Below are 225,448 nucleotides of genomic sequence, written 5' to 3'. Positions count from 1 at the left end.
CGTGTCATATGGAGACACGCAAGGTCCAGGTGACCGGTGGATCGACGTATACGGTGTCGCTTCCGAAAGGATGGGCGACCACCAACGGCATCAGTAGCGGCTCGACCGTCGAGATCTACTCCGAAGACGATATGCTACTCGTCACACCGAAGCGTGAAACCGACCATCAGGAGGGAACGCTCGACGTTTCCTCGCTCGAGGACGAACAGCTCGTCCGTGCCGTCCTGACGATGTACGTCAGCGGCTTCGACATCATCAAACTCGAGGCGGGCCGCATTACGACGGCCCAGCGGCGGGCGATCCGCAGCGCGATTCAGGGGCTCATCGGCGTCGAAGTCGTCGAGGAGCAGACGGACTGCGTCGTCGTCCAGGACCTCCTGGACTCCTCTGAGCTGTCGATCGTCAACGCCGTCACTCGGATGCGGTTGATCGCCACCTCGATGCTCGAGGACGCGCTCACCGCGCTCGTCGAGAACGACGACGACATCGCCGCCGACGTGATCGAACGCGACGACGACGTCGACCGGCTCTGGCTCGTCGTCTCGCGCATCTTCCGGGCGACGCTCCGATCACCGCGGGCCGCCGAAGCGCTCGGCGTCTCCCGCGAGGACTGTTTCGACTACCACTCGAGCGCCCGGCAACTCGAGCGCGTCGCCGACCACGCCGTCAAGATCGGCCAGCTCGCCCGCAAACTCGGAGATATTCCGGACGACGTCGCTGGCGCGCTCCTCGAACTCCACGCCGACGCCTCGGCGATCCTCGAGAAGTCGATGGACGCGCTGTTCGCCGAGGACAGCGGCGAGGCGACCGAACTGAGCCACGACGCCCTCGAGTCCGTCCTCGAGATCGACGAACACACCCGGTCGATCGACGACATGCTCCGCGACCTCGATCCCGTGCAGGCACAGTCGCTCGGACTGATTCTCGACTCCCTCTCCCGAAGCGCCGACTACGGCGGGAACATCGCAGAAACGGCGCTCCAGAAGGCCGCACCGCGGCCCTGACAGCGTCCCGCTTCGCCTCAACCTCATCCGTTCGTGCTCCGACGATCGCATATTTATTAGAGAATTTACAAAAACGCCGTTGAGGGAACGATTTTGTCGACCGCCCGCGTCCGTACCCTCATGAGCCAATCAGACGTCTCGAGCGACCGCGAGCGAGTCCTCGAGTGTACCGACTGTCTCGACCCGGCGGACGCCTTCGCGTTGATCGGGAACGAGACGCGACTGTCGATCCTCGAGGCGCTGTGGGCGGCCGAGGACCGTCCGGTCGCGTTTTCGGAGCTGCGACGCGAGATCGGGATGCGCGACTCGGCGCAGTTCAACTACCACCTCCAGAAGCTCGCCGGCCAGTTCGTCGTCCAGACCGACGCGGGCTACGACTTCAAACACGCCGGCGAGAAGGTCGTCCGCTCGGTGATCGCCGGCTCGTTCAACGAGCACCCGACGATCGATCCGTTCCCGGTCGCGGGCTCGTGCGTCGCCTGCGACGGCCCGCTCGAGGCGCGGTATCGGGACGAGCAACTCGCGATCGCGTGTCCCGACTGCGGGCACGGCCACGGCGAGTACGGGTTCCCGCCGGGCGGGCTGAACGACCGGACGCGCGAGGAGGTCGCCGACGCCTTCGACCAACGGGTCCGTCACCTCCACTGCCTCGCGGCCGACGGCGTCTGTCCGGAGTGTAGCGGTCGCGTCGAGTCGCACATCGCGGAGGACGGCGCGTGCTGTCTCGGCGCGACGGTTCGCGTCGACCACGAGTGCGTCCAGTGCGGCTACACCCTCTGTTCGGCACCCGGACTCCGCTTGCTCGACCACTCCCGTGTCGTCAGCTTCCACCGCGAGCGCGGCGTCTCCCTCGACGAACGACCCTACTGGACGCTGCCGTGGTGCGTCTCCGACGAGTACACGGCCGTCGTCGAGCACGACCCGATCCGCCTTCGCGTCCGCCTCCCGCTTGCGGGGGACGAACTTCGCGCCACGTTGAACGAGGACCTCGCGGTGCTCGAGACGACGATCGAATCGCTCGAGTGAGCCGCTTTTCGTTCCGTTCGTCGGAGTCTCTCCGCATCGTCAGCCCGCCATCGAACGGGAGTCGCGTCTCGGTGAACCCGTCGTATCGGCTCGCACCGCCACAAATTGTTGTTCGGACTGAACTGGATTTCAGTACGGTGGCGTACAAAAATATCGTTCAGATTACAACTATTCCGTTGGGGCTCCTCCGTTCGAACGAAGACCGATATGATCCACCCCACCGAACCGCGGTACGTTCCCGATCGAACCCTCGCGAGTACGGCGTTCCTCGTTGCGCTCACGACGCTCGGACTGCTCGCCGGAAGCGTCGCCAGCTTTGCCGTCTGGCCCGTCTTCGCGGCCGTACCGGTTCTCGGACCCGCATCGGCCGTCGGTACCGGTCTCGCGGTTGCCATCGTCGTTCCGGCCGCGATCGGCCGCCTCGCGAGTGTCGTCGCGACGCGACTCGATCGAGCACCCGACGGCGGCGACTCGAACGAACTCGCGCCGACGGATCCCGACGATCGGTTGCCGACCGCCGACGATCAACGTTCGGCCCGGGCGACCGTTCCGGAGGAGTAACGCCGATATTCGCGCGCTTTTTCACGCTGGCTCCCCTCGAGACACCCGTGAGCGAGTTCGCCTTCGAACTCGAGTTGTGCGCCCACCTCGAGAGCCGTTGCGAGGGAATCCTCGCCCGTCAACTCGGCGCGAGCGTCGCCGATCCCGGCGGCCGGATCCTCGACGTGATCCGCGTCGAGCCCGGTCCCGCGTTCGACGACCGTCTCGCCCTCACGAGCGAGTCCATTCCCGATGCGGCGATCGACGCCGACGTCGGAACCGGGCAGGCGCGCTACTGGAAGGACGCCTTCGACTGCCACCCCGACCGCGCTCGGCGGGCCACGGAGCGAGCCTGCGAGATCGGCTTTTTCGAACGCGAACGCCGAAAGGGCCGCGAGTACGTCCGCCAGGTCGCTCGCTACCCCGACTGGTACGACCGCATCGTCGGCATCGAGAACAAACCCGACCTCGGTCGACCGGGCGATCTCGAGGCGCAGTTGCGGACGGACGTCAGCCTCGCGCTGGTCGACGAGGTCGTCCTCGCGACCGAGAGCTACGTGACCGGAGCGCACCTGAATCGCATCCCCGACGAGGTCGGCGTCTGGCGGGTCCACCGCGACGGCGATCCGACGGCGGCCGGGTCCGCCTTCGAGATCGAGGTCGTTCGCGATCCGTCGCCCCTCGCCGTCGACGAGCCGGGAATCGAACCGCTCGAGACCCGCCCCGGCCGAACCGAGATCGCCGTCGTCGAACCCGACGCGAAAGCCGACGCGCGTCGACGTATCGCCGAACGCGCCTACGGCAAGGGGTGGCGGACCTACGCGTTCCCCGACTGCGGGGCCTGTCGCACCGACGACTCGAGCGCGGCGACGCTCCCCCACTGTTCGTGGAAGGGGCGGGTCGTCGACGCCGGGTCGGAGTGCGGCCCCTCGTGTGCCGGCTACGAGCCCGCGTCGGATTCGCGTCCGGCGATCGATCTCGAGGCCGAACGCGACCGTCGGACCCCCTGGATCGCCGATCCGGAGGGAAAACGTCGCCGGCAGTCGGGGCTGGATCAGTTCGACTGAGCGGACGATCGGCGTCTCGATACCTCCGGTACGTCGGGCGCGTTCCCCGCTCTACATTCCCATTCCGCTCCCGTTTTCGTCCTCGTCTTGCTCCCCGTCCTCGGAGTCGCGAACGCGAAACGCGCCGATGAACTCTTCACCGTCCTCGTCGCGGCTGGCGTAGAGATACGACCCGGGCGCCCAGAAGATTCGGTCGTACTCGTCGCCGGCTTCCCACTCGTCGTCTTCGTTGTCTTCCTCACCCCAGAAACAGTCCTCGGGAATGTCGATCGGATAGAGTCCCGTGCTCGAGCCCTCCCAGTGCCACCAGAGCAAGGTGTCCGTATCGATCTCGAACGCCGCGGGCTCGAAGCCAGCGCCGTCGGGATCGATCGCGATTTCGACGGTCTCTTTGCCGGTGTGGTCCTCGATATCGGCGTCCTCGAGCACCGTCTCGGCGTCGCGGCTGTCGTCGCCGTTGGTGTCTCCGCTCGTCTCCTCGTCACCGTTGCCGTCTCCGCTCGGCTCCTCGTCGCCGTCCGTATCGCCTCCGTCCTCGCCGAGACAGCCCGCGAGGACGGCGGCCGCTGCGGTTACGCCGACCACGCGCCGCCTGGTCCAGTTCATGAGTGAACTACAGTGTTCGACGGCCTTGAGTGTACACGTCTCGGCCGGTCGCGTCGCCGCCCCGCAGTTCCGTCAGAGGACGTACGTCTCGCCGTCGATCGCGAGCGGCTCCTCGAACGCCTCCGTAGCCGGATAGTAGTGGGCGAGGTGGACCAGTCGCGTTCGGTCGGCGTTCAGGTCGTCGGCCAGTTCGAGCGCCCCCTCTCGAGTCATGTGTTTCGTTCCGAACGTCCGCGGAACGCCGTCCTCGTTCTCGTGGCGGCCGCCGATGGGGTGGTACTCACAGAGATGGGCGGGAACGATTCCGTCCGCGAGCAACAGGTCCGGGTCGGCGAGGACCTCTCGAGAGGCCGCCGGGACGTTGTAGCTCGTATCACCGGAAAGCGACAGCTTCGCGCCCGTTTCGGGATCCTCGATTGCGAGGCCGTAACAGACCAGCGGCGGGTGTTCGACCGGGACGAGCGTGACGTCGAAGCCACAGATCCGGATCGATTCGTGCGGCGTCGTCGGGCGAACGTCGATCTGATCGAGGTAGTGGTAGTCGTCACTGACCGTCTCGGCGACGCTTTTGCCGGTCTTCGGATCGGTCTCGTTCGCCGCGTAGATATCGAGCGAGTCGAAAACGCGAAAGACGTTCCCGAGCCCGTCGAGGTGGTCGAAGTGAATGTGCGTGATGATGGCGGCGTCGGGCAGCGAGACGCCGTCGCGCAGGAACTGATAGCGAAAGTCCGGGCTGAAATCGATCAACAGCGATTCGTCGGTGCGTTCGTTCTCGACGTGGACCGAAAACCGAGTGCGCTCGACGTCGCGTTCGCGGGCGGTCTCGCAGGTGTCACAGTCGCAGCCGACGGTCGGCGTCCCGGTCGTGTCGCCGGTCCCGAGCAGCGTTACGCGCACGGTTCGTCGGCACCTCCGTCCACGCGGCACGGACTGACCTGCTCGACGACGCTCGCTGTGGTGACGTGATGGATCGACTCATCGGCGCGCGCATCGGCCTCCACGTATCGCGATCCACCGCTCATTGTGGTTCGGTTCGCAGTCCGGCCATAAGGATGTTCCCCGCGAAGCGGGTCGCGGTTACTCGGACGCCCCGCCGCGTTCGGTTCGATCGTACTCGTGTTCCCGCAGCAGGTCCGGGTCGACGTCTCGCAGGACCGCCTCGTGGGTCGCCTCGAGCACGACCGGCGGGGCGCGGTCGGCCTCCTCGGCTTCGAGCCACCGCGCGAGGCAAAGGCACCACCGATCGCCAGGATCGAGGCCGGGAAACTCGAACTCGGGTTTCGGTGTGACGAGGTCGTTTCCCCGCGCCTCGCTGAATCGGAGGAACTCCTCGGTCATCACGGCACAGATCTCGTGGCGGCCTCGGTCCGATTCGACGCGACGACAGCAGCCGTCGCGCAGAAAACCCGTCGTCGGATCGGTACTACAGGGCTCGAGTTTCGTTCCGTAGACGTTCCGGTCGGTAGTCATAAACTTGCCGTCGGCAGCCGCGGGCAAAAGCGTAGTGTAACCCGACAGCCCATCCGCGAGTCGACTCTCGAAAACCGCCGGTCAGTCGAGTCCCGGCGGCGCAACCGGCTCGAGGTCGCGGCTCACGAGATACTCCTCGAGAAACGCGGCTCGGTCGCCGATCTCGGACGGTCGGTGGGAATCGGAGCCGACGGTGACGGCGACGTCGTACTCGCGCAAGATCTCGAGAAACGTCTCGGCGGGGTGGACGATCGCCGCGTCCGCGATCGCTCGCCCGGCGTTGATCTCGGGGACCGTTCGCGAATCGGCGAGCGCCCGGGCGACGCGCTCGTAGTGGTCCACCGTCGCCCGACCCCGCAGCGGCGGGGTTCGTTCGACCAGGTCGAGGTGGGCCGCGACGTCGAACAGTTCCGAGTCGATCAGCGAGACGAGGTTCTCGAAGTAGTCGTCGACGATCGCGTCGCGTTCCGCCTCGCTCGTGTTTGCAAAGTTGCTCGGCACCTGCACGTTCAGATCGTCGACCACGTGCACGCTCCCGATGGTGTAGTCGAACGCCGTCTCCTCGAGAAAGTCCCGGATCGCGCGTTCGTCGCGCAGATCGTAGTCCATTTCGACGCCGTCGTAGATCTCGAGGGAGATGTCCGCCCGGTTACGGAGTTCCTCGATCGCCCGACGTCGACGCTCGTAGGTCCGGTCCAGATTGAAACCGTAGACGCTACGGGTGGTCTTCGGGGGCTCGCGGGAGGACACCATGCAGTGGTCCGTGAGCCCGATTCCCTCGAGACCGGCCGCGTCGGCGGCTTGAACCATCCCCTCGAGAAACCCGCCGTCGGAGTAGTTCGTGTGCGAGTGGTAATCGTTCATATGCCGACGACACCGGGCGGCCAGTTGGTAGTTTCGCTCGTCAGAACAGTGGTCTCGCGTGTCCGGTTCGTAGCGACCCGCCTGCCGACGGTCGGATTCAGTGGCTGTGGTCGTGATCGCCGTCGTCGTGGGCGTGGTCGTGGCCCTCCTCCGACCCGCTCGGTTCACCGCCATCACTGGCCTTTCCGAGATCCCCGCCGGCGACGAGCGCGTCGTGGTCGCCGCCCATCATGTCCATGTTCTTCAGGGTGTCACGCTCCTCGAACTCCTCGACGGCGTCGAGGAGGTCCGCCTGATCCAGCGTCGTTCGGTCTTCGGTCAGGGCCTCGAGGACGGCCTCTCGGAGGACCATCCGGAGGTCGCTGCCGGTCAGCCCCTGAGTGACCTCGGCGATGAGCTGCGGGTCGAACTCCTCGATGTCCATCGTTCGGGTGATGAGGGTGAGGATGTCCGCGCGCATGCCGTAGTCGGGCTTGGGGAAGTTGATGATCTCGTCGAAGCGCCGCCAGGCGGCGTCGTCGAGCTGGTCGGGGTGGTTGGTCGCGCCGATCAGCAACACGTCGTCGTCAATGAGCGAGATGTTGTCGATGCTCTTGAGCAGCGTGTTGACGGCGCGTTTGAGAGCGGCGTGTTCGTCGCTCCGGCGGGTCTTGGCGACGAAGTCGAACTCGTCGATAAAGAGGATACACGGCGAGAGCCGCTTTGCGACCTCGAAGGTCTTGTCGACGTTTTTCGCCGTCTCGCCGAGATACTGGCTCGTGATCATCGAGAGTTTGACCTCGACGAACGGCAGGTCCATATCCTGGGCCAGCGCCTGCGCCGTCGACGTTTTTCCGGTCCCCGGCGGGCCGACGAACAGCAGTTTTCCGATCTCGCGAAGGCCGATGTTCGCGAGGTAGTCGCGGTGTTCGATCGCCTTCGAGATCTTGTTGAGTTCGTTCTCCTGGTCCTCGGTGAGCACGAGGTCGTCGAGGGACATGTCGACCTCCTCGGGCGCGCGGATCTCGACGAGATCGAGCATCTCCTCGTCGTCCTCCTCGTCGAAGTACTCCTCGAGGAGCCCGTCGATCCAGACGCGGTCGGCCTGAATCGGCCGGTTCTGATCGCGGGCTTGCTCGTGGCTGGCGTCGAACTCGTCGCCGAACTCCTTGTGGGTCGTGAGGTGTTTCGTCAGCGTCGGGTTCTCGAGGAGTCGCTCCTCGTCGACGCGCTCGGCGTACCACTGCTCGGCCATCTCCTCCTGAGCGAGGGTGATGGTTCCCGAGAACTCGTCGCGCTCGGTGAACATCAGATCCGAGACGGCCTCCCACGGCTGGTCGACGCCCGTCGCCTGCCGAGCAGTACTGTTCGTGGCTGAGAGCGGCCGGCTGATTCCGGCGTGTCTCCGACCCTCGTCGCCGTCGTCATCGACGCCGCCGGTCCAGAATACCCGGCGGAACGACGGCGGGAGATCGTTCTCATCCAACGTTCTATCGTCCGAATACACGCTCGTCGTGAGCAGGAACTCCACGACATCGAGCGCCGCATCACTCATTCGGTCAACGTATTCACCACACGCTCTTAACGTCGTCGTCATGCGCAACGTATGTGTCAGCGGGGCACTCTCGACTCACTCGGAGTCGAGTACCTGCTCTCGCCCCCGCGATCGGTGACCAGTCCGGCCCCGATCAATCCCTGAGACTGACGCTGGGCACAACGGTTTTCGTTCATCGGTACACACGCATGTATATGAACGTCCTAGTGGGAATCGTCGGGAGCGACGAATCGATCAAGACGCTCCGACAGGCGATCGACCGAACGAGCGAGGTCGGCGACGATCTCACCGTCGCCGTCGTCGACAAACCCGAGGCGAAACGATCACAGGAGGAGATGGCCCAGCAGGCGCGGGAACAGCTCTCGGAGGCGAACGTCGACGCCGAGGTCGTCACCCTCGAGGGAGACCCGGGCAGTTCGCTGGTCGACTACGCCGAGCAGGGGGAGTTCGACCAGCTGGTGATCGGCGGCGGGACGCTGAGCCCGATGGGGAAGATTCAACTCGGGCCGATCACCGAATTCGTCCTGTTGAACGCTCCGACGACCGTCAAACTGGTGCGATAACGATGGCTGACACGCGACCGTATCCAGACGAGCCGGCCGGACCGTTCCCCTCGCCGCCGACGACCGTCGAGGACCGAGAGGGCCGATCGATCGAGATCACGGCGTCCGACGATTTCGCGGACACGTTCGAGGACGTCGTCGACATGTACGTCCAGTTCGATCCCACCGACCGGGCACAGGGGATTCCGCCGACCGGGGAGGAACGCATTCGCAACTGGCTCGAGACGATCGCCGACGAGAGCGTCAACGTCGTTACCCGCCACGGCCAGGACGTGATCGGTCACGCGGTGCTCGTTCCCGACACCGATGACCCGTCCGCTCTCGAGGACAACAGCGAGGTCGAGTGGGAGCTCGCGATCTTCGTCCTGCAGGACTACCAGCGGGCCGGGATCGGGACGAAACTGCTCGAGCATCTGCTGGGACACGCGAGCGACATCGGGATCGAACGCGTCTGGTTGACCGTCGAGCGCTGGAACAACCCGGCGATCGCCCTCTACGAGCGAGTCGGGTTCGCGTCGACCGGAACCGAGAGCTTCGAACAGGAGATGGCGATTCGGCTCGGGTGAGCGGGCGAGAACACGATTTCCGGCGACTGACAGGGCGGGCTACACTGACAGAACGGGCTGGCTCGCGTAGGCCAGAACGTACTCGGCGACTTTCTCGAGGACTTCCGCCGAGGCCGCATCGGTGACGGGCTCTCTCGGGAGGACGATGAAGTCGGCGTCGATCTCGTCGGCGGTATCGAGAACGACGTTACCGGGGTGGCGCGTTTTTCGCGTCTGGGAGAACCCGTCGTCGACGGCTGTTACGAACGGAACGTTCGCGTCGTCCGCAACGTGGCTGAGGTCGTCGAAGAACCCCTGCGTATCCGCTGCGATGGTGTCTTCGTCGACGGCACCGGCGTTCATTCCCTGCACTACGCCGCGACCGAGTACGAACAGCGCGTGGACCGACGCGTCGTAGCGGTCGGCAACGGCAACGGCGCACTCGAGGGCGGTGGCGGACTCGTCGCTTCCGTCGACCGGTGCGAGAACGGTGTCGACGGTAAACGGCTCGCTATCGTCCATACCGGGTGGTGTGTCCCCCGACGCAAAAAAGCCACCCCCCAGTTCCCGGCCGCGTGATGTGTTACCGGGGCCAGTCGCGATCGCGATGGCGAACCCGTCACCGACCGTGATAGCGCGCCGACGCGGCCCACCGTTCGCCGAGCGTCGTTCGCCAGTCTTTCGGTCCCATCCGGCGGGACGTGCCGCCGGTATTTATGCCGCCTCGGCCGTAACCACCGCGTATGTTCGATACGGTCGTGGTTGCCACCGACGGCTCCGAGAGCGTCAAACGAGCCGTCGATATCGCACTCGATCTCGCCGATCGCTTCGATGCCGACGTCCACGCCCTCTCGGTCGTCGACGCCAGCGAGGTCGACGCCTCACCCCAGCAGCTTCGGGACGAACTGCGAACCGCCCTCGAGACGACCTCCGACGCCGCACTGGCGACCGTCGAGCAGCGGGCTGGTCGTGAGGTGACGACCGCCGTTCGCGAGGGCCGACCCGCCGCTGAAATCTGTGGCTACGCCAGGGAGGTCGACGCCGATCTGGTCGCGACCGGTACCCGCGGTCGCCACGGCGAGAACCGGTTGTTGCTCGGCAGCGTCGCGGAACGCGTCGTCCGCACCTCGCCGGTCCCCGTCCTCTCCGTTCGACAGCTCGAGCCGGCGGCCGAGGCGGCGGAGGACGGGTCGGCGGCCGACGTCTGAGTACGGTCACACCGACCGTGTCGGTGGCCTGAAAGCGAAGACCGGCGATTACTTCCCCGTTCGGCGTTCAGGATGTGCCATGTACAACGAACTGATCGACAGCGGCGATCTGTCGATCTCTCGCAAGTCGATTCTCCCGGGAACCGGCTTCTTCCTGCCTGACGACCTCGAAGACGATCTCGAAGACGAACAGACCGCGGCGGCGCTCGAGGGGGCCGAGGTGGCCGTCATCGCCGACCCCGACGCCGACGGCCTGGCCTGCGTGGCGCTGATTCGGGAGGCCTACGACGACGTCCAGAACGTGCCGGAGCCGGACGCTGCTGACGAGCAAACTGACGCATCGGACGCGGCCGACGCTGTCGACGACGCTGACGAGGAATCCACCGTTCTCGCCGGCGACGTCGACAGCCCGCTCGAGGAACCCGAGCCGACGCCGCACAACGTCGCACTGATCCCCGCCAGCCCGCACGACGTCGAGGACGCCCTGGCTCGCGTCGCCGAGTACGGCGATGCTGGAATCGACATCTTCGTCTGCGACCTCGCGCCGGACCGGTTCGAGTACGTCGAGGACGAACTCGAGGCGGCGCTCGAGACCGCGGCGAGCGTCTCGTGGTACGACCACCACCAGTGGGGCGACGAGGTCGCCACGGGCGTCCGCGACGCCGGCGCCGAACTGGTCGTCGGCGACTCCGATGAGGAGTGTAGCGCTGACGTCGTCTACCGCTCGCTCGAGTACGAGTTCGGGCCGATGTACGAGGAACTGGCGACGGTCACGCGCGATCACGATCTCTGGCTGCGCGAGGATCCCCGAAGCGACGACTTGGCCGACTACGCCTACTGGACCGACCCGGCGGAGTACGTCGAGGTCGTTCGCGAGTACGGCGTCGATCTTCCGGAGTGGGTCCAGGAGTACATCGCCGAGCGCCGGAAGGAGAAGAACGCGCTCATCGACCGAGCGGTCGGCCGGTCGGAGCTTCGCGAGATCGGCGGCTACACGGTCGGGATCACGTACGGCCGCTGCTCGCAAAACGAGGTCGCCGAAGCGATGCGCGAACAGGGTGCCGACGCCTCAGTAATCGTCAAACCCGCCGGCTCCGCCTCGATCCGCGGCACCGACGAGTTCCAGCTGTGTCACGAGGTCGCCGGAAAGGTAAACGGCGGCGGTCACCCCAAGGCCGCGGGCTGCAAACCCGACATCTACGACGATATGCTCGACTACGCGACCCACTGGACCTCCCGCGGCGCGGTGACGAAACAGGTGATCCTCGGCGCGTTTCAGGAGGTTCTCGAGGAAGCCGACGCCGAAGACGCCGACGCGGCGGCCGACGACGACTGATCGACTCGAGTACTGCGTCGGTCCCGTCGGTACTACACCGACTCGAGGACGAATTCGGCTTCGAAGGAGAGCTCCGCCCCTGGTGCTCCTTCGCCCTCGCTGTAGGTGAGGATGTCCGCGATCCGATAGGTTCCCGGTCCCGGAGGCACCGTTTGATCGGGATAGTGGGCCGTCGAACCCTGAAGAACTTCGTACTGCCGGGAGAGCGTTTCGTCCGGTTGGATCGGCGTAATTGCGCCGATATCACACCTGGTCCAGCCGGAGCCGTCGAATCCGTAACAGCCTTCCTCCTCGTACTCCCGCCAGAGCAGAAACTCGTCATCTTCGTCGACCGACGCCGCGCGTACCATTCCGAACGGCGGCACCGTCCCCGAAAACACCTCCTGAACCGTCGAACTGACGTTCGTCAACTCGAGATCGATCGCGCCGGGACCGTCTTCCGAAACGGCTGCGTCCGTGATCGTCGCACCGAACTCGATCGCGGGCGAGCGGTCCGGATCGACGTAGTGTAACGTGAGCCCGACGTGCGTGGCCGTTCCCGTCGTAACGCCGGTGACGAAGTCGACCGTCTCAACGGTTTCCTCGAGTCCATCGGGAAGCGTCTCCGACCGCCACTCGCCGGTCTCGATGGTGACCTCGAGCGCCTCGCGAACCTCGTCGTCGTCGACCTTGGAGATATCGACGACGACGCGCTCCTCGCCCGTTCGCTCCTCCTCCCGCGTGACCGCGTCCGCCGAGTACGACGCCGACCGCTCGAGAGCGTAACCGCCCGACGGCCGATCGACGCTCGTCGACGCCGTCAGATCGGTCAGTTCGAACTCGCCGCTCGCCCCGGACGGCGAGGACCGAATCGACGCCGACTCGAGGCAGCCGCCGAGAGCCCCCGAGAGCCCGATTCCAGCGCCGGCGAGGTACGCTCTCCTGTTCATAGAGGCTCGTCGACAGGGGCCGTATAAGATCTGTTGGAAGGTCAAATTCCGCTTTGAGCGTGGAACGGTGCGAAAACGGCCGCTCGGACGCGCTCGGTCACCCTCGAGAGAGTACGTACCGCATCACGAGTTGCAGGACGTGGACGAACACGCCGGCGACGGCGACGTAGACGCCGATCGTCTGCAGCCCGATCGAGGCGTCGCGGTTGTCGCGCACCTGCCAGATCTCGTAGCCAAGTCGGAGGATAAAGCCCAGGAAGATGAGGACGAATCCGACCAGCAACAGGGTCTGCAGGACGAACGTCCCGACGAGGATCACGCCGATGCCGCCGAGGAAGGCGTAGTTCGCAAACCGTCCCCAGTGTTCGAACGTCGTCGAGCGGGCGTAGACGTAGCCCGACACCAGCGCCGTCATCAGCGCGGTGACGATCGCCGTAATTCCCAGCACCGTAAGCTGGGTCTCCTGCGGGACGATCGAGAGGATTCCGGCCCCGAAGGTCCCGAAGGCCAGTTGGAGGACGACCATCCCGACGAAGGCGATCCACATATCACCGCCCTTGATCCCGCGTTCGGCGAGTATCTCTCCGCCCGTGATCGCCGCCCCGTAGACGAGCACGCCGACGATCGGGAACGAGAACAGGTAGTCGTTGACGACCGCGAGCGGCGTCGCCGCGAAGACGTACATCAGCGCGACGGTGATCGCCATCAATCCGGTCGCGCCGCTGATCACCTGCACCTCGCGACTCGAGAGGCCGAATCCGCGCTCGGAGTTCTGGGGCGTTTCGAAGGAACTCATCGCCGAACGTAGTCGGTCCGGTCGCAAAAGGGTGGTCCTTACAGAGAACAGCAATCGGACCGCGACTCGATCGCATTCGTTCCGGGTATTCGAATCCCCTCCGAGTTTGTAGCACTCTCCGCGCTCGTGACCGTCCGCGCGTTTACGGTCGCCTACGCGTTCGTGGCGTTCCACCGATCCGAGTACGCCGTGCCACACGTACACTGCGCGTAGGCGTGAACGACGTCTCCCTCGGCGTAGATCCCGCCGACGTCCTCGTTTTGCTCTTCGGCGAAAGCGAAGACGAACTGGACCGCGTGCTCCTCGCCCTCGGTCGCGTCCGGGCACGTCCCGTCGGCGAGGTCGTCGTCGATCGCCCCCTCGAGATCCATCGCCGACTTGGCGAACTGCATGGCCTCCATGTCGGTCGCCGCCTGGAACGCGTTCCGGCCGCTCTCGCCGTCGACGACGATCACGATTCCGTCCTCGACGCGCTCGCCGAAGCGCTCGAGTCGGTCGTCGGAAACGTAGGAGTCAGCCAGGAACAGCGCCACGTCGTCCGGTCGCTCGCCGGCGAGGAACTCCTCGCGTGGGTCGGTCATGGACTACCATCGTCGCTCGAGGTGGAAAAAGGGCGCGTCATCGGGCAGCGGGGTTCGGTTCGCTCGAGCGATCGCCGGTGCAAGCGATCACCGCACTTCGCGTTCTCCGTCTCCGGCGCTTTCACGCGAGGCCGTCGACGGTGCGTACTCAAACCTCGAGATCGGACGCGGCCAGCATAACCCCCAGCGCTTCTTCGGGCGACATGTCGTCGTCGAGTTGGCCCGCATACCACGTCAGGAGGTCCACGAACACCTCGCGAACGTCGTGTGACGTCGCGTAGTGGTGGGCGATCTCCCCGTCGGTTTTCAGCGCAATGTCGATCCCGTGAGGTTCGGCCGCGTCGGCGAGAGCCCCGCGTGTACGGGCGGACGATCCGGACTCGATCCCGACGGTGTCCGCGGTTCGGTCCTCGAGATCCGTGCCGGTTCTACGGGCGTGACCGGTCAGGGCGGCGTTCGTCGCAGCGGCGTCGTCCGACTCGTCCGTGCGAACGAGATACCGGTTGTCACCCAATTCGGCGACGCCGTCCTCGAGCGAAAGTTCGTCGGGGGTGAGAACGCCGTCGTCCGGTGTCGGGTCGGAGGTCATCTGTCGATGCTACGTGCGTGCGTGAGGGTTGTAAGTCTACGGCTCCCGAACGGGTTCTCAGTCGTCGCTTTCGTTATCGACCGTCTCGTCGGCGTTCGAGTCGTCGCTAGTTTGGTTGCCGTCGTCGGGGGCGCTATCGTCGTCCTCGAGGTCTTCCGCGTAGACTTTCGAGTTCATGATGTTGTTCCAGAGGGTGATCTGGTTCATATCGAGCCCGTCTTCGGTGGTCTCGTTTCCAGCGGTCCCGTTGCCGGCAGTCTCGTTCCTGTCTGGGGTGGTCGATCCGTCGATATCCGACTCGTTTTCGTCGCGTGCGGTTTCGTCGCTGTCGAACTGGTGGACCCACTCGGAGTTGATTCCCCAGCCCAGCGCCTGACCATCGAAGGGGTTCGCGATCTCGGTGTAGAGAAACTCGATCTCCGAGCCGCGGCGAATCAGCGCCCGTTTGTAGACCTCGTAGATCAGCCAGATCTCCTCGTCGGACTCCTCGACGGCTTCGGCCTCGGAGCGATAGGTGAGGTACAGTTCGTCGTCCTCTCGAGCGAGTTCGTCGACTTCGATGCCGTTCTCCTCGAGGAAGTAGTAGAACTCGCCGGGCGACCCCTCCCGAGGATCAGAGGGGGGTTCGGGTTCGATCTGAGTGCTCGACGTGGTGTCGACCAGCGAGCCGAGACAGCCGGCCGTGACGGCCGTCGTGGCCGTCCCGGCGGCCGCGCCGAGAAAATGCCGTCGAGAGGGGGTCCGAACGGAATCGTCCGTCATGTACTGCTCTCCGCACGGATCTCGCAAAAAGACCCGGACGATATCGAACGCTGAGTCGGAACGGAACTCGAGCCGTGAGTCGCCTCGGACGGGAGTGACCACTACCGAGATTCGCCATCGGTTTCGGGTGGAAATGATACCGTATCGGCTTCGGGATCGAGAATGTGACACGCGATCCGGGACCATCTCGTCCGTCGGATCGTGTGAAGTGTCTAGACGTTGACGACCGTCTGGTTGCCGCTGACCGTCTGTGGCATCGTCACGCCGTAGGTAAACGTCGCACCGGACTGATCGACGATCGCAACTGTCGCACTGTCGCCGGGCGAGAGCGGATCAGTTCCGGTCGTCGCATCCAGATCGATCGAGAGCTCGAGCCGGTCTTCCGTACTCGTCAGCGAGCTCTGAACGGTCCCATCGGTCGCATTAACCGTGCTGAATTCCTCTCCAGCCACCGAATCGGGATTGGTTTCGTGAGCGAGGGTTACCGAATCGACCTCACTCGTGTACTGGATTGTTGCGGACTCCATGTCGATCACGTCGGAGCCGGCCGATTTCTTGATGACCAGATTCAGATCCTGGTACGGGTCGCCAGGGGTACCGGTCTCCGCGTAGGCGTGTACGACTTCGATCTGGTTCGCCACCGCCTGTTGGGTTTCCGAACCGGTATCGGAGGCCTGGCTCTGGAGCGAACCGGCCGTATTGATCAACACGCCTGCCGCGATCGCCGCGACCAGCACCATCGCGATGAACACGATGAGCGTCCCGATCCCGACCTGTCCGCGTTCGTCTTCGGCTGTGATTCGTTCGAACATTATTATACTTCCACGACATTCGCGTCGTCGCTAAACGTCTGCGGGACGGTCACGCCGTAGGTGAACGTCGCACCGGACTGGTCGACGATTTCGACCGTCGCGCTATCGCCAGTTCCCATCGAGGAACCCCCGTCAACCGCCGTGAGATCGATCTGCAGTTCGATTCGATCGTCGGTGTTTACGAGCGCCGTATCGGAGTCCGTTCCAGCAAGCCCACTACTGGTGAGTGCACCGTCTCCCAGCTCGAGCGTCTCTGACGTGGTTTCACTCGTGAACTGCACCGTCATCGAATCGAGGTCGATCACGTCGGAGCCGGCCGATTTCTTGACGACCAGATTAACGTCGCTGATACTACTATTCCCATCAACGTCTCCGTATGCGTGAATAACCTCGATCTGGTTCGCCACCGCCTGTTGGGTTTCTGAACCGGTATCGGAGGCCTGACTCTGGAGCGAGCCGGCCGTATTGATCAGTACACCTGCCGCAATCGCTGCAACCAGCACCATCGCGATGAATACGATGAGGGTACCGATACCCACCTGGCCACGTTCGTCGTCGTCTGTTATTGTTTCGAACATTATGCGTACACCCTGCGTGCCCTCCTCGCCGACAGCGCGTCACACCGCGTGTAACGCACTCGAGAATCCGCGTGGACGCTCCCTTCCGGCCTGACGGGGCGAGCCCGTCGCTCCCTCCGCGGGCGTGGCGACGGAATGTCGATTGGGTCCCGTCGAAGGCCGGAGCGTGGCGAGATGGTTGGCATCACAGTATCTGGGGATGCACCCCGGCGGAGACAATGGCTAGGGATACTATCAAGCTCTGTACGGTTTCAGCGGGCGTATCGAGACTCGACTCACGTCTCGAAACGGCGGGCGAACTCGAGCGTACACCTTTAGGAACTTGCCCATTACTGAGGAGTAGTATGACCGTTCGATCCGCGACTGGAGACACGCCGTCGGCGGGTATCGCCGATCTCGAGACGGCCGTAGCGCCCGCGCGAATCGAACCGACGAGTCACGACACGTAGGAGATCATGAATTTCGGACTCGAGCACTTCCGCAACGTTATCGAAGACTTCCTCACCAGCAGTGGGGGTCGCCGCGGTCGCGAGCGCGAGCAACGTCGAGAAGCGGACGACGAGTCGCTCGACGACGCGGACGCCGCTGCTGGGGAGCAGTCTCAGGGGAGCGAAACGGCGTCCGACGAGACGGACGACGAGAGCACCGAGTCCGACTCCGCGAAACGGAGCGACAGCGGCGGCGGCATTTTCAGCCGCGGTTCGGATGGCGACGAGGACATCGACGACCTCTACTACCGAATCGAGGAACTCGAGGCGGAACTCGAGTCCAAAAGCGCTCGACTCGGTTCGGTTCGGGACTCTCAGGAACAGGTCGCGGATCAGGTCGAGGAGGTAAACGAAACGGTTCGCCAGCTTCTGGGCGTCTACGATATGGTCACGGACGACGTCAACCCGTTCACCGGGGCGGGCGAAGAGCGAAACGGCTTCGGCGTCTTCGGCGAGGACGAAGCCGGTGACGAGAGCCGGACGCAGGGCGGATTCGATCTCGATGCGACTGAGCAGCCCTCGAGCGGCGACGAGACGGTCTCGTTCGACGACCTCAAGGGGGTAATCGAGGACGCGGCGGAGGCCCAGTCCGCGGGCGGGCGGACGATCACGTTCGACGAGGACGAGGAACCGGACGATACGCATGTCGAAGTGCGGGCGACCGAGAGCGTCGACCAGCCGGCTGATGAGCCGTCCGACGCAACAGCGAGCAGTGACGCCACCGACGCCGCTGCCGCCGACGAAGATGACGTCACTCTCACGGCGCTCCCGAACACGTACGCGACCGACATTATCGTCTTCGAGTGGCTCACCCAGTTAGTTCGGACGGCCGGTTCGGCGGCGACATTGCGAGCCATCTCCTACTACGCCGAGATCGGCTGGATCGACGAGAGGGTCAAAACGCACCTCGAGGGCGTGCTCAGCGGTCCGGATCTCGATATTCACGTCGATCCGGGGACGGCACCGGAGGAGCTGACCGCCGAGGATCACGCCGACAGCTACACGTACATCATGAAGATACGGGAGATCCACGAGACGAAACGGGAGGTCGAACCGAAGCAGTCGGCGGGATCGGGGCCGGGACCGTGACCCGACTCGAGAGGTGATCACGCGTGGGATTCAGTACCAGCGGGGCGACGGCAATCATCTTCGTCGGCGTGCTCATGGCCGCCGGCATCGCCTATCCGGTCCTCCAGACGGCCCACGACGAACGGCTGACGGCGATCGACGACCGCGACGATCGGACCCTCGAGATTTACAATAGCGACCTCGCGCTCGAGGAGTCGAGGTACAACGAGACGGAGCGTGCACTGACGGTGAACGTGACCAACGCCGGATCGACGACGCTGTCGGTGCCGGCGACAGATCTCTTGGTCGACGGGAAGTACGTGGAACTGGACGACGGCGATACGCTCGTCGACGGAAGCGAGCGCAGGGAGCTCTGGCAGCCAGGCGAAACGCTCTCGATCACCGTCGAGGCCGACCGGCCCGAACGGGTGAAGATCGTGACCGAACACGGACTCGCAAAGACGCTCGAGGTGTGATCGATGGCAGGCGAATCCGTTTCGACGCTGATCCTGTTCATCGCGGCGATGCTCGTCGCGGCCACTGTCGCCGGTACGCTCGTCACGACGGTTACCGATATTAGCGGGTCGATCGACACGCACAGCGGCGACGTCAGCGACCAGATCGATACCGACATCGAGATCATCAGCGACCCCGGCAGCGACGCGGTGTACGACGGCGACACCGTCTCGATCCTCGTCAAAAACACCGGCCAGAAGACGCTCGCCGTCGACGGAAGCGATATCGACGTTCTGGTCAACGGCGAGTACGTCACGAACTCGGTGACGGCTACGGTCTACGGGGATGCGGGCGACTCCAGTTTGCGCAGCGGCGAGGTTGCCCAACTCGACGTAAGCGACCAGACCCTCGAGACGGGCGAGGAGCACCGAGTCGTCGTCATCGCTATCGGCGACCGGGAAACCCTCGAGATCTACGTGCCCTAATCATGACTGACTACTACTCCATCGGACTGACCGACAGTGATCGCGTGAACACGGCTATCGGTGGCGGCATCCCGGAGGGGAGCATCGTGCTCATCGAGGGTGAAGACGGCGCTGGCAAGAGCGCCCTCTCTCAGCGCTTCTCCTACGGGATGGCAACCGAGGACGCGTACGTGACCTACATCTCGACGGAACTCGAGTCCTGGGAGTACGTCCAGCAGATGCACTCGCTGTCGTACGACGTCGTCGACCTGCTGTTAGACGAGCAGCTGCTCTTCCTTCACGCGAACGTCGACACGCACGACGAGGGGAAAAAACGGCAACTGCTCGCCCGACTCGCGAGCGCGGAAACGCTCTGGAAAGCCGACGTCGTCTACATCGACACGCTCTCCGCGCTGTTGCGAAACGATCCCAACTACGAGGCCGTTATCGACGAGGGGAACGAGGATCACGTCATCCAGCGGCTCGTCACGTTCCTTCGGCAGGTGACCATGCGGGACAAGACGATCGTGTTGACGATCGACCCGACGAGCGTCCGGGACGACGCCCTGCGTCCGCTGCGAAACGTGGCCGACGTGTACTTCCAGATCGAGACGAACGCGGTCGGCCAGGAGATCCGCCGGAAGATCCTCGTGCGTCGCTTCCAGAACATGAAAACGCCGGTCGACGATTCGATCGGCTTCAACGTCCAGCAGGGGCGTGGCATCTCGATCGTCAGTCGGACGGTGGCGTAAGATGGCCGACTTCGGCTCCGCGCGACTCGAGAACGAACTCGACGCGCTGGCGGACGAGCACCCGCACCTTCGACAGCACCTCGAGTGGTTCTACGAGGAGTACAACGAGTACCCGAAACTCATCGACGAACCGAGCGGCGAGTGGGAATCCAACCGGCCGAACGTCATCTACGAGGCCGAGGCTCCGATCTTCTGTCACGTCTACGGTGACATGGGGATCTCCACGACGTACTACTGCGTCGAACCGACCCTCGAGGACGAGGATACGGCGCTGTACAACAAGATCCGCCAGCGAATCCTCGATAAGAGCGTCACTCGACCGGCCCCGAGCGACAACGAGGAGTTCGAGGAGCACCTCGACGAACTGCTCGACGCCGTCGTCGAGATCACGTCGGGGATAACCGGGCAATCGATCGGCCGACTCAAATCGTTCGGGTCCAGCAAGATCTCCCTCTCGCGAGACCAGTTCGATCGGCTGCGCTACCAGCTACAGCGGGACATCGTCGGACTCGGCCCGCTGGAACCGGTGATGGCCGACACGGCAAACGAGGACATTCACGTGATCGGCCCGAAGCAGTGTTACCTCGATCACGGCACCTACGGCATGATCTCGGCGACCGTCGACTTCGGCACGCCCGAAGAGTTCGAACAGTGGCTGCGAAACATGGGCGAGCGGATGAACCACCCGATCAGCGACTCGGATCCGGTCATCGACGCGACGCTACCCAACGGGTCGCGTATCAACATCATCTACTCCGACGACGTCTCCGTCCAGGGACCGTCGATGACGATCCGGCAGGGCGAGGAGATCCCGCTGTCGATCTTCCAGATCACGAAGTGGGGAACGCTCAGTCCCGAACTCGCCGCGTACCTCTGGCTCTGCCTCGAGAACGAGCAGACGGTGTTCGTCGTCGGCGAGACGGCTTCGGGAAAGACGACGACGCTGAACGCGATCCTCTCGTTCATCCCGCAGGATTCGAAGATCTACACCGCGGAGGATACGGCGGAAGTGTTGCCGCCCCACGACACCTGGCAGCAACTCCTGACGCGCGAGGGATCGGGTGACGAGTCGGCCGACGTCGACATGTTCGATCTCGTCGCGGCCGCCCTCCGTTCGCGGCCGGACTACATCATCGTCGGCGAGGTCCGCGGAGCGGAAGGGCAGATGGCGTTCCAGGCGGCCCAGACCGGTCATCCCGTCATGTTGACCTTCCACGCGAGCGACATCGTTTCGATGATCCAGCGGTTTACCGGAGCCCCGATCAACGTCCCGGAGACGTTCATGGACAACTGCGACGTCGCCCTCTTCCAGAATCGGGTCAAACAGGGCGACGATGTCCTCCGCCGCGTGACCTCCGTACAGGAGATCGAGGGCTACTCCGACTACGAGGGCGGCGTCGTCACCCGGCAGGCGTTCAAGTGGGACCCTCGAGACGACGACGTCGCCTTCACGGGCCGGAACAACTCCTACGTTCTGGAGGAACAGATCGCGACCCTGTTGGGCTACCAGGACACCCGGAAGATCTACGACGAACTCGATCGGCGTGCGGAGATCATCCGTCAACTCATCGACGCCGACGTGCTCGGCTACCACGAGGTCAACGACGCGATCGCCGACTACCAGCGCGACGGCCTCGAGGGCCTGCCGATCCAGATCCGCGGGCTCAACCAGTTCGCCTGAGCGACGACCGACCCACACCACCGCCAATGTCGACAGATTCCCACTCCGCGCCCGATATGAGCGCCCGTTCGGTACTCGAGTCGCTCAACGTGGCGTATGCGAACATGGAGATGTCCACCCGGCGATATCTCCTGATCGCGCTCGCACCCGCATTCAGCCTGTTCGTCGGGGCGATAGTGGTGGCGATCGTCTTCGGCCTCTCGTTGTTCGTCGCGATTCCCGTCGTGTTGCTCGGCCTGCTGGCGATGGTGGTTGCGATCATCTACCCGAAACTGTCCCAGGATCGCAGGCGAAAGCAGGTTCGCCAGCGCTTTCACCTCTTTTTGACCCACATCACCGTCCTCTCGATGACGAACATCAACCGCGTCGAGATCTTTCGAACGCTCGCGGAGGAGGACGAGTACGACGCGCTGGCCGAGGAGATGGGACACCTCGTCGCGATGGTCGACACGTGGAACCAGAGCCTCGACGACGCCTGTCGGATTCGAGCCAAACAGACCTCGAGCCCCCTGTTGACCGACTTTCTCGAGCGACTCGCGTACACGGTCGGTGGCGGCCAGCAGATCAGCGACTTCCTGATGGAAGAGCAAGATACGATCATCCAGCAGTTCGTCACGCGCTACGAGGCCGACCTGGCGAAGATCGACGTGATGAAGGAACTGTACATGTCGATGATGCTGTCGGTGGCGTTCATCCTCGTCTTTGCGATCGTGTTGCCGATTCTGATCGGTACGAGTCCCACGCTACTCATCGCCGGGACGATAGCCATGTTCGCGATCGTCCAGGTCGCGTTCGTCTACGCGATCCACGTCATTTCGCCGTACGACCCGCTCTGGTACATCGAGGACACCGCCGGATCTACCCCGCTCGATCGAATCCCTCGAGCGCTGTTGATCGGCGGCGGAAGCAGCCTCCTCCTCGCGGTGGTCGCCGTCGGCGTTCTGGTCGGCGCGGTCCCGTCCCCCATCGAGGTCCCGGTCCCGATTCTTCTGGCGACTCCGGTAACCCCGTTGCTCTACCCCGGCTGGCGGATGCGCCAGGAGGAACAAAAGGTCAAAGTCCGCGACGGGGAGTTTCCCAGCTTTATCCGGGCGCTCGGAGCCGTCGAGAGCGTCAAACAGACCTCGACTGGAAGCGTTCTCGAGAGCCTGCGAAAGAAGGATTTCGGCGCGCTAACCGACAACATCGACGCCCTCTACAAGCGACTCAACATGCGAATCGACAACGTTCAATCGTGGCGGCTGTTCGCCGCCGAAACCGGCTCTTACCTCATTCAGAAGTTCGGCGACATGTACGTCGTCGGCCGACAGATGGGCGGCGACCCGAAGGAACTGGGCAAGGTGATCAGCCAGAACCAGAACGAAGTGCTCAAAGTTCGCGAGCAGCGCCAGCAGGCGACGACGACGCTAGTCGGGGTCCTGTACGGTATCACGGCTGCGAGCGTCTTCGCCTTTTTCATCGGTCTCGAGGTCGTCGAGATCATGATCGATATCACGGGCGAGATGAACCTCGATCAGGGAGATGCGAGCAATATCGCCGGTTCGTTTCTCCACACGAGCCAGTACAACCTCGTCGTGATCGAGTACCTCCTGATCGCGACGATCTTCATCAACGCGTTGCTCTCCGCGATCATGATCCGCATGACGGACCGCGGCCACATCATCAGCGGACTGGTCCATTTCGTCTTCATGAGTTGGCTCGGTGCCATCATCGCCGTCGTCACCCAGTACGTGGTCAACTTCGTCATCAGCGTCTAGCGTAACTGCTCGGTAGGTGGTCGGTTCAGCCCCTGCCAAGTGGTGTCGCATCCGTTTTTCGAGCGATACCGGCGTGACACGCGCGCTCACCGGGGCTCTCGTCTCGTCCAGATCGCCCGCTGAGTTGCTAGTTGAAAACGATATGTACACTCTCCGCACACTTTCAGTATGAACCGTCGAGCGGTCCTCGGCTCCGTGGGTACCCTCATCAGTGTGAGCGAACCGGAGTGAGCGATCGGTCGATCCGGCCACCTCCGTCAGTTTCGACGAGAGCCCGCTATGGCCGGTTTCGGCGTAAAACCGTCGCAGAACCCGCCAAGCCGGCGACTCACCGTTCGTAATCGAACGAACCTTCTTGATAGTTCCATCACTGTCATCGGTATAGATCGGCCACGTCGGCCAGCTACCATGTCAGACTCAAATCCCTACCTCGAGACCCTCGAACGATCGGCCGGGCGAACCGACGCGACCATTCAGTGGGCCCGGTTTCTCGGCGAGACGTTCGGGACCACGGGTGCACTGAACTGTCTGCGCTACTACGAGGATATCGGCTGGATCAGCCCGCTCGTCCGCGACCAGATGACGTCGTACCTGCGCGGCCTCTCGCTCGGCGAGATCCACAACAAGCGCTACGACGAACCGACCACCCTCGAGTACCCCCTCGAGTCGCTCAGCGGGACGCTGTTTAGCGCCCACGCCCAGAGCCTCGAGTACGTTGCGAGGATCAGGGGCGACGATCTTGAGGAACACGTCATGATCGCCCGGATGGCCGAACGGCGCGTCGAGCGACAGATCGACGAAGACGAGGAGGCCGACGAGCAAGACGAGATGGTCAGTATCATCCGCGATGGGGGGGCGACTCACTGATCATATATTTGGAAAGTGGCCAATAGATTTATCAGAGGTAACGTGTTATGGGAAGGAATTGCACTTCTAATTATATATCTCTCCCTCACACCACAAATGTTATTTTCCATGACCGTATTCTCCGTATTCCTAACCAACGATGAAATAATTAGTTATTATATTATTCAGATACTATTTAATTATTAAACCTGTGAATGTCTAATACCCTGTCGTTTAATATCTGTCCGTGCCAGGAACTCAATAGTCGTGATTGGTGTCGTATCCACTGCTCCGTCGGTAGTGCGTGGCCGACTGCCGTGTACGCTCCACTCACGAACCCCCCAACTGGTGATCGTTAATGCGTGAGGATACACCCGATACCGAGTCCGTACTCGACCAACTGTCGAGGGCGGCGGCTGCAGACAATCAGTCGGAATCGTACGACATTTCTTTCGGAGCTGCTGAGAAGTCGACCAAAGACGTCGAACACGAACTTGACGAGTTGATGGCACAGGTAAACGGCGCGTTGCCGACGGACGACGTGCAGTTCGACGAGGCGATTATCAAGGAGAACCTCGACGAAATTCTCCTGATGCTCATCGCTCTGCACGAAGAGACTCACGGGAAGGAACTCCTTTCGGATCTGACCCACCTCTTCGGTGCCCAACTCAGTCCGGGTACCGTCTATCCGGGATTGCACAATCTGGAGGAAGCGGACGTGCTCTCGATGCACGCAAAGGTTCGAACGAAAGAGTATTCGATCGCTGACGAGGAGTACGTTCGAACGACCGTCGAGCGAACGATGGTTCAACACCTCGCATTTGGGCTGTTACTCTATGCGTTCTTGCCGCGGCTCTAAGCAACGACGCTGTTTCACAACCCGTCGCGTTCTTCCGAAGACGTCGTTCAGCCACCGCGATCCGAACTCTCGCTCGAGGACGGTGGCTGTACCTACTGGTCTTCTACGTTCTTCGCGATATCACTCAGGCTATCGCTTGGTGGCTCCCTGGCATCGTAGTAGGTCGTCTCGCCGGGGGATCGAAGTCCGTAGAGGAATTCGGGTTCGATAACGTCGACCAGTACCGACCCGCTCATCGACACGTCGTGGTCGTCGACCCACGTCGCAAGCCGGTCCGTCGCTCCGGTCGGATCGCGGGCCTGATCCGGCGTCTCGTAGACGCCCGGAATCGAAAGATCGTCGCCGGTTAACGCCCGTTCGACTCGTGCGAATAGCTCGTCGCCGTCGAGGATGATTCGGACGACCTCGTCGGTCGGGAACGCATCGCGATCGTCGGCCGGTACCTCGAGACGGACGCCGGTCGCCGTCTCGGTACACGTCGACCGAACCGTCCGTACTGACGGGTGGTCGCTCGAGATTCGATCTGCCATTGACGAAGCGAAAATTCGCGAGGGGGTTATTCGTCCTCGGCGTCACCGTCGCCGAGCAGCGAGTCGATGTCGGTGCTCCCGTGGTCGGTGACCGAGGCGTTGATCTGTGCGACGGCGTCCGAAACTTCGCGGCCGCGAACCGTGATTCGACGGCGCTCGCCGTCACGCGACGGTTTGTAGCCCGTCTGGCGCTCCTTCATGAGCACTTCCTTCAGGTTCGCGCCGGCGACCTCCGGGTTGAGCGGTCGCCCGGCGTTGTCGGAGCCGCCAGTGATCTCGAGCGTGTAGCCGTCGAGGCCGACCGCCCCGCCGTCGACTTCCTCGCCGATGGACTTGCCGATGAATCGGTTCGCGTCCTGTTCCTCCGCCTCAAGCTGGTAGGACGACCCGGATTCGGGGTCGCCGACGACGACAGTGAAACTTACCATACCCCACGGAAGACGGTCGTGGCTCAAAAGAACATCGATAGTCCCCGAACTGTCGCGCTGTCGTTCGAGAACGGCTGCTCCCGACCGGCGAACCGCCGTCCCTCTCCGTTCACTCGAACAGTCAAGTGCGTCGGCCACCTACGGTGAGACCGTGTTCATCGATCCCGGACGACTCGAGATCCGCCTGCGCGACGAGTTCGGCGGCACGAAGGGGCAATCCCGCGTGGTCGTCCGTCAGGCCGTCGACCTCGCGGATTCCGGCCAGTACACGGCGGACGTCGGGGCGACGCTGACGAACGACGTGGTCATCGAGGAACTCTCGGATGCGCCCGAGGGCGCGCCGACGGATCGGTGGAACTGGTGGATCGGCTCGCTCGAGATCGCCTACGGTGGCTACGGTCGATTCGGAATTCAGCGGTATCAAAACCGCGAGTGAGAGCGCGTTCGATTCCGGTTTCGAGAACGAACAGGACAGTAGAACCGAACGCCTGCTCTCTCCCTGACTGACCAGTCGACCCGTTCGTGACCGATTCGAGACCTGCGATGCGGTCATTATCGCCACCAACCGAAACACAGACCATCCTGCGAACCGATAGTCACGGCCCGATGACCGCACTCGCGTCCCAGTCGACGGCTGCGGCCACCGATACCGATCCTCGAGCGAACGCCGCTCGCGTCCTCCCGGGCGAGTCCATCTACCACGCGGGGGACGACAACGTCGACCGATGAGTGACCTCTCGCGGCCGATCTGGCCTGCGTATCCGCTGTCGGTGTTCGTCGCCGGCCTCGGTCACTGTTATCTCGGTCAGTGGAAACGCGGGGCGATCTGGTTCGCCTGCTACGGCCTCGCGCTCGCGTTTCTGAGCGCCCGGTCGCTGTCGGGTGCGCTCGGATTCAGCGAGCCGTTTTTCGTGACGGCGCTGCAGTTCGAGTCGGTCGACTACACCGACGTCGCCGTCCCGCTCGCAGTCTTGCTGGTCTGTCTGCTCGACGTCTACCTCGTCGGACTCGCAAAGCGGACTGCCTCGTTCGAGGGAGGACCGAACGGCCCCCGCTCGAACGGTCCGTGAGCAGCCGACGGAATCGGGTCGGACGCTGTAGGTTTTTGTGCGTGTGAGACGAATTACACGTATGTCCCGTCTGGGAACCGCCCTCCTGAAAGGTGCTGGCGTCCTCTTGCTCGCCCTCGTCGTGCTCGGTGTCATCGCGACGATCGTGAGTATCGTGCTGTCGATCGTCGCGGCGGTCGTCACGCTCGCATTCCTCGCCATCTGCGTGCTGGCGGTCGTCGGCCTCACGTCGTTACTTCGCGACGGTACCGACGACGATCCCGCGTCCGTCGGTCCCGACGCGACCGACGACGACCCGGCGGATCGACTCCGTTCCCGGTACGTCGACGGCCGACTTGACGACGATGAGTTCGAACGCGAACTGGATCGTCTGCTCGAGACCGACGATTCCGACCGCACGGACGGTCTCGGCGACGCCCCTTCGCGAACCGCGAGCGATCGCACGCGGCTCTGGGATCGCTAGCCCCGACCGCGAGTCGACCGCAGACGCGAGAGCGAGACGCCGCCCGTCGTCGCTCGAGCGACCGGCGTCGAAGAGAACTCTGTCCTTACTCCCGATCTAGCGATTCGATTCTGCGAACCACTTCGTCGGTCGTCTCGACCGGCGTATCGCCCGAGAGCGCATAGAGCACGAGTCCGAGCGCGCTCCAGCCGATGACAATGAGCCACTCGTAGGGCCAGACCAGCGCGGATTGACCGCCCGGCAGGTAGAGCGTGACGAAGATGCCGGTCAACACGAGCGCGACGACGCCGACGACCGACCCACCCGGCACCTCGTACGGACGGTCCATCTCCGGTTCGCGGTACCGGAGCACCAGAAACGAGACGGCGACGAGGAACCACGCGACGACGATGCCGAGTCCGCCCGCGTTGACGACCCACGTGAGCATCTGCTCACCGAAGAACGGCGCGAGCGCCGACAGACCGCCCACGAGCAAGATTGCGTTGCTGGGCGTGTTGTGTTGCGGGTGGACCGTCGAGAGGGATTCCGGGAGCATTCCCGACTCCGAGAGCGCAAAGAGCGCGCGGCTACCGCCGATGATGAACGCGTTCCAGCTCGTGAGGATCCCCGCGACGCCAGCCAGCGCCATGAGCTGTCCGATCGTCCGGCTATCGTACAGGACGGCCATCGCCTCCGCGGCGGGGAGCGAGCTGTCGACGAGTGCCGACCCCGAGAGGGCGCGACTCGAGCCCCAGATGACGGCGATGTAGAACAGGGCGGCCATCCCGACCGACAGCAGGATGAGGAGGCCGAGCGTTCGCGCCGGGACGTCGGCCTCCTCGGCCGACTGCGGGATGACGTCGAACCCGACGAACATGAACGGCGTCATCAGGATGACGGCGAAGATGCCGGCCGTTCCCGCGCCGAACGACGCGTCGGGCGAGGGTTGTCCGTTCGTGAACGCTCCAGCGATCAGGACGACCCCGGCGAACGCGATCACGACGGTCATGATGATCTGGAACTGCGCGGCGACGCGAATGCCGATGTAGTTCAGGTACGTCACACAGAGCGTGCCCAGCACGCCGACGAGGATCCAGGTCGCGTAGACGGGTTCGCCGGCGACGCTCCAGAGGGGAATCGCGTCGAATCCGGGAACGATAAACGCCATCGCCGACGGCAACGCGACCGCCTCGAAGGCAGCGACGGTGACGTAGCCGAAGATGATCGACCAGGTACAGACGAACGAGCCGATCGGCCCGAGCGCGCGGAGGCTGTAGACGTGTTCGCCACCGACCAGCGGCATCGACGACGCCAGTTCGCTGTAGATGATCGCGACGATGCCGACGACGACGCCGCCGGCGAGGAACGCGGCGATCGCTCCCAGCGGACCGCCCTCCTGGATCCAGTCGCCGGCGAGGACGATCCACCCCCAGCCGATCATCGCACCGAACGCCAGAATAAGCATCTCTTTTCGCCCTAACGACTTCTCGAGCCCGCTTTGTGTGGTATTCGACATAGTCAGTGTGACGTAGGTAACGTCTATCACGTACGCCCGTAATGTATCCTTTGGACGATGTTGCACCGAGTACGGCTATCCCGTTAGATAGTAAACCGTATTCCGCATACTGGGTTTTTATTGGCTGAACGTCGATCCGTGCGGCGAGGCGCGTTCGAATCGGCGCTCGTTCGTCGGCGATCCGCGCGTTCGCACGTGGTCTGCAACGCGTCCGAACGGCGACCGGAATCGATGGAGGAAAACGACTCGAGCACGGATAGACGGTAATGAAGCTTCGATTTCTCGGCGGCGCTCGCGAGGTGGGCCGAAGCGCGCTCCTCGTGAACGACGCCCTGCTTCTCGATTTCGGGATGCTGACGGCCGACCCGCCGCAGTTTCCGGTCGAGACGCCCGATCCCGAGGCGGTCGTCGTCTCCCACGGTCACCTAGACCACGTCGGGACGATTCCGGCCCTCCTCTCGGGGACCGCTCGGCCGTCGATCCACTGGACGCCGCCGACCGCCGAACTGGCCCGGACGCTCGCTCGAGACACGCTCAAACTGCACGGTGGCTCATACAACTGTCCGTTCACCGAACCCGACCTCAAGCGCGTCACGCAGGTCTCGGAGACGCACGGCTATCGGGAGCCCTTCGAGGCTGCCGGCCACGAAATCACGTTCTACAACGCCGGCCACATTCCCGGCAGCGCCCACGTCCTCGTCGACGACGGGGAGACGCGACTGCTCTACACCGGCGACTTCCACCTGGACGAGCAGGGGGACAGCAGTCGGGATGAGAGCGGTACGGATTCGAGACGCGACCGCTCGAGCGACCGCGTCTCGCCCGCAGGCGGACAGCGACTGGTTTCGGGCACGACCGCACGTCCCGACGCTGACGTCGTCGTCTGCGAGAGCACGTACTCCGACGTCGAACACGAGGACCGACGCGTCGTCGAGGAGCGATTCGTGGAGAGCGTCGAGACGACGCTCTGGGACGGCGGTTCGGTCGTCGTCCCCGCGTTCGCGATCGGTCGGACGCAGGAACTGATGCTCGTCTGCGAGGCGTACGACATCCCGTGTTACGTCGACGGAATGGGCAAACGCGTGACCGAGATGCTCCGGCGGTATCCCGAATACGTCCGCGATCCCGACGCGTTCCGGCGAGCGATCTCTCACGCCCGGTTCGTCACCGGCCAGCGCAAGAGCGGAACTCTTGCTGGCCACGTGAGACGGGGGCCGTCTCGCGGACAGCGAAAGCGAATCGTCGATCAGAAGGCGGCGATCATCACCACCAGCGGCATGCTCTCGGGCGGGCCGGCGATGACGTACATCCCCGAGGTCCGGGGGAACCCGGCGAACAAGATCGCGATGACCGGCTACCAGGTCGAGGGGACGCCCGGGCGCGACCTGCTCGAGACCGGCAGCGCCGAGATCGACGGTCGGGTGATGCCCGTCAGCGCCCGGGTCGAGCAGTACGATTTCTCCGCCCACGCGGATCGGGACGGGTTGCTCGAGTACCTCGAGTCGTACCGCGACAGCACGGTGCTGGTCAACCACGGCGACCGCTGCGAGGCGTTCGCGGCGGAGTTGCAGGGCGACGGCTTCGACTCGAGCGCGCCCGAACTCGGCGAGACCGTGACGGTATGATGGGCAGTGGAGTTGGCGGTTCGTCGGAGCTCGAGCGGCCGATCGAACCGGACCCAGGTGCGTTCGAAACTGGCCTGTGGGGTTCGAGCAGTCGCATCGATCCACCGAGACGGCGACCATCTCGAACGGACCCGGTCCTATCGACCGCTACGCCAAACTACTCGGTCGCGTCGCCACTCGTTTCGGCTAGATGAGTCTCGGGACCGGCGAGTTTCGTCGGGAGTACGGCCTCGTCCTCCTCGGGTCGGGAAGCTACACCTGCCTGATGTTCGTCTGGTTCTCGCTGCCGGCGTACCTCCCGGTGATCATCGACGACGTGGGACTCTCGAGCACGCAGGCTGGGATCCTCGCCGGGGCCGTCCCGCTGACGTACATTCCGATCGCCCTCCTCTCGGGGCTCGCGGTGGACCGGATCAGTCCCGGTCGGAGCCTCGCGGCCGGGGTGTTGCTCTACGGCGTCGCTCAGATCCTCAGAAGCGTTGCGCCCGGCTTTCCCTCGTTGTTCGCGACGACGCTGCTACTCGGCGTCGGCGCGACCGCGATCACGTTCGGCCTTCCGAAACTCGTCGGCGTGTTGTTCCCGCCCGAGAAGACCGACCGGCCCTCGTCGATCTACCTCGTCGGCGCTTCCGCGGGCTCGGCGCTCGTCTTCGCCGTCGGCCGACCCGTGCTGGGACCGTGGCTCGGCGGCTGGCGCCCGCTGTTCTTCTGGAGCGGCGTCGTCGCGGTGGCCTACGGGCTCTGTTGGTCGCTCGTCGCCCGCCGAGTGCGGATCGACGAGCGGATGGCCACCGACGATTCGTTCTCCCTCGAGTCGGTCGTCGCCGACCTTCGGCTGGTACTTTCCCACCGCGAACTCCAGTTGGTAGTCGCCATCGGGACGATGTACCTGCTGCTCAACCACGGCCTGCAGGGGTGGCTCCCGACGGTGCTCGAGTCCCGCGGGCTCTCGGCCGGGCCGGCCGGTCAGGCGACGAGCCTCTTGATCGGTGCCTACGTCGTCGGCGTACTCACGGTGCCCGCGGTGTCGCAGCGGTTCGAGTCGCGACGGCTCGCGCTAACGGGCTGCGGGTTCGTCGCGTTCCTCGGCGTCGCGGGGGTGATCGCCGGCGGTACCGGCGCGCTCGTGCTCCTCGGCATCGTCGTCACCGGGCTCGGAATCGGCGGGATTTCGCCGCTCCTCCGGGCGATTCCGCCGGATCTCGAGGGAATCGGTGCCCGGCTGACCGGAACGGCGGTCGGCTTCATCTTCGCCGTCGGCGAGATCGGCGGCTTCGTCGGGCCGCTGCTCATCGGGGTGTTACACGACGCCACGGGCTCGTTCGCGCCCGGACTGGCCGTGCTCGCAGGCGGGGGGCTCGTGGTCGTCCTCGCCGGCGCGGCGCTGTGGTCGCTGGATCGGTAGCCGAGCGGTTCGCCACGGCGCGGGCTACTCGGGGTCCAACGCGAACGTCGCGTCGCACGCAGGACACTCGAAGTCGGCGGCCTCGGCCCTCGAGATTCGCATGTGGTTCGTCTCGCAGTCGGGGCACTCGATGGTCCTGTCGTCGAGGACGGATATTCGAGAGAGATGGACGTCCTCGCTCTCGCGGGGCGCGCCGAGGGCCAGTGCGACGACCGGTTCGTCGCTAGCGTTGCGCCCGGACTGGAACTCGCCGGGGGCGAACCGGATCGCCTCGTTTTCGCTCACCGTGATTTCGGTTCGGTCGTCGCCGCTCGCTCGAGTCTCGAACGTGGCCTCGCCCTCGAGGACGACGAACACCTCCTCCTGGTCGAAGTGGGCGTGTACCGAGCCGCTGAATCGCTCGCCCGGCTCGAGGACGTAGCGGGTGATGTCGATCGCTCGAGCGACCAGTTGGACTGCGTATCGAACACTCGAGCGTGTAGAAGAGACACGAGGAAGCCGAATGGTCTGCAGTCGCTGGCGGCGGTGAATTCCACGTCCTCCCCAGCCGATTGCGGTCCTCGCTCCCGTCGGTCGCTGTGGTCCTCATCCCTCGCACGCATTCGTCGGCTGCCCTCACACTCGTTCGGCCGCCGACAGCGCGCGCCACCGCACGTGGTTCGATCGAATCCTCGACCACCAACCCCACCGCCAAGCGTTATCCCGCTCGCCGGCGTCCGTCCCCTATGGCGACCTCACCGCGAACCAACCTTCTCCGACGCACGCTCGCAGACGACGACGTCGCGCTCGGCGTCCTCGAGAGCACGTACAATCCCTCTCTCGTCGAGTTCTACGGCGAACTCGGGCTGGACTTCGTCTGGATCGATCTGGAACACGCCGGGCCGAGCCCGTGGGACGGCGAGCGACTGGAGGAACTGCTTCGGGCCGCGGACGTGACCGGGACGGAACTGCTCGTTCGGTTGCCGAAACCCGATCCGGGGATGGTGCGGAAAGCGCTGGATGCCGGCGTTCGATCCCTGTTCGTCTCCCGAATCGAGACGGCTGACGACGTCCGCCGGGCGGTTCAGGCGGCGCGATTTCGGTACGACGACGGTCCCGGAAAGCGAGGGTTCGCGGCCCCGCGTGCGAGTCGGTGGGGAACGACCGACGACTACGCCGACACTGAGGACGAGGAAGTCGTCGTCGGCGTGACGATCGAGAACCCGACGGCGGTGGCGAATCTGGACGAGATCCTCGCGGTCCCCGAACTGGGATTCGTCTTCGCCGGGCCGCTCGATCTCGCCGTGTCGACGGGGCATCCCGGAGAGCCGACCCACGAAGACGTCGAGGAACTGGTCGAGGAGATTCGGGAGGCGGCGCTCGAGGGCGACGTCCCCCTCGGCGGCCTCGGGTTCGGAATGGCGGACGTCAACGAGAAGGCGTCGTCGGGATATCAGCTACTGAACCTCGGGAGCACCACCGGCGCGTTGCAGGGCGTGGTGCAGTCGTGGCTCGACGAGTACGAAGAGCGATAAGGCGATACGGGGTGCGATAGGGCGACGGCCTCCCGTAGCTGGCGAGCCATCGCGGTCAGCGAACCCGAGCGGACGACGGAGAACGGGGCAGCAGGGTCAGTGCTCCGGCTCCGTGTCGCCCGTCCCAGGAAGCGCCTCGACGCGAAACAGATAGTCCGCGTAGACGCCCTCGAGGTTCGCGGGACTCTCCTCGGCGGTGTGCTCTCGGCACAGGGTTGCCGTCGCCTCGACGGCACCTTTCCCGGTTTCCTCCTGGTATCGTTCGACGACGACGAACGCCGCCTGCTCGCTGCACCCTCGGCGGTGACACGATTCGTCCGCTTCGTACTGCGCCTCGTCCGCCGCATCCTGTGGCGGTTCGGCTTCGTCGTCGCGGTCGCGCGCCTCCGCGACCTCCCGTTCCCGCTGGCGGTCCTCTACGTTACGGGATTTCTTGTTCCGGCCTTTTTTCGTATCTGCCATACAGTGAGACACGGGCCTGAGCGGGATAATGCTGTGGTGGGGTCGGTCCGTCGTCGGTGTGTCCGGCCCGGTCGGGTCACGACGGGTAACTACCGTTCCGAGTGCAGTCGCTCCGGGTGGCGTGCCTTCACTTTCAGCCCGGGTCTCTAAGCCGATATTTCGCCTCGAGTACGGACGAGGATTGGTACTGTATGTCAGAACTGAGTCCCGGTTTCCACGGGGTGGACGATGGACCGATCGACGAGCGTCACCGCGATCGAACGGCTGGGCGCGACCACTCCCGATGCGCGTCGCTCGATACGATCGTGACCGCTCGCACAACCGCGCGTCGTACCGCCCCAGGACGATAATTCATGTTCAGTTACTCGCTCGATACGGCGGCTGACGAATGGTCGGATCGGACGCGGGACCCGGCGCTCTCGAGGTCGGACTCCGATCTCTCTCGGTGGAAACGGATCGGCGCTGGCGCGGTCGGCGGCGCGCTCGTGGCGTTCGGCCTCGGACGGCGCTCGCTCGGCGGGGCGGCGATCGCGCTCGTCGGCGGCTGGATGGCCTACCGAGCCGTCGGCGCCCGTTCCGAGGGCTCCACCGGCGCGGAGACGGTCGCGGAGTCGATCACGATCGGTAAACCGGCGGACGAACTGTCGGAGTTCGCCCGCGACGCGGCGAACCTGAATCGCCTCGTCGGTCCGTTCGCGGACGTTACCGCGCTCGAGGCGGATCGCCACCGCTGGACCGTCCACGAGTCGCCCGATCAGCGCCTGTCGTGGGAAACCCGCCTCGTGGAGGATCGCCCCGGCGACCGCCTCCGCTGGGAACCGGCGGACGGGACGGCGTTGATCGACGGCTGGTCGATGTCCTTTCGGCCGGCCCCGGGTGACCGGGGGACCGAAGTGACGCTCGAGGTCGGCTTCGCTCCGCCGGGTGGTTCGCTCGGCACCGCGGTGATCGAGAAACTCGACGTCGTTCCCGAGTCGCTCGTCGGCGGCGTACTCGACCGATTCAAGAGCCTCGCCGAGACGGGGGAGATCCCGACGACCGAAGGGAACCCGTCGGCCCGCGGCCGGGGTGATCTGCTGTGAGCGACGAATCGATGCGAGCGCTCACCTGGCACGGCGAGAAGGACGTCCGCGTCGACGAGGTTCCGAAACCCGAGATCGTCAATCCGACCGACGCGATCGTCGAGATCACGGCCACCGCGATCTGTGGCTCCGACCTCCACCTCTATAACGGCAAGATGCCGTCGATGCGGGAGGGCGACGTGCTCGGCCACGAGCCGATGGGCGAGGTCGTCGAGGTCGGCAGCGAGGTCGAGACGCTGGAACGGGGCGATCGCGTCGTCGTGCCCTTTACGATCAGTTGTGGCTCGTGTTGGTTCTGCGAGACCGAGCAGTACTCGCTCTGTGACAACTCGAACCCGAACGCCGAGATGGCTCGCAAGATGATGGGGCACTCGCCGGCCGGCCTATTCGGCTACTCGCACATGCTGGGCGGCTACGCCGGCGGGCAGGCGGAGTACCTCCGGGTCCCCTACGCCGACGTCGGGCCGATCAACGTCGACTCCGGCCTGCCCGACGAGCAGGTGCTCTTCCTCTCCGACGTCTTCCCGACGGGGTACATGGCCGCCGAGAACGCCGATATCGAGGAGGAGGACACCGTCGCGGTCTGGGGCTGCGGCCCGGTCGGACAGTTCGCCATCCAGAGCGCCTGGATGCTCGGGGCCGGCCGCGTAGTCGCCATCGACCGCGTTCAAGAACGACTGGAAATGGCCCGCTCGCACGGCGATTCGGAAACCATCGACTACGAGAACGAGGACGTTTACGATCGGCTAATGGCGATGACCGGCGGTCGCGGGCCCGACCGGTGCATCGACGCGGTCGGAACCGAGGCCCACGGCACGGGTCTCGACGGGATGTCCGATCGGGTGAAAACGGGGCTGAAACTGCAGGACGATCGGCCGTACGTGCTTCGAGAGGCGATCAAGTGCTGCCGGAAGGGCGGCACGCTCTCGGTCCCCGGCGTCTATCTCGGGCGGACGAACATCCCCTTCGGATCGGTGATGAACAAAGCCCTGACGGTGAAGACGGGACAGACGCACATGCAGCGCTACCTCGATCCGCTCTTAGAAACGATCGAGGACGGCGAGATCGACCCGTCGTTCATCCTCACTCATCGGGCCGATCTCGAGGACGGACCGGACCTGTACGAGACGTTCAACGAGAAGGACGACGAGTGCATCAAAGTGATGTTGACGCCCTAGGGCGGTCGTCTCGAGACGTGACCGTCCGCTCGGATCACTGTTCGCCGCTTCGGAACGCATCAGCCCTTTGGCTCTTCGCGGATGAAACACGGGTATGTTCCACGGCGAGGAGTTCTGGCTCGTTCGCTTCCTCTTCCAGCGAGGGCTCGCGCTCTTATTTCTGCTGGCGTTTCTCGTCGCGGCGTTTCAGTTCCGTCCGCTGGCCGGCGAGGACGGCCTGTTGCCCCTCGAGTGGTACGCCGAGGGCGGGTCCGTTCGCGAGCGGCCGAGTCTCTTCTACTTCGTCCCGAGCGACCGGGCGATCGGGATCTGCGCGTGGACGGGAGTCGGACTGTCGACACTCGCGCTGGCGGGCGTTCCGTACTGGCTCCCGGAGCCGTATCCGACGCCGGTCTCGATGGTGCTGTGGGCTGCGATGTGGTTCCTGTACCTCTCCTTCGTCAACGCTGGCCAGACCTTCTACGGCTACGGCTGGGAGTCGATGCTCCTCGAGACCGGCTTCCTCGCGATTTTTCTGGGTGCCGGCGCGGTATCGCCGCCCGCGATCGTCTTCTTGCTCCTGCAGTGGGTGCTATTTCGGAACATGTTCGGTGCGGGCCTGATCAAACTCCGCGGGGATGCGTGCTGGCGCGATCTCTCGTGTATGAACTACCACTACGAGACGCAGCCGATTCCCAACCCCCTGAGCTGGTACGTCCACCACCGATCGGATCGCTTTCACCGCGTCGAGACGTTCGGGAACCACGTCGTCGAACTCGCGGTTTCGTTTCTGTACTTCGCGCCACAACCTGCATCAGCGCTGGCGGGTGCGGCGACGATCGGCTTCATGGGCTGGCTGATGCTCACCGGGAACTTCGCCTGGCTGAACGCGCTGACGATCGTCCTCGCGATCGCGACGTTCAGCGACGGCGTCCTCGAGGCCGTACTTCCCGTCTCCGCGATCGAGGCCGTACTGCCGGTTTCGTCGCCGGACCCGGTAGCCACGCCGCTGTATCTCGAGGGGGCGGCGGTCGTGGTCGCGGTGATCGTGATCGCCATGAGCGTCCGCCCGGTCGCGAACATGCTCTCGGAGAGCCAGACCATGAACACCGCCTTCGATCCGCTACACCTGGTGAACACCTACGGTGCGTTCGGTTCGGTGACGCGGGATCGCTACGAAATCGTGATCGAAGGGACGACGGACGGGCGGATCGACGAGGAGACCGATTGGGAGGCGTATCGGTTCAAAGGGAAGCCGACCGATCCCGGGCGGCGGCCGCCACAGATCGCGCTGTATCACCTGCGCTTGGACTGGCAGCTGTGGTTCGCCGCCATGGCACCGACGCCGCGTCGACACCCCTGGTTTCCGCGATTTCTGGCGACGTTGCTCGAGGGAGACGAGTCGATACGCGGCCTGCTGGCCGAGGACCCGTTCGCCGGGCGGGAGGAGGGGCCAACGCACGTTCGGGCGACTCGGTACCGGTACCGGTACACGACGCCCGAAGAGCGAGCCGAGACCGGGGACTGGTGGCGTCGAGAGCGGGTGAGGACGTACGTCGAGCCGGTGACGCCCGAGGACTTGCGGATTCGCGGTCCGGGGCTGTAACGCTGATGTCGTGGGGACGCCCGGTTGTGGCTCACCGATCCTGATCCGACTGTCGGTCTCGGCGCGCCGGCGGCGTCTTCGACATGATTTGGCCCCACTTGTCGCGGTTGTCAGCGACGCGGCGATACCCCCATTCGCGGACGCGCTCGTAGTCCTCGAAATTCCGGAGGAAGTCGATCCCCTCGCGCACGGGGCCGTCGCGGTCGTAGCGGCGCAGCGCCTCCTCGATCGACGCGCCACAGGAGTAGACGCGGTCGTCGGTTACGAAATGCGAGCACTCCTCGTAGTACTCGGGCAGTCGCTCGCGGAGGTCGGGATGGTCGGGCAGGTCGCTGAAGCCGACGATGCGGACGTTCGTCCGCTCGTCGAAGTAGTCGGCCCACCACGTACAGAAGCCGCAGTCGTCGTCGTAGACGAGCGTTGGCTGGGTCATGGATGGGCGTACGGGCTCGAGACACTAACGCCTGACTCGACATCGTCGGGGTGTCGAAGGGAGCGGGAGGGCGGGATACTTGATCCGGGACGTCGAAGCCGACCCTATGGAGCGGTTCGTCCGGTTGATCGTCGCCGGCGGCGTCGTCCTCGTCGTCGCGCTCTGGCTCGCGGCGCTGTTCGAACGGGGATCGATGCTCTGGATCGTCGGAATCGCACTCGCAGTTCTCGGGACCGGGATGCTGACCGCGGGGATTTTCAGCGAACTCGAGGCGAGCGCGCTGTCGCTGTGAGGGCGCTCTCTCGGCGGACAGCGAACCCACGAAAGTCAGGTCGTTCTTCGGTCCCGCCCGGCGTGGCTCGACGGGCCGACAACCGTGCGGTGAGAAGCGACCCGTCGGACTGCCAGAAGGTTATTGGTGGTCGTGACTAATCGAGAGCCATGAGTAGCGCGGCGCGGCTCTCGGAACCGCAGGTGCTGGCCCACACCAAGCGGCGGCTCTTTCCGAGCGACGAGGACGATGGGCCGTCGTACGTCGTGTCCGACACCCAGTTCTCGAAAGCGGAGTGGCTCCCCGGCCGTCCCGTCGAGCCGGCTGTTCGCGACGTTCTCGCGCCGTTTAACCACGTCCAGATCGGCGGCGGCTATCCGGATCTGGTCGGCGTGCGTGCGCTCGAGTCGGACCTGCTCGCCGTCGAACGGCTGGGCGACGAGCCGCCGCTGATCGCCATCGAGGCGAAAGGGGAGACCAGCGGCGGTGTCGATACCCAACTCGGGATCGTCCAGGCGTACGACCGGCTCCACGAGGCCAACGCGGCGTACTTCGCCGCACCGATAGCTGCGATCACCGAAACCGATCGGACGCTGGCGCGGGAGTTGAACGTCGGCGTCCTCGGCGTGGACGGTGCGGGGGAGGTCGCGGTGCTCGAAGTCCCGCGGGTCGTGGGCAATCGGACCTCGAGCGACGCCACGGCGTTGCGATTTCAGGCCGGGGCGCAGGGGGTCGCGGACGCGTCCTTCAGTCTGAACCATCCGAAGAACTACCTCGGCTACCCGCTGGCTCACACCGCTGCGGGCGATACCGACACGCTGCTGTCCGAGTACGAGGTCGTCAACGCGGTCGCGGAGGCCAGACGGGGCGCTACGTTCCTGGGGCTGATCGAAGACGGTGTCAGCGTCGAGTTGACGTCGCTCGGCCAGGAGGTAGTTCGCTTCGCGAAAGCGCGCTGTGGCTCCGTCGAGGCGGCGCTGTCCGAGTTCGAGGACTGGTACCGATCCTCGAGACGCTTCGTCGAGGTCGCGCCGGCGTGGGGCCAGTTGGCGCGGCGGGTGGTGTTCGAGTATCCGGCGACGGAGTTGCTCGTGACCGAACTCCAGACCATGCACGACGACTGGCTGCCCGAGCCGTCGCTCGTGGACTTGCTCGAGCACCTGCACACGCTGCATCCGACGTTCGCGATCGAGTTGTTCGTCCGCGGCGACGACGACGTTCGGAGCCGGGTGTTGACCGAAGACGGGGCGCTTCGGCGCGAGGCGCTCGAGGACGGACACGTCTACCACTCGCCGACGGTGTTTCAGCTCAAGGCCATGCTGTACCACACCGGGATTCTCACTGAGCGAGGGCGAGAGCCGAATCGGCTCGAGCCGCTCGAGGACGTCTGGGCGCTTCGGGAGCCGGTTTGACCCGGCTCTGCTATCTCCGTCGGTGAGAGCTTCGGTTTCTCGAAGGCGAGTCGAGGGAGTCTACGTATCGTTCCGGTCGATCTTCGGGCGGTGGCGTGCGCTGTCGATCGTGTCCGAGCGATAGCGAGGAACGATCGTACGATACCGCGCGAGAGATGAATGAGCGAGAGCGCGGCGCGTAGCGCCGCGGACGCGAACGGCGTCGCCGTGAGCCCGCGAGCGGACGAATCGGCTGGGGAGGGTGTGGTGATTCATCGCCGCCAGTGTGAGCAGCACGCTCACTCTCGCCAGTACAGTGTTACAACTGCACTTATAGCGCGGGCCGACGGCTCAGAGTGAGTCCTCGAGTCTCTCTGGATTCGGTTGGCCGTCCGTTCTGACACTCGTCTCCAGCCATCTGGTCGGTCTTCGCCACACGCCTCGGTGCGTCAAAATCAGAGTCGGCTGGATGGTCCGAGAGCCGAGCGATCGGTTTTGTTGCTAGCCGTCCGATAACTGCTGCATTCTTCGGTTTCGACGAATACCGCCACGGGCGAAGCCTAATACCACACGCTTAGACTGCTGTGGCTAACTCTCCCACGTTGCAGTCTACTCCTCGTCCTCGAGTTCGGCGACATCGAGTTCGCCCTCGAGATACGACCGACCGCGATCGGAGAGCCGATAGATCCCGCCGCTTTCATCATGGTATTCAACGAGACGACGATCTCGAAGCGTCATCAGATGGTCTCGAACAGTTTGACGGCTCCAATCGGTGTTCTCTGCGATAATCCGGGGCGACAGAACGAGTTCGTGTGGCCCACCCTCGTTAGTGAGCAACTCGAGGATATCCCTATCGACCGGCGTCATCCAGTCTGCCAACCTCGGGCGCATCTGTTCCGAAGATGTTCTCTCCCCGTTTGACTATTTTCATTGGGTGTTATGGAGAAACAATATAGTTTTTTTACAAACAATGCTGTAGCTAGGTTTAAAATGTCTGCAAACAGCTCTGTGTAACACGGGAACGACACGCGGGTCCGTCTACGGACTGACCACGCGGAAAAAGCGGTCCGGTGTAGTGGCACCGAGCCGCAGCAGCTCCCGTAACTCTGGTACGGAAGCCATGTTCACCGACGATTCACGGAATCTTGAAAGCCTCGACCGATCTGGAGCATCGACATCAATCACTCGAGTTCGCACCGACGGCGGAAGACCAACCCGACCCATCCGCGAGCGACTCGAATCGATCGACCATCTCACGCGCACGCTGCTCGTGGACATCCAGCAAGTCACGACCACCGAACTCGCGGATGTCGACGACGAGACCCGGCAGAAAGCCGCGCGACATATCCGCGAGGTCAGAGCGGAGGTAAGCCACGCTGGGCTCGCATTGTTTGGCCCGGCGTCGTCGATCCCTTACCGGCCACCGGAGAATTCCGAACACGGTATTCCCTCCACCGACCGTCAGGGATCGATCGTAACGACGTACTCCGGTCCGGCTCCGGGGGCCTTCGAGCACGAACGGAAACGCCAATGTAAGCGGGACGGTCCGAATACCGACAAACCTGATAGCGAACGAAGTGACGACGAATGCGATTGTAACGAACAGACTGATGACAGTCAAGTGGACAACGACGAACGAGCTGATAATTATCGGAACGACGAACGGAACATCCGAGAACAGGGTGATCACGATGAGTAACGACCACAGCACTGGCCGTTGAGCACTCGGTCCCCTTCGCGACCAGTGTGACGAACTCGCGGGCCGTGTTGTCGACCTCGAGTGCCTCGAGAAGATCACAAGAACCGGTGCAGTACCAGATCAGTACTGATCGCGCTTGTTAAAACGGCGGTTTCGGTTCACCCTACGGAGGTTCCTATTACCCACGCAGGACGGCGATCCTCACACCGATTCGAACCCGTGCATCCCTCGGTGTGCAGCGAGGAACGTCGCGTGCGGCCGCTGCTCGTCGGCGGTAGGCAACGTCAGTTCCTCACCCTCGAGTCGCGAAAACTCCTCGTAGCCCTCGAGGTCGAGGACGCTGTCACTGTAGAGAAGCACGGCTCGTCGACCGAAATTGCAGACGGGTCTTCGGACACGATGGCACACCACTCGGCGGGCGTTCTGCTACTGCGATGATTACGCCGATGGGCCGCTATCGGCGACGCCGTGGGAGCTATCGCCGCCGATCGTCACCGGCTCGAGCGAAATCTCGAGTCCGTCGTCGGATCGTTCGACGGTGACCGTGTGGTCCGCGTATACGAACTCGAGCGTCGAAAAACCGGCGCTGGACGTACAGAGCGTGTCGAGATGTTCGGGATCGACGGCGTGATAGAGCGGCTCGAGGTCGAGCGGATCGATTCCGTCTACCTGAGCGATGAGATCGACGACGGCCATACTTGGTTGCTGGTCGTCGGTCATCGCTACTGTCGTCGAACGGGATGCGTTCATCACTACTGCTGTTGGGACCGGGAGTAAAGAAAATAACCCAATATTTCGACCCGGGTTCACCAGGCAAAATCACAGTTTGATCGCGTGTGATGTTGACGTGAGTAGCGTCTCGTCGGATTCCAGTGGGGTGATTTCGGTAGCGCCCTCCCCCTCGAGAGCCCCGCGTTACTCCCGTCGCGGGACTTCGTGTCGACCGAAGCCGTACCGGAGTCGGTTCGCCAGTCGCCGCGAGAACCGGCCGTCGTCGGCCCGCGAGCCGAAGCGCTCGGAGAGCGCCGTGTAGATCAGCGGGAGCGGGACCTCCTGTTCGAGAGCCTCCTGAACGGTCCAGGTCCCAGTCGAACCGCCTTCGATGCGATCCGCGACGTCGCCGAGGTCCGCCCCTTCCTCGCGGAAGGCTTCCTCGCAGAGCTCGAGCAGCCACGAGCGAATCACCGCCCCGTTGTTCCAGACCGACGCCACGTTCTCCAGGTCGAGGTCGTACCGGCCCTCGTGGAGCAGTTCGAATCCCTCGCCGTAGGTCTGCATCAGCGCGTACTCGACCCCGTTGTGGATCATCTTCACGTAGTGGCCCGAGCCCGCAGGCCCCATTCGCTCGTGGCCGTCAGGGCCGGTTGCGACGGCATCGAAGACGGGTGCGAGCTCGTCGTAGGCCCACTCGGGGCCGCCGACCATGAGCGAAAAGCCGAGTTCCGCGCCCGCGGGGCCGCCCGAGGTCCCGCAGTCGAGATAGGCTGCAGCACAGGTTTCCGCCCGCCGAACGGAGTCCTCGAAGTAGGAGTTCCCGCCGTCGACGACGATATCGTCGTCGGTCAGGTGACCCTCGAGTTCCTCGAGCGTCGCGTCGACGGCTCCGCCCGCGGGCACCATGAGCCAGATGCGTTTTTCCGTCCCGAGTCGGTCCACCAGATCCGCGATCGAATCGGCCGGCTCGGCACCCGCGTCGGCGGCCGTCGCGACGGCTTCCGGCTCGAGGTCGAAGGCGACGACGTCGTGGCCCGCTTCGAGCGCGCGATCGACGACGATCTGTCCCATGCGTCCGAGTCCGATTACGCCCACTTGCATGGGAGTCACTCTGCGGGGGTGTGAGGTAGTGGTTGTGATTTGGAGGCCGCGGTCGCGAGCCGCCGTCGAAACCGACCGGTGGCCGCACTGATAGACCTGAGCGAGGAGCGCGGACGATGCGATCGGTGCGTAACTCGTTTCAGTTGTTACTCGAGTGGATCGGCTCCTCGAGTCGCGCCCAGCCGATCGCATCGAGCACGACGATTCGCCCCCTGTGACGGACGTAGACGCCGTTGTACTCGCGACCCGCCCCGTTGTGGTACGGCAGTGAGCCGCGAACGGCGTCGACGACGGACCAGGCTCCCTCGTGCTCGAGGGTGACGTGTTCCCACTCGTCGCGGGCGTCGTTCTGAACGGCGCGGTCGAGCGCGCGTCGGGCGCTGGGGATCTCGTCCAGTCGTTGCGAACTGCTGTCGACGATGGTTGCCCCTGCTGGGATCCCGTCGTGGCCGACGATTCGGGCACCGAGGTCCGCCTTCGATCGCGACGGGCAGTCGGTCCGTTGGCCCTGTTGAAGCATGTAGCCGGCGACTGCAGCCGTTCCGACGGCGAGCAACGACAGCGCCATCTCTCTACCCCTGATCATCATGGGAGTACGTTACAGTAACTGACTAAGTATCTTTCGCAAGAATGTTTCTTTCTAATACGTTTGTTTCCGAAAAACAATCTCGACGTTCGGCTGAGTTACCTCCTTCTACGTCCCTACACGAGTCGCGTCACGTTCGTCGTGATCATCCCACCGACCACGAGCAAGGCGATGGCGACGACCGATGCCGCCCGATAGAGCGACAGGACATCGCTCGCCGGTTCGCGTAATTTCTTGCCGTTGAGCCCCGCCTCGAGTTGCTTTCCGCCGATCTCGATGAGTCCGGCCAGAACCGCCCAGAGTGCGACCATCCCGAGCACGAGGTGCCCGTTGGTCGTGTTGAAGAGGCTCTCGGAGGTGTATCGCGTTCCGGCGAGATGGCCGCCCGAGGCGAGCAAGACGAGGGCGCTCACGCGGGAAATCGTCGTAAGCTTTCCCGAGATGACCTCGAGGGGTTTCGTCGTGTTGAACGCACCGTCCCTGGCAAGCGGCAAGATGACGAACGTGACGTAGAAGACGCTTCCAGCCCAGATCGCGGCGAATACGAGGTGAATCGTCTGGGCGAGGAACGTATCAACCATACCGAGTTGCTCGGCGAGTGGGTGTATCAGCGTTCCGACTCGCGGCCGTCTCCGCCGCCCCCCGTTCGCGGTTTCCACGTCCGAGCGGGAACGAACTCGAGCACGAACGCTCGCGCTGGGGATAACGGCGTTCCGATACAGCGAGACGACGCCGTACGATCAGTCACTCGAGCCAGTCGGGAACCCACGCCACCAGTCGTCGCCGGAACAGGGCGTAGGCGAGCGACAGGGTGACGCCGCCGAGCACGACGGTGCGAATCCACCCCCCGAAGACGACCAGTGCGGGGACGGCGAGCGCGACGGCGAGGGCGGCATCCTCGGGTGCACCGTCGTACCGGATCCAGCGTCGGGGCCGGATCCACCGTCCGCGGACGTGGTCGTACACCGCCCGCTCGCTCCGGTCGTTCCACGGGTCCATCTCGGGACCGCCGCCGATCGCGTCGCTGGCGGCGTGAAGCCACGCGGCGACGGCGAACGCCGCGAGCGCTGTCGTGACGCTCGAGGGGAATTCGATCGCAATCGCGACGGCCGGAACGGCGACCGCGAGCCCGCCGATCGGGTAGTGGAACGTTCGTCGATGGACGAGCACGAGGTCGAAATCCGGCGCGAACCCGCCGAGGATCGCACCGACCGCGAGCGACAGTGCGAATTCGGGGACCTGATACGCGACGGGAGCGACGACGGCGAGCCCGGCGAAGACGTGCGTGGTCGCCATCATCGGTACGAAACGCTCCACCGGGAGCGGGAAAAGGGTACGCGAACCGGCGGTCCACGGACGGCCTACTCGAGGTTCTCGCCCTGATAGCTGCCCTCGTAGACGTCCTCGTGATCGGCTTCGGCGAAGACCAACTGAGCGATCCGAGCACCGCGTGCGATTTCGATGTCGTGGTGAACCTGCAACAGTCCTTCGCCGCGCCCCTCGTAGCCGGCGTCCCAGACCGCCGTGTTCAACATACACGAGTTGCGCATCAGCGACGAGCGGGGATAGACGAAGCCGATGTGTCCCTCGGGGATCCGAATCTGCTCGCCGTATCTGGCAACGTAAATCCCCTCGGGCAGGTAGTAGGTGTCGGGATCTTTCTTCTCGAGTTCCTCGAGCGGGCGGGCGACGCGGTCGCCGACCTCTTTGCCGTCTCGACCGATGCGACCCGGCTCGAGTTGCTCGAAGACGACGTCGAGGGTGAGATCGACGCCGTTGGGCTGGATCTGCTCGTCGGTCGTCGGCGAGACGTGCTCGGCGACGAACGCACCGGAACGGAACATACGAACAGCAAGAAGGCTTACTGGTGAGTGCGTTTCGATTTCTCCCCGATAGACGAACGTCGACTACAGGGGTGCCGAGCCGTCCCTTCCCTTTGTCTGGCGTAACCTCCGGTGTTCGGCGATTTCGCCGCTCGCCGTCGAGGCACCGGCGTCGAAGACGACTTCCTTGCCGACCGGTTACCTGTGTCGGACCCGACAGCCGGGCTGTCGACCGTGAAGTGTACCGATCAAATCATGAACGTCTTTGAACTTACCAGTTCCTCGGACGTGATCGGGTAAGACGCCAAACGACCGGGTGAGCGTCTCGACGGACGACGGCAACATCACTCAAACCAACATATTTCTTCTCACGTATGCCCAACCACTCGGCAATAATTACGTGAAAAATACCATCCTGGGAAGATTCTACATGGTCGATCCTATGGAAACACGCTGGATTTATCACGCCGGAAAGCCGAGTTCTGTGTGCTATGGGACAAACACTCACCGAGAAGATTCTTGACGATCACCTCGTCGAGGGCGAACTCGAAACCGGCGAGGAGATCGGTATCGAGATCGACCAGGTGCTTACTCAGGACACGACTGGGACCATGGTTTGGCTCCAGTTCGAAGCGATGGGACTGGACGAGGTCCAGACCGAGATCGCAGCCCAGTACTGCGATCACCAGACCTACCAGTTCGACTTTAAGAACACCGACGACCACCGTTTCCTCCGCTCTGCAGCCGGCACATACGGCGCACATTTCTCTCGCCCCGGCAACGGTATCTGTCACAACGTTCACCGCGAAAACTTCGCCGCACCCGGCAAGACCCTGCTGGGTTCGGACAGCCACACGCCGACCCCCGGCGGGATCGGCGAACTCGCCATCGGCTCCGGCGGGATCGACGTCACCGTCGCCATGGGCGGCGCACCCTACTACATCGAGATGCCCGAGATCGTCAGCGTTCGCCTCGAGGGCGAACTCCCCGAGTGGGCCACCGCGAAGGACGTCATCTTGGAGCTGCTCCGTCGCCTCTCCGTCAAAGGCGGCGTCGGCAAGATCCTCGAGTACACGGGTCCGGGTGTCGAGACGCTCACCGCACCCGAGCGCATGACGATCACCAACATGGGCACGGAACTCGGCGCGACCACCTCGATCTTCCCGACCGACCACCAGACCGAGGATTACCTAGAGCGCGTCGGCCGCGGCGACGAGTACGTCGAACTCCAGCCCGACGACGACGCCGACTACGACGACGAAATCGTCGTCGACCTCTCCGACCTCGAGCCGCTGATCGCCCAGCCCTCGATGCCGGACAAGGTCGTTCCCGTCAGCGAAGTCGAAGGCGAGTCCGTCGAGCAGGTCATCGTCGGCTCCTGTACCAACGGCGGCTACGAGGACATCCTCCCCGTCGCCAAGATGCTCGAGGGTCGCGAGACCTCGATGGAGACCGAGACGATCGTCGCCCCCGGCTCCAAACAAGCGAGTGAAATGCTCGCCCGCGAGGGCTGGGTCGCGGAGATGATGGCCGCCGGCGTCAACTTCTCCGAGGCGACCTGCGGTGCGTGTATCGGTATCGGTCACGTCCCGTCCTCCGATTCCGTCTCGCTGCGAACGTTCAACCGCAACTTCGAGGGTCGCTCCGGAATCGAAGACGACAACGTCTATCTCTGTTCGCCGGAGGTCGCCGCCGCCGCGTCGCTCAAGGGCGAAATCATCGACCCACGGAACCTCGCCGACGAACTCGACGATCTCGAGGCCCCCGGCGTCGAACTCCCCGACGAGTACGACGGCTCCAAGACGGACCTCATCGCCCCCGACGAGGCCGTCGACGACGAACTCATCAAGGGGCCGAACATCGGCGACGTCCCGCTGAAAGACCAGCTGGATTCGGACATCTCCGGCGAGGCGCTCCTGAAGATGGAGGACAACATCACGACCGATCACATCATCCCGGCGACCCAGGACATCCTGATGTACCGGTCGAACGTCCCCAAACTCTCCGAGTTCACCCTCTCGCGCGTCGACGACACCTTCGCCCAGCGCGCCCTCGAGGCCGACGGCGGATTCCTCGTCGCGGGCGAGAACTACGGCCAGGGCTCCTCGCGAGAACACGCCGCCCTCTGTCCGATGTATCTGGGCATCGAGGGCGTCCTCGCACAGAGCTTCGCCCGGATCCACCGCGCGAACCTCTTTAACTTCGGGATCGTCCCGCTGACGATCGACGAGGACACCTACGAGAACATCGATCAGGGCGACGAAATCGAGATCGTCGACGACGTCTACGACGCCGTCACGAGCGGACAGGAGGAGTTCACCGTCCGCGTCGGCGACGAGGAGTACACCGCGACGCTGGACGCCTCCGAACGCGAGCGCGCAATCCTCGCTGCCGGCGGCAAGCTCGCGTGGACGAAAGAGCAGGCCGAAGGCGGCAGCGGAGCGACGCCCGCCGACGACTGATCGGCTCGCTCGCCGAACCGAGACGCCAATTCGATTTTTTCGCTCCGACGAACACTCCGTAGCCGATACTATTTATCCACCGGCCGTACAGATCGGCTATGGAATCTCCGTCGCGTGACTTCCTCGTCGAACTGCTCGAGACGCCCTCGCCGTCGGGCTACGAAACGCGTGGTCAGCGCGTCTGGCTCGACTACGTCGAACGGTTCGCGGACGACGTTCGGACGGACGCCTACGGGAACGCCATCGCCGTCCACGAGGGTGATCCCGACGCGCCCGAAGTGGTCCTCACCGGCCACGCCGACGAGATCGGATTCATCGTCAGATCGATCGACGAGAACGGATTCGTCAGACCGGGACGCATCGGCGGCAGCGACCCGTCGGTTTCGCAGGGTCAACACGTCACGATCCACGCCGCGGACGGCCCCGTCGAGGGCGTGATCGGGCAGACCGCGATCCACCTCCGCGAGGACGACGACGGCGATACCGACATCTCTGACCTCTGGATCGACGTCGGGGCCGAAGACGAGGAGGAGGCGAACGAACGCCTCGAGGTCGGCGATCCGATCACGTTCTCGTCGACGGTCTCCTGGCTCTCCGAGACGCGGCTGGCCGCCCGCGGGCTCGACAACCGCGTCGGGACGTGGGCCGCCGCCGAGGGGTTTCGCAACGCGGTCGAGGACGGCACCGAGGCGACCGTCTACGCCGTCTCGACCGTCCAGGAGGAAGTCGGCGTCAAAGGGGCGCAGATGGTCGGATTCGACTTAGAGCCCGACGCCGTGGTCGTCGTCGACGTCGGTCACGCGATCGACTACCCCTCGGCACCGAGCGAGAAGACGAGTCGGATGGAACTCGGCGAAGGGCCGGCCCTGGGACGGGGGAGTACGAACCACCCGACGCTCTTCGAGGCGCTCCGCTCGGTCGCCGATGATGGCGAGATCGACGTACAGGTCGAAGCGCTGGGCCTCGGGACGGGCACGGACGCCGACGGCTTCTTCACCGCGGCCGGCGGGATCCCCTCGCAGGTGGTCAGCGTGCCCAACCGGTACATGCACACCCCCGTCGAGGTGATCGACACCGACGATCTCGAGGCCGTCGCGACGTTGCTCGGCGACTTCGCGAGTCGCGCAGGCGAGTTCGAGCCGTTCGCCGTCGACATCTGACCACTCGTCGATACGGGACGGCGAGCGTCGCGAACGCGAGGTGCAACGCCGGTGCTCCGCTTTCAGAAGCGATCGATCGAGAACTGCTCGATCGGGTGGGTCGTTTCGCCCTCGAGTGCGAGGTCGGCCGCGATCTCGCCGATCACGCTGGCGAACTTGAAGCCGTGACCGGAGAAGCCGGCGGCGACGGTCACCTGCGGGTGGTCGGGCAGCGTGTCGAGGACGAAGTGACCGTCCGGCGTGTTCGTAAAGAGGCAGGTCTGCAGGCCCATCGTCGGACCGGCCCCCTCGGGGAAGTACCCCTCGGCGAACTCGCGGAGCAGTCGCTCGTCCGCCTGCGTCGGTTCGCGCTCGAAAGCGTCGGGATCGACCGTCTCCTCGCGGTGGTGATAGCGACCGAACTTGAACCCCGGAACGTCGTGGACGGGGAAGCCGTAGTATCGGCCCTCGGGGACCTGCAGGTTCCAGACCGGGAATCGGTCGGGCTCGAAGTGTTCGGGCACGCGGGGCTGGAGCCACGCGAGCACCTGTCGTTCGGGAACGGCGATTCCCTCGAGCGCATCGACGAACCGGGCCGCCCAGGCACCCGCCGTGATCACCAGCCTGTCCGCCTCGTACGCGTCGTAGTCCGTCTCGACCCGGACGCCGCCGTCGGCCGTGGGCCGCCAGTCGACGACGCGCTCTCTCGCGCGGATCGTCGCTCCCGCACGGTGGGCGCGGTCGACGTGTGCGACGATACACTGTTCCGGTACGAGGAAGCCGCCGTCGGGCTGGTAGATCGCCTCGTACCCCTCGGGAAGGTCGTACCCGGGATACCGTTCCGAGAGTTCCGCACTCGAGAGCCGTTCGTACTCGAGGTCGTGTTCCGCGCAGGACTCCCTCGAGCGCTCCACGAGGGGGTCGTCGGCGGGGCCGGCGTCGATCGACCCGGTTCTGTACAGCAGTTTCCGGTCGTGGTCGACCTCGAGGTCCCGCCACAGTTCGTCCGCCCGTCGGAGGAGCGGGACGTAGGCGCTCCCCTCGTAGTAAGCCAGTCGGAAGATCCGGGTGCTGCCGTGCGAGGAGCCGTAGCCGTGGGGTACGTCGTAGCGCTCGAGGCCGAGAACGTCCGCGCTTCGATCGGCGAGGTGAGCGACCGCCGCGCTGCCCATTCCGCCGACGCCGACGACGATCGCGTCGTATCGATCGGTCATAGGTGGCGCTGCAACGGGGGTAGCGAAAACAGTTGGCATACTGGCGACCGTCACGTCGTCGGTCGTCCGGCTTCTCGATCGGTTTGTCCGATCGTCTCCCGCGCGATGGGACGGGTTCGACGTCCGCCTTGTCCGACCGACCCGTCCGTATCAGTCGTCGGCGTCGTCGCTGCGTTCGCGGAGCCGTCGCTTCTGTCGACGCTCGGTCACGTGGTCGATGCCGTCGGCCAACTCGTCTCTGACCTCGGTCTCGAAGTCGTCGACCTCCTCGAGGAACTCGGTCGAGAACTCCTCGACGAGTTCGAAGGTCCACTGGTCGCTGACCGCGCCAGCGGGGAGGTGATCGTCGCGGAGGGCGTCGGCCCACTCGTCGTGGTCGGCCTCGCGGAGGGCGTCCTCGGCGTCGCTCATCCGATCCATCGCGTGGCCGAGTTCGTGGTGGAACTCGAGCAGACTGCCGTAGGCGCGGTGGAGGTGCTCGGTGCCGAGTTGCATCTCGTGGAGAGCTTTCGCTTCGGCGTCGGTCAACTCGAGGTCGTCCGGATCACTCGTCATAGCCGTCGAACCACGGACACGCTAAAAGACGTTTCAGGTGTGGCAACCGGTACCGATACTCGACGACGAGACCGAGGGCGAAACGCTATCAATGATGGACTGTCTATACTTCGTGAACGCGATGGCGATACTCGACGATCTCTCGGGCTACGAGTTCGAGGATCTCATGGAGGACGTGTTTCGAAACCTCGGCTACGAGAGCGTCCGCCAATCGAGGCGAACGGCCGACGAAGGGCGGGACATCTTGATGGAAGAGGTCGTCGACGGTCGACGGCGGGCGATCGTCGTCGAGTGCAAGCACACGGAGACCGTGGGCCGACCGGTGATCCAGAAGCTGCACTCGGCGGTCGAGACCTACGACTACGACGGGCCGGTTCGAGGACTGGTGGTAACGTCCGGACGCTTTACCGACCCCGCCCGAGAGTACGCGCGGGGTCTGGGAACCAGACGGGACGGCGGCGTCGAACTCATAGACGGGAAAGACATCAGAGAGATCAGCGGTGAGATCGGCATGGACCTCTACAACGGCCGGATCGAGATCCTCTGTGAAGAGGCGCTTCGACCGACTCACCCGACCGCCGGCCGGGACGCGCCCGTCTTCGAGGCCGCACACGAGATCGAAAATCTCGAGGCCGCGACGATTCCGACGCCCGAGACGACCGTCTCCCTCGAGCCGATGGTGACCGTCCACACGAAGACGAGCGCGACGTTCGAGACGACCGTCGGCGTCGTCCACCAGGTCGACGAGTCGAACGACCTCGTGATCCGCGCCGACGGCGACTCGCCGCGGATCGCGACCGGTGACGTCAGAGACCTCGTCGCGAACCCGTCGGCACCCCGGATCGATCTCGAGGCCGGCGATATCGAGGGCACCTTCGACGACGTCACGCGCGCGCGGTTCGGCCGGACCGAGACGACCTACAAGCAGTGGGCCATCGATCGGCTTCAGCAGGTTCACACGACGACGGTCCAGTACACGGGCGGCAACCACGTCGACTACGAGAAGACGTGCACGCCGAAGCGATCGGACGTCTCGATCTGGTCGATCGATCCCGTCTACGTGCCCCACGTCCGGTCCCGGCTTCCGCTCGGAGAGTACGACTATCAGTACGCGTACTACGCTGCCGGCCCCTCGCGGTCGACCACGACGAACGAACTCCGCCAGTGCGTTCACTGCGATACGAACGGAGCGAGCGCGAACTACACGTACTGCGACAACTGCGGCAGCATCAACTGCGACGATCACATCGAAACGGAGCGCCTCGAGGGCGAACCCGTCTGTACCGACTGTGCGGTGACCGGGCAATTCGCGTTCGATACCAAGTACTTCTACGACGAGGCGAACCTCGAGGCCTTCCGCGAGGAGTACGCCGAGATGCCAATCCACGAGAAGGCGACGGAGAACGTGCCACTGGCCATCGGGACCGCCGTCTGTGTGCTGTTAGTGGCGCTTTCCGTGGCGATTTTCGCCGCGAGTTCGGCCGGACTGGTGTAGGCTGTACCGGGTTCGGACGCTGCTGGCGAGACCGGACCGCGGACCATCGGGTTCGCGGATCGGCTGTACCCATTACGAAGGCAACGTGCGAAATCCCAGATGCGACCGTCTCTACGAACTCTGTCGTCGCCGTCTGTTCCTCACGGAAGCCGACTACGCCTCGAGCAGCGCCCTCGAGGAGTTCCCGACGATCAACACGCCGCTGGCGACCAGCGCGACGGTCGTCACCAGCGGATTCAACAGCCCCGCCAGCGCGGCGGGGATCACGATCGCGTTGTAGACGAGCGCCAGCCCGAGGTTCTGGACGACGCGACCGTGGGCGGCACGCGCCAGCGCGAACGCCCGCTCGACCGCGGCCAGGTCGTCCTCGACGATCGCGAGATCGGCCGCGTCGGCGGCGAGAGCCGTCCCGCTGCCCAGCGAGATGCCCAGGTCCGCCGCGGCGAGGGCGGGGGCGTCGTTCGTCCCGTCGCCGACCATCGCCACGCGGTTCTCGGCGCGGAGCCGTCGGATCGCCGCCGTCTTTCCGGCGGGCGGGACGTCCGCGAAGACGCGTTCGACGCCCGGATGCTGGCGGAACCGAGTCGCCGCCGCGTCGTCGTCTCCGGTGAGTACCACGACGTCGACGCCGCTCTCGTCCAACGCCGTCACGGTCTCCGCCCACTCGTCGCGCGTTTCGTCGCCGACGACGGCGAGTCCCTCCGCGCGCCCGTCCCGACCGACGACGACGGGGAGCAGTCCGGATTCTCGCGCGTCCGCGACCCGCGACTCGAGGTCGTCCTCGAGCGTCCACCCACGTTCCCGAAAGCAGTCGGGATGGCCGACGAGGATCCGCCGTCCGTCGACGAGCCCCTCGACGCCGGTGGCGTGGCGCTCGAACTCCCGCACCGCGCCGGCCCCAGGCTCCTCGTCCGCGTTTTCGTCGGCGACCCCGCCGTCGGTTCGCGCCGACTCGGTTCCGTCGCTTCCGTCGCTATCGTCGGCGAAGGCGTCCGCGATTGCTGCCGCCGCCGGGTGCGACGCGCGCCGCTCTATCGCCCCCGCCGCTCGTAAGAGGTCCGGCGGCGCGTCCGCTTCGAGGACGGTCATCTCGCCGGTCGTCAGCGTCCCGGTCTTGTCGAAGACGACGACGTCGACGGTTCGGAGCCGCTCGAAGACACTCTCGTCGAAAACGACGATCCCGGCATCGAGGGCGTCGCGGATGCTCGAGGCGATCGAACACGGGGTTGCGAGCCCGAACGCCCACGGACTCGCGACGACGAGCGTCAGGAGCGCGGCCATCGCCGCGGCAGTCGCGCTCGCGCCCAGCAGGAGGCTGCCCAGGCCGACGACGGCGACAGCACCGATAACGAAGGGGAGCGCCATCGCAGCGAGCGCGTCGGCCCGGTGCTGGACGCCGTGGGTGGCGCTCTGGAGATTCCAGACGGTGCGCGTGAGCTGATCGATACTGCTCGTCGTCCGATCGCCGACGGCGACGACCGCGGCGTCGTCGGTCACGATCGATCCGCCAATCACCGCGTCTCCCGCGCTTTTCGAGACGGGGAGGGACTCGCCGGTCACGACCGCCTCGTCGACGGTACACTCCCCTTCTGCGAGGTGGCCGTCGACCGGGATTCGCTCGCCAGCGCGAACGAGCAGGCGGTCGTCGGCCGCGACGTCCTCGACCGGACGCTCGCGCGTCGTTCCGTCGGACTCGAGGATGCGGGCCGTCCCGACCTGCGAAACCGTGAGGTCGGTCAGTCGGTTCAACGCCGTGCGCTTGACCGTCGCCTCGTAGAAGACCGCGGCCATCACGGTCGCGGCGACGAGGATCGTCAGGTCGTAGTAGATCTCCGGTCGACCGACGGCGAAGGCGACCGTTCCGTAGCAGTAGGCGGCGACGATCGTGAACGCCGCGAGCAGGTGCGTACTCGGCTGCCGGAGTTTCAGACTCACGTACGCGCCGCGCAGGATCGGCATCCCGGTCAGGTAGAGGACGATCCCGGTCGTCACGAGGAACGCCGGCAGAAACAGGAGGCCGTCGAAACTCGCGAACGCCTCCCCGTAGGTCTCGAACAGCCAGTAGTCGGACACTTCCGAGAGGTAGACCGGGTAAAACACCGTCGCGTACGGAACCAGCAGGAACGAACCGAAGACGACCCCGATGATGTAGCGCAACTCGAGGACGGTCTCCGAGCGGCGCTTTCGCATGCCCCGCATCTCTCGTGACCGGTGAGTGGTACTTGCGTCGGTCGTCGCATCGTTAGTATCCCCCCTCTCCGTGGCCGCCTTCCGTCGATACGCCGTGTAACCGGTCGTGCTCAGGGCGTCCTCGAGGGCCGTCGCCGAGATGCGATCGGGATCGTGATCGACCCGGACCGTCTCCGTGACGTAGCTCGCCGCCGCGGCCGAGACGCCGCGTTGGTTCTCGGCGATCGATTCGAGGTAGGACTCACAGAGCGCCGAGTGCATGCCGTCGATTCGGAAGAACGTGCGCTCGCGATCCTCGCTCGGGCCGTTGCGACCCTCGGGGGCAACGACGGGGTTCGCGTCACCGTTTCCATCACTGTCGTCGCTGCCGCCGCTGCCGTCGCTTTCTCCGCTACCGCTGCCCCTTTCACTTTTGCTGCTGTCGTCGTTTCCGCCGCTACCGCCGCTGTCGGCACGTTCGCTCTCGCGGTCGGGATCGTCGAGCACTCGATCGATCTCGCGACAGCCGGGCGAACAGAACGGCTCCTCGAGCCGTGAACCCGACTTCGCCGTCCCGCCGTACGCCGTCCCGCACAGTTGACAGCGGTTGCGTTTGGTTTCGCGGTCGCTCACCACGCGAGTAGCTCCATCCTCGAGCGCCATAACAGTGACCGACGGTGGGCCGTCCGTTCCGTTACCTTCGTTCGACGATGGCTCCGCGCTCTCCGACCGCGACCGAGCGGTCGGGGCCGGTCGAGACCGCCAGGAGCGCGCCGGATGCGTCGGCGTCGAACTGCTCCCAGTCGGCCGTCGGCGTCGCTCGCTCGCAAACCGTGCCGTCGCCGGTACAGACGACCGTTCGCTCTCCGCGGCGAGCGATCCCGTTCAGCGAGCCGTCGGCGACGCGTTCGGGGGTCCACGTCGCCCCATCGTGGCGGTGGACGACGCCGTCGTCGGCGCTCACCAGGCAGTCTTCGCGCCCCGTCGTCGCGATATCGGTGAGCGTCCCGTCGGCGCTCTCGAGCCCGATCCGCTCGAACGACTCGCCGCCGTCGGTCGTCTCGAAGATGCCGTCGTTGGTGTCACAGCAGTAGCCGACGCCGTCGTCGGCGAGCGCGACGCCGCTCAGACTCGAGCCGCCGCCCGGCTTGTCGGGACCGACCCACTCGAGCGCACCGTCGCGATACCGTCCGCGGAGGATCGCCCCGGAGCCGGTTATCAGGAGGACCGTCTCCGCGTCGCTTCCGCCGCCGACGGCGACGCCGAGCCAGTTGTTGGTGACGTCCTCCGGGGCCGTGTAGTCCGTGTGGCGTCCGGTCTCGACGTCGATGCGGCCCAGCGAGCCGCTGTCGCCCGCGACCCACACCGCGTCGCCGTCGACCGTCGCGTCGGCCCCGCGGAGGTCGTTTCCCCGGGCCGCCGGCCCGTCCTCGAGAACGACCGACCACTCGTCGGCGCCGTCGCCGGCGAGGACGGTACCGCCGTCACCGACCGCGTAGACCCCGCCCGTCGCCGGAACGGTTACGTCGCGTAACGTCGCGTCAGCGGATGCATCGACGGAGTGCCACGATATGCCGGCGTCCGTGGATGCAGTCGCCGTCTCCTCTCGCGGCTCGCCGCGCTCGTCGCCGGCCGCCGATCCGGCGTTCTCGAGCGTCTTCGCGCCGGTTTGGCGCTCGATCGAGCGCTCCGCCGTCGTCTTCTGCGACTCGGAACCGGGCGTCTCCGCCGTCGTCGCGCTTGGGGATGCGGTCGAGGCCGTTGGGCTCTCGGATGCACCCGGCGTCGTGACTGAGTCGGCCTCCGCTTCTGATCCGGCGCGTTCCGCTCCGCTCTTTCGTTCCCGCCCGTCTTCGCTCGAGGGCTCGGACCCGCTGCTCGAGGGCGTCTCGTCGCGCGGTCGTGCCCGCCCGCGTCGAAGATACAACACGACGGGCGGGACGGCGTACGATGCGAGTGCGAGGGCGGCGAACCAGCGGTGGACGATCGTAAGCGTCCCGAACGCCGTCAGCCCGGCCGTCGCGACGGCGTGGATCCACGTCTTCGTGTAGTTGCGAAAGAAGCGAACGAATCCGTTCGTGTCGTCGCGAGCGGTGGTGGTACTCATCGTCGTATCTGTGATTTCTGCGAGCGACCGGTGCGGGCGGCACGATCGCGACTCGAGTACACCGTATCGGATCGGCGGGCAAAAGTTCACTGCAGGCGAACGCACTCCGTCGAGACGACCGATGGAACGGTGGCGAACGGGGCGTTCACCCGTTCGGCTGCGTTCTGCCGAAACGATCGCTACTCGACGAGGCCGCTTCGACGAGGCCGGCGCGCCGTCCCGACGGAAACGGTGAGAATACCGTTGTTGTAGACGGCCTCGCGATCGTCCGTAAAGACGCGGCGAGGGGCCGGTGGTGCGACGGACCGCTCGAGCGTCGTCTCGTCGCGGTCGACCAGCAGTCTAATCTCCCTCGGGCTTACGGTGACCGTGATATCGTCCACGTCGTCGGGAAAGAGATCCGCGGCGACGGTCAGTCGGTCGGCGGCGTGATCGTAGATCGCCCGCGTCGGAAACGCTCGCGTCACGGTGTTCGTGGAGGGGGACACGGTACCGCGTTCCGGAGCCAGTCGGAAATCGCTCCCCGTGTACTGGTGTCCCCTTGATATCCCCACCCGTTTTGCAACCCCTATCGAGCGTTTTCCCTCGCACGCAGAACGGATTCAGAGGTATCCCAGATCCGCCAGTCGCTCTTTCGTTCCCGCGCGCATCGCGACGTCGGTTCTCTCTCTGGTCTCTTCGATCGGTTCGAACCGCTTGTCGAGTCGATCGCGGAGCGCTCGGACCCGCTCGGGCTTCCTGGCCGAGATGTCGGTGCGTTCGTGCGGATCCGTCTTCACGTGGTGGAGTCGCTCGAACCCATCGTCCCCGTGGACGTACTTGTACTCGTCCGTGCGGACGGCCCGGAGTCGACGGTCGAACTCCCGAACTCGGTCGGGAATCTCGCCGAAACGGGCCTCGAGCCGATCGATTGAGGGCTGTGGAGCGACGTACTCGGCGAAGACGGCCGCTCGCGGTTCGGCCTTCGAACTCGGATGCATCGAGCGTCCGGATCCCTGTTTCGTGAGTTCGGGATCGTCGATTTCGAGGGTATCGAGGAACGTCGCTGGCAGGTCGAGCAACTGGACGAGATCAGTCCGACGCCCGCCGCCGGTGAACGGGCCGCCGTGGAGCACGAGCGGCACGTTGATCAGCGTATCGTAGAGGTTGTACTGGTGACCGAAGAAGCCGTGTTCGCCGATGTGCTCGCCGTGGTCGCCACAGACGACGAAGAGGGTGTCCTCCCACTCGCCGGCGTCCTCGAGCGCTGCTCGGAGCCGGCCGAGTTGGTCATCCACGTAGGAGAGTTCGGCTTCGTACAGCCCACTGAGAAGTTCGAGATCCCGTTCGGAGAGAGCGTAGTCCTCGCAGTCGTAAGCGCGGGGGTCCTGTCGAACGTCCGTCGCCTCGTCGTAGCTCGCGTCCTCGGGAAGGAACCGTTCGGCGTACTCTCGAGGCGGATCGTACGTGACGTGGGGTTCGATGAAGTTACAGAACAGGAAGAATGGGCGGTCGTCCTCGCGCGCCTCGAGCCAGTTCGCGATCCACTTCGTTGACCGGTTGGCACCGTCGTCGCCGGCCGGCTGGAACACTTCGCTGTAGAGGATGTTGGCCGCGTTGACGAACGGGTTGCCGTCGAACAGCCGATTTCGGGTGGCCTGCAGTTTCTCGCGAACGTCCTCGCCGCGGACGACGGCACCCATATCCGAGTCGGACTGGATGTACTGCCAGCCCTTCCGGAGGTCGTCGAAGCCGTGGTGGAACCCGAACTCCTCGGTGATCCAGGTGTTGTTCGAGACGCCGATCGTCTCGTACCCCGAGTCGGCGAACGACTCGGGGAGGGACCGCAACCCCTCGTCGAGGTAGGTGTGACCGCCGTGCGTGCCGTGTTCGGAAGGATACGTCCCCGTGAACATCGACGCGTGGGAGGGCAACGTCCACGGGGCGGTCGCGAAAGCGTTGTCGAAGGTCGTTCCCTCCTCGGCAAGTTCGGTCAGCGCCGGGGTCGTCTTCGGACCGCTGCTCTTTGCTCGAGCCGTATCGAGAACGACGAGGACGACGTTCCGCACGGATTGATGTGACTCCGAATCACGCCCGTTAGCCGACGAACTCTCGGTTTCGGTAGATCCCGCCATGGTTATCACAACTCCGCCCTTCGCAGGGAAGGCCACCGCCCCGGAGTATGCAGGTGGTTCACGATATTGGAATGTGCCCGAAACCTCGATATTATCGGCCACGAGATCCTCCACCGGCAGTGTCAGTCCGTCCCGATCGAACAGGACGATCGCGCAGTCGTGGCGACGGCCGCAGGTCGGTGATTCTCCACGTAGCAGCGGGTACACGCGCGGCTGGCGGACGACGCGTGCACTCGAGCCGTCGCGGATCGTTCGACGCTCCTAACTCGCTCGCCCTCTTCGGTCGAACCGATGCCACCGCGCGCGTTCCGGATCGCCTACGACGGCACCGGCTACTACGGCTTCCAGCGCCAGCCCGACGTCGCTACCGTCGAGGATACCGTCTTCGACGCCCTGCGCGCGCTCGAGGTCCTCGACGCCGACAAACCCGTCGGCTACGCCGCGGCCGGTCGAACCGACGCCGGCGTCTCCGCGCTCGCCCAGACCATCGCGTTCGAGAGCCCGGAGTGGCTCTCGCCGCGGGCGTTCAACGCCGAACTCCCCGCCGATATCCGGGCGTGGGCGGCTACGGACGTGCCCGCCGCGTTCCACGCGACCCACGACGCGAGCCGTCGGGAGTATACGTACCACCTGTACGCGCCGACCGACGCCGGCGATTCGATCGAGACCGAGGCCGAACCCGTCGACGACGACCGCTTCCACGCCGCCTGTGCGGCCCTCTCCGGCACCCACGACGTTCACAACCTCACGCCTGACGATCACAACACCGAGCGCTCGCCGACGCTCGAGGCGACCCGCGACGGCGACTACCTGATCGTGACGGTCACCGCCGGCGGCTTCGCCCGCGAACTCGTCCGTCGCCTCGTCTCGCTCGCCCGCGCCGTCGGAGCCGGGATGGATTCGCCCGCGAAGATCGACCGCGCGTTCGACTCCGAACCGCTGCCCGGCCACGAGGGCGTCGCGCCCGCACCCCCGGAGCCGCTCGTGCTGACCGCCGTCGACTACCCCGGCCTCGAGTTCGACACCGACGAGGAGGCGGCTGCGAGCGCGCGAGAACTCTTCGAGGCGCGGCGGATCGAGCGCCGAACGGGCGCGCGAGTGGCGGGGCGGTTGGCCGACGGCGTCCGGTGAGCGCACGAACGCTTTTGATAATCGGGACGAACGGTTTCGAGCATGGAACTGTCGCCGGAAGAGTACGGTGCGTACTGGCGAGCGTCACTTCACGTCGCAGCGGGTGTGATAATCGTCTTTCTGGGTTATCAGGTCGCCTCGCCGCTGTTCGCGTACTCCACCGCCGGTGCGGTCGGCATCGGAATTTTCCTGTTCGTCGCGCTCGTCGTCGCGGGGTCGTTCGTCGCGATGCTCGGCGTCGCTCGCACCGTTCGGACGGCCGTCGACGCCGAAATGCGCGGCTGAGTTCGGTTACCGGTCGCTTGAGGGGCGATTCCTGCGGCGATTCTACTCCCGTCTCAGCGTCCCGCAGTAACACGCGCTACCGCCGGAGCCGAACGCTACGTACGGGTTCGATGAACGGGAGTGCTCGTGTCCGTCGGAACGACACTCTCCACCGTCCGCTGATTCTTTTATCAGCGTTCGAGTCGAGTGCTACGATTTGCGACGCACGCGAGTGCGGGGAGTACATATGTTCACAGATTCCACGCGATCGTCTTGCGAAGACGGCGTTCAGCGGCCGGGAAGGGAGGAACTGAGAGTACGGGACTACGTCCAACCGCTCGCGTTTCCGGCCGGCGCGATCGTCCTCGCAGTCGTCCAGATCACGGTCTGGAACGCGCCCGCCGTCGAGGCGTTTTTGCTCTCGTTTCTGATCGTTACGGTCGGACTCCAGGGCATCTGGGCGTTTCTCGGTCACTACTTCAAAGCCGATATGGTCGCCGCGCTCATCGGCTGGCCGACCGGGAACCCCTTCCAGACGGAGATCGCGTTCGCGAACCTCGCGTTCGGCGTCCTCGGTCTGCTCTGTCTCGTCTTTGACGGCGGATTCTGGATCGCGACCACGATCGGTGTCTCGATCTTCCTGCTCGGTGCCGCCTCCGTACACGTCCGTGATATCCGCACGCGGGGGGATCTCAATCCCGACAACGCGGGGGGAATTCTCGTCACCGACGTGTTGGTCCCGATCGTGTTGCTCGCGCTCGTCGCGCTACTCCACGTGTAGGTTCCGCGGTTCGACCGGTCTTCGAGAGACTACCCGCTGTCTCCCACAGCGCGTGTCAACGCGATCCGTGCTCCGTTCCCGCGTAACCGATTTCGGTTCGTGAACAGAGATATATTCGTCCGGTCCCTTGGCTCTCTCATGAGCGAATCCGCCCCGGAGCAGTCCCCAGAGGACGAGGTTCGAGAAGCGGTCTCCCTGTTTCTCCAGCGGAACTTCCCCCAGATCCAGGCCCACGGCGGCGACTCGTCGATCACCGAGGTCGACTTGGAGGAGGGCCGCGTCTCGATCAACCTCAGCGGCGCGTGTAGCGGCTGCGGCGTCAGTCCGATGACGACGCAGGCGATCCAGCGTCGCCTTCCGAACGAGGTCGAGGCGATCGACACCGTCTCGGTAAGCACCGGGTTCGACGGCCTCTCGGAGGGAACGTCCCGCGATATCTCCGACGACGTCCCGTTCTGAGTGCGTCGGCCACCGTTCGGGTCACTCCCACGCCTCGGGCCAGATCTCCGCGGCCTTCATTCCCGGCTCGTACTCCTGTTCTCGCAGTTGCGCGCGCAGTTCCTCCGCCTCGATCCGCGCCACGTCCGTCCGCGTCAGCTCTCGAACCAGCAGCGCCGTCAGCATGGCGTGCTCCCGCAGATTCCGGGGATCGACCTTGTCCCGCGTATCCGCCGCCGTATGCCCCCAGCCGCGACCGCGTTCGCCGCCCGACGGCGGTTCGCTGTGCAACTGCAGCGCCGGCACGCCCGCCTGCAGGAACGGCCAGTGATCGCTGAACGGGTGCGGATCCGGCTCGTGGACGACCGGTTGCCCCGCCGCGTCCGTTACCTCCTCGGCCACCTCCGCCAGCGCCTCGGAGCCGTGCGAGTACGCCCGCAGGTTCCGGAACCGCCCCGCGCCGTCGACGTTGACCACCGCGCGGATCGACTCGAGGTCGAACGCGTCGGCCATCGCCCCGGCACCCAGCAATCCGATCTCCTCGCAGCCGACGCCGGCGATTCTGACGCGGCACTCGAGGGTATCCTCGATCGCGGACAGAATCGACGTCGCGGCCGCGACCGTCGCGATGCCACAGCCGTTGTCGAGCGCGCCCTCGGCGATGTCGTGGGCGTCGTAGTGGGCCACGACGAGTACCTCGTCGTCCGTCTCCGCATCTCGCGAGTCGTGCTCGCTCGAACGCTCCGAGGCGCGCGGCGTCTCACCGCCGAGCGTTCCGTGAACGTTCTGACTCGAGCCGTCTTCGGTCGCGGCGTCCACCCGAAGTCGAGCGCGGCCCCCGCGGTCGGCGTACTCCGTCAGCCAGTCGTGGGTCTCGGCGCTGACGCCGACGCCGGGAACGGCGGCTTCGCCGTCGAACTTCAGGGCTCCCGTCGGCGGCAGTTGTCCGGGGACGTGGTTGGCGAAGACGAACGCTTCCGCGCCCGCCGCGACCGCGTGGCCGTACTTCTCCATCCGGTGGACGAACCGCTGACCCGACGGCGTCGTGGTGCTCGCGACCGCAACGCCGCCCTGGAGGTCGACGTCCTCGAGTTCCGGCGGCGTGCCGTAGCCGACGTCGACCAGCGGCCCCTCGACATCGCCCGCCGGCGAGTACGGGAGCGCGATCGCCTCGAACGAGCGATCGATGCCTCCGGTGTTCCCGCTCGCCGCGTCGTCATCTTTGCCCTCCAGCACGGCGAACTCGGTGATGGCCCGCTCCCAGTACTGCATCGGGAACGACTGGAACTGCACGTTCTCGAGGCCCGCGCTCGAAAGCGTCTCGCGAACGATCTCGGCCGCTCGTCGTTCGCTCGGCGAGCCTCCCATTCGATGGGGGAGTTCGGTTAACCGCGTCAGCAGGTTCCACGCTCGATCGTCGGTCCACGCGCGACCGAGCGCGCGCTCGAGGCGGTCGTCGATGGGTGCGCTCTCGTCCATACTCGGACTTCCACGTTCGAACGGAATATGCTAGCGGTCGTCGAAATCGGACCGGGTGCGCGACGGCGGCGCGTGGCCACCGTTTCGCTCGACTCGTCCCTCCCTATCACCACCGTTGCGCCCCGCCGTGTGCCGTGTTCGCTGTCCGACACGCTTTACCACCTCCGTTCCGAAGCGCGTGGTATGAGTTCCGTTCCCGAACGCTCCGAGGTCGACGAGGAATATACCTGGGATCTCGAGAGCATCTATGCGACGGACGACGACTGGGAGGACGCCTCCGAGGCCGTCGCCGAGCGCGTCACCGATCTCGCCGCCTACGAGGGACAGGTTACCGACGACGCCAAAACGCTTCTCGAGGTGCTCGAGCTCCGCGACGAGATCATGCGCGAGGTCTCGATGGTCGCAGCCTACGCTCGGATGCGCCGCGACGAGGACACGACGAACCAGCAGTACCAGGCGCTGACCGCCCGCGCGCAGTCGCTCGCAGCCGACGCGCAGTCCGCGGCCTCCTTCATCGACCCCGAGATTCAGGAGCTGACTCGCGAGGAGTTCGAGACGATGGTCGAGACCGAATCCGGTCTCGAGACTTACGACCACTATATCGACGACGTGCTCCGGATGAAACCCCACACGCGCTCGGCGGAGGTCGAGGAACTCCTCGCGGACCTGAGCGAGGTCACGGGCGCGACCGGTGAAGTGTACACCATGCTCTCGAACGCGGATATGGCGTTTCCGACGGTCGAAGACGGCGACGGCGAGCCCGTCGAGATCACCCAGAGCAACTTCGTCAACCTGCTCAAACGCCCCGATCGGGAGTTCCGCCAGCGCGTCTACGAGGGGTACTTCGACGAGTGGGAGTCCGTCCGGAACACGGTCGCGGCCGCCTACAAGAACAGCGTGAAGGCTGACGTCAAGATAGCCCAGGCGCGAAACTACGACACCGCACGCGAGGCCGCCCTCGACGGGCCGAACGTCCCGGTCGACGTCTACGACACGCTCGTCGATACCGTCCACGACAACCTCGACAAGCTTCACCACCACGCCGAACTCAAACGACAGGCCCTCGAGGTCGACGATCTTCAGATGTGGGACGTGTACATGCCCCTGACCGGCGACGAGGGACCCGACGTCGAGTACGATCGGGCGACCGAGTACATCGTCGACGCGCTGGCTCCCCTCGGCGACGAGTACCAGTCCCGCGTCGCGGACGGGCTCGACTCCCAGTGGGTCGACGTCTACGAGAACGAGGGCAAACAGTCCGGCGCATATTCGGGCGGCACCTACGACACCCAGCCGTTCATCCTGATGAACTACCAGGACGACATCTCCTCGATGTACACGCTGGCCCACGAACTCGGCCACTCGATGCACTCCGAGTTGACACAGGACGCCCAGCCGTACGTCTACTCGGGTTACGAGATCTTCGTCGCCGAGGTCGCGAGCACGGTCAACGAGACGCTGTTGACGAACCACCTCCTCGAGACCGTCGACGACCCCGAGTTCCGGAAACACGTCTTGAACGAGTTCTTAGAACGCGTGCGCTCGACCCTCTACCGCCAGACCCTGTTCGCCGAGTTCGAACACGACACGCACGAACTCGAGGAGGGGGGCGAACCGCTCACGGCCGACCGGCTGGACGAAATCTACCGGGGGCTCAAGGAGGACTACTACGAACCCGCAACGATCGACGACCGAATCGCCACCGAATGGATGCGGATTCCCCACTTCTACCGGGCGTTCTACGTCTACCAGTACGCGACCGGCATCTCGGCCGCGTTGGCTATCGTCGACGACATCCTTCCAAACGGACCCGGAAGCGAACCGAACCGCGACGCCGCCGAGGACTACCTCGAGTTCCTCCGCCGCGGTTCCCGGGAATACCCGCTCGACCTGCTCCGGATCGCCGGCGTCGACATGAGCAGTTCGGAGCCGATCGATCGGGCCCTGGGGACGTACGGGCAGCGTCTCGAGGAGATGGACGCGTTGCTCGAGTAACCCGCTGCGTTTTCCCCTGTCGATCGAACCGAAACCACTACTGGTAGTGATATGTAACGTGGCCTAACGAATGGCTGCAATCGAGACGACCGGACTGACGAAGCGGTACGGTGAGACGCTCGCCGTCGACGACTTCGAGTTGTCGATCCCCGAGGGTGTCGTCTACGGCTTCCTCGGTCCGAACGGCGCGGGCAAGACGACGATGCGGTTGCTGACCAGTCTCGTCCGGCCCTCGAGCGGAACCGTCGCCGGCGTCACCGTCGGCGGTGTCGTCGTCGCACGTCTGCTGTACCGGCGTGCCGTCTCTCAGTTCGAACGCTACACGCTTTCCTGACCCGGTCACCTTCGCAGGTTCGCTCTCGCGTCCGACTCGGACTCGAGTCCGGGACCACCGGACAAACCGCCGTCTCGCGTCGAACAGCCGCTAGCGCCGTCATCACCGCTGTACCCCGATCAGAGGCCCGTATCTCGCAGGTATTCCCCCGTCTGTGGTCGGATTCGAAAACCGTCCGGGACCCAAAGGCACATTTATCATCCGGGACTTACCAGCGTACGTCAGGATGTCTCGAAGCCCGTCTATCCCAGACCGACCTCACCGCGATATCGATCCCGACCTTCCCGACGATGAGCGGCTCGAGGCGCTCCGCGGGCATTATACGGATCTCGTGGACGTCAACGAACAACTCTCCGAGCAACTCGAAGACGCCGACCAGCGCCGCCAGCGCCTGCGCGAGCGCGTCGACCGCGTCGAACGAGAAAACGAGACGCTCAAAAGCTCGTCGCTGTACATCGCCACCGTCGAGGACGTCCTCGGCGACGACGAGGTAATCGTCAAGCAACACGGCAACAATCAGGAGGTGCTCACCGACGTCTCGCCGCAGATCGTCGAGCAGGTCGAGCCCGGCGATCGCGTCGCCGTCAACGATTCCTTCGCGATTCAGACCGTGCTCAACGCCGAGACCGACGCGCGCGCGCAGTCGATGGAGATCACGGCGCGTCCCGAGGTCACCTACGCGGATATTGGCGGCATCAATGACCAGGTTCGGGAAGTCCGCGAGGCCGTCGAGCAGCCGCTCGCCGAGCCCGAACTGTTCGACGAAGTCGGGATCGATCCCCCGAGCGGCGTTCTCCTCCACGGTCCGCCGGGAACCGGCAAGACGATGCTCGCCAAAGCCGTCGCCAACGAGACCAACGCCACGTTCATCAAGATGGCCGGCTCGGAACTCGTCCGCAAGTTCATCGGCGAGGGCTCCCGACTCGTCCGCGACCTCTTCGAGATGGCCCGCGAACGCGAACCGGCTATCATCTTCATCGACGAGATCGACGCCATCGCCACCACCCGCTCGGAGTCGAAGACCTCCGGCGACGCCGAGGTCCAGCGAACCATGATGCAACTCCTGAGCGAAATGGACGGCTTCGAGGCCCGCGGCGAGATCCGTATCATCGCCGCGACCAATCGCTTCGACATGCTCGACCGCGCGATCCTCCGCCCCGGCCGATTCGACCGCCTCATCGAAGTGCCCGAACCGGACCGCGACGGCCGCGAGCAGATCCTCGAGATCCACACCCGCGGCATGAACGTCGACGACGCGGTGGACTTTGCGGACCTCGCCGACGACACCGACGGCTACTCCGGTGCCGAAATCGAGAGCCTCGCCACCGAAGCCGGCATGTTCGCCATCCGCGGCGACCGCGACGAAGTCATCCACCAGGACTTCGTCGAGGCCCTGGAGAAGATCGAGAAGGACGACTCGAGCGAGGTCATCTCTTCGGCCGGCTACTTCTACCAGTAACCAACGAAGTTTTACGCTGCGAACTTTTGCGCTGCGGTCTGTTGCGCTGGCGGCTTCGCCGCGCAGCGCAACGTCCCTCGGCAAAATCTCGAGAGAGCAACGCTCTCTCGGACCTCGCGGGATCTTCGATCCCGCTTCGCTTCGATGAAAAGCCCCCTCCTTCCGTTTCGGTCCCTTCGGGACCTCGGCTCACGGCGTCGCCGTTCGCCTATGCGCGGCGCGTGGCGCCGCGCTCTCCACGTCAGTCGTCGGCCCGCTCGCTGCGCTCGCGGCGAATTTCGGTGCACTTGCCTGCCCTCCCCCGGCTCGCCGCCGCCTTCAGTTCTTCAGGCGTCGCTCGCGGCCACTGAACGGATTCTCGAGACGACAGGCTCGGTCGTGGATCGCAAGCCCTTACGCCCTCGGTCCCCGAATCCGACTATGAGCACGATTCGAGTCGTCTGGGGGACCGCGTTCGGACCCACGGCGATGTCCTCCTACGACGCCGCGCTCGCCGACGCCGGCATCGAGAACTACAACCTCGTCTCGGTCTCCTCCGTGATTCCGGCGGACACGATGGTCGAGGCCGTCGGCACCGCCCCCGACCTCGGCCCCGCGGGCGAGCGCCTGACCGTCGTCGAGGCTCGAGCCACCGCCACCGGACCGGGACGCGTCAGCGCTGCCCTCGCGTGGTCCCAGTCGGCGGACGACGGTCCGGGACTGTTCTACGAGACGTCGGGCGAGACGGACCGCGCAGACGTCGAACGACGCGTTCGCGAGGGGCTGCAGGCCGGCCAGGAACTTCGAGACTGGGAGTTCACCGAGCCGCGGATCGCCGTCGAGAGCCAGCGGGCCGAATCGGGGACGCACACGACGGCGCTCGTACTCGCGGTCTACGGCGAGAGCGAGCCGATCTGTTGAGATTGTCCGAAGGCGAATCCTTTTGACCCGTCAGTGCATTGCTACCGGTACACACTTCTCATGAACGGAAATACGCCGTACGCAGGGCTGCCGGGAGAAACGGGTGCTGGTCAGCGCGCCGCGGCGGACGTTCCGGAACTCTCGAGGGCACAGAAGCGATTGCTCCACCGTGACGTCTCGCGGATCGCCGCCCAGACGCGCGAGTTCCTCCCCGACGAGTACATCGTCGACTCCGACATCTCGAGTGGCCTCACCGGCCCGCAGGTCACCGTCGCCGTTCGACCGCCGATCGGTCACGCCGTCAGCGCCGGCTTCACGCCCGACCTGGAGGAGGTCGCGGCCGCCGAGGAAGTTATCACCGCCGACGAACGCGACGAGGTCGCGCGCGGACTGGCCGCGAGCGCCGCGTTGCAGGTGAAACAGGCGGTCAGCGACAACGTAACGCCGACCGGCAAGTAACCGCTACTCGTTCTCCGGCGGCTACTCGCAAACGATACCTCACCAGAACCATTTATGGTCTCCGTCCGACACTATTCACCTATGGCCCTCACCGCCGCTGCAATCGGAACGATATTCCTCGTGATCGGCGTCATTGTGATGGAAATCCTCCACTACTACGGGTGGAGAAACGACGATACCGTGTGACTCCGTACTTCGGAAACTCCGTCGACGAGACACCCGTCTCCGGATCCGTGCGGAGCCCCCCGAGAGTACCCCCGGTTTAGTACAGAAACTGCTCGAGTTGATGTCGTCGTCGTTCGAGATCGATCCGCGGCTCGATCTCGGGATCGTCGAGCAGCCGATCCAGAACCAGTAACGGGTCCGTGCCCGCGCGTTCGACGGCCTCGAGTAGCTCCTCGATCGCCGCCCGGTTCGTCGCGAGCGACGAACACAGACTCAGCGCGAGCGCGAGCGGAATCGCCGCCTCGCCGGTCGGAAACGCGTTACTCACGCGCGTGAAATCGGGCTCCTCGAGCACCTCACCGTCCGCCGGTTCGACGGTGAGACAGCGCGTACAGCACGTCGCCGCCGGTGACTGTTCCGGTGCGTATTCGCGGTACTCCTCGGGAATAGAAAACGCGATCGTCGGTTCGTTACAAACTGAACAGGCCATCTGAGAGAGCGTGAAAAGCGATCAGTCGCCGCCCGGAACGCCGCCCGCAGTCGACTGTTCCATATCCGGTTCGGCCGTACCCGTCTCCTCCTTCGTCGCCTCTTCCGCCGCTTCGGCCTCCCGTTCCGCTTTCTCCTCGGCTTCTTTCTTCTCCTTGATCTTCTTCAGGCGGAAGGTCTCCTCGCGTTCCTGTTCCTCGAGTTTCTGCTCGATGTACTCCTGATTCTCGTAGAGGTCGGGGAGGAGTTTGAACTCGAGGGCGTTGACGCGCCGTTTGGTGGTCTCGATCTCGCGGAGCATCTTCTTCATCGCCGTCTCGACTTCGGCGGCGAGGATGATACTCTCGAGGAGGTCCTCGTAGGCTTCGGCGGCCTCGTCGATGCGCGCGGAGGTTCCCATGATCCCGTAGCCGCGCTGGTCGAGGCGCTTCGAGACGCGCGAGGACTCGATCTGCGGGACGACGACGCCCATGATGTTTTTCGACTCGGTGGTGATCTCGGGGTGTTCCTGCAGTGCGGCGGCGGCCCCGCGAACCGCGACGTCGCCTTCCATGGCTCGAGCCATGTTGATCTTCTTTTGGGCATCCTCGTAGTCCTGGGAGAGTTCGCCGCGAACGTCCTGGGCCTTGTCCAGAATGTCCATGAACTCCATGATCAGCCCGTCCCGTTTCTTCTCGAGCGTCCCGTGCCCCCGCTCGGAGAGTTCGATGCGATCCTCGATCTCCATCAGGTTCTTGCGGGTGGGCTTGACGTCCTTGGCCATCTTGTGGGGGGATTACGCCCCCAGTCGGATAACTGTTTACAGTTTTGGCCGCCGCCGTTGACGGACTCCTCGAGTACGGGTTTACCCGAGGAAGAGGTCGACCATCTCTCCCGACGATTGGCCACGGTAGAGTTCGGAGTAGCCGCAGTTCGTACAACTAATCACCATGAACCTTCGATTCTGGATGTCGAAAAACTTCGAGAGACCGGTTCCGGTCGTCGAAATTTCGTCGATTTCGGTCTCCGTGTGGTCACACTTGGGACAGCCCTGATTTTCGTCCTTCATACGTTCTGATTCCTGTCATTCGATAAATTCTTTGTGTCTGGAACTCGAGCGACAACGTACCCATGTTCGCCATCGCCTTTCTCCTCGTCGTTCTCCTCGCCATCGTGGTTCCGCTCGTGTTGTGGCTCGCGATCGACAACGAGACGTCGAATCCGACGGTCGTCGATCGTTCGGACGCGGAGCAACTCGCCAAAGAACGCGGTGGACGGGGCGAACCGCGGTCGAACTCGAGTGCGGACGCGGCGGGGACCGACCCTGACGACCAGGGAAGGGAATCGGGATGGGGGACGCGTCCGAACGACGCCGACCGCTACGATAAGTAGCGGTACCTACCCTCGGCACCAAGAGCGTCCTGATCGTCGACGGCGCTGCGGGCCGTCCGCTCGAAGCGGGCGACCCGTGCTCCGGTTCACGACTTGACGGCTGTCGTCCCTGGTCGACCGTCCGTCCTTCGCCGTCCCACTCTTCCCGTCGGAGTTCGTACTTCTGGATCTCGTCGGTCGCGGTCGTCGGCGGTTCCTCGAGAATTCGATCCGGCGGACGGCTTTGTAGCCCGCGAGGTTCGCTCGAGTGAACGCAACGAGGCCGTCCGCGGAGATCCCGGCCCACCGTATCCACTCGAGACGGCCGATCGGCTGTTCGGAGTGTGGATCGAGGGAAACGGAACGGCAAAACGAAACCGCGACGATCAGTCGGCCGAAACTTCGGCGGCTTCGGCTTCGTCTTCGCGGTAGTGCTCCTCGATGAGGTCCTCGTCGATCCGGTTGAGCGACTCCTTTGGGAGCTCCGACAGGAGGTCCCAGCCGAGTTCGATCGTGTCGTCGATCGAGCGGTTGGTGTCGTACCCCTGCTGGACGAACTCCGTCTCGAACCGGTCGGCGAAGTCGAGGTACTTGTTGTCGAGTTCGGACAGCGCCTCGCGACCGACGATGTTCACGAGGTCGCGAAGGTCCTCACCCTCCGCGTAGGCGGCGTACATCTGGTCGGAGACGTCGGCGTGGTCGCCGCGGGTCAGCCCCTCGCCGATACCGTCGTCCATCAGTCGGGATAGCGACGGCAGGACGTTGATCGGCGGCTCGATACCCTGGCTGTTTAAGTCCCGATCCATCACGATCTGGCCTTCGGTAATGTAGCCGGTCAGGTCCGGAATCGGGTGGGTGTCGTCGTCGCCGGGCATCGTGAGGATCGGGATCTGCGTGACCGACCCCTCCTTGCCCTCGATTCGACCGGCACGCTCGTAGAGCTGTGCCAGGTCGGTGTACATGTATCCGGGGTAGCCACGCCGGCCCGGAACCTCCTCACGCGCGGCACCGATCTCACGAAGCGCCTCGCAGTAGTTCGTGATGTCGGTGAGGATGACGAGCACGTGGTAGTCCTTCTCGAAGGCGAGGTATTCCGCCGTCGTCAGCGCGAGTCGCGGCGTGACCGTCCGCTCGACTGCGGGGTCGTCCGCGAGGTTCATGAACACGACCGATCGCTCGAGCGCGCCGGTGCGCTCGAAGTCGTCCATGAACTCGTTTGCTTCCTCGGCGGTAATTCCCATCGCACCGAAGATGACCGCGAACTCCGAACCCTCGTCGTCGTCGCCTTCCTCTTCCTCGGGCACCGACGCCTGACGGGCGATCTGGAGCGCGAGGTCGTTGTGAGGCAGTCCGGACCCGGAGAAGATCGGCAGCTTCTGGCCACGAACGAGCGTGTTCATGCCGTCGATGCCGGAGACGCCGGTCTGGATGAACTCCTCGGGATACTCCCGGGAGTAGGGGTTGATCGCCTCGCCGACGATATCCTCGCGCGATTCGGGGACGATCTCGGGACCGCCGTCGATCGGCTGGCCGGAGCCGTCGAGCACCCGTCCGAGGAGGTCCTCGGTGACGGGCATCTTCATGGTCTCGCCCAGGAATCGGACGGAGGCGTTGCGGTCGATACCGCCCGTCCCTTCGAACACCTGGATCGCGACGACCCCTTTGCTCGATTCCAGTACCTGTCCGCGCAGCGTTCGTCCGTCGTCGGTTTCGATCTCGACGATCTCGTCGTAGCCGACGGGTTCGTCGACTTCGGCGAACACCAGCGGACCGCTGATTTCCGTGATTGTTTGGTACTCTTTCATGGTTAGTACAGACTCCGAATCTGTTCTTCGAGGTCGGACTCGAGTTCGTCGATGAACTCGTTCCACTCCTCGGCGGTGGCCATCCGGTTGAGCCGCGGGGTGGCGTCGACATCGTTGATCTCTTCGACCGGGACGCCGGCCTCGAGCGCATCGAAGGCCTCGTCGTTGAACGTCTTGATCGCCAGCAGCATCCGGTAGGTCTTCTTCGGATCGCAGTAGGTGTCGACGTCGTGGAACGCGTTCTGCTGGAGCCAGGCTTCACGCAGGTAGCGTGCGACCTCGAGGGTCAGCTGCTGGTCTTCCGGCAGGGCGTCCTTACCGACGAGCTGGACGATCTCTTGGAGCTCGGCCTCCTCGTCGAGGACGTCGACCGCCCACTGGCGAACCTCCGGCCAGTCCTCCGCGACGTTGTCGCGGAACCAGGGGTCGAGTTGCTGTCGATACAGCGAGTACGACTCGTTCCAGTTGATCGAGGGGAAGTGCCGACGCTCAGCGAGGTCGGCGTCCAGCGCCCAGAACGTCTTGACGATGCGCAGGGTGTTCTGCGTGACGGGTTCCGAGAAGTCGCCGCCGGGCGGCGAAACGGCACCGATCGCCGTCACCGATCCCTCGTCGCCGTTGAGCAACTGGAACTTGCCGGCGCGCTCGTAGAACTCCGAGAGCGACGCGGCCAGGTATGCGGGATACCCCTCCTCGCCGGGCATCTCCTCGAGTCGACTCGAGATCTCGCGCATGGCTTCGGCCCACCGGGAGGTGGAGTCGGCCATCAGCGCGACGTCGTAGCCCATGTCGCGGAAGTACTCCGCGATGGTGATCCCCGTGTAAATGCAGGATTCGCGGGCTGCGACGGGCATGTTGGACGTGTTCGCGATGAGGCAGGTCCGGGACATGAGCGGCTTGCCCGTCTGGGGGTCTTCCAGTTCCGGGAAGTCCTCGATAACCTCGGTCATCTCGTTACCGCGCTCGCCACAGCCGACGTAGACGACGATGTCCGCGTCGGCCCACTTGGCGAGTTGGTGCTGGGTGACCGTCTTCCCGGAGCCGAACGGACCGGGAATCGCGGCCGTCCCGCCTTTCGCGATGGGGAAGAGACCGTCGAGAATGCGCTGTCCCGACACGAGCGGGATCGTCGGCGTTTCCTTCGTTTCCGCGGGACGGGCCTCGCGGACGGGCCACTCCTGGTGCATCGTAACGGTCTCTCCGGAGGAGAGTTCGACGACGGCTTCGTCGACCGTGAACGATCCGCTCTCGGTCGACGTCACCTCGCCACCTTCGTAGTCCGGCGGGACCATCACGCGGTGGGTGATGCTCTCGGTCTCGGGAACTTCACCGACGACGTCGCCGGGTTCAACTGCGTCGCCGACCTCGACGGTCGGGGTGAACTCCCACTCCGTCTCGAAGTCGATTCCGGGGGCGTCGACCCCGCGGTCGAGGAACGCCGTTCCCATCTTCTCCTCGAGAACGTCGAGCGGGCGCTGGACACCGTCGTAGATGGCGTCCAGCACGCCCGGTCCGAGGTCGACGGAAAGTGGCTCGCCCGTGTTCTCGACGGGTTCGCCCGGGCCGACGCCGGAGGTTTCTTCGTAGACCTGAATCGTGGTCAGGTTGCCTTCAATCTCGATGACCTCGCCCATCAGCCCTTCGTCGCCGACGTAGACGACGTCGTTCATCCGGGCGTCGAGGTCCGCGGCGGTCACGACTGGACCGCTCACGCTTTCGATTACACCGTCTTCGTCGACGGTCTGGGTGTCTTCTGCCTGGCTCATAGTTTAGTTTGCTTGTTCGTCCTCGTCCATCAGGTCGATACCGATCGCACGCTTGATCTGATCGCGCAGTCCGCCTCCACCCGTTCCGCTGCCGATGGTGACGACGACCGGTTCGACGCTCGTCTCGACGTTCTGGCGCACCTTCCGCGACAGATACTCGAGGTCGTCGTCGTGCATGACGACGATACCGACGCCCTCGTCGTCGAGCACGTCGGTGACCGCGTTGTCCAGTTGCGCGTCTTTCTCGTCGTCCGGGACGTTCTCGGATCGGCGGACTCCCGCGAGTCGGAAGCCAGTGGTGAACTCCGGACTGCCGATGACTGCGATTTCCTGACTCATAGGATCACCAGCTCCTCTTCGATCTCGCTTTCGGAAAGTCCGACCTCGCGACCGCGCGCGATCGCACGGATGTTCTCGACCTCGCGCTCTTTCGCGAGGATGTACGACAGCACGGCCGAGATGGAGGCCGGGTAGATGCTCGAGAGCGTATCCGCGTACTCGAGCAACGCAGCGTCTAGTGCGTGCTCGAACTGGATAAGGCTGTCAGCATCGCGCAACCGATCCATCGCTCCCGAGAGCCGGTCACCGTAGCGCCTGTTCTCGCCGATGTGGTCGACGAGGGCGTCGTAGTCGCCGACGAGTCGGCTCAGTTCCGACTGGTCGAACAGGACGCCGCCCTCGATGTAGTAGCTGGCGGGATCGAGGTCGGCACCGCTGCGGGCGAGTCGCAACGCGTTCCGGGCGTTCCGGAAGTCGATTTCGGCCTGGAGGAACTCGACGTACTTCGCTTCCGGCCCCTCCTGTGGCTCGTCTCCCGGTCCGCGCGAGATGTCCTCGAGCAGGTGCTCGTAGAACTCCCGATCGAGCGCGTTCTCGAGGGCGACGAGTGCGCCGGTCTCTTCGAACTCCTCGAACGCACTCGTGAGGGGGTCGTAGTAGATCGTCCGGTTCAGCATCTCGACCGCGTCTTCGATCTCGTCGGCCTCGAGCAGTCGGTCGATCGTCGACTCCTCGAGTTCGCCGGCCATGATCAAGTCCGTCCGAATGTCCTCGGCATCGGTGTCGGTGTAGATCCCGCGGATGATGGTTTTGAGGTTCCAGACGTCGAACTTGCGGAGGTAGCGGGAGATGAGGTCGTAGAGTCGCCCCTTCGACCAGTCGAGCAAGTCGTGGAAGTGCTTTGCGAGATTCTGGTTCAGCGCGTACTCGATCAGGTCGACACCCGAAAAACGTGCGCCGAGTGCGTTGATCTCGCGTTCGTACTCCGTCTCCTCCATGAACCGTGCGATCTCGCTCGGCCCCATCCGGATCAGCTTCCGATAGTCTTCGTCCGCGAACAGCGAGGCTCGGCGCGACCGAACGCGAGCGTTCACGTATTCCGGATTCGAGGCACCTACACTCATTGCTCGAAGAGTTGGTTGCTGATCGTTCGGAGGTTGTCTTCCCAGACGTCCTCGAGAACCGAGTCGAACGTGTTGTTGACTCGGACTCGAGACTGTTCGCTCTCGACGACGACGCCGCCGAGACAATCGTACTCGCCGGCGTACTCGTAGCCGTCGTACTCGGTGAGGATCGACGAGATCAGCTCCTCGTCGCCGTCGCGACCGTAGACGCTGACGTCGTCGTCCGCGTCGAACTCGTCGCTTGCCGCGTCGAGTAAGTCTCGCGTGAGCTCCGCTCGGGTGTCTCCCTCGAGTGCGGCGAGTTCGTCCTCGACCTGCTCGCGAACGTCGCCGAGGACGTCTCGGCGAGCCTCCAGACGCTTCTGTTTCGCCTCCAGTTTCGCACTGGAGAGTCGCTGTTCGCGAAGCTGCTCGATCTCGCGCTCGGCCGCCTGCTCCGCGTCGGTAACGATCTCTTCGGCGTCCTCCTCGGCGGCCGATTCGATCTCTTCGGCGCGCGCTTCGCCCTCGGCGCGGATGTCCTCCGCACGCGCGTGGGCCTCTTCTCGAATGTCTTCTACGACTGTGTCCAAACTCATTGGTAAGAGAAGGGGGGCGAAGTTATCCGACGATGAAGACGACGACTAGAGCCAGGATCACGAGCGTCTCAGGAAGGACGGTCATGATCAGGCCACGAACGAACATGTCGTCGTCCTCGGCCATCGCGCCGACAGCGGCTGCGCCGATCCCGCGCTCTGCGTATCCGGATGCGAGGGCCGCGAGACCGACGGCGAGCGCTGCGGCACCCGCGTCGTTGAGCGCCGGGCCTCCTTCTGCCGTTTCTCCTGCTTGCAGTGCAACATCCGCCAGTTCTGGTCCGAGTTCAAATACCATTGTTATCAGTTAGTCTTCACCGTAGGTTCGATCGTGTCCGAACGGTTCGTAGTTCTCCCCACCGCCTTCATAAAACTTGTTAAAGAATTCGACGTACTCGAGACGTACAGCCTGTAAGCCGGCGCTTGTCACGCCAAGCACTAACACGACTATGTGTCCGACGACGAGAATAACAAGTCCACCGAGCAGGCCCGCGGTGCCCGAGTGCATGAGGCCGCCGAAGATGACCTCCGCACCCTCGCCGTAGTGTTCGGCGACGTAGCTCGGATCGTGATTTCGAAGGAAGTGGAACGCGCCGTCTGGGTCCTGGTACCCGCCGAAGAACAGCAGGTTGACCACGAACGCCATGCCGGCCTTCGCGAGCAACACTGCGCCCATCCGGGTGTACGAGAAGACGTTGACGACGACGTCGAGCGATTCGATAAGTTCGATTGGTTCGCTGACCCCGAGCATAACGAGCCCGATCAGGAAGACGAGCAGCGGAGCCGTCAGCAGGAAGTCCCCGAGTAGCGGAAGCGGTATCGTCACGAGCCCCCATTCCGGGAACCCGGTGAATCCGATCGGGAACGGCCCGTCGCTGGCGAACGTCGTGAACAGGAAGTCGGGCTTCGAAGCCTCCGCCTGCAGCGAGAAGATCCAGATCCAGATGCCGTTGAGCATCAGGATCCACGACCCGCTGTGGAAGAGGGCGTCTTTGACGCCGTGGCTCAGGTGTTCGACGAAGTCCAGGATATATCCGATGTTGAGGTGGACGATCCCGGCCAGCACGCTGATCACCATCCAGCCGAGCGCGAAGTCAGCGGCTGCCGGCTCGAGTCCCTTGTTGAACGGGAACAGGTCGACCCCCAGCGTGTCGTGCCAGAGCACCTCTCCGAGCACGTGCAAGCCGAAGATCTCCCCGTAGATGATCCCGAAGACGATCGTGAACGCGCCCGCCCACATGGCGACGCCGCCGAGGCTACTGACTCCCGGACTGTCGAACTGGGAGTACATGTAGTAGCCGATGGCCATGTACATGATCCCGTACCCGACGTCGCCGATCATGAAGCCGAAGAACAGCGGGAACGTCAGGAACAGGAAGACCGTCGGGTCGAGTTCGCTGTACTTGGGCCGGTTGACCGCCTGCACCAGCACTTCGAACGACTTGACTCCCGACGGGTTGTTCTGGACCGTCGGCGGCTGATCGTCCATCGTCACGGTCGAGCCACCGTCGGTGACGGCCTTTTGCTGCTGGCCGTCCTCCGACGCCGCATCGTCTTCGTCGTCTGCCGCAGCCGGTGCGCCCTGCTGGATATCCTCCGTGTGGATCTGGCCGTGGCGGTTGTAGCTCGCGCGCTCGAGTTCTTCGATCTCGACGCTGTCGCCGACGGCATCGTTCAACGCCGCGACGAGTCTCTCGTACTCGTCGCTCGGGATCCAACCCTCCGCGATGAACGCCCGATCCGTGGTCGCGAACTGCAGCGGCGCTTCCGCACGCTGCACTTCGACGGTTAGCTCCTCTTCGACGCGCAGGAGAAAGCCGGCTTCGCGGTGCTTGATCTCCTCGAGTTCCGCGTCGATGTCTTCGATCTCGTACTCGAGTTCGCGCTTGCGCTCCTCGAGTTCCTCGACGTACGCACCCGGCGTCTGCTCGGTTTCCGGCACCGGGTGCCGGGTAAACTCCACACCGACGAGTGCGTCGTCGATCGGGGTCGAGCCGGCGTCTTCGGTGGGCGCGGCCACGATGGCCACGATATCGCCACCGGTGAACAGCTCGAACGCCCGAATCTCTTCGGAGTCGGCGACGGCTGCCTCGAGTTGCTCTCGCGGCCCGTCACCGACGACGACGTCGACCGACTCGTACCCCGACAGGAGGTCGAGGTCGATCCCCAGTTCCGCGAACGGAGCGACGCGGCCGATCTTCTCTTCGACCTGGCGGAGCTCCTCGCGGGCCTCGCTGCGGGTGTCGTCGAGTTCGTTGACTCGATTTCGGATGTCTTCGATTCGTCCCTCCCAGTCGTCCTCGAGGGTCCCCGGCTCGGCCTCGTCGGCCGACAGATCCAGGGTGCTCTCGAGGGCGCGGACCGTCACCAGCTTCTCGGAGGCGTTGTCGGCTCCCTCGATCGGGTTGCCGTTATCGAACCCCTCCCAGCTGCCGTCGTAGTCCGAGAGATGGACCAGATTCAGTCCGTAAATCGCCTCGATGACCGTGGGCATGACGCCCCGAGAACCGGTCACCGACACCTTGCTCATCCGTTCAGGTCTGAGCATGGACGTCCTCCTGGAACAGCTCGACGACGTGAGCGGTCACTTCGTCGACCCGATCCTGGGCGCGCTCGGCGAGCGCCTCGCGCTCCTGTTCGCCTTCCTCGAGGACGCGTTCGCACTCCTCGTCGATCTCCTCGCGCGCCTCCTCGAGACGGCGCTCTTTGAGATCCCGCGCTTCTTGTTCCGCGTCCGTGCGAATCTCCTCGGCACGTTCCCGGGCCTCGGCTATTCGCTCGTCGCGGTCGTTCTGTGCCAATGCGACGATCTCGTCGGCTTCCTCCTCCGCCGACTGTATTCGTTCGAGAACCTCTGGCCTCGGCATACTCTAAGCGGGTAAACGTTTGCAAGAGCGCGTATATGGTAGTTGCGAAAGTCATCCAGCGTTCCGCCGACCGCACGGACCGCTCATTCCGACGACCGAGTTCTCGTAACCGACGGGAACAGCAGACATATGCCGGTCGGTGCGAAACGCATCCCCAATGGGAGTTCTCGAGAACAAGGCCCGTGCTCGACTGTTCTACAAGTACCTCTCGAAGGTGTACGACCAGGTCAATCCCTTCATCTGGAACGAGGAGATGCGAGCCGACGCCCTCCGCTTGCTCGACCTCGAGGCCGACACGGCCGTTCTCGACGTCGGCTGTGGCACCGGCTTTGCGACCGAAGGACTGCTCGAGCACGTCGAGGAGGTGTACGCGCTCGATCAGAGCGAACACCAACTCGAGCAGGCCTACGCGAAGTTCGGGAAGGCGGCACCGCCGGTCCACTTCCACCGCGGCGACGCCGAACGCCTCCCCTTCGCGACGGACACCTTCGATGTCGTCTGGTCGTCGGGTTCGATCGAGTACTGGCCGAACCCGATCCTCGCGCTCCGGGAGTTCCGCCGCGTACTCAAACCCGGCGGGCAGGTACTCGTCGTCGGCCCGAACTATCCCGACAACGTAATCGCCCAGAAACTCGCCGATTCGATCATGCTCTTTTACGACGAGTACGAGGCCGACCGAATGTTCAAACAAGCCGGGTTCGAGGACGTAAAACACGCCTTCATGGGACCGTCGTACGACCCCGAGGTTGCGATTACGACGATCGGTCGCGCGCCCGAATAACCCATACATTCCCCGCCGCACAGATAACCTACTAAGTTCCCTACCGCACCCTGCTGCTGATTCTTCATCTTAGCTTGCCGTCGTCTCGAGGATCGCCACGCGATCACCGTCGACGGTGAGCGTGACTGTAACAGAATCGCCACCCTCAATACCGGGATCGTTCTCCTCGGCGACGGTAACGCTCGCGCGCTCGCCCGCCCGCCACTCCTGATCGGTTGCCGAATTGAACGGTCCGTTCGGCGTACCGACGAACCCGTCTGCTCCGACGAACGGCACGGGCGGCTGGTCCGCCAGTTCCTCGTCGTTCACCGTGATCACCACCGATAGCTGCCCGACGTCGACCGGGTCGCCACTGACATGCTCGACGGCGACCGTCGACTGCTCACCGTCGACCGAGAGGTCGAACGCTGCGGTCGGTCCGCCGGCCTCGAGCGACCACGCCCCGACGCCGACGGCGATCACGGTGGCTAGACAGACGGTGAGTGCAATCAGCACGACGACGCCGACGACCGGGCTGATCCCTCGGGTCGCCCCGTCGCGGACGTTCGATGACGCTCCTCTCACCCCTCCGTTCACGCACCGCTCTGGCCGCTCGTTCCGATATAAACGTTCGCCCGAGTAAATTTGTCGTCGTCTCGCTCACTACTACCCGACTGAACGGATCGAACCGGATCTCTGGCGGGACGGTACGCGCGTTCGGCTACGTGGTTGCCGCGCGGCGTTCATGTCGGCGAGAGCGATTCCGCGTTATCACTCCGGAACCGTTATTTCGACGCTGTTCGAGTCCGACTCTACCACCAGGTCGTACGTTCCAGACGGTGGGGTAAACCAGAGGACACCATCATTGTCGGTTTGATCGACCTCGAATCCATCGACCGTCACCGTCGCCGTCTCGGGCTCGTCGGTTTCCGCGTCAGTCACCGTGATCTCGGCCGGCCCGTTTCTCGGCGTCTCGCTGAGCGACACGTTGAGACCGTTTTCGGACCAGCGCGTTTCGGTCTCGATCGGTAGCGATCTGTGGCTCAGTTCCTGTACCTCTCGGTGAACGTTACCCGTCCCGCCGTCGAGATACGCCTCGAACCGTCCCTGATCGTGGGACGCCTGAATTCGATACAGGTTTACCGACGTGTGTTCGTTGGCTGTCGGTGAGCGGCCGGTTTCGAACACCCACGGATACAACTCGCCGGCGTGGTTGTAGGCGTCAGTAATATCGTCGAACTCGCTACCCCACGCGGCCTTGCGATTGTCGAACCGAGTTGCCTCGCGGACGTAGTTGTTGTCGAGGGTCGTGAGTGTGTATCCGCTTTCTGAGGTTTCCACAGCAACGGTAATTTCGTCTTCAAGCCCGCGTGCTGCCGTTTCGAGGGACGTTCGTACCGGCGTCCGGTGCATCTCGAGTTCGTTCTGTTTGTCTTTGATCGGCAACGAGTAACCCGGAATCCGATCCGCTCGCCCCTCGATATCGTCGAGGGCATCCGAGAGCACCGCCGCCTCGTGGTAATTTCGCAACAGGATCTGGAGCAATTCGGTCGTTGACATCTCTCCCGAGGCGTGGTCTCTGACGGCGTTTCTCTCCCGTTCCTCGAGTTCGTCCGCCCGGTCTTCGATGTTCTCGTTTGCCGCCTGAACCATCTGCTTTTGTTCGTCGGTGGTCACTTCGTCGAAGCGACGGTCGAGGATCGTGTACTGTTCGTAATCGTCACGCAACTCGTCGTCGGTACTCGCGAGTAGCGTTCCGAAGTCGGCTCCGTATTCGACGTACTCGCTTCTGATCTCTCCGTCGAGCGAGAGCCGATTGGTCGTTCCCTCGGCCGCCGTTTCGTTCGTTACCGTCTGTTCCTGCAGGGCTGCCTGTGGTCGGTCTTGCACCCCATCTCCGGGTCCCGCCACGACGGGGATGGCGACGAGCGAGGAGACGAGAAGCAACGCGAGGAGGGCAGGTATCGCGCTGTTCATCGACACACTGTATGAACCCCTGATACAAAAACTGGTCGCACTAGTAACGGGTAGCCTTGGTGATCACTCTCACTCGATTCGGGGCGTTTCTACCCGTTTTGCGGCCGTTGGAAGATGCAATCTCCGTCGCGGAGACCGTTCAGTTCCAGCCGTAACGTTTTATTTTGCGATGGAAAGTGTTTTTTCCTCCCGGAAACCACCCGTTGATACGCATGCGGGTATCCACCGCCGTTACGCTCGCCCTCACAGTCCTCCTCGCGACGTCCCTCCTCGGGGTGGTGGCCGCCACGCCGACTGCGTTTGCGCCTGCACCCGAGCACGCACAGACGAATTCGATCGCCGATCGGCCGCTACTAGAATCCGCATCCTACGCGAGTTCGACTGGCTCACAATCTCCGGCGACTGCGTCATCGAACCCGGCAGTCACCCAGTCCTCGCTCGATTCCGTCGATCCGAAACAGGTGATTCGACTCGACGTTCACGAGAACGGTAATACGACGTTGACGATCGAGAGCCGGTTCCTTCTGACTGATGCGGAGGAAGAAGCGGAGTTTATCGACTACGCTGACGCAGTCACGAGCGGGCAGCGAGACGTCTCGTACGACCCCCGGCAGTTCGACACGTTCCGACGGGATGCACAACAGGCGACCGGCCGCGAGATGACGCTCGAGAACGAAGGCTGGAACGAGGGGCGTATCGTCTCGCTCGAGGATGCGGGAATCGAGGGCCACGCTGCGTCCAACTCCACCGAAGGCACGGAGCCCCGCGTCGGCATCATCTCCTACTCGTTCACGTGGACGAACTTCGCCACGGTTGATGCGGATCGAATCTACTTCGGCGATGCGCTGACGTGGCTGCCGACGCTTGCCGATAGTCAGCGCCTCGTCATCGACTCGCCGTCCGGATTCGCCCTCGAGACGCCGACGCAACTCGAGTGGACCGGCCCGTACCAGTTTAGCGATGATGAACTCGAGATCGTCTTCGTTCGCAGCGGCACCGGTACCAGCTCCGGTCCCGGACTTTCGGGATGGCTGCTCGGCGGCCTGTTCGTACTCGTCGTCGTTGTCGGGACCAGCAGCTACCTCCTCGCGCGCTGGAAGCCGACCGTCGACCTGCCGGCTCCGCTCGACCGACTCGCCGAACGCGTCGCCCGGCTCGAAATCGGTGGGTACTTCGGCCGTATCGGCTCTCGACTCGTCGATCGAAACGATCAGGGCAAGCGGGACCACCGGCAAGACTCGAGTGGCGCAGGCGCCGATGGTGGGACGGCAGTCCGCTCACGATCCGAGACCGCGTCAGCCTCGAATATCGATTCCCCGACGGCCGCCGGTACGTACCTCGAGTTCGAGGAGAACGTCGACGACGGGATCGACCCCGAACTGTTGAGCGACGAGGAGCGCGTGCTTCGAATGCTCACGCGAAACAACGGTCGAATGAAACAGGCCTCGATCGTCACGGAAACCGGCTGGTCGAACGCGAAGGTGTCCCAATTGCTCTCACAGATGGACGACGACGGCGACATAGAGAAACTCCGAATCGGTCGCGAGAACCTCATTACGCTTCCCGAAGTCGACCCGACCGAACTCGATTGATCGGATCGGTTGCTGGCTTCAGCCCGAGACGCTCAGTTTTCGGTCGTCTCCGAGTCGGTCTCTTCCTCGGCGTCGCCGTCAGAGTCCGGATTGAAGTGGATCTCCTGTCCCACGGCGTCGTAGATGTCGTCCCAGTCTTTGTCCTCGTCCATCAGGAAGACTTCGACGGTCAGCGGGCCGTCGCCGAACTCCTCGATTCCGGCCGGCCGAACCTCGATGTGGTACGTGCCGTTTTCGTCCATACTGACCTGCCCGGTGCGTTCGATTAGCTTCTGCTCGTCCTCGTTGATCTTGACGAAGAAGTACGGCTCACCGATCACGTTACCGTGTTCCGGCGGATCGACGTTCTCCATGCTGGTGTTGGCGACCACCTCGAGGTTGAAGTTCGAGTAGCCGTCCCCGTTCGCCGCGGGCTCTTTGTCCACGAACTCGACGCTCTCGATCCGGTCTTCGCGCTTGTCTTCTAGCGGTCGGTTCGGCTCCGCCGGCGGATTCCACTCCGCGTTCGCCGTCGATTCGTCCTCCGAATCGGTCGTCCCGTCTTCGTGGTCAGTGTCGTCTCCTTCACCGTCGGTCTCGTCTCCGTCGTCGGTCGTCGACCCGTTCTCCGCGTTGTCGCCTTCGATGTCCGTCTCGTTCGACGGGTCGTCTGACTGCGTTACCCCGAATGCACCGCACCCCGAGAGGAGTACGAGGAGTGCAACCGCCACGACAGCATAGTTTCGGAATTGCATCGTAGCTGCTTCTTCCGGGATAATCGCTTATTACTACACCCTGTATAAACGGCGATTCCGAGAACTATCAAGAGACGGCACAGTACGGCCTCGAGACGGTCGGTTCCGCTATTTTGGACGCGGTGAAACAATCGTTACCGTACGCTCAACGATCTGAAGTCGGCCGTATCCGATCTTTCACGCGAGTTCACGTGTTCCGGATCGATCACACCATCCGCCAGCCCCGCTCACAAAGAACGCGACCGCAAACGCTACTCGCTTCCGACGGCCACTCGCGGAGTGTTGCTCTACGCCAGGGGCGTCCGTTCGACGACTTGCCCGTCGTAGCTCGGATACCGCGTCGCGAACTTTTTTCCGCTCGGGTGCGCCGACGGCGCACCGCTCGCGCAAAAAAACTTCGATGAAAAAAGGCCGCTCGTTCGTTCCGCTCACTCGCGGTGTTACGCCAGGGGCGTCCGTTCGACGACTTGCCCGTCGTAGCTCGGATACTGTTCGACGATTTCGCCCTCTTCGACGTCACCGTCCTCGATCATCTCCTCGAGAAGCCACCAGGCGACCTCGACGTGGTTGGTTTTGACGGTGTAGAACTCCTCGGGGACGCCGAGCGCTTCGAAGCGATCGGGATCCGTGTACGTTTTGCCGTAGACGAGCGTTCCGTCGTCGGTGACGTCGTCGAACTCGCGTCGGACGTTGCGGGCCATCCGTTTGAGTCGCCGGCGATGCTGGGCCGCGTCCTTGAAGACGGAGGTACAGAAGTAGACCTTCTCGTGGTCGCCCATCACCTCGAGGAGTTCGTCGCGGTCGTTGTCGACGGCGCTCATGTGGTCCTCTTTGAGTTCGAACCCCTCCTGTTGCATCCGGCGGTAGTTCCCGTCGCTCATCTCGAATTCGTTGACGTTACAGAACTCGGCAGCGCCCTCGTCGAGGAACTCGAGGAACTCCACCTCGGGTCGAATGCCGGGAATCTCGAACGCCGGGGTGAGTCCCTCTTCGCGGGCGACGTAGAGGATCTCTTCCCACTCAGTGCCGTGGAGGTCGCCCCACTGCTCGAGGGGCGGGTGGAACCGGATCTCGTCGAGGCCGGCCGCCGAGAGCCGTCGCATGTTCTCGCGGCCGCCGGTGATGCCGGTGTAGAGGTGGGTGTGGTGATCCTCGCCGAACTCGTCTTTGAGCAGAGAGAGGTAGTGGCAGGTTCGGTCGAGCGCTTCCTGCGGTTCGCCGCCGGTGATCGAGGTGCCCAGTGCGTCCATCCGGTGGGCCTCCTCGAGGACGTCCTCGTCGCTCTCGACGAGGCGTTCGTTGGCGTAGACGTCGGTGACGTTCTTTCGGTTCTCACCGAGCGGGCAGTAAAAGCAGTCGCGCTGGTCACAGTAGCCGTAGACGAACATGACCATCTTTCCGCCTTTCGCGCACTGCTCACAGCCCTTCGAAATCATTCAACGGTACGTACTGGGCCGACTCACAAAAGCCGTGCGAAACGAACACGTCGGATACGGGGGCTCGACACCTGCGTACTGGTCCCACGATACCGATCACCACGTCATCCCTGTCGCTACTGTGCCGCTCGGATGGGGTGCTCAGGCGGATACTGGTATACGCTGGATCGAAATGGGATGTCATCTACTGTCCTCCCGGACCGATGTTCTCTGTGTCGATGGCGACCCAGACGTCCGATCGGTGACGGCGACCACAGTCGCCGAACCGGCGGCGACCTCGAGGTATCGACGGCGGTGTTCGTTCCGAGACCCGCTGAATTCTGTCGTCCCCAGAAGATGGAAATACCCTGCGCTCGAACGTCCGGGCAGATGCTGCTGGTCCTCTGTGTCGACCTCGACGACGACCTCGGTCGAAAAACCGGCTTTTCGACTCCGGTCATCGGTCGTGATCCCGTCGAAGAGTCGGCCGTCGCGCTCGCAACCGCGGATCCGGAGGACTCCGACGTCAACGTGATCTTCCAGGGATTACACATCTACGACGACCTCGACGAACGCGACGAGAGCGTCGAGGTTGCCGTCGTCACCGGCAACGACGAGGGAGACGTCAACGCAAACCGCGAGGTCGGCGACGAGGTCGACACCGTTCTCGCGAGCCTTTCGACCGCGGAGGACGTTACCGTCCTCGTCGTCACCGACGGCGCACAAGACGAATCCGTCATCCCGATCATCCGCTCTCGAGTCCCGATCGACGGCGTCCGGCGCGTCGTCGTCCGACAGGCCCAGAACCTGGAGTCGATGTACTACACGATCAAACAGGTGCTGAACGACCCCGAAACGCGGGGAACGGTGTTGATTCCGCTGGGGATTTTGCTCCTCATTTATCCGCTCGCGCTGATCGGTTCCCTCCTCGAGATGCCGGGTTTCGTCCTCGGAACGACCTCGGCGCTGCTCGGCCTGTATCTCATCTCTCGCGGACTCGGGCTGGGAGATCGCCTCGACGAGGCGGTCGAACGCGCCCGCCGATCGTTGTACGCCGGTCGGACGACGCTGCTCGCCTACGTCGTCGCCGCCGCGTTGTTCGTCCTCGGCGGTGTGAGCGGGATGAACGCTTTGGAGGAGGCACAACGCACGACCACCGGCGAACTCGGCGCCCCGGTGATGGTCGCCGCGCTCGTCTACGGCTCGATCCAGTGGCTCGCTGCCGCGGGGATCACCACCAGCCTCGGCCAGATTACCGACGAGTACATCGCGGGTACCCTCGAGTGGCGGTATCTCAACGCCCCCTTCTACGTCCTCTCGATCGCCATCGTTCTCTACGCGGTGAGCGCCTTCTTCCTCGACGAAGTCGAGATCAACTACCTCGCGGCGGCGCTGACCGCGGGCACGCTCCTCGGTATCGTGAGCACGCTTACCTTCGCCGTCGCCGAATCTCGGTTTTCGGGGTCGGCGGACGAGGACCAGGAGGCCGACGACGGCACGCGACAGATGGGGCGCGTGTGAGCTATCGCTCGCGCTCGACGACGAACTCCGCTAACTCGAGGAGATAGTCCCTCGATGTCGGATCGGCGACCTCGACGCGGTCCAGCGCCTTGATCGCCCGGTCGGACTCGGCTCGAGCGCGGGCGTTGGCCTCCTCGGGCGTGAGATCTGTCACCTGAACGACCGACGGGCGCTCTAAGGCTGCATCGTGGCCGGTCGGTTTGCCCAGTTCTTCGGGCGCGGCGATCGCGTCCAGAACGTCGTCTCTGATCTGGAAGGCGACGCCGACCCGTTCGGCGTACTCGCCGACTGCTTCGACGATAACCGGGTCCGATTTGGCGGCGATGGCTCCGAGTTCCGCGGCAGCCCGAAAGAGGGCTCCGGTCTTGCGTCGGGCCAGCGTCATGTACTCCGCTTCGGTCTCGGGCTTGGCCGACAGCTCCGTCGCTTCGCCAATACCGAGTTCGACCATCGCTTCGGCGACGACCTGCGTCGCGTTCGGATCAGCAGAAAAGAGGGCGAAGGCCTCGCCGAGCAGGCCGTCGCTGGTGATGATCGCCGGACCGTGTCCGAACTCGGCCCACGCGCTGGTCGTGCCACGCCGCAGCTCCGAGCGATCGATGATGTCGTCGATTACCAGCGATGCGCTGTGGACCAGTTCGATGCCCACGCCGAAATCCACCGCGTCTTCGGCCGTCCCGCCGACGGTTTCACAGGTCAGTAACGTCACCATCGGTCGGACACGTTTCCCGCCCGAGAGCGCCGTGTGGCGAACCTCATCCCTGAGCGTCTCCGGCTCGAGGCCGTCGATAACCTCGACGAGTCGCTCCTCGATCAGCGCCCGACGACGCACCAGCCGTTCCATTGCCAGCGCTTAGGACGGGGGTAAAAAGTACGTGACGGTTCCGCCGAAGCTACGTCTCGTCGACTTCGTCGAACGAGAACGGCTGATCGGTGCTCGGAGACGTCGACGCATCGTCCTCCGATTCCGTCGCGTCGGCGTTCGTCCCCTCCGCGTCGTCCTCCGTCTCTTCTGCGTCGGCAGTTTTCTCGTCCGTCTCGATCGGTGCGTTGCTCGAACCGATGCCCGTCGTTCCGTCGCCGTCAAACGTTTGACCGTCCGTTTCGGGTTCTACGGGGATCTCCTCGGGTATGGACGTCCCCTCCTCGTAGGTCAGTTCAGAGTCGCCGTCCGATTCCCAGGCGGTTATTCCCCGGTCGGTCTCGAAGCGGTCGAGCGCCTCGCTCAGCTGTGCCGCCTGTCCGGCGAGGGAGTTCGCGTTCTCCGAAACCTCGGCGAGCGCCGACGTCTGCTCTTCGGCGGCTGCGGCCACGTGCTGGGCCTCCTGTGCCGTCGTCTCGGAGATACCGGTCGCCGCCGACGTCATCGCGACGACTTCCTGCGTCGAGGCGGCCTGCTCTTCGGACGCCGCGGAGATCTCCTGAACGCCGTCGTTGGTCTGACTCGCGTAGTCCGCGATCTCGTCGAGCGCCGAAGCCGCGTTCTCGACGGAGTCGACGTGCGTCGAGATCCGGTCGGCGGTCTTCTGTACCTCCGTCGCCGTGTGATCCGTCCGCTCGTTGATTCGCTCGAGTCGCTTCTCGATGTCTTCGGCGGTCTCTCTCGTATCTTCGGCGAGCTCTTTGACCTGGGATGCGACGACGGCGAACCCGTTCCCGTCGTCACCACCGGCCCCACCGCGTGACGCCTCGATGTTGGCGTTCAGCGCGAGCATGTTCGTCTGGCGGGCGACGTCGGAGATGAACTCGACCAGTTCGTCGATCTGTTCCATCTCCGCCTCGAGCGCCTTGATCGCCTCGACGGCCTCGTTCGATTCCGACTCGATCTCGTGCATCCCGTCGATCGCTTCCTGTGCCGCTTTCCGTCCGTGTCGGCCCGTTTCTGCCGTCCGTTCGGAGAGATCGGCGACTTCGTTCGACGACGCTGCGATCTGTTCGGTCGTCGTCGAAAGCCCGCTGATCTCGTTCGATACCGCTTGTAAGTGCTGATTCTGTCGATCCGCGCCGTCGGAGATCTCCTGGACGGACTCGGTCACCTGTTCGGATGCCGATCGGACCTCCTCGGCGCTCGTCGTCACCTCTTCGCTCGCGGTCGCGACCTCGGTAGCGAACGTCTTGACGTGTGCGGTCGTCTCCTCAAGCTCGTCGACCATCGAGTTGAACGAGCGGGCGATGTCGGCCATCGCCTCGCTCTCGCTTTCGGGATCGAGCCGCTGGGTCAGATCGCCCGTGGCACACTGGGCCATCACGTCGCGGTACTCGTCCGCTTTCGCCTCGAGGTGCTGGTTTATCGCCTCGGTCTCGGCGCGCGCCTGTTCGGCGTCCTGGCGCGCCGCTTCGGCCTCCTCGATCTGATCCCGTAGCGAGGTGCGCATGCTGTCGAACCCGTCGTACAACCGACCGATCTCGTCGGACCGGGACGTCTCGAGATCGACCCCGAGGTTGCCCTGCTCCATCTCTTTCGTCCGATCGCGCAGTTCGGCCAGCGGAACGACGGTCTGTCGACCCAGGACGACGCCGACGAGTCCGAGCGTGATCAGGCTGACGAGCACCATCGCGATGACGTTGGTACCGACGTCGCTCGCGACACCGTAGGCCTGTTCGGTCGGAACGCTCGTGACGGCGACCCACTGCGTGTCGCCGACCGGCGTGTACGCTCGAACGAACTCCTCGTCCTCGATGCGCGTTAGCCGACCGCCGAGGGCGGCCTCGAGCGCATCCTCGTCGACCGACGTCTCGTCGATCGAGGCGTTTTCGGCCTGCAGGACCGGCGTTCCGTTGGCGTCGATGATGGCCGTCGACGACGACGCTCCTTCCTGTTGGAGTTGCTGGACGCGGTACTCGAGCGTGCCGATGACGACGACGACGCGGTCGTTGCGCTCGGTTACCGGACTGGCGAAGGCCATCACCTGGTCGTCGAGCGACGGCGATTGGTAGGCCGATTCGGAGTTCCAGACCGCGCCGTCGAACGCGAGTTCGCTCGCGAAGTCGGTCGTCGTCCACGGATCCTCGACGTCGTCGAGCGATTCGCCGCGGAGTTCCGCGTCCGTGCTCGTGACGACCTCGCCGTTTTCGGTGTCGACGTAGTGAATCGCCCGCACGTCGACGGACATCCTCGCTTGCGCCTCCACGAGTTCACCCTGGACCGTCTGCGGATCACCCTCCTGTAACACCGGCGAGGAGGACGCCGACCGCGTCTGGACCCGCATCGACTCGACCCAGTCGCCGATTCCGTCCGCCTGTAACTCGGCAGTCGACTCGAGTTGCTCGTTCGAATCGGCTCTAACCGTTTCGTCGATCGCGCCGTGACTGATGAAACCGACCAGGGCGATGACCAGGACGACCGCCAGAATCGAGATTACGAACTTCGCGAGGTATCGCCGTCTGACGAACGACGGCACCAGTTTTTTGATTCCCGACATTACGTGGTCACCCTGTCAATTTCGGCGATTCCACCCTCTGCATCTTGATCGAACTCCCAGTATTCGAACGTTGCGTCCATCACGTCACCGTTATCGTCGAACGACAGCGCACTCGAGGCGCCCCGGTACTCGATGTTTTCCCCCTGTGCCGCGAGTTCGAGACCATCGGCGAGCGTCTTCGGCTCGATCACCTCGCCGGGTCCGTTCGTGACCGTCTGCATGGCGTTTCTGATCGCCGTCCCGTCATTCTGCCCGGCGTAGGCGTTGGCGAGCAAGAGAACGGCCGTCGAATCGTAGGTGTGGGCCGTGAAAATTCCCGGTTCGGCGTCGTACGTTTCCTGATAGAGGTCGGAGAAAAACGCCTCGCCGGGCCCGCCGACCAGCGGTGCCGTTCCGCGGATTCCGTCGATCGAGTGATCGACTTCCTCGTGAAGGCCGCCGTCTCGGAGTCCGTCCGTGACGAGCACGTCGACGTCGCCGATATCGTCGCCCAGATCGCTAAATAACTGCGTGCCCGTCTCCGGATACCCGATCACGATCAACAGCCCTGGATCGTCTGCTCGAGCCCGCTCGAGTGCATCAGCGTAGGAATCGCTCTCCTCGTTTATCGGAACCTGCACCGAGACCGACCCGCCGTGGGTCGCTTCAAACGCCTGCGTAAACGCCTGACTCAGCTGCCAGCCGTAGTCGTTGTTGACGTACATCGTGGCCGCCGTATCGTGGCCGAGGTCCGCCGTGGCCTGCTCGGCGAGGACGACCGCCTGCAACGAGTCCGACAGTGCCGTCCGAAAGACGAGGCCGGCGTCGTTCAGCGCCGTGATCGTCGGCGTCGTCGCCGACGGTGAGCAGCTGACGACCCGGTGCGGGATGAGTACCTGCTGGGTCGCCTGCAGGGCCACGTCGGAAGCCGCCGGCCCGTTGACCATCGGATAGCCCGCGTTGACGAGCTGGGACGCTCGCTGAACGCCCGTCGCCGCGGACGTCTCCGTGTCGACCACTTCGTGCTCGATCTCGAGGTCGATATCGTCTTCGACCTGGGTGATCGGCAGTAACGCGGCGTCACGGATCGGCTTCCCCACGGAACCGAGATCACCGGTGAGCGGTTGCATGATTCCCAGTTTGAGCGTTCGGTCGGTGCGATCTTCGTCTCCGTCGTCGGTATCACCGACGTCGAGTCCGGAAACGCTACTGAGACAGCCAGCGAGACCGCTGCACCCAGCGGCGGCCACCCCCATCAGTAGCTCCCGTCGCCTCGTTCGGAATGACATATCTTCGTATCTGAGCACTAGTATATATAAATACGGGACAATCACCGAATAATTCATAAATTCGGCAACACTTCTACCGAGCTTCGACTGCCATCTGGCTCACAGTCATAATAATTCTTATATTCGAGATAAAAATATAAGCGGAGTAGATACTGTTCGACTATTTCAAGAGTCCTTGTGGATGGCATCGCCGCGCGAACGGTCCGTGAGCGCGGCGATCCCCGCGACCCACTCGCCTCGCACGACGACTCTCGGTCAACACACCGAAAGAATCCCGTCCGCTTTCGGTACCGCTACTGGAACTCTTCGGTCAGCGCGGGCACGACGTCGAAGAGGTCGTCGTGGATCGCGTAGTCCGCGATGTCCATGATCGGCGCGTTGGGGTCCGTATTGATCGCGACGATCGTATCGGAGCCCTTCATCCCAGCAACGTGCTGGACGGCGCCGGAAATCCCGATGGCGATGTAGACGTCGGGCGTGACGACCTTCCCGGACTGGCCGACCTGGCGGTTCTTGGGCAGCCAGCCGTTGTCGACGATCGGTCGCGAGGACGACACCGTCGCGCCGAGCGCCTCGGCGAGGTCCTCGATGAGCGGGATGTTGTCCTCCTCTTCGATCCCGCGACCGACGGAGACGAGCACGTCGGCTTCGCTGATATCGACGTCGCCGCCGGCGACTTCCTCGAAGCCGTTGACGCTCGAGCCGATGGCGTCCTCGTCGATGTCGGCGTCGAACGCCTCGATCGAGGCGTCGCCCGTTCCGTCGCTCTGGGGCCACTCGGTGCTCCGGATCGTGGCGACGGCTTCGCCCTCGAGTTCGTTGGTCGTCTCGACCTTGCCGCCGTACATCTCGCGGGTCGCGATCAGGGTCTCGCCGTCCGTCTCGAGGTCGATCGTGTCGGTCACGACCGGCAGGTCGAGGGCGTTTGCGACGGCGGGTGCGTAGTCGAGTCCGTTGACGCTGTTGGGTGCGAGGACGTACTGCGGGGCGAGTTCGTCGTAGAGCTGCGTGATCGCCTGCGTGTAGACGTCGTGGTTGAACTCCTCGCCGTAGGAAACGGTGTGAATGGCCTCGACGCCGTCGCGGTTGAGTTTCTCCGCGAACTCGTCGACGGTACCGCTGATGACGGCCAGGTGCAGATCGCCGCCGGTCTCGTCGGCCAGTTGGCGGCCCGCGGTGATGATCTCGTAGCTGACGTCGCGCAGCTCGCCGCGGCGGTGTTCCGTGATCGCGAGGACGTCCGTCATGGTGCCACCCCCTTGTCGCGGAGCAGGTCACCCAACTCCGCGGCCGTCTCCTCGGCGCTGCCCTCCCAGATCGTCACGTCGCTCTCGCTTTCCGGCTCGTACATGTCCGTCAGGGTGAGTTCGGCGTCGATCGCGCTCTCGTCGACGCCGAGGTCGGCGAGCGTCTGGACGTCGAGTTCCTTGCGCTGGGCCTGACGGATGCCGCGCAGACTCGCGTAGCGCGGCTCGTTGATCCCCGTCTGGATCGTCAGGACCGCCGGCAGTTCGATCTCTGTCAGCTCCTCGACGCCCCCCTCGAGTTCGCGCCGGACGGAGGCGAGGTCGTCGTCGAACTCGTGCTCCAGGTGGTTGACGACGGCTCCCCACTGTGCGCCGATCTCTTCGGCCAGGGAGACGCCGGTCGCGGCGAAGCTGTCGTCGCCGGCCTGGACGCCTGTAAGGACGAGATCGGGGTCCTCTGCTTCGACGACGCCGCTCAGAATCTCCGTCTTCGCGTTGACGTCGAGCAGATCGACGCCCTCGAGTGAGTCGTCCCAGACGCGGACGGCACGGTCGGCACCCTTGGCGAGCGCCTGACGGATAGTTTGTTCGCACTCTTCAGGGCCGATGGTGACCGTGACGACTTCGTCGGCGATGCCGTCCTCCTGAAGCTGGACGGCCTCTTCGATGGCGTAGTCATCCCACTCGTTGAGGTCGGCACCGAGGTACTGGCTGGCGATTTCAGTGCCCTCGATCTCGAACTCGTCTTCGACGGTCGCGACTTCTTTGACCGTAACGAGGATTTTCATCATCTATCACTGCTACGTCCGTACCGTAAACCTTTTCGAAACGGGCCGTCTCATGGATCGCGTTTATTTACCATTCTTCGCATACTTTCTCGTTTTCCATTACGCAACTGCCAGATATGCCGGCAAAATATTACCAGCGTTTTATTTGAGCGGCTGTTCGATCTTCGAGACGGAAACGGTTTAACGACGCCACTGGTAGTACGCCGTATGGCAGACTGTCCGCTTGCCGACGACTGTCCGAGCTTTTCTGAACGGATCTCTGGAATGGGGTGTCAACACTACGGTGATCGAGGCGGCAAAGAGTGGTGTAACCACTACAGCCAGCCGATCAACGACCTCAAAACCCAGCCCGTCAAACAGGGCGAGGAGGTCGTCGTCGACGTCGTCGACATGCACGAAAGCGGGGCCGGCGTCGGCCGAACCGAGGACGGGTTCATCGTGATGGTCGACGGCGTCCTCCCGGAGGCCCGTGCTCGCGTCGAAATCGTCCGCGTTCACAGCAACCACGCGCGTGCAGAAGAACTCGAGTTGCTGCCGATGGAGTCGGACGAGGACGATGACGACGCGGCTTCGGACAGCAACGACGATGCCGCTGCGGCCAGCGATAACGACGAGGCCGACGACGAGGACGAGACGGGCACGAAACAGCAGCGCGAACGACTCGGCAGTCGCGATAACTTCTGGGGCTCGTAGTCCGACTCGAGTGCCTTCCCGCCGAGTGGACAGTCAGCGGAGCACTCTCGATGGATCGCCCGTTTCGCTCCGACGAGGCGCGGATTTTGGATTCCTTCACCTGCGAACTGCTACCGGACCGATACGGCGCATGCGCTCGTCCCTCTCGCAACAGTTTTCGCAGTTGATGTGCGGTATACTCTCATGGAGCGAATTTCCCTGTCTAATTCGGCGTTCGAAGGCGACAACAATGCGTACCTCTTCGCGGACGGGGCAGAGACGGTACTGATCGATACCGGCGACTGGATGGAGACGACCCGCGAGCAACTCGAGGCGGCGTTCGACGAGCGAGGTCTCGGTCTGGCCGACGTCGATCGGATCTTTCTCACGCACTGGCACGGCGACCACACCGGCCTGGCCGGAACGATTCAGGTCGAAAGCGACGCAGAGGTCTGCGTTCACGCCGCCGACGCGGCGCTCGTGGCGGGGGACGAGGACGCGTGGGCGGAGCTACACGAGTTACAGGAGCGGTATTTCGAACAGTGGGGGATGCCCGAGGACAAACGGGCGGTGCTGCTCGAGTTCATGGCCGACGGAGAGGCGACGACGGAGTCCCCGAGCGTGACTCCGTTCGAGGACGGCGACTCGTTCTCGGTCAACGGGACCGAACTCGAGGTCGTCCACGCTTCGGGTCACGCCGCCGGACTCTGCATGTTCGAACTCTCGGGCGGTAGGGGCGATGCCCCCCGAGAGGTCGTCTCGGGCGACGCCTTGCTTCCGGTGTACACCCCGAACGTCGGCGGCGCGGACGTCCGCGTCGACAACCCGCTCGAGAAGTATCTCCGGGCGCTCCGGCGGATCGTCGACGCCGACTACGACCGGGCGTGGCCGGGCCACCGCGACCCGATCGACGATCCGGCCGATCGGGCGCAGTACATCATCGACCACCACGAGGAACGGTCCTGGCGGGTGCTCGACGCGCTGGACCGAAAGGGGCCCTGCGACACCTGGACGGTCAGCGACGACCTGTTCGGCGACCTCGAGAGCATCCACATTCTTCACGGCCCCGGTGAGTCCTACGCCCACCTCGAGCACTTGGAACGGGCGGGAACCGTCGTCCGTGACGGGGCGACGTATCGGCTCGCCGCCGGCGTCGTCGACGAACTCGCCGCGATGGACGAGAAGCGGTGGGAACTCGAATACTGAATCGCGGCCGTCTTCGCTTCCGTTCTACGATCTTCGTCCTGTGACTCGCTCGAGGCGAGGTCCGCCCGTCACGTCACGGACCGACGGACCGTTCGACGCGTCTCCACTAGCGATGAACGACGACGACGGTGCAGCGGGCCGTACGCAACCGGTTTCCCTCCCGCGAGATGGAACCGGGCTCGAGACCGGACCGGCGAAGCTTTGATCCCGTCGCCGTCTTAGCTACTCGTATGAGCGCACGCGACACCGAAGCCGATCGGGAGCGGAGGCGGTCGCCGTGATCGACGAGGTAGAGGAGTTACTCGCGGAAATCGGATTCGAGCCGGAGACGAGCGTGCTGACCTACCGACAGGCGCAGGTCCTCACGTTGCGCGAACGCGGCGTGTCACAGGCCGACATCGCCGAGTCACTCGGCACCTCGAGGGCGAACGTCTCCTCGGTCGAGTCGAGCGCGCGCGAGAATCTCGAGAAGGCTCGCGAGACGGTCGCCTTCGCGGAGGCGCTCCGGGCCCCGGTTCGCGTCCGCGTCCCCGCCGGAACCGACCTCTACGACGTTCCACAGCTCGTCTACGAGGCCTGCGACGAGAAGGGCGTCAAGGTCGATCACACCGCACCGGACCTGATGAAGGTCGTAAGTGACGCCGCGGGCCGTGCGGTCTCCGGTCGCGAGGTCGCAATGCCGCTGATCGTCGGGGTTACCTCCGACGGGATGGTTCGCGTGCGCCACCAGGAGTAACGACCCGTACCGACTCTCTCACAACGCCCGCTATCGGATCGGCAGACCGAAAGGCGACGGTCGCGTACGCGAGAGCGATGACGTCCGACCTGCCGGAGTCGTTGGCCGAGTCGTGGCAACCGATCGGAACACGTACCGCTGAATCGAGCGTGTTGCTCGCCTCGGTCACCGCCGAGACGACGCTGTACGAACCGATCGACCGGGCCGAGCGACTCTCGGCGATCTCCGCGAGTGAGATCCCGATCCGTTCGCTGTTCGCGGTCACGATGACGGTTTCTCCGTCCCTCTCGGACCTCGGCATCTCGCCGGGGTCGTTTTTCTCGACGGCAGCGCCGAAAGCGAAGGCCCAGTTCGTCGACACCCTCGAGAGCGAGGGGGTAACCGTCGAGGGGACGCGGAACACGCTCGAGTTCGAGGCGACGAACGGAGCGGCGGGCGCGTGGTTCGTACTCGACGCGGGTTTTCCCGTCGAGTCCGAACTGACGGCGTCCGGCGGCGACCGGCTCGACGCGGAGGCCCACGTCGCCGTCTGGCCGACCGAAACGAGCTACGGAATGGCCGGGGGAACGCTGCCGCTCGAGGACTGTGCTCCCGTCGCTGACGGGGACGGGACGACGGATGCGGACGAACCGAGAGTCGGCCTCGACGCCGATCCGGAGCGTGACCGGGAGACGATCGCGGACTTGATTCGGACGGTCGATATCGGTACCGGTCACGACGCTGTCGAATGACGGACGACAGTCGTAACGGCCGCTGATCGCGCTCGTGCGTTCGAAAGACCGCGTTACCCACTACGTTTATTGAGACCGACTCTCAGGGTACCCATATGGGAGATGAGCGTCGAGCGAGTGAGACCGAACCCGAGGCGACGGTCGATCGGTGCGTCGATCCCGAGAGCGCGTTCGACCGCGTCTACGACGCCGTCTACACGCTCGACGCTGAACTGCAGTATACGTCCGTCAACGATCGAGTCAGGGCCCTACTCGAGCGGTCTGCCGGCGACGAAACTGACGGAGCCACCGAACCCGATCGAGCCGATGGATCCGCGTCGCTCGAGTCCGTGATCGAGGGCCTCGAGTCGCTCTTTCGCGAGACGCACGAGTCCGCCCTCGAGCGCCAGCACCCGGTCACCGCCGTGGACCGTCACGAGCCCACCGGCCGCTGGCTCGAGGCGCGATGTTACCCCGACGAGTCGGGCGTGACGGTGGTCGTCTCCGACGTCACCGAGCGCAAACGGCGCAAACGACGGCTCGAAGAGGAAAACAGACGGCTCCGGTCGATCTTCGAAGACGCACACGACGCGATCCTCGTCGCCGATGATGACGAGATATCCGCCGCCAACCCGGCCGCAAGCGAGTTGATCGGTCTCGAGCGATCGGAACTGCGCGGCCGCTCGCTCGCGGAGTTCATCCACGACGATCACGACCTCGAATCGGCCTGGGAGGAGTTCCTCGAGCGGGGACGGCTTCGCGGCTCGTTCTCGCTGGTCCGGCCGGACGGGACGGAACGCGTCGTCGAGTACAACTCCGTCGCCGACGTGTTGCCCGGCGTACATCTCTCGATCCTGCGGGACGTCACCGACGCCCGACAGCGCGAACGGCAACTCGAACACCACCGCGAACGGCTGGCCGCGCTCGATCACGTCAACGGTGTCGTCCGCGAGATCAACGATGCGATCGTCAACGGCTCGACGCGGGACCACCTCGAGCGAGCCACGTGCGAGTCGTTGGCAGACTCGCCGTCCTACGAGTTCGCGTTCATCGCGGACGTCGATACCAAGACGAACACGGTCTCTCACCGCGTCGAAGCGGGGGTCGACGGCTACGTCGAGTCGATCCCGCTCTCGATAGATTCCGACGATTCGGCCGGGCGCGGTCCGGCGGGTACGGCCATCCGAACCGAGACGATACAGGTCTCGAACGACGTGCTCGAGGACCCGTCGTTCGAGCCCTGGCACGAGGACGCCCGCGAGCACGGCTACAGGTCGGCCGCGGCGATTCCGATCACGCACGATAGCGTCCTGTACGGCGTTCTCGGCGTCACGAGTGCGCGCCGAAACGCGTTCACGGACGAGGAACGAGACGTCGTCGGCCAACTCGGCGAAATTCTGGGGCACGCGATCGCCGCCCTCGAGCGCAAACGCGTGTTGCTCGGCGACGACGTGATCGAACTCGAACTCGTCATCGACGACGCCGTCGAGATGTTCGACGCGCCCTCGATGACCGGTCATTCGGTCTGGTTCGATCGCGTCATCCGGATCGACGACGAGCGCTATCTCGAGTACGGAACGACGGACGCCGAGACCCTTCCACTGGTCGAGGAACTCGTCGAGTGTGTCCCCCACTGGAACGAGGTGACGGTGATCGATCGGTCGGCCGGCGACGTGACGTTCGAACTGTCCATCACCGACCCACCGATGTTCGGCGTCGTCGACGCCTACGGCGGCTACGTCGAGGCGGCCGCCATCCACGACGGCGAGTACACTACGACGGTCCACTTCCCCACCGGGACCGACATCCGTGCCGTCGTAGACGAGATCGTGGACGTCTACTCCGGTACGCGGACCGTCGCCCGGAGACAGATTTCCACCTCGAGCGAATCGATCGACCGACTCCAGAATCGCCTGGCGGAGGCGTTGACCGATCGCCAGCGAACGGCCCTCGAGACGGCCTACTACGGCGGCTACTTCGAGTGGCCCCGGCACAGTTCGGGCGAGGAGGTCGCGGCCGCGATGGAGGTGACGCCGGCGACGTTTCACGAACACCTTCGAGCGGCCCAGAAGAAACTCGTCGGAGCGATCCTCGACGAGCCCGATGGTACCACCTGAAACTGTGTTCACAGCCATCGCACACCCATCGCACGGCTATCGTACCCGTCGTGCGAGGGGATGTGCGACCTCGGCCACTCGATCCGCGATTCGAACGGGCGAACCGGCCGACGGGACCGTTCCGTAATTACCTACCCCGCGAACTCGGCCACCGCGTCGACCAGAATGCGGGTTACCTCGACGACCTCGTCGGTGTAGACGAACTCGCCAGCACCGTGAATGTTCTCGCCGTCCGGGCCGACGATCACCGTCGGGAGGCCCGCGCGGTGGCCGAAGTAGTTGAAGTCGCCCACGCTCGAGAAGTACCCGATCGCGGGAGGTCGTCCCGCGACCGACTCGGCGGCCGTCCGCAAGGAACGCACTAGCGGGTGATTCTCGTCAGTGACGTACGGTCCGTAGCGAACGTCTGTCGCGGGTGCCTCGCGGAACCCGACTTCGACCGCCGAGTCGAGACCGAGATCGGCGACGACGCGCTCGGCGTCGGCCAGCACGGAGTCGGCGTCCTCGCCGATCACCACGTGGCGGTCGACCAACAGGCGACAGCGCTCGGGGACCGAGAGCGTCTCCCCACCGCCTTCGATCGATAGCGGACAGACAGAGCCGTCGCCAAGTTTCGGATGCGAGCCGACGTCCATCGCCGCGAGCGCGCCGGCCAGCGCGCCGGCGTCGACCACCGCGTTCCGTCCTCGTTCGGGCTGCGAGCCGTGGGCTGCGCGTCCCCGAACCGTGATGTCGTAGAGAAATCGTCCGCGCGCCCCGAGCAACAGCGCCGGATTCTCGAGTTCCGACTGGGCGAGGATCGGGCCGGGCTCGGTAACGATGGCCGCGTCGCACTCGTCCGTGATACCGTCCCTGAGCAGCTGATTCGCGCCGAGCCCGTAGGGGCCTTCCTCGTCGACGACCGCCGCGAGGACGACGTCGCCTCGAAGCTCGAGGTCCGCGAGCGCCCGGAACGCGACGAGCACCGCCGCGAGCCCGCCTTTCATGTCGCAAGCGCCCTGCCCGTAGCACTTCCCGTCCTCGAGCCGTCCCGAGAGCGGGTCCTCGTCCCACCCCTCGACCAACTGGACCGTGTCGACGTGGGCGTTCAACAGCAGCGTCGGGGCGTCGGGATCCGTGCCTTCGAGCCGCGCGAGGACGTTGTTCCCCTCGTAGCCGGTGATCTCGGGCTCGCTCACCGGCTGGTACTCCGGGTCGAGTCCCTCCTGCTCGAGCCAGTCGTAGACGAACTCGACGATTTCTGCCTCCTCGAAGTACGGACTCCGTATCCGGACGAGATCCTGTAGCAACGCGATCGTCTCGTCGTGGTCGATACCGTCTGCCGGGGTGTGAGAGCGTTTGCTCATGGTGTGCGTGTTCGGTCGCTCGCGTTAATCGTCTGCGGGTGTTCCGTCGTCGGCCACCGTCGGTTCGTCGGCGATCGCGGGACTGTACTCGTCGGTCGGGACGCCCGGCAGCGTATCGAGGATCGCGTCGACGTCCGTGTCGGAGCGCTTGCCTCTGTACCAGTACGCGCCGAATACGACGAGCCCGATCGCGAGCCACGGGACGTAGACCGTCATCGATCCCTGGTAGGCCTGGGACAGCAAGAGCACGCAGCCGCCGAGCCCGAGCAGCCCCGGAACGAAGATCCACCTGCCGGGATCGAAGGCCGCTTCTTCGCGCATCGCCGGCCGCTCGAGGTAGAGGTACATCGCCGTGAACGACGTCGCCCCGTAGGCGATCAGGTAGCTGAACGTCGCGATTGCGATCACCTGGTCCAGCCCGCCCGTCCAGAAGGTCAGGCCGACCGAGACCGCAAACAGGGTGAACAGCGACCAGTGGGGCGTCCGCCAGCGCTCGTTGACCTCCGAAAACCGCGTCGAGAACACCTCGTCCCAGGCCCAACAGTACGGCAGTTTGATCCCCGCGGCCATCACGGCGTGGACGCTCGAGGCGGTCGCCAGCAGTCCGCCGATGCCGACGATGGCGGTCGCGTTCACCGGAAGGAACGTCTCCGCGGCGGTCGAGAGCGGCCGGTCAGAGCCCGCGAGGACGGTGTAGTCCCCGACGACGCCGTAGATAACCGCGGCGGTCCACATGTAGAGGGCGATGAGGATGAGCGTCCCGCCGGCCATCGCGAGCGGCAGATTTCTCGAGGGGTTCTTGACCTCGGCGCCGATCTCGCCCGCGACGGCGATCCCGATGTAGGCGTAGAACAGCGGGACGGCGGCCGCGAGCGCGCCGTCGAACCCGCCGGTGAAGAACGGCGTGTAGTTGCCGGCCTCGACGGTGAACGTTCCCGGAACGACAAGCACCAGTATCGAGACGATCAGCAGGATGAAGATGATGTTCTGTGAGATGCTGTATCTGCGGGCTCCGAGCATGTTCACGGCGAACAGGACGGTGATCAGGACGATCCCGGCCCACTGCGGGTCGACGCCGGGGTAAAACACCTGCAGGTAGCTGCCGAACCCGAGCGCGAGCACGGAGACGGCAGCCATGTACCCCAGCCAGAGCGACCACGTCGCGACGAACCCGAACAGGCGGTTGCGAAACACTCGCGTGACGTACGAGTACGTCGATCCGGCCGCGGGAAAGATCGTCGCCAGCCAGCTGTAGTTGATCGCGATGGCCATCGCGATCACTCCCGACAGCGCGATGATCAGGATGACGCTGGGTCCCGTCGTCGAACTGGCCGTCCCGAGCGTGACGAACAGCCCGGCCCCGAGCGTCCCGGCGACGACGGTGGCGATCGCGCCGAGGGGACCGATATCGCGGGCGAGGCTTCGATCCGATTCTGTGGCATCTGGTCCCATGACTGTTAGTACCATGAATTCGCCGGAAATCAACCCCCTCCCTAGATAGCGAGGGGTGAGCGTCGACGGTCGCGTCCCGGTCACACCGCGCCGGGATCGAGGAGTTTCGATTCGGCTTTTCGGAGGTGCTCGAGCAGCGTCGCCTCGGCGATGTCGAGTTCCGCGGCGAGGTCGGCCGCCGTCGTTTCGCGTGGCCAGCGGTAGTATCCCCTGGTGCGCGCGAGTTCGAACACCTCGCGCTGTCGCTCGGACAGGCAGTCGGTCCGGAACACGCCGTTCGTCACCCCCTCGTGGAGCGATCGTACCGTCTCGACCTCGACGGTCGCCGATTTCTCCTCGCGGATCTCGTCGAGGCGATCGGCGATCGTCGCCCGATCCTCGTGGATGACGACCGTCCAGTACTCGCGGCCGTCGGTCATCCGGACGGGTTCGTCGGGAATGAACCCCCGCGAGACGAGCGCGTCGTTGATGCTGTTCGTCAGTTCGTACTGCACGACGAGCCCGGTCGTCGCGTTCTCGGGATCGGGCGTCCCGACGTCGGTGGCGTAGTGCTGGTCGGCCTCCCGCACCTCGTCGGTCAACGGCGACGCCTCGATGGCCGCGAGGAGTTCCTCCAGATCGTCGACCGATCGGCCGTACGCGGTGAATCGGCCGGTGGCCTTTCCGTCGATGGCGTACACGCCGTGTCCGAGCAACCCGCCCGGCGCGCCGTCGGTGACCTCGAGCGTCCAGCACTCCGGGTGCCAGATGTCGAGTTGCAACCGTGATCCCTCGACGTGCTCGTCGACGCTCGGAAAGCGAGTCACCATAGGTGGCGCTACGGGAGACGGCGATAAATAAACACCAGACCGTAGACCGGCGTTTCGGGCGTCGAATCGTCCGAGCGCCCGCCCGCCGAGATGTGAACACGTTCACGAGTCGGCCCACCGAGACCCCCGAATCGGCCCGCCGCGGTCTCTTCGAGTTCGATCGTGGACCGCTTCGGTTCTCTCGATCTCCGGATCCGTCGGTTCTCGCGACGTCCGAAGCGGCGCGCGGACGGCGATGCCGTCCGCCCGAACGGTCGCGAGACTGGCAGTTTTTATAACTACCGACCCGCTGTACCACGTATGCAAACCCACATCGTCCCGGTCGGTTTCGATTACGACCGGCTGATCGCGCCGCTGGTGCGCGATCAGATCGACGTCGACAGCGTCATCCTCCTCGAGGGTGCCGTCGGGAGCGAAGCCAACGTCGAGTACTCCAGACACCTCTCGGAGAAACTCGAGACCGACTTCCGGAACCTGCTGGGGGCGAGTACGGAGCGATTCGTCCTCGAGGACGTCTACGACTACGACGCGGCCTTCGAGCAGGCCTACGATCTGATCACCGCCGAACTCGACCGGGGCAACGAGGTCTGGGTGAACGTCGCCGCGATGCCGCGAACCGTCAGTTTCGCGTTCGCCAACGCCGCCCACTCCCTGATGGTCGAGCGCCAGGAGGACCGCGAGGGCATCCACACCTACTACACCGCCCCCGAGAAGTACCTCGAGACGGAACTCGCCGAGGAACTGCGCGAACAGATCGAGTTGCTCGAGGACCTCGGCGCGCAGGAAGCGACCATCGACGGCGATCGGATCGACGCTCGCCTCGAGAGCGCGCGGGATCTCCTCTCGGAGTTCGACGAGCGCGGAACGACGATCGGCGCGAAGGAGATCGACGGCCGTCACATCGTCGAGTTACCGGTCGCCACGTTCTCGAACGTCAAGCCGTTCGAGGAACTCATCCTCTACAAACTCGGCGAGGACGGCGAGTTCGACTCGGTCTCGGAACTCGCCGAGGCGCTCGCCCGCGAGTTGAACGAGGAGTACACCGACAGCTTTCGCTCGAAAGTCATCTACAACGTCGATCGGCTGGGTCCCGGCGGCAAGGGGTACATCGAACGCGAGGAACACGGCAAATCCTATCGAACCAGACTCTCGCGGATCGGCGAACTGTGGGTGCGGGCGCACTCCGACAGCAGTTCCGACGCCCAGTACTGAGCGCGGTCGCGAAACCGGCGGTCGGTCTCGGTCGGCTTCGATTCGCCGGCGCGGCGATGGGGGCTACGATCCGTCACGGTCACGATACCTCAAGTAGATCGACGACGAAGGACGTGATACGGTACCAATCCACCGATGACTGCAATCGATATCAACTGCGACATGGGAGAGAGTTTCGGCAACTGGACGATGGGGCGCGATAGCGAGGTGATGCCCTACATCACTTCCGCGAATATCGCCGGCGGCTACCACGCGGGCGACCCGCACGTCATGCGCGAGACCGTCGAACTCGCAGCGGAACACGACGTGGGGATCGGAATCCATCCCGGTCTCCCGGACAAGATGGGGTTCGGCCGCCGGACGATGGACGCGACGCCCGAGGAAGTACGCGACTACGTCGTCTACCAGTTGGGCGCGTTGACGGCCTTTGCAAAGCGCCACGGGGCGACCGTCCAGCACGTCAAACCCCACGGCGCGATGTACTCGATGCTCTCCGAGAGCGAGGCGCACTCCCGCGCCGTCATGGAGGGCATCCTCGAGGTCGACCCCGACCTCGTCTACCTGGCGACCGACATGAACATCTACGAGGTCGCCCAAGAGTACGACGAGCTAGACGCCGTCTTCGAGGGCTACGTCGACCTCGACTACAACCCTGACCGAACCCTGATCGTCGAGAAATCGGTCGAGCCGAAAGATCCCGACCTGGTCGCGGATCGCGTCGTCTCCATCGCAACCCGCGGCGAGGTCGAGGCCGTCGACGGAACGACGATCGACGTCCCCGCGTCGTCGATCTGTATCCACGGCGACGGCCCGAATTCGGTCGAACTGCTCGAGACGATCCACGACCGACTCGAGGCGGAGAGGATCGAACTGGCTCGGTTGGACGAACTGGTCTGATTCGCCCCTCGAATCGTCACCCTCGCCGTGCGGTCAGGGTTCGTCCAGCCCCTCGAACTGCTCGTCGAGGTACTTCGTCGTGTGCTCGCTGTCGACGAACGCGTCGTCCTCGAGCACCGCGAGGTGGAACGGGATCGTCGTCGAGATACCCTCGATCTCCGTCTCCTCGAGGACGCGCTCGCTGCGTTCGAGCGTTTCCCTTCGGTCCTGTCCAGTGACGATGAACTTCCCGACGAGCGAGTCGTAGAACGGGCTGATCCTGTCGCCCTGGTCGACGCCGTCGTCGACGCGGACGCCCATCCCCGTGGGGGGTCGATAGGTCTCGAGGGTACCCGGCGTCGGCGAAAAGTCGTTGAACGGATCCTCGGCGTTGATGCGGAACTCCATCGCCGCACCTCGGGGGTCGACCGCGGACTGCTCGAACGACAGCTCCTCGCCCGCGGCCACGCGGAACTGTTCCTTGACGATGTCGATGCCCGTCACCGCCTCGGTGATCGTGTGTTCGACCTGAATCCGGGCGTTCACCTCGAGGAAGTAGAACTCGCCGTCCTCGTAGAGGAACTCCACGGTTCCGGCGTTGCTGTAGCCGGCTTCGCCGACGCCGGATCGGGCGGCTTCACAGAGCTCCTCCCGCGTCTCCTCGTCGAGCACCGGCGACGGCGTCTCTTCGATGAGTTTCTGCTGGCGACGCTGGACGGAGCAGTCGCGTTCGTAGAGGTGGCGCACGTTGCCGTGGGTGTCGCCGATGACCTGCACCTCGATGTGTCGCGGGTTCTTGAGGAAGCGTTCGACGTAGACGGCGTCGTTGTCGAAGTACGCCTCGCCCTCGCGTTTGGCGTTTTTGAAGGCTTCCTCGGCTTCTTCGGGACCAGCGACGACTTTCAGCCCGCGACCGCCGCCGCCGCCGTCGGCCTTGATCGCGACCGGGTAGCCGTGTTCGTCGCCGAAGGCTTGCACCTGCGACGGATCGTCGACCGGCTCGTCCGTCCCGGGAACGATCGGAACGCCGGCCTCGTCCATGATGGCCCGCGCCTTGGTCTTCTCGCCGAAGTCGGCCATCGCGTCCGCCGGCGGCCCGACCCAGATGAACTCGGAGTCTTCGACCCGGCGGGCGAACGATTCGCTCTCCGCGAGGAATCCGTAGCCCGGGTGGATCGCGTCGGCCCCGGTTTCGGTCGCCGCCTCCAGCAGCGACTCCTGGTCGAGATAGCTCTTGCCGGCGACGGAGGAGCCGACGTGCGCGGCTTCGTCGGCGCGCCGGACGTGCTTGGCCGTCTCGTCGGCGTCGCTGTAGACGGCTACGGTTTCGATTCCGAGTTCGGTCGCCGCTTGCATCACGCGAACCGCGATTTCGCCTCGATTCGCAACGAGTACTTTGTTGATCATCTATTGGAAGTTCGGACTACAGGGAGTTCTGAATGCGCTCGAGGCGGTCGTCTCGCTCGCGACGGATCTCGAGCGCTTCCTCGACGTCGACGGCGTTGAAGTCTACGGTGCTGTGGGTTCGACACTGCGAGAGCGCGCCGCGGTCGGGACTCACGACGGTTCCGACGGTCGCGTAGCCGCCGCCGGTCACGGCGTCTCGCATCAGGATGATCGGCTGGCCGGCCATCTGGATGGAGCCGACGGGGTAGCCGAGGTCGACGACGTTGGTGACGTCGGTTCCGGCACCGAAGGGCTGCTCGCGCTCTTCGAACATGTCGGTGATGTCGGGCCCTTCGAACCGGTAGCCGACCCGGTCGGCCTCGTCGGAAACCTTCCAGTCGGCGTCGAGGAACCGCTGTCGGCCCTCGTCGGTGAGGCGATAGTCACAGAGCCCCATCACGACGTTGATCTCGTTGGTCGAGTAATCCGGTCGGTCCGCCTCGTCGATCGAGGTGCCGACCATCGCGTCGGCGTCCCCCGCCGGCTCGCCGGTCGGCAGTTCGTCGCCCGCCTCGAGCGAGCGGCCCTCGTGGCCGCCGATGCCGATCAGGGTGTACGTCGACCGGCTCCCCATCACCGGCTCGATATCGATGCCGCCGGCGACGGCGAGGTACGTTCGCGCGCCCTCCGTCGCGAACTCGAAACTGAGCGTGTCGCCGGCCTCGGCTCGGACGGCCGTCCACGTCGGGATCGGCTCGTTCTCGAGCGACGGCTCCATGTCCGCGCCGGTGACGGCGAAGACGGCGTCGTCCTCGAACTCGACGTCCGCACCCATGTAGGTCATCTCGAGCGTCGCGTCGGATTCGTCGTTGCCGACGAGCCAGTTGCCGACTTTGTGGGCGAACTGGTCCATCGCGCCGGAGGGTGGCATGCCGATGTGGTAGTGGCCGTAGCGGCCGGTGTCCTGAACGGTCGTGACGAGTCCGCCGTCGAGAATTCGCATCACTCGAGCACCTCCAGAAGCTTCGCGTTGTACCCGCGTGGATCCTCGAAAAACGCCTGGGGCTCGAAGTCGACTCGATCGTAGTTGTACTCGTAGCTGCCGTCTTCGACCGCCTCGCGGATCGAATCGTACTCCTCGCGGTCGATCCGGCGGAAGTTGAGGATGTCTCCCGGGTTCGGGAGCACCATCGATTCCTCGAAGGCCGACAGCTCCTGATCGACGTCGAGTACTTCGACGGGCGTTCGACCGTAGAGCTGGTAGCCGCCGGCCCCGGGGACGGGGTAGATGGCGGTGAACGCGCCGCCGAATCCGATCGCGCGACTCGGCGTCGCCGTCCGCGGCTGTTCGTACTTCGGCACCTCGATCTGCTCGTCTCGAGGGACCATCTGGAAACAGAACGGCAGTCCGGGGACGAACCCGATCATCGTCACCATGTGCGGCGCACCGGCGTGGTGGTCGATGAACGCCTCGACGGAGTCGAAGCCGTTGATCTCTGCGGAGTACTCGAGGTCCGTCGAATCCGGGTCCTGGTGGCGCTCCCGGAAGTCCATCAGGGTCTCGTGGGTCCACGGATCGTCGTAGAAGACGGGGATGTCGAACACCCGCGCCTCCCACTGGTAGTCGGAGACGTCGATCTCGTCCTCGAGCGATCGCAACTCTTCGATCAGTTCGTCCGGATGCAACACGCCCGGATCGAACTGGATCAGGTAGGAGGCGTTCGACGGCGCGACCTCGATCAGTCCCTCGAGACTGTTCCGGCGGATCTCCTGTGTCATCGCCTGTGCCTTGAAGTTCGCGTCGAAGCTCATCGCCTCGTCGAGTTCGACGAACACCCAGTCGTCACCGCCGTATTCGTACCGCGGAGACGGAAGCTCCTGTCTCGTTATCGTTCGGTCACTCATCCTACCGTGTAGGAGAACGGTTACCACTGTATAGATGCCGACTAGAGTAGGATAGGATACACACTAAGATAATTACATCTTCTCGTAAACAATGCGGGTTGCGAGAGTTTACAATGATGTAGGGAGTGGTATAGCTTTGTCAAAACCTATATGCTCAGGGGTCGTACTTACTGGTAAGATTTCGTAAATGACGACAGAACACATCCAATCGCCGATGCCCGGCGTCTTCTACACGCGACCGGACCCGGACGAAGCGACGTTCGCCGACGAAGGTGACGAGGTCTCCGAGGGAGACGTCATCGGACTGGTCGGCGTCATGAAGAACTTCCACGATATCACGGCGCCGGCCGACGGCACGATCACCGAATTCCTCGCGGAAAACGAACAGGAAGTCGACGCCGGCGACGACCTGCTGGTTCTCGAGACCAACTAACGCCGTCTGGCATCGTCGACCGACGGCGAACACCGTCGGTGCAAACTCCGTTGAACTCCACCGCGAGCCGAAGTCGCGCGAGGTCGTTGCGAGTACCGTCTGCACGTAGAGGGTGTCGGTCAGTTTCGGGGGACACGTGACCGGCAGATACATGCCGGTCGTGACTGTAGTGTCAGACCAATTTGATGATGAAGTCCTGGCAGCTCTACGCCGTCGGCTACGGACTGGCACTACTCGGGAGTCTGGTGGTCGTCGCCAGCCTCGTACTCGCCGGGTTAGTGGCCTACACCATTCTCGTGCTCCCGGCGACGTTCGTCTTGGTGAACGGGCTCGTCAGCATCCACACGAGGGAGGATCTCGATCGGAAGCATTCGTTGGCCTACCGCGTCGGCAACTGGGGCGGTGCCGTCATTACGGTCGCTCTCGGTTTCCTGATGCTCGCAGTCGGTATCGTGTCCTTCAATACCTTCGTGTGACGCCTCTCTCGACGGCTTTCGCGGGGAGGACGTAACGGTCCGTGCCGTGATTGGCGAGGGCGAACACCGCCGGTTCGTCGTTCTCCCGGGATCCTCGTCCCCGCGTGGACTCCTCCGAAGAACGACGACGATCGGTTACTGATCGACGTCCAGTACGTCGTACAACGCCCGCTCGGTGTCGATCGTCAGCAGGTGCTCGCGGTACTCGGCGCTCGCTCGGACGTCCGAGACGAACGCGTCGGCCTCCAGCGTGGTGCCGGCCTCGGCTGCCGCCGCAGTGATCGTCTCCTCGGAGACTGCACTCCCCTCGAGTTCGTCCTCGACGGCCGGCAGTCTCGAGGGCGTCGTCGTCGCGCCGGTGACGGCAGCCCGGGCTGCCTCGATCGTTTCGTCGTCGATTTGGAGCCAGACGCCGACGCCGACCATCGCGTAGCCCGAGAGCGGATCGCGGCGCTTGCGGTAGCCGCTTACGGCGTCGTCGTCGGTCGGAATCCGGACCGCAGTAACGATCTCGTCGTCGGCGACCGCCGTCTCGAACGGCCCCTCGAAGAGATCGGTCGCGTCGATCGTTCGCTCGCCGTCCGGACCGCGGACCTCGAGCGAGCCCTCGAGCGCGAGGAGGGCGGCCGGCGGATCCGAGCGCGCGTCTCCGTGGGCGAGGTTCCCGCCGATCGTGCCGCCGTTTCGCACCTGCGGATCCCCTAACTCGGACGCGGCGTCGGCGAGCGCCGTCGCGTGTTCGTGGACGAGTTCCGATTCGGCGATCTCGGCGTGAGTCGCGAGCGCGCCGACCGAAATGCTGTCACCGTCACCGCCGCTATCGCCGTCCGACGATTCGATCGTGTCGAGCCCGCTCACCCGCCCGATGTCGACGAGCGCCGGCGGCGACTCGTCGCCGGTCTTCATCCGCGGCAGCAGGCCGTGGGCTCCGGCGATCAGTTCGGCACCGTCGTGGTCGCCGAGCAGTTCGAGCGCGCTATCCACGCTGTCGGCGCGGTAGTACTCGAAGTCGTTCGTGTACATCAGCGATCACCCTCCGTGGCCCGCCAGACCGACTCCGGCGTGATCGGCATGTCGAGGTGCTCGACGCCGAAGGGCTCGAGCGCGTCCGCGACGGCCGACACCACGGTCGGCGTCGCCGCGATGGTCGCCGACTCGCCGACGCCTTTCACCCCGATCGGGTTGTGCGGACTCGGCGTCACCGTGTTGTCCGTCTCGAAGTCGGGCAACTGCGTCGCGTGCGGGACAGCATACTCGTCCATCCGCCGGGTTCGGAGGTGGCCCTCGTCGTCGTAGGCCGCTCCCTCGTAGAGCGCGGCCCCGATTCCCTGTGCGATCCCGCCGTGGACCTGCCCCTCGACGATCATCGGATTGATGATCTCGCCGCAGTCGTCGACCGCGACGTAGCGTTCGATCTCGATCTCGCCCGTCTCGGGCTCGACCTCGACGACCGCAACGTGGGTGCCGAAGGGGTAGGTGAAGTTCTCCGGATCGTAGAAGTTGGTCTCCTCGAGACCCGGGTCCATCCCCTCGGGCAGGTCGTGGCCGAGGTAGGCTTCGTGAGCGATCGTCTGGATGTGCAGCGAGCGATCCGGCGCGCCGGCGACGTGGAACTCGCCCTCGTCGAACTCGATGTCGTCGACGCTCGCCTCGAGTTGGTGGGCGGCGATCCGGCGAGCCTTCTCCCGAACCTCGCGAGCGCCGCGGGCGATGGAGCCGCCGCCGACCGAGGCGCTGCGGCTGCCGTAGGTCCCCATCCCCTGCGGAATTCGATCCGTGTCGCCCTCGACGACCGTGACGTCGTCGACGGAGACGCCGAGTTCCTCCGCGGCGACCTGAGCGTAGGTCGTTCGGTGGCCCTGTCCCTGGTCGGCCGTTCCCGCGAGGACCGTCACCGATCCCGTCGAGTCGAAGCGAACGATCGAACTCTCCCAGCCGCCCGCCTGTGCGCCGAGATCGCCCGCCAGCCCCGAGGGCGAGAGGCCGGCCGATTCGATGAAGTTGCCGATCCCGATCCCGAGGTACCGTCCCTCGTCTCGAAGTTCGCGCTGGCGTTCGCGCAGCGCGTCGTAGTCGACGTGCTCGAGCGCCAGATCCATCGCGCGTTCGTACTCGCCGCTGTCGTAGACCAGCGCCGCCGCCGACTCGTACGGGAACTCGTCGGGTTGGACGAGATTCCGCCGTCGCAGTTCGGCCGGATCCATCTCGAGTTCCCGCGCGCCGACGTCGACGAGCCGTTCGATCACGTATATTCCCTCGGCCCGACCCGCGCCGCGATAGGCGTCGACGGGCGTCGTGTTCGTGAACGCGCCGACGACGCGGCAGTGGATGGCGGGGATCGTGTACTGGCCGGATAGCACGGTCGCGTACAGATACGATGGCGTCGCCGTCCCGAACTGCGAAAGCTGTGCGCCCAGTCCGGCGTGCGTCTCGACGCGAACCCCGCGGATCGTCCCGTCGTCGTCGAGGGCGATCTCGCCGGTCGTCACGTGGTCTCGGCCGTGACAGTCGGTCAGGTAGCTCTCCGAGCGCGTCGCCTGCCACTTCACCGGTCGACCGAGTTGCATCGAACACCAGGCCGTCACGGCCTCGTCCGGGTAGTGGTAGATCTTGCTCCCGAAGCCGCCGCCGACCTCGGGGGCGATCACCTGAATCTTGTTCTCCGGGAGCCCGAGCGTCCCCGCCGAGAGCAGCATTCGATGCAGGTGGGGGTTCTGGCTCGTCATCCAGAGGCGGAGTTTCCCCGTCGCCTCTTCCCAGTCGGCGAGGGCCGCCCGCGGCTCCATCGCGTTCGGAATGATGCGGGGCTGTCGCAGGTCGACGCTCGCGACCCGGTCGGCGTCGGCGAACGCCTCGTCGGTGGCGTCCGCGTCGCCGAGTTCGAAGTCGAAGGCCACGTTGTCCTCGGCTTCCTCGTGAACCGGCGGCACGTCTCGCTCGACGGCCTCGACGGGGTCCGTAACGTGCTCGAGCGGCTCGTACTCGACCGAAACGTGTTCGATGGCGTCGTGGGCCGCGTGTCGCGTCTCCGCGACGACGGCGGCGACGGCGGTTCCCTCGTGGCGGACCTTGTCCGTGGCGAGCATCCGATACTGCGGCTGGACGAGCCCGGGAAGGTCCCACGCGGTCGGAATCGTGTTCGGAACGCCGCTCTCGACGACGTCCTCGCCGGTGAATACGGCGATCACGCCGTCTATCGCTTCCGCGTCACTGGTATCTACGCCCTCGATGCGCGCGTGTGCGTGCTCGGACCGCCGGATCGCCAGGTGCGTCGTTCCTCGCAGGGAGATGTCGTCGGTGTACTCCCCGGAACCCGTCAGCAGCGGAACGTCCTCGCCGCGTTCGATCGCGGAACCGAAGGCTCCGCCGCTGTCGTCGCTGGATCCCCCGTCCGCTCTGACTTCGCCGACCGTCTCGGTCGGTCCGTCCGCATCCGCGTCGCTCATCGTTGCTCCCCCAACTGGTCGGCCGTGGCCTCGATCGCGTCGACGATGTTCTGGTAGCCGGTACACCGACAGAGGTTGCCCTCGATCGCCTCCCGAATCTCCTCGCGGCTTGGATCGTCGTTCTCCCGCAGGAAGGTGTCGGCGGACATGAGCATCCCCGGCGTACAGTAGCCACACTGGAGACCGTGGTGTTCCTGAAATCGTTCCTGCAGGGCCGAGAGGTCACCGTCGTCGGCGAGTCCCTCGACCGTCTCGATCTCCGCCCCGTCGGCCTGGACCGCCAGGCGGGTGCAGGATTTGATCGTCTCGCCGTTCTCCCTGACGGTACAGGCACCGCACCGACCCGTCTCACAACCGACGTTCGCACCGGTATAGCCGAGTTCGTCTCGAAGCGCCGAGACGAGCAACGTCCGCGGTTCGACGGTTAGCTCGTGTTGCGTTCCGTTGACCGTTACCGATATACTGTGTTCTGACATTCATTGACCTCGGAGTATGCGCCTCGAATTCCACGAGTATTGTTCCCAACTCTCGTGCCAGGAACTCACATGTGCTAGATACCAGATCGAGGTAAATAGCTTTGCCACCGGAGTTGCAGACAGTGACGCTCGGCAATATCTATCAGAACGTTGGTGGCTCCTCGAGTGAACGTTTACCGTCTGGAGCGCTTCGGAACGACACGAACCCAATGGATTCGAGAATCGGCGGCCCTCGGTGGACGATCCGCGGAACGACGCCCGCTCGTCGGAGCGCACCATGAGTGAGACGACCGCGACCCCGTTCGAGACGTTCACCGAGTCGGATCTCAGACGGCTCTTCGATCGCCAGGAGTACGTCGCCGAGGACGACATCGTGATCCCGGTGTTGCTCGCGCTCAGACTCGGGAAACCGCTGCTCATCGAGGGCGACCCCGGGAGCGGGAAGACGGAGTTGGGGAAGGTGCTGGCGGCGGGTCTCGAGACCGAACTGGTTCGGTTACAGTGTTACGAGGGACTGGCCGCCGAGAACACGCTCTACGAGTGGAACTACACGAAGCAACTCCTCTCGGTGCAGGCCGGAGAGCGCGGCGTCACCGACGATGGGTCGGTGTTCGACGAGGAGTACCTGCTCGAGCGACCGCTGCTCCGGGCGCTGTCGGGCGATCGCGACCGGCCCGCCGTCCTCCTCATCGACGAGGTGGACCGGGCCGATCAGGAGTTCGAGGCGCTGCTCCTCGAGTTCCTCTCCGATTTCCAGGTGACGGTGCCGGAACTGGGAACGGTCGAGGCGTCGGTGCCGCCGATCGTCCTCCTCACGTCGAACCGGACGCGGGGGTTGAGCGACGCGCTCAAGCGACGTTGTTTGTACCTCCACGTGGAGCCGCCGTCGTTCGAGAAGGAACGAGAGATCGTCCGGCGAAAGGCCCCGGAGCTGGACGGGCCGACGGCCGCGGAGATCTGCGGCGTCGTCCAGCGACTGCGCGAGGAACCGCTGTTGAAACAGCCCGGCATCGCGGAGACGCTCGACTGGTCCCGCGCGCTCCTCGCGCTCCGATCGGGGACCGACGACGACAGCGCTGCGACCGACGATGGCGATCCGGACACCGCGCTATCGCCGCAGTTGATCGATCGAACGCTCTCGTGTCTGCTGAAGGAGGTCGAAGACGTCTCTCGAATCGACGACGATCTGCTCGAGACCCTCGCTCGGGCGGCCAGCGACGCCCGAGAGCGGGCGGAGGCGCAGTGACTACCAACCCGGAGTCCGGCGGGCTCGATACCGTCCGCGACCACGTGATCGGCGAGATCGTGCGCTTTGCCGACGCGCTCCGTACCGAGGGCGCGGCCGTCCCGCCGACGGCGAGCAGTACGGCCGCTCGAGCCGTCGCGGAACTCCCCGACCCCGACGAGACGGCGGTCCGCGCCGCCCTCCGCACTGCGCTCGTCTCCCAGCGATCGGACCTCGACGCGTTCGAACGGCTCTTTCCGGCCTTCTGGGCTCGACTCACGGGCGATGGAAGCGACGAACCGTCCGCCGCCGACAGCACGGCGCAGCCCTTCGCAGTGCCGCAGTCCGGCGAACCGGATCGGGACGCGGGCGGCGGAAGCCCCGAGTCTCCGGAGCCACTCGAGCGGGCGGCATCCACGCAGTCGTCCGCAGCGGAATCGAGCGCGACTGCGGACGGAGACGACGAATCGAACTCCGAACGGGACGAGGGGCGCGTTTTTCGCGCGCTGTCGACCCGAACCGGTCGCTCCGAACCGGTCGCCGTCGACGACGTGACGCTACCCGAGGCGGACGTTCGCGAACCGCTCGAGCGAATCGGCCGGGCGCTGGGGCGAAAGCGGAGTCGACGCTTCGAAGACGCACCGGCGGGTGCCGCGTTGAACGTCCGTCGGACCCTCCGACGGAGTTTCGGGACCGGCGGCACCGTCCTCGAGTTCGAGCGACGGAGCTACGACCGGACGGCGGTGAACGCCGTCGTTCTCGTGGACGTCAGCCGGTCGGTCCTCGACAGCATCGATCGCGGATTCCTGCTGGGCGTGCTCCAGCGGATGCACGCCGACTGGCGATCGGTTCGAATATTCTTTTTCGATACCAGCCTGCGGGAGGTCACCGCGCAGTTCGACGAACCGACGTCGGACCGCGCGATCGCCGCCCTCGAGCGCGCCGAGACCGAGTGGGGCGGCGGGACCCGGATCGGCGACGCGATTTCGACCCTCCGGACCGACTACCCGGCGGCCGTCGATCGGGAGACGGCCGTCCTCGTGATCAGCGACGGCCTCGAGGTCGGGAAACTCGATCGGCTCGAGCGGGGGATGACCTGGCTCTCGACTCGAGCGGCGTCCGTTCTCTGGCTCAACCCGCTCGCGACCGACGCGGAATACGAACCGACGTGCCGGGGACTCGCGACCGCGTCCCCGTTCATCGACGGACTGTTCGGGTTTTCCCGATCGGACGATCTCGAGGAAATCGCCAGACAGCTCACGCTTCGCGGCGTTCACGGTCGGATCGGCCACGAGTATACCGTCGGCGCGGGTGTCCCGTAGGATCGGTCGCGGTAGTTCGGCCGTCGAGACGGGACGCGGATCGCTCGACTGACAGAAGGTATAATTGCGTGAGCGCCCAACACACGGTATGTCTTCTCGAGACTGGAGCGTTCCCGAAACGGCCGTTCTCAGTGCGATCTACGACGCCTGCCGGTCGGACCGGCGAGCGGTCCTTGCGACGATCGTCCGCGTGGAGGGGAGCGCCTACCGCCGACCGGGGACGAAAATGCTCATCGATAGCGACGGCGACGGCGTGGGGAGCCTCACCGCGGGCTGTCTCGAGGACGAGGTTCGGTCGCTGGCGACGGCCGTCCTCGAATCGGGCCAGTCCCGTATCGAACGATTCGACCTGAGCGGAGACGACGACGTGTGGGGCCTCGGAATCGGCTGTAACGGCGTGATAGACATCCTCCTCGAGCCGCTCACCGACGCGCTCGAGCCCGCGCTGAGCGCGTTCGCCGACGGCGAGAGCGGGACGGTCGTCACGGTCCTCGACAGCGAGACCGACGCGTTCGACCGCGGGGACCGCGCGTACTACCACGAGGGTGCCGGCGAGTTCCGCGAGTTGGTCGGGACGTGGCCGGACGACGTGACGACTCGACTCGAGGACGCCGTCTCGTCGCTCGCGACGACCGGGGACGCGGAAACGGTCACCGTCGACGTCGCCGGCTCGGCGGTGACGCTCTTCTGTGACGGGATCGCCGCGCCGCCGGAGCTGGTGGTCTTCGGATCGGGACACGACGTCGCGCCCGTCGTCGAACTGGCGACGCTGGCCGACTTCCGGGTAACCGTCGTCGGATTCCGGGGAGCCGTCACGACGGGCGAGAAGTTCCCGGACGCGGATCGCGTCGTCTCGGCGTCCCCCGCGGAAGTCCGCGACGTACTCGACCTGGACGAGCGGACGTACACCGTCGTGATGACCCACAACTTCGTCGACGACCGGATCGCCCTCGAGGAACTCGTGCAGTCGCCGGTGCCCTACATCGGGCTGATGGGACCCCACAAACGCTTCGAGGAGATGCTCGAGGCGTTCGACGAGGAGGACCGAGCGTTCACGCGGGCGGAGCTCTCGAGCGTCTACACGCCGATCGGGCTGGACCTGGGGGGCGGTGCGCCGTACCAGATCGCGATGAGCATCGTCTCGGAACTGCTCGCCGTCCACAATGACCGGTCGCCGGGCCACCTCAGGGACCGAGACGGCGCGCTCCACGACCGAATCGACGTCGCGCTCGGCGACCCGTCACAGCAGTAATCGGCGACTCGAGCGCCGCTTTCGCGGCGAGCGGATCGGTTTTCGCCTCACCCCATTCGAGCGAGCACCCGCTCCCGGAGCACGAGCAGACACGGCAGGACGGTGAGACAGGCGACGAACGCGAAGATGATGCTCATCCCGGTCACCAGCCCGAACCGCTGGAGCGGCGGCGCGAGCGCCAGCGCGAGGACGCCGAACCCGGCCGCCGTCGTCGCCGCGCTGCCGAGCAGCGCCCCGCCGGTCCCGGTGACCGTCGCGGCGAGGGCGTCCTCGAGCGATTCGCGCGCTTCTTTTTCGGCGAGAAACCGTTCGCCGACGTGAATGCTGTAGTCGACGCCGAGACCGATCGCGAGACTCGTGATAACGGCCGTCTCGCTGTTGAACGGCAGGCCGAGTACCGCCATCGTGCCAAGCAACCACGCGAGCGCCGCGACCACCGGCACCAGCGTAATCGCGCCGAGGGAGAGCGCGCGGTGGCGAACCCAGTAGAGCGCCGTCAGGAAGACCAGGATGACGACCAGCGTGATCGCGAAGGCCTGGACGAGCGTCTCGAGGAGCGCGTCCTGCACGACGGCCGTCGTCACCGGGCCGCCGGTCGCGACGGCGGTGACGGGACCGTCGCTCTCGATCCCGGTCGCGACGTCGCGAGTATCGTCGGCGACGGTCTGTGCGGCGGCATCGCCTTGCACGCTCACCAGGAGGCGGGCGGACTCGTACTCGCCGTCGTCGGTTCGATAGAGCACGTCGGACGCCCGTTCGGAATCGGCCTCGAACAGCACGTCGTAGAACCCGGCGACGTCCTCGTTCGGGAGGCCGTCGTCGGTCGTATCGCTCTCCTCAAGGGCAGCCGCGACGGTTTCGTTCTCCGCAGCGAGCTCTCGAATGACCGTCGGCGGGCCGTCGATCGCGGCCTCGCCACCGGGCCGAACGATGATCGTACTGTCTTCGCCGACGCCGCCGCCGGCGTCGGCCATCGCCCTGAGCGCCTCGGGATCGGTCACGTCCCCGCGTATCAGGATCTGCGTTTGACTCCCCTCGCCCCGTTCGGCGAAGTTCTCGCCGAGATAGGCCACGTCGTCGCTGATCGTGTAGGTACCGGGTGCGAGCGGGCCGGGCAGTGACTTGGCCCATTCGGGAGCGTCTTCGGGGAGGAAATCCGCCTGGTTGAACTCGGTATCGATCGTCGTCGCCCCGTAGGCACCGCCCACGGCGAGGACGAGTGCCACGAACACGACCGCGACCGGTGCTCGACGAGCCAGCGTCACGAACCGCGAGAGCGCGCGGTTGACGACGCTGGTCCCCGTTCCGAACGGCGGTTTCGCCCGGTCGCGGCCGAACCGGGTCTCGAGGACCTCGTCGACCTCGACTTTGAGCGCCGGAACGAGCACGGCGAAGGCGACGAACGTCGCGAGGATGCCGCCGGCGCTGAGGATCGCGAAGTCCCGGATCGCCGGGAGCGGACTGACGACGTTCGAGAGGAAGCCGACGCCGGTCGAGACCGTCGCCGCCGCGAGCGCGAGGACGACGCCCGCGAGTCCGAGTCGCATCCCCGATCGCGTTCCGTTTTTGCCGCCGTCCGTCCCGCGCCGGGTCTCGGCTGTGGCCTCGCCACCGCCCGCTTCCGTCGGTGTGCGTCCGTCCTCGAGTTCCCCCGCCCTCGCCTCCCGGTAGCGCATGACGACGTGGAGCGCGTAGTCGATGCTCAGCCCGATCAACAGGAAGGGGACGGCGATAAGCAGTTGACTCGAGGGAATCTCGAGCCAGCCCTGAACGCCAGCGAGCCAGGCCATCACGACGGCGATGCCGAAGACGCCGACGAGGACGTCGGCGACGTCGCGATACGTGATCGCGAGGACGCCGAGGACGAGCGCGAGCGCGACGGGGGTGATGATCGCGAAGCTGTCGCCGACGGCGTTCGACGACGCCTCGTCGGCGATCCCCTGTCCGAAGACGAACGCGTCGTCGAAGCGCTGGTCGACGCGCTCGGCGATCTCGACCTGTGCGTCGTACGTCGCCTGTGGCTCCTCGCCCGGACCGCCGTCGTCGACCTGAAACACGAACGTGATCCGCGACTCGGCTTCGGTGGAGCCCGGTTCGTAGTCGGTCGGGAGGAACTCGTAGGCGTCTTCACCGCCCCGTTCGGCGTCGGGGTCGAGCACGTCGGCGAGCAGTTCCCCGACCTCTGCGTTCGAGCGCGACTCGAGGGCGTCGATCTGCTCCTCGAGCGTCGGCTCGTTCGTCTCGGGTTGGCCGTTCGCCGCCGCCCGGTCCTCGAAAACCGCGGCCGTCCCGACGACGTTCTCGAGGCCGACGACTCCCTGCTCGTCGAGCGTCGCGTTCAGGTCCTCGTCCTCGCGGATCTCCTGTTGGAGCCGCAGCCCCTTGAGCAGCGACTCGCGGGTCAGGACGTCACCGCCCTCCTCGCGGACGACGACCTGGGCGACGACACCCTCGTCGGTGCCGTAGGTCGCTTCGATCTCCTCGAGCGCCTCGGTCTCTTCGGAGTCGGTCTCGAACTGGCCGATCTCGCCGTCCTCGCTCTCGCCGATCGCTGCACCGGCGGCGACGACGGCGGTGAGCAGTAAGACGAGCACGACGACGAGACGGCTGTGTGAGACGATCCAATCCGCGTATCGGCCCGCGATGCGCCCGCTCATGTCCCACCGTTTCGAGTAACAGCCGTGTTCATTGCCGTCCCTTCGGACCGGCAGCGTGATAGCAGTTCGGATCGAAACCGATGTTGTATAATCGGATTTGGATTATGAACACGGACATCGATCGCGAACGCGGGATACTCAGCCCCGCGGACCGAGCCTATCTGCTCGGCGAACGGGAGATGAGCCACGAACAGTCGAAACGCAACGCCGAAGCCCGAATCCGCCGGCGAATTCTGGCGGCGACGCTCGATTTCGATCTGCTCTTGCACGCGCTCCCCGAGAAGGATCGCAAGCAGACCTTCGAGAAAACGACGACCGACGAGGCGTTTCTCGACGGCCTCCGGGCGATGGTCGCGTTCGTCTACCTCGGTACCGAGACCTACGGTGTCGACTTCGAAGACGTCATCGTCCCCGCGATCAGGAGTTCCGAGGAGTATCTCGCGGCCACCGACGAGAACGCGGCCGTCTCCGTGGACGTCACGTTCGACGTCGAGACGACGGTCGAATCCTCGCTCGAGGGCATCGCCGCGCGACTGGACGCCGGGGAGCCGATCACGTCGCGGGAACTGTTCTCGGTCATCATGGAAGGGACGTACGACGCGACCCAGCACGAGCGAATTACGGTCGTCAGGGTCGACCCTGACGACGGCGGCCCCTCGCTCGAGCGACTGGCGACGTACCTCGACGGCGAGCTAACGGTCGTCGGCGACTCGCGGGCCGTGATTCACTTCGATGGCGCGCCCGATCCGTGAGACGACGAAACACCTAACACCGTTCCCCCCGGTACAGTTACATATGCTCGACACTGGCGCTGGCTGTCGCTGCGACGGTGGCCGTAGCCGCGCTCTCGAGTTCCGCCGCGCACGCGAGACCGTTTTCGTAGGGGCGCTATAGCCCCCTTTCCCCACCCCGTTTCGACGGATGTATTGTCGGCGACCAGCATTCACCGAGCAACGACCGGTATTTCCAATGAACGAACACAGTTTCGACGGGACGACGACGCACGGACGACGCCCGAGACGGGCGGTGAGAGCATGAGTACGGATGCGCCTGAGCGAGCGGCGGACGACGCCGGGGACGACGGACCGACCCTCGAGGGCGGCTACGATCCGGCGGCGGTCGAGACGCGCTGGCAACGGCGCTGGCTCGACGAGGACGTCTACGCGTACGACGGCGATCCGGGACAGGATCCGAACACGACCTACGCGATCGATACGCCGCCGCCGACGGTTTCGGGCAGCCTGCACATGGGCCACCTCTACGGCTCTACCCTGCAGGACTTCGCCGCCCGGTTCCAGCGGATGCACGACGGCGACGTGCTCTTTCCCTTCGGCTACGACGACAACGGGATCGCGAGCGAGCGTCTGACCGAGGAGGAACTGGACATCCGCCACCAGGACTACGAGCGCCGCGAGTTCCAGGAACTCTGTCGCGAGGTCTGTGCGGAGTACGAGGCGGAGTTCACGGAGAAGATGCAAGGCCTGGGCTGTTCGATCGACTGGGATAACACCTACAAGACGATCGAACCCCGCGTTCAGCGCATCTCGCAGCTTTCCTTCCTCGATCTCTACGAGAAAGAGCGCGAGTACCGCAAGAAGGCCCCCGCGATCTGGTGTCCCGAGTGCGAGACGGCTATCTCGCAGGTCGAGACCGAAGACGACGAACGGGAGTCGCACTTCAACGATATCGCGTTCGAACTCGTGGGCGCCGGCGCGCCGCGCGAGGAGTTCGTCATCTCGACGACGCGACCCGAACTCATTCCGGCCTGCGTCTCCGTCTTCGTCCATCCCGACGACGAGGCGAACCAGGATCTCGTCGGCGAAACCGCGCGCATTCCGCTCTTCGGTCACGAGGTGCCGATCATCGAAGACGAGCGCGTCGACATGGAGAAAGGCAGCGGCGTCGTCATGTGCTGTACCTTCGGCGACCAGAACGACATCGAGTGGTACCAGGCCCACGACCTGCCGCTTCGCGTCGCCATCGACGAGTCCGCGACGATGACCGACCTCGCCGGCGACTACGAGGGACTGTCCACCGAAGAGGCCCGCGAGGCCATCGTCGAGGACCTCGAGGACGAAGGCTCCCTGCGCGACCGCCGGGCGATCACCCACGCCGTCGGCGTCCACGAGCGCTGCGATACGCCGGTCGAGTACCGCGTCTCCAAGCAGTGGTACGTCGAAATTCTGGACCACAAGGAGGAGTACCTCGAGGCCGGCCGGGAGATGGACTGGTACCCCGAGAAGATGTTCACGCGCTACAAACACTGGATCGAGGGCCTCGAGTGGGACTGGCTGATCTCGCGCCAGCGCGACTCGGGGATTCCGTTCCCGGTCTGGTACTGTGCGGAGTGCGATCACGAAATCATGGCCGAGCGCGAGGAACTCCCTGTCGATCCCCTCTCGGACGAGCCACCAGTCGATGCGTGTCCCGAGTGTGGTCACGACGAGTTCGTCCCGGAGGAGGACGTCTTCGACACGTGGGCGACCTCCTCGCTGACGCCGCTGATCAACGCCGGCTGGGACTGGGACGAGGAGAGCGAGGAGTTCTCCATGGACAACCCCGAACTGTACCCCTTCGATCTCCGGCCGCAGGGCCACGACATCATCTCGTTTTGGTTGTTCCACACGATCGTCAAGTGCTACGAGCACACGGGCGAGGTGCCCTTCGACGCGACGATGATCAACGGCCACGTGCTCGACGAGAACCGCGAAAAGATGTCCAAATCCCGCGGTAACATCGTCGCGCCCGACGAGGTGCTCTCGGAGTACCCCGTCGACGCCGTCCGGTTCTGGTCCGCCAGCGCGGCCGTCGGGGACGACTTCCCGTATCAGGAAAAGGATCTGACCGCGGGCGAGAAGCTCCTGCGCAAACTCTGGAACGCTTCGAAGCTCGTCGACACGCTCGCGCCCGCCGATCCCGAGGAGCCGGCCGACCTCGAGGCGATCGATCGCTGGCTGCTCGCCGAGCTGGACGACGCCGTCGAGGATCTCACCGCACACTTCGAAGAATACGAGTTCGCGAAGGCTCGAGACCGTCTCAGAACCTTCTTCTGGAACACGTTCTGTGACGACTACCTCGAGATCGCCAAGACTCGGGAAGACGAGCCGTCGACGCAGTACGCGCTTCGAACGGCACACCGCACGTTCCTCGAGGTGTGGGCACCGTTCTTGCCCCACGTCACGGAGGAGATTTGGCAGGCGGTTTATGCCACCAGTCCGGCCTCGGAACTCGAGAGTCTCCACACGCGCGAGTGGCCCGCCCCGCAGGGCTACGAAGCAGACCTCGAGGCCGGCGAGACCGCGATGGAGGTCATCTCGGCGCTGCGACGCTACAAGAGCGAGAACCAGTTGCCCCTGAACGAAGCCCTCGAAGCGGTCTCGGTCTACGGCCCCATCGACGGCTTCGAGGACGCCATCCAGAACGTGATGCACGTCCGGGAGCTGACGATTCTCGAGGACGAGCCCGAGGTGACGACCGAAGTCGCCTCGATCGACCTCGACTACGCGACGCTCGGGCCGAAGTTCGGCTCGAAGGTCGGCGATATCGACGCCGGCATCGAGAGCGGCGAGTACGAGATCGACGACGGCGCGGAGTCGCGCGTCCTTCGAGTCGCCGACGAGGAACTCGAGGACGACCTGTTCGAGGTCGAACTCGAGCGGAGCTACTCCGGCGCGGGCGAGATGATCGAGACAGAGTCGGCGGTCGTCATCCTCGAGGACGCCTGATCGGGCCGATCACGGCGTCGGTCGCTGTTCGCTCGACTCGCGGCGGGAATCTCGATCGCGGGCCGCCTCGAGCGTTTTGATCCTCGTCGCGAGAGCGAGAAAGAGCGCGAGGAACACGAACGCGACTTCTCCCGCGGCGATAACGTCCAGTGCGTCCGCCCCGAGGAACATCGGCGTGTCTCGGGCGACGGGGATCGCGGTGTGGTGTGGCTCGCCGACGATCGGCGCGAAGTAGTCGACGAGCAGGTTACTGGCGTACCAGACGAACGCGACGGCGACCCCCCAGACGGGGAAGTCGGTGATTCGGTGGAGGACGAAGGCCTGGACGACCATCGCGAGGTGACTCCAGAAGAGGAATTGAAACATCAGCGGGTGCAGGTAGCCGTACGCGTCGGCGAACGCGAGCAGGGTAAACGGCGTCCACAGGCCCAACACGACGTTTCCGAAGAACGCGAGCGACGTGAGCCACGGCTGTTCGTACCCCAGTTTCCAGCAGGCGATCGCGAGCGCGATAAACAGGGTCGCCAGCGGGCTGTCGGGGACCCAGGGCCACATGACCGTCGCGGTCTCGGACAACTGCGGCGCGTAGTACCAGAACCCGAAGGCCGTCCCCGCGAGGTTGATCGCCACGACGAGCCACGCGAACCGAAGGCCGAGGTCCTCGAGCGTCTTCGGAACGGGCGCGAGATACGTCGGCAGTGGATCCCGATCGGGCACCCCGGGCGTCGTGGACATCGTTTCATCCAGCGTGAGGAACGACACCCGCAAAACAGTAGCGATTGTCGACTCCGAACCGGTCACCCGCAGACACTTACCGGCTCCCCGTCGTTGGTCGACGTATGCACCGCGGAACCGGCGATCGAACTCGAGTGACGCTCTCGACCGGCCACGAAATCGCGTTGCCGCTCGACCTCGAGTTCGCGATGGGCGGCGTGACGGTCCCCGCGAGGCGAGACCGACTCGAGGCGCTCCTGCCGGATGCGCTCTCCTCGCTCGCGATCGCACCCGGGATCGGCTGCGTGACGTTCGTCGGCATCCAGTACCACCGCGTCGGCGGCGGTCGTGACGCGACGAGCCCCGATGCCGACTCGGCAGCCGGCAGCGCTGCTGCCGGCCTCGAGCCCTACGACGAGTTCGCCGTCATCGTCCCCGCGGTCCGCGGCGGTCGGACGGACCGCCCGGTTGCACAGTTGCTCGACGGCGAGATCGGCGGGTACGTCCACTGGCTGCCCGTCACGACCGATCCGTCGGTCGCGCTCGGGCGCGAGATCTGGGGCTACCCCAAAGAACGGGCCGACATCACGGTGACCGACGGCCCGCGGGGGCTCCGAACCGTGGTCCGCAACGGCGAGACGGGAGAAACGGTCCGCCTCGAGGTCCCGCGGCCGCGCACCCGAATCGGCGACAGCGATCGGACGCTGTGGAGTTACACGACGATGGACGGTGATCTGGTGCGAACGCGCGCTCGAATTCGGGGCGAGATCGCCGTCGGAACCGGGCTCGGGACGACGCTCGAGATCGATCCCGACCTGCGGGCAACCCTCGGCTGCCGGACCCGACCGATCGCGAGCCTGTACGGCTCTCGCGTTCGCGCGTGGCTCTCCGACGGTGAGCGAGTCGGGTCGTGAACCGCGACGCGAGCCGAACTGTCACGCCAGCGGACGCGCTGTGGGGAACGGACACGCGTAAGTGCGATGGGTCCTAACGCCGCACTATGTCCGACACGGAGACCGATCTCGAGGAACTACGACGAGGGACGGATCTCATCAAGCGAGGGTTCGCCCAGATGCAGAAAGGCGGCGTCATCATGGACGTCGTCAACAAAGAACAGGCTCGGATCGCCGAAGACGCGGGTGCAGTCGCCGTCATGGCCCTGGAAGCGGTTCCGGCAGACATCCGCAAGCGCGGGGGCGTCGCCCGGATGGCGGACCCCGCGGACGTCGAGGGAATCGTCAACGAGGTTTCCATCCCCGTCATGGGGAAGGCCCGGATCGGCCACACGAAGGAGGCCCAGATTCTCGAGGCCGTCGGCGTCGACATGATCGACGAGTCCGAGGTGCTGACGCCCGCCGACGACGCCTACCACATCGACAAGCGCGACTTCACGGCTCCCTTCGTCTGCGGCGCACGGAACCTCGGCGAAGCGCTCCGTCGCATCGACGAGGGCGCGGCCATGATCCGGACCAAGGGCGAAGCCGGCACCGGCGACGTCAACCAGGCCGTCCACCACCAGCGCACGATCAAGGGCGCGATCCGCGAACTCGAGGGCATGAAACACGAGGAGCGGGAGGCCTACGCCCGCGAGATCGAAGCCCCCGCGGAACTGGTCCACGAGACCGCCGAGATGGGGCGATTGCCGGTCGTCAACTTCGCGGCAGGTGGCATCGCGACGCCCGCCGACGCGGCGCTCATGATGCACCACGAGTGCGACGGCATCTTCGTCGGCAGCGGGATCTTCGGGGCGGAGAACCCGCCCGCCATGGGCGAGGCGATCGTCGAGGCGACCAACAACTGGGACGACGCCGAGACGCTCGCCGAAATCTCGAAGAACCTCGGCAAGGGGATGAAAGGCGACGCGAACGCCGATCTCGCCGAAGAGGAAAAGATGCAGGGTCGAGGCGTCTAAACGACTGCGGCGAAAACCGACGCGCTATTCTGACGGTTCCGAACCGCAACCGATCGGCAAGCAGCTTCGCTTTCTCCGTGTAGCGCCTACTCCCTCGTATGACTCAGACGACGTCCCAGTCTCCCGTCGAACAACTGTCCACCCGGCTCAAAGCGGGAACCACACGGTTGCTCGAAGAAACCACCGCCGACGAGTCGGACGAGACGCTGTCGGCGACGGCAGCCGAGCTCTGGGACGTCGTCGAGGAAGTCGACGATATCTTCGAGACGATCGACCTCGAGAAGCTGCCGGACGTCGTCGAGGTGTCGGCGCTGCCGGATCTCCTCGACCTGGACGAACTCCCGGAAGCGATTCGCGAGCGGGATCCGGATCTGGCGCTGGATCTCAGCACGATCCGACACGTCATTCATCTACGAGAGCTCTGGAACACCGTCGACGTCGTCGATTTTCAAAAGGAGTTGCCACAGCTCAAATCCGAACTCGAGGACGTCGTCGGCCCGGATCTGCTCGACTCCTCCGGCGACTCCGAAGCGGCTGCCGACGTCGAGTCGTTCGTCGACGACGTGAAAGCTGACGCGCCGGATGCGGCGCTCCAGCAGCAGGCGAAGAAGGCGGCGAAAACGGCCCGCAAGGGGGTTCTCGAGGGCCATTCGAAATTCGAAGACCTGTACGAGTCGAAACAGCGCGGCTCGGGCTACGCCGGCCGACGGCCGGTTTCGAACAATCCGACGGCGGTGTCGTCGGTTCCCTCCGGTCCACTGCCGGCCAGCGTCTCCACGCGCGTGTCGACCGTGCCGAGGAACGTTCGCGGGGCGAAGGTCGATGCGCTCCCGCGGATCTACGGCCGTCGCTGGAAGACGGCCCGCGGCTCGAAGCGGTGAGCCGACGCGACCAGCGGGTCTCACCACCACGTCCGCGGTGGCGGAACGAGCCCCACGCCGACGAGTCCGAGAAACGCGAAGTACGTTATCGCACCTCCACAGAACAACGATAGCACCACGGTTGGCGCGAGAGCGGCACCCGCGGCTACGACGAGCAGCGCGACGATGACGGACGCTGCCTGTATCACCGGCCGCTCCCAGTACTCTCGAACGGTAGCCACGTCTCGAGCGGCCACGAGTTCGAACACCACTGTACCGAGTCCACCGAGGGCGAGCGCGAGCGGCGACAGCGACGCGTCGACCAGAACGAACGCGATGCCCACGGCCGCGAGAACGAGTATCGTCAGTAACGCGTCGGTTCGGGCACCCATTTTCGACTCGAGTCGGCGATCAGTCCCGGTACAGCCGCGCCCCTTCGCCGACGCGCGTCTGGTAGGCCCGACTTTCGATGCCAGCGGCCTCGAAGGCGTCGATCATCGCGCCGGCGATCGCCTTCTGGTCACGCCCGTGACAGACCGCGAGGATGCCCGGCCCGGCACCGCTGACCGTCACGCCGGTCGCGCCCGCCTCGAGGGCGGCCTCGCGAACCCCCTCGTAGCCGTCGATCAGGGCGGTTCGTTCGGGGGTGACGATGGCGTCGTTCATGCCGCGCCCGACGAGGTCGGGGTCGTTGCGCGTCATGCCGACGGAGAGCGTGGCGGCGTTGCCGACGGTGTCGACGACGTCCTCGAGGGCCGCCGAGTCGGGGACGACGCCGCGCGCGTCGCGCGTGGAAACGGACGTCTCGGGGAGGCAGGCGACGAGGGGGATCGAGGCGTCGACCTGGGTGACGCCGTCGTCGGTAACGATGGTGAACCCGCCCAGAAGCGAGGGGGCGACGTTATCCGCGTGGGCCTCGCCGGAGACGAGCGCCTCGCCCTCGGCGGCGATCGGGACGAGTTCCGCCCGCGAGAGGCCGCGGTCGTAGAGCGCGTTGAGGGCGACGGCCGCGGCGGCCGCGCTCGCGGCGGACGAGCCGAGACCTGAGGACGGCCGCACGCCTTTGTCGATCTTGATGTGTGCCGGTGCGTCGAGGGCGTCGGCGACCGCCCCGACGGTGTTCTGTTTCGGATCCTCCGGAATGTACTGGCTCCCGGCCCCGGTGATCGAAATCCGCGTTTCCGGTGCCCGTTCGACCCGGACCACGTCGGCGGGCGTTCCGAGGGCGACACCGAAGACGTCGAAGCCACTCCCGAGGTTCGCACTCGTCGCCGGTGCCCGCACGGTGAGCATGCCGATTCCTTCCGAGACTGCAGGCAAAAAGGTAGCGGACCGCGACGGTCCGAACGGAACCGTCCCGACGACGGAACGACCTACCGGCCCGCCGACCGACCGGCGAGTTCCGGAACTCGAGACCGCCAACGACGACGTATGCTCATCTTATCAGTCGTCCGCGCCCGCGTCCGTGGGCCGGTCCGTATCGACGAACCGGTCGAGGCCGACGAGCAGTGCCGTCGAGAGCAGCGCGCCGGCGAGGGCGAAGCTCGCGATGACCGCGAAAAACGCCGCGAGCGAGACGCCGCCGAGAACGAACCCGCCGATGGCGATACTCGCCGAACCGAACCCGAACTCTCCGAGGTAGGTGTAGCCGTAGGAGAGTCCGCGGCTATCCGGCGGGGTGTACACCGCCACCGCGTTCTGGTAGAACGGCTGAATCGCGAAGAGGAAAAAGCCGAACACGCCACAGAGTGTGGCGATCGCTGCCAGCCCCATCCCGGTAACCGGGACGAACGCGAGTGCGAGAAGCACAAGTACGGCGAAGATTCCCGCCAGGCCCTGCGCCGGTGCGATACGATCCGTCAGTTTTCCGCCGGCGTACTGGCCCGCCATCCCGACGACCAGCAGACCGACGTAGATGTAGTCGGCCGGCTCGATCCCCTCGAGTCGGTCGGGGACGACGAGTCCGTCCATCGCCTCGAGGCCGTGGAGGATCTCGGGAAGGTAGGTGAGCATCCCGCGGTAGTAGAGCCCCTCGAAGGTGACGATGACGAAGACGATCGCGAAGGCGCTCGCGAACAGCGCCCGCGAGTTCGAGACGAGAGCCGACAGCGATAGGGCCTCGTCGGCTCCGGCGTCGACGCCGTCCTCGACGGCCGCCGTCGGATCGAACTCCGCGCTGAGTCCGTACAGTACGGCGATAACGCCGGGAACGGCGAGGATCGCCGCGACGAGTTGCCACTCGAGGAAGATCAGCAACGTCGCGGCGACGAAGGGGCCGAGTGCGATCCCGGCGTTGCCGGCGATGCCGTGCCAGGCGAAGACCGTTCCTCGGTCCTCGACGCCGGTGCTGATGAGTGCGAGGCCGGCGGGGTGGTAGACGCTGGCGGCGACGCCCCACAGCACGAGCCCGATCGCGATGGTGTAGATCGACGTCGCGAGCGAGAGCACGAGGAAGGCAGCGCTCATTCCCCCGAGACACAGGAGAATGAGCCGTTTCGTGCCGTAGCGATCCGCGAGAATGCCGCCCGGGAGCGCACCGATCCCGAAGGGCGCGTAGCCGAGCGCGACGACGATGCCGAACAACGCGACGCTGACGTCGAACTCGGCGAGCCAGACCACCAGAAAGATCGGGATCGACGTCTCGAACCAGTGGACGAGCGCGTGTCCGGCCATCGTGAACCCCGCGATCGATCGATCGTTACGTTGCAGTGCCATGTCCGCTCTAATCGTTGCTGAAACCGGGACGCTCCGACTACTTAGCGGCTTGGAAACCGTCAGGATATCCGTGGCGAACGTGCCCGGATCGGCGGGGGTGATCCTAAAACAGGTACTCCCGCCCGAGATCCTGCGGGAGGATGACATCGAGATCGCCCTGCGATTCGTACTCGTGGATCGTTTCGACGAACGTCTCGAAGGCCGCGAGATTCTCGCCCTCCAGGCGATGGTAGAAAACCGACGTGATACCGCGCATTTCGGCCGTTCGTTCGAGCGCAGTTCGGACGCGTTCGGCGCTCGGTTCTCCGATTCGGGGGGCCAGTTTCGTGTTGGTAGTGTACCCCTGGACGGGCCCCCCGCCGGCAAAACCGATCTCGTGGTACTCGTCGACGAGTTCGATCGTCGTCTCGTCGAACTGGCCGAACGGGTACGCGAAGTACTCCGCACCCTCTTCGAATCCCTGCTCTACGAGCCACTCCTTCCCGCCGCGAATCTCGTCCCGCTGTTCCTCGCGGCTGAGTTCGGGGAGCCGAGGATGGCTCAGACAGTGATTCGAGATACACCAGCCGGCATCGTGGAGGTCGTGGAGTTGCTCGGGCGAGAGTCGGGGATCGCCGCCGGCGTCCCGGTCGAGGTAGTTCGGGTTGACGAACGTTACCGCCGGGTAGCCGTACTCCTCGAGAATCGGTAGCGCCTTCGTATGATCGGTGACGTGGACGTCGTCGAACTGGATCATCACTTTTCCAGTCTCCGGACGCGGGATGAAATGGAGATCGTCGAACCAGACCGTTCGCTCCTGTCCCTCGCCCGACCAGAACTGTAGTTGCACTTCGCGCACGGCCGTACTATCGAACCCGTCGCTAATCGACTCGAGGCCGAAGTTGTACCGCATGAAGGGGAGGTCGGCGGTAATCCCGCGCCGGTACTCGACCGAGTCGCCGCCGCTGTCGACCAGTCGAAGCCACGGGGTGAAGAGATCGTTCGCCGTCGCCGCGACGCCAGGGACGACGTCGGTGAGGTCGCGCGGTTCCGCGAACGTCTTCGCCAGTCTGGTGGTCTGGCCGCCCGCGGTGGTCTCGATGCGAGCGCTTTGAGAGCCGACGAGTGCGCGGTCCGGATCGGCCGTCAGCGTCCCGCCGGAGACGGTCCACGCGTCGAGGTTTTCGAAGTCGTCGTCGGTCCCGGTGGGTCCGGAATACTCGTTCGATGTCTCCTCGGAGTTCGAGTCGCTCCCGTCGTCCCCGTTTTTCGAACTCGAGTCGACGAAACTGGTGTCGGTACAGCCCGCCAGAGACAGCGATCCTGCCGTCGCCATCGCGAGGTATGCTCGTCGTTTCATCTACCGTAAACTGTTCAGGAGCCGGCATTGTTATCACCGAGTTACTGTCCGCTGAACGGGAGTAATCAGGTCCTATATACTGTCTCGCTGCTGGAACAGCGTCGAGGATTCGCCACCCCCTCGACGAAGCTATCCTAACGACTGAAACGATTCACACACCGATCGCACGGGGACTGTGTGATCGGCGTGTAACGCACCTCGCGGTCCGCGAACGAAAACCGCGAGCGACGCGATTGCCTCGTACTCGATCAGTGTTTGTCGCGGTCTTCGTCACGCACTCCGGGCGCGTTCGAGATGTCGGCTTCCGCAGGTTCGTCCTGCCCCCCAACGACGAGGTCGCCGTCGTCGGTCTCGACGTAGACGTCGTCGGCGAAGCCGCCCGCGGCGTGGGGGTGTTCGGGATCCTCGAGGCGCTCCGGCGTCGCGGGGGCCTCGGGGAGACCCTCCGGCGGCGCGAACTGGCCCAGCGGGTCGTCGATCGTGATCTCCCAGGTTTCGAAAAATCCCCGGTATCGGTCGTAGTGGGCCTCGAGTTCGTCGGTCGGAATCTCCATCATCTCGGTCCAGCCGTGGTTGTAGAAGTCGAAGTTCGCCTGAATGTGGGTGATCTCCCGAGCCTCGGCCTCGGAGTACCCCTTCTGAAGCGCTCGCAGGTAGGTGTCGACGGTCGCGTCGAAGAGGGCATCGAGGTGGGCTTTGCGCTCCTCCGCGTACTCCGGATCCGCTTTCCCGAGGAAGATTTTCGTGTGCATTCGGACGAGTCCGGACTTGGCGGCCGACCGGACGACCGGCGTCTCGAGAGCCGCCCGCGAGGCGAAGTGACGGACGTTCTGGTGGAGTTTCACGCCATCGTTTACGAAGTGATGCGTAAAGAGCGGTTCGGACGATGATGACGGACCAACGAGCGGTGAAGTGGTCAGTTTCTCCCGGCCACCGGTCGTCAGAGATAACAGCAAACCTTGCATCCTCGAGAAGCAGCGTGAAAACGCCGGACGAACTAATATTTTGGTAACCAGAACAGGGATTCAGTTTACAACTGTAGCGGTGGGTCAGCGAGTGAGGCATAATAGACGAGATAGCAACCCACTTTAACCCGCATTACGAACGATCAGAATATGACCCAGTACGTGATCATCGGTGACGGGATCTCGGGCAGTTCGGCTGCCGAGACCCTCCGGGAGGAAGATCCGGATGCGAAGATTACCGTCATCACCGATGAGGGGGAGCCATTGTATAATCGGATTCTCATCAAAGAGCACGCGAAAGGAAAACTCCCCGAGGCTCCGATCTCGATCCATGATGAAGCGTGGTACGAGGACCGCGAGATCGAACTCTCGCTCAACACGCACGTGACCGGCGTGGACCCCGACGCGAAGGTCGTCCACACGCACGATCGCGGGGACCTCGAGTACGACAAACTGCTGATCGCGACCGGCGGAACGCCGACCCAGCTGCCGGTCGAGAACAGCGACGCCGACGGCGTCCACCACTTCTGGACGTTCGAGGACGCCCGCGGGATCCGCGAGCACGCGGAGCGCTCCGATACGGGTGTTATCGTGGGTGCCGGCCTGCTCGGTATCGACTTCGCGGCCGTCTGTGGTGCGCAGGGGATCGAGGCCGACTACCTCATGCGCGGCGATCGGTGGTGGCGCTACGCCCTCTCGGAGGACGGCGCGGAGATCATGCACGACGGCATGCGAGGAGTCGGGGTCGAGCCGGTCTTCGATAGCGGCGTCGATCGGTTCGAAACGGACGACGACGGCCACATCATCGCCGCTGTCGATCCCAACGGCGAGCGCTACGACTGTGACTTCGCGGGCGTCGCTATCGGCCTGTCGTTCAACACCGAGTACCTCCGGGGTGCCGGTCTCGAGGAGAACAACGGGATCGTCGTCGACGAGTACATGCGGACGAACGTCGACGATATCTACGCCGCCGGCGACATCACCCGATTCTACGACGTCCTGCTCGGCGAGCAGGCCCAGAACGGCTCGTGGGGCTCAGCGAAGGAGCAGGGCCGGGTCGCCGCGATCAACATGGCTGCAGACACCGACGAAGCGGAGGAGTTCCAGTGGGTCTCCTCGTACTCCATCACCCACTTCGACTTCCCGTTCCTCTCCTTTGGCCACCCGACTCTCGGCGACGAACACGCCGAGCGCCGCTACAGCGACACCGAGTGGCGTCGCGTCGCCTTCAAGGACGGCAAGATCGTCGGCGGCGTCCTCATCGGCGATCTCTCGCCCCAGAGCAAGTTCAAACAGCTGATGCGCGAACAGCGCGACGTCGCCGATCAGGCAGAGGTGCTCCTCGAGCAGTCCGTCGACCTCGATAACCTCGCGCCGGCACAGGAACAAGAGCAGTAGAGTAGCAACTGAAACGATTTACACACTGATCGCATAGTCCGCGGTTCTCGCTCACTCCGTTCGCTCCGAACCGCGCTGCCCTCGTGCGATCAGGTGTGCATTGACTTTCAGTGGCTACTATAGTACGCGCTCGTTTTCCGGTCGCTCAGTTGCGACCGATCGACCGCGAATCGCCGGATGGTACGTTCGGCCGCGTTCTCGAGACCCGCTCGAGTGCGCACGGACCGCCGTCCGCTCTCGTTTCCTGCCGAGAGATCCGTCTCGAGGCTCGCTCTCGCCGCTGATTCAGTGGCTACTATAGCCGGAACCGTTAAGTGTTATTGTGGCATTTGGTAACAGTGAACATGGCTGCCAGTGAACTCCACCATCGATCACTACGCCTCGAGCGAGTCGAGTCGGTTACAGCGGAGACGAGCGTCCGTCACGTCGATCAACTCGACGCGGAGACACTGGAGTCGTTTTACACGACGCTCGAAGACGATCTCCCCGGTCCGGGCGCGGATCCCGATCTCGAGGACGGTGAAGTTATCGTCTTTACGGACTACTATCGGGTCAAACGCATATAGGGGCGTCAACTCGATCGATTTCGGACACGTCCGCTCGAGTCGTCAGAAGTATCGAAGCCGTTTTCCCCGGTGCGCGTCTTCGATAGCGTATGAACGGCGGTAGCGACATGACCCTAGCGTTCGAACTCGAGGCGCTGAAAGAACTCGCCTCCCCCGAGCGCGTGTTCGAAGACGCCAGAGGCTGGACCGAGTACATCGGCGTCGTCTCCGAGAAACCGACCTACGTCGTGACGAACTTCACGCGCAAGAACCGCATCCGGCAGGACTTTTTCTCCGGCCCGCGCGGGAAAGCCGAGAGTCTCGAGGGCGTCAAAAACCAGTTCGACACCGACCGGTACGTCCTCATCGGCTCGAGCGAGGAGGATAAAGAACTGGCCGACGATGTCGGCTGGGAGTACCTCGCCGTCGAGGACGCCGCCGAGGCCGCCGACTGGATCGTCGCGACGGAGGTCGAAACCGAAGACGACGACACCGAACCGGTTCGAGACGACTGGCCCTGAGCCGCGACGAGAGTCGTTGTTGTGGTCGAATCGTCGACCGCGAGCGTCGGTTGCCGTCCGTCGTCGATCGGCTTTGCCGTCAGTTTCGGGTCGAGCCCGGATTGCGAGTACGTGGAGATTTATGTGCGGTGTCAGTGAGGATACTGGTATGAAAACGCGCAACCTCGGCGATACCGGCCATGAGAGCACCGTCGCGACCTTCGGCGCGATCGCCCTCAACTGGCTCGAGCAGGAGGGCGCGAACCAACTCGTCGAACTCGTCCTCGACCGCGGGATCAACCACTTCGACGTGGCCCCGACCTACGGCGACGCCGAACGCAAGCTCGGCCCCAAACTGCGCCAGCACCGCGAGGAGATCTATCTCGGCTGCAAGACCCAGGAGCGCGATTACGAGGGCGCGCGGCGGAAACTCGAGCGCTCGCTCGATCGGCTGGGGGTCGATCACATCGACCTCTATCAGATCCACGGCCTCGAGTACGAGCACGAACTGGAGACGATTACGGGCGAGGACGGCGCGCTCGAAGCATTTCGCGACGCCAAGGAGGAGGGACTCGTCGGCGACATCGGACTCACGAGCCACGGGAACCCACAGCTCATCCTCGACGCCATCGATCGGATCGACGACCTCTCGACGCTGATGTTCCCGATGAACCCGGTCGTCGCCGGCAAGGATGACGACGACTACGATTACGAGGCCGTCCTCGAGCGCGCGGACGAGGAGGGGATCGGCGCGCTCGGCATCAAGGCCTTCGCGAAGGGATCGTGGCCCTCGGAGGAGGAATTGCCCGAAGCCGACCGGCCCTACGCGAACTGGTACGAGCCCGTCGACACGCCCGACGCGATCAGGGCGCGGTTCGACTTCGCCGCGTCGCAGGGGCTCACGACCGTCGTCACGCCCGGCGATCCGAAGCTCGTCGCGATGGTTCTCGACGCCGCGAGCCGATACGACGGGATGGCCGAGAGCGAACGGCGCTCGCTGATCGAGCGCTCCCGTCACGACGAGAGTCCCGTGCCCGAGCAGCTTCACCACTGAACTCGTCGCCACGCCCTTCCGCCCGAGAAACCGATTTCCGATGAACGTCCCGCGAACGGTAACGACCGCCCTCGAGGACCGGCCGATCGACGGGGCAGTCTGTCTCGACGCCGGCGCCGGCGTCGGCAACACGACGGCCGGGCTGCTCGCCGACGGCGCGGCCCGCGTCTACGCCGTGACGAACGATAGCGAGCACGCACGAACGACCGTCGAACGGGCGGGCGAGATCGCGATACCCGATGCCGACGCTCGCGGTCGCGATCGACTCGACGCTCTCGAGGCCGACCTCCGAGCCCTCCCGCTGCCGACCGACTCGGTCGACGTCGTCACCGCCCACGGGTTGTTCAACGTGGTTCCGCCCGCCGACCTCGAGGCGATCGTCGAAGAACTCACTCGAGTCGCCGCGCCGGGCTGTCACCTCGTCGTCGACGACTACGAACCGATTCCGAGCGACGCCGCGATTCGAGCCCTCTTCGCCCTCGAGAACGCGGCCGCGGAGTTAGCCGATGGGCGGCCGATGCTGACGTTCTACCCGGCGGACGCGCTCCGGAACCTGTTCGCGGGCCGCGGGTGGGAGTTCGACCGCCATCGGACGCTGTTAGCGCCGGTTCCGTGGACCGAACGGCACGTCGAAGCGCACGCCAACGTCGTGCGCTCGCGAGCGAAGCGGCTCTCGAGCGACCTCGAGACGGCGCTGACGGAGCGTGCGGAGGCGCTCGAGGCGGCGATCGGCTCCGAATCGGTCGGCGAGATGTACAGCGTCGCGATGCGGCTGTCCGCGTGAGCCGCGCGACGCCGCCGAGCCCGAACCGAGGGGCCGGGCGTTCGACTCGGCGAACCGACCTCTCGAGTGCCGGTCCTCGAGTTCGCGGGTCGCCGAGTCGTCGCCCTTATGACTTCGCCGACCGAACCACACGCAATGGCAGAGCCCCGCGTACCGGGTTCCGGCGGCGATCGGAGCCTCGAACTTCCCTGTGGGACGACGCTCGATCCACACGAGATCGACCTCGGCATGCGCGAGTACACCTGTAGCTGTGGTGAGGATCACGCCGTCGTCACCGACGTTCACCCGCCCTCCCGGTTTTTCCCCGAGTCGCTCGTCGCCGTCCTCCAGGAGACGATCGAGACCGACGACGAGTTCGGCGAGTTCGGCACGCCCCACCTGATGGGCGTCGTGCTCGAGGAGTTTCCCGAGAAGGTCGTCAGCTACGACGCCAGCAACGACGGTGCCGTCGGCTACGCGATGCTGTGGGTGACCGACTTCGACGCCCGCCGTCTCCACGAGATCATCGTCGAACTCGTCGTCGAACTCATGGATCACGCGATCAGCCACGCCGAGGACGACGACGCCGTCACCGACTTCGAGTCGCAGATGCTCGAGTTCGACGTGGGCGAGTTCGTCGAGCAGTACCGTCGCCAGCGCGACTTCGAGAGCGAACACGACCGCGCCCTCTAACGTCCCGCGACTCGAGCGCCCTCCCTCCGCGTTACTGGCGTAGCCACCACGGTTCGATCTGACCGCTCTCAGCGACGGACCTCGACGTCGCGGAACTCGAACCGCGCGCCGCCGGAGTCTCCGTTGACTACGGTCACCGTCCACCCGTGGGCATCGGCGATCCGTTCGACGATGGAGAGCCCGAAGCCGGTGCCGTCGGTCGTCGTCGAGTAGCCGGTTTCGAACACCGCGTCGCGGTCCTCGGGCGGGATACCCGGCCCGTCGTCCTCGACGTAGAATCCCGCCCGTCCCGGGAGCGAACCGACGGTGAGGGTAACGCCGTCGCGCTCGTTCCCCTGTACGACACCGCTGTGAGATTGCGACTCGAGGCCCGTAACACTGTTTTCGACGGCGTCTTCGGGAGTGTCGGCGACCGAATGGCTCGTCGAGCTATGCTCGACGGCGTTCCGAATCAGATTTTCTACGAGTCGTTCGAACCTGGACCGATCGGCCTGAACGACGGCGTCCGTTTCCGCGTTGAGCGTCGCATCCTCGGTCTCGACGTGTTGCCAACAGGAGCGAGCGAACGCCGCAAGGTCGATCGGTTCGGTCTCCGTTACCGGGTCGTCCTCGCGTGCAATCCGTAGGATGTCATCGATCAGCCGCTGCATGCGCTCGTGTGCCTTCGAAACGGTCCTGAGACGGGATTCGTCGTGCTCCTCTCGAGCCAGCTCGAGTTGGCCCTGTGCCACGTTCAACGGGTTCCGGAGGTCGTGGCTCACGATACTGGCGAACGACTCAAGCCGTTCGTTCTGGCGTTTTAGTTCGCGTTCGCGCTCCTTTCGATCGGTGATATCTCGAAGGACGCCCACGGTGCCGCGGAACGTTCCGTCGTCCGTCGGAAGCAAGGCGATGTGGTTTTCGTTCGGAACGCGATCGCCGTCTCTCGTGATGGGAGTCATCTCGAACGACGCCTTCTCGCGGTCGTCGCGTTTCAACAGTCGCCGGATCTCCACCTCGCCTCTGGCGATGTCGTCGTCGCTCAGTATGACCGAGACGTGTTCGCCGCGGAGTTCCGCCGGCCGATACCCCGTCGTCGTCAGTTCGGAACCGGTCGGCGGAACGACGTTCGTCACGTAGCCGTCCGCATCGAGCATGTACACTTCGTCGGGGATCGTCCTGAGAATCGTCTCGTACTGCTCGAGTTCGCGTTCGCGATCCTTTCGCTCCGTGATGTTCCGAACGACGCCGGCGACGCCGCGGTACTGCCCGTCCTCGAGCGGAAGCAACGAGACGTTGTCTTCACACTGGATTCGGGTTCCGTCTTTCGTGACGACGGTGATCTCGTAGGTCTGCTGGGTCGCTGTCGTCTCGCTGGATAAGAGCTCTCGAACGACGTCCGTTCCGCGTCCGGCGGACGATTCGTCCAGCAGGAACGAGACTGGCTTGCCGATGAGTTCGGCCTTCGTGTAGCCGGTCATCTCCGCGTAGGCGTCGTTGACGAACGCACAGCGGCCGTCCGAATCGACCGTGTAGACTGGATCGCCGAGGGCCTCGATGATAGTCTCGTACCGTTCTAGGTCCCGCTCGCGATCCTTGCGGTCGGTTACGTCCCGAACGGTGCAGATGAGTTCGCCGTGATCGGTCGTCGAGAGCGTGTGATCGACGATGATTTGCGTGCCGTCCGCTCGGAGACCGACCGTCTCACCGCGCCAGTAGCCCTCGTCCATCACCGTGGGGAGAACCTCCTCGTGAACGGTCGCCGCCTCCTCGTTGGTATAGAGTACGTCCCAGTGTTCGCCGATCAGGGCCGACGGTTCGTATCCGAAGCAGTCGGCGTACGACCGGTTCATATAGCTGAACGTCCCGTCCGCATCGAGCAGACTGATCCCCTCCTGTGCGGTTTCGATGGCGCGTAGCTGGTGGTTTCGCTGCCGCCGGGTTCGGGTCGTTTCGACCGCGTTGACGATTCTGTTCGCGAGAACCGGATACTGACTGGCACCGTCTCCTTTCTGAAAGTAGTCCGTCACGCCCGCCGTAATCGCTTCGCTGGCGAGGGCTTCGGACCCCGAACCCGTAAACAGAATAAAGGGCGTTGCTTCGTCCCCGCACTGGACTCGTTCCAGAAATGCCAGTCCGTCCATCTCGGGCATGTCGTACTCCGAGACGATACAGTCGATCCGCGTCTCTTCGAGTAACTCCAGCCCGTCGCGTGCGGTGGTCGCAGTGATCGTATCGAACGCGTCGCGTTCTCGCTCGAGCGCCGCAGCAGTTCGGTCCGCAAACTCGGGCTCGTCGTCGACGTGTAACACGCGTATTCGGCTCGGATGGGCGGTATCGCAGTTCGATTCGCCCGTCGATTTCATGCGCACACTTCTCTCCAGTGCGAAGATATAGATTTGGGCTGATATCACCGAACGACCTCTAAGCGATAATGACGCTCCGCCGACGTACGATCGATGCGCCCGCAGCGCGTCGGTCGAGGTCGATGACCGATTCGGAGGTCTGAACGCGGAGCCTGGACGCTCTCGAGGTGGTGTCGGGTCCCCAACCGCGATGGCGGGACCGACGATCGCGATAGTTCGAATTTCGAAAAGGCATTTCGAGATTCGTACTGTATCGTGGGGCTTATTACGATGTACGAACTTCGGACGAACAAGTAACATGAGCACGGACCATCAGGGCGAGAGCGACACAGGGGATGGACGCACGATCCTGTTGATCGGGAGCGGACCGATCCAGATCGGGCAGGCCGCCGAGTTCGACTACTCCGGCGCACAGGCCTGCCGGGCGCTACAGGAGGAGGGCGCTCGCGTCGTGCTCGTCAACTCGAACCCGGCGACGATCATGACCGATCCGGAGATGGCTGACGAGGTTTACATCGAGCCGATCACGACCGAGGCCATCGCCGAGATCATCCGGAAGGAACAGCCCGACGGCGTTATCGCCGGTCTCGGCGGCCAGACCGGACTGAACGTCACCGCCGAACTAGCAGAAGAAGGCGTACTCGAGCAGTACGACGTCGAGATCATGGGGACGCCCCTGGATACGATCTACGCGACCGAAGACCGCGACCTCTTCCGCAAGCGGATGGAGAAGATCGGGCAGCCCGTTCCTCGATCGACGACGATCTCGCTCGAGGAGGGCGAGTCGGTCACGGAACTCAGCGACGAGGACATCCGCGAGCGCGTCGAGGCCGCCGTCGAGAAGGTCGGCGGCTTGCCGGTCATCGCCCGAACGACCTACACGCTCGGCGGCTCCGGCTCGGGCGTCGTCGAGGAGATGGACGAACTCCTCGCTCGCGTCCGCAAAGGGCTTCGCCTCTCGCGCAACAGCGAGGTCCTCATCACCGAATCGATCGCCGGCTGGGTCGAGTACGAGTACGAGGTCATGCGCGACGCCGACGACTCCTGTATCATCATCTGTAACATGGAGAACATCGACCCGATGGGTATCCACACCGGGGAGTCGACGGTCGTCACGCCCTCCCAGATCGTCCCCGACGAGGGCCACCAGGAGATGCGTACGGCCGCGCTCGACGTCATCCGCGAACTCGGCATTCAGGGCGGCTGTAACATCCAGTTCGCCTGGCACGACGACGGCACCCCCGGCGGCGAATACAGGGTCGTTGAGGTCAACCCGCGCGTCTCTCGTTCCTCCGCGCTCGCCTCCAAGGCGACGGGGTACCCGATCGCTCGCGTGACCGCGAAGGTCGCACTCGGCAAGCGTCTCCACGAGATCACGAACGAGATCACCGGCGAGACGACGGCCGCGTTCGAGCCCGCGATCGACTACGTGGTTACCAAAGTTCCGCGCTGGCCCAAGGACAAGTTCGAAGACGTCGATTTCGAGCTGACGACGGCGATGAAATCGACCGGCGAGGCGATGGCCATCGGCCGCACCTTCGAGGAGTCACTCCTGAAGGCGCTTCGCTCGTCGGAGTACGAACCCGACGTCGACTGGGCCGACGTCTCCGACGAGGAACTCGAGGAGCACTACCTCGAGCGCCCCTCCCCCGACCGTCCCTACGCGATGTTCGAGGCCTTCGAACGCGGCTACACCGCCGCGGCGGTCCAGGAGCTTACGGGCGTCTTCGAGTGGTACGTCGAGCGCTACGAGCGCATCGCCGACTCGACGCTGGCCGCACAGGAGGGCGACTTCACCGAGGCCGCGATTGCCGGCCACACCAACACCTCCATCGCCGCGACGGCGGGAACCGACGTCGGCACCGTCGAGGAAGCCGTTCCCGGACGGACGTACAAGCAAGTTGACACCTGCGCCGGCGAGTTCGAGGCGGAAACGCCGTACTACTACTCCGCGCGCAAGCCGGAGTTCGAGTCCGGCCCGCTCATCGGCGACGCCGCCTCCGGCGAACTCGAGGTCGATCGCGACCTCGAGAGCGTGATCGTCGTCGGCGGCGGCCCGATCCGTATCGGGCAGGGCGTCGAGTTCGACTACTGTTCGGTCCACGCCGTGCAGGCGCTGCGCGAAATGGGGGTCGACGCTCACGTCGTCAACAACAACCCCGAGACGGTTTCGACGGACTACGACACCTCCGATGGGCTGTTCTTCGAGCCGATTACGGCCGAGGAGGTCGCCGACGTCGCCGAGGCGACCGGTGCCGACGGCGTGATGGTCCAGTTCGGCGGCCAGACGTCGGTCAACATCGGCGAACCGCTGAAGGACGAGATCACCCGTCGCGGCCTCGAATGTTCGGTCATGGGAACCAGCGTCGAAGCGATGGACTTGGCGGAGGACCGCGACCGCTTCAACGCCCTGATGGACGAACTGGGGATCGCCCAGCCCGAGGGCGGGACCGCCTTCTCCAAGACGGAGGCGCTCGAACTCGCTCACGACATCGGCTACCCCGTCCTCGTCCGTCCCTCCTACGTGCTGGGTGGCCGCGCGATGGAGGTCGTCTACGACGACGAGGAACTCGAGAAGTACATCGAGGAAGCCGTCCGCGTGAGCCCGGAGAAACCGATTCTCGTCGACGACTTCCTCGAGGACGCGGTCGAACTCGACGTCGACGCCGTTTCCGACGGCGAGGACGTCCTGATCGGCGGCATCATGGAACACGTCGAGGCCGCCGGAGTCCACTCCGGCGACTCGGCCTGTATGATCCCACCGCGCTCGCTCGACGACGACACGCTGACTCGCGTCCGCGAGGTGACCGAGGACATCGCCGACGCGCTCGACACCGTCGGCCTGCTGAACGTCCAGCTTGCAGTGCGCGGCGTCTCCGGGCGTAGCCCGGATGGCTCGTCGGACTCGGATGAGTCCGACGCTGGCGAAGTGTACGTTCTCGAGGCGAACCCGCGCTCCTCGCGTACCGTCCCGTTCATCTCGAAGGCGACCGGCGTGCCGATCGCCAAGATCGCCGCGAAGGTCATGGCCGGCACCACGCTCGCCGACCTCGATATCGACGAGCAGATCCCCGAACAGACGTCGATCAAGGAGGTCGTCCTGCCGTTCGACCGCCTGCCGGGCTCGGACCCGCGTCTCGGCCCGGAGATGAAATCCACCGGCGAGGTCATGGGTAGCGCCGACACCTTCGGCAAGGCCTACGACAAGGCTCAGGACGCGACGGGCAAGCCGATTCCCGAGTCGGGAACTGCCATCATCGACCTCTCGGCCGACGAGTTCCCCGATCCGGAAACCGACGAAGGCGACGCGCTCGTCGACGGCTTCACCGACCACTTCAACCTCTGCGAGGAAGTCGATCTTCCCCAGGCCGTCCGCGAAGGCAAAGTCGATCTCATCGTCTCGCGGGATCGCAGCCTGCTCGAGGTCGCCGTCGAGGAGGAGATAACCTACTTCTCGACGCCCGCCAGCGCCGCGGCCGCGCTCGAGGCGCTCGAAGCCGAGGACGAACCGATCGACGTCCAGGCGATCACCGGACGCCCGAAGCGCTCCGCCGAGTGGGGCCGCTCGGACTGACGAACTGACGGACGGCTCTCTCGAGCCAGTGTTGCCGTTTTTCTCGTTTTCGAGCGCAGCGGCGGGGTATCCCATCTCGTTCTTGCCGTCGATCTCGTCCACCTCGCTCGCGTTTCCGATTCGACCGGCTGCCGACTCTCGCCGACCAGTTGTGGGGCCGATCGCTGCCTTCGTTCGCGGCGAATCCGTGGGACAGCGTGGTATCGTACACCGTCTCGTACTCGGCGGCGACCACGCGATACGTCTCGTTTCCAGATCCGGACGGCGTCGTTCTCCCTGCGCTTCAGGTAGGTTCGTCAGCCGTCGACATGCGAGCGGTCGCCCGAGCGGCCGATATCGATAACGCGACGACCAGTACGATCCTCCGTCGAGGCGAAACGAAACTGGTAAAATCGGCTCTCCGGGCCGGGACGGGCCGACCGACGCGAGCCGTGACGATTCGATTGGCTCACCGTCCGAACCGAATGTCGACCGTCGTCCCGTCGGTCTCGGTCTCCTCGACGCGGACCGCAGGGAGGATCGCGCGCAGTTTCCTCGGAACGAGACTACCGGCCACCGTGCCGATCTCCGCAAGTCGTTTCCGACAGAGCGCGTAGACGCCGGCGAACGCCACGAGCACGAGCAGCGCGCGGTCGACGGCCGGTCCGGTCAGTCCGGAGTCGATCGCGACGGCCGCGAAGGCGAGACAGACGAGGAAGTCCTCCGGCGCGCCCGAGTAGCGGACGTACCGGCGCGGTCGGTGCCAGCGCCCGAGAACGTGGTTGTAGACGCCGTTTTCGGTCACGGGATTCCACGGCTCACACTCGGCGCTGCCGCCGAGGACGTCCGAAATCGAGTGGAGGGCGGCGGCCCAGACAGCGACGGTCAGCACCAGAAGCGTGCCCGACCCCGTCAGGGCAGCGAGACTCGAGAGCGCGAGCGTCGCGACCGAGAACCAGACCGGAAAGTGCAGCGTCTTCCGGTGGCGCGCCACCAGATCGGCGTCGGGCGCGAGGCCGCCGAGGAACGCGGCCGCAAGGAGGGCCGGCCCGGCGTACTCGCCGAAAACCGGTAAGAGAAAAACGGCGGCCGCGAGGGCCATGAACCCGTGGGTGAGCGCCATCATAGCGATACTGTTCGGTACGTAGCTCTCAATCCTGATAAAGAAGTCCCTTCTGGCGGTCGGGGTGGACTCGAGCGGCGCTTCTCGAATCACAGCGACAGCGCGACGAACCGGAACGTCGCGCCGTACTACCCTCGAATTCGGCATCGCAGACCGCTCAGAACAGCGAAAGCGACGGCGTCTTCCGCCGGGCGTTGCCGACGACCTTGGTCATGTACTGCCAGGCCGTCGTCCGATCTCCGACGGGGTCGGTTCGACCGGCGCGCATCGCCTCGAGGACCGTCTCGGTCGCGGGCGTAGCATCCGGGGACGAAACGGCGTCGGCAGGGAGTCGAACGTCGGTAGCGGCGCGGCCGACGTTCGCCGGACGGTGGGCGTCACTGCCGCCGAACCGGGGGTAGTCGCGGCGGATCACGAACCGGTCGGCCTGTCGGTTGCGGACGTTCGTGACGGCGTGGGCGTTGTAGACCTCGACGCCGTCGACGCCGTCGATCGCGGCCCCGCGGGCCCCGTGGCGCGAGCGCTGGAACGGGTGGGCGACGACTGCGATCCCGCCGGCGTCTCGCACCGTTCGGGCCGTCCGGGGGAGCGGGCGGCCGGGTTCCGGCGCGGCGTCGACGCCGAGCGCGAGCAGGTGGCCGTCGGCGGTCGAGACCTCGCAGCCGACGATGACGAGGAGATCAGCGGGCGCCAGTCGCGCGACCTCACGGGCGCCGTCGATCGTATCGTGGTCGGTGACGGCGATTCCATCGAGGCCGGCGCGGCGGGCCGCGTCGACCAGTTCCGTCGGCGTCGTCGTCCCGTCAAAGGACGCCGCGGTGTGCACGTGGGGGTCGATTCGGAGCGTTTGCGGCCCTGGATCGATCGCGGCGTATTCGGTCCGGTTCGTCATAGGTAACCGAACTCGAGGCCCAGTGCCAGGCCGACGGCCGCGACCGCGGCGAGGCCGGCGAGAAGGTGGGTGCCGTCGGTCTTGTAGGCCTTGTAGTCCGAGACCATCAGCGGGCAGGCGGCGGCGACGAGCAATCCCGCGATCCAGCCGTTCCACGACCCGACGAGAGCGGCGACGAAGTAGTTCGCGACCACGAGGAGGTTCGTGTGGACGACCGTCGTCCCGTGGTAGTAACTGGCGCCGCCGTCGGAGCCGAATCCTTCCTCGTTGTGCCGGACCAGTCGCAGACCGCCGAAGGCGAGCACGAGGAAGCCGACGACGAGGCTAGCGAATACGTGCGGCGCGAGGACGAAGTGATAGAGAAGTACCGCCGGCACCAGGTAAGCGAAGATGTCGATGAACGAGTCTACCTGCCGGCCGAACGGCGACGACGTCCCCGTGCGGCGGGCGTACCAGCCGTCGGCCTTGTCCAGCAGGAACGCGCCGAACATGGCCAGCAGCGCCCAGTTGGGTTCGCCGCCGACGAACAGTAGGGCGCTGGCCCAGCCGACGAACAGCGCCCCGAGGCTGATGTAGTCGGCGCCCGTCAACTGTTCGAGCACGTTCGTTCGTTCGGCCGACGTCCCGACCCGTCGATCGGCGAGATCCAGTCGGTTCCTGACGCCCCGTATCGCCTCTCGCAGTTCGTTGGTCATCCGCTCGAGTGGTACCTCCACCCGAACCGAAATAAAGCTGCTCCGAGAACTATTTACTTAGTGCGTATCTATATAGTTCCTGGTCGCTACGTGCCAGTACGGAGTTTCCGTCGATCTGTACGGGACGGCGAATGCACCGAGCTCGGAGGTATGTCCCGATCAGGTCGGTCGAACCGATCGATGGGAGAACGGACCGACCCTGACGTAGCGGCGGCGGCGATTCGGGTCGAATCCGTGGCGTTCGAACAGGGCTCGCGAGGGGCTGTTGTCGAGCGCGACCAGCGCCGTCGCGCGTTCTTCCCCCCGTTTCCGGGCCAGTCGGCAGGTCTCGCCGACCAGCGCCGTCGCGATGCCGCGGTTGCGGTGGTCGGGGTCGACGAAGACGCGCCTGATGTACACCCCCTCGAAGCGCAACTCCCGCTCGAGGGGATGGATCTCGTGGGCCGCGTCGACGGAGCAAAACAGGTAACCACGGGGACGGTCGTCCTCGAGCGCGGCGACGACGAGTTCGTCCGACTGGAGTTCTTTGATTGGCGCGTCAAGCGCTGTGACCGTCGACGGATCGCAGGTCTCGACCGCGTATGCACTGCGCTGGCTCCCGCCGTCGGCGGCCGGCGCGTCCTCGAGGTCGGCGACGTACTCGATCATCTCCGTCGCCGTGATTCCGCGCCGTGCGAGCGCGTCGTAGACGGCGCGACCGTACCGATTCCGTGTCAGCCGCCACAGCCGTGGCATTGCGCGAGCGGTTTCTCGGCCCGCGAAATAAGTATTGGGTCGTCGATATCGGGACGTCGACGGTCGCCGACTTCGAATACGAGCTCGGCCGCGCTCGAGGAGGATTCGGGAATTCAGTCGAGCGTGTACCAGTCGAACCGTTCGACGGCGTACAGCGACGAGACCACCGGCGCGACGAGGCCGATAACGAGGACGGCCCACGCGGTGATGGTGATCCCGCGAGCGGAGACTGACACGTCGGGACCGGGCGTCCACGCGGAGACCGTCGTGATCAACTCGGCGAGCATGTCGGGGGAGTCCGTATAGAGGACGACCGCTGCGGCCGCCGGGAGTACGATCGCGAGCGAGTAGACGACGAACGCGGTCTTGCTCGGCATCACCGCCTCGCGGTTGTTCGTGACGTTGACGCTCCCGAACCGGGGGAACGTCGACCCGATACCGGTCGCGAGCGCCGGCGTTACGACGGTGCCGACGACCGTTCCGGCAACCAGCGCGGCCGTTTGCTCGAGCGAGAGCGGGCTGATGAGTCCCAACGCGAGCGAGACGACGAGGGCGACCGGGGCGGCGACGAGCGTCCCGGCGACCACCAATCCACTGATGGCCTGCCGCCCGGTGAGCGGCGACGTGACCACGGCCGGCAACGCCGGTCCGAGGTCGCCCAGCGGGTTGAGTGTAAACAGGGCTCCGGTGGCCCAGATGACGTAGAGCGAGAGGATCACGGCCGCGTACGAGGGTACCGTTCCGGTCTGGATGATACCCTGAACGAATCCGATCGCACCGAACAGCGGATAGGCGACGTAGACCAGTCGGATCGGGGCGCGTTTGGTTCGACGGATGGCAGTCAGCGTGACCGTCTGCGTCGGTCGCGCGACGCCGCGAGCGAGCAGCCCCGCGAGTCGGTTCGACGAATCCGGCTGTGCCGGCTCCGCCGATTCCTCGAATCGGGCGGGATCGGCGAACCAGTGTATCCGCGCGGAGGCGATGCCGACGGCGAACGCGACCGTACTAAGGAGCGTTGCACCCACAATGGCTCCAGCGATCGTCGCGCTCGAGGCGGCAACGTTCGGGACGCCGGCCAACAGCAGGTGGCCGGGCCAGCCCAGCGGGCTGTCTTGGAGGGCGGTGAACAACCGGCCCATGACGACGTTGAACTGCCCCGTCATGATCGCGCCGAAGTAGACCACCCAGAATCCGATGAGCAACACCACTCGATACCGGGCGATCGGCTCGTAGACGGTGACCAGGTGGCGGACCCAGGTGCCGACGACGAACCCGACGGGGACGGCGGTGACGAGGACGAGCGCGACGGCGAGCAGCGTGAACGGGACGGGGAGGATCGTCCCCGCACCGTAGGCGAACGCGCCTGAAAGCAGTATTGCCGGTGGCACGAGCCAGACGCCGAACAGCAGGATCTCGGCCGCGATGACGCCGATGACGGTGTTCCGGAGCGACGTCGAAGTGAGCAGAAAGGCGGGTTTATCGACGGTCGCTGCCGACGTGAACGTTCGTATTCCCGCCATAAAGATCAAAAACAGCCACCCGACTGCGACCCCGCCGGTGACGAGTTCCGTCGCCATCGCAGCGCCTTCGGCGGTGACACCTTCCGCCAACTGCTCGCCCAGTTCGGGGAGCAAGTAGCCGCCGGCGATCACGACCGACCCGAGCATGAACACCGCGAGCGCCGCCATCATGAGCAGCTTCGTCCGCTCGGAGGAAACCGCTCGAACCGTCCGGCGAAATTCCGTTCTGGCGACGACGAGGGGAACGCGCGACATCACCGATACCCCCACACGAACCGGGGACTGCACGTTGGTTCGGGGATCATAATCGATAGCGCGTCCTGCACCGAGTAAATAGTTTGGATTTTGTCATGCGGTCGGAGCCGGACCGTCGACGGCGGCGTCCGTCGCGAACCGGTCGTTCGCGACGGCGTTCTCGGCTGAATCGCGTTCGGACGTCGGTGCCCTCGCCCTCGACGGAACGTGTTACACATTTATACAGATGCCGACGAAACGAGACGAGTATGAGCTCTGTCGATGCAGCCGCCATCGAAACCGAGTCCCTCACGAAACGGTACGGGGAGACGACCGCCGTCGACGGATTGACGATGGACGTCGACCGTGGAACGGTCTACGGCTTCCTCGGCCCGAACGGCGCGGGGAAGACGACGACGATGCGGATGCTGACGACGCTTACCAAGCCGACGTCGGGAACGGCGCGCGTCGCCGGCCACTCGATCGCCGACCGCGAGGACGTCACGCCCCACATCGGGTACCTGCCCGAAGAGCCGCCGATCTACGACGAACTCACCGGCCGCGAGCAACTCGAGTACGCCGCCGGTCTGCGGGATCTGCCCGAGGCCGAGTCGCGCGACCGGATCGAGTCCATGCTCGAGCGATTCGACCTGCTCGAGGACGCCGACAGGCGCATCGAAGGCTACTCCAAGGGGATGCGCCAGAAGGTCGGCGTCATCCAGGCGGTGTTGCACGAACCCGCCGTCGCCTTCCTCGACGAACCCACGAGCGGGCTCGACCCTCGCGCCGCTCGGACGATGCGCGAGACGATCGCCGACCTCGCGGATCAGAAGATGACGATCTTCCTCTCGACGCACATCCTCCCCGTCGTCGACGAACTGGCCGACGAAATCGGCGTCCTTCACGACGGCAAACTCGTCGCTCAGGGGGAGCCCGAAGCGTTGAAATCCCGCGCCGAGACCGGCGAAGCCCGCAGTCTCGAGGAGGCGTTCCTCGAGGTGACCCAGGAGACGCCAGAGGAGGAAACGGGCCGTTCGGCGGAGGCGTCGCCGAAGTAGCGTCCGCGCTATCCGCTCGTATCGCCCCATCCACGTTCATCGCCCCGTCGCACGTTCCGCCGGGGTGTCGGCCCGCCGAGCCGCCGGTGGTCTCCGTCGCTCGAGCGAGCCGAATCTCTCCAGTCATGTGAACGGACCAATAGATTAACGGATCCGTATCCGGTACACGAACAGGAACACCATGGCTCCACTTCGAGCCCTCCGGGACGGACTGACCGACGACTCGTTGCGGGTTGCGATTCTCGTCGGACTCGCCACGGTTCCGTTCACGCTCGCCCTCTCGTGGATATCGGCGCCGGACGATGTCGCCACCGTCGGCGGCACCGTTTCGGGTGAAGCCCTCCTGTTGGCGGGGCTGATCGTCGGCTACTACTACAGCGACCGAGAGACGGAGAGCCGCCGTGCCGGGATCTGGACCGGTCTCGCCGGTTCGATCGCGGTAGTACTTCTGTACGTCACTCACACGATCACGACGATCGGTTCGCACTCGTCGCGATGGACCGCAGTCATCGTCGTCTTGACGCCGGTCGCCCTCGTGATCGGCGTCGGACTCACCGTTCTGGTCACGATGGTCGCCGCACAGCTCGCGGGCTGGGTGACGACGAGACTCGATCGAGACCGGCGCGTGTCCGGCCCTGCGGGCGGCGACGACCGAACCGGTCCCGCCTCGAAATACTGGAAGGCCGTCGCCGCGTACGTCCTCGTAGCCCCGCCGGTGTTGGGATACGTGCTGTTGGAATTGGGAGAAAGCGATGTCGGATTCCTCCTTTCTGCGCTGGGGATGCTATTTCTCGTCCCCCTTTCGATCGTTGCGTTCGTCGCGCTCTTCATCGACGCGACTGCTCCCCGGGAACGCGGAACCGGTTGGCTCCCGAGCGTATGGGTGTACGTCGGCGGTCCGCTCGGCGTGTACGTGGGCGTCTATTCGGTGGCGACGCTCTGGGGAGTGGGATATCCACCCGGATACGCCATCTACAGCTTCTTCGGTGCGCTCTGGCTCGCGTCCGCCGTCTATCTCGTCAACCGCCATCGGTACTTCGACGCCGGTGGCTCAGCGTCGGGTCAGCCGGGGTGAGCCTCGAGCGGCCGACTGACCCGCCAGACTCGAGTCCGACATTCCTAAGCGCGCGGACTCTGTGATTCGAGTATGGAGTATTACGAGGCGGCGGACTTTTTATTCGATCTGCGGCGGTTCCGCCCGAAACCGGGGACGGAATCGACAGCGCGGCTACTCGCCCACCTCGAAAATCCCCACGAAGGGGTCGATTTCGTACAGATCGCGGGCTCCAACGGGAAGGGAAGTACGGCGCGAATGGTCGAACGGAGCCTCCGGGAAGCCGGGCTCTCCGTCGGGCTCTACACCTCGCCGCATCTCGAGGACCTTCGCGAACGGATCCGCGTCGACGGGCGCAAAATCCCCCGGTCGGCGGTCCGTGACTACGTCGAGGCCGTCCACGAGTACATCACCCAACGCGGTGCCGACGGCGAGTCGCCGACGTTCTTCGAGACGATGACGGCGATGGCGATCTGGCACTTCGGCCGCGAGGACGTCGACGTCGCCGTCCTCGAGGTCGGCATCGGCGGCAAGTACGACGCCACGAGCGTCGTCGATCCGGTTGCCAGCGCGGTCACGAGCGTCACCCTGGAGCACACGGGGATCCTCGGCGACACCGAAGCGGAGATCGCCCGCGATAAGGCCCACGTCGCCCCGGCCGACGCGCCGCTGGTGACCGGCGTCTCCGGGGACGCCCTCGAGGCGATTCGCGACGTCGCGGGCGACGTCGTTACGGTCGGTTCGCGACGCGACGGAGCCGATGGGACTGCTGTGACCGAGGCGGAACACGCCATTCCGCCGGACGTGCGGGTCACCTACGGCGGTCGGACGAACCATACCGAAGCCGCCGTGACCGTTGATGCCGGCGACTGGCACCTCGAGACGCGGATCCCCCTGTTGGGAACGCACCAGGCCGAGAACGCGGGTATCGCCGCCGTTCTGGCCCGCCAACTGACCGATCTCTCCGACGACGCGCTCGCACGGGGGTTGCGAAACGCCCACTGGCCGGGTCGGTTCGAGGTACTCGATACGGAGCCGCTGGTGATTCTGGACGGCGCGCACAACCCCGGTGCCTGCGAGCAACTCGCGGCGACGCTGGCGACCTACGAGTACGACACCCTCACGCTGATCTTCGGAGCCATGCACGACAAGGATCACCGCGAGATGGCGGCGACGCTGCCGACGCCGGACGTGGCGATCACGACGGAACCGAACCTCGAGCGGGCCGAAGACCGCGACGTTCTCGCCGAGGTGTTTACGGACGCCGGCGTCGGGGACGTTCGCACGAACGCGACCGTTCAGGACGCGCTCGCAACCACGCTCGCGGACGCCGACGCCGACGACTGCGTGCTCGTTACCGGCTCGCTGTTTGCCGTCGCCGAGGCTCGCTCGAGGTGGCTCAGCGCCGGCGTCCCCAAGCGAGTTCGCAATCTGGAGGACGCCCGCGGGGCGCTCGCAGGGGCGGACGTTCCCGAATCCGGCGTTCACCGACTGCAGGGTGACGCCGTTCACCGCGTCGTCAAAACGAGCCTCGACCACCGGCAGGCCACCGCCCTGAAACAGGACCTGTTACGTTTCGGCGGCGAGTGTGCGCTTTCCGGCCTCCGACGGAACGACGAGACCGTCGACGCCGTCTTGATGGGGACCGTCTCCCAGTTCGAGCGTCTCATCGAAACGCTCGAGTCCGGAACTCGAGGTGGACCCCGATCCGACGCTCGGTCACACGAACGTGCGGAGATCGCTCGAGAACTTCGCGAAACCCTCGAGTTCGACTCGAACGGCCCCGATCCGAGTTCGGATACCGGGCGGGACGCCGAACCCACGGCCTCGAAGTATCCGTGGGCCGACCACACTGCGATGATGGGGATCCTGAACGTCACGCCCGATAGCTTCCACGACGGCGGCGAGTACGACGCGGTGGGCGACGCCGTCGCCCGCGCGGAGGCGATGGTCGAGGCCGGTGCCGACGTGATAGACATCGGCGGCGAGTCGACCCGACCCGGTGCCGACCCCGTTCCGGCCGACGCGGAGATCGATCGCGTCGTTCCCGTCGTCGAGCGAATCGCGGACCTCGACGCCCTCATTTCGGTCGATACCCGCAAGGCTGCGGTCGCCGACGCTGCTCTCGAGGCGGGCGGCGATATCGTCAACGACGTCTCGGGTCTCGAGGATCCCGAGATGCGCTTCGTCGTCGCCGAGCACGGCGCGGGGCTCGTCGTGATGCACAGCATCGACGCCCCGGTCGTTCCGGATCGCCGGATCGAGTACGACGACGTCGTTGAGGACGTGATCGACCAGCTTTCCGAACGAATCCTGCTTGCGGAGAAGGCCGGCATCGACCGCGAGGATATCGTCGTCGACCCCGGGATCGGCTTCGGAAAATCCGCTCGCGAAGGCTTCGAGGTCCTCGGTCGCATCGACGAGTTCCGCGCGCTCGGCTGTCCGGTGCTGTTCGGCCACTCGCACAAGTCGATGTTCGACCACGTCGGCCGCGAGGCCGGCGATCGCGGTGCGGCGACCGTCGCGGCGAGTGCGATCGCGGCCGATCGCGGGGCCGATATCGTCCGGGTCCACGACGTCCCCGAGAACGTTGCGGCGGTCAGGACGGCGCTCGCGGCACGCGATCCGGATCGCTTCGAGTGGTAACCGGTCGACGCGACCCCGTGCGAGATCGGGTATTCGGTTTCAGTTGCCGGTCCAACTTTCAACCGTGCGGGATGCGTACCAGTCGTGAGCGCAGCGTGCGCGGAGGACCAATCAATGTCTGAGGAACGCGATTACGACCTTTCGACGGACGAGTTGGAACGCATCGAGTCGCTCGAGACAGGGAGTCCGATAGCGCTGGCGCGGTCGGTCGCCTCCGGTGACACCAAGCGCGAGCTACTGCCGTTGCTGGGCGGCGGTGTGGTGCTCCTGTCCGCCCTCCGATCGCTCGGCCGGGGCCAGCTACGGGCGCTTCCGAAGGGAGTTGCCGCCGCTGGGTTGCTCAGCTACGGCCTTCGAAACCGCCGCTCGAGCGAAGCGTCGACGTTCGAGCCACAGACGGACGAAATCGAGGGCGGAACCGAAGGCAAGGAAACGTCGGATCACGCCCACGCAGCCGCCGAGCGCCCCGATTCCGGTCGCGAGTCGCAGATCGACGCCGCCGGCGAGATCGACGACTCGGCGCAGCTCGGTGACGAGGGCGATACGGGGTCGCGCGTCGAGTTCACCGACGACGCGGACCAGGAGGAGCCGCGAACGAAACCGGAGAGCGGAGGCGACGAAGCGGACCCGCGGCGCGACACTGAGGACGGTCCGGTCGAGGTCGATGTCTCCGACACGGCCATGGCCGACGAGGTGAGCGAGGCGACGGGCCCCGATCCCGAGCAGGCCCAGCCGTCCCAGACCGACGCGATCGAACCCGAAGAAACGCCCGACGAGGACGCATCGGATATGAAAGTCGAGCCGGACGAGGACGCGGATGACGAGAAGGCACACGCCGATACCGACGACGAGTCGGCCGAAGACGACGACCACGATCGCTAATCGAAATCACGCATTCGCGTGAGCTGAGACGTACTCTGATACTTCGAACGCGAGCCGACTTCGTCGAGGCGGCTCGCTACCGCTCTCGGTCTCGAGTCGCCTCTTTCTGTGTCGCTTGCCATCCGGTGAGAATGAGCGCCGGAATCCCGATCGCACCGGCGACGAGCAGCGCGCCGACGACGAGCAGTCCTGGGCTGACACGCAGCGGAATCGCTTCGAGCGGCACCGCGGGATCGGCCTGCAACGCGACGAGGAGCGCGAGAACGGCGAGAGTCGCGAGTAACACGCCGACGAACACGAGCAACTGCGTTCCGTACTCGAGCGACCGGCTTCGTTCGTCGACCATACCATCGGTTGTCAGCGCTCGGCCATGAACTATTCGGACCGATTACTGCCGGACAGAACGCGGTGGACTCGACCGCTCGAACGGCACCGAGCGAACGCGTTCGGGCGGGATCGCGCCCGATCACGGGCGAGTTCCGTACCCAATAAGGTCTCTCGCTACGAAGGGGCGAATATGCAATACCAGGAACTCGGCGACTCCGGCGTCGAGGTCAGCGAGGTCGGATTCGGCGCGTGGGTCGTCGGCACCGACTGGTGGGGCGACCGCTCGGAAGACGACGCCATCGAGATGATCCGGTACGCCGTCGAGCAGGGTATCACCTACTTCGATACGGGCGACGTCTACGGCCACGGCCGCAGCGAAGAGCTGATCGGGCAGGCGCTGTCCGATGTTCGCGAGGAGGTGACGATCGCGACCAAGGTCGGCTACGATTTCTACAACAATCCGCAGGCCGGCCACGGCGAGTTGCCCAAGGAGATCGACCCCGACTACCTTCGCGACGCCGTCGAACAGAGCCTCGAGCGCCTCGAGGTGGACTCCATCGACGTCCTCCAACTGCACAACGCCGACGTCGAGGAGATCACCCCCGACGTGCTCGACGTGCTCGACGAACTCGAAGAAGAGGGCGTAATCGACGCCACGGGCCTCGCGCTCGGCCCCTCGATCGGCTGGCTCGCGGAGGGCGACCTCGCGATCGAAGAGGAGTTCGACTCGCTGCAACTCGTCTGGAACGTCTTAGAACAGGAGGTCGGCAACCACTTCCTCGAGACGATCGAGCGAACGGGCTCACAGACGAGCCTGATCCCTCGCGTGCCTCATTCGTCGGGCATTCTCAACGAACAGGTCACGCCCGACACCGAACTCGGCGAGGGCGACCACCGCGGGTTCCGCCCCGACGAGTGGTACGAGACCGGCTGGGAGAAACTCGAGAAGCTGCGGTTCTTAGAGCGCGACGGAGAGCGAACGATGGGACAGGCCTCGATCGCGTGGCTCCTCTCCCACGACCCGGTCGCGTCCGTGACGCCGACCTTCCGCACGAAGGGCGATATCGACGAGTGGGCGGCCGCGAGCGACGTGCCGAAGCTTTCCGACGAAGAGCTGGCTCGAGTCGAGGGGTTGTACGAGAACGGATTCGAGATCGATCGCGACGACGGGATGGACTCCCTTCGCTCGTCGGTCGACGGCGCAGACATCGAGTCGGCCGGGCTGGACAAGCTCGCAGCCGACTGAACACTGGAGCATCCTGTGGCAGCCGGTGTATACCCGCTCTATTCGCAGGAAGTACTGTTATGGGTGCACATAACACCTTAGCCTCTTTTAACACCTTTTGGGGTGTGTTTTTTATGTACCGACGGTGTGACTAGTTGTACTATGGAAAACGTAACGTACGTCCAGAAGGCGTGTGCGTATGTCACACGCCAGACGGGTGAGTTATTGGTTTTCGACGGGCCGGGACACGATGGGTTGCAGATTCCGAAGGGAACGCTCGAGCCCGGCGAATCGCCGCGAGAAGCGTTGTTCAGAGAGGTCGTCGAGGAGAGCGGACTCGGGGCGCTCAATGCGACGAGACACCTGACGACGGACGTCTGGACGCGCCGCGAGTCGCCTCCGAAACGATACGTCCGGCACTTCTTTCACTCGACGGTCCACGAATCCCGCGACCGCTGGACGCACACCGTAACCGACGGCGGAGGGGAACACGGCTACGAGTTCGACCTGCACTGGGTCAAGCCGACGGCCGCCAGAGAGTTCGCGCTCGACCTCGACGATTACGTTCACTTGCTGCCGACCACCGGCCGGACCGAAGACGTTGCGACGATTTCGGATTAACTATAGTAGCCACTGAAAGTCAATGCACACCCCATCGCACGACAGCTATGCGATGGGTGTGTAAATCGTTTCAGTTGTTACTATACTTCGCTCGTCGTTGTGACGCCACGGATCGACCGACCAGTTTCTTGCGGCCGACACCGTTCGACCGATGAAACGAGTGCTTACGCGACGATCGGCCCGCGTTGGTGGATCTCCTCCTCGTGTGGCGCGCCATCGACGACGACGCGGCACGTCTCGTCCGTCGAAAGCGTGACAGCGCCGCCGTCAGTACCGACGGAATAGAACTGTCCGCGCTCGAGCGGCGTTCCGTCCACCGTTCCCGATCCTGAAACGACGTAACAAAAGCCGACCCACTCGTCCGGTCGGTCCCACGCCCACGCCGTCCCCTCCGAGAGCACCACATCGAGGTAGGTCATCGGCGTCTCGAACTCGAGCGGCGAGCCCTCGCCGACGACGGTCGTGACGCTCGCTCCGTCCACCGCTTCGGTCGGCAACTGATCGCTCGAGGCGTCGGCGTACGACGGCTCGATATCCTTTCGGTTCCGCGGAAGATTGATCCACAACTGGAGGCCGCTGCAGGGTCCATCGGCCGGGAATTCGGAATGCCGGATCTCCTCGCCGGCGGTGATTCCCATCGCTTCGCCCGCTCGAGTCGTCGTGTCGTCACCCAGCGAGTCGCCGTGAGCCATGCCGCCCTCGAGCATGTAGGTACAGATCTCGAAGCCGGCGTGTGCGTGGGCGGGGAAGCCCTGGCCGGCGTCGATGTGGAACCGCTCGAAGAGCACGAACGGATCCTGGTGGGAGTGCGCCCGCGTCGGGAACGCGCGATTCGCCCGCATACCGCCGGCGTGGGCCACGTCCGCGGCGTCATAAACGGTGGGGATCGACTGAGACGTGGAATCAGACTCGCTGGGTGCCATTCACCACTGATAGGGGCGTGATGTCGATAAAACGCGGGTTTCCAGAACCGATCGTCACCTCGACGCCTTCTCGGGGCGCAATCGCCGGCCGACTCACTTCGAGAGCGCGCGCTCGACGGCTTCGGCGACGCTCGTCGCCTTCTCGGCCAGTTCGTCCGAAACGTGGCCGTCCGCGACCGCCGCCTCGAGTTCGTCCGCGTCGACGATCTCGACCGCGCTGTCGGGAGTGCGGATCACGTCGACGTAGAGGTCGACGTACCGCGCGGAGTCGGGGAAGAGTTCGACGGGGGTACAGACGTTGACGTAGGTTCCCTTCGCCGATCCGGCGGCGTCCTTGTACGTCGTCGGGTACCACCACCGGCCCTCGCGAAACTTCGTGACGGCGACGTCGCCTTCCTCCTTCGGGACGCCGAGGGCGTCGTAGCTACCGCCGCCGCGCATCGAGCGCTCGAGCGTCACCTTCCCGTCGCCGTCCCAGTCGGTCACCTCGCCGCGACCCAGGGTGATCAACCGGCCGTCGGGCTTGCCGTGACCGATCTCGATCCGATCGCCTGCCGTCGGTCCGAACTGCCGGGTGACGGCGGCGAAGGGGAACTCGCCGTCGCCGTCGTCCCCCGCCGTGCCGGTCGACTCACAGACGGCCTCCGCGAAGTCGACCGCCGCGCTCGCGGCCCGGTCGGCGGCCTTGGTTCGGTGATGTCCCGGCATCGTCGTCTCGACTTCGCGGCGGAGCGCATCCAGCGCGAGTCGCGAATCGCGGCCGAACCAGCACCACGTCGTCGCTCGCGGCGCGGCCAACCGTCCCGGTTCGGCCGGTTCGTCGGGTGCGTCTGCGAGCGCGTCCTCGAGCGCCCGTGATCGATCCGCCGCCCGCTCGAGGGCGGTACGCATCGCCTCGAGATCGGCGTCGGCGGCCGCGCGCTGCCAGCGGACGCCCCATCCCGCCGGCACGTCGACCGACAGCAGGTCGGTCATCCCGACGAGTTCGTCTGCCTTTTCGCCCCGGAGGGCCGCCGAGACGCCGGTCCGGTCCCGCGAGAGCGTACAGAGCCCGCCCTGTACCTCGAGCGTCGGCACGACTCGCGGCTCGTCGTCGCTCCACGGCGGCGTTGGCTCGTGGACCTGTACGCGATAGCGATCGCCTTCGTCGACGTAGCCGTCCGCATCGTCGTAGTGCAGGTAGCCGCGCTGGTCGTCTCCGAGGTCGACCGTCGCGCCGCCACCCCCGCCGGCCTCGAGCACGTCGGCGTCGAAGACGGCACCGCGAGGGACGTCGCTCTTCCAGCGGAAACTATCGATCGCGAGCGCCTCGAGTTCGTCCGCGACTGTTTCGACCGCCTCGGATACGCCCGAGATCTCGACCCCCTGTCTGTCGCGGGTCGTTTCGATAGTCACGTCCGCCGGGGCGGCGGGGAACGACTCGTCGAAGCGCTCTCGAATCGGTTCGGAGGCCTGGACGACCTCGAGACCGTTCGTTCCGAGCAGGTGCGTGATCGCGGTGGTGTAGATGCCGCGCACGCGTGCCGTCGTCATCGCGGCCCCTCCGTGGCTACACGCCCGTCAGTGGAGATATACCCGACGCGTTCGAACACGAGGATCACCGCAGCGTCTCCCGATCGGGCGCGAATCGCACGCGACCGTCGATCGTCGGTCCGAGCGTCAGTTCGACGGACTCGTCCGGCAGTATCCGGCCGCCTTCGACGTAGACGCCCCACGAGTCGAACCGGAGCCATCCGCGCATCTCGTCGGCGTGGGTCGTGAGATCGAGATAGTCGACCGCGTGTTCGGGATACGCCGACGTCGAGTGTGCCATCTCCATGTCCGAGTAGACGGTGTCGTTGGCGTCGAAAAACTCCTCGAGCGCCGACGCGTCGGCGTCGACGGCGTCGACGATCGCCTGCGAGACGGCCTGAAGGTCGTCGGTCTTGAGGCCGGCGTCTCGAAGCGCCTTCTGAGTTCGCTGATCGAAGTGCATACGGGCGGGTTCGAAGGCGAGGCCTTTGTGGATTCCGAGTCCGCTCCGGGAGCGTTAATCGTCGGCTGTAACGGCGTCCGCGCTTCCAGAAGCGGTCGCGTCGGCGTCGTCTTCGTCCGCCGTCGATGCGTTGGCCGCGTCGATCGCTCGACTGCCGTCGGTCTCGTCCGGTTCCGGTGGCGCGCTGTAGAGGATGCCGCGGCTTGAACTGTACATGAGTGCCCGTTTATGGCGATCGAACACGGATAAGTACGATCCTTATACTGGTCTTGAGTGTCAATATCATACTAGGACCGTTCGTCGCCGAACGCTTACCGGAGCGGACGTCGTAGGAGGGGGTATGTCGCCTGGACGTGACCCGGTCGAACGGGCGGACGAGCAATCGAGAGATCTCTACGACGTATCGACGTGGGAGCCGCGATCGATCACCGATCGACTCGCGTCCGCGATTTATACCGGAATCAGCTACGGGTTCCAGACGATCGTTCTCGTCGTCGCGCTCGTGATCACCCTCGCCTTACTCGTCCAGCCCGCCGTACTCGTTCTGGAGGATCCGTCGCTCGCCGTTTTCTTCGGGCTCTCGGTCGTTCCCGCGGCGTTGCTCGCCGGGTTCATCTGGCGCACGGATATCACGACGAACGAACCCCTCGGACTCCTCGTCGGGACGTTCCTGTTGGCCGTGCTCTTCGCGACGTTCGCCGCGGTCGTAAACAGCGCGTTCGGTCCGAGTCTCCAGGCGATTCCGCTCGTCGGCACGATCCTCTTTTTCTACCTGATCGTCGGTCCCGTCGAGGAGGGCGTGAAACTCCTCGCAGTTCGCGTCTTCGCCTACCGAAGCGACACGTTCGATGCGGTCATCGACGGCGCGGTCTACGGTGCGATTGCCGGGTTGGGGTTCGCCGCGATCGAGAACGCCATCTACATCGCCAGCACGGTTTCCCAGGCCGGGGCCGGGACCGGAACGGTCACCGCCGCGACCGGCATCGCGACCGTTCGGGCGCTCGTCGGCCCCGGCCACGTCATCTACTCCGCGATCGCGGGTTACTACCTCGGACTCGCGAAGTTCAACCCCCGATACGCCGGTCCGCTCGTCGTGAAGGGGCTGTTGATCGCCGCTTTTATTCACGGAACGTACAACGTCACGGTCGGAATCGCTCCGGAACTCATCACCTCGGTACTCCCCATCGGCTTCGGCCTGGCGTTCGTCTCCTACGTGATACTCTTCGATCTCGTCATCGGGTACTATCTCTACCGGAAGATCGCTCGATACCGCCGGACTTACCTGTCCGTTAGAGACGACACCGGTACACCTCCGAAGCCGGAGCGGACCGAGTTCGAACCCCCACAGCGGTGACAAGCGACCTCCACCGCGACTATCGCACCGCCCACGCTGGTGCAGGCACCACCGGCTTGGGTACCAGTGGCGCAGATTCGGATATGAGTGCGACGTTTACCGACGACGACCTCGAGAAAACGGTCGAGAACGCCAACGGTGAGGTGATCGGGACAGTCACGGCGGTCGACGGCGAGACCGCTCGCGTCGCGCCGCGCGCCGGTATTCTGGATTCGATCAGGTCGACGCTCAGCTGGGGCCAGTCCCACGAGGACACCCTTGAGATTCACGAAACCGCCGTCTACGAAATATCGAGCGAGTCGATCCGACTCGACGTCGAGTCCGTCGATGCCCTCGAGGAAGAGCCGTCGGCCGACTCTCCGTCCGAAACGGGGCTCGAGTCCGACCACACGGCGTACCGAGAGCCCAGAAACGAACCCGCCGAGGAGACGATCGAGGACCCAACACGGGAGACGGCTCCCGAGGGAGGTGAGATGGCGGCCGCGAACGACAACGCGGCCGAGAGAGACGACGAAACGGGTGTGGCCGACGACATCGGTGCCATTGACACGGCCGACGCGACCGGGCCGGCCGCGGAACCCGGTGCCGTCGACGACGAGGAGACGGAGACGACCGACGGGGCCGCGACGGAATCGATCGCCGACGCTGAGACGGACGAGTCGGTGGACAGATCCGGCGTTCAAGATACTCCGATGGGTGATCTCCCCGACGAACCGGCGACAGAACCCTCGGACGAATCAGCGACAGAGCTCCCCGATGAACCGGCGACAGAACCGGATGAGATGGACGGCGGGGTGGATCACGATAGCGACCCAGCCGCAACGAGCGACGGGACCGACTCGAGCGACGGAATGACGGCCGGACCGCCAACCGACGAGTCGGACCCGGTCGACGAACTGGACCACGGTGTCGACATTGAATCGGCTGCCGACGCCGCTGAACCCGACGAGGGAGACGAGGCTGAAGGGCCGAGCGGAGCGGATGACGTTGCCGAGAAACTGGACACCGGCGTCGATCTCGAGTCGGCTGCGGAACCGGACGACGCGAAAGACCTCGAGACGAGCGAAACCGAAGCGATGGATCTGTCCGACGAATTCGATTTCAGCGTCGATATCGAATCGGTGGTGGAGGCGGATTCCGAGGCGGCGACGGACTCTCGATCGGAGGCGGAGACAGGATCGGACTCCCGTCCGGAAACGAAACTGGATCCCGACGTCGACGTCGATTCGTCCGGCGCGGCGGATTCACACCCGGAAACCGAGTTGGAGGACGATGTCTACGCTGCGTCAGCGACCGTCGACGCGAACTCCGAAATCGTTCCGGACGTCGATGTCGAATCGGCCGTCGACTCGGATCAGCGTTCGGAGCCCGAGACCGACCCCGATACGATCGCCGGCCGAGACAGTGACGCAGAAACGGGTGCCGAAACGACGGCTCGCGAGGTCGTTCCGGGGGACGCTGCCGTGGCTGATCTGGCGGCTGGCGAGACGACGCCCGACGCGAGCGAGTCCGAGGAAAGCCAGGACCGAGACCGCTCGGAAACTCCACTCTCGGCCGCGCTCGCCGCACAGCGCACCGCCATGGCGAACGGCCAGGAGCTGATCGAACAGGGACTCGCCGTCCAACAGAGCGCTGCCCGAGAGGCCTTCCAAACGTCGCTGCTCGTCCAGCGACAGGGGATCGAGGCGGCCCAGAACGCTACCCAACAGTACTTCGACGCCGTCTCCGCGCTGGCGGAAGCCGATGCCGGTGAACTGCGCGGCCGACAACAGTCGATGAACGAGGCGATCGCCGAACTCGAGGACGCCCACGGACAACTGGCGGACGAGGAACTCTCGGGACGGCTCGCGGACCACCTCGAGCAGCTTCGAGAGGTTCGGATGCAACTCGACGAGGGCGTCGAACAGGGAGATGAACGGGTCACAGCGGTACTCGAGCGACAGGTCGAGTTGCTCGAGGAATGCCGGCGACGGCTATCGTAGCCGCTGCAGATCGCTACACACCGATCGCCGGACGGCGTTGCAATCGGTGTGTGAATCGTTTCAGTGGCGGTGATAGCGGACGAAGCGGTGTGAGCCGTCGGGCGACAAAGGCGGGAGACGCTGCCGAGCGACTCGGTTCACGGACTGAGCAAGGCGTCGACCTCGAGCGGCCGCGGCGCAGTGTATATCCCTCCTGAACGGGTACGTTGTCGTGATGGTCGCAGTTATCGGATCGGTCGTCGCGTTCGTCGTTGCACTGCTCGTCGGCGGCCTGGCGATATATCTCGGCGCATCGATCATCGTCGACGTCGACGATTACTCTCACGCGGTCGTCACGGCGTTCGTCGGCGCAATCGTGTGGGCGCTAACGGCGTGGATTCCGCTGTTCGGCCCGATTATCGCGTTACTCGCCTGGATCTGGGTCATCAACTGGCGATACCCCGGCGGGTGGATCAACGCCGCGCTCATCGGCATCGCTGCGTGGGGCGCCGCGATCGTGATCCTCTTCGTGCTCAACACGATTTTCGGGCTGGGCGTTGGCGCGTTCGGAATCCCCGGCGCGTGATCCGTCCGTCGCTCGTACCCTGACGAACACCTACTCGAATCGCGCTTCGAGCAGCCGTTCGACGTACTTCGCGAGTACGTCGACCTCAAGGTGGACCGGATCGCCGACCTCCTTTTCGGCGAGCGTCGTGAGGTCGTAGGTCGTCGGAATGATCGCGACGGTCACGCGACCGATCTCCGAATCAAGGTCGGCGACGGTGAGGCTGATCCCGTCGAGCGTGATCGACCCCTTCTCGACGACGTAGCGCTCGTAGCCTTCGGGCAGTTCGAACTCGAAGAACCAGTCCTCTTCCACCGATTCGATACTCGAAACCGTCGCGACTGCATCGACGTGACCCTGGACGACGTGGCCGTCGAAGCGGCCGTCCGCGGGCATCGCCCGCTCGAGGTTGACCGTATCGCCCTCCGCGAGGTCGCCCAGATAGGTCCGCTCGATCGTTTCGGTCGCGAGAAAGACTTCGAACCACGCTCCCGCTTCGAAGCGCTCGACCGTGAGACAGACGCCGCTGACGCTGATGCTCTGTCCGTGCTCGAGGTCCGTCGCGACCGCGTCGGCTCCGATCCGGAGCCGGAGGCCGTCCTCGGTTCGCTCTCGAGCGACGATTACGCCGGTCTCCTCGACGATTCCCGTGAACATACCCGAAGATGCCAGCCGACGGCTAAATGCGTTCTGATACCGGTATGCGTTCCATATTTGGAACCGGGACGACCTGCGGCCTAGTCGTCGTCCTTTTGTCGCTACCCGCGCTATCACAACGCAATGGCCGGTATCATCGACACCATCAAACTCGCGGGAGTCCTCGTGCTCGCGATTCCCGCCGCGCTCGCCGGACTCGAGTTGCTGTTGGTTCGAGGCGAGACGCTGGTCGGCGGCGTCTTGCTCGTCCTCGCCGTCTTGCTCGTCCTCATCCAGCAACGGCTCACGATGCCGACGGACATTCCCGAACTCGCTGCGAAGCGAGTCGTTGGAACGGTAACGAGCGAGCCGGACGCCGAATCGACCGACTCACAGGAGACGTCGGCGACCGTCAGCGACGACGACCGTCCGTAGGCTGCGACCGAGGCGGAAATTTATATTCTTCTACACGAAAGGACAGGTATCCGGTCGATCGCTACGCATGCTCGATCTCATAATCGGCGTCCTCAAAATCGCAGAGGTAGTGGTCGATGCTACGGCAAGCATCTTCGGGTGGTTCCGAGGCTCCGATCAGGATACCGACGATGCCGAGTGCGGTGTGGAATCTGATAGAGACGAGTGACTGCCTACTCGAGGCAGTCCCGCTACTCCTCGAGCACCGCCGTCGGTTCGAGCGAGCGCGATGGTGCCGGGAGAACTTCCGGCCGCTCTCCCGTCTCTCCTTTCACCAGAATATCTGCGATCCGGAGCCAGCCGCCATCGTCGTCGACGCGAACGGCCGACTCGAGTTGAACGACGCTTCCAGGTTCGACCTCGGTACCGCCCTCGAGCGGCCGTTCGCGGGGCTCGAGGCCGACACCGGCGACGCGCGTTTCGACCTCGTCGGCCTCGCCGAACCCGAAGGCGCGGACCTCGGCCTCGAGGTCGGCTTCGATCCTCGTGACGGACTCCGTATCCGCCGTCAACATCGCCCGCGCCGACTGGAAGGATTGGGTCACCCCGACGTGGGCTCGGCGCTCTCGGCCGCCGTCGCCGTCGACGACGAGCGTCCGAACGAGCCCCCCGTAGTAGCCGCCCGGACCGCGGGGAGCCGTCTCGAGAACGATCGGCTCGCCGGGGCGGAGGGCGGTACCGCCGTCGCTGAGACTCGAGGGCGCGTGTCCCGGATCCGGGTTGATAACGGTGTTGCCCGCGGGAAACGCGCCGGCCGAGACGACGGCCTCATCGATACTGATTCGGAGCCGACCTGGCGTCAGTTCCTCGCCGTCGACTACGAGTCGGCCGTCGTCGATCGCTGCGTTCGCGAGCAGCGATGCGGCTTGCCGAATTCCAGCGCCAGCGGCGGCCTGCGCGGTCGAAATTCGGTCGCGTTCGGCCGGCGTCTTCGTCGCTCGAGCGCGCTCTATGACGTCCGTCGAGGCGAGCGCGAATCCGTCGTTCTCGAGATAGAGGGCGGCGTCGTGCGGGATCCGTGGCGGCGTCAGCAGCGTCGCCGTTTCGACGCGGCCGGCCAGTTGGGAGCCGAGCGTCCGAGCGGGGTGTGCGGACGCGTCCCGACTCGTGTGTGTCATCCACTCCTCGCCGTCGAACCCGACTGCGACGACGCCGTGCTCGGGAACTGCGCCGCGCTCGAGCGTCGCCCAGCAGTACCGAACGGCCGGATCGTCGCGCCCGCCGGCGTGGACGAACGCGACGGCGTCGCGGGCCTCGAGCGTCTCGCGAACGAGCGACTCGAGGGGAGATCCGACACCGTCGTCGGAGCCAGCGTCGACGCCGGTCACGGCGCTTCGGCTTCGATCGCTTCGCCGTCCGCGTCGGTGTCCTGTGGTTGCTGGGCCTGCTCGACCAACTCTTCCATGCTCGCGTCCGTCAGCCGGTTGTTGAGCAGGACGTCGATCGGCAGGGTCGGGGCTCCGTCGACGAGGTTCTCGAGGAGGACGAGGCGCTCGCGGGCCCGGGACATGCCGACGTAGAACACGCGGCGCTCGTTGTCGGTGAGGACGGGCACGGGCGAGGTCGTCTTGGTGAACTCCTCACAGCCGGGGATGTCCGTGGGATCGTCGACGGTTGCGACCATCTGCTCGACGACCTTCTCGGTGAGGTCGGTGCCGACGATGACGTGGTCGGCCTCACGTCCCTTGGCGGAGTGGATGGTACCGACGCGGACGCGGTCGGTCTCCATCTTGAGGTACTCGCCGATCGCGAAGTACGATCGGATGCTCTTTTTCTGGAAGTTGGTTACCTTCCGAACCATGTCCGAGGCCGAGGCGGGACCCGGCATGAACGGCGCGTGGTCCCGGACGACTTCGGCGGGAATCATCAGCTCCTCGAGGTCATCGATGCCGGTCTCTTCCTGTCGTTCGTCGATTTCGTCGAAGAGTTCGTCGCGCTCGGTCGTTCCGAAGGCCGAATCCTGCAGCATGTCGGCGAGTCGGCGGGCCTGCAGTCCGGTGACGTCGTCTCCCTTGTCGATGGCCTCGACGGCGCGGACGTACTGGGTGAGTCGGTCGGTCCACATCCGCTGGTCGGTCAGCGAGGTGAACGGAATCCCCTCGGTGATGAATTCGTCGATGAACTGGAACATCTGGTAGCGCGCTCGGAACAGGATCATGATCGTGCCGTCGCTCTCGATGAGCGTCCGTCGGACGTTCCGGACGACGTCGAGCATGGACGCGTTCGCTCGAGCCTCGACGGCGCCGCCTTCCTTGCGCGGTTTGAGATCCTTGTCCTGTCGCATCTCGATATGGCGAATCTCCTTGTTGACCGCGTTGAGGACGTTCGAAGGGAGTCGGTAGGAGTTCGGGAGGATGACGTCCTCGTCGACCTCTTCGTCGAGCAAGAGCGCGGGATCGGCACCCTGCCAGGAGTAGACGACCTGATCGTCGTCGCCGGCGATCAACACCTGTTTCATCTGGGGTTTCCACTCCTCGTAGACATCGTACTGGAGGGTGGTGATGTCCTGAAACTCGTCGATCACCAGGTAGTCGACGCTCGGCAGCAGGGAGCGCTGTTTGACGCGTTCTAACATGTCCGCGAAGCCGATTTTCCCTTCCTCACCCTTGTAGTTGCGCCAGGCGCGGATCGCTTCGGGGACGTCGATTCTGTCGTCGTCGGAGGGCCACGTCGGTGTGTACTTGTTTCCCTCCTGGGCGTTGGAGTCGATTTCCGGGGGGAGCCGAACTTCCTCCTCGTCCCACTGGAAGGGAACGTCGTACCAGTCGGAGACGTCGCGGCTGGTCCGCTGGAGCCACTGGCTCGTCGCGATGATCTTGTTCCCGATCGTCGTCGAGCGGGCGGTACGGCGGCCGGCACCGCTGTACTCGTCTTCGTAGTCGATGCCGTAATCGTCACAGAACTCCTCCTTGTCGGATTCGCCGATAACGTCGGCTCGAGAGAGGTCGAGCAACTCGTAGGCCTTCGCGTGCATCGTACAGACGTTGCCCTGCAGCGCACGGGGGCTTTCGTCGAGTCGTTCGGCCAGTCGTTCGCGAACTTCCTGTGCGGCCGCTCTCGTGTACGAGACGACGAGGATATCCCGGAACGTCACGCCATCCTGCTCGAGGATTTCTTCGACGTGGTCGAGCAGGGCGGTCGTCTTGCCGCTGCCCGGACCACCGAACAACCGGGTAACCTTCGTCTCCGTGGTAGCCATTGTAGCTATTCAAGGGCGCAATACCCATAAGTCACGTGGATTTTCGTCAATAGAAAAGCCCCGTCCGTCCGGCGAACTCGACGGACGGCGGCCGGTCGTCGATCGCCTCAGGGGTTCCGCGGGGAGCGGGCGGTTCGGATGTCGGCGCCGTCGCGGATCTTGTCCTGGCAGTCGGGGCAGACACGTGGATCGTCGACACCTCGAGGGGTAAACACCCGGGCGTACGCGTCCGTGACGAACGCACCGCAGTTCTGGCATTCGGGCATTGGTAATCCTCAGAACTTCTATTGAAAACAATATATTATAATTGTACCGTATGACGATGGTTGAAAATATTTGGGACGGTCTCTCAGGAGCGTGGTGCTCCGAGACAGTCCGGTACGAAGCCGCGATAGCGTCGTCGAAAACGAGCGTAGGGTGTGGTGCTACAACGTCGGTTCCCAGCCACAGACGGTACAGGAATTGGCGGCCGTATCGTGTAAGCCGCCGCACTCGGGGCACTGTTTCTTGTTATACTCTCGTTCCCACCCGACTCGTTCTACCGTGTGACCGTGATCTGCGAGGAATTGATCAACGACATCGTCACCGGCACCGTTGGGTGAGGTTGCCATAGCTATGTGAACGCACACCACACTATTAAAACGTCGGGTTCACCCACAGATCTGCCTCGACCGCTCGACGAACGCGACAACCGTCAGACACGCAACACGCGCTGGTCGTCCGCCCGAGCGCCAGCGCTGGATCGACCCGCGGATTTTTCTCGCTCTCGCACCAACTACCGAGTATGAGCGACCTCCGCCTCGATGCGACCCAACTCGATCGCTACTCGAGACACGTGATCATGGACGAAATCGGACCCGAGGGCCAACAACGGCTGCTCGAGGGGAGCGTCCTCGTCGTCGGCGCGGGCGGGTTGGGATCGCCGGCGATCCAGTACCTCGCAGCGGCGGGGGTCGGCCGACTGGGCATCGTCGACGACGACGTCGTCGAACGGTCGAACCTGCAGCGCCAGATCATCCACGGCGACGACGACGTCGGTCGGCCGAAAGTCGACAGCGCGGCCGACTACGTGGCCCGCCTGAATCCGGATATCGACGTGGATACCCACGAGACCCGCCTCACGGCGGTCAACGTCGCAGAACTGGTCGACGACTACGACGTCGTCTTAGACGCCAGCGACAACTTCGCGACGCGATACCTGCTCAACGACCACTGCGTGCTCACCGGCACGCCGCTCTCCCACGGCGCGATCTATCGCTTCGAGGGGCAGGTCACGACGTTCACGAACGACCGCGGCGACGACTCGAGCGAGGCCGATTCGGCGTCCGAAGGCTCGCCGCCGTGCTATCGCTGTCTCTTCCCCGAAGCGCCCGAACCCGGCACCGTCCCCGACTGCGCTACCACCGGCGTGCTCGGCGTCCTGCCCGGCACCGTCGGCTGCATTCAGGCCACCGAGGTCGTCAAGTACCTGCTCGAGAAGGGCGACCTGCTCGAGGGGCGACTCCTCATGTACGACGCGATGGACATGACCTTCGAGACGGTCGATATACTGTCGAACCCGTCCTGTCCGGTCTGTGGCGAGGACGCCGAGATCGAGTCGGTCGACGATGTCTCCTACGAAGGCAGCTGCGAAATTTCGGCAGATTAGCCGGTCAGCTCTCCGATCCGTTTCAACTGCGTTCGTCCAGCCGGAACTCGTAGTTCCGACGCCCGTTCGACACCATAATCCAAAAGACGGCGACGCGTGGAGTGGGCCTATGGGGCGAGAATACGATAAACTGGTGCGAGACGGTATTCCGGAACGCATCGAACGAAACGGTGAGACGCCGGTCGTTCACACCGCGGACGACGAGGAGTACGAGCAACGCCTCCTCGAGAAACTGGACGAGGAGGTCGCGGAGTTTCGGGACGGGAAAGAGATGGCCGAGTTGGCCGATGTCCTAGAAGTAGTTCACGCGATCCGGGAGCACCACGGGGTTTCGGCGGATCGCTTGTCGTCCCTTCGCTCGGAGAAAGCAAGCGAGCGGGGTCGATTCGAAGACCGAATCGTGCTCGAACGGGTCGAGACGTAAGGGTCGTCACACGTAGATTTCGCTACTGAGGCGGAATGGGCTCGAGCGAGGAGCCTACGAAACGCTCACGGCGGCGTCCCGCACGGGCGACGAACTCGCCGCTAGCTCCGCAACAGCCCGCCGTCGATCGGCACCGCGACGCCGTTGACGAAACTCGAGCGCGGACTCGAGAGCACGGTCACGATATCGCCCAGTTCGCGGGGCTCGCCGATTCGGTCCATCGGAATATCGTCCGCGAGAGTCGCGAGTCCGTCCTCGTAGTCGTCGTAGACGCCGCGCTCGATGTTCGCCTCGATGAGCTCCTCGATTCGGGGCGTTTCGATCGTCCCCGGTAGCACCGCGTTCACGCGGATTTCGGGGGCGAACTCCCGCGAAACCGTCTTCACGAGGCCGATCACGCCCCGACGGACCGAGTTCGACAGCAAGAGGCCGTCCGCGACCTCGCGGACCGTCCGCGACGTGACGCAGGTGATCGAGCCGTACTCGGAGTCGAGCAGGTGCTCGCGGGCTTCCTCGATCGTCCAGACGACGCTCATCACCAGCAGGTCGTAGGCCTGGTACCAGTCCTGTTCGTCCGTCTCGAGGAAGGTCGTACTCGGCGGGCCGCCCGAGGAGGTGACGAGGTGGTCGAGGCCGCCGAAGGCGTCGACCGTCTCGCTCACGAGGTGGGAGACCTCGTCGGGGTCGGTGAGGTCGGTCGGCGTGGCCCGTACCTCCCCCTCGGCCGTCTCGGCGAGTTCCTCGCGAGCGTTTTCGAGACGTTCCTCGTCGCGCCCGCAGATCATCACGTTTGCGCCCTCCTCGGCGAGCGCCTGCGCGCTCGCGAATCCGAGGCCGCTCGAGGAGGCCGTTACCAGTGCGCCGTTGCCGTCGAGGTCGAGATCCATGGCCGTGTCCACGGTGACGAGATACAAAGTTTCGGTGACGTGGGCAAGGTGCTCGCGGCCGCCCTCGAGCGTAGCGGTAGGAGACTCGTTCAGTCGGATCCCGTGTGCTCGAAGTAGATTGCCCGCCGTTCGTCCGCTGCCGGCGTCGTGACCAGCGAGACGCCGACGGTGACGACGAGACTGACGCCCATGCCGACGATACCGGCCGTCCAGCCGGCGTAGGTGTCGGGAACGACGGCGAGAAAGAGACTCGAGAGGTAGAACAGCTGACCGGCGACTATTCCGGCCGTGATCCCGGCTCGAGTCGTCCGCCGCCAGTAGAGGGCGACGAGTACGGGCAAGGCGAGCTGTGCGAAGCCGCTGAACGCCGCGTCGCCGAGTTCGAACAGCGTCGCCGGATTGATCAGGCTCGCCCCGAAGGATGCGGTCGCGAAGACTACGACGCCGATCCGGGCGAGCAGGTCCTCGCGTCGCTCCGTGAGATCGCGGTCGACGAACGGTCGGTAGAGGTCTCGGGTGAAGTACGACGAGCCCGAGAGCAGCATCGAATCCGAAGAGGACATCATCGCGGCCATCGCGCCGGCGATGACGAGCGCGGCGAACCAGACGGGCGTGTACTCGGCGAGGATAACGGGGAGGACGTTCTCGCCCTCGGGGATCGCCACCTCGAGGCCGGCGGCCCACGCGCCGAGCATGAACGAGGGGACGAACAGCAGGACGCAGAGGATCGGCCAGAGGACGAAGGACCGTTTGAGAACGGTCTTCGATCCGGCGGCGAAAAAGCGCTGGTTGACCTGCGGGAACATCGCGACGCCGAAGCCGATCGTGATCGCCGTCGAGAGCATCCACTGCGGGGTGTACAGGCCGCCGCCGAGCGCGAGGTGGCCGGCCGTCTCGCGCTCGAGCGCCGACGTCGCGGCTCCGGGACCGCCGACGGCGGCGAGCACCCAGAGCAGGGCGATCCAGGTGGTGACGAGCATGAACGCGCCCTGCAGGGTGTCGGTCCAGGCGATGCCGCGCATCCCGGCGACGACGACGTAGAGGATCATGAACGCGGTGATCAGCCCGGCACCGACGGCGTACGGTACGGCACCCTCGGTAAGCGCCTCGAGCGCGGTGCCCGCGCCGACCTGCTGAAGCATGACGTACGGAAAGAGATACAGCAGGCTGATACCCGCAACGAGGCCGCGCAGGCGTCTCGAGGCGAATCGGTCGCCGAGCATCTCCCCGAGCGTCACGTAGCTGTACTGCCGGCCGAGCAGCCACTGTTTGTAGCCGATCACGTACCAGAGTATCGCGAAGATGATCCCGTCCATCAATCCCATGACGAGGATCCACTCGGGGCCTTGCTCGTAGGCGATGTCCGGGCCGGCGAAGAACGTAAACGCCGACAGCAGCGTCGCGAAGGTCGTAAAGAGCAGGACGACGGTGCCGAGGGTCCGACTCGCGAGGTAGAAGTCCTCGGCCGTGCGGTCGGTCAGCCGGTAGGCGACTAGACCGACAGCCAGCGCCAGCAACAGATACCCGACGATGATTCCCATCTGCAGGGCGACGCTCACGGTTGATCACCCCCGCCGATCGACCGCGACGAGCGATCTGCGGGTCCGCCGCCCGCGTCGCTCGAGTCGCCGGCGTCGCTGCCGGTTTCGATGCCGATTCCCCACGCTCTGCGGGTGAACAGCCAGAAGACGACCGACGCGATCCCCATCCAGGCGATATGCCACCAGAGCCACAGCGGGAGGCCGGCGACGACCGTCGCGTCGCCCCAGAGCATCCACGGAATCGCGAGCGCGCTGAGGACGATCGCAGCCGTGATCCAGCCCACGCGTTCCAGACGGCGCATACGGGGTGGTGTGGCCCGACGTTGGTAACCGTTTCCCTTCAACAGCCACTATTGAAGAGTTTCAACCATCGATCTCTCACGGCCGCCTCTGGGCCCGTTTTTCGGAAGGTAAAATCGATTTTTCAGGGAGGAAAAAGCGTATAGGTGTCGGCAGGCGAATGTAATTTGAACTGAGATGGCCCGGTTGTTCCCGTTCCGTTCCGAACCAGCCCAGAACGAGGGCCACCCGCGCGTCGTCGATCTCGAGGGTGAGGACGCCGACGCGGTGTTCGGTGCCCTCTCCTCGACGACGGCCCGGCAGATCTACGCGCGACTCGAGGACGAACCCGGGACGCCGAGCGACGTCGCGGACGCGATCGACTCGTCGATACAGAACGTTCGGTACCACCTCGAAAACCTCGAGGGCGCCGGACTCATCGAGGTCGTCGACACGTGGTACTCCTCGCGGGGCAACGAGATGAGCGTCTACGCGACGACCGACGGCCCCCTGATCGTCACGAGCGACGAGTCGACGGCGAGCCGGTTGCGCGAAGCGCTCTCCCGATTCGTCGGCGGAATCGGCGCGCTTGCTGGCGGAAGCCTTCTGGTCCAGTACGGTCTCACGCGATGGGCCGAGTCGGCGGCGGATTCGTCGGCGGAGGGTGCGGGTGCGCCGGCCGCAGGAGCGGACGATCGGGAGTCTACGAGCGGGACGGACGATTCGGAGTCTACGGACGTTACAACCGAGTCTGGCGATGCAGGCGGCTCGGCCGACGGCGACGAAGCGGCCGGGGATTTCGAGGCTCAGGACACGACCACCAGCGGAAACGAGAGTGACGCTGCCGACACCGGTGCCGACGGGAACGCTGTCGACACGCCGGCCGACGAGGAAGTCGTGACCGCCGACTGGAACGAATCCGCCGGGGACGTAAGCGACGGCGGGGCCGAAGTCGCCGAGGTACTCTTCGATACCGTCCCGCCCGGCCTCATCTTCTTTCTCGGCGGGTTGATCGTATTGCTCGCGGTCATGTGCTACTGGTACTGGTATCGTCCGTCGCACTATCGGACAACCTGAAACCATTTACACACCGATCGCATCTCCGCGGTTCTCGCTCACTCCGTTCGCTCCGAACCGCGGAGATGCGATCGGGCGTGCAGTACGTGCAGCGGCTACTGTACGATATACCGCTTCGACGGCCGTCCGATCCCGTGAACTCCCCGTCCCTGGCGGTCGGAGTTGCTGACTCGGAGGTCAACAGCTATTTCCCCGTCACGATCCAAAATCCACATAAACCGTTGTGGTACCGTGTTCGCGGTACCGCGGGACAGATTCCCATGGAAGACACGTCGAAATATCTCATCCACGCGAACGTGACCGCCGACGGAATCGTCGAGCGGAGCGACGTCGTCGGCGCGATCTTCGGCCAGACCGAAGGGTTGCTCGGCGACGAACTCGATCTCCGCGATCTCCGCCAGTCACAGAAAGTCGGCCGCATCGACGTCGAAATAACCAGTACCGGCGGCCAGTCACACGGCCACCTCACTATCGCGACCAGCCTCGACAAGGTCGAAACCGCGACGCTTGCCGCCTCCCTCGAGACGATCACCCGAGTCGGTCCCTGCCGGGCCGACCTCGAGGTGACCGAGATCGAGGACGTGCGAGCGGCGAAGCGAAAGGAGGTCGTCGACCGCGCGAAGGAACTCCTCCGGACGGGGTTCGACGACACCGTCATGAGCTCCGAGGAGATCCTCGCGGAGGTGCGCCAACACGTCCGCGTCGAGGATATCACGGAGTACGAGGGGCTCCCTGCCGGTCCCCGCGTGACGGACAGCGACGCGATCATCGTCGTCGAGGGGCGCTCGGACGTGCTCACGCTGCTCAAGTACGGCGTCAAAAACGCCATCGCGGTGGAAGGGACCAACGTTCCCGATGCCGTTGCGGAGCTCACCCGCCACCGTACCGTCACCGCGTTTCTCGACGGCGACCGCGGCGGCGACCTCATCTTCGAGGAGCTTTCGCAGGTCGGCGACATCGATTACGTCGCCTTCGCCCCCTCCGGGAGTTCCGTCGAGGAACTCGATCACCACCAGCTGTTTGCAGCGCTGCGGAACAAGGTCCCCTACGACACCGTCTCGGGGATGAACGAGCCCAGGGACGCCGTCGCCGCGACCGACGGGAGTTCGACACCGGCACCAGCGCCGACCGAGACCGATGCCGATCACGGCTCCCCCGTCGCGTCGCCACCAACGATCGACGAGCCGTCCGACTCGAACGCCGCGGCGGCGAGTCCGGCGAACGCGGCTTCCGACACGGGTGTGACCGGTGGCGCTGCCGACGACGACGGCTCGAACGGCGACTCCGACGCCGCAACCGGACACCGGCGAACGGCGTCCAACGCACGGACCGCGATCGAGAACACCGCCGAGTCGGCGGACGAACCCGCCGAACCCGAAACGGTCTACGGTCACGCAACGGACGTCATTCGAGCGGGAACCGACCGGGTTCGATTCCTCGACGCCGACAACGATACCGTCGACGAGACCGACGCGAACGACGCGGCGGACGCCCTCAAAGCGCTCGAGACGGAGCCAACGACGATGATCCTCGACGGGATTTTGAGTCAACAACTGCTCGATCTGGCGGCCGACCGCGGTGTCGAACGGGTCATCGCGCGGTCGCTCGGGCAGTTCACCAAACGGCCGACCGCCGTCAGGATTCACGCGATCGACGACGTCGCAGAGGAAGCGCCCGACAGAAGCTGACGTCGGCCGCTGACGGACGCCTCCACGGTGTCGGTGCGGTACTTTCGGCACTCGAGACCGCTCGTCGCGTTCAATGTGCCCGTTCGACCGAAACGATTCATCTACGAACTGGAACTGCGTTGTCGAGCGTACTACCCGAGCATCGCGAACGAAAGCACGAGCAGCGCACAGATCAATGCGCCGGACAGCGTCGCGAGGAAGTTGACGCCCTGGTTGCCGAGGACGTTCCCCTCGAGCGTCGCGCCGAGGAGGCTGTCGACGGTCATGCCGACGATACCGGCGGCGACGATGATCGCCGCACCGACGGCGGTGACCTCCGGAAAGAGCGCGTAGGAGATGCCGCCAACGACGGCTGCGCCCGCGAGACCGGCGATCTCGCCTTGCCACGTGACGCCACCGTCGGTGCCGGGTTCGACGGGCTCTAAGGTGGTGATCAGCCGCGGCGTCTCGAAGACGCTCCCGATCTCGCTCGAGAGGGTGTCGCTCATCGCGGTCGCGACGGAGCCGGTAAACGCGAACAGAAACAGGTTCGGATCGGGATCACCGGGAAACAGCGTCGCCGAACTCGCCGCGTAGCCCAGTACCGCGACGATCGCGACGGCGGCGTTGCCCAGAACGTTGCCGCTGCCGCGAGCACCGTTGTTGTCCTCGGCGACGCCGAGTTCCGTTTTCTGTTCGTACCGAAATTTCGACGAGAGGCCGCCGATCCCGAAAAAGGAGATGAGGACGACGAACCAGCCGTATCCGCCGAGAACGATCGTTAGCAGGCCGAGCAGGATTCCGGTGAGCATCCCCGCGATCGAGGCCGTCTCGAGCGCGTAGGAGGCGTAGCCGAGGGCGATGGTAATCGCGAGTGCCGCGACGATTCCCGCCGTGGTGAGGGTCGGCTCGAGTTCGGCGAGCAGCCAGCAGAGCAGGCCAACGGCGAGCATCACGATCGGGTCGTCGTGAGAAAGGAGGACGTCACGGAGTAACGCGGCGAGCAACGCGCCGCTCGCGCCGAGGAAGATCATCGCGGGGAATGTCGACGCGACCGACTCGAGGGGGCCGATGCTGTCGGTGAACTCGTGTGTGAGCGTCTGTCCGACGACGGCACCGCCGGTCGCGACCAGACAGAAGGCCCCCGAACGGAGGACGTCGTCGTCCGTCCGACGGCGAGCGATCTGTTCCGCAAGGTTCCCGTATCCGATGAGGAGGACGGTTCCGACGAAGACGGCGACGGACATCGACGTCGTGGCCGCAACGATGCCGAGCGCGACGGCTGCGAGGGCGAAGGTGATGAGCCCGTAGAGACGGCCGTCCTCGTAGTCACCGGGATACGCGAGGAGATCGAAGAGCGGGCCGTCGGTCACGGCGAACGCGCCGACAACGATGGCGGCTGCGATGACGATCCCGACCCAGGGGCCACCAAGTGGGACGGCGAGTGCGAGCGTACAGAGGATCGCGAACACGCCTGCTCGCCGAACGGGTGTTGTCACGATATCGAGTCCTTTCTGTGGCGTTTACTTGAAGGTTCTTGACCTCCGTTCACCGGTGACGCCGCGGAATTCCCCGAGTGAGACGCGATACCGTGTTCGGATCGGCCGGTCACGAGCGCTTCTCCGACGGCGGGGAGCGGCGGTGATCGGTATGTCAACCGGCTCTTCTCGTCGACTCGAGTGACGGTCCGTCCGCGATCACGACCGGTCTCGACGCCGGACGAAAGTCGGCGACCGAACTGCTGTCGGTGACAGAAATCCGTACGCCTATAGTATCGGCCCGGAAACGCAAGCACGTGGGACTGTACGAACGGTACCTCGCTCTTCGAATTCGCCGCCACGGCGCCGAGAGCCCCGACCACGTCGCGCTCGTGATTACCGAGCGCGACCTGCTCGAGCGAGGGGCCTACGAAACGCTCACGGACTTCTTCGCGTGGGCGTTCGAGTACGCCTCGCAGGTCACCGTCTACGTCAGCGTCCTCGACGCCGCGGCGGTCCCTGCCTTGCAGCGCGAACTCGAGACGCTCGAGGCCCCTCACGAGGTGGCCGTTCGCGGGCCGGCGGATCGGACCCGCGCGGACGCCCCGATCCGGATCGGCATCGGTCTCGGGGGCAAACACGAGTTTACCAGCGCGGTCCGAACGCTCGCGGAACGCGTCGAAACGCGCGAACTCGAACCCGACGAGATCGACGACGAGCGGGTCGAAGAACACCTCATTTTTCCGTCCGAACCGGACCTCGTGATCAAGACCGGCGCAGAACGACTCTCCGATTTCATGATCTGGCAGTCGGTCTACTCGGAGCTCTACTTTACGGACGTTAACTGGCGTGATTTCCGGAAACGGGACTTCTTACGGGCGGTCAGGGAGTACTGCAACCGGTCGCGACGGTTCGGCCGATAGCGAGCGTTCATTCCGACGTGGTCGTGAGAACGGATCACGGACGGGAGTGGTACCGCCGCCGACCGAAACACGCTAGTCGACGGAATCCTGGGGCTCGATCCACTCGGCCGGGTCGCGTAACTCCGGACCCGCTCCGAGGGGCTCGTCGAGCCCGACGACGGGCCCTTCTAGCTGCAAGCCATTCGAACGCAGTTCGTACTCGAGGACGCCGTACTCCTCGAGTTTGGGAAGGGTCACGTGTACGAGCAGGATACGGGCCGCCGACCGGCGCAACTCGGCGTCCAACTGCGCAACTGCCGCCGCTAGCCGGTCGAGGGTCACGGGCGGCTCACACCTCGAGAGGGCGCGTAGCGTGAGCCGTGTGTGCGACGACGCGAGCAGTGCGTACGCGGTCTCGACCGCGAGGCCAGTGCGCTGCGTGAACCGATCGACGTCGATGGAGAGGTGTGGTTGTGACATTCTCCTTGATATAAAATTATTAATATATAAAGACTTTGCGGTGAGTGCCGTAGACAGACGGTACAGGCTCCGAACGGACACTTCGCTCGAAGCGCGGAAGTCGGACGCCGACCACAGCCAACCGACTGCGCTCCGTGGGGTTCGCCCGTTCAGTCGGCGGCCCGTCCGCTCGAGTCGATCCCGTCGACCTGTTCGCTTTCGTCGTCTAGGTCCCCCGGGTCGGGCTGTTCGGACGTCGGAAGCGAGTCGCGGAACCGCTCGACGATCGATTTGGCCTCGACGAGTTCGGGATCGCTGATCGCCCCGAGGAGGGCGATCGCCCGCCGAGCGCGGGTCCGTCGCCACGATTCCTCGCGGTGTTCGTAGGTTCGAATGCCCCGAAGGAAGTCCGTTTTCGAGAACTCCGGCCAGTAGGGCGTACAGAAGAAGACGGCGGCTTCGTTTCCGTTCGCGTGCCACGGCAGGAAGTTCGAGGTCCGCTCGTCACCGCCCGTCCGGATGATCAGGTCGACGTCGCGAACCGGCTGATCGTACAGCCGGTCCTCGATCGTCTCGACGTCGATTTCGTCGGGCTCGAGGCTCCCCGCCTGAACGTCGGTGGCGACGTCGTGGACCGCCTCGAGCAACTGCGAGCGACCGCCGTACGCGAGGGCGATGTTGAGGACGAATTGGCCGTGGTCGCGAGTACGTCGTTCGGCGTAGTCGACGGCGTCGCGAACGCGCTGGGGAAGCTTTTCGACCTCGCCGATCGCCCGGATCTGCACCTCGTTGTCGTGGACGCGCTCGGCGTCGGCGAACTGTCGAAGCTTCTCACAGAGGAGATCAAACAGCGCTTCGTTCTCCTCGTCCGATCGATCGAAGTTCTCCGTCGAAAACGTGTACAGCGTCAGTTCCTCGACGCCGATATCCTGACACCACTCGAGGACGTGCTCGGTCGTCTGCGCACCCTGGCGGTGTCCGTCGTGGGCGGCTTCTCCGTTCCGTCGGGCGTATCGGCGGTTCCCGTCCTGGATCACCGCAACGTGGGTCGGCGCGCCCGAAATCTCTCTCGAGAGCACCCCTTCGTAGGCCGCATCGACGCGCTGACGGAGCCACCGCTTCATTACTCGCCTAGAGGTCATCGAACCCTATGTGTTTTGCGTGTCCTATCACGGCACAACGTTCCGTTCCGGTGAGTGTCCGCCCGGGAAATCGTGACGGCTATCCGTTCGGGAGCCCTCGGCTCGAGCAATGGCAGACGCGATCGACGACGACCTCTATCAGCGGACCAAGACGCTACTCGAGCCCGGCGACGTCGAACTCAACGGTGCGATCGTTCACACGGACCACGACGGCAGCGAAGACGTTCGGATGATGCAGGCGACGATCGACGTCGGCGACATCATCGCCGAGCACTCGGGGTACGACCCGAAAGACTGCTACGTCTATTCGGGCAACGACGACCCCGACTTCTCCTCGAACCAGCATCAGGGACTGACCCTCGAGGACGAGGCGTTCGTCTGGGAGTGCCAACAGCTGTTGCGCGGGGGTAGCTTCGATATCGTCATCTACTACGAGGCAAGCGCCGACCACGAGGCGATCCTCCAGGACGTTCGGGAACTGGGCTACGACGTGACCGGCGTTCGCGGCGAATAAGACGATCGCTCAGGTTCATTGCGAGCCAGCGCACGGGTCCGGGCGGACCGGGGCGATGTCTCTGACGCCCGATCGAGACGCGGGCGCGACCGCAAATCGAGTGCACCCCCAGTCTCCCCCTTGACCGCTACTCGAGCGCCGTCCCGGTTCGTTTATGCCGCGGGCCTCCCGACGGTGAGGTATGACCACGGACGTCGACCTGACCGAGCGCGAACGGGCGGTCGTCAACGCCTATCAGGGCGGGTTTCCCGTCGTGGAGCGTCCCTTCGAGCCCGCCGCAGCCGCTATGTGCGATCGCGGGGTCGACATCGACGCCACCGAACTGCTCGAGACGATTCGAGACCTCGACGAGCGCGGGGTCCTCTCGCGATTCGGCCCGCTCGTCAACGCCCAGGAGATCGGCGGCGCGGCGACGCTGGTAGCCATGCACGCACCCGAAGACCGGTTCGACGAGGTCGTCGAGCAGGTCAACGCCTACCGCGAGGTGGCCCACAACTACGAGCGCGAGCACCCGCACCTGAACGTCTGGTTCGTCCTCAGCGTCGCCGACGAGGAGCGAGTCGACGAAGTGCTCGCGGAGATCGAAGCCGAGACCGGCCAGGAGACGTACAACCTCCCGAAGGAACAGGAGTTTCGCGTCGAGGCGAAGTTTTACGTCGACGGCCCCCTCGACGGCGAGGACGGTGCGAGCGCGGGTATCGACTGCACCGACCTGGGACCCGACGTCCCCTCGACGGGCAGATCCGCGCTGACGCCGGCCGAACGCGATCTCGTCCTCGAGGTCCAGGGCGGACTTCCCCTCACCGAAACGCCGTACGCGGACGTGGCCGACGCCATCGGCCAGGAGACGCGGTGGGTCATCGAGACGATCAACCGATTCGAGCGGGCGGGAAAAATCCGCCGGATCGGCGTCGTCCCGAACCACTACGCGCTGGGCTACACGGAGAACGGAATGACGGTCTGGAACGTCCCGGACGACCTCGTGGAGGAGGTCGGCCCGGCGGTCGCCGCCCTGCCCTTCGTCACGCACTGCTACCGGCGGCCGCGCCACGAGGGCGTCTGGCCGTACAACTTCTTCGCGATGACCCACGGCCGCAGCGAGGAAGAGAGCCGACAGCGCATCGACCAGGTTCGAGACACCATGGCCGACTACTGGGACGTCACAGACGACGACTGGGACTCGCTGTTCTCGACGCAAATACTGAAGAAGACGGGCATTCGGTTGGACGAGCGCGCTGAAGCCAACACCGAATCCGAGTAACCACCCACGGTCGATGGCCCACTTCCCAGCATGATCCCACTCTTGCACGATTTCACGGATGCGACGGTACTCGTCTTCGGCGGCGGTCCGGTCGGTGCTCGAAAGGCCCGACGGTTCGCTCGCGAAGCCGAGGTGCTCGTCGTCAGCCCCGAGTTCGCCGATCTGGACTTTGGCGGCGCCGAACTGATAAAATCCGCGCCGGAACCGGCCGATGTCGCCGACTGGCTCGAGCGGACTGCGCCCGCTCTGGTCGTCGCCGCGACGGACGACGAGGCGGTCAACGAGGCCGTCGCCGACGCCGCTCGAGACCGCGGGGTGCTCGTCAACCGCGCGGATCGGGCGGGCGGACGCGATTCCGGTAGCGTGGTGGTTCCGGCGACCGTGCGCGAGGACCCGGTAGTCGTTTCGATCGCAACCGGCGGAACCGCGCCCGCGCTGAGCAAGCACCTCCGAGCGGAACTCGAGGAGACGCTCTCGGGAGCGGGCGAGATGGCGACGGTCTGCGGACGGCTCCGGACGGAGCTCAAAGCGCGGGACGTTCCGCCCGAGCGACGACGGCAGATCGTCACCGATGTCGTCAATTCCCCGGCCCTTTGGACAGCTTTACGTACGGGTACTCCTAACTGTGAGCAAGTGATCGAGGACGTGCTGGCCGAGGAACTGCCCCACGGGGGTGACCGGCCGTGATTCCGGCCGGGGTCGTGACCGCTGGTCGAGTAACTCACGAGAGCGGCAGCGTCGACGATCTCGCCGCTGCCAGCCCCGAGAGCCAGCGGGCCGGCGTCGCCGACCTCTGTTCCGTCCCGGCGGTCGAAGAGGCGTACGTGCTCTCGACGTGCAACCGGGTCGAAGCCTACGTCGTCGGCACCGACGCCGACGTCGGACGGGCCGCCCTCGAGGAATTTTTCGCGCCGGTCGACGACGATGCGGTCGTCCTGACGGACCACGACGAGAGCCTCCACCACCTGCTATGCGTCGCATCCGGACTCGAGTCGGTCGTCCTCGGCGAGGACCAGATCATCGGACAGGTCCGAACGGCCTACGAGGACGCCCGCAACGCCGGCGGCATCGGGAAGATGCTCGAGGCCGCCGTGACGAAGGCGATCCACGTCGGCGAGCGCGCCCGTACCGAGACCGGGATCAACGAGGGCGTCGTCTCGCTCGGCTCGGCGGCGACGACGCTCGCCGCCCGGGACGTTCCGCTCGAGGGGGCCACCGCCCTCGTCGTCGGGGCCGGCGAGATGGGACGACTCGCCGCTCGCAGTCTCGCGGACGCCGGCGTTGGGACCGTCGTCGTCGCGAACCGAACCGTCTCACACGCCGAACACCTCGCGAGCGAACTCGAGGCGGCGGCCGACGCCGTGCCCCTGGAGGCGCTCGACACCGTCGCGAGCGAGGTCGACGTCGTCATCACGGCAACCGGAAGCGCGGAGCCGGTGCTCGAGCCGCGACAGCTCGAGAGCGCCGATAGCGGGCGCGAAAACGATGGCACGGGCGGTGACGGCGGCACCGGTCCGGCGCAGGTCGTCGTCGACCTCGGCCAACCGCGCGACGTCGTTCCGGCCGCCGATTCGCTGTCGACCGTGACCGTCTACGATCTCGACGACCTCGAGTCGGTTACCACGGAAACCCGCGAGCAACGCGCCGACGCGGCTCGCGAGGTCGAGTCGATGATCGACAGGGAGTTTGAACTGCTCTGCGAGCAGTACAAACGAGCCCGCGCGGACGAGGTGATCGCCGCGATGTACGAGTCCGCAAACCGGATGAAAGAGCGGGAACTCGAGACGGCGCTCTCGCAACTCGACGGGGAGCAGTTTTCCGCGGACCAGCGCGAGGTCGTCGAAGCGATGGCCGACGCGCTGGTCAATCAGTTGCTCGCGCCGCCGACAAAGAGCCTGCGAGAAGCCGCTGCCGAGGACGACTGGAGCACGATCAACACCGCGCTCCAACTGTTCGATCCCGACTTCGGCGGCGACGACGGGCCGATGGCGTCACCGTTGACGCCCGGTACGATGTCCGTCAAACCGCAACTCGAGGCGACTGACGACGATTAACTGCGTCGGTAGTAGTTAGTTCCAGAGTTTGGTCGCGCTGACGACGCTCAGATCGTCGTCCGCTTCGACTTCCCAGATTCGGAGAACGAGATGTGCTTTGCAGTGATACTCGGTTGTTTCGATTCCCGTGTGCTCGTTTCGAAGGACGAGCTGACACGTTCCGTCGTTCGAGCAGTCCGCAGACAGATCGCACATGATATTGCCAGCACGTACTCCGCTCGTCGATAAGTCGTTGTCGGTGATCCGTTTTTGACCTCGAGCGGGGCGGATTTGCCCCGCCTCGGTCGGGGCCGATAGCCGCCCCGACGAACCCGCGTGGCACAATTATTATCTGATTGCGCGCCGTTCCAGCGAGCATGGCTGATCTGCTTTCCGACGACGAAATCGAGTCACAGCTTCCGGACGACTGGGATCGCGAGGGCGACGAGATCGTTCGAACCTACGAGTTCGACGACTACCTCCGCGGCGTCAACTTCGCGCAGATGGTCGGTGAGATCGCCGAGGCGCAGTTTCACCACCCCGAGATTATCATCCGGTACGCCGAAGTCGAGATCCGACTCACCTCCCACGAGGAAGGCGGCATCACGGGCGATGACATCGAGATGGCGGAGCTGATCGAATCCGAGCGAGACGCCTAACCGTCGCTCCCGATGAAAGCCCGGTACGTCTTCCGCGCACGGCTCCGCCTCGAGTCCGAGGAGTCGTCGGTCCGCCTCGAGTCGTCGTCGGCCCGGACGACGGTAACCGTCTTTCGCGAGGCTCCGGAACCCGGCCGCGAGGGCTGGCTGTTCTTCCGGGATACGCTGTGGCGCGGCGAGGTGGGCGACGAGGCGCACGGTCGCCGACTCGCCGAGGAGTGGCTCGGCGAGTCCGTCGAGTCGGTCGCGTTTCGCGAACTGCAGGTCGACCAAGAGTACTTCACGGCGCTGAAGGAGGCGATCGCGGCCGATCTCGAGGCGTTCAACGCCGAAAACGTCGACGAGGTGCTCTCGAAGTATCTGGGCTCGAGTATCAGGGTTACCGACGCGGACGGAGCGGCGGAAACAGCCGACGAGTCCTGACGTGACGGGCGATACACCTTTATCCGAGACGGCCGTACCTCAGCGTCCGATGGATGGCGCGACGGCCGTCGACTGCGAGTACGACTTCTGGCTGCTCGATCTCGACGGAACGCTCGTCGACGTCGAGTGGTCGTACACCCGCGACGTGTTCGACCGAGTCGGCGACCGGCTCGGTCGCGAGTTCACCGACCGGGAGGCCGATATCCTCTGGAGCGGTCTGACCGGCTCTCGCGACCGACAGCTCCGGGAGTGGGGCGTCGACCCCGACGAGTTCTGGACGGCTTTCCATGACGAGGAAGATCCGCAGGTCCGGGCCGAACAGACCTACCTTCACGAGGACGCGGCGTTCGTCGCCGACCTCGAGGAGCCGGTCGGGCTGGTCACGCACTGTCAACGGTTCCTCTGCGAGCCGGTTCTCGATCACCTCGACATTCGGGACTGGTTCGACGCGCGACTCTGTTGCACCCCGGAAACCGGCTGGAAGCCCGACCCCGCCCCCGTTCAGTCCGTCATGAACGATCTCGGGGTCGGCAACAACGGCCACGAGGGCGTGCTCGCGGGTGACGGTGCCAACGACGTCGGCGCGGCCTGGAACGCGGGCCTCGACGCGATCCACGTCGAACGCGTCGGCCACGAACGCCGGGGGCAGTGCGTGCGCGGCGATTACCGCGTGCAGTCGTTCGACGAACTGTTCTGAGGGCGACGGAGTCGCGCTCTCGAGTCGAGAACGCCGCTCGTCGAGCCACGCTTCGGCGAGTGCGCTCGGTCCGAGCGAGACCGAAAAGGATTCACCAGTTCACTTCCAGGTAGAGTCAGAAACGCGATGAAGTACTGTCTCAACTGCGACTGGTGGACGAGCGAGACCGACGAACCAGCGGCTCGAGTCCGATCGCGACGAGCGATCGAACATCACGTCGAGACGGGACACACGATCGACTCGAGCGAGGGGGTCGTCCCGCCGCAGCTCCCCGACGTCCCTCACGAGGTTTTCGTTCACGATCTGCTGCCCTCTCACTCGGGCGACTGATCGACGACGCGTTCTCGCGTCCTCGTCGCCGCGGTCGTCCGCGCCTCACCCGTAGTGGCGCTCGAGGTAGTCGATGATCTCCTCGCTCTCGTAGAGCGTTTCCTCGCGATCGGTGTCGACGAGGAACGGAATCGAGTCCTTACCGCCCAGTTTCGTCATCGCCTGCTGGGTCTGTTCGTTGAGTACGTCGCCGCCTTCGGAGCCGGGTCGGCGGGGGTTGTGGATGACGTACGAGACGCCGAGATCCGTGAGCGTCGCTCTGACGTCCGTGCTGTGCGGACAGCGTTCCGCCTGGTAAAGCTCGAGCATGCGATGACGTCTGCCACGCTGGTCGCTGTAAACGTTGGCCACGCAGATGGTCCCGGCGCCGTCGTCCGTCTCGAGCGACCGGTTATTCGGCGCGCGACTGTTCGCCCGCCGGCTGGAGTTCGTCGTCGACCAGCGTCTCGTAGGCACGGCGAAACCGCTCGGAGAGCGCCTGATGGGAGATGCCCAGTTCGCCCGCCAGCTCCTCCATCGAGATCCCTCGCGGTATCTCGAAGTAGCCGTGCTCGAGTGCGGCCTCGAGGGCCTCCTGTTGCTCGGGGGTCAATCTGGTCTCGTCGTCCGTGACGCCGCTGACGTCGGTTACCCGCCGGAGGTCGGCGGAGATCCCCGCTTCCTCGAGTCGGTCGTAGGCGTCGGTGAGCGTGTCCCGACTGCGAAATCGGACCCTGACTTGCCACCAGCCGTCGGTGCCCCACATCTCCAGGAGGGAGCCGCCGTCGGCGAGCAGTTCGTCGCGGAGTCCCATCGTCTCGTCGACGAAGCTCACGTCGAACAACAGTCTCGACTCGGTTTCGACGAGTAAGTCATACTCCTCGACCGACGGATCCGCCTCGAAGGCGGCATTGGCCGTCTCGCGGTCGACACCGGATACCCAAAGAGAGGGCCGCGTTTTCGATACTGAGGACTCCAGTTCGAACGTGGCTCCGGCTGCGTGTTCGATCGCTGTTCCCAGTGTCGTCTCCACCGCTGGTAGCCGGAACTCGGCTATCGTCGACATCACGATGGGTACACCGTACGGGCGTAAAAATCACTGTTCCGACGGTCCTGACTGTCGATTCTGTTGAAATATATCCGGCGTTCGTCAGTCGCCGTTCGGTCCGCTCTCGAGTGCCGTTTTCAGTTCCCGCACGCTGTCCTTGCCCGTGCGGTCGGGGTTCGCGAGGACTCGCACCGACTGCTCGCCGACGGGGACGAAGCCGAGGTCGAGTCGATCCGCGGTCTCGCGCAGTCCGAGGCCGACGTCGGCCTCGCCCGCGATGACCTTCCGCGCGGGACTTTCGTGGGCTCGAAGCCCGAGATCGAAGCCGTCGATCGTCCCGCGGACGTCGCGAGCGTTGGCGTCGCGATCGGCCGCGAGATCGTCGACGGCGGCCTCGAGACTCGAGCGCAGCCCCGAGTCGGTCGTCCGGTTGACGAAGCGCAGGTCGCGATCAACCACGTCAGCCAGCGCCTCGATTTCGCGGGGGTTGCCGGCCTGGACGATCAGTCCCCACTCGCGGCTCCAGCGCCCGAGTTCGGTCGCCTCGATATCGCGGTCGAGGGGACCGGCGACGACGGCGACGTCGGGAACGCCCTCTCGGAGTCGCCGGACGCCCGGCCGCGAACCGACCGAGAGGTAGCGCGGGTTCTCGAGGCCGTCGAGCAGCCGGTTCAGCGTGGGGTCGTCCTCGCCGACGCCCAACAGCGTGGGCGGCCGGACGTCCGGCGAAAAGAGCCGGACGGCGACGGATTCGCCCGCCTCGAGATAGTCGGTTTCCGGATCGACTTCGACGACGCCGTCGGCTTCGGCGAGGCTGGTGGTCGCGCCGCTACCCTTATCGACGGGGTAGACGAGGGGATCGCCGGTCGCATCCCCGACTACGCCGACGGGCATGAGTCGCAGCCGTCCTTCCCCGTACCGCTCCTGGCGGGCCATCCGCCCCGATATCGTCGCTGCCGTGGGCTCGGGCAGCCCCGCAGCCTCGCGGATCGCCGGCGCGACGAACGTTCGAAAGACCATCATCGCGGAGACGGGGTAGCCGGGAAGGCCGACGTAGGCCGACGACTCCAGGCGTCCGACGAGCATCGGCTTTCCGGGTTTGACGCTGACGCCGTGGAGCAGCAGTTCGCCTTGCTCTTCGATCACGCGGTAGATGACGTCGACCGCACTCGCGCTGGTGGATCCCGAGGAGAGCACGAGGTCGCACTCGCCGGCGGCCTCCCGGAGTACGCGCTCCATCTCGTCCCGTTCGTCGCCGGCGTGGGGGTAGAGCACCGCCTCCCCGCCGGCGTCCTCGACCCCCGCGGCGATCGTGTAGCTGTTGACGTCGTAGATCTCGCCGCGCTCGCTCTCGAGGTCCTCGCCCGGCCTGACGAGTTCGTCGCCCGTCGAGACGATGCCGACTCGCGGTTTCCCGCGAACGGGAACCTCGTCGATCCCGAGTGCGGAGAGCAATCCGATGTCGCGGGGCGTGATTCGGGTTCCAGGACCGAGCGCGCGTTCGCCCGCGGCGACGTCCGTGCCGGCGAACATGACGTTGTCTCCGGGTGCGACCGACGTTCGAATCAGCACGTCGGTACCGCCGTCGCCGGATCCGTCGGTATCCGTGCGCTCGACCGGAACCATCGCGTCCGCTCCCGACGGCATCACCGCACCCGTCGAGATCTCGGCGGCCTGTCCGTCCTCGAGTTCGACGTCGGGTTTCTCGCCGGCGTGGACCTCGCCGACGACCTCGAGTCGCGCCGGATCGGCCTCGTCCGCACCGAACGTGTCCCGCGCCCGGAGGGCGTAGCCGTCCAGACTCGCCCGGTCGAACCCCGGCACGTCGAGTTCGGCGTCGAGTCGGGTTACGATCACCCGCCCGCGGGCGTCCTCGAGCGAGACGCGGTCGATACCGCCCTCGAGCGAAAGCGAGCCGATAGCCGCACGCGCGTCATCGGGGGAGGCGAGATCGCGAAACTCCTTGCGTTCCATACTCGCAGTTGGCGGGCCGAGGGTAAAAACGTCGGTCGACCGCGGCGTCTCGAGAGCGGTGACGGTGTCGGTGTGACGCGAACGAACAGTCTCGTATCTCGATGAACGATCATGGTATAATTTCCCGAGAAAATGCGAACATCTCTCGGTGTCTTCCCCGATATCAAGTCCTTTATTGCCAGAACCCAAACCCACGGTCGTGTCTTTTCGATGGAGTACCCTCCCGAACCCGTTCCGCTGGTTCCTCCTTGCAGTCGGCTCGCTGCTCGCGCGATTCGGGGTAATCGAACCGCGACGCGTCGAGCGAACGACCGACCTCGCGTGGCCGCGGATCGTGACGGGACTCGCCCGGATGTCCAAGTCCGCGGCGGATATCGCGATGGTCGGGATCGCCCTCGGGCCGGCAGCCATCGCTGGCGTCGGGCTCGCGACCCCCTTCTGGGGGCTGGCGTTCGGGATCGGCGGCGGGATCGCCGGCGCGACGATCGGGCTGGTCTCCCAGCGCTACACCGGCGGGAGCGCCGAGGAGGTCTCGCTGGCGGTGACGACCAGCGGTCTCGTCGTCGTCGCGATCATGCTCCCGCTGGCCGCCCTCTACTGGCTGGTTCCTGACGGACTGGTCGCACTCGTAGGGAACGACGCCACGTCGATCGCGTACGGCGCGGACTACCTCAGGGTCGTCGCCATCGGCGTCCCGTTCGCGGCGCTGAATCTCATCGGGAGCCGGACGCTCGTCGGTGCCGACGACGCGTGGACGCCGATGATGCTCCGTACGGGCGGCGCCCTCGTCAACGTCGGGCTCAATGCGGCGTTGATCTTCGGGCTGGGGATGGGCGTCGTCGGCGCGGCGATCGGAACCGTCGTCGCGAACGTCGTCGTCCTGGCCGCGTTCGTCACCGGATTCACCACGGGCCGACTGCCGCTGGTCGGCGAGTTCCCGGTGACCCTCAGTCTCGGGTGGCCGCAGGCGACGGTCGCCGACGTTCGGGACGTCCTCAGCATCGGCACACCGCTCGTCTTCACGAACGTCGCCCGGCGTGGCGCGCAGTTCCCGATGCTCGCGATCGTCGCGTTCTTCGGCCCGAACGTTCTCGCCGCCTACGTCGTCGCCCGGCGCGTTCGCGATCTGATGGATACTCCCGGCTGGGGCTTCTCGCTCGCCTCGAGCAGCCTGGTCGGACAGGAACTCGGCATCGGCGACGAGCAGGACGCCGACACGTACGGCCGAGAGGTCCTCTGGTTCGGCGTCGGCGTCTACCTCGTCAGCGCGGCGGTCGTGCTCGTCTTCGCCGAGCAGGTCGGTCGCGTCTTCGTGGACGACCCGGCGATCCTGCCGCTCGTGACGACGTTCATCGCCGTCGCCTGCGTGAGCGTCGTCTTCCGCGGCGTCAGCGGCGGCGCGACCGGCCCGCTCCGCGCCAGCGGCGACACCCGCTGGCCGTTCTACGGGCAGGTACTCGGCCTGTACGTCTTCGCGCTCCCCGTCGCCTTCCTCGGCGCCGTCTCGGTCCCGATCCCCTCCCTCGAGGTCGTGACGCCGCTGGGAATCGGCGCGCTCTACGCCGCGTTGCTCCTCGAGACGCTCGTCCCCGCCGTCGTCACCTACTACCGGTTCGAGGCCGGCCACTGGAAAGCGATCAGTCGCGCGTACCGCCCCGAATCCGCGCCCGGAGACTAGCGTCGCGCCCGTCCCGCTCCGGTGTACGGAACCGACCGCGGCGATCCGGGTCCGTTCGCCGACCGTCGATGGACGGATACTCGACTCGAGCGCCGAGCGACAGGTGTCCGGATCCCCCGTAGCGGGGGGTCGATTCCCGTCGAAACGACGACTTACTTATAAAGAAAACTGGATGAATGGCTTTTTCCGCTCGAGCGGTGATGCTCGTGGTATGGCTACGCATGGCTTCCAACAGGGTGGTGCCACGGGTGTATCCCTTCCCGACGCCGTCCCGATCGATCTGGCGCATCTATCGCGGCTGAGCTGGGAACTGGGGTCACGCGTCGTCGACGACGACGATGCGACGCTTCACAGCGAGTGGGAGCAGTCAGGACGGTCATGGCTGCTGTCGATCTTTCGAGTGACGACGAACACCGTCGTGTTGCGCGTCCGCACCCCCGTCGGCCGGCAGCGATTTTACGGTGCCGCGCAGTTGGATCTGGAGTCGGTCCTGCCGAGCCTCGAGTCGGCGCCGCGCTGGCACCGACTCGAGTGAGGGCAATTCTCCGTCGGGAAGACAACGGTTACAACCCTACCGCGTGAGGGTGGTGGCATGTCACGACTTACCGAGACGGATCGGGAACGGATCGCCGCCCTCTTCTATCGGCACCTCGAGGTGGGGCTCCATCACGGCGCTCAGTTGAGCGTCTACGTCGACGGCGAGCGGGCGCTCGATCTCGCTGGCGGCGTCACGGGTCCGGACGGCGAGGCGGAGACGGGTGAGACGCGGCACGTCCTCTTTTCCAGTACGAAACCCTACGGAGCCGTGACGCTCCACTCCCTCGTCGAGGAGGGGGCGCTCGAGTACGACGACCGCGTCGTGGATCACTGGCCCGAGTTCGCCGAGGCGGGCACCGAGAAAGCCGCCGTCACCGTTCGGCAGGTGCTAAGCCACACCGCCGGACTGCCCCGGGGGGAGATCGACGACCGTCCCGACCTCTGGAGCGACTGGGACGCCGTCGTGGAGCACCTCGAGGCGATGGACCTCGTCCACTCGCCGGGGGCGGTTCCGGCGTACCACGCCCTCACGTTCGGCTGGTTGGTCGGGGAACTCGTTCGCCGGGTATCGGGGACGCCGATCGAGGAGGCCGCCGCGGAACGCGTGTTCGAACCGCTCGAAATGGCAGACACCGGTATCGGCCTTCGGGCGGACGAGGACGACAACGTGGCGACGCTGGTCGGCTTCGAGGAGTTCGACCGCTGTCGGGACCCCGGCGAGGGACTCGGGGATCACGCCGAAGTCGCGGCCCCGTTCAACGACGAGGCGATCCACCGGTCCGTCATCCCCGCCGCCAACGGCATCGGGACGGCCGGCGACATGGCCCGCTTCTACGCCTGTCTCGCCAACGGCGGCGAGCTCGATGGGGTGCGGATACTCGAACCGGAAACCGTCGAACGGATGACTCGCCTCGAGGCCGAAACGGAGGCTGACGGAACGATCGGCCGCGAGGCGCGGTTCTGTCTCGGATTCTGGAAGGGCGGGACGACCGTCGCCCCGTACGGTTCGCTGTCGCCGGAGCGGACGTTCGGCCACGCCGGACTCGGCAGTAGCGTCGGCTGGGCCGATCCCGAGGAGAATATCGGCTTTTCCTACGTGACGAACGGGGTTCGCGATGGCTCCTACGAGCACGTCGCCCGGGTGAACGCGCTCGCGGACGCGGTTCGACTCGCGATCCGGTAGAGAGATGACTGACAGCGCCGTTTCGTGGGCCGCGTCGGTTACTCTTCCGTCGGTTGCGGCGCGATCACACGAGCCCCTGGAAGACGTCACTGAACACGACGAGTAGTACCCCGGCGAAGATAACCAACAGCAGGAAGCCGAAGAAAATGATCACGGCTTGCCGTCCGGTGAGCGACTCTCCCTCGAGGAACTCGTTCCATTCCATCGTTACTGGACACGTACACAGACATCTCTATTAAACGATGGTGGTCCACCGTTCGCCTGTCCCGCGGTTGTTACGGGTTCGGTTCCCAGTCCTCCACGGCGACCCTCTCGCCGGCCGGAATCCCCTCGCGGTCATCGCCGACGACCACCCAGCCGTCGGCGAGCGCGACGCTCGAGAGCACCCCCGACCCGCTCGCTCGCGTCGGAGTTGCGACGAACTGCGGCTCGTCGGCCTCGAGGTCCGTCTCCTCGCGCGCCTCGAGTTGTACCCGCGCGAACGTTCGCGTCCCGGGTTCGCTCGGGATCTTTCGCTCGAGGCGCGCGTGCGTCGTGGGGTGTGGATCCGGAGTCGTCCCCTCGAGCCAGCGTACGGTCGGCCGCAGGAACTGGACGGCGTTGACGATACAGGCGACGGGGTAGCCGGGCAGCGCGAGTACGGGCGTCCCTTCGACGACGCCGAGACAGACGGGATGGCCGGGTTTGAGGCCGACGCCGTGGACGAGCACCTCGCCGAGGTCGTCGATCACCTCGGGCAGCAGGTCGCGTTGACCGACGGAAGAGCCGCCGGTGGTGACGATCACGTCCTTCGTCAGGTCCCGCTGAATCGCCACGCGCAGCGATTCGGGGTCGTCGGTGACGACGTCTCGGTACGTCGAGCGGCCGCCCCAGCGCTCGACCAGCCGGGAGACCGTGAGTCCGTTGGTTTCGATGACCTCGCCCGGTCCCGGGTCGCTCGAGACGAGTTCCTCGCCCGTCGGGATCACGCCGACCGTCGGCCGCTTCGCGACCGACACCTTCGCGTAGCCTGCAGAGCGCAGGAGGCCGAGATCCGACGGCCGGAGCCGGTGGCCGGCCGCGTAGAGCCGTTGGTCCTCCTCGATATCCTCGCCGACGGGCGCGACGTTTTCGCCCTCCGCGACCGCGTCGGCGACCTCGAGTTCGTCGACCGACTCGAGTTCGGTGACCTGTTCGATCATGACGACGGCGTCCGCACCCTCGGGAAGGGCACTTCCGGTGTGAACGCGGGCGGCCGTTTCCGGCGCGACTTCGGCGTCGCGGCCGGTTCCCGCTGCGACTCGGAGCACTTCGGGGGAGCGGTCGCTGGCCCCGAACGTGTCCGCGGCTCGAACGGCGTAGCCGTCCATCGCCGCTCGCCGATAGTGGGGGACGTTTCGGGCGGACGCGACGGGAGCGGCAAGCACTCGCCCGTCCGCGCGTTCGATGTCCACGAGTTCCGTATCCGTCGTGGGCGGGATGTCGCCGGCACCGACGCTCGCAGGACCGTCGCTATCGTCGCCGTCGATACCGATTCCGTCGTGCCCCGCTACGACGGCCTCCCTGAGTATTCGGCGCGCTTCGTCGACCGGGGTCCGTACCTTGAACCCGGACCGCTTGCGCTCGTTGTCGGCTCCTTCCATACTCTGAACCGGGTCGCCGGACGCCAAAAGCGTGGGGGACTACGGGTTCGCTCGGAAACCGGATCGGGGACGCACCCAGTTTCCATCGTTCCCATCGAATCGGCCGCTACCGCGGGCTTTTTCGTATCCGCGTTCGAACCTGTAGCTATGTCAGCGCTCCGCGATGCATTAGGGAATCTCTCCGAGGACGTTTTCTTCGACCTTCTCGAGAGCGAGGACGCCTATCTGCTCGTCCTCGACGTCCCCGGTGTTACCGCCGACTCGCTCACCCTGACGGTCGAGGACGGCCGCATCTCGATCGAGGCTCACCGCGAAAAAGACCCCAACGAGGACTATCGTTACCTCGAGGAGAACCGGTCGCTCTTTCTCGATGTCGAACTTCCTTTGCCCGCGGACGCGGTCGAAACGGAATCGGAGGCGACGGTGGAACGCGGCGTCCTCGAGTTGACGCTGCCCAAGTTGTCTTCGGGTGGAGAGACGACCATCGACGTCGTCGACGAGGACGCCGGCTAACATGGGGTGACCGAGACTGGTCTCCCTCCGCGCATACAAGCGATTCGTTCTCGTCGCGTGGCAGTTCCTCCCGCTGTTGCTCGCGTACGCCCGCGACCGTCGTCGGTTTCTCCTGTTCGGCCGTCCGCGCCGGGTCGACGCCGAGACCCACCGCCACCGCGCCGAGGTCCTGCTCGAGTCGCTGTTGACGCTCGGTCCGACGTTCATCAAACTCGGTCAACTGCTCTCGACCCGGCCCGACGTGTTGCCGCCGGCCTACATCGACGTTCTCGCGGCGCTCCAGGACGAGGTGCCGCCCGCCGAGTGGACCGCCGCCAGGCGGGTGATCGAGGACGAACTCGGGCCGCTAGACGACCGCTTCGAGGAGTTCGAGACCGAGGCGATCAGCGGGGCGAGCCTCGGACAGGTGTATCGAGCGCGCATCGAGACTGGGACTGACGGGCCGCAGTCGGCTCCAGAGAGCCACACCGGCCGCGAAGTCGCCGTAAAGGTTCGGCGGCCGGACATCGAGGACTTGGTGGCGGCGGATCTCCGGGTCGTCCGATGGTCGCTGCCGATCCTCCTCTACTTCGTCGACGATTCTCGAGCGTTCTCCCTCGAGAACCTCGCCGACGAGTTCGCAAAGACCATTCGCGAGGAGATGGACTACGAGCGCGAGGCGACGATGTTACGGGAGATCCGCGCCAACTTCGCGGACGACGACCGGTTCGTCATCCCCGACGTGATCGAGAGCCACTCGGGGCCGCGCGTGCTCACGATGGAGTACCTCGAGGGGACGAAGATCAACGACGTCGAGGAACTCGACCGGAAGGGCGTCGACCGAACGCAGGTCGCGGAGAACCTCCAGCGGTCGTACCTGCAGATGATCATCGACGACGGGATCTTTCACGCCGACCCGCACCCGGGCAACCTCGCGGTGACCGACGACGGCCGGATCGTCTTCTACGACTTCGGGATGTCCGGCCGGGTCGACGACTTCGTCCAGGGAAAGATCGTCGACTTCTACATCGCGGTCGCCAACCGGGACATCGACGCCATCCTCGACGCGCTGACCGAGATCGGCACGCTCTCACCGGAGGCCGACCGGACGGTGATGGCCGACGTGATGGAACTGGCTATTCAGGACGCGCGCGGCCAGGATATCGAACAGTATCGGGTAAACCAGATCATCGGCCAGATCGAGGACTCGATCTACGAATTCCCGTTCCGACTGCCGAAAAACCTCGCGCTCGTCCTCCGCGTCGCGACCGTCGTCGAAGGCGTCTGCGTCACGCTCGATCCGGAGTTCGACTTCATCGAGACCGCGACCGACTACCTCACCGAACAGGGCTATCGCGAGGAGTCCGTCCGCCAGTACCTCCGCGAATCGGGCGAGCAACTCCGCCGAACCGGCGAATCGCTGACCCGGCTGGCACCCAAAGCCGAGCGCACGTTAGATCGGCTCGACCGCGACGACCTCTACGTCCGTATCGGCGTCGAAGACTCGGAGAACGTCTTCAACACGCTCGCAAAGCGGCTGGTCTACGGCATGTTACTCACGATGTCGCTGTTTTCCATGGGCGTCCTCTACGCGCTCGGGGCACCCGAGGCGTCGGTCATCGCAGCGGTCTTCTCGGTCGCGGTGACGATTCAACTCTACCGATCGTTCCGCAAACCGCGCTCGACGCGCGTCCGACCGCAGTTTACGCGACAGAACCTGCGCCAGCGACGGGGCGACGAGTGAACCCGAGCGCGAGGCAGTTGCAACCTATCGCCTCCCGCTCCCGGTGAAACGTTCTTTTCGGTTGCAGCCGTCCGTCCGGTATGGACTACGAGCGGATCGCCGACCTGTCGCTGTCGATCGACGACGTCTCGAGCGAGCGCCTCGAACGCGAGACCTCGAGCGAGTTCACCCGCGTCACCACCGAGTTCGCCCTGTCCGGCGTCGGTCCCGACGGCGAAACGGCGGTCGGTCGAGGCGAGGACGTCACCTACGAGACGGCAGACCACGACGCGCTGGCCGAGTCGGGACTGCCCGATTCGACCGGCGAGTACACGATCGATTCCTTCTCGTCACACCTCGAGTCGGTCGATCTGTTCCCGGCGGGTGCGCCGGATCGCGAGGTGTTTCGAAACTACCGGCGCTGGGGGCTCGAGAGCGCGGCGCTCGATCTCGCCCTCCGCCAGGCGGGAACGACCGTCGCGAGCGCGCTCGACCGCTCGCTCGAACCGGTCCGGTTCGTCGCCAGCACCCGACTCGGCGATCCGCCGACGACCGACCGACTCGAGCGCCTCCGCGAGCGGGTTCCCGGTCTCGAGTTCAAGCTGGATCCGACCCCGGCGTGGGACGACGGCGTCGTGACGGCGCTCGACGAAACCGTCGGGGCCGACGCGATCCGCATTCTCGACCTCAAAGGCCAGTACGAGGGGACGGAGGTCGACACGCCGGCCGATCCCGAACTGTATCGGCGGGTGCTCGAGGCCTTCCCCGAGACCGTCATCGAGGACCCCGCGCTGACCGACGAGACGGAGCCGCTGTTCGACGATCCTGCCGTCCGCGCTCGGACGTCGTGGGACGCCCCGATTGACGGACTCGAGGACGTCGAAGCGCTCCCGTGGGAGCCCGACTGGCTCAACATCAAACCCTCGCGGTTCGGCTCGCTCGAGTCGCTCCTCGAGACGCTCGCCCACTGCGACGAACGCGGGATTCGGCTGTACGGCGGCGGCCAGTTCGAACTCGGCGTCGGCCGCGGTCACATCCAGACGCTGGCGTCGCTGTACTACCCCGACGGCCCAAACGACGTCGCGCCGCGGGCGTACAACGACTCCGCGGTCGGCGACGGGTTGCCGACGAGCCCGCTCGTGCCGCCGCTCGAGCCGAGCGGATTTCGGTGGACTACCGACGCGGACGCCGCGTAGTACTCCGTCCCGCCGACCCCGAGGACGGCCGGAACCATCACTGCTGGGCGATCGTCTCGAGTGACAGATCTCGCCCGAACGGGCGACCGAGAAGCGGTTGTCCGGTTTCCGTCCGCCAGTCCGACCGACCTCGGGGCAGCGTCCATTCCAAACGGTTTATGGCCGTCGGTTGATTACGCCGGGACATGGCGAAACAGCAGACCGAAGTTCGCGAACTCCAGGAAGGAAGCTACGTCATGATCGACGACGCAGCCTGTAAGATCAACGCCTACTCGACCGCCAAACCCGGTAAACACGGCAGCGCCAAGGCTCGAGTCGAGGCCAAAGGTGTCTTCGACGGGAAGAAGCGCTCGCTCTCCCAGCCCGTCGACGCGAAGATCTGGGTCCCGATCATCGAGCGGAAGAACGGTCAGGTCGTCTCCGTCGACGGCAACGACATGCAGGTCATGGACCTTGAAACGTACGAGACGCTCACGATGCGCATTCCCGAGGACGTCGACGTCTCCCCCGACGAGAACATCGAGTACCTCGAGATGGAAGACCAGCGAAAGATCGTCTGATGTTTCCCGGGGCGAGTGACGAACGCGAGGAGACCGATACGGCGGATCAGGCGGTTGATCCCGATCGTGACGGGCCGAACTTCGTGGTCGTCGGTGCGCCCCTGGACGTCTCGACGACCTTTCAGCCGGGGACTCGATTCGGTCCCCGACGCATTCGAACTTTTGCGGAGCCGTTCGACGATTACGACCACCGGACGGACCGGCACTTCTCGGACCTCGCCGTCGAAGACCGCGGCGACGTCCCCGCCTGGGACGACGCCGCGGAGTACCTCGAGTACCTCACGGGAACCCTGCGCGACGTCGTCTGGGACGACGCCATCCCGCTGATGCTTGGCGGCGAACACAGCGTCTCGCTCGCCGGCGTCCGCGCGGTCGAACCCGAGGTGGTAGTCTGTCTGGACGCTCACCTTGACTTGTACGACGCCTACGCCGGGAACGAACTCTCCCACGCCGCCGTCACGCGACGGATTCTCGAGGTCGACGCCGTCGAGGAGGTCGTCCTCCTCGGCGTGCGAACGGGAAGCGAAGCGGAGTGGGACCGTGCGAGCGAGGACGACGTGACCGTCGTCCCGCCGAGGGATATCGCGGACTGGTCGTTCGGGGACCGACTCGAGGGACGGACCGTCTACCTGAGCGTCGACATCGACGCTGCCGATCCCGCGTACGCGCCGGGGACGGGGACGACGGAGCCGTTCGGCCTCGAGTCCCGTGACATGCGCGATATCGTCCGCGAGGTGGCCCCCCGCTCGGGCGGGTTCGACGTCGTCGAGGTCAACGACCGAGACGACGGACAGGCCGCCTCGCTCGCCGGCAAACTGGTTCGGGAATTCGTCTTTTCCCACGCCGACGGGACGTAGCGGGCTTTCGCTCGCCGACTCACCGTGGATGGTCGCTCTGTCCCGCCTCGCAGACGTCGTTACCGTAGAGGCGACGGAAACCGTGCCTGTTCGAACCAGAACTTCTCGACCGCTTTCGCGAGTGCCTCGAACTCGTCCGGCCCCTTCGGTTTCGTCAGATAGGCGTTGGCGCGTGCGTCGTAGCACCGTTCGATGTCTTCCGCGGCTTCGGAACTCGTGAGCACGATCACGGGAAGCGGTTTGAGTTGCGGATCGCTTCTGATCGCTTCGAGCACTTCACAGCCGTTTTTCCCCGGCAAATTCAAATCGAGAAGAACGAAATCGGGAAGCGATGCGGATTCGGTAGCAATCTGCCGCGTCAGAAAGTCGACGGCGCGATCACCGGTGGTGATGGAGTGAAGCGTTGTCTCGGTATCCGTCGCTTTGAACGCCTCTTCTGTTAGGCGAATATCGCCCGGGTTATCCTCGACGAGGAGGATTTCGGCCGTCTCTTCGGCGACCCGTTTGAAGTGATGATCGGACATGATGTGTACACGAGCGTTGATTCTGTGATGCGCCCGTGATCGATACACGACTGTTCTGTCCCCAGACGTCCTTTACGGACCGGGAGACGCACAGTGCAACATCTCTCGTTATCGATCGGAGGAGTTGCACACGTATAAGGGCCGGTTTTACCCGGATCGTCAGACGAGCAATCGGTAATTACTGTGGCAATCGTACGTATCGATAAACCGATCGCAAATCGTACGTATGCACAAACCGATCGCACAACCACCGTGCAACTAGGCGTCCATTGACGTGTAGCAGCTACTATCGCTCGCACGGCTCGGTACCGATTACGTCGTGCCTCGAGATCCGAAAGCGGAGAGGCTACGGATCGTCGACACGCGAACTGAGACATCGTTACGGCGTGGCTGGTAACTCGAACGTCCGTCCGGAGAGGCTCCAACGCCCCCAGCTACCGACACCTTGCAAATGCGCCCCATACGTTGATACACGAAATCAGTGAGAAACACTCTGTCAATGGACCTCGTGTCTCGCGGACGTGGGCTGAGGACTGTGCGTCGGATCGGGCTGGTTCGGTGGGTTCCTCGAGCGATCGCCGCTGCCCAGCGGGTGATCCGGCGATGAGCGACCTTCCCCCGATGACGAGCATCAAGCGGTGGCTCGTGACGACGAACCACAAGGACGTCGGGGTCCTCTATCTGGCGACGGCGCTGTTCTTCTTGCTGCTGGGCGGCGTCCTCGCGATGCTGTTTCGCATTCAGTTGTGGGATGCCGGCGGCACGGGGTTCCTCACGGGAAGCGAATACAATCAGGCCGTCTCGGCTCACGGGTTGTTGATGGTTTTCTGGTTCCTGTCTCCGATCGCGACCGGCTTCGCGAACTATCTCGTCCCGCTGCAGATCGGTGCAAAGGATCTCGCGTTTCCGCGATTGAACGCGATGAGCTACTGGTTTTACCTGTTTTCGGGAATCCTGTTCGGAATCTCGTTCTTTCAGGGGCAGACGTTCTCCGGCGGGTGGACGATGTACGCCCCGCTGAACGTGCCGATGTACACGACCGCGATGGAGGCGGCCACCGGGGGGAACGCGGCGATCCTGGCTTTGATTCTGTTCGTCTTCTCGATCACGATCGGGACGGTGAACTTCCTCACGACGATTCACCGTTCGCGGGCGGAAGGGCTCGGCCTCTGGAACATGCCGCTTTTCACCTGGTCGTGGCTGCTGACGGTCTGGATGATGCTGTTCGCCTTCGCCGCGCTGCTCGCCGCCCTGTTACTGCAGGCGAGCGACCGCATCTTCCTGACGCAGTACTTTGCGACCGACCAGGGCTCGAGCCTGCTGTGGGCGCACCTGTTCTGGTTCTTCGGCCATCCGGAGGTGTACATCGTCTTCTTCCCCGCACTGGGGATCATGTTCGAGACGTTCCAGACCTTCACCGGCCGGCGACTCGTCGGTCGGAAGTGGGTCATCATCGCGATGGTCCTCGTGGCCGTCCAGTCCTTCCTGGTCTGGATGCACCACATGTTCCTGACCACCATCAACCTCGAGATCAAGACGCTGTTCATGGCGACGACGATCGGGATTTCGCTGCCCTTCGACCTGATGGTCTTCGCGCTGATCTACACGATGGTCAAGGGACGGGTCCGATTTACCACGCCGTTTCTCTTCTCGCTGGGTGCGCTTGTCCTGTTCATCCTCGGCGGGATCACCGGGGTCTTCCTCGGGGCCGTCGTGTTGGACTTCGAGTTCCGTGGCACCTACTGGGTCGTCGCTCACTTCCACTACGTGATGGTTTCGGGGGTAACTGCGCTGATCGGCGGCCTCTACTACTGGTGGCCCAAAATCACCGGGAAGATGTACTCCGAGACGCTGGGGAAACTCCACTTCGCGGTCTACTTCCTCGGGTTCAACCTGCTGTACTTCCCGATGTTCCTCGCCTGGGAGACGCCGCGTCGCGTCTTCGATTACGGTGTCGGACTGCAACTGTACCACCGGATGGCGACCGCCGGGGCGTTCGTCCTCGGTGCGTCGTTCCTGATCATGTTCTACACGCTCGCCAAGAGCTGGCTGTCGGGTCCCGACGCCCCCGACAATCCGTGGGCGTACTCCCGAACCGCCGAGTGGGCGATTCCGTCGCCCCCGCCGCTCGAGAACTGGGACGGCCGTCCGAGCTACGCCAGCGGTCGCCTCGAGTTCGTCGACGACTCGGCGGCCGCCACCGACGGCGGTCTGACGGCCGACGCGTCGCACCAGGCGGAACACGCCGATCACGCCAGTATCTGGCCGGTCGGGATCGGATTCGGCATGTTCGTCTTCTTCCTCGGGATTTCGGGAATCACCCCGTACATGGTTTCGTTCGCCGACGGAACTGGAACGGCACCCGACACGCTCGTCGGCACCGGTGCCGAACCGAGCATCCTCTACCCGGTGTTGACGGTACTCGGCGTGGCGATCCTCGGCTACACGCTCTTCGAGTACGGCCGCGAGCGGTTTCACGCGCCCGAGATGGCGATCGCCGAACGCTGGCCGTTCGACGGGATCGGGACGACGAAACTCGGCGTCTGGTTCTTCATCGCCTCCGACGTCGTCGTCTTCGGTTCCGTGATCGGGGCGTACGTGTTCATGCGCCTGCACATGGGCTGGAACAACTGGACGATGGTGCCGTTCGCCTCCTGGCCCGGCCTGCTCAACACCTATATCCTGCTCACCTCGAGCTTCACGGTCGTCCTCGCGCTCGTCTTCGCCGAGCGCCAGAACAAGAAGGGACTGCTCACCGCGATGGGCGCGACGCTCCTGCTCGGGTTGGCGTTCATGACGGTGAAAGCCTACGAGTACAGCGTCAAGATCTCCCACGGCGAGTACTGGTGGTACGGCCTCGAGTACTCCATCTACTACGTCACCACGGGTCTGCACGCGCTGCACGTGATCCTCGGACTGCTCATCGCCGCCTTCATGATCTACCGGATCAGGACGATCGACGCCTATCTCGACGACCACCGTCCGGTCGAGTTCTTCGGGCTCTACTGGCACTTCGTCGACATCGTGTGGGTGTTCCTGTTCCCGCTGTTCTACCTGATGTGAGACCGGGATCTCCCCGTTTCCCATCGCCGACCAAGGAGCGGTAAACCTACCGGATACAAGGGTCTCGACGGGGAACCTCGCAGCATGGAACTCGCAGTGTTCGCCGATCGACTCGACGAGGAGTTGCGAACCGACGACTACGCCGACCTCGACGCCAGTGCGAACGGCCTCCAGGTCGGTCCCGACGGCGGCGAGGTCGAACGCGTCGCGTTCGCCGTCGACGGCGTTCGGGAGACGTTCGAGCGGGCGATCGACGCCGACGCCGACGCGCTCGTCGTCCACCACGGCATCTCGTGGGGCGGCTTCGACCGCGTCACCGGTCGGACTTACGATCGAATCGCGCCGCTGATCGAGAACGACGTTGCACTCTACGTCTCGCACCTGCCGCTGGACGGCCACCAGGATCACGGCAACGCCGCCGGGGTCGCCGACGTACTGGATCTCGAGAACCGCTCGCCATTCGGCGAACTCGGCCCGGAGTACATCGGCCAGCGCGGGACCGCCCTCGAGTCCTACTCGATCGAATCGCTCTGTGACCGCCTCGAGGCCGAACTCGACACGGGGGACCGACAGGTACGCGGCCTCGGATTCGGCCCCGAGGAAATCTCTGAAATCGCGATCGTCACCGGCAGTGGAACCGACTGGCTCGAGGAGGCCGATGATGCGGGCGTCGATGCGCTCGTCACCGGCGAAGGAAAACAGAAAGTCTACCACGAGGCCCAGGAGGCCGGGATCAACGTCGTGCTTGCGGGCCACTACGCAACGGAGACGTTCGGCGTGTGCTCGCTACAAGAATTGGTCGCGGAGTGGGGTCTCGAGACGACGTACTTCGATGTGCCGACCGGGCTGTGACGCCCGTTCGGCGGTACCTCCGCTCTCGACCGAACCAGCGGTCCGGCGGGTCGCCGCTCGCCTCGCTCGATTCGCGCTGGAGGGATCGCGACGTTCAAAGCGCTGGCGTCCTCACTCGAGGATATGAGCGACGACCACGCTGACGATTCCGCCGCGGATGCGGAAGACGGCCATCACGAACCCGAACGCGAGACGTTTTCGCACGATCCGATCGGTCACGCGGAGGCTCGAGCGGGCATGACCGTCGGCGAACTCGCCGACGAGTACGGCAACGCCGGCGTCGGCGCTGCGGACCTCCACGAGGCGGTCGACGTGACCGAGTCGATGTTCGACGACGACGTAACCGTCTTCTTCGGGCTAGCGGGGGCGATGGTGCCCACGGGGATGCGACGAATCGTCGCCGATCTGATTCGCGAGGGCCACATCGACGTGCTCGTCACGACCGGGGCGAATCTCACTCACGACAGCATCGAGGCCATCGGCGGCAAGCACCACCACGGCGCGGTCCACGCCGAGGGGAAGACCGAGCGCGAACACGACGAAACGCTGCGCGACGAGGGCGTCGACCGCATCTACAACGTCTACCTCCCACAGGAGTTCTTCGCGACGTTCGAGTCCCACCTGCGAGAGGAGGTGTTTCCGACCCTCGAGGAAGAGGGCATCGTCTCGATCCAGCGGCTGACCGAGGAACTCGGCCACGCGAACGCCGAGGTCAACGAGCGCGAGGGGGTCTCGGAGGGGCCGGGGATCGCCGCCGCAGCCTACGAGAACGACGTGCCGATCTACTGCCCCGCGGTTCAGGACTCCGTGCTCGGCCTCCAGGCGTGGATGTACTCCCAGACCTCCGACTTCTCGCTGGACGCGCTGGCGGACATGACCGCCCTCACCGACACCGCCTACTACGCCGAGGAGGCCGGCGCGTTCATCGTCGGCGGCGGCGTCCCCAAGAACTTCACCCTCCAGACGATGCTCGTCGCACCCGACGCCTACGACTACGCCGTCCAGTTGACCATGGACCCCAAACAGACCGGCGGCCTCTCCGGTGCGACGCTCGACGAAGCCCGCTCGTGGGGCAAACTCGAGAAGGACGCCGACAACGTCTCGGTCTACGCCGACGCGACGATCACGTTCCCGCTCGTGGTCGCCGCGGCGCTCGAGCGACTCGCAAACTGATCCCGCGGCGCTCGAGGGAACGACACCACTCCGTCATCGACGAGTACCGGATCGGCTCGAGACGAGAGAGCACGTGCGGTGGCGCGCGCTGAACCGCAGTGAGCGTTAGCGCGGGACCGACGGTCCCGCGAACCATCCGAACGGACGCTTCGCGTCCGTGAGGAGAAATCGGCTGGAAAGGGCGTGGCTACTCCGTGTCGCCAGCACGAGTAGGACGCTCGTCGTCGATGAGACTGAAACGAACGCGGTGTCTCTGCTATCGTGGCACCGGGGATTTCCACGTCCTCCCCAGCCGATTCATTCGCTCGCGCTCACGGCTACGCCGTTCGCGTCAGCGGCGCTACGCGCCGCACTCTTGCTCACCCATCCCTCGCGTAGTTTCGGCCCGCGTCTCACTATCTGTTCGACGCGGCCCAGCGCGCGCCACCGCATACCGATTGCTCAGTCCGAAGTGACACAGAGATCCGCTGTACCGGCCGTTCGTCGAATACCTAGTTCCGACGATCCGACGCCGGTTCGAACTCGTAGGTTTCGCCGTGCTCAAGACGGCACGCTCCCCGACCTTCCGATTCAACGCGATTAGAGCACGAGCCGATCGGTAAAGCCGCCTCGTTCGTCGGCCTTCTTCGCTCGGAGCGCCTCAGGACCTCGCGCCGAGAACCCCTCGAACTTGCGGATGGCGCGGAAGTTCCGCGATATCGGCCAACACATCTATGTCTCGGCTCTTGGCATATTCGCAGATCTCTTCTTCGCTTTTCTCGACAATAATATTACATTTATACTTGTACGTTCAAGAGAGAGAATATGCTCTGGCGTCCGCTACTGCTGATCGGACTCATTTACGTCGCGATCTTCGGTTCGATCTCGGCACTGGTTTACTGGGACGCAAACCGCCGTGGGCTCGATTCTCCCGCCAAGTGGGCTGGATTCGTGTTTCTCTCGGGTGGAATGGGACTCCTCCTCTTCATAGCGGATACCGACAGCGAGGGGCGGTACGAAGATGACGAGGCGGATCCGTTCTCGCTCCCCGGCTCGACACCTACAGACCGTCGCGAGGAGAACCGCGATTCGAACGACGAGTGAGTGCGTTCGACCGTTCCGAGCCGGTTTGATCCCCGTCCGAAACGACCCCGTCGTTAGCCGTGGCGATCGGACGGCTCGAACTCGAACGTCTCACCGTGCTCGAGAGAGGCCACCCGGTCCTCGAGGCCGGCCTGATCACGCAACCCCGAGCAACGAAACCCCCAACACCGATCCGGCGACGAGGAGTGCGGCCCAGAGACCGATTCCGACCGTCATCCACCCCGCGACCGTTCGCTCGGAGCTGCCGGCCAGCAACGCGACGAGTGCGGCGATGTGGACGCCAGTCAGGATCGGGCCACCGATCGCTATTCCGGGGAGTCCGTACCGTTCCCACAGCCCGCGTGCTCGTTCGAACCGGTCGCTCGAGTCCGTTTCGTCCGCGGATCGTCGATCGCGCCGCCAGTTCGAGATCCGCCGGTGAAAGTAGATCAGGACGTAAACCGACGCAACGTTCCCGGCGAATGCGAGGGCACCCGTCGCCATCGGATCGAGCCCGAGTCCGATCCCGACCGGAATGACGACGAGAATCTCGAGGAGCGGTATCGCGGCGAAAACGAAGACCAGGACGTACTGGAGGAATCCGCCGGCGTTCTCGAGCGTAGCCCCGACGTCGACGAAAAGCGGTTCGAGTGACATTTTTGCGTCCTGTAGATGCAGTCTCGTACCGTATTCTCAGACGAGTCAAATAGCCATCGTTATCCCGCCGGCCTGACGACCGCACTGTACACGACCCGGACCGATCCGAGAGCGTTCCGACCTGCGGGGGCGAACGAATTCCAACCGTCGTCAGTACGTCTGATAGTTCGCCGATCCGACGTCGATTCGGACGAGCGTATTCTGCGGGTAGGCGTCGGGGTCCGCGCCGTACTTCTCGTTGATCTTCCGAGTGGCGACCCCGATTTCGTCGGCGTCCTCGACGATCGTCGCGGTTCCCCGCAGCGCGACCATCCACCTCGCGTCGCCGTCGTCGTCCTTCTGGATCGAGAGCGCCACACGCGGATTCTCGCGAACGTTCGCCAGCTTTCGCCCCGTCGTCACGAGCTCGACGACGCCGTCCTCGTAGCGGTACCAGACCGGCGCGACGTGCGGGCGATCATCGACGCTGGTTGCGAGGTGAGCCATCAGCGTTTCGCTCTCGAGGAGCCGTTCGGCTTCGGCGGGGATCGGGGCCATGCCGGTGTTACGACGCGAACCGACAAAGACCCCTAACGAGACCACCCGCGATCAGTCGGCCGAATCACCGCCGTGGTCCGGCCGGGTCGGACGTTATTCGGGAAACAGCTCCGCCGTCCGCTCGAGCCCGTCGATCCGCTCGCACGCCTCGCCGTCGAGTTCGAGTTCGGCAGCAGCGAGATTCGCCTCGAGATGGGCGCGGCTGCTCGCCTTCGGAATCGTCGTCACGCCCTCCTTCGCGAGCAGCCACGCGATCGCGACCGCCTCCGGCGTCGTGTCGTGCGCCTCGGCGACCGCGACGACCTCGTCGATATCGCGGACGCGTCCGCCGGCCAGCGGCGAGTAGGCGACGATCGGATACTCGTGCTCGCGAGCGTGTTCGAGGACCCCTTCGGGCTGGAACAGCGGGTGGAACTCCACCTGGTGGGCCGCGATCGGCGCATCGAGGAACTCGCGGGCCGTCTCGAGTTCGTCGACGGCGAAGTTGCTCAACCCGACAGCGTCGATCAGTCCGTCCGCGCGCAGGTCGTCGAAGGCGGGCAGCGTCGTCTCCGGGTCGTACGTCTCGATCGGGCGGTGGACGTAGAGCAGGTCGACCGACTCGAGGTCGAGCCGGTCGAGGCTCTCCTCGGTCGTTCGACGGACGTCTTCGGGAGCCAAGCTGTCGGCCCACACCTTCGTCGCGACGGTTACCTCTTCCCGCGGAACGTCGCTCTGGGCGAGTCCGTCGCCGACGACGCGCTCGTTGCCGTAGACCTGAGCCGTATCGAGGTGACGGTAGCCGAGGTCGAGTGCGGCGTCGATCGTCTCCGGATCGTCGATTCCCATCGTGCCGAGACCGAGCCGCGGGAGCGTCGGTGTCATACGGTTACTCGTGGATCCGTCGACAAGAGTTCTTGCGTGTGCAACGCGCCGGCGACGAGGAGACGCCCGTCGCCGCAGTTCCCGAGGTGGGCCATCCCGTCTGCGGTAGGAGTCCGGCGTTATCTGGCGCAGCCAACCGCCCGATGGAACGACGTTCCCGCTCCGGCTACGCCGGGAAGGATGTCACCGGCGGTTCGCTCTCGAGGGGATCCTGGCCTTCCGGTGGAACCGTCCCGGTGGAGTCGCCACGGCAGTCGAAAAACCGCTCCCGCAGTGTGAAAGCGCTTCCGTGACGATGAAACGCTCCAGTGACGGTGCTGAGCCGGCCGTGACTCGCGGCCACGAACGGTCGGACTACGGCGTGAACTCGCTGCGGTTCGTTCGACGAATTCGTTCGACGTCCAGCGTCACGTAGTGCCAGAGCGTTCCGGTGAGTCCGTCCTCGGCGATCCGGCGGCCCGAACTCTCGACCAACACCGCGGGACAGTACCCCGTCGGATACCGACCGGCCAGTCGGCGACTGAACGCCGTATCTTCGTTGGGCACGTCCGGAAAGCCGCCGAGTTCGTCGAACGCCCCGTGGTGGACGACGCAGTTGAATCCCGGCAAAATCGGGCGCTCGAGCCGGGGGAAGACGTAGTTGATCGTCGCTTCCATCACCTTCGCCCGTCGGGGCCCGGTGATCCGGCAGCGCGAACTCGCCGCGGCGAGGCCGTCGGCCTCGAGGTAACCGAGCAGTTTCGTCAGGTAGTCGGCCCGCAGTTCGGTATCCGCGTCGATGAAGACGAGCCACTCACCGCCGGCGCGGTCGGCCCCGAGATTTCTCGCGGCCGCGATGCTCGAGTCGTCTTCGTCGAGTACGATCGCGCCGTACTCGCGAGCGACCGCGCGCGTCCCGTCGGTCGAGTTCCCGTCGACGACGATCGTTTCGTAGCTGTAGCTCGTATCCAGCGCGGCGATACTCGCGAGCGTTCCCCGGAGATAGTCGGCCTCGTTCCGCGTGGGGATCACGAAACTCACGTCCGGCGTGTCGACGCCGCTGGCGTCGCTGTCGGCGTCCTCGTCGCTGTCGAGGGGACGGTGATTGTCGTCACCGTGGTGACTGGCGTCGGTATCGTGACCGTCGTCGCCCATTGGAGTCTCTACTCGAGGAAACATCTCCAGACGGTCTTAATCTATCGGAGTATGGCCGCCTTACTGCTGTTGTGAGCGCTCCCTCGAGTCGAGACGCGGTTTAATTTCATACGATGAACGAAGCACCATTGTCTATCATGAACTTTTATAACTATGGGGCGTATACGGTTGCGTACAGATGTCGGTCGTACACGTAGTAGCGTGAACTCACGCCCCTCTCTTTCGACGACCCAGTATCGGCTCCCGACGACGCCACCTCTCCGACCGACATGAGCACACCACACTTCCAGACCGCGACCGAATCGCACCCGAACCGACCCACTCGAACCACGGCCCCCGAGATCAGCACTGACCCGCGGACGGCCACCGACCGCGCCCCCCGGACGTTTGCCCACCGGGACACGGCGCGCCTCGAGAACCTGATCGACGAGTTCAACGCCGCCTTTGCGGACTCCAAAGCGCGATAGGGTGGGCGAGGGTCTTCTCGAGTAATCCAAACCGTCTTTGGAGCGGCTGCGTTACGCTCGAGTGGCTGATGACGAATCACTCGCTCCGAACCGGACTCGGCACCCGGTGGTGACGAGCCCTATGAGTGCCGAGGCCACCGATTTACGTGCACCACTCGTCGTTCGTTGATCCCTTCAGTATCGAAACTCCGTTATCCTCGAGCGGTCCGCGTGCCCGTTTCGCCCATGCTGGGCGGAAGTATCTCCCGTGTCAGGTAATAACGAGACGACCAATCGATTCGATACGTCCGCGAATATCCGGGATCGTCTATTCGCATCCCCACAGTTTCTCGTTCCGATCGTGCCGACGGTCGAACGCCCTACTGCGCTACCCGCTGGACGCTGCTGAATCAGATAACAATCGGTCGAGATCGACCGCTTCCGCGAGGGGAGTCGCTTCGGCGCGATAGGTCGTGTAGACGTCCTCGGCCCACTCGCGTGCGGTCGAGGAATCGGTATCGACGTACGTGCGCAACAGCCCCGTCTCGTCGTCGTACACGCCGACTCCGATCCGGTCGTCACAGAGCGTCAGTCCGAACGGGAGCTCGTCGTGGATCCAGAACGTTAGATTTCCGCTCCCGATGACTGTCCGTGCCCGTTCCGGGTGCGACGCGAGGAGTTCTTCGACGACTGCGAGCGGATAGACGGCCTCCGTTTCCATCTCGGTACTGATGCAGTCGTACAGTTCGTCAAGGTGGAGCGGGTTGATGGAGGCCGGATCGAGGCCGCGTAACGTCTCGGTCGTCCGTACCAGCGACATGAATCGGTTCACCGGACGATAGGGCGTTCCGGGCGCAGCGGTCGTCACGGTCGCACCTGTAAACGCCTCGAGATCGATGTCGATATCGTGGGCGGCGGTAACCCGGAGGACCGGTGCGAGGTCCCACGCTGCCTCGACCGTCGACTGAAATTCGGCAATCTCTTCGGCGGCCACCTCGCCCAGTGGCGTGAGGACGAACTCGCCGCCGGTGCGTTCGATCACGCCGCTGTCCCTGAGCGATCGGGTGAACCGGTGGACGGTCGACCGGGAGACGTTCAGGTGCTGTTCTAACTCTCGCCGATCGAGCGCCCCCTCCTCTCGTAACGCGTCGAGTACTGGCTTTTGCCTGACAATTTCGATGAGCTCCTCGATATCCATCCCCACGTTAACCTAACTCATGTCGATATTAACTTCACTGGTCGTTTATCGGCCCTCCGTCAGTAATCTGGCGGCTCGAACCCTTGGATAGCTCCGGAGAAACTGGTTCACTCGCTGAACGTCGTTCCACGGTCTGAGACGATCCCAGCATCTGGAATGATCTCACCCGGTTCATATAATTGACCGTCGCTCCTTCCGATTGGTACCGGAGGAAGGCGCTACTGGGCGCGGATTCCTCGTCGAAACTACCAATGGCAAGCAATACACAGGACGTCGATCTCGAGGCCGAACGTATGACGGAACCAACGGAAACCGAATCGGGACTCGACGAGAACGTCGCGGGGGCGCTTTCGTATCTGTTCGGGTTCGTCTCGGGGCTGATCTTCTTCCTGATCGAAGGAGACAACCAGTTCGTGCGGTTTCACGCCGCTCAGAGCATCGTCGTTTCCGGGCTGGTCGTACTGGCTTCTATCGTACTGAGCATCGGCGGAACGATCCTTACGACGGTCATGTTCGCCAGTACGAGTACAGTCATCATCGGGAGCATCATCTCGTTGCTCCTCGGATTGGTCTGGCTGGGACTCACGCTCGGCGGGTTCGCGGTCTGGGTCTACCTCATCGTCACGACCTACCGGGGCAAGACCACCCGACTGCCCGTTGTCGCGGGAATCGCCGACAAACTGGTCTGAGGCGGAGCCGTGCCCACGAACCGAGAGGAAACAGGGAATACCGCTGGACGAGCGACCGACGGACGGGCGGACGGGAACAGCGACGTGGGGATGGACGGGACAGGATCGATATCGTCGTTCGAGACCTATGCTGACGACGAGTACGGCTACCGGCTCGCGTATCCGGCTACCTGGTCCGCGAAGGCGGAGCCGGCAGGCGGGACGTCGTTCGACGACCGGATAGGCTCGGCCGGTGCGACCGTCTCCGTCGACGAGGGCGGCGACCTCACGCTGGCGGACTACGTCGCGGGCTTCCTCGAGACGCTCGCAGCTGACGAGCACGTCCGGGCGATCGAACGCCTCGATCGCCGGGACGTCTTCCTCGAGAGCGGGGGGATGGGTCGGGTGGTCGATTACGCCTACTGGGGCGAACCCGACGGCGAGCGCTGGCGGCTCACCTACCTCTTCGTCCGCGAGGGCGAGACCGGCTACGTCCTCGGGGTGGACTGGAACGACGATGACGGTCTCGACGAACTCGCCGCGCGGATCGTCGAGTCGTTCGCCGTCGAAACGAACTGAAAACGGAACTACGACACATGGACGAATCACACGGACAATCCGGACTGGATCGATTGCTGAACGCGAAGCTGACTGCCCACACCGTTCTGACGGTTGTGGTCGTCCTCTCGGTCGCCCTCGCGGGCTGTACCGGGACGGGCGGGCTGGGTGACCTCGAGGACGGCGAGAACGATGCGGCGGACGACAGTGGGGCCGACAGCGGTGATGCTGACGACGACGGTCTCGGCTCGATGATCGGCGACGGAGCCGACGCGGACGACGACTGGTTCAACCTGAGTCGACCGGGCTACTACGCCTTCGACCTCGCGGGGATGGACGAGGAGACCGGCGAACAGGTCACCGGGCGGCTGGTGTACGACATCGAGGACGCCGGCGAGGAGGTAACGACGAGCGTCGACTACGAGTTCGGCGACGAGCAGTATCAGTCGACCGTAACCGCTCCTGGCGACGAGGTGTCCGGCCAACTGTTCCTCACACCGGCTCACAAGCCGATCTTGGCGCTCCAGAGCGTCTCTCTGCTCTACTATGTCGAAATGGGCTTTACGAACCCCTCGGTCGGCAACCGCAAACAGACCACCACCGACGAGGGGACCCAGATCACCGAGGTCACGGAGAAACGCTCCTACGCGGGGGTCGAGTGTTCCCTCGTCGAGACGACGATCGACGGCGACCGCTCCAAGCAGGGCTGTCTCCGCGCCTCGGAGGTCGGAATCGCCCCCTACGTGGCCACCTACACCGAGGACGGCGACCTCGAACTCGAGGTCGAACTCGTCGAGTACGAGTCGAAGTGACGTTCTCCTCGGCGTAACCGGAGCGGGAGCGACGCTCTCTCAGGCAGTCGGACTACCCTGTTTCAGCCGAAAGTAGTGTCAGCGATTCGGAGATGAGATCGACGAATTGGTCGACTTTTTCGGTATACACGTCCGCAGACAGCCAAAATTCGTTCACGTACTGGGCTACGCTTGCTGTAACGACGAGCACCTTTTGCCGGAATTCACCACTCTCATACGTTGAATCGATGTCGTAGATAATCCCCGTCTGGCCACTCGGAATCGTCACATATCTTGATTCTACCACATCGTACGTTGCGGCAGTATCGCTGGCGGTGGTAAGCCACCGTTCCGCAAACTCCTCTACGGACAGCGATTCCTCGTTCGAGAAGGTATACAGTTTCTGTCCGCCGACCTCATCCGCTGGAAGGAACGCGACTGTCGTGGGATCGCTCTCATCGATACTCCATGCTTCCGGATACAACGTACTGTACGCGAATTGGGAACTCGTATACTTCGCTAACACCTCCGGATCGGCGTTGGGCGCGTCCGGATCTTCTTCTGGATGGGGCAACGCCTCCGGATCCGGTTGCCCGTCCGGTGGCAGGGTGGTACCGTTTTCAGTGGCGTTATCCCCGTTAATCGAGTTTTCGGGTATCGATAGACAGCCGGACAGAACGATACTCACAGATCCGCCGACGGCCATCAGAACACGACGACGTGTGTGTCCCCCTCGTCCTTCCTCCATCTCTTCTGTACCTATGCCGTCCAAATTCTTAACCATTATTCATGCGAGTGCTAGACTACTGTCGTCGTGAATGCACGCCTGTTTACAATGAGGACTGGTCCTCTATCTGCTGTCGCTTTTCTGCATATTCTCGGTCGGTAACTAGTTCTAGTTCGTGTACGTACTCGAGGTCGGTAAGTTGTGCAGCAATCTTCGACGGATATTGATCGTCGGGCACCTTCGAATTAGTTTGTTCTCTGAGGGTTCGCTGTATCTCTTCGTATTCGGCTTTGGTCAAAATCCCCTCTTCGTACAGGTGATACAGCGCTTCCAGCGGTCTCGTCTCGGATCGAATGTTCGAGTCCCCGTTGTCAGCCGAGACAGTAGAACCGGTCTGTGAGTGCTCTGTGTCCGTGGATAACGCTTGCTTCGTCGCTTCGAACTCCTCGTCCGATACGATGCCGCGTGTATTGAGTTGACGAACAGTAGTCAGTTGTGTCGATGGCGCTGGTGACGTTGTTTCGGTAACTGTGTCGAGGTCGCGTCGCTTCAAGTAATATTCATCTGCTGTGAAAACGCCTGCCTCATACAATTCCGTGAGAGCGTTCAACGGTGGGCGAAAGCTCGGTTCGAAGGCCGTATCCTGCTCCGCCTCAGTAACGAGTACGGCCTCCAACTGGCGACCGAGAGCGTAATTCAGCGACATTCCCAGGTAGAACGCTGCCAGGCCGACGAGGACTATCGTTAGCGGACCGATGGTAAAATCTCCAGTAAGATCTGATAAAACCAGTCTCGAGATGGTGAACGAAATCACCTGGGTTATGATTGCGACTGGGATTATCCCAATTATGAACTTTCGATTGACCATCATTGAGAGAAGTAACGTCGGAGAGAACGCGTCAAGAAGTTTCTCCTCACGAACAAAATTCAAAACTGTCGATGGATAGACAACGGTGCTCGCGATGAAAACCAACAGGACGGTCATTATCCCCCCGAGCCACCCCTCCAGCGCCTCTATGCTGATCTGTCCCGGCAATCCAGTTACTGCGCCCATGGCTTTCTGTGGATAGAAGAGAAAAATCATATAGATGACGATCGCTCTTGTACCGACGCTGAACAAACTCTTCCAGTTCCCGAGGTCGAAAGCGGGTGGATCACGGTTTCCGCGTGATACCTGCTGGATAACTCGCACATAGTATCCGATCGGGAGTATCGAAAGCAGGGCTGAACCCAGCAGTAATACGTTGATGATGGTCGAATTCGCCGTTTCGTCCCACGGAATACTCGTTACAATACTCACCGGAATCAGAAGCAGCCCGCCGACGAGGAACGCGACTTTCTTATTTGGTGTTCTCAGCGGATACGTGGCCGATCCGACGAGCACGTTTCGGATCGAGTAGTTCTCTAGAGATGACTTCGATAGTTGTGTGCCCATGACCCATCACTGTATAATCTATTAACTGCTTGGAAGCATAAAGTCCGTTCATGGAATGACAGTAACTACCACGTTCGATAGAGTCATTCTATCCGGTAGCACAGACCTCGTTACTTCGTGACGAAACGGATTTCCGTTCTTATGTCAATCGAATTATTGACGCGGACTAGCACGCGAACCCTATTTTAGCCACGAACAAATACGTAGTTCTCTGTGATCGTGAGACAGCAACGGGTAGCAGATCGGCCATAGACCAACCCGGATGTCGTATTGTTTCCCAAGCTGCTACCCGTGCGTAAGATACATTACGCTAACAAATAACCAGAGCGTAATGTATCTCTATACGCCGGACGAAATCGATAGAGAGCGAGCACATCACCAAGCGGTTATCCAGGGTGCGGATAATTTAGATGTCAAACGGATCGGGAACCTCGGCGAACTCGCGTTCGAGCAGTTCTGCCGCGAATACCTCCCCGTCGAGATGTGGGACTGGGAGAACGAAGAAGCGATCCGGCGCTGTAATCCCGAGAGTTTCTCCGGTCACGACTTCGACGTCTTCGGCTACGAAATCGACGTGAAAACCTCGAGGGACGTCTCCGCGTTTCGTCCGGCAAACATCCTCGAGAACGATCCGGACGACGATATTATCGTGATGGTCTGGCATCGGGACAACGAAGATGCGCTTATTCTCCTTGGCTGGGAGCGAACTGAAACGCTCAAGTCGAAAGTCAAAACGCAGACGGCGTACTCCGGGGAGGAACCGGAGAAGCTTGCGCACCTCGCTGCGCGTCCGATGAACGAGTTACAGGATCTGGGGCCGAACACGGCCCACATGAATCAGAAGCCACAGAACCCGTTCAAACCCGGCGATCGAGTGGTTAAAGCAGAAGATACCGATGCTTCAGTTGCTGTGGTCGTAGAGGTTCTCCCACCGGAACAAGACGTTAATCTCTATGGACAGACGATGGATGGCGAAGCCGTCAGTGTCGCGTTTCCGAATATGCTCGATGACGGACCTGGCAACTGGCGCGAAATCCATCCCGCGAAGCTTGCATCCTACTGTGACGATCAGGATATCAAGCTCTATACCTACAAACACACTAATCTTGAGCACGCGGAGAACCCTTTCACTCCGGGCGATTACGTCATCAAACCGGATTACGACGATCCGGATCTGGCGGTGGTGCTCGAGGGTGCAGAAGGTAGCGCGGAAGATCGAGAGATCACCATTGCATTTTGCAAACATCTCGAGAAAGGATTGGGTGAGCGGACGTATGTTCTGCCAGCAAACTTATGTTCACGCTGTGAGGAAGCGGGTATCAACTCCTACTCCTACGAATACGACGAACTCTCGTCCAACCCGCAGTACTGAGCCACGACCGACTGCATCGGTGTCGCGATGGACGGGAATCGGATCCGTCGGTTACGCACAACTTTTAGTCGTCGCAGTCGCTGAGATCCGGTATGGGAATCGACCGGGCGGAGGTGCGAAAGGGACTCTCGAGGACGTGGCCGTACCTCCTGTCCCACCACGTTCCGTCCGAGCGCTACCGGTGTTACTCACCCGTGGTCTTCGGCAGACGGATCCACTTCTGTGCGCGGTGTCTGGGACTGTACCCGGGGATACTCGCCGCGCTCGCCGCCTCGCTGTTCGCGTCCGGTCTCGCGCATTCGTCGACCACCGCCCTGTTGATCGTCCTCGGTTTCCCGCTTCCTGCGCTCGTCGACTGGACGGTGACGACGTTTACCGACCGTCGAGGGTACAACGCCGTTCGAACGACCACGGGCTTTCTGCTCGGATACGGGTACGGCGTCGGTTTGCCACGACTGTTCCTCGCGGCCGATTTTCGCGTCGCCGCCGTGGGAGTCGCCTACGGGGTTATCGCCGGTGCTCTTCTCTATTCATTACAGCCCGGTGAACTGAAACATGGCTAATGTTTTATGACTGCTGTGACAAGCCAAAAGAGATCACGATGAAACACTGCATCAACTGTGGGGACCAGATCAACGATACCGCGGAACGCTGTCCTGGCTGTGGCGTCGCCCAGACGACCACGCTCGAGGCGGGAGACGGGAACCGAAACGAGAACGAGAAATACTGTCTCGAATGCGGCGAGTTGATAAACAAAAAGGCGGAAATCTGTCCGGAATGCGGCGTGAGGCAGTACTCCACCAGTAGCGACGCCAACTCGGACAAGATCGTCGCCGGCATCTTGGCCCTTCTGCTCGGTGGAATCGGTGCGCACAAATTCTACCAAGGAAACATCAAGTACGGCGTCCTCTACCTCTGCTTTTTCTGGACGGGCATCCCTTCCCTCCTCGGACTCGTCGAGGGGATTCTCATACTTATCGCGGACGATGCGGAGTACGAGCGAAAGTACGCGGACGGGAGCATTTTCGGACAATTTTGACATCCTCCCCGCCCTAAAGGGGCATGACGAGACGCAACGCGTCTCGTTGTCGTTCGAGAGAGGTCGTCTCTCGTGATGCCGAGATGGCGCGGCCATCTCGGGCCACACCCGAAAACGTAACGCGTTTTCGAGGACGAGGATTCCCCGAAGGGGATAGTAAGACCGACTGAACGCTCCTGTTTCCGCTGACTAAGCGATGCCTTCATCTCAAAACGCAGGCGAGTCTCCGCCGCAGATTACGAACTTCGCTTTCCCCGATTCTGAGGGCTTTCTGTCACACTATGTCCGGTCCGTCTGGAACGGCGTTCGAGACAGCAGTCGGGAGTGTCACGACGACCCGATGACAACCCTATGACGGGGGTTGGGGTGGAGGACGTATGGAACGCAGACGATTCCTCTCGAGAACTGCCGTCGGTGCCACAGTAAGCCTCCCGATCTCGCCACGGTCTCGAGCATCCGACGTGCGCGGATCGGTCGACGGACAGTTCGCCGATTCGGACGTCCGAGTCGTCTACGATCCGTACGACGCCGTCGACTGGCGGACCGTGACCGCTCACAAGTGCGAGTTCCACAACCACGTGCGCGGCGCGGTGACCGAACCCGCGGAGGTCGTCGACCGCTACCGCGAACTGGACTACACCGTCTACGCCGTTGCGGACAAGGGGGGTCGACCGATCGCGTGGCCCTGGACGGCTTTTTCGACCATCGACGGCGCGTTCGAGGATCGAAATCCCGAGGAACTCGGCGTCGTCGCCTTTCCCGGCTGTGAGTTCGCGTACGACGAACACGTCTCATCGCTCTTCAGCACGCTCGCTCACGCCGACGTGGACGGTGACGAGATCACCGACCGGTGGGAACAGTCCCACGCGATCGTCGATCGAACGGACCACCACGTCCCCGCCGACGGCGGCGGGCTGGCAGTCCTCGCCCACCCGTTTTTCTACTACGCGTGGAGCGATCCGGACGACGCGTGGGAACGGTACCGGACGGACTTCGAGTTCCGGACGCGCGAACAGGGCATGGTCGGACTCGAGGTGTTCAACAGGACGTCGATCCTCGGTCACGATCTCCGGCTGTGGGACGCCCTGCTCTCGGTGTTCGCGCCCGATCGGCTGCTCTGGGGATTCGGCGTCGACGATCCGACGGAGTACGAACTCGGGTCCGACCTGGACGTCAACTGGACCACCGTGTTGCTCGACGACACCGAGTTCGATCCGACCGACCAACCCGCCTCGAGACGGGCCGCGGCGAACGCGATGATCGCCGGTCGAACGTTGCTCCACGGGCGCGAGACGTGGGATCCCGACTCGGAGGACCCAGCGCCGGGGCCGCTCGTCGACGCGCTCACTGTCGATCGCGATGCCGGTGCGATCTCGATCGAGGCGTCCGACTACGACGATCTCGGCTGGGTGAGCGACGGGGAGGTCGTATCAACCGACGAGACGATCTCGCTGTCGGCCGATCACGTTCCCTACGTCCGCGCCCACCTGCTGAACGACGACGGCGGGGTGACCAGTACGCAACCGATCGGGCTCGCCGAGGAGTGACGCCCGCTCGATGACCGTCGACTACCGTTCGTGTGCGGACGGCCTGCCGGACGCTCAGATCCCACTCTCCTCGTGTTCCCCCATCACTTCGAAGATCTCCCGATCGCCGGCTTCGATCTCGTCGACGACCGTTCCGAGGGCTGCGAACTCGACGTCCGGTTTCGTTTTCATGTGGGTGATCAGTTCCTCCAGACGCGCCGTGCGCGGGGGCTGTCCGATCACCTGTGGGTGCATCGCGAGGGTGAAGATCCCGCCGTCGACGTTCTCGTACAGCCAGTCGAACTGGGCCTGCCACAGGTCGAACACCGATCGCTCGTCGGCGAACCCCCACAGTATCGACTGCTCCCAGACGAACATCAGCGCCGGAAAATCCGCCCGTTTCCACGAGATCGGCACTTCCACGATCTCGGTCGAGTCACCGATCTCGTAGGGGCCGTCGGCGGGTGCGCTCCAGTTTTTCCGGAGGTAGTACGGCCGGAAATCGTTCCCCATCTGGCTCGAGTCCCACTCGAAACCGAGTTCCTCGAGGATGGCGAGCGTGTGTGTCGAAAACTCCCACGCGGGCGATCGGAAGCCGACCGGCGTGCGCCCGGTCACGTCCTCGATGTTCGTTATCGCCCGCTCGTACTCCGATTTCTCCGCTTCCTTGGTATCGAACGTGCTCGGATTGACGTGGCTCCAGCCGTGGCATTGAACCTCGTACCCCCGGTCGTGAACCGAACCCACTCGGTTGGGGAAGCTTTCGATCGTGTGGCCGGGGACGAACCACGTCGCCGGGATGTCGTGCTCGTCGTGAAGGTCGAGTATGCGGGGCGCACCGACCCACGCGCCGTACACTCCTCGAGACAGTTGCGTCGGTGCGTTACCGGCTCCGAACGTGTGTATCCAGACGGACACCGCGTCGAAATCGTACGTTAGACAGACGGTTGTGGGCGCCATCAGCTACCGTTCCACGTCGAACGCGATAATCGTAGAGCCCGGATACACGCATCGGTCCGTTAACTGACTACTCACGACCGATGTCAGGCGAGTACGTCATCTCCGACACATCGGAGGTCACCCCGTGTCCGCTCGCAGCTCCGTCTACTCGAACGCCGTGCGGAGTGCCGCGCCGGCCCGTTGGCGCGCGTCGTCGGCCGCTTCGATTCCCGGAAACGGGTCGGCAAGTCGACGCATGTTCACGAAGTCGTGGATCATGTCGTCGTAATGATGGTGTTCGACGCGGACGCCCGCTTCCGCAAGCGCCTCGGTGTACGCGAACTGTTCGTCGCGGAGCGGATCGTACCCGCACGTAAAGAGGGCCACCGGTGGCAGGTCGGCGAGCACACGCTCGGGCGCACGAAGCGGCGACGCGTAGGGGTTCTCGCCGTCGATACTGTCTCGAAGGTACTGGTTCCAGAACCACACCATAGACCGCGCCGTCAGCGAGTATCCATCGGCGTTCTCCTCGTACGACGGCGTGTCGAACGAGTGGTCGGTCGCCGGATAGAACAGCACCTGATGATCGATATCCGGCGGGGCGGTGCTCTTTGCGACGGCCATCTGCGTCACGGCGGTCGCGAGCGTGCCGCCCGCGCTCTCGCCGGCGACGGCCAATCCCTCGCTCGCTCCGAGTTCGTCGGCGTTGTCGCCGGTCCACTTCGTGGCGAGGTACGCGTCCTCCACGGCCGCGGGAAACGGGTGTTCCGGTGCTTTCCGGTAGTCGACGGAAACGACGACGCAGTCGCCCTCGTTCGCCAGCGACCGCGCGACGCCGTCGTGGGTGTCCAGGCTCCCGGCGACCCAGCCACCGCCGTGGAAGTAGACGACCGCGGGACGCGTCTCGTCCGGGTCAGGATCGTACACTCGAATTCGAATATCACGTGCGTCGGCGGGGATCTTTCGCTCGGTTACGGACGCGACCGGTTCGGGTTCGCCGTCCGGTATGAACACGTCGCTGAGAGCCGCTCGAGCCTGCTCGGGGGAGAGGTGACTGATGTCGGGCGCTCCCACTGCGACTCCCTCGTCGAGTATCGCTCGGGCGTCCGAATCGAGTTCCGCGGCGCGTCGCTTTGCGAGTGGAAGGGGCATCCCACCGATGCACGGGACGGAATCACATAAAGCGATCCGGTCGAATGCGCGGTTCCTCGATGGTCTGTCTCTGATACTGGGAACGTCCGTGACCACGCTCGAGCGCCCGATTTCAGACGGTGAAATATTCCACCAGGTGAGTACTCCTTGGACGGCCGCTTCCAGGGTAGTACTGGTCGGCGGAGATCGATGGCGACGACGGGCGGGAAGGTGCGGTCGACCGAACCCACTGTCGGAATCGGGGCCAGTCGTTGGCTGCGCGGGTCGTCACGAACTCCCACGATCAGCAACCGGGTGAACCCTATGAAACACGCAAAAGACGACATCCCGACGAAGATCGACACGCCGGCCGCGGTCGCTCGCCAGCAGGAAGGCTTCGGAAACGCCAGCGGATACGGTGAACTCAGCGGGGAGTACTTCACGCTCTCCGCCGGAACGGACATCACGCCGCTGCTCGAGGGACTGGAAGACGACACGTGCCAGTGCCCCCACTGGGGGTACGTCCTCGAGGGGACGCTCACCGTCCGGTACACGGACGAGCCAGAAGAGACCGACGTGGCCGGAGATCTCTTCTACTGGCCGCCCGGACACACCGTCAGGGCCGACGAGGATTCGGAATTCGTTCTCTTTAGCCCGCAGCACGAACACACGGCGGTCATCGACCACATGCGGGCCAAGATGAGCACCGATGCCTAGGGAGAGTTCGCGAGCGTACTCGACGGACCGGTCGCAGGAGATCGAGGTCGCCTGCCCGCGCTGTGACCGACCGACGAGCGTCGCGGTTTCGGATACCGACGCTGAGTTCGTGGTGAGGCCGTACGCTGCGGCCTTCGGCGAGTACAACACCGCTCACTGCTCCAACGGGCACAAGATCTGGATCTACTCCTGTTGAGAGCAGTTCCCTTCGCTGTTTCGCCATCGGTGGTCCCCCGAAACGTATTACCTTCCACTGTGTACTGATATCAATGGACACAGCAATACGCGACATCGAATTTTTGGCGCGATCAGCGCATCGAGTCGCGGTCCTCGAGACGTTGGCCGAGTCTCCTCGCGACCGCCGTGACCTGTGCGCTGCGACCGACGCGTCGAACCCGACTGTCGGCCGGATCATCCGGGACTTCGAGGACCGCGGCTGGATCGTCCGCGACGATGGGCGGTACGAACTGACGCTACTGGGCGAGTTCGTCACCGAGCGGTTCGCCGAGTTGTGGTCGGGGATGTCGACGGCGCGAACGCTGCGCGACGTCTGGCAGTGGCTTCCACACGAGATGGACGGGTTCACGGTCGACCTGTTCGAAGACGCGGAGGTCGCTGCTCCGGGGCCCGAGTATCCCTATCGCCCGATCAAACGCGTCACCCAGTTGCTCGAGTCCACCGACGCGATCCGGGGCTTCGGGACGACGCTGTACAAGTCCGGTAACCTCGAGGTATTCTGTCAGCGCGTCATCGACGGGATGAACACGGAGTACATCTACTCGCCGCAGATCCTGCGAGCGATCGTGGCGTGGAATCCGTCGTTGACCGCCGAGGCCCTCGCACGCGAAAACTGTACGATACTGCTCCACGACGCGCTGCCGGACGACGACCGGTGCGGGCTCAACATCATGGACGACCGTATCGGTATCTGCGGGCACGACCGCGAATCGGCACAACTCGAGGCCGTGATCGACACGCCCGCCGCTGAAGCGCGGGCGTGGGCGGACGAGATCTACGAGAAACAACGGCGCGAGGCTCGCCCCTTCGACCCGGAGGAATTCTTCCAAGCGGATCCCGGTCACGACCGCCAGTTAGGTGTGGAACCGCGATAGCCCGGCCGGACGAGTGAGCGGCCGAGCATCGAGCCCCCCGGTTCGACTCGTGTAAGCGCGTACGTCCCCGTCGCCTTCCGTGATAAGCGCAACTCGCGTCACGAGTCGTCCGGCCCTCCGCGGTCGCCTTCGATCGTCGAACCGTCGTCGTCGGCCGTCGACTCCGAGATGAGCATCGACATGAGATCCGCCACGGTGAGCGGACGCTGGATGAACAACTTTCTGCCCAGCACGTACCGGGCGTCGGTCACGGTCGATCCGCGGTCGACGAGCACGACCGGCAGCCGTCGTCCGTGTCGGCGTTCCCGGAGCGCCCGAACGATCTCCCGTTCCCGACCGGAGAGCGAGTCGGTTCGGACGAGCGCGAGGTCGTACAGCGCCGTCTGCGCCGCGGTTCGTGCCGCGTCGATACCGTCGACCGTCGTCACCTCCCAGCTTGCAGGCAACTCGTCTCTCGACGTCTCGGTCGCCATCGCGTCGAACATCAGCACGTGGAGTCGTTCTTCGTCGCCGACGCCGAGGAGGAGTTCCACCGCCTCGACGATCGAATCCGATCGCTCCGGGACGTACGCGGACGCGCCCAGTTGTGTGACGCCGGTCGGTTCGTCCCGGAGAATCGACACCAGGCGGACCGCCGTCTCCTCGCTTCCGTCCTCGCGTCGGATCGTCTCGGCGAGGGCGAGCCCGTTTCCGTATTCACTCCCGCCCTCGTCCTCTCCGTTCCCGGTTCCGTCTTCGACCCGTCTCTCATCGCCGTTCTCCTCTCCGCGACTCCGCTCGCGATCGTTCTCAGCCCCGTCCTCGCTACTGGGCGCGAACAGTTCGACGACGATCGTCGACGACGGGGTGCGACGAACCGCCGCTCGAGCGGCCGCTTCGTCGTCCGCGACCGTGACCTCGTAACCGAGGTCGATCAGTTGCTCGGCGAGGAGCCTTCCTACTCCCGTATCGAGAGCGAGGAAGACGAAGGGGCCGTCGTCGGACTCCGGAACGTCCATCAGATCGGTTACCGGGAGACTGTGCCGTCCGGCGCGCATGTTCGCCAACCGCGTGTCGAATGACGACGTGAGCGTCTCGATCGCGGCGTCGAGTTCGGTCGCCTTTCGGAGGACGAGTTGCGTGAACTCGCGTTGCTCGTCGGAGAGCGATCCCACCTCCTCGTCGGCGAGCAGTTCCATGTAGCCGATGATCGTCGTTAGCGGCGTTCGGAGGGTGTGTGACGTCTGTTCGAAAACTTCCCCGCCGAAATCGGCGAACGACGTGAGCTGGTTCTCCATCGACCTGACCTCCTCGCTCAGTGCGAGTTGCTCGAGGCGCGCGGCCGTGATCCATCCGAGTAACTTCGCGTAGCGAACGTCGGCCTCGTCGAAGTCGTTCCCGTCCCTCACGAGCTGGAGCATTCCCGCGTCGCCGATCGGCGCACACAGTGCGCGTCCGTCCTCGAACGGGACGGCACCGTCGGTCGCTTCCGAAACGTCATCGATCAGCGTCGTCTCGTTTCGATCGAGCGCCCGCTCGATCTCGGCGTTGATGATCGGCGTCTGTTCGAACCGGACGTCGAGGTCACAACACGTACTCGTGACGGTTACCCACCGGTCGCCTCGCGGAAGCGCGACGACGGCGTAGCGAACGTCGAAGAGGTCGTGCGCGCCGGCGATCGCGTGGTCGTAGACGGCGGTCTCGGTCGAACGCCCGGAGATCTCTCTCGCGACCCGGTGGAGGTGATCGAGCCGGTGTGAGGACGCGTCGTCGGTGAGAATCGCCTCGAGGCTGTCACGAACGTCTTCACTCATCTCGTCCCGGTCGGTGGACGGGTCGGGAGCGTCGTCAGTCATCGCGGATCACCCGCCGCTGGCAGCGCGCCCGACGGCGGTTGCAACAGATTCCGAACCGTGCGCTCTCGGTCGCGGCCTCGAGTAGCGCGTGGGAGCGAGAGCGGATCACGGCAGTACGTCATCGAGCTCAGGGTGTTCCGATGCAACCCGTTGTGGATCCTCGATAGTGTCCATAGCGAATAGTGCACGGATCACGCGTATGGGTATATAACCGAGTGTCCATAGCGAATAGTGCACGGATCACGCGTATGGGTATATAACCGAGTGTCCATAGCGAATAGTGCACGGATCACGCGTATGGGTATATAACCGAGGGGAGTTCGACAGGAATTCGGCGAACGGACGGGGGTCATTCGGCCACGGCGACGTCTGTGACCTCGAGACGGACGCCGCCGGTTGTCGAATCCGTAATGCGAACGTCCCAGCCGTGAGCGTCGACGATCTCCTTGATGATCAAGAGGCCGTAGCCGGTTCCTTTCTCGGAGGTGGAGTAGCCGGCCTCGAACACCTGTTCGTGTTCGGATTCGGGGATGCCGACGCCGTCATCGGCGACGAAAAACCCGTTTTCCTCCTCGAGCAGTCCGACCCGGACCGTAACGTCTCGAGAACCGTGTTCGACACTGTCGTCGGCTACGGGCCGACTGTCCGTCGAACCGTGTTTGATCGCGTTCCGAAACGCGTTCTCGAACAGTTGCCCGACGAGACTCCGATCGGCCTCGATCGCGCCGAGATCGTCCACCGCCTCGAGGCGGCCCCGACCCTCGTCCGCGATCAGCCACGCCTCTCTGGCCGTCGCCTCGAGGTCGACGGTTTCGGTCGTTTCGGCCGCCTTTCCGACGCGAGAGAGCGTCAGGACGTCCGTGATGATCTCCTCGATTCGGGTGAGCGCCTGGCCGACCACGTCGAGATACTTGTGACTGTATTTGTCCGTGGCGAGGTCGAGGTAGCCCTTCGCGGTGGTCAGGGGGTTGCGAAGGTCGTGAGAGAGAATGTTGGCGAACCGTTCGAGTCGTTCGTTCTGTCGCTCGAGTTCGAGTTCGGTGCGTTTTCGATCCGTGATGTCGATCGTCACGCCCACCACTTCGGTGACCTCGCCCGAGTCGCCGTGAAGCGGGAGCATACGGGCTTCGATCCATCGAAGGGTTCCGTCGGGCCGAATAATGCGACTCTCCATCTGATAGGATTCCCCGTTCCGTAGTCGATCGTCGCTATCTTCCATCACGGCGACGACTCGATCGCGATCGTCGGGATGGGCCGCTTCGATGAAAACGGACATATCTTCCAGGATATCCTCGACCGAACGGCCAAAAATCTCCTCGAACGCGGGGCTCATGTAGCTGAGTCCGGACTCGTCCGCCGACCAGACGGCGACGCTATCGAACTGATCGATAAAATCACGGAAATCAGCACGCTCCGTCAGTTGCTGTTCGAAGGAGTGGGGCATGTATCGTATATTGTCTCCGTATTGGGGTAACGCTTCCGGGCGCAAAAACGGCTACAGACGGCTAACTGGGAAGATATTTGATCGGAATATCGATAGTAGATCTGCCACTTCGGAGTATCGTGCGTGTTCGACCGGTAGTGAGCGCTGTCGATTCCGACTGCCCGCTCTTACTCCGCCTCGCCGTAGACATCCTGTAGAATGTCGTAGGACTGTTTGAGACGCTCGTCGTACGCCGGTTCGTCCCACGTTTTCCACGTGAACTGCGAGTCCGAATCGAATCGCAGTTCCTCGCCGCGTACCCGCGACAGCGAGTCGGTGATGTTCGGTTCCGACTCGAGGTCGGTGGCCTCGTTCTCGTCATCGGGTTCGAACGTCACCGCGGAGATGGAAATCCCCTCGACGATCTCTCCGACGAACTCTCCGATCGAGAACTCGCTATCCCAGAGGTCACCGAGAACCTCGCGCTGGCTTGGGTCGCCGAAGTTCAGGAGTAGCCACGGGAGACGGATCTCGATCGTGTTCTCTTCGGGCGTGACACAGACGTCCGTCAGCGAATCGTACTGCTCGAGTTCCGGGTCGCCGTTCCCGAACCGGAGCTTCCCGGTCTCGTAGCTTTCGAACTCGATCGTTTCCTCCAAACTCGGAATGTACAGCTCTCGACTCAGCGCGAGTTCGATTTCGTGGAACTCGCCGCTGTCCCGTTCCCCCGCGTACTCGACCTCGGGGATCATCTCGAGGTCCTCCCCGTAGAGATAGTAGAAGGTGTCGTAGTAGCTGTCGACGAGGACTCGAGAGTCCTCGGGTCCTGCGAGGTGAACGAGGAAGTCGACGCCCTCGTTCGTCTGTAGCGCCGTATTGAGCGGCGTCGAGGTGTTCCCCTGATCCGGTTTCGTATCGAGGAGCACGAGCGTGTTCGTTCGATCCCAGTCGACCTCGGGCCCGAGGTCATCGTACGACAGCTTGAGATTCAGATACCGAGGATCGACCGCCACCTCGAGTCCGGTGAGCGTTCGCGCCCCGTCGTGGCCGTCGTCGAGACGCACCAGCGGCTCAGCGCTCGTATCGGCGTACAACTCGGTTGCGCGCTTCCACTCCGCGGGGTCCCCGGAAAAGGTGATGTTGGTCTTCCCTTTCGGGTCGAAACTCAGCAGCCCGAAGGACTGTTCACAGGTCTGGGTGTCCGACCAGAACGGGCGGCGTTCGGGATTCATGTAGTCCATCGTGTTCCAGGTTCGTTTGAACCACTCGTCCTGCCAGGAGAACACCGCGCCGCCCAGCGAATCCGCCTCGGTTATCTGTTCGTAGAGTTCCGCGACGATCTCGCCTTGCTCGCGTTCTGTGTGGTGGCCCTGGTCGAACCCCTGTACGTGTCTGTGTGTCATGCCACGCGAATCCGGGACGCCGAACTCGCCGACGAATATCGGATAGTCGCTCGCCGCGATGAGGTCCTCGAGATAGCCGCGGTAGCTACTCCGCTCACCGGTCTCGGTTTCGTACTCGACGTACTCCGGTTCGAAATTCAAGAAATCCGGATAGTAGGGGTAGATGTGGTACGTCGCGAAGAGACCTCCAGTGAACTCGTCGGTCGGGAAGACGTGGTTGAGCGTGACGCTCGCGAGGTCTTCTTCCTCCATGGGCTCTGCAGGGTGCTCGAGGTGGTCCGCCGTCACCCAGTTAGTCACGCTCAGCGGCCGAAGCGTATCGTAGTGTTCGTGTTCGTACGCGGCCGCATCGTCCAGACGTGCGCCGAGCCAATGTTCGAACGGGGTCGCGTTTTCGGTCGTGAAATAGGTTCCGTCGTACTC

General features: G+C 64.6%; 228 protein-coding genes and 1 pseudogene (1 of these 229 cut by a window edge). 115 read left to right on the top strand and 114 right to left on the bottom strand.

From position 1 onward, the window contains the following. The first annotated feature begins 8 nt into the window (after positions 1-8). The 4 genes from DWB23_RS05400 to DWB23_RS05385 all read left to right on the top strand — a co-directional run bounded on the left by DWB23_RS05400 (position 9) and on the right by DWB23_RS05385 (position 3,637). On the top strand, positions 9-1,004 hold the full coding sequence (locus DWB23_RS05400) for a phosphate uptake regulator PhoU (RefSeq protein ID WP_121741750.1): 996 nt from the start codon (positions 9-11) through the stop codon (positions 1,002-1,004). A 120-nt stretch (positions 1,005-1,124) separates the two neighbouring features. Next, positions 1,125-2,030 (top strand): winged helix-turn-helix domain-containing protein, encoded by a 906-nt coding sequence (locus DWB23_RS05395; protein ID WP_121741749.1) that lies wholly within the window; start codon positions 1,125-1,127, stop codon positions 2,028-2,030. A 207-nt stretch (positions 2,031-2,237) separates the two neighbouring features. Further along, the gene (locus DWB23_RS05390; protein WP_121741748.1) at positions 2,238-2,591 is read left to right on the top strand and encodes a hypothetical protein; all 354 of its coding nucleotides are present in this window, start codon (positions 2,238-2,240) and stop codon (positions 2,589-2,591) included. Between the two features lie 47 nt (positions 2,592-2,638). Beyond that, a complete protein-coding gene (locus DWB23_RS05385; protein WP_121741747.1) occupies positions 2,639-3,637 on the top strand; it encodes a DUF5787 family protein in 999 nt (332 codons plus the stop codon). Between the two features lie 51 nt (positions 3,638-3,688). Here the strand turns inward: DWB23_RS05385 and DWB23_RS05380 are convergent, their stop codons facing one another. From DWB23_RS05380 to DWB23_RS05360, 6 genes are all read right to left on the bottom strand, one after another. After that, positions 3,689-4,243 (bottom strand): cupredoxin domain-containing protein, encoded by a 555-nt coding sequence (locus DWB23_RS05380; protein WP_121741746.1) that lies wholly within the window; start codon positions 4,241-4,243, stop codon positions 3,689-3,691. Between the two features lie 72 nt (positions 4,244-4,315). Beyond that, positions 4,316-5,140 carry an MBL fold metallo-hydrolase gene (locus DWB23_RS05375; RefSeq protein WP_121741745.1) on the bottom strand — a complete coding sequence of 275 codons (825 nt, stop codon included), beginning with the start codon at positions 5,138-5,140 and terminating at the stop codon, positions 4,316-4,318. Next, positions 5,131-5,265: a hypothetical protein gene (locus DWB23_RS23700; RefSeq protein ID WP_275086289.1), complete on the bottom strand. Its 135-nt coding sequence runs from the start codon at positions 5,263-5,265 to the stop codon at positions 5,131-5,133. Before DWB23_RS23700 ends, DWB23_RS05375 begins: the two co-directional genes overlap by 10 nt. A gap of 55 nt (positions 5,266-5,320) precedes the next feature. Then, positions 5,321-5,713: a DUF2237 family protein gene (locus DWB23_RS05370; protein WP_121741941.1), complete on the bottom strand. Its 393-nt coding sequence runs from the start codon at positions 5,711-5,713 to the stop codon at positions 5,321-5,323. An 81-nt stretch (positions 5,714-5,794) separates the two neighbouring features. After that, positions 5,795-6,577: a histidinol-phosphatase HisJ family protein gene (locus DWB23_RS05365; RefSeq protein ID WP_121741744.1), complete on the bottom strand. Its 783-nt coding sequence runs from the start codon at positions 6,575-6,577 to the stop codon at positions 5,795-5,797. 97 nt (positions 6,578-6,674) lie between these two features. After that, positions 6,675-8,111: an ATP-binding protein gene (locus tag DWB23_RS05360; protein WP_121741743.1), complete on the bottom strand. Its 1,437-nt coding sequence runs from the start codon at positions 8,109-8,111 to the stop codon at positions 6,675-6,677. A gap of 194 nt (positions 8,112-8,305) precedes the next feature. Here DWB23_RS05360 and DWB23_RS05355 point away from each other — a divergent pair, with 194 nt between their 5' ends. Beyond that, positions 8,306-8,674 (top strand): universal stress protein, encoded by a 369-nt coding sequence (locus DWB23_RS05355; RefSeq protein WP_121741940.1) that lies wholly within the window; start codon positions 8,306-8,308, stop codon positions 8,672-8,674. Positions 8,675-8,676: 2 nt separating this feature from the next. Further along, complete coding sequence (locus tag DWB23_RS05350) at positions 8,677-9,240, top strand: GNAT family N-acetyltransferase (protein WP_121741742.1); 564 nt, start codon at positions 8,677-8,679, stop codon at positions 9,238-9,240. Positions 9,241-9,279: 39 nt separating this feature from the next. Here DWB23_RS05350 and DWB23_RS05345 read toward each other — a convergent pair whose 3' ends face one another. Beyond that, entirely contained in the window at positions 9,280-9,741 is a 462-nt protein-coding gene (locus DWB23_RS05345) for a universal stress protein (protein ID WP_121741741.1), read from the bottom strand. 221 nt (positions 9,742-9,962) lie between these two features. On the opposite strand from DWB23_RS05345, the gene DWB23_RS05340 reads away from it, so the two are divergent. Together DWB23_RS05340 and DWB23_RS05335 are read left to right on the top strand one after the other, a co-directional pair. Then, positions 9,963-10,427, top strand: coding sequence for a universal stress protein (locus DWB23_RS05340; RefSeq protein WP_121741740.1), 465 nt, complete (start codon positions 9,963-9,965; stop codon positions 10,425-10,427). Positions 10,428-10,506: 79 nt separating this feature from the next. Then, the gene (locus DWB23_RS05335; protein ID WP_121741739.1) at positions 10,507-11,763 is read left to right on the top strand and encodes a DHH family phosphoesterase; all 1,257 of its coding nucleotides are present in this window, start codon (positions 10,507-10,509) and stop codon (positions 11,761-11,763) included. Positions 11,764-11,795: 32 nt separating this feature from the next. Here DWB23_RS05335 and DWB23_RS05330 read toward each other — a convergent pair whose 3' ends face one another. The 7 genes from DWB23_RS05330 to DWB23_RS05300 form a co-directional block, all read right to left on the bottom strand. Next, entirely contained in the window at positions 11,796-12,692 is an 897-nt protein-coding gene (locus DWB23_RS05330; RefSeq protein WP_121741738.1) for a hypothetical protein, read from the bottom strand. Between the two features lie 97 nt (positions 12,693-12,789). Then, positions 12,790-13,488, bottom strand: a complete 699-nt coding sequence (locus tag DWB23_RS05325; RefSeq protein ID WP_121741737.1) for a hypothetical protein — start codon at positions 13,486-13,488, stop codon at positions 12,790-12,792. 152 nt (positions 13,489-13,640) lie between these two features. Continuing rightward, the gene (locus DWB23_RS05320) at positions 13,641-14,069 is read right to left on the bottom strand and encodes a DUF5807 family protein (protein WP_121741736.1); all 429 of its coding nucleotides are present in this window, start codon (positions 14,067-14,069) and stop codon (positions 13,641-13,643) included. 148 nt (positions 14,070-14,217) lie between these two features. Then, positions 14,218-14,658 (bottom strand): DUF7500 family protein, encoded by a 441-nt coding sequence (locus DWB23_RS05315; protein ID WP_121741735.1) that lies wholly within the window; start codon positions 14,656-14,658, stop codon positions 14,218-14,220. A 57-nt stretch (positions 14,659-14,715) separates the two neighbouring features. Then, positions 14,716-15,420: a hypothetical protein gene (locus DWB23_RS05310; RefSeq protein ID WP_121741939.1), complete on the bottom strand. Its 705-nt coding sequence runs from the start codon at positions 15,418-15,420 to the stop codon at positions 14,716-14,718. A gap of 212 nt (positions 15,421-15,632) precedes the next feature. Then, on the bottom strand, positions 15,633-16,232 hold the full coding sequence (locus DWB23_RS05305) for an archaellin/type IV pilin N-terminal domain-containing protein (protein ID WP_121741734.1): 600 nt from the start codon (positions 16,230-16,232) through the stop codon (positions 15,633-15,635). A 2-nt stretch (positions 16,233-16,234) separates the two neighbouring features. After that, complete coding sequence (locus tag DWB23_RS05300) at positions 16,235-16,810, bottom strand: archaellin/type IV pilin N-terminal domain-containing protein (protein ID WP_121741733.1); 576 nt, start codon at positions 16,808-16,810, stop codon at positions 16,235-16,237. Positions 16,811-17,265: 455 nt separating this feature from the next. On the opposite strand from DWB23_RS05300, the gene DWB23_RS05295 reads away from it, so the two are divergent. The 8 genes from DWB23_RS05295 to DWB23_RS05260 all read left to right on the top strand — a co-directional run bounded on the left by DWB23_RS05295 (position 17,266) and on the right by DWB23_RS05260 (position 25,181). Further along, positions 17,266-18,387, top strand: coding sequence for a FlaD/FlaE family flagellar protein (locus tag DWB23_RS05295; RefSeq protein WP_121741732.1), 1,122 nt, complete (start codon positions 17,266-17,268; stop codon positions 18,385-18,387). Positions 18,388-18,410: 23 nt separating this feature from the next. After that, the gene (locus DWB23_RS05290; protein ID WP_121741731.1) at positions 18,411-18,842 is read left to right on the top strand and encodes a flagellin; all 432 of its coding nucleotides are present in this window, start codon (positions 18,411-18,413) and stop codon (positions 18,840-18,842) included. A 3-nt stretch (positions 18,843-18,845) separates the two neighbouring features. Next, positions 18,846-19,307 carry a flagellar protein G gene (locus DWB23_RS05285; protein WP_121741730.1) on the top strand — a complete coding sequence of 154 codons (462 nt, stop codon included), beginning with the start codon at positions 18,846-18,848 and terminating at the stop codon, positions 19,305-19,307. Between the two features lie 2 nt (positions 19,308-19,309). Further along, positions 19,310-20,038, top strand: a complete 729-nt coding sequence (locus DWB23_RS05280) for an ATPase domain-containing protein (RefSeq protein WP_121741729.1) — start codon at positions 19,310-19,312, stop codon at positions 20,036-20,038. Position 20,039: 1 nt separating this feature from the next. After that, on the top strand, positions 20,040-21,719 hold the full coding sequence (locus DWB23_RS05275) for a type II/IV secretion system ATPase subunit (protein ID WP_121741728.1): 1,680 nt from the start codon (positions 20,040-20,042) through the stop codon (positions 21,717-21,719). 26 nt (positions 21,720-21,745) lie between these two features. Then, positions 21,746-23,476 (top strand): archaellar assembly protein FlaJ, encoded by a 1,731-nt coding sequence (gene flaJ, locus DWB23_RS05270; RefSeq protein WP_121741727.1) that lies wholly within the window; start codon positions 21,746-21,748, stop codon positions 23,474-23,476. Positions 23,477-23,884: 408 nt separating this feature from the next. After that, positions 23,885-24,343 (top strand): FlaD/FlaE family flagellar protein, encoded by a 459-nt coding sequence (locus DWB23_RS05265; RefSeq protein ID WP_121741726.1) that lies wholly within the window; start codon positions 23,885-23,887, stop codon positions 24,341-24,343. Between the two features lie 337 nt (positions 24,344-24,680). Next, entirely contained in the window at positions 24,681-25,181 is a 501-nt protein-coding gene (locus DWB23_RS05260) for a helix-turn-helix transcriptional regulator (RefSeq protein WP_121741725.1), read from the top strand. 92 nt (positions 25,182-25,273) lie between these two features. Here the strand turns inward: DWB23_RS05260 and DWB23_RS05255 are convergent, their stop codons facing one another. Beyond that, positions 25,274-25,711, bottom strand: a complete 438-nt coding sequence (locus DWB23_RS05255) for a DUF7112 family protein (RefSeq protein ID WP_121741724.1) — start codon at positions 25,709-25,711, stop codon at positions 25,274-25,276. Positions 25,712-25,737: 26 nt separating this feature from the next. After that, positions 25,738-26,139 carry a 30S ribosomal protein S6e gene (locus tag DWB23_RS05250; protein ID WP_121741723.1) on the bottom strand — a complete coding sequence of 134 codons (402 nt, stop codon included), beginning with the start codon at positions 26,137-26,139 and terminating at the stop codon, positions 25,738-25,740. 151 nt (positions 26,140-26,290) lie between these two features. On the opposite strand from DWB23_RS05250, the gene DWB23_RS05245 reads away from it, so the two are divergent. The 4 genes from DWB23_RS05245 to DWB23_RS05235 all read left to right on the top strand — a co-directional run bounded on the left by DWB23_RS05245 (position 26,291) and on the right by DWB23_RS05235 (position 27,672). After that, positions 26,291-26,575 (top strand): hypothetical protein, encoded by a 285-nt coding sequence (locus DWB23_RS05245; RefSeq protein WP_121741722.1) that lies wholly within the window; start codon positions 26,291-26,293, stop codon positions 26,573-26,575. Between the two features lie 170 nt (positions 26,576-26,745). Beyond that, positions 26,746-26,868, top strand: a complete 123-nt coding sequence (locus DWB23_RS23695) for a hypothetical protein (RefSeq protein ID WP_275086288.1) — start codon at positions 26,746-26,748, stop codon at positions 26,866-26,868. Continuing rightward, positions 26,865-27,209 (top strand): hypothetical protein, encoded by a 345-nt coding sequence (locus DWB23_RS05240; RefSeq protein ID WP_121741721.1) that lies wholly within the window; start codon positions 26,865-26,867, stop codon positions 27,207-27,209. Before DWB23_RS23695 ends, DWB23_RS05240 begins: the two co-directional genes overlap by 4 nt. A 61-nt stretch (positions 27,210-27,270) precedes the next feature. After that, on the top strand, positions 27,271-27,672 hold the full coding sequence (locus DWB23_RS05235; protein WP_121741720.1) for an SHOCT domain-containing protein: 402 nt from the start codon (positions 27,271-27,273) through the stop codon (positions 27,670-27,672). Positions 27,673-27,757: 85 nt separating this feature from the next. On the opposite strand, the gene DWB23_RS05230 is transcribed toward DWB23_RS05235, so the two are convergent. Continuing rightward, positions 27,758-29,167 (bottom strand): APC family permease, encoded by a 1,410-nt coding sequence (locus tag DWB23_RS05230; RefSeq protein WP_121741719.1) that lies wholly within the window; start codon positions 29,165-29,167, stop codon positions 27,758-27,760. Positions 29,168-29,433: 266 nt separating this feature from the next. Here DWB23_RS05230 and DWB23_RS05225 point away from each other — a divergent pair, with 266 nt between their 5' ends. Continuing rightward, entirely contained in the window at positions 29,434-30,792 is a 1,359-nt protein-coding gene (locus DWB23_RS05225; RefSeq protein WP_121741718.1) for an MBL fold metallo-hydrolase, read from the top strand. Positions 30,793-30,982: 190 nt separating this feature from the next. Continuing rightward, positions 30,983-32,197 carry an MFS transporter gene (locus tag DWB23_RS05220; RefSeq protein WP_121741717.1) on the top strand — a complete coding sequence of 405 codons (1,215 nt, stop codon included), beginning with the start codon at positions 30,983-30,985 and terminating at the stop codon, positions 32,195-32,197. A 24-nt stretch (positions 32,198-32,221) separates the two neighbouring features. Here the strand turns inward: DWB23_RS05220 and DWB23_RS05215 are convergent, their stop codons facing one another. Continuing rightward, the gene (locus DWB23_RS05215) at positions 32,222-32,710 is read right to left on the bottom strand and encodes a cupin domain-containing protein (protein ID WP_121741716.1); all 489 of its coding nucleotides are present in this window, start codon (positions 32,708-32,710) and stop codon (positions 32,222-32,224) included. 212 nt (positions 32,711-32,922) lie between these two features. On the opposite strand from DWB23_RS05215, the gene DWB23_RS05210 reads away from it, so the two are divergent. Beyond that, complete coding sequence (locus DWB23_RS05210; protein WP_121741715.1) at positions 32,923-33,711, top strand: HpcH/HpaI aldolase family protein; 789 nt, start codon at positions 32,923-32,925, stop codon at positions 33,709-33,711. A 96-nt stretch (positions 33,712-33,807) separates the two neighbouring features. Here DWB23_RS05210 and DWB23_RS05205 read toward each other — a convergent pair whose 3' ends face one another. Then, positions 33,808-34,173 (bottom strand): hypothetical protein, encoded by a 366-nt coding sequence (locus DWB23_RS05205; RefSeq protein ID WP_121741714.1) that lies wholly within the window; start codon positions 34,171-34,173, stop codon positions 33,808-33,810. A 353-nt stretch (positions 34,174-34,526) separates the two neighbouring features. Here DWB23_RS05205 and DWB23_RS05200 point away from each other — a divergent pair, with 353 nt between their 5' ends. The 3 genes from DWB23_RS05200 to DWB23_RS05190 all read left to right on the top strand — a co-directional run bounded on the left by DWB23_RS05200 (position 34,527) and on the right by DWB23_RS05190 (position 38,018). Beyond that, positions 34,527-35,255 (top strand): SRPBCC family protein, encoded by a 729-nt coding sequence (locus DWB23_RS05200; protein ID WP_121741713.1) that lies wholly within the window; start codon positions 34,527-34,529, stop codon positions 35,253-35,255. A gap of 11 nt (positions 35,256-35,266) precedes the next feature. Next, positions 35,267-36,433, top strand: a complete 1,167-nt coding sequence (locus DWB23_RS05195; RefSeq protein WP_121741938.1) for a zinc-dependent alcohol dehydrogenase — start codon at positions 35,267-35,269, stop codon at positions 36,431-36,433. Between the two features lie 94 nt (positions 36,434-36,527). Beyond that, a complete protein-coding gene (locus DWB23_RS05190; RefSeq protein ID WP_121741712.1) occupies positions 36,528-38,018 on the top strand; it encodes a lipase maturation factor family protein in 1,491 nt (496 codons plus the stop codon). A 31-nt stretch (positions 38,019-38,049) separates the two neighbouring features. On the opposite strand, the gene DWB23_RS05185 is transcribed toward DWB23_RS05190, so the two are convergent. Continuing rightward, positions 38,050-38,451 carry a thiol-disulfide oxidoreductase DCC family protein gene (locus DWB23_RS05185; RefSeq protein WP_121741711.1) on the bottom strand — a complete coding sequence of 134 codons (402 nt, stop codon included), beginning with the start codon at positions 38,449-38,451 and terminating at the stop codon, positions 38,050-38,052. 106 nt (positions 38,452-38,557) lie between these two features. Between DWB23_RS05185 and DWB23_RS05180 the strand changes: the two genes are divergently transcribed. Together DWB23_RS05180 and DWB23_RS05175 are read left to right on the top strand one after the other, a co-directional pair. Further along, positions 38,558-38,743, top strand: a complete 186-nt coding sequence (locus tag DWB23_RS05180) for a hypothetical protein (protein ID WP_121741710.1) — start codon at positions 38,558-38,560, stop codon at positions 38,741-38,743. A 149-nt stretch (positions 38,744-38,892) separates the two neighbouring features. Further along, the gene (locus DWB23_RS05175) at positions 38,893-40,134 is read left to right on the top strand and encodes a hypothetical protein (protein ID WP_121741709.1); all 1,242 of its coding nucleotides are present in this window, start codon (positions 38,893-38,895) and stop codon (positions 40,132-40,134) included. Positions 40,135-40,722: 588 nt separating this feature from the next. Here the strand turns inward: DWB23_RS05175 and DWB23_RS23845 are convergent. The 9 genes from DWB23_RS23845 to DWB23_RS05130 all read right to left on the bottom strand — a co-directional run bounded on the left by DWB23_RS23845 (position 40,723) and on the right by DWB23_RS05130 (position 46,057). Next, positions 40,723-40,851: a hypothetical protein gene (locus tag DWB23_RS23845; protein ID WP_338067801.1), complete on the bottom strand. Its 129-nt coding sequence runs from the start codon at positions 40,849-40,851 to the stop codon at positions 40,723-40,725. Positions 40,852-41,290: 439 nt separating this feature from the next. Then, on the bottom strand, positions 41,291-41,803 hold the full coding sequence (locus DWB23_RS22895) for a hypothetical protein (RefSeq protein ID WP_162989752.1): 513 nt from the start codon (positions 41,801-41,803) through the stop codon (positions 41,291-41,293). A gap of 210 nt (positions 41,804-42,013) precedes the next feature. Beyond that, positions 42,014-42,172: a hypothetical protein gene (locus tag DWB23_RS22890; RefSeq protein ID WP_162989712.1), complete on the bottom strand. Its 159-nt coding sequence runs from the start codon at positions 42,170-42,172 to the stop codon at positions 42,014-42,016. Between the two features lie 78 nt (positions 42,173-42,250). After that, on the bottom strand, positions 42,251-42,562 hold the full coding sequence (locus DWB23_RS05155; protein WP_162989751.1) for a HalOD1 output domain-containing protein: 312 nt from the start codon (positions 42,560-42,562) through the stop codon (positions 42,251-42,253). A 165-nt stretch (positions 42,563-42,727) separates the two neighbouring features. After that, complete coding sequence (gene gnd / locus DWB23_RS05150) at positions 42,728-43,627, bottom strand: phosphogluconate dehydrogenase (NAD(+)-dependent, decarboxylating) (protein ID WP_121741706.1); 900 nt, start codon at positions 43,625-43,627, stop codon at positions 42,728-42,730. A 139-nt stretch (positions 43,628-43,766) separates the two neighbouring features. Continuing rightward, a complete protein-coding gene (locus DWB23_RS05145; RefSeq protein WP_121741705.1) occupies positions 43,767-44,216 on the bottom strand; it encodes a hypothetical protein in 450 nt (149 codons plus the stop codon). A 113-nt stretch (positions 44,217-44,329) separates the two neighbouring features. Beyond that, positions 44,330-44,794: a copper resistance protein CopD gene (locus DWB23_RS05140; protein WP_121741704.1), complete on the bottom strand. Its 465-nt coding sequence runs from the start codon at positions 44,792-44,794 to the stop codon at positions 44,330-44,332. Positions 44,795-44,957: 163 nt separating this feature from the next. After that, complete coding sequence (locus DWB23_RS05135) at positions 44,958-45,512, bottom strand: metal-dependent hydrolase (protein WP_121741703.1); 555 nt, start codon at positions 45,510-45,512, stop codon at positions 44,958-44,960. A 62-nt stretch (positions 45,513-45,574) separates the two neighbouring features. Then, positions 45,575-46,057, bottom strand: coding sequence for a deoxyuridine 5'-triphosphate nucleotidohydrolase (locus tag DWB23_RS05130; RefSeq protein WP_121741702.1), 483 nt, complete (start codon positions 46,055-46,057; stop codon positions 45,575-45,577). 470 nt (positions 46,058-46,527) lie between these two features. Here DWB23_RS05130 and DWB23_RS05125 point away from each other — a divergent pair, with 470 nt between their 5' ends. Together DWB23_RS05125 and DWB23_RS05120 are read left to right on the top strand one after the other, a co-directional pair. Continuing rightward, positions 46,528-48,498, top strand: a complete 1,971-nt coding sequence (locus tag DWB23_RS05125) for an aconitate hydratase (RefSeq protein ID WP_121741701.1) — start codon at positions 46,528-46,530, stop codon at positions 48,496-48,498. Between the two features lie 98 nt (positions 48,499-48,596). Next, positions 48,597-49,658: a zinc-binding metallopeptidase family protein gene (locus DWB23_RS05120; protein ID WP_121741700.1), complete on the top strand. Its 1,062-nt coding sequence runs from the start codon at positions 48,597-48,599 to the stop codon at positions 49,656-49,658. Positions 49,659-49,720: 62 nt separating this feature from the next. Here DWB23_RS05120 and solA read toward each other — a convergent pair whose 3' ends face one another. Both solA and DWB23_RS05110 read right to left on the bottom strand, forming a co-directional pair. Continuing rightward, entirely contained in the window at positions 49,721-50,851 is a 1,131-nt protein-coding gene (gene solA, locus DWB23_RS05115) for an N-methyl-L-tryptophan oxidase (protein ID WP_121741699.1), read from the bottom strand. A gap of 150 nt (positions 50,852-51,001) precedes the next feature. Next, complete coding sequence (locus DWB23_RS05110; RefSeq protein ID WP_121741698.1) at positions 51,002-51,406, bottom strand: hypothetical protein; 405 nt, start codon at positions 51,404-51,406, stop codon at positions 51,002-51,004. A 121-nt stretch (positions 51,407-51,527) separates the two neighbouring features. Between DWB23_RS05110 and DWB23_RS05105 the strand changes: the two genes are divergently transcribed. Next, a complete protein-coding gene (locus tag DWB23_RS05105; RefSeq protein WP_121741936.1) occupies positions 51,528-52,901 on the top strand; it encodes a restriction endonuclease in 1,374 nt (457 codons plus the stop codon). A gap of 153 nt (positions 52,902-53,054) precedes the next feature. On the opposite strand, the gene DWB23_RS05100 is transcribed toward DWB23_RS05105, so the two are convergent. From DWB23_RS05100 to DWB23_RS05085, 4 genes are all read right to left on the bottom strand, one after another. Beyond that, entirely contained in the window at positions 53,055-55,703 is a 2,649-nt protein-coding gene (locus DWB23_RS05100) for a heavy metal translocating P-type ATPase (protein ID WP_121741935.1), read from the bottom strand. 61 nt (positions 55,704-55,764) lie between these two features. Beyond that, positions 55,765-57,177 (bottom strand): WD40/YVTN/BNR-like repeat-containing protein, encoded by a 1,413-nt coding sequence (locus tag DWB23_RS05095; protein WP_121741697.1) that lies wholly within the window; start codon positions 57,175-57,177, stop codon positions 55,765-55,767. Between the two features lie 179 nt (positions 57,178-57,356). Beyond that, positions 57,357-57,665 carry a hypothetical protein gene (locus tag DWB23_RS05090; RefSeq protein ID WP_121741696.1) on the bottom strand — a complete coding sequence of 103 codons (309 nt, stop codon included), beginning with the start codon at positions 57,663-57,665 and terminating at the stop codon, positions 57,357-57,359. 114 nt (positions 57,666-57,779) lie between these two features. Beyond that, positions 57,780-59,291 carry a sulfatase gene (locus tag DWB23_RS05085; RefSeq protein WP_162989750.1) on the bottom strand — a complete coding sequence of 504 codons (1,512 nt, stop codon included), beginning with the start codon at positions 59,289-59,291 and terminating at the stop codon, positions 57,780-57,782. 291 nt (positions 59,292-59,582) lie between these two features. On the opposite strand from DWB23_RS05085, the gene truA reads away from it, so the two are divergent. From truA to DWB23_RS05065, 4 genes are all read left to right on the top strand, one after another. After that, positions 59,583-60,422 (top strand): tRNA pseudouridine(38-40) synthase TruA, encoded by an 840-nt coding sequence (truA, locus tag DWB23_RS05080; protein ID WP_121741694.1) that lies wholly within the window; start codon positions 59,583-59,585, stop codon positions 60,420-60,422. A gap of 42 nt (positions 60,423-60,464) precedes the next feature. After that, positions 60,465-60,707, top strand: coding sequence for a hypothetical protein (locus DWB23_RS05075; protein WP_121741693.1), 243 nt, complete (start codon positions 60,465-60,467; stop codon positions 60,705-60,707). Between the two features lie 226 nt (positions 60,708-60,933). Beyond that, on the top strand, positions 60,934-61,467 hold the full coding sequence (locus DWB23_RS05070) for a DUF6790 family protein (RefSeq protein ID WP_121741692.1): 534 nt from the start codon (positions 60,934-60,936) through the stop codon (positions 61,465-61,467). A 138-nt stretch (positions 61,468-61,605) separates the two neighbouring features. Continuing rightward, complete coding sequence (locus DWB23_RS05065) at positions 61,606-61,926, top strand: NifU family protein (RefSeq protein ID WP_121741691.1); 321 nt, start codon at positions 61,606-61,608, stop codon at positions 61,924-61,926. Positions 61,927-61,947: 21 nt separating this feature from the next. On the opposite strand, the gene DWB23_RS05060 is transcribed toward DWB23_RS05065, so the two are convergent. Then, positions 61,948-63,384: a M28 family peptidase gene (locus DWB23_RS05060; protein ID WP_121741690.1), complete on the bottom strand. Its 1,437-nt coding sequence runs from the start codon at positions 63,382-63,384 to the stop codon at positions 61,948-61,950. Positions 63,385-63,567: 183 nt separating this feature from the next. On the opposite strand from DWB23_RS05060, the gene pepF reads away from it, so the two are divergent. The 5 genes and pseudogenes from pepF to DWB23_RS05035 all read left to right on the top strand — a co-directional run bounded on the left by pepF (position 63,568) and on the right by DWB23_RS05035 (position 68,531). Then, positions 63,568-65,379, top strand: coding sequence for an oligoendopeptidase F (pepF, locus tag DWB23_RS05055; RefSeq protein WP_121741689.1), 1,812 nt, complete (start codon positions 63,568-63,570; stop codon positions 65,377-65,379). A gap of 70 nt (positions 65,380-65,449) precedes the next feature. Next, positions 65,450-65,632: pseudogene (locus DWB23_RS05050) on the top strand (ATP-binding cassette domain-containing protein); the annotation flags it as partial. 307 nt (positions 65,633-65,939) lie between these two features. Beyond that, entirely contained in the window at positions 65,940-67,172 is a 1,233-nt protein-coding gene (gene pan2, locus DWB23_RS05045) for a proteasome-activating nucleotidase Pan2 (RefSeq protein WP_121741687.1), read from the top strand. A 420-nt stretch (positions 67,173-67,592) separates the two neighbouring features. After that, entirely contained in the window at positions 67,593-68,072 is a 480-nt protein-coding gene (locus DWB23_RS05040) for a pyruvoyl-dependent arginine decarboxylase (protein WP_121741686.1), read from the top strand. Positions 68,073-68,132: 60 nt separating this feature from the next. Beyond that, positions 68,133-68,531 carry a DUF5811 family protein gene (locus DWB23_RS05035; RefSeq protein ID WP_121741685.1) on the top strand — a complete coding sequence of 133 codons (399 nt, stop codon included), beginning with the start codon at positions 68,133-68,135 and terminating at the stop codon, positions 68,529-68,531. Between the two features lie 262 nt (positions 68,532-68,793). On the opposite strand, the gene DWB23_RS05030 is transcribed toward DWB23_RS05035, so the two are convergent. The 3 genes from DWB23_RS05030 to DWB23_RS05020 all read right to left on the bottom strand — a co-directional run bounded on the left by DWB23_RS05030 (position 68,794) and on the right by DWB23_RS05020 (position 70,233). Continuing rightward, a complete protein-coding gene (locus tag DWB23_RS05030; protein ID WP_121741684.1) occupies positions 68,794-69,186 on the bottom strand; it encodes a DUF6276 family protein in 393 nt (130 codons plus the stop codon). A 21-nt stretch (positions 69,187-69,207) separates the two neighbouring features. Beyond that, positions 69,208-69,948, bottom strand: a complete 741-nt coding sequence (locus DWB23_RS05025; RefSeq protein ID WP_121741683.1) for a V-type ATP synthase subunit D — start codon at positions 69,946-69,948, stop codon at positions 69,208-69,210. 81 nt (positions 69,949-70,029) lie between these two features. Next, complete coding sequence (locus tag DWB23_RS05020) at positions 70,030-70,233, bottom strand: zinc ribbon domain-containing protein (protein WP_121741682.1); 204 nt, start codon at positions 70,231-70,233, stop codon at positions 70,030-70,032. A gap of 62 nt (positions 70,234-70,295) precedes the next feature. Between DWB23_RS05020 and DWB23_RS05015 the strand changes: the two genes are divergently transcribed. Next, positions 70,296-70,556 (top strand): hypothetical protein, encoded by a 261-nt coding sequence (locus tag DWB23_RS05015; protein WP_121741681.1) that lies wholly within the window; start codon positions 70,296-70,298, stop codon positions 70,554-70,556. A gap of 365 nt (positions 70,557-70,921) precedes the next feature. Here DWB23_RS05015 and DWB23_RS05005 read toward each other — a convergent pair whose 3' ends face one another. From DWB23_RS05005 to ahaH, 8 genes are read right to left on the bottom strand one after another with little or no spacing between them, the layout of a single operon-like run. Further along, positions 70,922-72,340: an ATP synthase subunit B gene (locus DWB23_RS05005; RefSeq protein ID WP_121741680.1), complete on the bottom strand. Its 1,419-nt coding sequence runs from the start codon at positions 72,338-72,340 to the stop codon at positions 70,922-70,924. Positions 72,341-72,342: 2 nt separating this feature from the next. Further along, the gene (locus DWB23_RS05000; protein WP_121741679.1) at positions 72,343-74,106 is read right to left on the bottom strand and encodes an ATP synthase subunit A; all 1,764 of its coding nucleotides are present in this window, start codon (positions 74,104-74,106) and stop codon (positions 72,343-72,345) included. A 3-nt stretch (positions 74,107-74,109) separates the two neighbouring features. After that, on the bottom strand, positions 74,110-74,445 hold the full coding sequence (locus DWB23_RS04995) for a V-type ATP synthase subunit F (RefSeq protein WP_121741678.1): 336 nt from the start codon (positions 74,443-74,445) through the stop codon (positions 74,110-74,112). Continuing rightward, the gene (locus DWB23_RS04990; protein WP_121741677.1) at positions 74,442-75,509 is read right to left on the bottom strand and encodes a V-type ATP synthase subunit C; all 1,068 of its coding nucleotides are present in this window, start codon (positions 75,507-75,509) and stop codon (positions 74,442-74,444) included. Before DWB23_RS04990 ends, DWB23_RS04995 begins: the two co-directional genes overlap by 4 nt. Next, entirely contained in the window at positions 75,506-76,087 is a 582-nt protein-coding gene (locus tag DWB23_RS04985; RefSeq protein ID WP_121741676.1) for a V-type ATP synthase subunit E, read from the bottom strand. Before DWB23_RS04985 ends, DWB23_RS04990 begins: the two co-directional genes overlap by 4 nt. Positions 76,088-76,109: 22 nt before the next feature. Continuing rightward, positions 76,110-76,382: a hypothetical protein gene (locus DWB23_RS04980; protein ID WP_121741675.1), complete on the bottom strand. Its 273-nt coding sequence runs from the start codon at positions 76,380-76,382 to the stop codon at positions 76,110-76,112. Between the two features lie 9 nt (positions 76,383-76,391). Next, positions 76,392-78,632, bottom strand: coding sequence for a V-type ATP synthase subunit I (locus tag DWB23_RS04975; RefSeq protein ID WP_121741674.1), 2,241 nt, complete (start codon positions 78,630-78,632; stop codon positions 76,392-76,394). Continuing rightward, positions 78,619-78,951: an ATP synthase archaeal subunit H gene (gene ahaH, locus DWB23_RS04970; protein ID WP_121741673.1), complete on the bottom strand. Its 333-nt coding sequence runs from the start codon at positions 78,949-78,951 to the stop codon at positions 78,619-78,621. The genes DWB23_RS04975 and ahaH overlap by 14 nt, the downstream gene beginning before the upstream one ends. Before the next feature lie 157 nt (positions 78,952-79,108). On the opposite strand from ahaH, the gene DWB23_RS04965 reads away from it, so the two are divergent. After that, complete coding sequence (locus tag DWB23_RS04965) at positions 79,109-79,732, top strand: methyltransferase domain-containing protein (protein ID WP_121741672.1); 624 nt, start codon at positions 79,109-79,111, stop codon at positions 79,730-79,732. A gap of 69 nt (positions 79,733-79,801) precedes the next feature. Here the strand turns inward: DWB23_RS04965 and DWB23_RS04960 are convergent, their stop codons facing one another. After that, on the bottom strand, positions 79,802-80,308 hold the full coding sequence (locus DWB23_RS04960; RefSeq protein ID WP_238717347.1) for a type IV pilin N-terminal domain-containing protein: 507 nt from the start codon (positions 80,306-80,308) through the stop codon (positions 79,802-79,804). A 174-nt stretch (positions 80,309-80,482) separates the two neighbouring features. Continuing rightward, positions 80,483-81,688, bottom strand: coding sequence for a DUF7096 domain-containing protein (locus DWB23_RS04955; protein WP_121741671.1), 1,206 nt, complete (start codon positions 81,686-81,688; stop codon positions 80,483-80,485). Positions 81,689-81,900: 212 nt separating this feature from the next. Between DWB23_RS04955 and DWB23_RS04950 the strand changes: the two genes are divergently transcribed. Next, a complete protein-coding gene (locus DWB23_RS04950; RefSeq protein WP_238717346.1) occupies positions 81,901-83,280 on the top strand; it encodes a helix-turn-helix transcriptional regulator in 1,380 nt (459 codons plus the stop codon). 32 nt (positions 83,281-83,312) lie between these two features. Here DWB23_RS04950 and DWB23_RS04945 read toward each other — a convergent pair whose 3' ends face one another. Together DWB23_RS04945 and DWB23_RS04940 are read right to left on the bottom strand one after the other, a co-directional pair. Next, complete coding sequence (locus tag DWB23_RS04945; protein WP_121741670.1) at positions 83,313-84,014, bottom strand: hypothetical protein; 702 nt, start codon at positions 84,012-84,014, stop codon at positions 83,313-83,315. 440 nt (positions 84,015-84,454) lie between these two features. Continuing rightward, positions 84,455-85,450 (bottom strand): radical SAM protein, encoded by a 996-nt coding sequence (locus DWB23_RS04940; RefSeq protein ID WP_121741669.1) that lies wholly within the window; start codon positions 85,448-85,450, stop codon positions 84,455-84,457. A gap of 369 nt (positions 85,451-85,819) precedes the next feature. Between DWB23_RS04940 and DWB23_RS04935 the strand changes: the two genes are divergently transcribed. Continuing rightward, entirely contained in the window at positions 85,820-86,950 is a 1,131-nt protein-coding gene (locus DWB23_RS04935) for a DUF373 family protein (protein ID WP_121741668.1), read from the top strand. 1 nt (position 86,951) lies between these two features. Here DWB23_RS04935 and DWB23_RS04930 read toward each other — a convergent pair whose 3' ends face one another. From DWB23_RS04930 to DWB23_RS04910, 5 genes are all read right to left on the bottom strand, one after another. Then, the gene (locus DWB23_RS04930; protein ID WP_121741667.1) at positions 86,952-87,794 is read right to left on the bottom strand and encodes a polyprenyl synthetase family protein; all 843 of its coding nucleotides are present in this window, start codon (positions 87,792-87,794) and stop codon (positions 86,952-86,954) included. Positions 87,795-87,843: 49 nt separating this feature from the next. After that, entirely contained in the window at positions 87,844-90,372 is a 2,529-nt protein-coding gene (locus DWB23_RS04925) for a methyl-accepting chemotaxis protein (RefSeq protein ID WP_121741666.1), read from the bottom strand. After that, a complete protein-coding gene (locus DWB23_RS04920; RefSeq protein WP_121741665.1) occupies positions 90,372-91,640 on the bottom strand; it encodes an ABC transporter substrate-binding protein in 1,269 nt (422 codons plus the stop codon). The genes DWB23_RS04925 and DWB23_RS04920 overlap by 1 nt, the downstream gene beginning before the upstream one ends. A 293-nt stretch (positions 91,641-91,933) precedes the next feature. Further along, positions 91,934-92,887 carry an electron transfer flavoprotein subunit alpha/FixB family protein gene (locus tag DWB23_RS04915; RefSeq protein ID WP_121741664.1) on the bottom strand — a complete coding sequence of 318 codons (954 nt, stop codon included), beginning with the start codon at positions 92,885-92,887 and terminating at the stop codon, positions 91,934-91,936. Then, positions 92,884-93,675, bottom strand: coding sequence for an electron transfer flavoprotein subunit beta/FixA family protein (locus tag DWB23_RS04910; RefSeq protein WP_121741932.1), 792 nt, complete (start codon positions 93,673-93,675; stop codon positions 92,884-92,886). Before DWB23_RS04910 ends, DWB23_RS04915 begins: the two co-directional genes overlap by 4 nt. 207 nt (positions 93,676-93,882) lie before the next feature. Between DWB23_RS04910 and DWB23_RS04905 the strand changes: the two genes are divergently transcribed. The 5 genes from DWB23_RS04905 to DWB23_RS04885 all read left to right on the top strand — a co-directional run bounded on the left by DWB23_RS04905 (position 93,883) and on the right by DWB23_RS04885 (position 99,116). Beyond that, positions 93,883-94,368 carry a TRAM domain-containing protein gene (locus tag DWB23_RS04905; RefSeq protein ID WP_121741663.1) on the top strand — a complete coding sequence of 162 codons (486 nt, stop codon included), beginning with the start codon at positions 93,883-93,885 and terminating at the stop codon, positions 94,366-94,368. Positions 94,369-94,551: 183 nt separating this feature from the next. After that, entirely contained in the window at positions 94,552-95,553 is a 1,002-nt protein-coding gene (locus DWB23_RS04900) for an MBL fold metallo-hydrolase (protein WP_121741662.1), read from the top strand. 277 nt (positions 95,554-95,830) lie between these two features. Next, complete coding sequence (locus DWB23_RS04895) at positions 95,831-96,289, top strand: Tfx family DNA-binding protein (protein WP_121741661.1); 459 nt, start codon at positions 95,831-95,833, stop codon at positions 96,287-96,289. 77 nt (positions 96,290-96,366) lie between these two features. Next, positions 96,367-97,020, top strand: coding sequence for a hypothetical protein (locus tag DWB23_RS04890; protein ID WP_121741660.1), 654 nt, complete (start codon positions 96,367-96,369; stop codon positions 97,018-97,020). A gap of 95 nt (positions 97,021-97,115) precedes the next feature. Continuing rightward, the gene (locus DWB23_RS04885) at positions 97,116-99,116 is read left to right on the top strand and encodes a bacterio-opsin activator domain-containing protein (RefSeq protein WP_121741659.1); all 2,001 of its coding nucleotides are present in this window, start codon (positions 97,116-97,118) and stop codon (positions 99,114-99,116) included. A 131-nt stretch (positions 99,117-99,247) separates the two neighbouring features. On the opposite strand, the gene DWB23_RS04880 is transcribed toward DWB23_RS04885, so the two are convergent. The 3 genes from DWB23_RS04880 to DWB23_RS04870 form a co-directional block, all read right to left on the bottom strand. Continuing rightward, positions 99,248-100,462 carry a M20 family metallopeptidase gene (locus DWB23_RS04880; protein WP_121741658.1) on the bottom strand — a complete coding sequence of 405 codons (1,215 nt, stop codon included), beginning with the start codon at positions 100,460-100,462 and terminating at the stop codon, positions 99,248-99,250. 24 nt (positions 100,463-100,486) lie between these two features. Beyond that, positions 100,487-101,914 carry an APC family permease gene (locus tag DWB23_RS04875; RefSeq protein WP_121741657.1) on the bottom strand — a complete coding sequence of 476 codons (1,428 nt, stop codon included), beginning with the start codon at positions 101,912-101,914 and terminating at the stop codon, positions 100,487-100,489. Between the two features lie 80 nt (positions 101,915-101,994). After that, the gene (locus DWB23_RS04870; protein ID WP_121741656.1) at positions 101,995-102,723 is read right to left on the bottom strand and encodes a helix-turn-helix domain-containing protein; all 729 of its coding nucleotides are present in this window, start codon (positions 102,721-102,723) and stop codon (positions 101,995-101,997) included. Positions 102,724-103,023: 300 nt separating this feature from the next. Between DWB23_RS04870 and DWB23_RS04860 the strand changes: the two genes are divergently transcribed. Then, on the top strand, positions 103,024-103,935 hold the full coding sequence (locus DWB23_RS04860; RefSeq protein ID WP_121741654.1) for an HFX_2341 family transcriptional regulator: 912 nt from the start codon (positions 103,024-103,026) through the stop codon (positions 103,933-103,935). Positions 103,936-104,070: 135 nt separating this feature from the next. Beyond that, positions 104,071-104,832 (top strand): LamB/YcsF family protein, encoded by a 762-nt coding sequence (locus DWB23_RS04855; RefSeq protein ID WP_121741653.1) that lies wholly within the window; start codon positions 104,071-104,073, stop codon positions 104,830-104,832. A gap of 33 nt (positions 104,833-104,865) precedes the next feature. On the opposite strand, the gene DWB23_RS04850 is transcribed toward DWB23_RS04855, so the two are convergent. From DWB23_RS04850 to DWB23_RS04840, 3 genes are read right to left on the bottom strand one after another with little or no spacing between them, the layout of a single operon-like run. Continuing rightward, positions 104,866-106,218 carry an acetyl-CoA carboxylase biotin carboxylase subunit gene (locus DWB23_RS04850; protein WP_121741652.1) on the bottom strand — a complete coding sequence of 451 codons (1,353 nt, stop codon included), beginning with the start codon at positions 106,216-106,218 and terminating at the stop codon, positions 104,866-104,868. Between the two features lie 16 nt (positions 106,219-106,234). Continuing rightward, entirely contained in the window at positions 106,235-107,200 is a 966-nt protein-coding gene (locus DWB23_RS04845) for a 5-oxoprolinase subunit C family protein (protein WP_121741651.1), read from the bottom strand. Next, positions 107,200-108,102 carry a 5-oxoprolinase subunit B family protein gene (locus tag DWB23_RS04840; protein WP_121741650.1) on the bottom strand — a complete coding sequence of 301 codons (903 nt, stop codon included), beginning with the start codon at positions 108,100-108,102 and terminating at the stop codon, positions 107,200-107,202. The genes DWB23_RS04845 and DWB23_RS04840 overlap by 1 nt, the downstream gene beginning before the upstream one ends. 187 nt (positions 108,103-108,289) lie before the next feature. Here DWB23_RS04840 and DWB23_RS04835 point away from each other — a divergent pair, with 187 nt between their 5' ends. Both DWB23_RS04835 and DWB23_RS04830 read left to right on the top strand, forming a co-directional pair. Continuing rightward, complete coding sequence (locus tag DWB23_RS04835; protein ID WP_121741649.1) at positions 108,290-108,535, top strand: acetyl-CoA carboxylase; 246 nt, start codon at positions 108,290-108,292, stop codon at positions 108,533-108,535. 185 nt (positions 108,536-108,720) lie between these two features. Continuing rightward, positions 108,721-109,011 carry a hypothetical protein gene (locus DWB23_RS04830; protein ID WP_238717345.1) on the top strand — a complete coding sequence of 97 codons (291 nt, stop codon included), beginning with the start codon at positions 108,721-108,723 and terminating at the stop codon, positions 109,009-109,011. A 135-nt stretch (positions 109,012-109,146) separates the two neighbouring features. On the opposite strand, the gene DWB23_RS04825 is transcribed toward DWB23_RS04830, so the two are convergent. Genes DWB23_RS04825 through DWB23_RS04815 form a run of 3 tightly spaced genes read right to left on the bottom strand, consistent with a single transcriptional unit; the run spans position 109,147 to position 112,933 of the window. After that, positions 109,147-110,034 (bottom strand): FAD binding domain-containing protein, encoded by an 888-nt coding sequence (locus DWB23_RS04825; protein WP_121741648.1) that lies wholly within the window; start codon positions 110,032-110,034, stop codon positions 109,147-109,149. After that, positions 110,034-112,457 (bottom strand): xanthine dehydrogenase family protein molybdopterin-binding subunit, encoded by a 2,424-nt coding sequence (locus DWB23_RS04820; RefSeq protein ID WP_121741647.1) that lies wholly within the window; start codon positions 112,455-112,457, stop codon positions 110,034-110,036. The genes DWB23_RS04825 and DWB23_RS04820 overlap by 1 nt, the downstream gene beginning before the upstream one ends. Beyond that, positions 112,454-112,933 carry a (2Fe-2S)-binding protein gene (locus tag DWB23_RS04815; RefSeq protein ID WP_121741646.1) on the bottom strand — a complete coding sequence of 160 codons (480 nt, stop codon included), beginning with the start codon at positions 112,931-112,933 and terminating at the stop codon, positions 112,454-112,456. Before DWB23_RS04815 ends, DWB23_RS04820 begins: the two co-directional genes overlap by 4 nt. Before the next feature lie 277 nt (positions 112,934-113,210). Between DWB23_RS04815 and DWB23_RS04810 the strand changes: the two genes are divergently transcribed. The 3 genes from DWB23_RS04810 (at position 113,211) to DWB23_RS04800 (ending at position 116,732) form a co-directional block, all read left to right on the top strand. Further along, positions 113,211-114,179, top strand: a complete 969-nt coding sequence (locus DWB23_RS04810) for an AAA family ATPase (protein ID WP_121741930.1) — start codon at positions 113,211-113,213, stop codon at positions 114,177-114,179. Beyond that, on the top strand, positions 114,176-115,480 hold the full coding sequence (locus DWB23_RS04805; protein WP_162989749.1) for a VWA domain-containing protein: 1,305 nt from the start codon (positions 114,176-114,178) through the stop codon (positions 115,478-115,480). Before DWB23_RS04810 ends, DWB23_RS04805 begins: the two co-directional genes overlap by 4 nt. Before the next feature lie 88 nt (positions 115,481-115,568). Continuing rightward, positions 115,569-116,732 carry an XdhC family protein gene (locus DWB23_RS04800; RefSeq protein WP_121741644.1) on the top strand — a complete coding sequence of 388 codons (1,164 nt, stop codon included), beginning with the start codon at positions 115,569-115,571 and terminating at the stop codon, positions 116,730-116,732. Positions 116,733-116,779: 47 nt separating this feature from the next. Here DWB23_RS04800 and DWB23_RS04795 read toward each other — a convergent pair whose 3' ends face one another. Continuing rightward, on the bottom strand, positions 116,780-119,389 hold the full coding sequence (locus DWB23_RS04795) for an efflux RND transporter permease subunit (RefSeq protein ID WP_121741643.1): 2,610 nt from the start codon (positions 119,387-119,389) through the stop codon (positions 116,780-116,782). 104 nt (positions 119,390-119,493) lie between these two features. On the opposite strand from DWB23_RS04795, the gene DWB23_RS04790 reads away from it, so the two are divergent. Further along, on the top strand, positions 119,494-120,141 hold the full coding sequence (locus tag DWB23_RS04790; RefSeq protein ID WP_121741642.1) for a hypothetical protein: 648 nt from the start codon (positions 119,494-119,496) through the stop codon (positions 120,139-120,141). Positions 120,142-120,315: 174 nt separating this feature from the next. Continuing rightward, on the top strand, positions 120,316-123,114 hold the full coding sequence (locus tag DWB23_RS04785) for a valine--tRNA ligase (protein WP_121741641.1): 2,799 nt from the start codon (positions 120,316-120,318) through the stop codon (positions 123,112-123,114). Positions 123,115-123,123: 9 nt separating this feature from the next. Here DWB23_RS04785 and DWB23_RS04780 read toward each other — a convergent pair whose 3' ends face one another. Next, a complete protein-coding gene (locus DWB23_RS04780; protein WP_121741929.1) occupies positions 123,124-123,849 on the bottom strand; it encodes a DUF1405 domain-containing protein in 726 nt (241 codons plus the stop codon). Between the two features lie 104 nt (positions 123,850-123,953). Between DWB23_RS04780 and DWB23_RS04775 the strand changes: the two genes are divergently transcribed. The 3 genes from DWB23_RS04775 to DWB23_RS04765 all read left to right on the top strand — a co-directional run bounded on the left by DWB23_RS04775 (position 123,954) and on the right by DWB23_RS04765 (position 126,621). After that, positions 123,954-124,742, top strand: coding sequence for an acetoacetate decarboxylase family protein (locus DWB23_RS04775; RefSeq protein WP_121741640.1), 789 nt, complete (start codon positions 123,954-123,956; stop codon positions 124,740-124,742). Positions 124,743-124,828: 86 nt separating this feature from the next. Further along, positions 124,829-125,740, top strand: coding sequence for a pyridoxal 5'-phosphate synthase lyase subunit PdxS (gene pdxS, locus DWB23_RS04770; protein ID WP_121741639.1), 912 nt, complete (start codon positions 124,829-124,831; stop codon positions 125,738-125,740). 98 nt (positions 125,741-125,838) lie between these two features. Then, a complete protein-coding gene (locus DWB23_RS04765) occupies positions 125,839-126,621 on the top strand; it encodes a hypothetical protein (protein WP_121741638.1) in 783 nt (260 codons plus the stop codon). Between the two features lie 20 nt (positions 126,622-126,641). Here the strand turns inward: DWB23_RS04765 and DWB23_RS04760 are convergent, their stop codons facing one another. The 5 genes from DWB23_RS04760 to DWB23_RS04740 all read right to left on the bottom strand — a co-directional run bounded on the left by DWB23_RS04760 (position 126,642) and on the right by DWB23_RS04740 (position 131,499). Beyond that, positions 126,642-126,992 (bottom strand): hypothetical protein, encoded by a 351-nt coding sequence (locus tag DWB23_RS04760; protein ID WP_121741637.1) that lies wholly within the window; start codon positions 126,990-126,992, stop codon positions 126,642-126,644. 19 nt (positions 126,993-127,011) lie between these two features. Beyond that, on the bottom strand, positions 127,012-127,893 hold the full coding sequence (locus DWB23_RS04755; RefSeq protein WP_121741636.1) for a homoserine kinase: 882 nt from the start codon (positions 127,891-127,893) through the stop codon (positions 127,012-127,014). A 150-nt stretch (positions 127,894-128,043) separates the two neighbouring features. Beyond that, on the bottom strand, positions 128,044-129,315 hold the full coding sequence (locus tag DWB23_RS04750) for an MFS transporter (RefSeq protein WP_121741635.1): 1,272 nt from the start codon (positions 129,313-129,315) through the stop codon (positions 128,044-128,046). 103 nt (positions 129,316-129,418) lie between these two features. Next, positions 129,419-130,654, bottom strand: coding sequence for a polysaccharide deacetylase family protein (locus DWB23_RS04745; protein ID WP_121741634.1), 1,236 nt, complete (start codon positions 130,652-130,654; stop codon positions 129,419-129,421). 248 nt (positions 130,655-130,902) lie between these two features. Further along, entirely contained in the window at positions 130,903-131,499 is a 597-nt protein-coding gene (locus DWB23_RS04740; RefSeq protein ID WP_121741633.1) for a DUF6149 family protein, read from the bottom strand. Between the two features lie 270 nt (positions 131,500-131,769). On the opposite strand from DWB23_RS04740, the gene DWB23_RS04735 reads away from it, so the two are divergent. The 6 genes from DWB23_RS04735 to DWB23_RS04710 all read left to right on the top strand — a co-directional run bounded on the left by DWB23_RS04735 (position 131,770) and on the right by DWB23_RS04710 (position 136,572). Continuing rightward, on the top strand, positions 131,770-133,017 hold the full coding sequence (locus tag DWB23_RS04735) for an NAD(P)/FAD-dependent oxidoreductase (RefSeq protein WP_121741632.1): 1,248 nt from the start codon (positions 131,770-131,772) through the stop codon (positions 133,015-133,017). 338 nt (positions 133,018-133,355) lie between these two features. Further along, entirely contained in the window at positions 133,356-133,583 is a 228-nt protein-coding gene (locus tag DWB23_RS04730; protein WP_121741631.1) for a hypothetical protein, read from the top strand. Positions 133,584-133,672: 89 nt separating this feature from the next. Further along, entirely contained in the window at positions 133,673-134,083 is a 411-nt protein-coding gene (locus DWB23_RS04725; protein WP_121741630.1) for a DUF7124 domain-containing protein, read from the top strand. A 148-nt stretch (positions 134,084-134,231) separates the two neighbouring features. After that, positions 134,232-135,116: an aldo/keto reductase gene (locus DWB23_RS04720; RefSeq protein WP_121741629.1), complete on the top strand. Its 885-nt coding sequence runs from the start codon at positions 134,232-134,234 to the stop codon at positions 135,114-135,116. A gap of 40 nt (positions 135,117-135,156) precedes the next feature. Further along, positions 135,157-135,900: a class I SAM-dependent methyltransferase gene (locus tag DWB23_RS04715; protein ID WP_121741628.1), complete on the top strand. Its 744-nt coding sequence runs from the start codon at positions 135,157-135,159 to the stop codon at positions 135,898-135,900. Between the two features lie 135 nt (positions 135,901-136,035). Next, positions 136,036-136,572 carry a DUF5815 family protein gene (locus DWB23_RS04710; RefSeq protein ID WP_121741928.1) on the top strand — a complete coding sequence of 179 codons (537 nt, stop codon included), beginning with the start codon at positions 136,036-136,038 and terminating at the stop codon, positions 136,570-136,572. Positions 136,573-136,640: 68 nt separating this feature from the next. On the opposite strand, the gene DWB23_RS04705 is transcribed toward DWB23_RS04710, so the two are convergent. After that, positions 136,641-138,917, bottom strand: a complete 2,277-nt coding sequence (locus DWB23_RS04705; protein WP_121741627.1) for a PAS domain S-box protein — start codon at positions 138,915-138,917, stop codon at positions 136,641-136,643. A 298-nt stretch (positions 138,918-139,215) separates the two neighbouring features. Between DWB23_RS04705 and carB the strand changes: the two genes are divergently transcribed. After that, positions 139,216-142,491 carry a carbamoyl-phosphate synthase large subunit gene (carB, locus tag DWB23_RS04700; RefSeq protein ID WP_121741626.1) on the top strand — a complete coding sequence of 1,092 codons (3,276 nt, stop codon included), beginning with the start codon at positions 139,216-139,218 and terminating at the stop codon, positions 142,489-142,491. Between the two features lie 448 nt (positions 142,492-142,939). On the opposite strand, the gene DWB23_RS04690 is transcribed toward carB, so the two are convergent. The 5 genes from DWB23_RS04690 to DWB23_RS04670 form a co-directional block, all read right to left on the bottom strand. Further along, positions 142,940-143,596 (bottom strand): metal-dependent hydrolase, encoded by a 657-nt coding sequence (locus DWB23_RS04690; RefSeq protein WP_121741624.1) that lies wholly within the window; start codon positions 143,594-143,596, stop codon positions 142,940-142,942. Positions 143,597-143,750: 154 nt separating this feature from the next. Then, positions 143,751-144,485 (bottom strand): CehA/McbA family metallohydrolase, encoded by a 735-nt coding sequence (locus tag DWB23_RS04685; protein WP_121741623.1) that lies wholly within the window; start codon positions 144,483-144,485, stop codon positions 143,751-143,753. Continuing rightward, positions 144,482-145,180 (bottom strand): CDP-alcohol phosphatidyltransferase family protein, encoded by a 699-nt coding sequence (locus DWB23_RS04680; protein WP_121741927.1) that lies wholly within the window; start codon positions 145,178-145,180, stop codon positions 144,482-144,484. Before DWB23_RS04680 ends, DWB23_RS04685 begins: the two co-directional genes overlap by 4 nt. Positions 145,181-145,339: 159 nt before the next feature. Continuing rightward, the gene (locus tag DWB23_RS04675; RefSeq protein WP_121741622.1) at positions 145,340-145,915 is read right to left on the bottom strand and encodes a GNAT family N-acetyltransferase; all 576 of its coding nucleotides are present in this window, start codon (positions 145,913-145,915) and stop codon (positions 145,340-145,342) included. Between the two features lie 113 nt (positions 145,916-146,028). After that, on the bottom strand, positions 146,029-147,690 hold the full coding sequence (locus DWB23_RS04670) for a hypothetical protein (protein WP_121741621.1): 1,662 nt from the start codon (positions 147,688-147,690) through the stop codon (positions 146,029-146,031). 248 nt (positions 147,691-147,938) lie between these two features. On the opposite strand from DWB23_RS04670, the gene DWB23_RS04665 reads away from it, so the two are divergent. The 4 genes from DWB23_RS04665 (at position 147,939) to DWB23_RS04650 (ending at position 153,309) form a co-directional block, all read left to right on the top strand. After that, entirely contained in the window at positions 147,939-148,727 is a 789-nt protein-coding gene (locus DWB23_RS04665) for an ABC transporter ATP-binding protein (RefSeq protein ID WP_121741620.1), read from the top strand. A 181-nt stretch (positions 148,728-148,908) separates the two neighbouring features. Continuing rightward, complete coding sequence (locus DWB23_RS04660; protein ID WP_121741619.1) at positions 148,909-149,802, top strand: DUF5518 domain-containing protein; 894 nt, start codon at positions 148,909-148,911, stop codon at positions 149,800-149,802. A 72-nt stretch (positions 149,803-149,874) separates the two neighbouring features. Next, positions 149,875-152,427, top strand: a complete 2,553-nt coding sequence (gene folP, locus DWB23_RS04655; protein WP_121741618.1) for a dihydropteroate synthase — start codon at positions 149,875-149,877, stop codon at positions 152,425-152,427. A 114-nt stretch (positions 152,428-152,541) separates the two neighbouring features. Further along, the gene (locus tag DWB23_RS04650) at positions 152,542-153,309 is read left to right on the top strand and encodes a prolipoprotein diacylglyceryl transferase (protein ID WP_121741617.1); all 768 of its coding nucleotides are present in this window, start codon (positions 152,542-152,544) and stop codon (positions 153,307-153,309) included. A 76-nt stretch (positions 153,310-153,385) separates the two neighbouring features. Here the strand turns inward: DWB23_RS04650 and DWB23_RS04645 are convergent, their stop codons facing one another. Beyond that, complete coding sequence (locus tag DWB23_RS04645; protein ID WP_121741616.1) at positions 153,386-153,655, bottom strand: hypothetical protein; 270 nt, start codon at positions 153,653-153,655, stop codon at positions 153,386-153,388. A gap of 171 nt (positions 153,656-153,826) precedes the next feature. On the opposite strand from DWB23_RS04645, the gene DWB23_RS04640 reads away from it, so the two are divergent. Both DWB23_RS04640 and DWB23_RS04635 read left to right on the top strand, forming a co-directional pair. Continuing rightward, positions 153,827-154,882 (top strand): aldo/keto reductase, encoded by a 1,056-nt coding sequence (locus tag DWB23_RS04640; RefSeq protein ID WP_121741615.1) that lies wholly within the window; start codon positions 153,827-153,829, stop codon positions 154,880-154,882. 141 nt (positions 154,883-155,023) lie between these two features. Then, positions 155,024-155,482: an NUDIX hydrolase gene (locus DWB23_RS04635; RefSeq protein ID WP_121741614.1), complete on the top strand. Its 459-nt coding sequence runs from the start codon at positions 155,024-155,026 to the stop codon at positions 155,480-155,482. A 164-nt stretch (positions 155,483-155,646) separates the two neighbouring features. On the opposite strand, the gene DWB23_RS04630 is transcribed toward DWB23_RS04635, so the two are convergent. The 4 genes from DWB23_RS04630 to DWB23_RS22885 all read right to left on the bottom strand — a co-directional run bounded on the left by DWB23_RS04630 (position 155,647) and on the right by DWB23_RS22885 (position 158,596). Then, entirely contained in the window at positions 155,647-156,324 is a 678-nt protein-coding gene (locus tag DWB23_RS04630) for a pirin family protein (protein WP_238717342.1), read from the bottom strand. 174 nt (positions 156,325-156,498) lie between these two features. Further along, complete coding sequence (locus tag DWB23_RS04625; RefSeq protein ID WP_121741612.1) at positions 156,499-157,938, bottom strand: DUF402 domain-containing protein; 1,440 nt, start codon at positions 157,936-157,938, stop codon at positions 156,499-156,501. Positions 157,939-158,002: 64 nt separating this feature from the next. Further along, positions 158,003-158,380, bottom strand: a complete 378-nt coding sequence (locus DWB23_RS04620; RefSeq protein WP_121741611.1) for a DUF7532 family protein — start codon at positions 158,378-158,380, stop codon at positions 158,003-158,005. A gap of 54 nt (positions 158,381-158,434) precedes the next feature. Then, positions 158,435-158,596 (bottom strand): hypothetical protein, encoded by a 162-nt coding sequence (locus tag DWB23_RS22885; RefSeq protein WP_162989748.1) that lies wholly within the window; start codon positions 158,594-158,596, stop codon positions 158,435-158,437. Positions 158,597-158,720: 124 nt separating this feature from the next. Here DWB23_RS22885 and DWB23_RS04615 point away from each other — a divergent pair, with 124 nt between their 5' ends. The 3 genes from DWB23_RS04615 (at position 158,721) to DWB23_RS04605 (ending at position 162,281) form a co-directional block, all read left to right on the top strand. Then, on the top strand, positions 158,721-159,734 hold the full coding sequence (locus tag DWB23_RS04615) for a PrsW family intramembrane metalloprotease (protein WP_121741610.1): 1,014 nt from the start codon (positions 158,721-158,723) through the stop codon (positions 159,732-159,734). 83 nt (positions 159,735-159,817) lie between these two features. Continuing rightward, positions 159,818-161,716, top strand: coding sequence for a hypothetical protein (locus DWB23_RS04610; protein WP_121741609.1), 1,899 nt, complete (start codon positions 159,818-159,820; stop codon positions 161,714-161,716). A 214-nt stretch (positions 161,717-161,930) separates the two neighbouring features. Then, the gene (locus tag DWB23_RS04605; RefSeq protein ID WP_121741608.1) at positions 161,931-162,281 is read left to right on the top strand and encodes a hypothetical protein; all 351 of its coding nucleotides are present in this window, start codon (positions 161,931-161,933) and stop codon (positions 162,279-162,281) included. Between the two features lie 30 nt (positions 162,282-162,311). Here the strand turns inward: DWB23_RS04605 and DWB23_RS04600 are convergent, their stop codons facing one another. Further along, positions 162,312-162,917, bottom strand: coding sequence for a riboflavin synthase (locus tag DWB23_RS04600; RefSeq protein ID WP_121741607.1), 606 nt, complete (start codon positions 162,915-162,917; stop codon positions 162,312-162,314). Between the two features lie 123 nt (positions 162,918-163,040). Between DWB23_RS04600 and DWB23_RS04595 the strand changes: the two genes are divergently transcribed. Both DWB23_RS04595 and DWB23_RS22880 read left to right on the top strand, forming a co-directional pair. After that, complete coding sequence (locus tag DWB23_RS04595) at positions 163,041-163,331, top strand: DUF7533 family protein (protein ID WP_121741606.1); 291 nt, start codon at positions 163,041-163,043, stop codon at positions 163,329-163,331. 67 nt (positions 163,332-163,398) lie between these two features. Continuing rightward, positions 163,399-163,539, top strand: a complete 141-nt coding sequence (locus DWB23_RS22880; RefSeq protein WP_162989747.1) for a hypothetical protein — start codon at positions 163,399-163,401, stop codon at positions 163,537-163,539. A 22-nt stretch (positions 163,540-163,561) separates the two neighbouring features. Here the strand turns inward: DWB23_RS22880 and DWB23_RS04590 are convergent, their stop codons facing one another. The 4 genes from DWB23_RS04590 to DWB23_RS04580 form a co-directional block, all read right to left on the bottom strand. Continuing rightward, entirely contained in the window at positions 163,562-164,698 is a 1,137-nt protein-coding gene (locus tag DWB23_RS04590) for a M24 family metallopeptidase (RefSeq protein ID WP_121741605.1), read from the bottom strand. Beyond that, positions 164,695-166,569 (bottom strand): UvrD-helicase domain-containing protein, encoded by a 1,875-nt coding sequence (locus DWB23_RS04585; RefSeq protein ID WP_121741604.1) that lies wholly within the window; start codon positions 166,567-166,569, stop codon positions 164,695-164,697. Before DWB23_RS04585 ends, DWB23_RS04590 begins: the two co-directional genes overlap by 4 nt. A gap of 107 nt (positions 166,570-166,676) precedes the next feature. After that, positions 166,677-166,835, bottom strand: coding sequence for a DUF7563 family protein (locus tag DWB23_RS22875; RefSeq protein ID WP_162989746.1), 159 nt, complete (start codon positions 166,833-166,835; stop codon positions 166,677-166,679). 159 nt (positions 166,836-166,994) lie between these two features. After that, positions 166,995-167,180, bottom strand: a complete 186-nt coding sequence (locus tag DWB23_RS04580; protein ID WP_121741603.1) for an HVO_0416 family zinc finger protein — start codon at positions 167,178-167,180, stop codon at positions 166,995-166,997. Positions 167,181-167,353: 173 nt separating this feature from the next. Here DWB23_RS04580 and ubaA point away from each other — a divergent pair, with 173 nt between their 5' ends. Both ubaA and DWB23_RS04570 read left to right on the top strand, forming a co-directional pair. Further along, complete coding sequence (gene ubaA, locus DWB23_RS04575; protein WP_121741602.1) at positions 167,354-168,217, top strand: SAMP-activating enzyme E1; 864 nt, start codon at positions 167,354-167,356, stop codon at positions 168,215-168,217. Positions 168,218-168,326: 109 nt separating this feature from the next. Further along, a complete protein-coding gene (locus tag DWB23_RS04570) occupies positions 168,327-168,641 on the top strand; it encodes a nucleoside triphosphate pyrophosphohydrolase (protein WP_121741601.1) in 315 nt (104 codons plus the stop codon). A 101-nt stretch (positions 168,642-168,742) separates the two neighbouring features. Here DWB23_RS04570 and DWB23_RS04565 read toward each other — a convergent pair whose 3' ends face one another. The 3 genes from DWB23_RS04565 to DWB23_RS04555 form a co-directional block, all read right to left on the bottom strand. Then, positions 168,743-169,528 (bottom strand): SDR family oxidoreductase, encoded by a 786-nt coding sequence (locus tag DWB23_RS04565; protein WP_121741600.1) that lies wholly within the window; start codon positions 169,526-169,528, stop codon positions 168,743-168,745. A gap of 89 nt (positions 169,529-169,617) precedes the next feature. Beyond that, positions 169,618-171,087, bottom strand: a complete 1,470-nt coding sequence (locus tag DWB23_RS04560) for a sodium:solute symporter family protein (RefSeq protein WP_121741599.1) — start codon at positions 171,085-171,087, stop codon at positions 169,618-169,620. Continuing rightward, a complete protein-coding gene (locus tag DWB23_RS04555; RefSeq protein WP_121741598.1) occupies positions 171,084-171,371 on the bottom strand; it encodes a DUF3311 domain-containing protein in 288 nt (95 codons plus the stop codon). Before DWB23_RS04555 ends, DWB23_RS04560 begins: the two co-directional genes overlap by 4 nt. 175 nt (positions 171,372-171,546) lie before the next feature. Between DWB23_RS04555 and DWB23_RS04550 the strand changes: the two genes are divergently transcribed. Beyond that, positions 171,547-172,425, top strand: coding sequence for a winged helix-turn-helix domain-containing protein (locus DWB23_RS04550; RefSeq protein WP_121741597.1), 879 nt, complete (start codon positions 171,547-171,549; stop codon positions 172,423-172,425). A 260-nt stretch (positions 172,426-172,685) separates the two neighbouring features. Next, on the top strand, positions 172,686-174,113 hold the full coding sequence (dnaG, locus tag DWB23_RS04545) for a DNA primase DnaG (protein WP_121741926.1): 1,428 nt from the start codon (positions 172,686-172,688) through the stop codon (positions 174,111-174,113). A gap of 131 nt (positions 174,114-174,244) precedes the next feature. Here the strand turns inward: dnaG and DWB23_RS04540 are convergent, their stop codons facing one another. After that, positions 174,245-175,591, bottom strand: a complete 1,347-nt coding sequence (locus DWB23_RS04540) for a DUF92 domain-containing protein (RefSeq protein ID WP_121741596.1) — start codon at positions 175,589-175,591, stop codon at positions 174,245-174,247. Between the two features lie 296 nt (positions 175,592-175,887). Between DWB23_RS04540 and DWB23_RS04535 the strand changes: the two genes are divergently transcribed. Then, positions 175,888-176,493, top strand: a complete 606-nt coding sequence (locus DWB23_RS04535) for an undecaprenyl diphosphate synthase family protein (RefSeq protein WP_121741595.1) — start codon at positions 175,888-175,890, stop codon at positions 176,491-176,493. A 72-nt stretch (positions 176,494-176,565) separates the two neighbouring features. Here the strand turns inward: DWB23_RS04535 and DWB23_RS04530 are convergent, their stop codons facing one another. Both DWB23_RS04530 and uppS read right to left on the bottom strand, forming a co-directional pair. Next, complete coding sequence (locus DWB23_RS04530; RefSeq protein ID WP_121741594.1) at positions 176,566-176,952, bottom strand: DUF7344 domain-containing protein; 387 nt, start codon at positions 176,950-176,952, stop codon at positions 176,566-176,568. 149 nt (positions 176,953-177,101) lie between these two features. Then, positions 177,102-178,055, bottom strand: coding sequence for a polyprenyl diphosphate synthase (gene uppS, locus DWB23_RS04525; RefSeq protein ID WP_121741593.1), 954 nt, complete (start codon positions 178,053-178,055; stop codon positions 177,102-177,104). Between the two features lie 127 nt (positions 178,056-178,182). On the opposite strand from uppS, the gene DWB23_RS04520 reads away from it, so the two are divergent. The 4 genes from DWB23_RS04520 (at position 178,183) to hemA (ending at position 181,902) form a co-directional block, all read left to right on the top strand. Beyond that, on the top strand, positions 178,183-178,587 hold the full coding sequence (locus DWB23_RS04520; RefSeq protein ID WP_121741592.1) for a DUF5778 family protein: 405 nt from the start codon (positions 178,183-178,185) through the stop codon (positions 178,585-178,587). 181 nt (positions 178,588-178,768) lie between these two features. After that, positions 178,769-179,848, top strand: coding sequence for a siroheme decarboxylase subunit beta (gene ahbB, locus DWB23_RS04515; protein WP_121741591.1), 1,080 nt, complete (start codon positions 178,769-178,771; stop codon positions 179,846-179,848). A 30-nt stretch (positions 179,849-179,878) separates the two neighbouring features. Further along, on the top strand, positions 179,879-180,535 hold the full coding sequence (locus DWB23_RS04510; protein WP_121741590.1) for a precorrin-2 dehydrogenase/sirohydrochlorin ferrochelatase family protein: 657 nt from the start codon (positions 179,879-179,881) through the stop codon (positions 180,533-180,535). Beyond that, complete coding sequence (gene hemA / locus DWB23_RS04505; protein ID WP_121741589.1) at positions 180,532-181,902, top strand: glutamyl-tRNA reductase; 1,371 nt, start codon at positions 180,532-180,534, stop codon at positions 181,900-181,902. The genes DWB23_RS04510 and hemA overlap by 4 nt, the downstream gene beginning before the upstream one ends. A 15-nt stretch (positions 181,903-181,917) precedes the next feature. Here the strand turns inward: hemA and DWB23_RS04500 are convergent, their stop codons facing one another. Beyond that, entirely contained in the window at positions 181,918-182,097 is a 180-nt protein-coding gene (locus DWB23_RS04500) for a hypothetical protein (protein ID WP_121741588.1), read from the bottom strand. A 161-nt stretch (positions 182,098-182,258) separates the two neighbouring features. Here DWB23_RS04500 and DWB23_RS04495 point away from each other — a divergent pair, with 161 nt between their 5' ends. From DWB23_RS04495 to DWB23_RS04480, 4 genes are all read left to right on the top strand, one after another. Further along, complete coding sequence (locus tag DWB23_RS04495) at positions 182,259-182,540, top strand: 4a-hydroxytetrahydrobiopterin dehydratase (protein ID WP_121741587.1); 282 nt, start codon at positions 182,259-182,261, stop codon at positions 182,538-182,540. A 12-nt stretch (positions 182,541-182,552) separates the two neighbouring features. Next, positions 182,553-182,963 carry an LWR-salt protein gene (lwrS, locus tag DWB23_RS04490; protein ID WP_121741586.1) on the top strand — a complete coding sequence of 137 codons (411 nt, stop codon included), beginning with the start codon at positions 182,553-182,555 and terminating at the stop codon, positions 182,961-182,963. A 49-nt stretch (positions 182,964-183,012) separates the two neighbouring features. Continuing rightward, a complete protein-coding gene (locus DWB23_RS04485) occupies positions 183,013-183,660 on the top strand; it encodes an HAD family hydrolase (protein WP_121741585.1) in 648 nt (215 codons plus the stop codon). A 126-nt stretch (positions 183,661-183,786) separates the two neighbouring features. Next, the gene (locus DWB23_RS04480; protein ID WP_121741584.1) at positions 183,787-183,990 is read left to right on the top strand and encodes a hypothetical protein; all 204 of its coding nucleotides are present in this window, start codon (positions 183,787-183,789) and stop codon (positions 183,988-183,990) included. A gap of 45 nt (positions 183,991-184,035) precedes the next feature. Here DWB23_RS04480 and DWB23_RS04475 read toward each other — a convergent pair whose 3' ends face one another. The 3 genes from DWB23_RS04475 to DWB23_RS04465 form a co-directional block, all read right to left on the bottom strand. Next, the gene (locus DWB23_RS04475) at positions 184,036-184,299 is read right to left on the bottom strand and encodes a glutathione S-transferase N-terminal domain-containing protein (protein ID WP_121741583.1); all 264 of its coding nucleotides are present in this window, start codon (positions 184,297-184,299) and stop codon (positions 184,036-184,038) included. Positions 184,300-184,381: 82 nt separating this feature from the next. Further along, a complete protein-coding gene (locus tag DWB23_RS04470) occupies positions 184,382-185,035 on the bottom strand; it encodes a helix-turn-helix domain-containing protein (RefSeq protein ID WP_121741582.1) in 654 nt (217 codons plus the stop codon). An 84-nt stretch (positions 185,036-185,119) separates the two neighbouring features. Further along, a complete protein-coding gene (locus tag DWB23_RS04465; protein ID WP_121741581.1) occupies positions 185,120-186,991 on the bottom strand; it encodes a molybdopterin biosynthesis protein in 1,872 nt (623 codons plus the stop codon). Between the two features lie 199 nt (positions 186,992-187,190). Between DWB23_RS04465 and DWB23_RS04460 the strand changes: the two genes are divergently transcribed. The 3 genes from DWB23_RS04460 to DWB23_RS04450 all read left to right on the top strand — a co-directional run bounded on the left by DWB23_RS04460 (position 187,191) and on the right by DWB23_RS04450 (position 190,389). Next, positions 187,191-188,669, top strand: a complete 1,479-nt coding sequence (locus tag DWB23_RS04460; RefSeq protein WP_121741580.1) for an MATE family efflux transporter — start codon at positions 187,191-187,193, stop codon at positions 188,667-188,669. A gap of 211 nt (positions 188,670-188,880) precedes the next feature. Next, complete coding sequence (locus DWB23_RS04455) at positions 188,881-189,204, top strand: hypothetical protein (protein WP_121741579.1); 324 nt, start codon at positions 188,881-188,883, stop codon at positions 189,202-189,204. A 57-nt stretch (positions 189,205-189,261) separates the two neighbouring features. Next, positions 189,262-190,389, top strand: a complete 1,128-nt coding sequence (locus DWB23_RS04450; RefSeq protein ID WP_121741578.1) for a serine hydrolase domain-containing protein — start codon at positions 189,262-189,264, stop codon at positions 190,387-190,389. Between the two features lie 64 nt (positions 190,390-190,453). Here the strand turns inward: DWB23_RS04450 and DWB23_RS22870 are convergent, their stop codons facing one another. Then, positions 190,454-190,594, bottom strand: coding sequence for a hypothetical protein (locus DWB23_RS22870; protein WP_162989745.1), 141 nt, complete (start codon positions 190,592-190,594; stop codon positions 190,454-190,456). Between the two features lie 70 nt (positions 190,595-190,664). Next, positions 190,665-192,011 (bottom strand): molybdopterin molybdotransferase MoeA, encoded by a 1,347-nt coding sequence (locus DWB23_RS04445; protein ID WP_121741577.1) that lies wholly within the window; start codon positions 192,009-192,011, stop codon positions 190,665-190,667. A 147-nt stretch (positions 192,012-192,158) separates the two neighbouring features. Between DWB23_RS04445 and DWB23_RS04440 the strand changes: the two genes are divergently transcribed. The 5 genes from DWB23_RS04440 to speB all read left to right on the top strand — a co-directional run bounded on the left by DWB23_RS04440 (position 192,159) and on the right by speB (position 196,839). Beyond that, the gene (locus DWB23_RS04440) at positions 192,159-192,524 is read left to right on the top strand and encodes an Hsp20/alpha crystallin family protein (protein ID WP_121741576.1); all 366 of its coding nucleotides are present in this window, start codon (positions 192,159-192,161) and stop codon (positions 192,522-192,524) included. A gap of 76 nt (positions 192,525-192,600) precedes the next feature. Next, entirely contained in the window at positions 192,601-194,247 is a 1,647-nt protein-coding gene (locus DWB23_RS04435; RefSeq protein ID WP_121741575.1) for an ABC1 kinase family protein, read from the top strand. An 80-nt stretch (positions 194,248-194,327) separates the two neighbouring features. Then, a complete protein-coding gene (locus DWB23_RS04430) occupies positions 194,328-195,422 on the top strand; it encodes an enolase-like domain-containing protein (protein WP_121741574.1) in 1,095 nt (364 codons plus the stop codon). Positions 195,423-195,607: 185 nt separating this feature from the next. Continuing rightward, on the top strand, positions 195,608-195,982 hold the full coding sequence (locus DWB23_RS04425) for a translation initiation factor IF-5A (protein WP_121741573.1): 375 nt from the start codon (positions 195,608-195,610) through the stop codon (positions 195,980-195,982). Beyond that, positions 195,982-196,839, top strand: a complete 858-nt coding sequence (gene speB, locus DWB23_RS04420; protein WP_121741572.1) for an agmatinase — start codon at positions 195,982-195,984, stop codon at positions 196,837-196,839. The genes DWB23_RS04425 and speB overlap by 1 nt, the downstream gene beginning before the upstream one ends. A 59-nt stretch (positions 196,840-196,898) precedes the next feature. Here the strand turns inward: speB and DWB23_RS04415 are convergent, their stop codons facing one another. Further along, on the bottom strand, positions 196,899-197,363 hold the full coding sequence (locus tag DWB23_RS04415; RefSeq protein ID WP_121741571.1) for a response regulator: 465 nt from the start codon (positions 197,361-197,363) through the stop codon (positions 196,899-196,901). Positions 197,364-197,966: 603 nt separating this feature from the next. Between DWB23_RS04415 and DWB23_RS04410 the strand changes: the two genes are divergently transcribed. The 3 genes from DWB23_RS04410 (at position 197,967) to DWB23_RS04400 (ending at position 202,451) form a co-directional block, all read left to right on the top strand. Then, the gene (locus DWB23_RS04410; protein WP_121741570.1) at positions 197,967-200,426 is read left to right on the top strand and encodes a cbb3-type cytochrome c oxidase subunit I; all 2,460 of its coding nucleotides are present in this window, start codon (positions 197,967-197,969) and stop codon (positions 200,424-200,426) included. A gap of 84 nt (positions 200,427-200,510) precedes the next feature. Further along, entirely contained in the window at positions 200,511-201,278 is a 768-nt protein-coding gene (locus DWB23_RS04405) for a Nif3-like dinuclear metal center hexameric protein (protein ID WP_121741569.1), read from the top strand. 123 nt (positions 201,279-201,401) lie between these two features. Beyond that, entirely contained in the window at positions 201,402-202,451 is a 1,050-nt protein-coding gene (locus DWB23_RS04400) for a deoxyhypusine synthase (protein ID WP_121741568.1), read from the top strand. Positions 202,452-203,030: 579 nt separating this feature from the next. On the opposite strand, the gene DWB23_RS23690 is transcribed toward DWB23_RS04400, so the two are convergent. Continuing rightward, positions 203,031-203,162: a nucleoside triphosphate pyrophosphohydrolase family protein gene (locus DWB23_RS23690; RefSeq protein ID WP_275086286.1), complete on the bottom strand. Its 132-nt coding sequence runs from the start codon at positions 203,160-203,162 to the stop codon at positions 203,031-203,033. Positions 203,163-203,255: 93 nt separating this feature from the next. Here DWB23_RS23690 and DWB23_RS04395 point away from each other — a divergent pair, with 93 nt between their 5' ends. After that, on the top strand, positions 203,256-203,534 hold the full coding sequence (locus DWB23_RS04395) for a hypothetical protein (RefSeq protein WP_121741567.1): 279 nt from the start codon (positions 203,256-203,258) through the stop codon (positions 203,532-203,534). 135 nt (positions 203,535-203,669) lie between these two features. Here the strand turns inward: DWB23_RS04395 and DWB23_RS04390 are convergent, their stop codons facing one another. The 4 genes from DWB23_RS04390 to DWB23_RS04375 form a co-directional block, all read right to left on the bottom strand. Next, positions 203,670-204,170 carry a small multi-drug export protein gene (locus tag DWB23_RS04390; protein WP_121741566.1) on the bottom strand — a complete coding sequence of 167 codons (501 nt, stop codon included), beginning with the start codon at positions 204,168-204,170 and terminating at the stop codon, positions 203,670-203,672. Positions 204,171-204,320: 150 nt separating this feature from the next. After that, positions 204,321-204,707, bottom strand: a complete 387-nt coding sequence (locus DWB23_RS04385; RefSeq protein ID WP_121741565.1) for a pyridoxamine 5'-phosphate oxidase family protein — start codon at positions 204,705-204,707, stop codon at positions 204,321-204,323. Positions 204,708-204,800: 93 nt separating this feature from the next. Beyond that, positions 204,801-205,571, bottom strand: a complete 771-nt coding sequence (locus DWB23_RS04380; RefSeq protein WP_238717341.1) for an aldo/keto reductase — start codon at positions 205,569-205,571, stop codon at positions 204,801-204,803. Positions 205,572-205,925: 354 nt separating this feature from the next. Continuing rightward, on the bottom strand, positions 205,926-206,705 hold the full coding sequence (locus DWB23_RS04375) for a glycosyltransferase (RefSeq protein WP_121741564.1): 780 nt from the start codon (positions 206,703-206,705) through the stop codon (positions 205,926-205,928). 269 nt (positions 206,706-206,974) lie between these two features. Between DWB23_RS04375 and DWB23_RS04370 the strand changes: the two genes are divergently transcribed. Then, positions 206,975-207,172, top strand: coding sequence for a hypothetical protein (locus tag DWB23_RS04370; protein ID WP_121741563.1), 198 nt, complete (start codon positions 206,975-206,977; stop codon positions 207,170-207,172). A gap of 367 nt (positions 207,173-207,539) precedes the next feature. Here DWB23_RS04370 and DWB23_RS04365 read toward each other — a convergent pair whose 3' ends face one another. Beyond that, positions 207,540-208,349 (bottom strand): helix-turn-helix transcriptional regulator, encoded by an 810-nt coding sequence (locus tag DWB23_RS04365; RefSeq protein ID WP_121741562.1) that lies wholly within the window; start codon positions 208,347-208,349, stop codon positions 207,540-207,542. Positions 208,350-208,600: 251 nt separating this feature from the next. On the opposite strand from DWB23_RS04365, the gene DWB23_RS04360 reads away from it, so the two are divergent. The 3 genes from DWB23_RS04360 to DWB23_RS04350 are packed head-to-tail and all read left to right on the top strand — an operon-like array spanning position 208,601 to position 210,387. Beyond that, positions 208,601-209,038: a DUF4870 domain-containing protein gene (locus DWB23_RS04360; protein ID WP_121741561.1), complete on the top strand. Its 438-nt coding sequence runs from the start codon at positions 208,601-208,603 to the stop codon at positions 209,036-209,038. A 9-nt stretch (positions 209,039-209,047) separates the two neighbouring features. After that, entirely contained in the window at positions 209,048-209,596 is a 549-nt protein-coding gene (locus DWB23_RS04355; protein ID WP_162989744.1) for a hypothetical protein, read from the top strand. Positions 209,597-209,613: 17 nt separating this feature from the next. Beyond that, positions 209,614-210,387 (top strand): hypothetical protein, encoded by a 774-nt coding sequence (locus DWB23_RS04350; protein ID WP_121741559.1) that lies wholly within the window; start codon positions 209,614-209,616, stop codon positions 210,385-210,387. 52 nt (positions 210,388-210,439) lie between these two features. On the opposite strand, the gene DWB23_RS04345 is transcribed toward DWB23_RS04350, so the two are convergent. Together DWB23_RS04345 and DWB23_RS04340 are read right to left on the bottom strand one after the other, a co-directional pair. Further along, positions 210,440-211,072: a hypothetical protein gene (locus DWB23_RS04345; RefSeq protein ID WP_121741558.1), complete on the bottom strand. Its 633-nt coding sequence runs from the start codon at positions 211,070-211,072 to the stop codon at positions 210,440-210,442. Positions 211,073-211,196: 124 nt separating this feature from the next. Next, positions 211,197-212,528 carry a DUF4013 domain-containing protein gene (locus DWB23_RS04340; protein ID WP_121741557.1) on the bottom strand — a complete coding sequence of 444 codons (1,332 nt, stop codon included), beginning with the start codon at positions 212,526-212,528 and terminating at the stop codon, positions 211,197-211,199. A gap of 331 nt (positions 212,529-212,859) precedes the next feature. On the opposite strand from DWB23_RS04340, the gene DWB23_RS04335 reads away from it, so the two are divergent. The 4 genes from DWB23_RS04335 to DWB23_RS04320 all read left to right on the top strand — a co-directional run bounded on the left by DWB23_RS04335 (position 212,860) and on the right by DWB23_RS04320 (position 216,486). Then, a complete protein-coding gene (locus DWB23_RS04335; RefSeq protein ID WP_121741556.1) occupies positions 212,860-213,900 on the top strand; it encodes a hypothetical protein in 1,041 nt (346 codons plus the stop codon). Between the two features lie 92 nt (positions 213,901-213,992). Next, complete coding sequence (locus DWB23_RS04330) at positions 213,993-214,463, top strand: DUF2085 domain-containing protein (RefSeq protein ID WP_121741555.1); 471 nt, start codon at positions 213,993-213,995, stop codon at positions 214,461-214,463. Positions 214,464-214,501: 38 nt separating this feature from the next. Further along, positions 214,502-214,939, top strand: a complete 438-nt coding sequence (locus DWB23_RS04325; RefSeq protein ID WP_121741924.1) for a TM2 domain-containing protein — start codon at positions 214,502-214,504, stop codon at positions 214,937-214,939. Between the two features lie 377 nt (positions 214,940-215,316). Beyond that, complete coding sequence (locus tag DWB23_RS04320) at positions 215,317-216,486, top strand: hypothetical protein (protein ID WP_162989743.1); 1,170 nt, start codon at positions 215,317-215,319, stop codon at positions 216,484-216,486. A gap of 54 nt (positions 216,487-216,540) precedes the next feature. On the opposite strand, the gene DWB23_RS04315 is transcribed toward DWB23_RS04320, so the two are convergent. Together DWB23_RS04315 and DWB23_RS04310 are read right to left on the bottom strand one after the other, a co-directional pair. Beyond that, positions 216,541-217,425, bottom strand: coding sequence for a polysaccharide deacetylase family protein (locus tag DWB23_RS04315; protein WP_121741553.1), 885 nt, complete (start codon positions 217,423-217,425; stop codon positions 216,541-216,543). A 144-nt stretch (positions 217,426-217,569) separates the two neighbouring features. Continuing rightward, entirely contained in the window at positions 217,570-218,556 is a 987-nt protein-coding gene (locus DWB23_RS04310; protein WP_121741552.1) for an alpha/beta hydrolase, read from the bottom strand. Between the two features lie 303 nt (positions 218,557-218,859). On the opposite strand from DWB23_RS04310, the gene DWB23_RS04305 reads away from it, so the two are divergent. The 3 genes from DWB23_RS04305 to DWB23_RS04295 all read left to right on the top strand — a co-directional run bounded on the left by DWB23_RS04305 (position 218,860) and on the right by DWB23_RS04295 (position 220,364). Continuing rightward, on the top strand, positions 218,860-219,252 hold the full coding sequence (locus DWB23_RS04305) for a cupin domain-containing protein (protein ID WP_121741551.1): 393 nt from the start codon (positions 218,860-218,862) through the stop codon (positions 219,250-219,252). Beyond that, positions 219,245-219,448, top strand: coding sequence for a hypothetical protein (locus DWB23_RS04300; RefSeq protein ID WP_121741550.1), 204 nt, complete (start codon positions 219,245-219,247; stop codon positions 219,446-219,448). The genes DWB23_RS04305 and DWB23_RS04300 overlap by 8 nt, the downstream gene beginning before the upstream one ends. 73 nt (positions 219,449-219,521) lie before the next feature. Next, positions 219,522-220,364, top strand: coding sequence for a helix-turn-helix transcriptional regulator (locus DWB23_RS04295; protein ID WP_121741549.1), 843 nt, complete (start codon positions 219,522-219,524; stop codon positions 220,362-220,364). A gap of 98 nt (positions 220,365-220,462) precedes the next feature. Here DWB23_RS04295 and DWB23_RS04290 read toward each other — a convergent pair whose 3' ends face one another. From DWB23_RS04290 to DWB23_RS04280, 3 genes are all read right to left on the bottom strand, one after another. Further along, positions 220,463-222,199, bottom strand: coding sequence for a histidine kinase dimerization/phospho-acceptor domain-containing protein (locus DWB23_RS04290; protein ID WP_121741548.1), 1,737 nt, complete (start codon positions 222,197-222,199; stop codon positions 220,463-220,465). A gap of 349 nt (positions 222,200-222,548) precedes the next feature. Further along, positions 222,549-223,643, bottom strand: coding sequence for a PAS domain-containing sensor histidine kinase (locus DWB23_RS04285; protein ID WP_121741547.1), 1,095 nt, complete (start codon positions 223,641-223,643; stop codon positions 222,549-222,551). 167 nt (positions 223,644-223,810) lie between these two features. Continuing rightward, positions 223,811-225,448 carry the 3' portion of a hypothetical protein gene (locus DWB23_RS04280; protein ID WP_162989742.1) on the bottom strand. Its footprint extends 441 nt past the window's final position, so the window shows 1,638 of its 2,079 coding nt (coding positions 442-2,079); its start codon lies off the right edge, out of view; its stop codon occupies positions 223,811-223,813.

Origin of the sequence: Natronorubrum halophilum, from assembly GCF_003670115.1 — an archaeon.
GTDB classification, from domain to species: Archaea; Halobacteriota; Halobacteria; order Halobacteriales; family Natrialbaceae; genus Natronorubrum; species Natronorubrum halophilum.
The sequence above is the reverse complement of the archived record's forward strand: the minus strand, read 5'-3'. Positions and strand labels throughout refer to the sequence as shown.

Bases quoted from the DNA above. Each gene is read 5' to 3' on its own strand.
- DWB23_RS05400 (WP_121741750.1), top strand. From the start codon at position 9: ATGGAGACACGCAAGGTCCAGGTGACCGGTGGATCGACGTATACGGTG.
- DWB23_RS05395 (WP_121741749.1), top strand. From the start codon at position 1,125: ATGAGCCAATCAGACGTCTCGAGCGACCGCGAGCGAGTCCTCGAGTGT.
- DWB23_RS05390 (WP_121741748.1), top strand. From the start codon at position 2,238: ATGATCCACCCCACCGAACCGCGGTACGTTCCCGATCGAACCCTCGCG.
- DWB23_RS05380 (WP_121741746.1), bottom strand. From the start codon at position 4,243: ATGAACTGGACCAGGCGGCGCGTGGTCGGCGTAACCGCAGCGGCCGCC.
- DWB23_RS23700 (WP_275086289.1), bottom strand. From the start codon at position 5,265: ATGAGCGGTGGATCGCGATACGTGGAGGCCGATGCGCGCGCCGATGAG.
- DWB23_RS05370 (WP_121741941.1), bottom strand. From the start codon at position 5,713: ATGACTACCGACCGGAACGTCTACGGAACGAAACTCGAGCCCTGTAGT.
- DWB23_RS05365 (WP_121741744.1), bottom strand. From the start codon at position 6,577: ATGAACGATTACCACTCGCACACGAACTACTCCGACGGCGGGTTTCTC.
- DWB23_RS05360 (WP_121741743.1), bottom strand. From the start codon at position 8,111: ATGAGTGATGCGGCGCTCGATGTCGTGGAGTTCCTGCTCACGACGAGC.
- DWB23_RS05355 (WP_121741940.1), top strand. From the start codon at position 8,306: ATGAACGTCCTAGTGGGAATCGTCGGGAGCGACGAATCGATCAAGACG.
- DWB23_RS05350 (WP_121741742.1), top strand. From the start codon at position 8,677: ATGGCTGACACGCGACCGTATCCAGACGAGCCGGCCGGACCGTTCCCC.
- DWB23_RS05345 (WP_121741741.1), bottom strand. From the start codon at position 9,741: ATGGACGATAGCGAGCCGTTTACCGTCGACACCGTTCTCGCACCGGTC.
- DWB23_RS05340 (WP_121741740.1), top strand. From the start codon at position 9,963: ATGTTCGATACGGTCGTGGTTGCCACCGACGGCTCCGAGAGCGTCAAA.
- DWB23_RS05335 (WP_121741739.1), top strand. From the start codon at position 10,507: ATGTACAACGAACTGATCGACAGCGGCGATCTGTCGATCTCTCGCAAG.
- DWB23_RS05330 (WP_121741738.1), bottom strand. From the start codon at position 12,692: ATGAACAGGAGAGCGTACCTCGCCGGCGCTGGAATCGGGCTCTCGGGG.
- DWB23_RS05325 (WP_121741737.1), bottom strand. From the start codon at position 13,488: ATGAGTTCCTTCGAAACGCCCCAGAACTCCGAGCGCGGATTCGGCCTC.
- DWB23_RS05320 (WP_121741736.1), bottom strand. From the start codon at position 14,069: ATGACCGACCCACGCGAGGAGTTCCTCGCCGGCGAGCGACCGGACGAC.
- DWB23_RS05315 (WP_121741735.1), bottom strand. From the start codon at position 14,658: ATGACCTCCGACCCGACACCGGACGACGGCGTTCTCACCCCCGACGAA.
- DWB23_RS05310 (WP_121741939.1), bottom strand. From the start codon at position 15,420: ATGACGGACGATTCCGTTCGGACCCCCTCTCGACGGCATTTTCTCGGC.
- DWB23_RS05305 (WP_121741734.1), bottom strand. From the start codon at position 16,232: ATGTTCGAACGAATCACAGCCGAAGACGAACGCGGACAGGTCGGGATC.
- DWB23_RS05300 (WP_121741733.1), bottom strand. From the start codon at position 16,810: ATGTTCGAAACAATAACAGACGACGACGAACGTGGCCAGGTGGGTATC.
- DWB23_RS05295 (WP_121741732.1), top strand. From the start codon at position 17,266: ATGAATTTCGGACTCGAGCACTTCCGCAACGTTATCGAAGACTTCCTC.
- DWB23_RS05285 (WP_121741730.1), top strand. From the start codon at position 18,846: ATGGCAGGCGAATCCGTTTCGACGCTGATCCTGTTCATCGCGGCGATG.
- DWB23_RS05280 (WP_121741729.1), top strand. From the start codon at position 19,310: ATGACTGACTACTACTCCATCGGACTGACCGACAGTGATCGCGTGAAC.
- DWB23_RS05275 (WP_121741728.1), top strand. From the start codon at position 20,040: ATGGCCGACTTCGGCTCCGCGCGACTCGAGAACGAACTCGACGCGCTG.
- flaJ (WP_121741727.1), top strand. From the start codon at position 21,746: ATGTCGACAGATTCCCACTCCGCGCCCGATATGAGCGCCCGTTCGGTA.
- DWB23_RS05265 (WP_121741726.1), top strand. From the start codon at position 23,885: ATGTCAGACTCAAATCCCTACCTCGAGACCCTCGAACGATCGGCCGGG.
- DWB23_RS05260 (WP_121741725.1), top strand. From the start codon at position 24,681: ATGCGTGAGGATACACCCGATACCGAGTCCGTACTCGACCAACTGTCG.
- DWB23_RS05255 (WP_121741724.1), bottom strand. From the start codon at position 25,711: ATGGCAGATCGAATCTCGAGCGACCACCCGTCAGTACGGACGGTTCGG.
- DWB23_RS05250 (WP_121741723.1), bottom strand. From the start codon at position 26,139: ATGGTAAGTTTCACTGTCGTCGTCGGCGACCCCGAATCCGGGTCGTCC.
- DWB23_RS23695 (WP_275086288.1), top strand. From the start codon at position 26,746: ATGACCGCACTCGCGTCCCAGTCGACGGCTGCGGCCACCGATACCGAT.
- DWB23_RS05240 (WP_121741721.1), top strand. From the start codon at position 26,865: ATGAGTGACCTCTCGCGGCCGATCTGGCCTGCGTATCCGCTGTCGGTG.
- DWB23_RS05235 (WP_121741720.1), top strand. From the start codon at position 27,271: ATGTCCCGTCTGGGAACCGCCCTCCTGAAAGGTGCTGGCGTCCTCTTG.
- DWB23_RS05230 (WP_121741719.1), bottom strand. From the start codon at position 29,167: ATGTCGAATACCACACAAAGCGGGCTCGAGAAGTCGTTAGGGCGAAAA.
- DWB23_RS05225 (WP_121741718.1), top strand. From the start codon at position 29,434: ATGAAGCTTCGATTTCTCGGCGGCGCTCGCGAGGTGGGCCGAAGCGCG.
- DWB23_RS05220 (WP_121741717.1), top strand. From the start codon at position 30,983: ATGAGTCTCGGGACCGGCGAGTTTCGTCGGGAGTACGGCCTCGTCCTC.
- DWB23_RS05210 (WP_121741715.1), top strand. From the start codon at position 32,923: ATGGCGACCTCACCGCGAACCAACCTTCTCCGACGCACGCTCGCAGAC.
- DWB23_RS05205 (WP_121741714.1), bottom strand. From the start codon at position 34,173: ATGGCAGATACGAAAAAAGGCCGGAACAAGAAATCCCGTAACGTAGAG.
- DWB23_RS05200 (WP_121741713.1), top strand. From the start codon at position 34,527: ATGTTCAGTTACTCGCTCGATACGGCGGCTGACGAATGGTCGGATCGG.
- DWB23_RS05195 (WP_121741938.1), top strand. From the start codon at position 35,267: ATGCGAGCGCTCACCTGGCACGGCGAGAAGGACGTCCGCGTCGACGAG.
- DWB23_RS05190 (WP_121741712.1), top strand. From the start codon at position 36,528: ATGTTCCACGGCGAGGAGTTCTGGCTCGTTCGCTTCCTCTTCCAGCGA.
- DWB23_RS05185 (WP_121741711.1), bottom strand. From the start codon at position 38,451: ATGACCCAGCCAACGCTCGTCTACGACGACGACTGCGGCTTCTGTACG.
- DWB23_RS05180 (WP_121741710.1), top strand. From the start codon at position 38,558: ATGGAGCGGTTCGTCCGGTTGATCGTCGCCGGCGGCGTCGTCCTCGTC.
- DWB23_RS05175 (WP_121741709.1), top strand. From the start codon at position 38,893: ATGAGTAGCGCGGCGCGGCTCTCGGAACCGCAGGTGCTGGCCCACACC.
- DWB23_RS23845 (WP_338067801.1), bottom strand. From the start codon at position 40,851: ATGACGCTTCGAGATCGTCGTCTCGTTGAATACCATGATGAAAGCGGC.
- DWB23_RS05155 (WP_162989751.1), bottom strand. From the start codon at position 42,562: ATGAACGCATCCCGTTCGACGACAGTAGCGATGACCGACGACCAGCAA.
- gnd (WP_121741706.1), bottom strand. From the start codon at position 43,627: ATGCAAGTGGGCGTAATCGGACTCGGACGCATGGGACAGATCGTCGTC.
- DWB23_RS05145 (WP_121741705.1), bottom strand. From the start codon at position 44,216: ATGATGATCAGGGGTAGAGAGATGGCGCTGTCGTTGCTCGCCGTCGGA.
- DWB23_RS05140 (WP_121741704.1), bottom strand. From the start codon at position 44,794: ATGGTTGATACGTTCCTCGCCCAGACGATTCACCTCGTATTCGCCGCG.
- DWB23_RS05135 (WP_121741703.1), bottom strand. From the start codon at position 45,512: ATGATGGCGACCACGCACGTCTTCGCCGGGCTCGCCGTCGTCGCTCCC.
- DWB23_RS05130 (WP_121741702.1), bottom strand. From the start codon at position 46,057: ATGTTCCGTTCCGGTGCGTTCGTCGCCGAGCACGTCTCGCCGACGACC.
- DWB23_RS05125 (WP_121741701.1), top strand. From the start codon at position 46,528: ATGGGACAAACACTCACCGAGAAGATTCTTGACGATCACCTCGTCGAG.
- DWB23_RS05120 (WP_121741700.1), top strand. From the start codon at position 48,597: ATGGAATCTCCGTCGCGTGACTTCCTCGTCGAACTGCTCGAGACGCCC.
- solA (WP_121741699.1), bottom strand. From the start codon at position 50,851: ATGACCGATCGATACGACGCGATCGTCGTCGGCGTCGGCGGAATGGGC.
- DWB23_RS05110 (WP_121741698.1), bottom strand. From the start codon at position 51,406: ATGACGAGTGATCCGGACGACCTCGAGTTGACCGACGCCGAAGCGAAA.
- DWB23_RS05105 (WP_121741936.1), top strand. From the start codon at position 51,528: ATGGCGATACTCGACGATCTCTCGGGCTACGAGTTCGAGGATCTCATG.
- DWB23_RS05095 (WP_121741697.1), bottom strand. From the start codon at position 57,177: ATGAGTACCACCACCGCTCGCGACGACACGAACGGATTCGTTCGCTTC.
- DWB23_RS05085 (WP_162989750.1), bottom strand. From the start codon at position 59,291: ATGGCGGGATCTACCGAAACCGAGAGTTCGTCGGCTAACGGGCGTGAT.
- truA (WP_121741694.1), top strand. From the start codon at position 59,583: ATGCCACCGCGCGCGTTCCGGATCGCCTACGACGGCACCGGCTACTAC.
- DWB23_RS05075 (WP_121741693.1), top strand. From the start codon at position 60,465: ATGGAACTGTCGCCGGAAGAGTACGGTGCGTACTGGCGAGCGTCACTT.
- DWB23_RS05070 (WP_121741692.1), top strand. From the start codon at position 60,934: ATGTTCACAGATTCCACGCGATCGTCTTGCGAAGACGGCGTTCAGCGG.
- DWB23_RS05065 (WP_121741691.1), top strand. From the start codon at position 61,606: ATGAGCGAATCCGCCCCGGAGCAGTCCCCAGAGGACGAGGTTCGAGAA.
- DWB23_RS05060 (WP_121741690.1), bottom strand. From the start codon at position 63,384: ATGGACGAGAGCGCACCCATCGACGACCGCCTCGAGCGCGCGCTCGGT.
- pepF (WP_121741689.1), top strand. From the start codon at position 63,568: ATGAGTTCCGTTCCCGAACGCTCCGAGGTCGACGAGGAATATACCTGG.
- pan2 (WP_121741687.1), top strand. From the start codon at position 65,940: ATGTCTCGAAGCCCGTCTATCCCAGACCGACCTCACCGCGATATCGAT.
- DWB23_RS05040 (WP_121741686.1), top strand. From the start codon at position 67,593: ATGAGCACGATTCGAGTCGTCTGGGGGACCGCGTTCGGACCCACGGCG.
- DWB23_RS05035 (WP_121741685.1), top strand. From the start codon at position 68,133: ATGAACGGAAATACGCCGTACGCAGGGCTGCCGGGAGAAACGGGTGCT.
- DWB23_RS05030 (WP_121741684.1), bottom strand. From the start codon at position 69,186: ATGGCCTGTTCAGTTTGTAACGAACCGACGATCGCGTTTTCTATTCCC.
- DWB23_RS05025 (WP_121741683.1), bottom strand. From the start codon at position 69,948: ATGGCCAAGGACGTCAAGCCCACCCGCAAGAACCTGATGGAGATCGAG.
- DWB23_RS05020 (WP_121741682.1), bottom strand. From the start codon at position 70,233: ATGAAGGACGAAAATCAGGGCTGTCCCAAGTGTGACCACACGGAGACC.
- DWB23_RS05015 (WP_121741681.1), top strand. From the start codon at position 70,296: ATGTTCGCCATCGCCTTTCTCCTCGTCGTTCTCCTCGCCATCGTGGTT.
- DWB23_RS05005 (WP_121741680.1), bottom strand. From the start codon at position 72,340: ATGAAAGAGTACCAAACAATCACGGAAATCAGCGGTCCGCTGGTGTTC.
- DWB23_RS05000 (WP_121741679.1), bottom strand. From the start codon at position 74,106: ATGAGCCAGGCAGAAGACACCCAGACCGTCGACGAAGACGGTGTAATC.
- DWB23_RS04995 (WP_121741678.1), bottom strand. From the start codon at position 74,445: ATGAGTCAGGAAATCGCAGTCATCGGCAGTCCGGAGTTCACCACTGGC.
- DWB23_RS04990 (WP_121741677.1), bottom strand. From the start codon at position 75,509: ATGAGTGTAGGTGCCTCGAATCCGGAATACGTGAACGCTCGCGTTCGG.
- DWB23_RS04985 (WP_121741676.1), bottom strand. From the start codon at position 76,087: ATGAGTTTGGACACAGTCGTAGAAGACATTCGAGAAGAGGCCCACGCG.
- DWB23_RS04980 (WP_121741675.1), bottom strand. From the start codon at position 76,382: ATGGTATTTGAACTCGGACCAGAACTGGCGGATGTTGCACTGCAAGCA.
- DWB23_RS04975 (WP_121741674.1), bottom strand. From the start codon at position 78,632: ATGCTCAGACCTGAACGGATGAGCAAGGTGTCGGTGACCGGTTCTCGG.
- ahaH (WP_121741673.1), bottom strand. From the start codon at position 78,951: ATGCCGAGGCCAGAGGTTCTCGAACGAATACAGTCGGCGGAGGAGGAA.
- DWB23_RS04965 (WP_121741672.1), top strand. From the start codon at position 79,109: ATGGGAGTTCTCGAGAACAAGGCCCGTGCTCGACTGTTCTACAAGTAC.
- DWB23_RS04955 (WP_121741671.1), bottom strand. From the start codon at position 81,688: ATGAACAGCGCGATACCTGCCCTCCTCGCGTTGCTTCTCGTCTCCTCG.
- DWB23_RS04950 (WP_238717346.1), top strand. From the start codon at position 81,901: ATGCGGGTATCCACCGCCGTTACGCTCGCCCTCACAGTCCTCCTCGCG.
- DWB23_RS04945 (WP_121741670.1), bottom strand. From the start codon at position 84,014: ATGCAATTCCGAAACTATGCTGTCGTGGCGGTTGCACTCCTCGTACTC.
- DWB23_RS04940 (WP_121741669.1), bottom strand. From the start codon at position 85,450: ATGATTTCGAAGGGCTGTGAGCAGTGCGCGAAAGGCGGAAAGATGGTC.
- DWB23_RS04935 (WP_121741668.1), top strand. From the start codon at position 85,820: ATGCTGCTGGTCCTCTGTGTCGACCTCGACGACGACCTCGGTCGAAAA.
- DWB23_RS04930 (WP_121741667.1), bottom strand. From the start codon at position 87,794: ATGGAACGGCTGGTGCGTCGTCGGGCGCTGATCGAGGAGCGACTCGTC.
- DWB23_RS04925 (WP_121741666.1), bottom strand. From the start codon at position 90,372: ATGTCGGGAATCAAAAAACTGGTGCCGTCGTTCGTCAGACGGCGATAC.
- DWB23_RS04920 (WP_121741665.1), bottom strand. From the start codon at position 91,640: ATGTCATTCCGAACGAGGCGACGGGAGCTACTGATGGGGGTGGCCGCC.
- DWB23_RS04915 (WP_121741664.1), bottom strand. From the start codon at position 92,887: ATGACGGACGTCCTCGCGATCACGGAACACCGCCGCGGCGAGCTGCGC.
- DWB23_RS04910 (WP_121741932.1), bottom strand. From the start codon at position 93,675: ATGAAAATCCTCGTTACGGTCAAAGAAGTCGCGACCGTCGAAGACGAG.
- DWB23_RS04905 (WP_121741663.1), top strand. From the start codon at position 93,883: ATGGCAGACTGTCCGCTTGCCGACGACTGTCCGAGCTTTTCTGAACGG.
- DWB23_RS04900 (WP_121741662.1), top strand. From the start codon at position 94,552: ATGGAGCGAATTTCCCTGTCTAATTCGGCGTTCGAAGGCGACAACAAT.
- DWB23_RS04890 (WP_121741660.1), top strand. From the start codon at position 96,367: ATGACGTCCGACCTGCCGGAGTCGTTGGCCGAGTCGTGGCAACCGATC.
- DWB23_RS04885 (WP_121741659.1), top strand. From the start codon at position 97,116: ATGGGAGATGAGCGTCGAGCGAGTGAGACCGAACCCGAGGCGACGGTC.
- DWB23_RS04880 (WP_121741658.1), bottom strand. From the start codon at position 100,462: ATGAGCAAACGCTCTCACACCCCGGCAGACGGTATCGACCACGACGAG.
- DWB23_RS04875 (WP_121741657.1), bottom strand. From the start codon at position 101,914: ATGGGACCAGATGCCACAGAATCGGATCGAAGCCTCGCCCGCGATATC.
- DWB23_RS04870 (WP_121741656.1), bottom strand. From the start codon at position 102,723: ATGGTGACTCGCTTTCCGAGCGTCGACGAGCACGTCGAGGGATCACGG.
- DWB23_RS04860 (WP_121741654.1), top strand. From the start codon at position 103,024: ATGCAAACCCACATCGTCCCGGTCGGTTTCGATTACGACCGGCTGATC.
- DWB23_RS04855 (WP_121741653.1), top strand. From the start codon at position 104,071: ATGACTGCAATCGATATCAACTGCGACATGGGAGAGAGTTTCGGCAAC.
- DWB23_RS04850 (WP_121741652.1), bottom strand. From the start codon at position 106,218: ATGATCAACAAAGTACTCGTTGCGAATCGAGGCGAAATCGCGGTTCGC.
- DWB23_RS04845 (WP_121741651.1), bottom strand. From the start codon at position 107,200: ATGCGAATTCTCGACGGCGGACTCGTCACGACCGTTCAGGACACCGGC.
- DWB23_RS04840 (WP_121741650.1), bottom strand. From the start codon at position 108,102: ATGAGTGACCGAACGATAACGAGACAGGAGCTTCCGTCTCCGCGGTAC.
- DWB23_RS04835 (WP_121741649.1), top strand. From the start codon at position 108,290: ATGACGACAGAACACATCCAATCGCCGATGCCCGGCGTCTTCTACACG.
- DWB23_RS04830 (WP_238717345.1), top strand. From the start codon at position 108,721: ATGATGAAGTCCTGGCAGCTCTACGCCGTCGGCTACGGACTGGCACTA.
- DWB23_RS04825 (WP_121741648.1), bottom strand. From the start codon at position 110,034: ATGTACACGAACGACTTCGAGTACTACCGCGCCGACAGCGTGGATAGC.
- DWB23_RS04820 (WP_121741647.1), bottom strand. From the start codon at position 112,457: ATGAGCGACGCGGATGCGGACGGACCGACCGAGACGGTCGGCGAAGTC.
- DWB23_RS04815 (WP_121741646.1), bottom strand. From the start codon at position 112,933: ATGTCAGAACACAGTATATCGGTAACGGTCAACGGAACGCAACACGAG.
- DWB23_RS04810 (WP_121741930.1), top strand. From the start codon at position 113,211: ATGAGTGAGACGACCGCGACCCCGTTCGAGACGTTCACCGAGTCGGAT.
- DWB23_RS04800 (WP_121741644.1), top strand. From the start codon at position 115,569: ATGTCTTCTCGAGACTGGAGCGTTCCCGAAACGGCCGTTCTCAGTGCG.
- DWB23_RS04795 (WP_121741643.1), bottom strand. From the start codon at position 119,389: ATGAGCGGGCGCATCGCGGGCCGATACGCGGATTGGATCGTCTCACAC.
- DWB23_RS04790 (WP_121741642.1), top strand. From the start codon at position 119,494: ATGAACACGGACATCGATCGCGAACGCGGGATACTCAGCCCCGCGGAC.
- DWB23_RS04780 (WP_121741929.1), bottom strand. From the start codon at position 123,849: ATGTCCACGACGCCCGGGGTGCCCGATCGGGATCCACTGCCGACGTAT.
- DWB23_RS04775 (WP_121741640.1), top strand. From the start codon at position 123,954: ATGCACCGCGGAACCGGCGATCGAACTCGAGTGACGCTCTCGACCGGC.
- pdxS (WP_121741639.1), top strand. From the start codon at position 124,829: ATGTCCGACACGGAGACCGATCTCGAGGAACTACGACGAGGGACGGAT.
- DWB23_RS04765 (WP_121741638.1), top strand. From the start codon at position 125,839: ATGACTCAGACGACGTCCCAGTCTCCCGTCGAACAACTGTCCACCCGG.
- DWB23_RS04760 (WP_121741637.1), bottom strand. From the start codon at position 126,992: ATGGGTGCCCGAACCGACGCGTTACTGACGATACTCGTTCTCGCGGCC.
- DWB23_RS04755 (WP_121741636.1), bottom strand. From the start codon at position 127,893: ATGCTCACCGTGCGGGCACCGGCGACGAGTGCGAACCTCGGGAGTGGC.
- DWB23_RS04750 (WP_121741635.1), bottom strand. From the start codon at position 129,315: ATGGCACTGCAACGTAACGATCGATCGATCGCGGGGTTCACGATGGCC.
- DWB23_RS04745 (WP_121741634.1), bottom strand. From the start codon at position 130,654: ATGAAACGACGAGCATACCTCGCGATGGCGACGGCAGGATCGCTGTCT.
- DWB23_RS04735 (WP_121741632.1), top strand. From the start codon at position 131,770: ATGACCCAGTACGTGATCATCGGTGACGGGATCTCGGGCAGTTCGGCT.
- DWB23_RS04725 (WP_121741630.1), top strand. From the start codon at position 133,673: ATGAACGGCGGTAGCGACATGACCCTAGCGTTCGAACTCGAGGCGCTG.
- DWB23_RS04720 (WP_121741629.1), top strand. From the start codon at position 134,232: ATGAAAACGCGCAACCTCGGCGATACCGGCCATGAGAGCACCGTCGCG.
- DWB23_RS04715 (WP_121741628.1), top strand. From the start codon at position 135,157: ATGAACGTCCCGCGAACGGTAACGACCGCCCTCGAGGACCGGCCGATC.
- DWB23_RS04710 (WP_121741928.1), top strand. From the start codon at position 136,036: ATGGCAGAGCCCCGCGTACCGGGTTCCGGCGGCGATCGGAGCCTCGAA.
- DWB23_RS04705 (WP_121741627.1), bottom strand. From the start codon at position 138,917: ATGAAATCGACGGGCGAATCGAACTGCGATACCGCCCATCCGAGCCGA.
- carB (WP_121741626.1), top strand. From the start codon at position 139,216: ATGAGCACGGACCATCAGGGCGAGAGCGACACAGGGGATGGACGCACG.
- DWB23_RS04690 (WP_121741624.1), bottom strand. From the start codon at position 143,596: ATGATGGCGCTCACCCACGGGTTCATGGCCCTCGCGGCCGCCGTTTTT.
- DWB23_RS04685 (WP_121741623.1), bottom strand. From the start codon at position 144,485: ATGACGAACCGGACCGAATACGCCGCGATCGATCCAGGGCCGCAAACG.
- DWB23_RS04680 (WP_121741927.1), bottom strand. From the start codon at position 145,180: ATGACCAACGAACTGCGAGAGGCGATACGGGGCGTCAGGAACCGACTG.
- DWB23_RS04675 (WP_121741622.1), bottom strand. From the start codon at position 145,915: ATGCCACGGCTGTGGCGGCTGACACGGAATCGGTACGGTCGCGCCGTC.
- DWB23_RS04670 (WP_121741621.1), bottom strand. From the start codon at position 147,690: ATGTCGCGCGTTCCCCTCGTCGTCGCCAGAACGGAATTTCGCCGGACG.
- DWB23_RS04665 (WP_121741620.1), top strand. From the start codon at position 147,939: ATGAGCTCTGTCGATGCAGCCGCCATCGAAACCGAGTCCCTCACGAAA.
- DWB23_RS04660 (WP_121741619.1), top strand. From the start codon at position 148,909: ATGGCTCCACTTCGAGCCCTCCGGGACGGACTGACCGACGACTCGTTG.
- folP (WP_121741618.1), top strand. From the start codon at position 149,875: ATGGAGTATTACGAGGCGGCGGACTTTTTATTCGATCTGCGGCGGTTC.
- DWB23_RS04650 (WP_121741617.1), top strand. From the start codon at position 152,542: ATGTCTGAGGAACGCGATTACGACCTTTCGACGGACGAGTTGGAACGC.
- DWB23_RS04645 (WP_121741616.1), bottom strand. From the start codon at position 153,655: ATGGTCGACGAACGAAGCCGGTCGCTCGAGTACGGAACGCAGTTGCTC.
- DWB23_RS04640 (WP_121741615.1), top strand. From the start codon at position 153,827: ATGCAATACCAGGAACTCGGCGACTCCGGCGTCGAGGTCAGCGAGGTC.
- DWB23_RS04635 (WP_121741614.1), top strand. From the start codon at position 155,024: ATGGAAAACGTAACGTACGTCCAGAAGGCGTGTGCGTATGTCACACGC.
- DWB23_RS04630 (WP_238717342.1), bottom strand. From the start codon at position 156,324: ATGCGGGCGAATCGCGCGTTCCCGACGCGGGCGCACTCCCACCAGGAT.
- DWB23_RS04625 (WP_121741612.1), bottom strand. From the start codon at position 157,938: ATGACGACGGCACGCGTGCGCGGCATCTACACCACCGCGATCACGCAC.
- DWB23_RS04620 (WP_121741611.1), bottom strand. From the start codon at position 158,380: ATGCACTTCGATCAGCGAACTCAGAAGGCGCTTCGAGACGCCGGCCTC.
- DWB23_RS22885 (WP_162989748.1), bottom strand. From the start codon at position 158,596: ATGTACAGTTCAAGCCGCGGCATCCTCTACAGCGCGCCACCGGAACCG.
- DWB23_RS04615 (WP_121741610.1), top strand. From the start codon at position 158,721: ATGTCGCCTGGACGTGACCCGGTCGAACGGGCGGACGAGCAATCGAGA.
- DWB23_RS04610 (WP_121741609.1), top strand. From the start codon at position 159,818: ATGAGTGCGACGTTTACCGACGACGACCTCGAGAAAACGGTCGAGAAC.
- DWB23_RS04605 (WP_121741608.1), top strand. From the start codon at position 161,931: ATGGTCGCAGTTATCGGATCGGTCGTCGCGTTCGTCGTTGCACTGCTC.
- DWB23_RS04600 (WP_121741607.1), bottom strand. From the start codon at position 162,917: ATGTTCACGGGAATCGTCGAGGAGACCGGCGTAATCGTCGCTCGAGAG.
- DWB23_RS04595 (WP_121741606.1), top strand. From the start codon at position 163,041: ATGGCCGGTATCATCGACACCATCAAACTCGCGGGAGTCCTCGTGCTC.
- DWB23_RS22880 (WP_162989747.1), top strand. From the start codon at position 163,399: ATGCTCGATCTCATAATCGGCGTCCTCAAAATCGCAGAGGTAGTGGTC.
- DWB23_RS04585 (WP_121741604.1), bottom strand. From the start codon at position 166,569: ATGGCTACCACGGAGACGAAGGTTACCCGGTTGTTCGGTGGTCCGGGC.
- DWB23_RS22875 (WP_162989746.1), bottom strand. From the start codon at position 166,835: ATGCCCGAATGCCAGAACTGCGGTGCGTTCGTCACGGACGCGTACGCC.
- DWB23_RS04580 (WP_121741603.1), bottom strand. From the start codon at position 167,180: ATGGCAACCTCACCCAACGGTGCCGGTGACGATGTCGTTGATCAATTC.
- ubaA (WP_121741602.1), top strand. From the start codon at position 167,354: ATGAGCGACCTCCGCCTCGATGCGACCCAACTCGATCGCTACTCGAGA.
- DWB23_RS04570 (WP_121741601.1), top strand. From the start codon at position 168,327: ATGGGGCGAGAATACGATAAACTGGTGCGAGACGGTATTCCGGAACGC.
- DWB23_RS04565 (WP_121741600.1), bottom strand. From the start codon at position 169,528: ATGGATCTCGACCTCGACGGCAACGGCGCACTGGTAACGGCCTCCTCG.
- DWB23_RS04555 (WP_121741598.1), bottom strand. From the start codon at position 171,371: ATGCGCCGTCTGGAACGCGTGGGCTGGATCACGGCTGCGATCGTCCTC.
- DWB23_RS04550 (WP_121741597.1), top strand. From the start codon at position 171,547: ATGGCCCGGTTGTTCCCGTTCCGTTCCGAACCAGCCCAGAACGAGGGC.
- dnaG (WP_121741926.1), top strand. From the start codon at position 172,686: ATGGAAGACACGTCGAAATATCTCATCCACGCGAACGTGACCGCCGAC.
- DWB23_RS04530 (WP_121741594.1), bottom strand. From the start codon at position 176,952: ATGTCACAACCACACCTCTCCATCGACGTCGATCGGTTCACGCAGCGC.
- uppS (WP_121741593.1), bottom strand. From the start codon at position 178,055: ATGAAGCGGTGGCTCCGTCAGCGCGTCGATGCGGCCTACGAAGGGGTG.
- DWB23_RS04520 (WP_121741592.1), top strand. From the start codon at position 178,183: ATGGCAGACGCGATCGACGACGACCTCTATCAGCGGACCAAGACGCTA.
- ahbB (WP_121741591.1), top strand. From the start codon at position 178,769: ATGACCACGGACGTCGACCTGACCGAGCGCGAACGGGCGGTCGTCAAC.
- DWB23_RS04510 (WP_121741590.1), top strand. From the start codon at position 179,879: ATGATCCCACTCTTGCACGATTTCACGGATGCGACGGTACTCGTCTTC.
- DWB23_RS04500 (WP_121741588.1), bottom strand. From the start codon at position 182,097: ATGTGCGATCTGTCTGCGGACTGCTCGAACGACGGAACGTGTCAGCTC.
- DWB23_RS04495 (WP_121741587.1), top strand. From the start codon at position 182,259: ATGGCTGATCTGCTTTCCGACGACGAAATCGAGTCACAGCTTCCGGAC.
- lwrS (WP_121741586.1), top strand. From the start codon at position 182,553: ATGAAAGCCCGGTACGTCTTCCGCGCACGGCTCCGCCTCGAGTCCGAG.
- DWB23_RS04485 (WP_121741585.1), top strand. From the start codon at position 183,013: ATGGATGGCGCGACGGCCGTCGACTGCGAGTACGACTTCTGGCTGCTC.
- DWB23_RS04480 (WP_121741584.1), top strand. From the start codon at position 183,787: ATGAAGTACTGTCTCAACTGCGACTGGTGGACGAGCGAGACCGACGAA.
- DWB23_RS04475 (WP_121741583.1), bottom strand. From the start codon at position 184,299: ATGCTCGAGCTTTACCAGGCGGAACGCTGTCCGCACAGCACGGACGTC.
- DWB23_RS04470 (WP_121741582.1), bottom strand. From the start codon at position 185,035: ATGTCGACGATAGCCGAGTTCCGGCTACCAGCGGTGGAGACGACACTG.
- DWB23_RS04465 (WP_121741581.1), bottom strand. From the start codon at position 186,991: ATGGAACGCAAGGAGTTTCGCGATCTCGCCTCCCCCGATGACGCGCGT.
- DWB23_RS04455 (WP_121741579.1), top strand. From the start codon at position 188,881: ATGGCTACGCATGGCTTCCAACAGGGTGGTGCCACGGGTGTATCCCTT.
- DWB23_RS04450 (WP_121741578.1), top strand. From the start codon at position 189,262: ATGTCACGACTTACCGAGACGGATCGGGAACGGATCGCCGCCCTCTTC.
- DWB23_RS22870 (WP_162989745.1), bottom strand. From the start codon at position 190,594: ATGGAATGGAACGAGTTCCTCGAGGGAGAGTCGCTCACCGGACGGCAA.
- DWB23_RS04445 (WP_121741577.1), bottom strand. From the start codon at position 192,011: ATGGAAGGAGCCGACAACGAGCGCAAGCGGTCCGGGTTCAAGGTACGG.
- DWB23_RS04440 (WP_121741576.1), top strand. From the start codon at position 192,159: ATGTCAGCGCTCCGCGATGCATTAGGGAATCTCTCCGAGGACGTTTTC.
- DWB23_RS04430 (WP_121741574.1), top strand. From the start codon at position 194,328: ATGGACTACGAGCGGATCGCCGACCTGTCGCTGTCGATCGACGACGTC.
- DWB23_RS04425 (WP_121741573.1), top strand. From the start codon at position 195,608: ATGGCGAAACAGCAGACCGAAGTTCGCGAACTCCAGGAAGGAAGCTAC.
- speB (WP_121741572.1), top strand. From the start codon at position 195,982: ATGTTTCCCGGGGCGAGTGACGAACGCGAGGAGACCGATACGGCGGAT.
- DWB23_RS04415 (WP_121741571.1), bottom strand. From the start codon at position 197,363: ATGTCCGATCATCACTTCAAACGGGTCGCCGAAGAGACGGCCGAAATC.
- DWB23_RS04410 (WP_121741570.1), top strand. From the start codon at position 197,967: ATGAGCGACCTTCCCCCGATGACGAGCATCAAGCGGTGGCTCGTGACG.
- DWB23_RS04405 (WP_121741569.1), top strand. From the start codon at position 200,511: ATGGAACTCGCAGTGTTCGCCGATCGACTCGACGAGGAGTTGCGAACC.
- DWB23_RS04400 (WP_121741568.1), top strand. From the start codon at position 201,402: ATGAGCGACGACCACGCTGACGATTCCGCCGCGGATGCGGAAGACGGC.
- DWB23_RS23690 (WP_275086286.1), bottom strand. From the start codon at position 203,162: ATGTGTTGGCCGATATCGCGGAACTTCCGCGCCATCCGCAAGTTCGAG.
- DWB23_RS04395 (WP_121741567.1), top strand. From the start codon at position 203,256: ATGCTCTGGCGTCCGCTACTGCTGATCGGACTCATTTACGTCGCGATC.
- DWB23_RS04390 (WP_121741566.1), bottom strand. From the start codon at position 204,170: ATGTCACTCGAACCGCTTTTCGTCGACGTCGGGGCTACGCTCGAGAAC.
- DWB23_RS04385 (WP_121741565.1), bottom strand. From the start codon at position 204,707: ATGGCCCCGATCCCCGCCGAAGCCGAACGGCTCCTCGAGAGCGAAACG.
- DWB23_RS04380 (WP_238717341.1), bottom strand. From the start codon at position 205,571: ATGACACCGACGCTCCCGCGGCTCGGTCTCGGCACGATGGGAATCGAC.
- DWB23_RS04375 (WP_121741564.1), bottom strand. From the start codon at position 206,705: ATGGGCGACGACGGTCACGATACCGACGCCAGTCACCACGGTGACGAC.
- DWB23_RS04370 (WP_121741563.1), top strand. From the start codon at position 206,975: ATGAGCACACCACACTTCCAGACCGCGACCGAATCGCACCCGAACCGA.
- DWB23_RS04365 (WP_121741562.1), bottom strand. From the start codon at position 208,349: ATGGATATCGAGGAGCTCATCGAAATTGTCAGGCAAAAGCCAGTACTC.
- DWB23_RS04360 (WP_121741561.1), top strand. From the start codon at position 208,601: ATGGCAAGCAATACACAGGACGTCGATCTCGAGGCCGAACGTATGACG.
- DWB23_RS04350 (WP_121741559.1), top strand. From the start codon at position 209,614: ATGGACGAATCACACGGACAATCCGGACTGGATCGATTGCTGAACGCG.
- DWB23_RS04345 (WP_121741558.1), bottom strand. From the start codon at position 211,072: ATGGCCGTCGGCGGATCTGTGAGTATCGTTCTGTCCGGCTGTCTATCG.
- DWB23_RS04340 (WP_121741557.1), bottom strand. From the start codon at position 212,528: ATGGGCACACAACTATCGAAGTCATCTCTAGAGAACTACTCGATCCGA.
- DWB23_RS04335 (WP_121741556.1), top strand. From the start codon at position 212,860: ATGTATCTCTATACGCCGGACGAAATCGATAGAGAGCGAGCACATCAC.
- DWB23_RS04330 (WP_121741555.1), top strand. From the start codon at position 213,993: ATGGGAATCGACCGGGCGGAGGTGCGAAAGGGACTCTCGAGGACGTGG.
- DWB23_RS04325 (WP_121741924.1), top strand. From the start codon at position 214,502: ATGAAACACTGCATCAACTGTGGGGACCAGATCAACGATACCGCGGAA.
- DWB23_RS04320 (WP_162989743.1), top strand. From the start codon at position 215,317: ATGGAACGCAGACGATTCCTCTCGAGAACTGCCGTCGGTGCCACAGTA.
- DWB23_RS04315 (WP_121741553.1), bottom strand. From the start codon at position 217,425: ATGGCGCCCACAACCGTCTGTCTAACGTACGATTTCGACGCGGTGTCC.
- DWB23_RS04310 (WP_121741552.1), bottom strand. From the start codon at position 218,556: ATGCCCCTTCCACTCGCAAAGCGACGCGCCGCGGAACTCGATTCGGAC.
- DWB23_RS04305 (WP_121741551.1), top strand. From the start codon at position 218,860: ATGAAACACGCAAAAGACGACATCCCGACGAAGATCGACACGCCGGCC.
- DWB23_RS04300 (WP_121741550.1), top strand. From the start codon at position 219,245: ATGCCTAGGGAGAGTTCGCGAGCGTACTCGACGGACCGGTCGCAGGAG.
- DWB23_RS04295 (WP_121741549.1), top strand. From the start codon at position 219,522: ATGGACACAGCAATACGCGACATCGAATTTTTGGCGCGATCAGCGCAT.
- DWB23_RS04290 (WP_121741548.1), bottom strand. From the start codon at position 222,199: ATGACTGACGACGCTCCCGACCCGTCCACCGACCGGGACGAGATGAGT.
- DWB23_RS04285 (WP_121741547.1), bottom strand. From the start codon at position 223,643: ATGCCCCACTCCTTCGAACAGCAACTGACGGAGCGTGCTGATTTCCGT.